The sequence below is a fragment of the Rhodococcus sp. FW305-130 genome (genome assembly GCF_058788335.1).
This window is the reverse complement of record NZ_JBYTAP010000004.1, coordinates 436715-665984: the sequence shown is the minus strand read 5'-3', so window position 1 is coordinate 665984 and position 229270 is coordinate 436715. Positions and strand designations below refer to the sequence as shown.

At 62.2% G+C, this 229270-nt stretch carries 213 protein-coding genes, 6 tRNA genes, 1 other RNA gene and 1 pseudogene (1 of these 221 only partly in view); 88 read left to right on the top strand and 133 right to left on the bottom strand.

Going from position 1 to position 229270, the window contains the following annotated elements; genetic code table 11:
• Positions 1-319: 319 nt before the first annotated feature.
• From AC3WQS_RS16220 to cspE, 8 genes are all read right to left on the bottom strand, one after another.
• Complete coding sequence (locus tag AC3WQS_RS16220) at positions 320-517, bottom strand: hypothetical protein (RefSeq protein ID WP_003946112.1); 198 nt, start codon at positions 515-517, stop codon at positions 320-322.
• Between the two features lie 152 nt (positions 518-669).
• Positions 670-1092, bottom strand: coding sequence for a DUF2752 domain-containing protein (locus AC3WQS_RS16215; protein WP_134998512.1), 423 nt, complete (start codon positions 1090-1092; stop codon positions 670-672).
• Between the two features lie 30 nt (positions 1093-1122).
• A complete protein-coding gene (locus tag AC3WQS_RS16210) occupies positions 1123-1692 on the bottom strand; it encodes an RDD family protein (RefSeq protein WP_021342696.1) in 570 nt (189 codons plus the stop codon).
• A 121-nt stretch (positions 1693-1813) separates the two neighbouring features.
• A tRNA-Thr gene (locus tag AC3WQS_RS16205) sits at positions 1814-1886 on the bottom strand.
• 30 nt (positions 1887-1916) lie between these two features.
• The gene (locus AC3WQS_RS16200) at positions 1917-3146 is read right to left on the bottom strand and encodes a DNA polymerase III subunit delta' (RefSeq protein WP_019746652.1); all 1230 of its coding nucleotides are present in this window, start codon (positions 3144-3146) and stop codon (positions 1917-1919) included.
• Positions 3147-3179: 33 nt separating this feature from the next.
• Positions 3180-6116: a type I DNA topoisomerase gene (gene topA / locus AC3WQS_RS16195; RefSeq protein ID WP_019746651.1), complete on the bottom strand. Its 2937-nt coding sequence runs from the start codon at positions 6114-6116 to the stop codon at positions 3180-3182.
• 215 nt (positions 6117-6331) lie between these two features.
• Positions 6332-6916 carry a hypothetical protein gene (locus tag AC3WQS_RS16190; protein WP_003946106.1) on the bottom strand — a complete coding sequence of 195 codons (585 nt, stop codon included), beginning with the start codon at positions 6914-6916 and terminating at the stop codon, positions 6332-6334.
• 183 nt (positions 6917-7099) lie between these two features.
• Positions 7100-7303, bottom strand: coding sequence for a transcription antiterminator/RNA stability regulator CspE (gene cspE, locus AC3WQS_RS16185; RefSeq protein ID WP_003946117.1), 204 nt, complete (start codon positions 7301-7303; stop codon positions 7100-7102).
• Positions 7304-7759: 456 nt separating this feature from the next.
• Between cspE and AC3WQS_RS16180 the strand changes: the two genes are divergently transcribed.
• Positions 7760-10048 (top strand): DEAD/DEAH box helicase, encoded by a 2289-nt coding sequence (locus tag AC3WQS_RS16180; protein ID WP_492713544.1) that lies wholly within the window; start codon positions 7760-7762, stop codon positions 10046-10048.
• Between the two features lie 7 nt (positions 10049-10055).
• Here AC3WQS_RS16180 and AC3WQS_RS16175 read toward each other — a convergent pair whose 3' ends face one another.
• The 7 genes from AC3WQS_RS16175 to ssd all read right to left on the bottom strand — a co-directional run bounded on the left by AC3WQS_RS16175 (position 10056) and on the right by ssd (position 14669).
• Positions 10056-10406, bottom strand: coding sequence for an Rv3654c family TadE-like protein (locus AC3WQS_RS16175; protein WP_019746648.1), 351 nt, complete (start codon positions 10404-10406; stop codon positions 10056-10058).
• A complete protein-coding gene (locus AC3WQS_RS16170; RefSeq protein WP_020968274.1) occupies positions 10403-10762 on the bottom strand; it encodes a TadE family type IV pilus minor pilin in 360 nt (119 codons plus the stop codon). Before AC3WQS_RS16170 ends, AC3WQS_RS16175 begins: the two co-directional genes overlap by 4 nt.
• Positions 10762-10965, bottom strand: coding sequence for a DUF4244 domain-containing protein (locus tag AC3WQS_RS16165; protein ID WP_020905984.1), 204 nt, complete (start codon positions 10963-10965; stop codon positions 10762-10764). Before AC3WQS_RS16165 ends, AC3WQS_RS16170 begins: the two co-directional genes overlap by 1 nt.
• Positions 10966-11030: 65 nt before the next feature.
• A complete protein-coding gene (locus AC3WQS_RS16160; RefSeq protein WP_020905983.1) occupies positions 11031-11615 on the bottom strand; it encodes a type II secretion system F family protein in 585 nt (194 codons plus the stop codon).
• On the bottom strand, positions 11612-12400 hold the full coding sequence (locus AC3WQS_RS16155) for a type II secretion system F family protein (protein ID WP_021342690.1): 789 nt from the start codon (positions 12398-12400) through the stop codon (positions 11612-11614). Before AC3WQS_RS16155 ends, AC3WQS_RS16160 begins: the two co-directional genes overlap by 4 nt.
• Entirely contained in the window at positions 12397-13578 is a 1182-nt protein-coding gene (locus tag AC3WQS_RS16150; RefSeq protein WP_084325658.1) for a TadA family conjugal transfer-associated ATPase, read from the bottom strand. The genes AC3WQS_RS16155 and AC3WQS_RS16150 overlap by 4 nt, the downstream gene beginning before the upstream one ends.
• Positions 13575-14669 (bottom strand): septum site-determining protein Ssd, encoded by a 1095-nt coding sequence (gene ssd / locus AC3WQS_RS16145; RefSeq protein ID WP_020905980.1) that lies wholly within the window; start codon positions 14667-14669, stop codon positions 13575-13577. The genes AC3WQS_RS16150 and ssd overlap by 4 nt, the downstream gene beginning before the upstream one ends.
• 312 nt (positions 14670-14981) lie before the next feature.
• Between ssd and AC3WQS_RS16140 the strand changes: the two genes are divergently transcribed.
• The gene (locus AC3WQS_RS16140) at positions 14982-15800 is read left to right on the top strand and encodes an HAD-IB family hydrolase (RefSeq protein ID WP_019746641.1); all 819 of its coding nucleotides are present in this window, start codon (positions 14982-14984) and stop codon (positions 15798-15800) included.
• Between the two features lie 390 nt (positions 15801-16190).
• Here AC3WQS_RS16140 and AC3WQS_RS16135 read toward each other — a convergent pair whose 3' ends face one another.
• The 5 genes from AC3WQS_RS16135 to AC3WQS_RS16115 form a co-directional block, all read right to left on the bottom strand.
• Positions 16191-16940 carry a Fic family protein gene (locus AC3WQS_RS16135; protein WP_020905979.1) on the bottom strand — a complete coding sequence of 250 codons (750 nt, stop codon included), beginning with the start codon at positions 16938-16940 and terminating at the stop codon, positions 16191-16193.
• Between the two features lie 56 nt (positions 16941-16996).
• Positions 16997-18721 (bottom strand): dipeptide ABC transporter ATP-binding protein, encoded by a 1725-nt coding sequence (locus AC3WQS_RS16130; protein WP_020968270.1) that lies wholly within the window; start codon positions 18719-18721, stop codon positions 16997-16999.
• 5 nt (positions 18722-18726) lie between these two features.
• Positions 18727-19683, bottom strand: a complete 957-nt coding sequence (locus AC3WQS_RS16125; RefSeq protein WP_003946092.1) for an ABC transporter permease — start codon at positions 19681-19683, stop codon at positions 18727-18729.
• Positions 19676-20602 carry an ABC transporter permease gene (locus tag AC3WQS_RS16120; RefSeq protein WP_019746637.1) on the bottom strand — a complete coding sequence of 309 codons (927 nt, stop codon included), beginning with the start codon at positions 20600-20602 and terminating at the stop codon, positions 19676-19678. The genes AC3WQS_RS16125 and AC3WQS_RS16120 overlap by 8 nt, the downstream gene beginning before the upstream one ends.
• Before the next feature lie 125 nt (positions 20603-20727).
• Complete coding sequence (locus tag AC3WQS_RS16115; RefSeq protein ID WP_020968269.1) at positions 20728-22344, bottom strand: peptide ABC transporter substrate-binding protein; 1617 nt, start codon at positions 22342-22344, stop codon at positions 20728-20730.
• A gap of 364 nt (positions 22345-22708) precedes the next feature.
• Between AC3WQS_RS16115 and acs the strand changes: the two genes are divergently transcribed.
• The gene (gene acs, locus AC3WQS_RS16110; protein WP_029254340.1) at positions 22709-24640 is read left to right on the top strand and encodes an acetate--CoA ligase; all 1932 of its coding nucleotides are present in this window, start codon (positions 22709-22711) and stop codon (positions 24638-24640) included.
• Positions 24641-24677: 37 nt separating this feature from the next.
• On the opposite strand, the gene AC3WQS_RS16105 is transcribed toward acs, so the two are convergent.
• On the bottom strand, positions 24678-25103 hold the full coding sequence (locus tag AC3WQS_RS16105; protein WP_041815521.1) for a MarR family transcriptional regulator: 426 nt from the start codon (positions 25101-25103) through the stop codon (positions 24678-24680).
• Positions 25104-25210: 107 nt separating this feature from the next.
• On the opposite strand from AC3WQS_RS16105, the gene AC3WQS_RS16100 reads away from it, so the two are divergent.
• From AC3WQS_RS16100 to AC3WQS_RS16080, 5 genes are all read left to right on the top strand, one after another.
• Entirely contained in the window at positions 25211-26290 is a 1080-nt protein-coding gene (locus AC3WQS_RS16100) for a substrate-binding domain-containing protein (protein WP_414210017.1), read from the top strand.
• 110 nt (positions 26291-26400) lie between these two features.
• Positions 26401-27021, top strand: coding sequence for an AmiS/UreI family transporter (locus AC3WQS_RS16095; RefSeq protein WP_042950513.1), 621 nt, complete (start codon positions 26401-26403; stop codon positions 27019-27021).
• A 26-nt stretch (positions 27022-27047) separates the two neighbouring features.
• Positions 27048-28085, top strand: a complete 1038-nt coding sequence (locus AC3WQS_RS16090) for an aliphatic amidase (protein WP_019746630.1) — start codon at positions 27048-27050, stop codon at positions 28083-28085.
• 10 nt (positions 28086-28095) lie between these two features.
• Positions 28096-29151 (top strand): AAA family ATPase, encoded by a 1056-nt coding sequence (locus tag AC3WQS_RS16085; protein WP_492713431.1) that lies wholly within the window; start codon positions 28096-28098, stop codon positions 29149-29151.
• Between the two features lie 135 nt (positions 29152-29286).
• Positions 29287-30972, top strand: coding sequence for a purine-cytosine permease family protein (locus AC3WQS_RS16080; RefSeq protein ID WP_019746628.1), 1686 nt, complete (start codon positions 29287-29289; stop codon positions 30970-30972).
• A gap of 55 nt (positions 30973-31027) precedes the next feature.
• Here AC3WQS_RS16080 and AC3WQS_RS16075 read toward each other — a convergent pair whose 3' ends face one another.
• Positions 31028-32419: an MFS transporter gene (locus AC3WQS_RS16075; RefSeq protein WP_020968263.1), complete on the bottom strand. Its 1392-nt coding sequence runs from the start codon at positions 32417-32419 to the stop codon at positions 31028-31030.
• A 173-nt stretch (positions 32420-32592) separates the two neighbouring features.
• On the opposite strand from AC3WQS_RS16075, the gene nhaA reads away from it, so the two are divergent.
• Genes nhaA through AC3WQS_RS16060 form a run of 3 tightly spaced genes read left to right on the top strand, consistent with a single transcriptional unit; the run spans position 32593 to position 35384 of the window.
• Positions 32593-33927: a Na+/H+ antiporter NhaA gene (gene nhaA / locus AC3WQS_RS16070; protein WP_019746626.1), complete on the top strand. Its 1335-nt coding sequence runs from the start codon at positions 32593-32595 to the stop codon at positions 33925-33927.
• Positions 33924-34433: a phage holin family protein gene (locus tag AC3WQS_RS16065; RefSeq protein ID WP_019746625.1), complete on the top strand. Its 510-nt coding sequence runs from the start codon at positions 33924-33926 to the stop codon at positions 34431-34433. Before nhaA ends, AC3WQS_RS16065 begins: the two co-directional genes overlap by 4 nt.
• Before the next feature lie 15 nt (positions 34434-34448).
• A complete protein-coding gene (locus AC3WQS_RS16060; RefSeq protein ID WP_019746624.1) occupies positions 34449-35384 on the top strand; it encodes an alpha/beta fold hydrolase in 936 nt (311 codons plus the stop codon).
• 3 nt (positions 35385-35387) lie between these two features.
• On the opposite strand, the gene AC3WQS_RS16055 is transcribed toward AC3WQS_RS16060, so the two are convergent.
• Genes AC3WQS_RS16055 through nth form a run of 4 tightly spaced genes read right to left on the bottom strand, consistent with a single transcriptional unit; the run spans position 35388 to position 38736 of the window.
• The gene (locus tag AC3WQS_RS16055) at positions 35388-36578 is read right to left on the bottom strand and encodes a MarP family serine protease (protein ID WP_019746623.1); all 1191 of its coding nucleotides are present in this window, start codon (positions 36576-36578) and stop codon (positions 35388-35390) included.
• The gene (locus AC3WQS_RS16050) at positions 36575-37294 is read right to left on the bottom strand and encodes an NUDIX hydrolase (protein WP_019746622.1); all 720 of its coding nucleotides are present in this window, start codon (positions 37292-37294) and stop codon (positions 36575-36577) included. The genes AC3WQS_RS16055 and AC3WQS_RS16050 overlap by 4 nt, the downstream gene beginning before the upstream one ends.
• On the bottom strand, positions 37291-37944 hold the full coding sequence (locus AC3WQS_RS16045; RefSeq protein WP_019746621.1) for a TlpA family protein disulfide reductase: 654 nt from the start codon (positions 37942-37944) through the stop codon (positions 37291-37293). Before AC3WQS_RS16045 ends, AC3WQS_RS16050 begins: the two co-directional genes overlap by 4 nt.
• A 6-nt stretch (positions 37945-37950) precedes the next feature.
• Positions 37951-38736, bottom strand: coding sequence for an endonuclease III (gene nth, locus AC3WQS_RS16040; protein WP_060939223.1), 786 nt, complete (start codon positions 38734-38736; stop codon positions 37951-37953).
• 80 nt (positions 38737-38816) lie between these two features.
• Between nth and AC3WQS_RS16035 the strand changes: the two genes are divergently transcribed.
• From AC3WQS_RS16035 to AC3WQS_RS16010, 6 genes are all read left to right on the top strand, one after another.
• On the top strand, positions 38817-39089 hold the full coding sequence (locus AC3WQS_RS16035) for a hypothetical protein (protein WP_019746620.1): 273 nt from the start codon (positions 38817-38819) through the stop codon (positions 39087-39089).
• A gap of 255 nt (positions 39090-39344) precedes the next feature.
• Positions 39345-40019 (top strand): Crp/Fnr family transcriptional regulator, encoded by a 675-nt coding sequence (locus tag AC3WQS_RS16030; protein ID WP_003943506.1) that lies wholly within the window; start codon positions 39345-39347, stop codon positions 40017-40019.
• 130 nt (positions 40020-40149) lie between these two features.
• The gene (locus tag AC3WQS_RS16025; protein WP_019746619.1) at positions 40150-40620 is read left to right on the top strand and encodes a nuclear transport factor 2 family protein; all 471 of its coding nucleotides are present in this window, start codon (positions 40150-40152) and stop codon (positions 40618-40620) included.
• Between the two features lie 15 nt (positions 40621-40635).
• Positions 40636-41196, top strand: a complete 561-nt coding sequence (locus AC3WQS_RS16020; RefSeq protein ID WP_492713432.1) for a TetR/AcrR family transcriptional regulator — start codon at positions 40636-40638, stop codon at positions 41194-41196.
• An 85-nt stretch (positions 41197-41281) separates the two neighbouring features.
• Positions 41282-42574 carry a carboxylesterase family protein gene (locus tag AC3WQS_RS16015; RefSeq protein ID WP_492713433.1) on the top strand — a complete coding sequence of 431 codons (1293 nt, stop codon included), beginning with the start codon at positions 41282-41284 and terminating at the stop codon, positions 42572-42574.
• A 50-nt stretch (positions 42575-42624) separates the two neighbouring features.
• Entirely contained in the window at positions 42625-43551 is a 927-nt protein-coding gene (locus AC3WQS_RS16010) for a LysR substrate-binding domain-containing protein (RefSeq protein ID WP_042950497.1), read from the top strand.
• 60 nt (positions 43552-43611) lie between these two features.
• On the opposite strand, the gene AC3WQS_RS16005 is transcribed toward AC3WQS_RS16010, so the two are convergent.
• The 9 genes from AC3WQS_RS16005 to sp36 form a co-directional block, all read right to left on the bottom strand.
• A complete protein-coding gene (locus AC3WQS_RS16005; RefSeq protein WP_019746615.1) occupies positions 43612-44970 on the bottom strand; it encodes an MFS transporter in 1359 nt (452 codons plus the stop codon).
• A gap of 184 nt (positions 44971-45154) precedes the next feature.
• Positions 45155-46150: an amidohydrolase family protein gene (locus tag AC3WQS_RS16000; RefSeq protein ID WP_020968257.1), complete on the bottom strand. Its 996-nt coding sequence runs from the start codon at positions 46148-46150 to the stop codon at positions 45155-45157.
• Positions 46151-46153: 3 nt separating this feature from the next.
• Positions 46154-46675: a 3-hydroxyanthranilate 3,4-dioxygenase gene (locus tag AC3WQS_RS15995; RefSeq protein ID WP_003943511.1), complete on the bottom strand. Its 522-nt coding sequence runs from the start codon at positions 46673-46675 to the stop codon at positions 46154-46156.
• The gene (locus AC3WQS_RS15990; RefSeq protein ID WP_019746612.1) at positions 46672-47124 is read right to left on the bottom strand and encodes a RidA family protein; all 453 of its coding nucleotides are present in this window, start codon (positions 47122-47124) and stop codon (positions 46672-46674) included. The genes AC3WQS_RS15995 and AC3WQS_RS15990 overlap by 4 nt, the downstream gene beginning before the upstream one ends.
• Entirely contained in the window at positions 47121-47894 is a 774-nt protein-coding gene (locus AC3WQS_RS15985) for a 2-keto-4-pentenoate hydratase (RefSeq protein WP_046377839.1), read from the bottom strand. The genes AC3WQS_RS15990 and AC3WQS_RS15985 overlap by 4 nt, the downstream gene beginning before the upstream one ends.
• 42 nt (positions 47895-47936) lie before the next feature.
• Positions 47937-49412 (bottom strand): 2-hydroxymuconic semialdehyde dehydrogenase, encoded by a 1476-nt coding sequence (locus AC3WQS_RS15980; RefSeq protein WP_020905966.1) that lies wholly within the window; start codon positions 49410-49412, stop codon positions 47937-47939.
• Between the two features lie 188 nt (positions 49413-49600).
• On the bottom strand, positions 49601-50386 hold the full coding sequence (locus AC3WQS_RS15975; RefSeq protein ID WP_046377838.1) for an MBL fold metallo-hydrolase: 786 nt from the start codon (positions 50384-50386) through the stop codon (positions 49601-49603).
• Complete coding sequence (locus tag AC3WQS_RS15970; protein WP_003943508.1) at positions 50386-50856, bottom strand: RidA family protein; 471 nt, start codon at positions 50854-50856, stop codon at positions 50386-50388. The genes AC3WQS_RS15975 and AC3WQS_RS15970 overlap by 1 nt, the downstream gene beginning before the upstream one ends.
• A 5-nt stretch (positions 50857-50861) precedes the next feature.
• Positions 50862-51026 (bottom strand): Sp36 family protein, encoded by a 165-nt coding sequence (gene sp36, locus AC3WQS_RS15965; protein ID WP_003943454.1) that lies wholly within the window; start codon positions 51024-51026, stop codon positions 50862-50864.
• A 53-nt stretch (positions 51027-51079) separates the two neighbouring features.
• On the opposite strand from sp36, the gene bagA reads away from it, so the two are divergent.
• Positions 51080-52093, top strand: a complete 1014-nt coding sequence (bagA, locus tag AC3WQS_RS15960; RefSeq protein WP_019746607.1) for an ATPase BagA — start codon at positions 51080-51082, stop codon at positions 52091-52093.
• A complete protein-coding gene (gene bagB / locus AC3WQS_RS15955; RefSeq protein WP_029254327.1) occupies positions 52093-53271 on the top strand; it encodes an ATPase BagB in 1179 nt (392 codons plus the stop codon). Before bagA ends, bagB begins: the two co-directional genes overlap by 1 nt.
• 19 nt (positions 53272-53290) lie before the next feature.
• Here bagB and AC3WQS_RS15950 read toward each other — a convergent pair whose 3' ends face one another.
• Positions 53291-53614, bottom strand: a complete 324-nt coding sequence (locus AC3WQS_RS15950; protein ID WP_019746605.1) for a WhiB family transcriptional regulator — start codon at positions 53612-53614, stop codon at positions 53291-53293.
• A gap of 293 nt (positions 53615-53907) precedes the next feature.
• Here AC3WQS_RS15950 and AC3WQS_RS15945 point away from each other — a divergent pair, with 293 nt between their 5' ends.
• Positions 53908-56277: a penicillin-binding protein gene (locus AC3WQS_RS15945; RefSeq protein ID WP_003943525.1), complete on the top strand. Its 2370-nt coding sequence runs from the start codon at positions 53908-53910 to the stop codon at positions 56275-56277.
• Positions 56278-56371: 94 nt separating this feature from the next.
• Here AC3WQS_RS15945 and AC3WQS_RS15940 read toward each other — a convergent pair whose 3' ends face one another.
• Positions 56372-56848, bottom strand: coding sequence for a GatB/YqeY domain-containing protein (locus tag AC3WQS_RS15940; RefSeq protein ID WP_021342668.1), 477 nt, complete (start codon positions 56846-56848; stop codon positions 56372-56374).
• Between the two features lie 132 nt (positions 56849-56980).
• On the opposite strand from AC3WQS_RS15940, the gene AC3WQS_RS15935 reads away from it, so the two are divergent.
• From AC3WQS_RS15935 to AC3WQS_RS15925, 3 genes are all read left to right on the top strand, one after another.
• Entirely contained in the window at positions 56981-57949 is a 969-nt protein-coding gene (locus AC3WQS_RS15935; RefSeq protein WP_445387586.1) for a metallophosphoesterase, read from the top strand.
• Between the two features lie 54 nt (positions 57950-58003).
• Positions 58004-58077, top strand: a tRNA-Pro gene (locus AC3WQS_RS15930).
• Between the two features lie 74 nt (positions 58078-58151).
• The gene (locus AC3WQS_RS15925; protein WP_019746603.1) at positions 58152-58475 is read left to right on the top strand and encodes a hypothetical protein; all 324 of its coding nucleotides are present in this window, start codon (positions 58152-58154) and stop codon (positions 58473-58475) included.
• 33 nt (positions 58476-58508) lie between these two features.
• On the opposite strand, the gene AC3WQS_RS15920 is transcribed toward AC3WQS_RS15925, so the two are convergent.
• Together AC3WQS_RS15920 and AC3WQS_RS15915 are read right to left on the bottom strand one after the other, a co-directional pair.
• A complete protein-coding gene (locus AC3WQS_RS15920) occupies positions 58509-60101 on the bottom strand; it encodes an SIR2 family protein (protein WP_445387585.1) in 1593 nt (530 codons plus the stop codon).
• A gap of 45 nt (positions 60102-60146) precedes the next feature.
• The gene (locus tag AC3WQS_RS15915) at positions 60147-61703 is read right to left on the bottom strand and encodes an acyl-CoA synthetase (protein ID WP_195791602.1); all 1557 of its coding nucleotides are present in this window, start codon (positions 61701-61703) and stop codon (positions 60147-60149) included.
• Positions 61704-61892: 189 nt separating this feature from the next.
• Between AC3WQS_RS15915 and AC3WQS_RS15910 the strand changes: the two genes are divergently transcribed.
• On the top strand, positions 61893-62924 hold the full coding sequence (locus AC3WQS_RS15910) for an ABC transporter substrate-binding protein (RefSeq protein ID WP_060939229.1): 1032 nt from the start codon (positions 61893-61895) through the stop codon (positions 62922-62924).
• A gap of 55 nt (positions 62925-62979) precedes the next feature.
• Here AC3WQS_RS15910 and AC3WQS_RS15905 read toward each other — a convergent pair whose 3' ends face one another.
• Positions 62980-63456: a MarR family winged helix-turn-helix transcriptional regulator gene (locus AC3WQS_RS15905; RefSeq protein ID WP_020968249.1), complete on the bottom strand. Its 477-nt coding sequence runs from the start codon at positions 63454-63456 to the stop codon at positions 62980-62982.
• Between the two features lie 119 nt (positions 63457-63575).
• On the opposite strand from AC3WQS_RS15905, the gene AC3WQS_RS15900 reads away from it, so the two are divergent.
• Positions 63576-65189: a DHA2 family efflux MFS transporter permease subunit gene (locus tag AC3WQS_RS15900; RefSeq protein ID WP_029254323.1), complete on the top strand. Its 1614-nt coding sequence runs from the start codon at positions 63576-63578 to the stop codon at positions 65187-65189.
• A gap of 92 nt (positions 65190-65281) precedes the next feature.
• Entirely contained in the window at positions 65282-65950 is a 669-nt protein-coding gene (locus tag AC3WQS_RS15895; protein ID WP_492713062.1) for a DUF6891 domain-containing protein, read from the top strand.
• Between the two features lie 5 nt (positions 65951-65955).
• Here the strand turns inward: AC3WQS_RS15895 and AC3WQS_RS15890 are convergent, their stop codons facing one another.
• The 3 genes from AC3WQS_RS15890 to AC3WQS_RS15880 form a co-directional block, all read right to left on the bottom strand.
• Positions 65956-67722, bottom strand: a complete 1767-nt coding sequence (locus tag AC3WQS_RS15890; protein WP_492713063.1) for a cholesterol oxidase substrate-binding domain-containing protein — start codon at positions 67720-67722, stop codon at positions 65956-65958.
• A gap of 96 nt (positions 67723-67818) precedes the next feature.
• Positions 67819-68622 (bottom strand): metal-dependent hydrolase, encoded by an 804-nt coding sequence (locus tag AC3WQS_RS15885; RefSeq protein ID WP_069147144.1) that lies wholly within the window; start codon positions 68620-68622, stop codon positions 67819-67821.
• A gap of 220 nt (positions 68623-68842) precedes the next feature.
• Positions 68843-69307: a hypothetical protein gene (locus tag AC3WQS_RS15880; protein WP_019746594.1), complete on the bottom strand. Its 465-nt coding sequence runs from the start codon at positions 69305-69307 to the stop codon at positions 68843-68845.
• 167 nt (positions 69308-69474) lie between these two features.
• On the opposite strand from AC3WQS_RS15880, the gene AC3WQS_RS15875 reads away from it, so the two are divergent.
• Positions 69475-70179: a response regulator transcription factor gene (locus AC3WQS_RS15875; RefSeq protein WP_003943475.1), complete on the top strand. Its 705-nt coding sequence runs from the start codon at positions 69475-69477 to the stop codon at positions 70177-70179.
• Positions 70176-71555, top strand: coding sequence for a sensor histidine kinase (locus AC3WQS_RS15870; protein ID WP_069147143.1), 1380 nt, complete (start codon positions 70176-70178; stop codon positions 71553-71555). The genes AC3WQS_RS15875 and AC3WQS_RS15870 overlap by 4 nt, the downstream gene beginning before the upstream one ends.
• On the opposite strand, the gene AC3WQS_RS15865 is transcribed toward AC3WQS_RS15870, so the two are convergent.
• The 8 genes from AC3WQS_RS15865 to AC3WQS_RS15830 form a co-directional block, all read right to left on the bottom strand.
• The gene (locus tag AC3WQS_RS15865) at positions 71452-72441 is read right to left on the bottom strand and encodes an LLM class F420-dependent oxidoreductase (protein WP_020723628.1); all 990 of its coding nucleotides are present in this window, start codon (positions 72439-72441) and stop codon (positions 71452-71454) included. The two genes, AC3WQS_RS15870 and AC3WQS_RS15865, sit on opposite strands and share 104 nt — an antisense overlap.
• Before the next feature lie 6 nt (positions 72442-72447).
• The gene (locus AC3WQS_RS15860; protein WP_030535692.1) at positions 72448-73134 is read right to left on the bottom strand and encodes an HAD family hydrolase; all 687 of its coding nucleotides are present in this window, start codon (positions 73132-73134) and stop codon (positions 72448-72450) included.
• A 269-nt stretch (positions 73135-73403) separates the two neighbouring features.
• Positions 73404-74855 (bottom strand): catalase, encoded by a 1452-nt coding sequence (locus AC3WQS_RS15855; RefSeq protein WP_019746589.1) that lies wholly within the window; start codon positions 74853-74855, stop codon positions 73404-73406.
• A 31-nt stretch (positions 74856-74886) separates the two neighbouring features.
• Entirely contained in the window at positions 74887-75441 is a 555-nt protein-coding gene (locus tag AC3WQS_RS15850; protein WP_019746588.1) for a Fur family transcriptional regulator, read from the bottom strand.
• A 288-nt stretch (positions 75442-75729) separates the two neighbouring features.
• Positions 75730-76377, bottom strand: coding sequence for an acetoacetate decarboxylase family protein (locus AC3WQS_RS15845; protein WP_259120450.1), 648 nt, complete (start codon positions 76375-76377; stop codon positions 75730-75732).
• Positions 76361-78076, bottom strand: a complete 1716-nt coding sequence (locus tag AC3WQS_RS15840) for a GMC oxidoreductase (RefSeq protein WP_283385053.1) — start codon at positions 78074-78076, stop codon at positions 76361-76363. Before AC3WQS_RS15840 ends, AC3WQS_RS15845 begins: the two co-directional genes overlap by 17 nt.
• Entirely contained in the window at positions 78073-79557 is a 1485-nt protein-coding gene (locus AC3WQS_RS15835; protein ID WP_166501707.1) for a flavin-containing monooxygenase, read from the bottom strand. Before AC3WQS_RS15835 ends, AC3WQS_RS15840 begins: the two co-directional genes overlap by 4 nt.
• Positions 79554-80078 (bottom strand): TetR/AcrR family transcriptional regulator, encoded by a 525-nt coding sequence (locus AC3WQS_RS15830; protein WP_020968240.1) that lies wholly within the window; start codon positions 80076-80078, stop codon positions 79554-79556. Before AC3WQS_RS15830 ends, AC3WQS_RS15835 begins: the two co-directional genes overlap by 4 nt.
• Before the next feature lie 183 nt (positions 80079-80261).
• Between AC3WQS_RS15830 and AC3WQS_RS15825 the strand changes: the two genes are divergently transcribed.
• The 6 genes from AC3WQS_RS15825 (at position 80262) to AC3WQS_RS15800 (ending at position 84046) form a co-directional block, all read left to right on the top strand.
• Complete coding sequence (locus AC3WQS_RS15825; RefSeq protein WP_019746583.1) at positions 80262-80966, top strand: response regulator transcription factor; 705 nt, start codon at positions 80262-80264, stop codon at positions 80964-80966.
• A gap of 166 nt (positions 80967-81132) precedes the next feature.
• Positions 81133-81399: a response regulator transcription factor gene (locus AC3WQS_RS15820; protein ID WP_020905934.1), complete on the top strand. Its 267-nt coding sequence runs from the start codon at positions 81133-81135 to the stop codon at positions 81397-81399.
• A 98-nt stretch (positions 81400-81497) separates the two neighbouring features.
• Positions 81498-82598 (top strand): sensor histidine kinase, encoded by a 1101-nt coding sequence (locus AC3WQS_RS15815; RefSeq protein WP_492741515.1) that lies wholly within the window; start codon positions 81498-81500, stop codon positions 82596-82598.
• A complete protein-coding gene (locus tag AC3WQS_RS15810; protein WP_492741513.1) occupies positions 82595-83437 on the top strand; it encodes a DUF8320 family protein in 843 nt (280 codons plus the stop codon). Before AC3WQS_RS15815 ends, AC3WQS_RS15810 begins: the two co-directional genes overlap by 4 nt.
• Positions 83370-83693: a hypothetical protein gene (locus tag AC3WQS_RS15805; protein ID WP_492713089.1), complete on the top strand. Its 324-nt coding sequence runs from the start codon at positions 83370-83372 to the stop codon at positions 83691-83693. Before AC3WQS_RS15810 ends, AC3WQS_RS15805 begins: the two co-directional genes overlap by 68 nt.
• A gap of 47 nt (positions 83694-83740) precedes the next feature.
• A complete protein-coding gene (locus AC3WQS_RS15800) occupies positions 83741-84046 on the top strand; it encodes a hypothetical protein (protein ID WP_019746579.1) in 306 nt (101 codons plus the stop codon).
• Between the two features lie 6 nt (positions 84047-84052).
• Here the strand turns inward: AC3WQS_RS15800 and AC3WQS_RS15795 are convergent, their stop codons facing one another.
• From AC3WQS_RS15795 to AC3WQS_RS15780, 4 genes are read right to left on the bottom strand one after another with little or no spacing between them, the layout of a single operon-like run.
• Complete coding sequence (locus AC3WQS_RS15795; RefSeq protein WP_445387579.1) at positions 84053-84964, bottom strand: hydroxymethylglutaryl-CoA lyase; 912 nt, start codon at positions 84962-84964, stop codon at positions 84053-84055.
• A 1-nt stretch (position 84965) separates the two neighbouring features.
• A complete protein-coding gene (locus AC3WQS_RS15790; protein WP_019746577.1) occupies positions 84966-86180 on the bottom strand; it encodes a CaiB/BaiF CoA transferase family protein in 1215 nt (404 codons plus the stop codon).
• Between the two features lie 36 nt (positions 86181-86216).
• Positions 86217-87983, bottom strand: a complete 1767-nt coding sequence (locus AC3WQS_RS15785) for a multicopper oxidase family protein (protein ID WP_492713065.1) — start codon at positions 87981-87983, stop codon at positions 86217-86219.
• A gap of 56 nt (positions 87984-88039) precedes the next feature.
• A complete protein-coding gene (locus tag AC3WQS_RS15780) occupies positions 88040-88879 on the bottom strand; it encodes an alpha/beta fold hydrolase (protein ID WP_492713066.1) in 840 nt (279 codons plus the stop codon).
• A 65-nt stretch (positions 88880-88944) separates the two neighbouring features.
• Here AC3WQS_RS15780 and AC3WQS_RS15775 point away from each other — a divergent pair, with 65 nt between their 5' ends.
• Together AC3WQS_RS15775 and AC3WQS_RS15770 are read left to right on the top strand one after the other, a co-directional pair.
• On the top strand, positions 88945-89721 hold the full coding sequence (locus AC3WQS_RS15775; protein WP_355335713.1) for a TetR/AcrR family transcriptional regulator: 777 nt from the start codon (positions 88945-88947) through the stop codon (positions 89719-89721).
• A gap of 49 nt (positions 89722-89770) precedes the next feature.
• Positions 89771-91080, top strand: a pseudogene (locus AC3WQS_RS15770) (HNH endonuclease signature motif containing protein).
• A gap of 84 nt (positions 91081-91164) precedes the next feature.
• Here the strand turns inward: AC3WQS_RS15770 and AC3WQS_RS15765 are convergent.
• Entirely contained in the window at positions 91165-92097 is a 933-nt protein-coding gene (locus tag AC3WQS_RS15765) for an oxygenase MpaB family protein (protein ID WP_019746572.1), read from the bottom strand.
• 1 nt (position 92098) lies between these two features.
• Positions 92099-93880 carry an acyl-CoA dehydrogenase family protein gene (locus AC3WQS_RS15760; protein WP_492713067.1) on the bottom strand — a complete coding sequence of 594 codons (1782 nt, stop codon included), beginning with the start codon at positions 93878-93880 and terminating at the stop codon, positions 92099-92101.
• 159 nt (positions 93881-94039) lie between these two features.
• Here AC3WQS_RS15760 and AC3WQS_RS15755 point away from each other — a divergent pair, with 159 nt between their 5' ends.
• Positions 94040-94681 (top strand): TetR/AcrR family transcriptional regulator, encoded by a 642-nt coding sequence (locus AC3WQS_RS15755; protein WP_492713068.1) that lies wholly within the window; start codon positions 94040-94042, stop codon positions 94679-94681.
• 43 nt (positions 94682-94724) lie between these two features.
• Entirely contained in the window at positions 94725-95066 is a 342-nt protein-coding gene (locus AC3WQS_RS15750) for an Imm51 family immunity protein (protein WP_021332919.1), read from the top strand.
• 62 nt (positions 95067-95128) lie between these two features.
• On the opposite strand, the gene AC3WQS_RS15745 is transcribed toward AC3WQS_RS15750, so the two are convergent.
• Genes AC3WQS_RS15745 through AC3WQS_RS15730 form a run of 4 tightly spaced genes read right to left on the bottom strand, consistent with a single transcriptional unit; the run spans position 95129 to position 98803 of the window.
• The gene (locus AC3WQS_RS15745; protein ID WP_492713069.1) at positions 95129-96163 is read right to left on the bottom strand and encodes an aspartate-semialdehyde dehydrogenase; all 1035 of its coding nucleotides are present in this window, start codon (positions 96161-96163) and stop codon (positions 95129-95131) included.
• A 6-nt stretch (positions 96164-96169) separates the two neighbouring features.
• Entirely contained in the window at positions 96170-97435 is a 1266-nt protein-coding gene (locus AC3WQS_RS15740) for an aspartate kinase (protein ID WP_019746567.1), read from the bottom strand.
• Positions 97436-97484: 49 nt separating this feature from the next.
• Positions 97485-98438 (bottom strand): hypothetical protein, encoded by a 954-nt coding sequence (locus AC3WQS_RS15735; protein ID WP_492713070.1) that lies wholly within the window; start codon positions 98436-98438, stop codon positions 97485-97487.
• Complete coding sequence (locus AC3WQS_RS15730) at positions 98438-98803, bottom strand: DUF8021 domain-containing protein (RefSeq protein WP_003943492.1); 366 nt, start codon at positions 98801-98803, stop codon at positions 98438-98440. Before AC3WQS_RS15730 ends, AC3WQS_RS15735 begins: the two co-directional genes overlap by 1 nt.
• Before the next feature lie 270 nt (positions 98804-99073).
• Here AC3WQS_RS15730 and leuA point away from each other — a divergent pair, with 270 nt between their 5' ends.
• Together leuA and AC3WQS_RS15720 are read left to right on the top strand one after the other, a co-directional pair.
• Positions 99074-100882, top strand: coding sequence for a 2-isopropylmalate synthase (gene leuA, locus AC3WQS_RS15725; protein WP_492713071.1), 1809 nt, complete (start codon positions 99074-99076; stop codon positions 100880-100882).
• 248 nt (positions 100883-101130) lie between these two features.
• Positions 101131-101508, top strand: coding sequence for a PLDc N-terminal domain-containing protein (locus AC3WQS_RS15720; protein ID WP_020968226.1), 378 nt, complete (start codon positions 101131-101133; stop codon positions 101506-101508).
• A 162-nt stretch (positions 101509-101670) separates the two neighbouring features.
• On the opposite strand, the gene AC3WQS_RS15715 is transcribed toward AC3WQS_RS15720, so the two are convergent.
• The gene (locus tag AC3WQS_RS15715) at positions 101671-102564 is read right to left on the bottom strand and encodes a LysR family transcriptional regulator (protein WP_492713088.1); all 894 of its coding nucleotides are present in this window, start codon (positions 102562-102564) and stop codon (positions 101671-101673) included.
• A 90-nt stretch (positions 102565-102654) separates the two neighbouring features.
• On the opposite strand from AC3WQS_RS15715, the gene AC3WQS_RS15710 reads away from it, so the two are divergent.
• The 3 genes from AC3WQS_RS15710 to AC3WQS_RS15700 are packed head-to-tail and all read left to right on the top strand — an operon-like array spanning position 102655 to position 105581.
• A complete protein-coding gene (locus AC3WQS_RS15710; protein WP_020968225.1) occupies positions 102655-103596 on the top strand; it encodes an EamA family transporter in 942 nt (313 codons plus the stop codon).
• Positions 103597-103621: 25 nt separating this feature from the next.
• Positions 103622-104875 (top strand): Mur ligase family protein, encoded by a 1254-nt coding sequence (locus tag AC3WQS_RS15705; protein WP_021332917.1) that lies wholly within the window; start codon positions 103622-103624, stop codon positions 104873-104875.
• Positions 104868-105581 carry a type 1 glutamine amidotransferase gene (locus tag AC3WQS_RS15700; protein WP_019746560.1) on the top strand — a complete coding sequence of 238 codons (714 nt, stop codon included), beginning with the start codon at positions 104868-104870 and terminating at the stop codon, positions 105579-105581. Before AC3WQS_RS15705 ends, AC3WQS_RS15700 begins: the two co-directional genes overlap by 8 nt.
• A 6-nt stretch (positions 105582-105587) precedes the next feature.
• Here the strand turns inward: AC3WQS_RS15700 and AC3WQS_RS15695 are convergent, their stop codons facing one another.
• The 11 genes from AC3WQS_RS15695 to AC3WQS_RS15645 form a co-directional block, all read right to left on the bottom strand.
• Positions 105588-106751 (bottom strand): low temperature requirement protein A, encoded by a 1164-nt coding sequence (locus AC3WQS_RS15695; protein WP_020905917.1) that lies wholly within the window; start codon positions 106749-106751, stop codon positions 105588-105590.
• 66 nt (positions 106752-106817) lie between these two features.
• Entirely contained in the window at positions 106818-107945 is a 1128-nt protein-coding gene (locus AC3WQS_RS15690; RefSeq protein ID WP_153211051.1) for an acyl-CoA dehydrogenase family protein, read from the bottom strand.
• A 1-nt stretch (position 107946) separates the two neighbouring features.
• Positions 107947-109152: an acyl-CoA dehydrogenase family protein gene (locus AC3WQS_RS15685; protein WP_020905915.1), complete on the bottom strand. Its 1206-nt coding sequence runs from the start codon at positions 109150-109152 to the stop codon at positions 107947-107949.
• A gap of 17 nt (positions 109153-109169) precedes the next feature.
• Positions 109170-111380 carry an acyl-CoA dehydrogenase family protein gene (locus AC3WQS_RS15680; protein WP_492713072.1) on the bottom strand — a complete coding sequence of 737 codons (2211 nt, stop codon included), beginning with the start codon at positions 111378-111380 and terminating at the stop codon, positions 109170-109172.
• Between the two features lie 27 nt (positions 111381-111407).
• Positions 111408-112538: a steroid 3-ketoacyl-CoA thiolase gene (locus AC3WQS_RS15675; protein ID WP_019746555.1), complete on the bottom strand. Its 1131-nt coding sequence runs from the start codon at positions 112536-112538 to the stop codon at positions 111408-111410.
• Positions 112535-113371 carry an SDR family NAD(P)-dependent oxidoreductase gene (locus AC3WQS_RS15670; RefSeq protein WP_021332911.1) on the bottom strand — a complete coding sequence of 279 codons (837 nt, stop codon included), beginning with the start codon at positions 113369-113371 and terminating at the stop codon, positions 112535-112537. The genes AC3WQS_RS15675 and AC3WQS_RS15670 overlap by 4 nt, the downstream gene beginning before the upstream one ends.
• A 1-nt stretch (position 113372) precedes the next feature.
• Entirely contained in the window at positions 113373-114581 is a 1209-nt protein-coding gene (locus AC3WQS_RS15665; protein ID WP_445387573.1) for a DegT/DnrJ/EryC1/StrS family aminotransferase, read from the bottom strand.
• A 32-nt stretch (positions 114582-114613) separates the two neighbouring features.
• Positions 114614-115795, bottom strand: coding sequence for a lipid-transfer protein (locus AC3WQS_RS15660; protein WP_020905910.1), 1182 nt, complete (start codon positions 115793-115795; stop codon positions 114614-114616).
• Complete coding sequence (locus AC3WQS_RS15655) at positions 115792-116205, bottom strand: hotdog family protein (protein ID WP_021332909.1); 414 nt, start codon at positions 116203-116205, stop codon at positions 115792-115794. Before AC3WQS_RS15655 ends, AC3WQS_RS15660 begins: the two co-directional genes overlap by 4 nt.
• Positions 116202-116630, bottom strand: a complete 429-nt coding sequence (locus AC3WQS_RS15650) for a Zn-ribbon domain-containing OB-fold protein (protein WP_003943933.1) — start codon at positions 116628-116630, stop codon at positions 116202-116204. The genes AC3WQS_RS15655 and AC3WQS_RS15650 overlap by 4 nt, the downstream gene beginning before the upstream one ends.
• Positions 116627-117205: an FAS1-like dehydratase domain-containing protein gene (locus tag AC3WQS_RS15645; protein WP_029254297.1), complete on the bottom strand. Its 579-nt coding sequence runs from the start codon at positions 117203-117205 to the stop codon at positions 116627-116629. The genes AC3WQS_RS15650 and AC3WQS_RS15645 overlap by 4 nt, the downstream gene beginning before the upstream one ends.
• Positions 117206-117270: 65 nt before the next feature.
• Between AC3WQS_RS15645 and AC3WQS_RS15640 the strand changes: the two genes are divergently transcribed.
• Positions 117271-117984, top strand: coding sequence for a TetR/AcrR family transcriptional regulator (locus tag AC3WQS_RS15640; protein WP_182262141.1), 714 nt, complete (start codon positions 117271-117273; stop codon positions 117982-117984).
• On the opposite strand, the gene AC3WQS_RS15635 is transcribed toward AC3WQS_RS15640, so the two are convergent.
• From AC3WQS_RS15635 to AC3WQS_RS15620, 4 genes are all read right to left on the bottom strand, one after another.
• Positions 117971-119443, bottom strand: a complete 1473-nt coding sequence (locus AC3WQS_RS15635; protein WP_029254295.1) for an MFS transporter — start codon at positions 119441-119443, stop codon at positions 117971-117973. The two genes, AC3WQS_RS15640 and AC3WQS_RS15635, sit on opposite strands and share 14 nt — an antisense overlap.
• Positions 119444-119529: 86 nt before the next feature.
• Positions 119530-120099, bottom strand: a complete 570-nt coding sequence (locus AC3WQS_RS15630) for a TetR/AcrR family transcriptional regulator (RefSeq protein ID WP_007731538.1) — start codon at positions 120097-120099, stop codon at positions 119530-119532.
• Entirely contained in the window at positions 120099-120719 is a 621-nt protein-coding gene (recR, locus tag AC3WQS_RS15625) for a recombination mediator RecR (RefSeq protein WP_003943917.1), read from the bottom strand. Before recR ends, AC3WQS_RS15630 begins: the two co-directional genes overlap by 1 nt.
• Positions 120720-120731: 12 nt before the next feature.
• Positions 120732-121070: a YbaB/EbfC family nucleoid-associated protein gene (locus tag AC3WQS_RS15620; protein WP_003943929.1), complete on the bottom strand. Its 339-nt coding sequence runs from the start codon at positions 121068-121070 to the stop codon at positions 120732-120734.
• 109 nt (positions 121071-121179) lie between these two features.
• On the opposite strand from AC3WQS_RS15620, the gene AC3WQS_RS15615 reads away from it, so the two are divergent.
• From AC3WQS_RS15615 to AC3WQS_RS15605, 3 genes are all read left to right on the top strand, one after another.
• Positions 121180-121980, top strand: coding sequence for an Rv3717 family N-acetylmuramoyl-L-alanine amidase (locus AC3WQS_RS15615; protein WP_492713073.1), 801 nt, complete (start codon positions 121180-121182; stop codon positions 121978-121980).
• Positions 121981-122064: 84 nt separating this feature from the next.
• A complete protein-coding gene (locus AC3WQS_RS15610; RefSeq protein ID WP_021332904.1) occupies positions 122065-122361 on the top strand; it encodes a hypothetical protein in 297 nt (98 codons plus the stop codon).
• Positions 122361-123872: an alpha/beta hydrolase gene (locus AC3WQS_RS15605; RefSeq protein WP_492713074.1), complete on the top strand. Its 1512-nt coding sequence runs from the start codon at positions 122361-122363 to the stop codon at positions 123870-123872. The genes AC3WQS_RS15610 and AC3WQS_RS15605 overlap by 1 nt, the downstream gene beginning before the upstream one ends.
• A 54-nt stretch (positions 123873-123926) precedes the next feature.
• Here the strand turns inward: AC3WQS_RS15605 and AC3WQS_RS15600 are convergent, their stop codons facing one another.
• Positions 123927-124361 carry an SRPBCC family protein gene (locus tag AC3WQS_RS15600; protein WP_019746544.1) on the bottom strand — a complete coding sequence of 145 codons (435 nt, stop codon included), beginning with the start codon at positions 124359-124361 and terminating at the stop codon, positions 123927-123929.
• A 338-nt stretch (positions 124362-124699) separates the two neighbouring features.
• Here AC3WQS_RS15600 and AC3WQS_RS15595 point away from each other — a divergent pair, with 338 nt between their 5' ends.
• Both AC3WQS_RS15595 and AC3WQS_RS15590 read left to right on the top strand, forming a co-directional pair.
• Positions 124700-126103: an FAD-binding protein gene (locus AC3WQS_RS15595; RefSeq protein WP_483634433.1), complete on the top strand. Its 1404-nt coding sequence runs from the start codon at positions 124700-124702 to the stop codon at positions 126101-126103.
• Positions 126100-127401: a class I SAM-dependent methyltransferase gene (locus tag AC3WQS_RS15590; RefSeq protein ID WP_003943932.1), complete on the top strand. Its 1302-nt coding sequence runs from the start codon at positions 126100-126102 to the stop codon at positions 127399-127401. Before AC3WQS_RS15595 ends, AC3WQS_RS15590 begins: the two co-directional genes overlap by 4 nt.
• A 23-nt stretch (positions 127402-127424) precedes the next feature.
• On the opposite strand, the gene AC3WQS_RS15585 is transcribed toward AC3WQS_RS15590, so the two are convergent.
• The 7 genes from AC3WQS_RS15585 to AC3WQS_RS15555 all read right to left on the bottom strand — a co-directional run bounded on the left by AC3WQS_RS15585 (position 127425) and on the right by AC3WQS_RS15555 (position 144778).
• The gene (locus AC3WQS_RS15585) at positions 127425-128477 is read right to left on the bottom strand and encodes a hypothetical protein (RefSeq protein WP_492713075.1); all 1053 of its coding nucleotides are present in this window, start codon (positions 128475-128477) and stop codon (positions 127425-127427) included.
• 108 nt (positions 128478-128585) lie between these two features.
• The gene (locus AC3WQS_RS15580) at positions 128586-130727 is read right to left on the bottom strand and encodes a 3-hydroxyacyl-CoA dehydrogenase NAD-binding domain-containing protein (protein ID WP_003943799.1); all 2142 of its coding nucleotides are present in this window, start codon (positions 130725-130727) and stop codon (positions 128586-128588) included.
• A 45-nt stretch (positions 130728-130772) separates the two neighbouring features.
• The gene (locus AC3WQS_RS15575; RefSeq protein ID WP_003943886.1) at positions 130773-131987 is read right to left on the bottom strand and encodes an acetyl-CoA C-acetyltransferase; all 1215 of its coding nucleotides are present in this window, start codon (positions 131985-131987) and stop codon (positions 130773-130775) included.
• Between the two features lie 222 nt (positions 131988-132209).
• Positions 132210-134072 (bottom strand): multicopper oxidase domain-containing protein, encoded by a 1863-nt coding sequence (locus tag AC3WQS_RS15570; RefSeq protein ID WP_492713076.1) that lies wholly within the window; start codon positions 134070-134072, stop codon positions 132210-132212.
• An 88-nt stretch (positions 134073-134160) separates the two neighbouring features.
• Positions 134161-135747 (bottom strand): hypothetical protein, encoded by a 1587-nt coding sequence (locus AC3WQS_RS15565; RefSeq protein WP_080910561.1) that lies wholly within the window; start codon positions 135745-135747, stop codon positions 134161-134163.
• A complete protein-coding gene (locus tag AC3WQS_RS15560) occupies positions 135744-141854 on the bottom strand; it encodes a type I polyketide synthase (protein ID WP_080910560.1) in 6111 nt (2036 codons plus the stop codon). The genes AC3WQS_RS15565 and AC3WQS_RS15560 overlap by 4 nt, the downstream gene beginning before the upstream one ends.
• 677 nt (positions 141855-142531) lie before the next feature.
• Complete coding sequence (locus AC3WQS_RS15555; RefSeq protein ID WP_492713077.1) at positions 142532-144778, bottom strand: DNA polymerase III subunit gamma and tau; 2247 nt, start codon at positions 144776-144778, stop codon at positions 142532-142534.
• Positions 144779-144940: 162 nt separating this feature from the next.
• Between AC3WQS_RS15555 and AC3WQS_RS15550 the strand changes: the two genes are divergently transcribed.
• Complete coding sequence (locus AC3WQS_RS15550) at positions 144941-146254, top strand: ammonium transporter (protein ID WP_003943791.1); 1314 nt, start codon at positions 144941-144943, stop codon at positions 146252-146254.
• Positions 146255-146260: 6 nt separating this feature from the next.
• Here the strand turns inward: AC3WQS_RS15550 and AC3WQS_RS15545 are convergent, their stop codons facing one another.
• The 7 genes from AC3WQS_RS15545 to AC3WQS_RS15515 all read right to left on the bottom strand — a co-directional run bounded on the left by AC3WQS_RS15545 (position 146261) and on the right by AC3WQS_RS15515 (position 153312).
• Positions 146261-146632, bottom strand: coding sequence for a carboxymuconolactone decarboxylase family protein (locus AC3WQS_RS15545; protein ID WP_020905896.1), 372 nt, complete (start codon positions 146630-146632; stop codon positions 146261-146263).
• 8 nt (positions 146633-146640) lie between these two features.
• The gene (locus AC3WQS_RS15540; RefSeq protein WP_492713078.1) at positions 146641-148230 is read right to left on the bottom strand and encodes a long-chain-fatty-acid--CoA ligase; all 1590 of its coding nucleotides are present in this window, start codon (positions 148228-148230) and stop codon (positions 146641-146643) included.
• The gene (locus AC3WQS_RS15535) at positions 148223-148846 is read right to left on the bottom strand and encodes an RBBP9/YdeN family alpha/beta hydrolase (RefSeq protein ID WP_492713079.1); all 624 of its coding nucleotides are present in this window, start codon (positions 148844-148846) and stop codon (positions 148223-148225) included. The genes AC3WQS_RS15540 and AC3WQS_RS15535 overlap by 8 nt, the downstream gene beginning before the upstream one ends.
• Positions 148846-150207, bottom strand: coding sequence for an MFS transporter (locus tag AC3WQS_RS15530; RefSeq protein ID WP_021332896.1), 1362 nt, complete (start codon positions 150205-150207; stop codon positions 148846-148848). Before AC3WQS_RS15530 ends, AC3WQS_RS15535 begins: the two co-directional genes overlap by 1 nt.
• A gap of 96 nt (positions 150208-150303) precedes the next feature.
• Entirely contained in the window at positions 150304-151356 is a 1053-nt protein-coding gene (locus AC3WQS_RS15525) for a beta-keto acid cleavage family enzyme (protein ID WP_003943988.1), read from the bottom strand.
• Between the two features lie 51 nt (positions 151357-151407).
• Entirely contained in the window at positions 151408-152307 is a 900-nt protein-coding gene (locus AC3WQS_RS15520) for a TauD/TfdA dioxygenase family protein (protein WP_070796497.1), read from the bottom strand.
• Positions 152308-152337: 30 nt separating this feature from the next.
• Positions 152338-153312: a quinone oxidoreductase family protein gene (locus tag AC3WQS_RS15515; RefSeq protein ID WP_003943928.1), complete on the bottom strand. Its 975-nt coding sequence runs from the start codon at positions 153310-153312 to the stop codon at positions 152338-152340.
• A 200-nt stretch (positions 153313-153512) separates the two neighbouring features.
• Here AC3WQS_RS15515 and AC3WQS_RS15510 point away from each other — a divergent pair, with 200 nt between their 5' ends.
• Positions 153513-154517, top strand: a complete 1005-nt coding sequence (locus AC3WQS_RS15510; protein ID WP_021342611.1) for an AraC family transcriptional regulator — start codon at positions 153513-153515, stop codon at positions 154515-154517.
• On the opposite strand, the gene AC3WQS_RS15505 is transcribed toward AC3WQS_RS15510, so the two are convergent.
• Positions 154510-155556 carry a YeiH family protein gene (locus AC3WQS_RS15505; protein WP_020905890.1) on the bottom strand — a complete coding sequence of 349 codons (1047 nt, stop codon included), beginning with the start codon at positions 155554-155556 and terminating at the stop codon, positions 154510-154512. The two genes, AC3WQS_RS15510 and AC3WQS_RS15505, sit on opposite strands and share 8 nt — an antisense overlap.
• A gap of 101 nt (positions 155557-155657) precedes the next feature.
• On the opposite strand from AC3WQS_RS15505, the gene AC3WQS_RS15500 reads away from it, so the two are divergent.
• Positions 155658-156566: a LysR family transcriptional regulator gene (locus tag AC3WQS_RS15500; RefSeq protein ID WP_134998553.1), complete on the top strand. Its 909-nt coding sequence runs from the start codon at positions 155658-155660 to the stop codon at positions 156564-156566.
• 7 nt (positions 156567-156573) lie between these two features.
• Here AC3WQS_RS15500 and AC3WQS_RS15495 read toward each other — a convergent pair whose 3' ends face one another.
• From AC3WQS_RS15495 to ffs, 4 genes are all read right to left on the bottom strand, one after another.
• Positions 156574-157155 carry an HhH-GPD-type base excision DNA repair protein gene (locus AC3WQS_RS15495; RefSeq protein ID WP_019746526.1) on the bottom strand — a complete coding sequence of 194 codons (582 nt, stop codon included), beginning with the start codon at positions 157153-157155 and terminating at the stop codon, positions 156574-156576.
• 18 nt (positions 157156-157173) lie between these two features.
• A complete protein-coding gene (locus AC3WQS_RS15490; RefSeq protein ID WP_020968199.1) occupies positions 157174-158529 on the bottom strand; it encodes a glycosyltransferase 87 family protein in 1356 nt (451 codons plus the stop codon).
• A gap of 98 nt (positions 158530-158627) precedes the next feature.
• Entirely contained in the window at positions 158628-159920 is a 1293-nt protein-coding gene (locus AC3WQS_RS15485) for an aspartate aminotransferase type Ic (protein WP_133728622.1), read from the bottom strand.
• A gap of 41 nt (positions 159921-159961) precedes the next feature.
• Positions 159962-160061, bottom strand: an RNA gene (gene ffs, locus AC3WQS_RS15480) — signal recognition particle sRNA small type.
• Between the two features lie 136 nt (positions 160062-160197).
• Here ffs and AC3WQS_RS15475 point away from each other — a divergent pair.
• From AC3WQS_RS15475 to AC3WQS_RS15465, 3 genes are all read left to right on the top strand, one after another.
• A tRNA-Ser gene (locus AC3WQS_RS15475) sits at positions 160198-160285 on the top strand.
• A gap of 298 nt (positions 160286-160583) precedes the next feature.
• Positions 160584-160802 (top strand): hypothetical protein, encoded by a 219-nt coding sequence (locus tag AC3WQS_RS15470; protein WP_492713080.1) that lies wholly within the window; start codon positions 160584-160586, stop codon positions 160800-160802.
• Between the two features lie 56 nt (positions 160803-160858).
• Positions 160859-161677 (top strand): pentapeptide repeat-containing protein, encoded by an 819-nt coding sequence (locus tag AC3WQS_RS15465; protein WP_492713081.1) that lies wholly within the window; start codon positions 160859-160861, stop codon positions 161675-161677.
• Between the two features lie 51 nt (positions 161678-161728).
• On the opposite strand, the gene AC3WQS_RS15460 is transcribed toward AC3WQS_RS15465, so the two are convergent.
• Positions 161729-162037: a DUF6191 domain-containing protein gene (locus AC3WQS_RS15460; RefSeq protein ID WP_007731580.1), complete on the bottom strand. Its 309-nt coding sequence runs from the start codon at positions 162035-162037 to the stop codon at positions 161729-161731.
• Between the two features lie 133 nt (positions 162038-162170).
• On the opposite strand from AC3WQS_RS15460, the gene AC3WQS_RS15455 reads away from it, so the two are divergent.
• Complete coding sequence (locus AC3WQS_RS15455; protein WP_492713082.1) at positions 162171-162842, top strand: response regulator transcription factor; 672 nt, start codon at positions 162171-162173, stop codon at positions 162840-162842.
• A 39-nt stretch (positions 162843-162881) separates the two neighbouring features.
• Entirely contained in the window at positions 162882-163661 is a 780-nt protein-coding gene (locus AC3WQS_RS15450; protein ID WP_492713083.1) for a helix-turn-helix domain-containing protein, read from the top strand.
• 22 nt (positions 163662-163683) lie between these two features.
• Here AC3WQS_RS15450 and AC3WQS_RS15445 read toward each other — a convergent pair whose 3' ends face one another.
• Positions 163684-164973 carry an MFS transporter gene (locus tag AC3WQS_RS15445; protein ID WP_336504168.1) on the bottom strand — a complete coding sequence of 430 codons (1290 nt, stop codon included), beginning with the start codon at positions 164971-164973 and terminating at the stop codon, positions 163684-163686.
• A gap of 27 nt (positions 164974-165000) precedes the next feature.
• A complete protein-coding gene (gene argE / locus AC3WQS_RS15440; RefSeq protein ID WP_492713084.1) occupies positions 165001-166188 on the bottom strand; it encodes an acetylornithine deacetylase in 1188 nt (395 codons plus the stop codon).
• A 111-nt stretch (positions 166189-166299) separates the two neighbouring features.
• Here argE and AC3WQS_RS15435 point away from each other — a divergent pair, with 111 nt between their 5' ends.
• The 5 genes from AC3WQS_RS15435 to AC3WQS_RS15415 all read left to right on the top strand — a co-directional run bounded on the left by AC3WQS_RS15435 (position 166300) and on the right by AC3WQS_RS15415 (position 170533).
• On the top strand, positions 166300-167367 hold the full coding sequence (locus AC3WQS_RS15435) for an Lrp/AsnC family transcriptional regulator (protein ID WP_225989443.1): 1068 nt from the start codon (positions 166300-166302) through the stop codon (positions 167365-167367).
• 51 nt (positions 167368-167418) lie between these two features.
• The gene (locus tag AC3WQS_RS15430) at positions 167419-167979 is read left to right on the top strand and encodes a TIGR03086 family metal-binding protein (protein WP_151531251.1); all 561 of its coding nucleotides are present in this window, start codon (positions 167419-167421) and stop codon (positions 167977-167979) included.
• A gap of 51 nt (positions 167980-168030) precedes the next feature.
• Positions 168031-168639, top strand: coding sequence for a TetR/AcrR family transcriptional regulator (locus AC3WQS_RS15425; RefSeq protein WP_019746515.1), 609 nt, complete (start codon positions 168031-168033; stop codon positions 168637-168639).
• A 1-nt stretch (position 168640) separates the two neighbouring features.
• Entirely contained in the window at positions 168641-169537 is an 897-nt protein-coding gene (gene gluQRS / locus AC3WQS_RS15420; protein ID WP_492713085.1) for a tRNA glutamyl-Q(34) synthetase GluQRS, read from the top strand.
• Between the two features lie 255 nt (positions 169538-169792).
• On the top strand, positions 169793-170533 hold the full coding sequence (locus tag AC3WQS_RS15415; protein WP_070796504.1) for an EAL domain-containing protein: 741 nt from the start codon (positions 169793-169795) through the stop codon (positions 170531-170533).
• Positions 170534-170561: 28 nt separating this feature from the next.
• Here the strand turns inward: AC3WQS_RS15415 and AC3WQS_RS15410 are convergent, their stop codons facing one another.
• The gene (locus AC3WQS_RS15410) at positions 170562-171215 is read right to left on the bottom strand and encodes a DUF4190 domain-containing protein (RefSeq protein WP_020905877.1); all 654 of its coding nucleotides are present in this window, start codon (positions 171213-171215) and stop codon (positions 170562-170564) included.
• 130 nt (positions 171216-171345) lie between these two features.
• Between AC3WQS_RS15410 and AC3WQS_RS15405 the strand changes: the two genes are divergently transcribed.
• From AC3WQS_RS15405 to AC3WQS_RS15395, 3 genes are all read left to right on the top strand, one after another.
• Positions 171346-172059 carry an RDD family protein gene (locus AC3WQS_RS15405; protein ID WP_029254274.1) on the top strand — a complete coding sequence of 238 codons (714 nt, stop codon included), beginning with the start codon at positions 171346-171348 and terminating at the stop codon, positions 172057-172059.
• Positions 172060-172069: 10 nt separating this feature from the next.
• A complete protein-coding gene (locus tag AC3WQS_RS15400) occupies positions 172070-173014 on the top strand; it encodes a hypothetical protein (RefSeq protein WP_229757068.1) in 945 nt (314 codons plus the stop codon).
• A 117-nt stretch (positions 173015-173131) separates the two neighbouring features.
• Complete coding sequence (locus AC3WQS_RS15395) at positions 173132-173866, top strand: queuosine precursor transporter (RefSeq protein ID WP_019746509.1); 735 nt, start codon at positions 173132-173134, stop codon at positions 173864-173866.
• Here the strand turns inward: AC3WQS_RS15395 and tgt are convergent.
• Both tgt and AC3WQS_RS15385 read right to left on the bottom strand, forming a co-directional pair.
• Positions 173857-175146 (bottom strand): tRNA guanosine(34) transglycosylase Tgt, encoded by a 1290-nt coding sequence (tgt, locus tag AC3WQS_RS15390; RefSeq protein WP_047888794.1) that lies wholly within the window; start codon positions 175144-175146, stop codon positions 173857-173859. The two genes, AC3WQS_RS15395 and tgt, sit on opposite strands and share 10 nt — an antisense overlap.
• Positions 175147-175214: 68 nt before the next feature.
• Complete coding sequence (locus tag AC3WQS_RS15385; RefSeq protein ID WP_214500084.1) at positions 175215-176564, bottom strand: UDP-glucose dehydrogenase family protein; 1350 nt, start codon at positions 176562-176564, stop codon at positions 175215-175217.
• 157 nt (positions 176565-176721) lie between these two features.
• Between AC3WQS_RS15385 and AC3WQS_RS15380 the strand changes: the two genes are divergently transcribed.
• From AC3WQS_RS15380 to AC3WQS_RS15370, 3 genes are read left to right on the top strand one after another with little or no spacing between them, the layout of a single operon-like run.
• Entirely contained in the window at positions 176722-177246 is a 525-nt protein-coding gene (locus AC3WQS_RS15380) for an FAD synthase family protein (RefSeq protein WP_225320234.1), read from the top strand.
• A 41-nt stretch (positions 177247-177287) separates the two neighbouring features.
• Positions 177288-177875: a hypothetical protein gene (locus AC3WQS_RS15375; protein ID WP_139148504.1), complete on the top strand. Its 588-nt coding sequence runs from the start codon at positions 177288-177290 to the stop codon at positions 177873-177875.
• Between the two features lie 11 nt (positions 177876-177886).
• The gene (locus AC3WQS_RS15370; protein WP_492713220.1) at positions 177887-179362 is read left to right on the top strand and encodes a glycerophosphodiester phosphodiesterase; all 1476 of its coding nucleotides are present in this window, start codon (positions 177887-177889) and stop codon (positions 179360-179362) included.
• A 68-nt stretch (positions 179363-179430) separates the two neighbouring features.
• Here the strand turns inward: AC3WQS_RS15370 and AC3WQS_RS15365 are convergent, their stop codons facing one another.
• Together AC3WQS_RS15365 and AC3WQS_RS15360 are read right to left on the bottom strand one after the other, a co-directional pair.
• Positions 179431-182715 (bottom strand): LamG-like jellyroll fold domain-containing protein, encoded by a 3285-nt coding sequence (locus tag AC3WQS_RS15365; protein WP_492713219.1) that lies wholly within the window; start codon positions 182713-182715, stop codon positions 179431-179433.
• A 94-nt stretch (positions 182716-182809) separates the two neighbouring features.
• Positions 182810-183826 carry a hypothetical protein gene (locus AC3WQS_RS15360; RefSeq protein WP_205907296.1) on the bottom strand — a complete coding sequence of 339 codons (1017 nt, stop codon included), beginning with the start codon at positions 183824-183826 and terminating at the stop codon, positions 182810-182812.
• Between the two features lie 21 nt (positions 183827-183847).
• On the opposite strand from AC3WQS_RS15360, the gene AC3WQS_RS15355 reads away from it, so the two are divergent.
• Together AC3WQS_RS15355 and AC3WQS_RS15350 are read left to right on the top strand one after the other, a co-directional pair.
• A complete protein-coding gene (locus tag AC3WQS_RS15355) occupies positions 183848-184771 on the top strand; it encodes a glycosyltransferase family 2 protein (RefSeq protein WP_492713218.1) in 924 nt (307 codons plus the stop codon).
• A gap of 6 nt (positions 184772-184777) precedes the next feature.
• Complete coding sequence (locus AC3WQS_RS15350) at positions 184778-186958, top strand: oligosaccharide flippase family protein (RefSeq protein ID WP_492713217.1); 2181 nt, start codon at positions 184778-184780, stop codon at positions 186956-186958.
• Here the strand turns inward: AC3WQS_RS15350 and AC3WQS_RS15345 are convergent.
• Positions 186947-188206, bottom strand: a complete 1260-nt coding sequence (locus AC3WQS_RS15345) for an O-antigen ligase family protein (RefSeq protein ID WP_492713216.1) — start codon at positions 188204-188206, stop codon at positions 186947-186949. The genes AC3WQS_RS15350 and AC3WQS_RS15345 overlap by 12 nt on opposite strands.
• Positions 188207-188278: 72 nt before the next feature.
• Here AC3WQS_RS15345 and AC3WQS_RS15340 point away from each other — a divergent pair, with 72 nt between their 5' ends.
• Positions 188279-189337 carry a glycosyltransferase gene (locus AC3WQS_RS15340; protein WP_492713215.1) on the top strand — a complete coding sequence of 353 codons (1059 nt, stop codon included), beginning with the start codon at positions 188279-188281 and terminating at the stop codon, positions 189335-189337.
• On the opposite strand, the gene AC3WQS_RS15335 is transcribed toward AC3WQS_RS15340, so the two are convergent.
• Positions 189319-190662 carry a hypothetical protein gene (locus tag AC3WQS_RS15335; protein WP_492713214.1) on the bottom strand — a complete coding sequence of 448 codons (1344 nt, stop codon included), beginning with the start codon at positions 190660-190662 and terminating at the stop codon, positions 189319-189321. The two genes, AC3WQS_RS15340 and AC3WQS_RS15335, sit on opposite strands and share 19 nt — an antisense overlap.
• Before the next feature lie 149 nt (positions 190663-190811).
• Here AC3WQS_RS15335 and AC3WQS_RS15330 point away from each other — a divergent pair, with 149 nt between their 5' ends.
• The 3 genes from AC3WQS_RS15330 to AC3WQS_RS15320 all read left to right on the top strand — a co-directional run bounded on the left by AC3WQS_RS15330 (position 190812) and on the right by AC3WQS_RS15320 (position 194136).
• Positions 190812-191978, top strand: a complete 1167-nt coding sequence (locus tag AC3WQS_RS15330; protein ID WP_492713213.1) for a glycosyltransferase family 4 protein — start codon at positions 190812-190814, stop codon at positions 191976-191978.
• Positions 191975-192733: a CDP-alcohol phosphatidyltransferase family protein gene (locus AC3WQS_RS15325; RefSeq protein ID WP_492713212.1), complete on the top strand. Its 759-nt coding sequence runs from the start codon at positions 191975-191977 to the stop codon at positions 192731-192733. Before AC3WQS_RS15330 ends, AC3WQS_RS15325 begins: the two co-directional genes overlap by 4 nt.
• A 230-nt stretch (positions 192734-192963) precedes the next feature.
• Positions 192964-194136: a DUF1972 domain-containing protein gene (locus AC3WQS_RS15320; protein ID WP_492713211.1), complete on the top strand. Its 1173-nt coding sequence runs from the start codon at positions 192964-192966 to the stop codon at positions 194134-194136.
• A gap of 46 nt (positions 194137-194182) precedes the next feature.
• On the opposite strand, the gene AC3WQS_RS15315 is transcribed toward AC3WQS_RS15320, so the two are convergent.
• From AC3WQS_RS15315 to AC3WQS_RS15300, 4 genes are all read right to left on the bottom strand, one after another.
• The gene (locus AC3WQS_RS15315; RefSeq protein WP_021332869.1) at positions 194183-196114 is read right to left on the bottom strand and encodes an ABC transporter ATP-binding protein; all 1932 of its coding nucleotides are present in this window, start codon (positions 196112-196114) and stop codon (positions 194183-194185) included.
• Positions 196111-197844 carry an ABC transporter ATP-binding protein gene (locus tag AC3WQS_RS15310; RefSeq protein ID WP_021332868.1) on the bottom strand — a complete coding sequence of 578 codons (1734 nt, stop codon included), beginning with the start codon at positions 197842-197844 and terminating at the stop codon, positions 196111-196113. Before AC3WQS_RS15310 ends, AC3WQS_RS15315 begins: the two co-directional genes overlap by 4 nt.
• A gap of 114 nt (positions 197845-197958) precedes the next feature.
• Positions 197959-200313 (bottom strand): MMPL family transporter, encoded by a 2355-nt coding sequence (locus tag AC3WQS_RS15305; protein ID WP_019746493.1) that lies wholly within the window; start codon positions 200311-200313, stop codon positions 197959-197961.
• Positions 200314-200384: 71 nt separating this feature from the next.
• Entirely contained in the window at positions 200385-201014 is a 630-nt protein-coding gene (locus tag AC3WQS_RS15300) for a TetR/AcrR family transcriptional regulator (RefSeq protein WP_007731646.1), read from the bottom strand.
• Positions 201015-201264: 250 nt separating this feature from the next.
• On the opposite strand from AC3WQS_RS15300, the gene AC3WQS_RS15295 reads away from it, so the two are divergent.
• Positions 201265-202374, top strand: coding sequence for a GGDEF domain-containing protein (locus AC3WQS_RS15295; protein WP_113683484.1), 1110 nt, complete (start codon positions 201265-201267; stop codon positions 202372-202374).
• Positions 202375-202386: 12 nt separating this feature from the next.
• Here AC3WQS_RS15295 and AC3WQS_RS15290 read toward each other — a convergent pair whose 3' ends face one another.
• Positions 202387-202842, bottom strand: a complete 456-nt coding sequence (locus AC3WQS_RS15290; protein WP_003943908.1) for an RrF2 family transcriptional regulator — start codon at positions 202840-202842, stop codon at positions 202387-202389.
• A 128-nt stretch (positions 202843-202970) separates the two neighbouring features.
• On the opposite strand from AC3WQS_RS15290, the gene AC3WQS_RS15285 reads away from it, so the two are divergent.
• Positions 202971-203912, top strand: coding sequence for a sterol desaturase family protein (locus AC3WQS_RS15285; protein ID WP_211918627.1), 942 nt, complete (start codon positions 202971-202973; stop codon positions 203910-203912).
• On the opposite strand, the gene AC3WQS_RS15280 is transcribed toward AC3WQS_RS15285, so the two are convergent.
• From AC3WQS_RS15280 to AC3WQS_RS15270, 3 genes are all read right to left on the bottom strand, one after another.
• Positions 203878-204216 carry a DUF202 domain-containing protein gene (locus AC3WQS_RS15280; protein ID WP_019746489.1) on the bottom strand — a complete coding sequence of 113 codons (339 nt, stop codon included), beginning with the start codon at positions 204214-204216 and terminating at the stop codon, positions 203878-203880. The two genes, AC3WQS_RS15285 and AC3WQS_RS15280, sit on opposite strands and share 35 nt — an antisense overlap.
• Positions 204217-204567: a YidH family protein gene (locus tag AC3WQS_RS15275; protein WP_029254268.1), complete on the bottom strand. Its 351-nt coding sequence runs from the start codon at positions 204565-204567 to the stop codon at positions 204217-204219.
• A 123-nt stretch (positions 204568-204690) separates the two neighbouring features.
• Positions 204691-205374, bottom strand: a complete 684-nt coding sequence (locus AC3WQS_RS15270; RefSeq protein ID WP_019746487.1) for a YceI family protein — start codon at positions 205372-205374, stop codon at positions 204691-204693.
• A 164-nt stretch (positions 205375-205538) separates the two neighbouring features.
• Here AC3WQS_RS15270 and AC3WQS_RS15265 point away from each other — a divergent pair, with 164 nt between their 5' ends.
• Positions 205539-205793 carry a hypothetical protein gene (locus tag AC3WQS_RS15265; protein WP_492713210.1) on the top strand — a complete coding sequence of 85 codons (255 nt, stop codon included), beginning with the start codon at positions 205539-205541 and terminating at the stop codon, positions 205791-205793.
• Positions 205794-206019: 226 nt separating this feature from the next.
• On the opposite strand, the gene AC3WQS_RS15260 is transcribed toward AC3WQS_RS15265, so the two are convergent.
• From AC3WQS_RS15260 to AC3WQS_RS15245, 4 genes are all read right to left on the bottom strand, one after another.
• A tRNA-Ser gene (locus tag AC3WQS_RS15260) sits at positions 206020-206110 on the bottom strand.
• A gap of 56 nt (positions 206111-206166) precedes the next feature.
• Positions 206167-206358 carry a CsbD family protein gene (locus tag AC3WQS_RS15255; protein ID WP_003943869.1) on the bottom strand — a complete coding sequence of 64 codons (192 nt, stop codon included), beginning with the start codon at positions 206356-206358 and terminating at the stop codon, positions 206167-206169.
• 139 nt (positions 206359-206497) lie between these two features.
• Complete coding sequence (locus AC3WQS_RS15250) at positions 206498-206959, bottom strand: nucleoside deaminase (RefSeq protein ID WP_084324992.1); 462 nt, start codon at positions 206957-206959, stop codon at positions 206498-206500.
• Complete coding sequence (locus AC3WQS_RS15245; RefSeq protein ID WP_003943823.1) at positions 206960-207499, bottom strand: tRNA adenosine deaminase-associated protein; 540 nt, start codon at positions 207497-207499, stop codon at positions 206960-206962.
• A gap of 48 nt (positions 207500-207547) precedes the next feature.
• Here AC3WQS_RS15245 and AC3WQS_RS15240 point away from each other — a divergent pair, with 48 nt between their 5' ends.
• On the top strand, positions 207548-208522 hold the full coding sequence (locus AC3WQS_RS15240; protein ID WP_020905861.1) for a prephenate dehydrogenase: 975 nt from the start codon (positions 207548-207550) through the stop codon (positions 208520-208522).
• Between the two features lie 11 nt (positions 208523-208533).
• Here AC3WQS_RS15240 and AC3WQS_RS15235 read toward each other — a convergent pair whose 3' ends face one another.
• Positions 208534-209121: a putative glycolipid-binding domain-containing protein gene (locus tag AC3WQS_RS15235; protein WP_019746484.1), complete on the bottom strand. Its 588-nt coding sequence runs from the start codon at positions 209119-209121 to the stop codon at positions 208534-208536.
• 238 nt (positions 209122-209359) lie between these two features.
• On the opposite strand from AC3WQS_RS15235, the gene AC3WQS_RS15230 reads away from it, so the two are divergent.
• From AC3WQS_RS15230 to AC3WQS_RS15210, 5 genes are all read left to right on the top strand, one after another.
• Positions 209360-210505: a DNA cytosine methyltransferase gene (locus AC3WQS_RS15230; RefSeq protein WP_174531793.1), complete on the top strand. Its 1146-nt coding sequence runs from the start codon at positions 209360-209362 to the stop codon at positions 210503-210505.
• Positions 210502-211377, top strand: a complete 876-nt coding sequence (locus tag AC3WQS_RS15225; RefSeq protein WP_019746482.1) for a hypothetical protein — start codon at positions 210502-210504, stop codon at positions 211375-211377. Before AC3WQS_RS15230 ends, AC3WQS_RS15225 begins: the two co-directional genes overlap by 4 nt.
• A gap of 10 nt (positions 211378-211387) precedes the next feature.
• Entirely contained in the window at positions 211388-211792 is a 405-nt protein-coding gene (locus AC3WQS_RS15220) for a very short patch repair endonuclease (protein ID WP_019746481.1), read from the top strand.
• Positions 211793-211802: 10 nt separating this feature from the next.
• The gene (locus AC3WQS_RS15215; RefSeq protein ID WP_007731663.1) at positions 211803-212492 is read left to right on the top strand and encodes a DUF998 domain-containing protein; all 690 of its coding nucleotides are present in this window, start codon (positions 211803-211805) and stop codon (positions 212490-212492) included.
• A gap of 79 nt (positions 212493-212571) precedes the next feature.
• The gene (locus tag AC3WQS_RS15210; protein WP_060939669.1) at positions 212572-213816 is read left to right on the top strand and encodes an alpha/beta hydrolase family protein; all 1245 of its coding nucleotides are present in this window, start codon (positions 212572-212574) and stop codon (positions 213814-213816) included.
• 1 nt (position 213817) lies between these two features.
• On the opposite strand, the gene AC3WQS_RS15205 is transcribed toward AC3WQS_RS15210, so the two are convergent.
• From AC3WQS_RS15205 to AC3WQS_RS15160, 10 genes are all read right to left on the bottom strand, one after another.
• Positions 213818-214996, bottom strand: coding sequence for a cation:proton antiporter (locus tag AC3WQS_RS15205; protein ID WP_021332860.1), 1179 nt, complete (start codon positions 214994-214996; stop codon positions 213818-213820).
• 34 nt (positions 214997-215030) lie between these two features.
• Positions 215031-215660: a pyridoxamine 5'-phosphate oxidase family protein gene (locus tag AC3WQS_RS15200; RefSeq protein ID WP_492713209.1), complete on the bottom strand. Its 630-nt coding sequence runs from the start codon at positions 215658-215660 to the stop codon at positions 215031-215033.
• Positions 215657-216472 carry an ABC transporter ATP-binding protein gene (locus tag AC3WQS_RS15195; protein WP_003943915.1) on the bottom strand — a complete coding sequence of 272 codons (816 nt, stop codon included), beginning with the start codon at positions 216470-216472 and terminating at the stop codon, positions 215657-215659. The genes AC3WQS_RS15200 and AC3WQS_RS15195 overlap by 4 nt, the downstream gene beginning before the upstream one ends.
• Positions 216469-217521 carry a FecCD family ABC transporter permease gene (locus tag AC3WQS_RS15190; protein ID WP_182262121.1) on the bottom strand — a complete coding sequence of 351 codons (1053 nt, stop codon included), beginning with the start codon at positions 217519-217521 and terminating at the stop codon, positions 216469-216471. The genes AC3WQS_RS15195 and AC3WQS_RS15190 overlap by 4 nt, the downstream gene beginning before the upstream one ends.
• Positions 217518-218561, bottom strand: a complete 1044-nt coding sequence (locus AC3WQS_RS15185; RefSeq protein WP_019746475.1) for a FecCD family ABC transporter permease — start codon at positions 218559-218561, stop codon at positions 217518-217520. Before AC3WQS_RS15185 ends, AC3WQS_RS15190 begins: the two co-directional genes overlap by 4 nt.
• Positions 218558-219592 carry an iron-siderophore ABC transporter substrate-binding protein gene (locus AC3WQS_RS15180; protein WP_133728647.1) on the bottom strand — a complete coding sequence of 345 codons (1035 nt, stop codon included), beginning with the start codon at positions 219590-219592 and terminating at the stop codon, positions 218558-218560. Before AC3WQS_RS15180 ends, AC3WQS_RS15185 begins: the two co-directional genes overlap by 4 nt.
• A gap of 156 nt (positions 219593-219748) precedes the next feature.
• Positions 219749-220525 (bottom strand): helix-turn-helix domain-containing protein, encoded by a 777-nt coding sequence (locus AC3WQS_RS15175; RefSeq protein WP_029537413.1) that lies wholly within the window; start codon positions 220523-220525, stop codon positions 219749-219751.
• A 187-nt stretch (positions 220526-220712) separates the two neighbouring features.
• A tRNA-Arg gene (locus tag AC3WQS_RS15170) sits at positions 220713-220785 on the bottom strand.
• Between the two features lie 82 nt (positions 220786-220867).
• Positions 220868-220959: transfer RNA gene (locus AC3WQS_RS15165), tRNA-Ser, on the bottom strand.
• Positions 220960-221055: 96 nt separating this feature from the next.
• Complete coding sequence (locus AC3WQS_RS15160) at positions 221056-221775, bottom strand: dienelactone hydrolase family protein (RefSeq protein ID WP_133728648.1); 720 nt, start codon at positions 221773-221775, stop codon at positions 221056-221058.
• A 61-nt stretch (positions 221776-221836) separates the two neighbouring features.
• On the opposite strand from AC3WQS_RS15160, the gene hisC reads away from it, so the two are divergent.
• From hisC to AC3WQS_RS15145, 3 genes are all read left to right on the top strand, one after another.
• Positions 221837-222913, top strand: coding sequence for a histidinol-phosphate transaminase (gene hisC, locus AC3WQS_RS15155; protein WP_492713208.1), 1077 nt, complete (start codon positions 221837-221839; stop codon positions 222911-222913).
• A gap of 100 nt (positions 222914-223013) precedes the next feature.
• Positions 223014-224708: a bifunctional metallophosphatase/5'-nucleotidase gene (locus tag AC3WQS_RS15150; RefSeq protein ID WP_029254255.1), complete on the top strand. Its 1695-nt coding sequence runs from the start codon at positions 223014-223016 to the stop codon at positions 224706-224708.
• Positions 224709-224745: 37 nt separating this feature from the next.
• Positions 224746-225615 (top strand): MYG1 family protein, encoded by an 870-nt coding sequence (locus AC3WQS_RS15145; RefSeq protein ID WP_003943978.1) that lies wholly within the window; start codon positions 224746-224748, stop codon positions 225613-225615.
• Between the two features lie 20 nt (positions 225616-225635).
• On the opposite strand, the gene AC3WQS_RS15140 is transcribed toward AC3WQS_RS15145, so the two are convergent.
• The gene (locus AC3WQS_RS15140; protein WP_020905848.1) at positions 225636-226646 is read right to left on the bottom strand and encodes an alpha/beta hydrolase; all 1011 of its coding nucleotides are present in this window, start codon (positions 226644-226646) and stop codon (positions 225636-225638) included.
• 399 nt (positions 226647-227045) lie between these two features.
• On the opposite strand from AC3WQS_RS15140, the gene AC3WQS_RS15135 reads away from it, so the two are divergent.
• Together AC3WQS_RS15135 and AC3WQS_RS15130 are read left to right on the top strand one after the other, a co-directional pair.
• On the top strand, positions 227046-227666 hold the full coding sequence (locus AC3WQS_RS15135) for a LysE family translocator (RefSeq protein WP_283567950.1): 621 nt from the start codon (positions 227046-227048) through the stop codon (positions 227664-227666).
• Positions 227667-227691: 25 nt separating this feature from the next.
• On the top strand, positions 227692-228099 hold the full coding sequence (locus AC3WQS_RS15130) for a DUF4259 domain-containing protein (protein WP_020968164.1): 408 nt from the start codon (positions 227692-227694) through the stop codon (positions 228097-228099).
• Here AC3WQS_RS15130 and AC3WQS_RS15125 read toward each other — a convergent pair.
• Both AC3WQS_RS15125 and yut read right to left on the bottom strand, forming a co-directional pair.
• Complete coding sequence (locus AC3WQS_RS15125; RefSeq protein ID WP_020968163.1) at positions 228093-229019, bottom strand: D-isomer specific 2-hydroxyacid dehydrogenase family protein; 927 nt, start codon at positions 229017-229019, stop codon at positions 228093-228095. The two genes, AC3WQS_RS15130 and AC3WQS_RS15125, sit on opposite strands and share 7 nt — an antisense overlap.
• A gap of 88 nt (positions 229020-229107) precedes the next feature.
• Positions 229108-229270, bottom strand: partial view of an urea transporter gene (yut, locus tag AC3WQS_RS15120; protein ID WP_020905834.1) — the 3' portion only. It continues 881 nt past the right edge of the window; only the last 163 of its 1044 coding nucleotides appear in the window; its start codon lies beyond the right edge, outside the window — the gene reads right to left on this strand; it ends in the stop codon at positions 229108-229110.

Below are 229270 nucleotides of genomic sequence, written 5' to 3'. Positions count from 1 at the left end.
GTGAAGTACCAAAAAATATTTGGCACTGACATTCATCGACACACTGTTGAGTTCTCAAAGAACACGCACACACCATCACCACGACCCTATGGCCGCCGCTCCGGGGCAACTTTTCCAGCCTATCCCAACCAGGTCACCGGCGCAAACCGGAACCCCGTGAAGAAAAACTGGATTGTGTTCGCCAGGCACTTCGTACAACCTCGTGTCACTCACCCTCGCAGGTGGGAGTCGGTGTCCGTGTCGCTCTGACCTGGACAAAGTTACGCGAAGATCAACACAACACCAAATCGCCAGGTCAGAGCACTGCGGTCGGTAAACTTCACGGAACCCAGTACCTCTCGGCCAGTTCTTCGACGATCGGATCGCCTTCCTCGGCCTGTTCCAACGCTTCGAGATCGTCGTTGATCGACACCAGCCGGGGATCGTCACCCTCAGCTTCCTGAATCGGGTGCCGACCGTCCTCGGCGAGTTGCCTCAGTAGCTTTTCCTTGACGCGCGCTTTCAACGAATCAGCCATACCGCCAGCATGTGCCGCTCCGGCCCAGTTGTCGAGGCCTACTCGTCGTCCTTCTTTCCGAAGACACGTCGTGCCGTCGGAATCAGGATGATCAGCGCGCCGAGCAGAACGATGAGCGAAAAAACCTGCAGTGCCATGTCGACCTCTTACCGTCACGCCGGCGCGAGCCAGCTCCCCCACGGGGTGTTTCGAACAACCGTAAATGCAACGAGAACTCCGAGCACCACGATCGTCACAGTCGGCCGAAGCACGATCATGCGATCCCGCGTGCCTTTCCAACGGCGCACTGTCCAACCGATCCACGCGATCACCAACACCGCGACAAACGGCACGATCAAGACATTGCTGGACACTGCGGCGCCAACATCCAGATTAGTCAGGTCATTGACCGCACGAAGGCCACCACACGCCGGGCACCACAATCCCGTAAACGCATACATCGGACAAACGCCGTAACTACCCGCACTGTGGGGATCACGGAAGTGGAGTACCGCGGCGGCCGCCACCGCCACTGCAGCAACACCGACGGGTGCGGCCAGTGCGCGTCGTCGACTTGCGACCGCTTCCAACTCCATGACACCCACTGTAAGAGACCTCGGCAGCGACTAGCGCGCGCGAACGACTACCGACCGGACCACCATGTCGTGCCAGCACTGGTGCTTCGAGTCCCAGAGCGGCCAGAGATAGTTGAGGAAGCAGGCGCCACCCAGGATCGCCATCATGATCCAACGAAGCAGCGCCATCACCGGGCCGAGAGGCACACCGTCGGACTCCCGAATCACCGAAATTCCCAGCCACTTCTTGCCGAGCGTCTGTCCGGTGTTCCCTTGCCTGAAGACGAGATTCCACACCTCGATCAAGAAGATCGCCAGTATGCCGACGACCATGACGATCACCCCGACCGGATTACCGCCTTCAGCGCTCACGCTGCCGTCGTCGTATGTGGTCACTTCGGATCCGGAGAACGCGATCACTGCTCCGATGCCCGCGAGGATGACGCCGGGGAGCGGAACGACAAAGCCGTCGAGGATTGACGCAAACACCCGAGAGATCCAGCTTGCGTACGGATAGGCGGGCGTCGGCGGCTGATAACCCTGCGGCGGCATCGGCGGCATCTGCCCGTACGGCGGCTGATTCTGCGATGGTTGGCCTGGTCCCCAGTTCTGATCCGACATCGAGGTCTCCCCTGTTCAGGCACGTGTTCGCCGAACTCAGGATAAACCGCACATACGCAAGAATTGGGAACTAACGACAAGAGCCCCACATCCGGATTTCCGGGTGTGGGGCTCTTGGCCGAGCTGCCTGAGAGAATCGAACTCTCGACCTTTTCATTACGAGTGAAATGCTCTACCGACTGAGCTAAGGCAGCGTGCCTTTCGGCGGTGGCGAGTCTATCTGGTCAACCCCCGGATCGCGAAAACGGGGGTCGGAAAGCGGCTCCGATGGAGGCAACCATCGCATCGAGCGCCCACTGCAACTTGACGTTGAAGTCGACGGCCTCGCGGCATTCGAGCACCGCTTCGATGCACTTGAGCAACCCCTCCGGGGACGTTCGCGCAGCCAACTCGGCGGCCTGCCGAGCCATGTCGGGATGGGTCGCCGTCGACGTCGACCCCAGCGAATAGGAAAGCGCGTCCCGGTACATGCCGGCCAGGTCGATCAGCGTCCGGTCGAGAAGATCGCGGCGGGCCCGGGTGTCGCGCGATTTCTGACGCGCTTCGAGGTCCTTGATCAGACCAGCCGATCCGCGCAGAGTCCCGGCTGTTCCCTTGCCGGTTCCACCGCCACCCAAGGAGACCTTGAGCTCCTCGAGTTCCTGTTCCTTGAGTTCGGCGTAGAACGCCTTGGTGTCAGCCTCGATCGACTTCACCAAGTTCTCTGCGGCCTTGTACGCCGTCGAAGCACCGATCGCGTCTGCGGCCAGCCGAAGCGAACGCTGACGCTCGTCCCGCGCGCTCTCGTCGGTGGCGAGGCGCCGCGCCCGACCGACATGTCCGCCGCTGATCGATGCGGCGATTCTCGCTCGCTCCGGATCCAGCCCGTCGCGGTCGATCAGTACCTGAGCGATCGATTCGACGGACGGCGTCACCAACGGCATGTGCCTACACCGCGAACGGAGGGTGACAGACATGTCTTCCGGATCGGTCGTCGGCGCGCAGAGCAGGATGACCGTGCGGTCCGGTGGCTCCTCGACAACCTTCAGCAGGGCGTTGGCTGCGCCTTCGGTCAAACGATCGGCATCCTCGACCACGATGACCTGCCACCGCCCCGTCGTCGGCCGACGCGAAGCGATGTTGACTATCTCGCGCATGCCTTTGACGCTGATGCTCAGGCCGTCGGGGATGATCCGTCGTACGTCACCGTGGGTTCCACCCATCGTCGTCGTACACGCATGACACTCACCGCACCCTGGTGCACCGTCGGAGGTGCATTGCAGGGCTGCGGCGAAGCAGAGAGCAGCAACCGAACGACCAGAGCCGGGTGGCCCGGTGAAGAGCCACGCGTGGGTCATCTCCGAGCCGCTGGAATCGCCACGAGCCGACAGCGCAGCATCACGCAGGCTCTGCTCGACGTCGTGCTGACCCACCAGCCGACCGAACACACCTCGCTCGGCCACTTCAGTACTCATGCAAAAACCCTAACCGTCGGCACCGACGAAGCCTTACGAGTCCTTCTTCGCCGGAGCCTTCTTGGCGGCAGCCTTCTTGGCCGGGGCCTTTTTTGCGGCTGTTTTCTTGGCGGCGGCCTTCTTTGCCGGAGCCTTCTTGGCTGCTGCCTTCTTCTTGACGGGACCGCGGGCCCGACGATCAGCCAGCAACTCCGACGCACGAGCATCAGAAATGGATTCGACGTCGTCGTCCTTGCGAAGGCTGGCGTTGGTCTCGCCGTCAGTGACGTACGGACCGAAACGGCCGTCCTTGATCACCATCGGCTTCTCGCTGACCGGATCGACGCCCAACTCACGCAACGGAGGCGTTGCCGATGCCTGACGCCCACGACGCTTCGGCTCGGCGTAGATCTTGAGCGCTTCGTCGAGCGTGACGGTGAACATCTGCTCTTCGTTGGCGAGCGAGCGTGAGTCCGTGCCCTTCTTCAGGTACGGGCCGTAACGGCCGTTCTGCGCGGTGATCTCTTCCTTGGATTCGGGGTCGACACCCACGACGCGCGGAAGCGACAGCAGACGAAGCGCATCTTCCAAGGTGATCGTCGCCAAATCCATGGACTTGAGCAGCGATCCCGTCCGCGGCTTGGGGCCCGCGACCTTCTTGGCAGCCTTCTTCGCGGGTGCCTTCTTGGCTGCGGCCTTCTTCACCGCAGTCTTGGTACTGCCCGAACTGATTTCTTCCGGCTCGGGAGCGGAGACGGGAACGATGTCCGGTTCCGGCTCGGCCGGCGGTTCGGGCAGGATCTCGGTCACGTAGGGACCGAAGCGGCCTTCCTTCGCGACGATCTCGTGGCCGGTCAGCGGGTCGACGCCCAGCTTGCGGCCCTCTTGAGGCGTCGAGAACAGTTTCTCGGCGTACTCGGGAGTGAGCTCGTCCGGCGGCAGGTCGTCGGGAAGATTTGCCCGCTGCGAGATCAGATCGCCTTCGGGATCGTCCGGGTTCTGAACCATGCGCTCGAGATACGGACCGAACCGGCCGACGCGCACGTGAACCTCGCGACCCTCGGCGTCGTCGAAGAGACGGATGGAGTTGACCTCGCGAGCGTCGATCTCCTCGAGGTTGACACCGACCATCTTCTTCAGCCCGCCCTCGCGGGCGACCGAACCTTCTGCGCCTGTCTCGCCACCGAAGTAGAAGCTGCTCAGCCAGTTGCCACGCTGCTCACGACCGCCGGCGATCGCGTCGAGATCGTCTTCCATTCCTGCCGTGAAGTCGAAGTCGACCAGCCGGCCGAAGTGCACCTCGAGCAGTCCGATGACGGCAAACGCCACCCAGGACGGAACCAGCGCGCTGCCACGTTTGTAGACGTATCCGCGATCGAGGATGGTCTTGATGATCGACGAGTAGGTCGAAGGACGGCCGATGCCGAGTTCTTCGAGCGTCTTGATCAGGCTGGCTTCTGTGTAGCGAGCGGGCGGATTGGTGCTGTGCCCGTCCGGATCGAGCTTGGTGGCCGTGACTTCCTGGCCCTTGACCAGTACCGGAAGCCTGGATTCGGCGTCGTCGGACTGACCGCCGGCTTCTTCGTCGACACTTTCGACGTAAGCCTTGAGGAAGCCGGCGAACACGATGGTGCGACCCGAAGCGGAGAACGTGCAGTCCTCGCCGGTGCCTGCCGTGCCGGAGATGCGGAGCGTCAGCGTCGTACCGCGGGCGTCGGCCATCTGCGAAGCGACGGTCCGCTGCCAGATCAGTTCGTACAGCTTGAACTCGTCGGAATCGAGCTTGGAGTGCAGCTGACCCGGGGTCTGGAACACGTCGCCGGCGGGGCGGATCGCCTCGTGCGCTTCCTGCGCGTTCTTGACCTTGCGGGTGTACTGACGCGGCGTCGGATGGACGTACTCCGGACCGTACAACTCGGTGGCCTGCGCACGAGCGGCTGCGATCGCCGACTCCGAGAGCGTCGTCGAGTCGGTACGCATGTAGGTGATGTAGCCGTTTTCATACAGACGCTGCGCGATACGCATGGCGCGCTCGGACGTGAAACGAAGTTTGCGTCCGGCTTCCTGCTGGAGCGTCGACGTCATGAACGGCGGGTAAGGCTTGCGCGTGTACGGCTTGTCCTCGGCGGAGGAAACCGTGAGGTCGACGCCCTGCAACGCTTCCGCCAGACGACGCGCGTACGCCTCGTCGAGCACGGTGACCGCGCTGCCCTTGAGCTTTCCGTCAGCTCCGAAATCGCGACCGGAGGCGACACGCGAACCGTCGACGGAGACCAGGCGAGCACCGAAACTACGCGGGCTGGCCTCTGCACCGGCGTCGAGCGTCGCGGAAATGTCCCAGTACGACGCCGACTTGAACGCCATGCGCTCGCGTTCACGCTGGACGATGACGCGAGTGGCCACCGACTGGACGCGGCCGGCCGAGAGCTTCGGCATGACCTTCTTCCAGAGAACCGGGCTGACCTCGTAACCGTAGAGACGGTCGAGGATGCGGCGGGTTTCCTGAGCATCGACGAGGTCGGTGTCGAGTTCGCGGGTGTCTTCGGCGGCAGCACGGATTGCCGGCTCGGTGATCTCGTGGAAGACCATTCGACGAACCGGAATCTTGGGCTTGAGAGTCTCGAGGAGATGCCAGGCGATTGCCTCGCCCTCACGGTCGGGGTCAGTTGCGAGGAAGAGCTCGTCGGCGTCCTTCAACAGAGACTTGAGTTCGGCGACCTTGCCCTTCTTTTCCGGGCTCACGACATAGAGCGGCTCGAAGTCGTGATCGACGTTGACGCCGAGACGGGCCCATGACTCGCCCTTGTACTTGGCCGGAACGTCTGCTGCGCCTCGCGGCAGGTCGCGAATGTGACCGACCGATGCCTCTACGACGTAGTCCTTACCGAGGTAGGGAGCGATTTTGCGCGCCTTGGTCGGTGACTCGACGATCACGAGGCGACGAGGGTTACCGGACGCTCCCTGACCGCTGCCGTTGTCCGCTTTAGCCACCTGCTGCCCGAGCCTTCCTTTGGACGTTCACTGCCGTCGGCAGATCTTCAGAACTAGACGTGTGGAGCAAGTTATACCCCGTGTCTCTCTTTACAGAGTGACATACCCGCAAGACATTCGTGCAGATCAGTACAGTATGGGCTCCGTCGGACACGCGGCATGAGCACCGTCGGACACGCGGCATGAGCACCGTCGGACGCGAGGCAAGAGCACTGTCAGACGTGCGGCCAGGCGACCGAAGTGTCGACGTGTTTCGGCGCCTCACCGAGGTATTCGACGAGCTTTGTCAGTCTCTTCTTTCCCGACACACGGAGCCCCGGGCCCGGTGTCCGGTTACCCAGTTGAGTCGGCGCGATACCAACCCGCATCAATGCCTGAGCCAGCGGTGCGTGCGTCTCCTTGGCATGAGGGTCGAGGCCGAACACGAATCGCTCGCCGCCTTCTTCGAGCCTGCCGGCCGCGACGGCCCACACCCGGAGTTGGCGGGAGTTCGGTACCCAACCGACCGGCACCGCCTTCACAGCTCCCTTGGTCCACTGCACGGACAGCGGAAGGAGTGCGGGCGTCGACTGAGTGCGGACCAATGGGCTGCCTTCTTCACTACGCGTCACCTCGGCCCCGAGTCCGCACTGCGCGATCAACTCGGCAACGGCCTGCGCTCTCCAGTCCCGATCCACGACGATCGAGATCCGGGCACGGTCCTCCGAGGTCACGACCTGACCCGGTCCGGCCAGCATTCCGGCGAGGTCCGTCACGGCAGGTGGAATCGACTCGGCAGAGAAAAAGGACAGTTGGCTCACAGAGTGAAACGTAAGCCACGAAGGTACTGACGGCATAGACGACCGGCCGTGGTCGAACAGCTGCGTGCATTACCTCGGACAGAGAAAGACTGGCTCAGCCCGAAAAGATTTGTCCCCCACCGCACGGATGCGATGGGGGACAAATACTGTCCGAACTAATCGCTCAGCGAGTGAGCGGAAAAATCAGACCGCGCGAACGCCGGTAGCCTGGGGACCCTTGGTGCCCTGGCCGACCTCGAACTCCACACGCTGGTTCTCCTCGAGGGTACGGAAGCCGTTGCCCTGAATTTCGGAGTAGTGAACGAAGACGTCTGCGGAACCGTCTTCGGGAGCGATGAAGCCGAAGCCCTTTTCAGCGTTGAACCACTTCACAGTGCCCTGTGCCATGCTTTTCCTTCTCTTTCTAACACCGGATTCGGTGAACAGCCCTTACAGTCCACCGGGCCGGTTCCGACCGCTGTACGTCTTTATTTCCCCCTCAGGAAAGGCAGAGCACCGCGCCCGCAACAACGATCCTGCGAGCGTGCACTTTCTCAAGCCTACGAACACAGAAGCTGCGACCGATTGTCAGTCAACCATGTTCTCCGCGTGCACAACAGTCGAAAAGGGAACTAAAAACGTTAAAAGTTCGCTACGAGAAAAACGGCCCACGATCGTGGCTTCCCGCTTGCGCGCCGACCACCCGGTTCCACCAAGACCGCCGGCCGTTGCGTATCATCAAAACTGCAGGTAGCGACAGTTTCCGATTGCCGTCACACCCCAACGCCGAGCCCGGAGAGTCACGTGAACGCACCTTCCCCGATCCCCGCCCCGGGAGGGAAGCCTGGCGACACCTACGGGCAGATGCTGCTCGATCGCGTCGTCGCCGGGGTCAGTGGAAGCGAAAAACCACTGATGTTCACCGCGCAGTTGCCTGCTCGCGTAGCCGAGTTCACCGAATGGCCGGAGTGGGTGCACCCCAGCGTCGTACGCGCGCTCGCCGAGCACAGCGTGCGGTCCCCGTGGATCCACCAGAGTGAGGCCGCCGACCTCGCTCACGAGGGAAAACACGTGGTCGTGGCCACCGGTACGGCGTCGGGTAAGTCACTGGCATACCAACTCCCGGTGCTGACGGCCATGGCGACCGATCCGCTCGCAACTGCCCTGTACCTCTCCCCCACCAAAGCGCTGGGCTCGGATCAACTGCGAGCAGTGCTGTCCCTCACCGACTTCGACGTCGAACTTCGCAGCACGAACGCCAGTGCGTACGACGGCGACACCTCGCAGGAACTCCGCACCTGGGCACGCGAGAACTCACGCTGGCTCTTCACCAACCCTGACATGATCCACATTTCGCTGCTCCGCACCCATCAGCGATGGGCGCACTTCTTCCGCAACCTGAAATACGTGATCATCGACGAATGCCACTCCTACAGGGGAGTCTTCGGATCCAACGTCGCGCTCGTGATCCGGCGACTTCGCAGGATTGCAGCGCGCTACGGCGCCGAACCTACCTTCATCCTGGCCAGCGCGACCACGGCAGATCCCGGCGCAGCGGCCTCGCGGCTCATCGGCGCACACTGCACCGAGGTCACGGAAGACGGATCGCCTCACGGCCCACGCACCGTCGCACTGTGGGAGCCTCCGCTACTCGAGGCATTGACCGGCGAAAACGGTAGCCCGGTACGACGTCCCGCGGGCGCGGAAGCAGCGCGGATCATGGCCGACCTCATGATCGAAGGCGCCCGTACTCTCACCTTCGTCCGCTCCCGCCGCGGTGCCGAACTGACCGCGATGGCCACCAAACGTCTACTCGCCGAGGTGGACCCGGACCTCGCCGAGCGAGTCGCGTCGTATCGCGCCGGATATCTGGCCGAGGACCGTCGCGAACTGGAAGCTGCGCTCGCCGACGGCACGCTGCTGGGCGCAGCCACCACCAACGCGCTGGAGCTCGGCGTCGACATCGCAGGCCTCGACGCCGTTGTCGTGGCAGGCTTCCCGGGGACCGTTGCCTCGTTCTGGCAGCAGGCCGGTCGCTCCGGGCGACGCGGCGAGGGTTCACTCGTCGTGTTGATCGCCCGCGACGATCCACTCGACACCTACCTCGTTCACCATCCGTCGGCGGTACTCGACAAACCCGTCGAGGCGACGGTGACAGATCCCGGAAATCCGTACGTCCTGGGACCACAACTTCTCTGCGCTGCAATGGAACTCCCACTTTCCGATGTCGAGGTGGACGCTTTCGGGGCTCTCGAGGTTCTGACCAGGCTGTCGGAGGAAGGCAAGATCCGGCGCCGAAAGCACGGATGGTTCGTCACCGTCGATTCGAACCCCCACGGCTCTTTGGACATTCGCGGCGGTATCGGAACTCAGGTGGCCATTGTCGACGGTGAATCCGGCCGGATGCTGGGTACTGTCGATGCGGGCCGCGCTCCGGCCACAGTTCATCCCGGTGCCGTGCACATTCATCAAGGCGAGACCTATGTCGTCGATGAACTGGACCTCGATGTCGGACTCGCATTGGTGCACACCGAGAATCCGGACTGGACCACCTCGGCCCGCGAGACCACCGAAATCACGATCACCGAACAACTCGAGCACAAGAACTACGGCGACATCGCCGTCGCTCTCGTCCAGGTCGAGGTGACACATCAAGTCGTCGGGTACCTACGACGGTTGACTTCGGGTGAAGTCCTCGACTCGATCGAACTCGACATGCCCGCTCACACTTTGCCCACCAGGGCAGTGATGTACACGGTCACGCCGGAACTTCTCGAATCCATCGGGGTGCCGCCCGAACGGTTCCCCGGATCACTGCATGCCGCCGAACATGCCGCGATCGGCCTGCTGCCACTGGTGGCGATCTGCGACCGCGGAGACATCGGCGGCGTATCGACGGCGATGCACGCGGACACCGGACTCCCGACTGTCTTCGTCTACGACGGTCACGCCGGCGGCGCCGGGTTCGCCGACCGGGGGCACAGCGAACTGTCACGGTGGCTCACCGCGACGCGCGACGCCATACTCTCCTGCGAGTGCGCTCACGGATGCCCGTCCTGCGTCTATTCACCCAAGTGCGGCAACGGAAACGACCCACTCGACAAAGACGGCGCGGTCAAGGTTCTGACCGCCGTCATCGATACGATCAGCTGAGACACGATCAGCCGATCGGACCCGCACGAGCGTAGGCCTGCGCGTCGCCGATCCCGAAGCCCGACAACAACACCGGTGCACGTATCTCGACAACTACATCCCACCCCTGCACCTCACATTCCGCGAGCACCGTACGCATACGCTCCGCGATCGCCGCGGACTTCGCACACGCAGACGCCTCACCTCCGTCCAAGGCGCCCGCACCGCCGAGAGCCGAAAGATCAGCGGCCGACTGAGCAGTGTGCCGGGCCACCACCGCGGACCCGACATGCAGCATCCCACCAGTCACCATCACGATCGCTGCCAGAACGCAGCACGCCAGAACCGTGGCAACACCTTCGTCGTCACGTAGGTTCACCCCTCTTCCACCCCTGACTCCACAGCTGCCACAGCCTCGGAAGAAATGTCGACCAACGGCAGCAACGTACTCTCGGCGCTGACAACGGCAACGGCAAAGCCGTCAACGATCTCCACCGAGATCGACGCATCTTGGGGTGCGATCCGGCGGGCCGTGGCGACCGCAGACTCACGATCACCACGTGCCACCAACCGCGCGGCCTCACGAGCGGCGTCGACACACCGAACCTGCATCGACACCGCGAGGACGCCACCGATACACAGCACGACCACCGTGACGATCGAAGCCAGAGCAATCGCAGCCTCCACCGTCACGGCGCCGTCGTCGGCTTGCCGAATACCTCTCGTGGACAACATCACACAGCTGTCTTGAGCGCCTTGTCGATGATGCCTGTCAGCGCCGAGACAATGGAGTCGCCGGTGACAACCGTGTACAGGACGGCACCGAATGCGGCAGCCGCAATCGTGCCGATCGCATACTCCGCGGTAGACATACCGTCGTCCTCCGTTACCAACAGCGCAAATCTGGCCGACATCGTCCTGAACGTCTTCGAAATCATTTTTCCCCCTTCAATCAAAACCTGTGGCAGCAGTTCTGCCGCAGGAGCTTTCATACGGATCCGGCTCACAACAGGCCGTTACCGAGCACAGTCGTGGCAAGCCCGATCACCACCGGGACGATGCCCAAGGCGATGAACGCCGGCAGGAAACACAGTCCGAGTGGACCGCTGATCAGCACTCCCGCACGTTCGGCCGCGGCAGCAGCCAGATCCTCGGCGTCACCTCGACTGCGCTCGGCGAGTTCGGCCATGGACGAGGACAGCGACGAACCCGAACGGGCGGAACGCCGAGCCATTCTGGCCAGCGCCTCGGTATCGGGATCGAGAGCGGCTTCGCTCCACGCGGCGTCGGGATCAGCACCGAGCGTGAGAAGGTCGGCGACGCGACTGAGCGTGTCAGCCATCGGTTTCGGCGCGGTCGACGCCATCGCTGTGATCGCGGCGGAGACGGGAAGCCCCGCTCGCAGGCAGGCCCCGAGCAGGTCGAGACTTGCGGCAACTGCGAGTGGATCCGGCTTGTCCGGGGCTGCAACCGAATTTTCTGTTGTTGTGTCCGCGAACAGAATTTCTGCCGCCCTGGCCGAAGCGCCGCGGCGAGCGGGAATGATCGCGAGCGCCAACGCGATCATCGCCACGGATGCCCAACTCACGACGTGACCTTCGCAGTTATCCGGTCGGTCCAGAGCAAACCAGCTGAGACACAGGCAGTTCCGATCACGAGCAGCACGCCGCCGAGCCCACCGCCGAACAGCACGCGCAGAGGCGACGCCCCCATCAACTGGCCGAGGCCGATCCCCAGCAGCGGTAGAAAAGCCAGCACCGCAGCCGTCGCCCGAGCGCCCGCCAACCCGGCCTCGGTGCGCTGACGAAAGCGTCTACGCCCCAACATGTCCGTCCGGACCGCGCCGAGTAGTTCAGCCAGCGCCAGACCGTGTTGGTCTGCGACCCGCCAGACGGATCCGATGCGGGAGAACTCACGCTCGATGCACGAATCCGGTACCGCGAAGGCCGCCGCGGCAGAACCACCGAGACGCGCCCTGGCCCCAGCGGACCGGAACACCGCACTTACTTCGCCGGTACATTCCTCGCCTGCAACAGAACTGGCACTTGCAGGATGCGCGCCGACGCTCAGCTCGGCGATCAGCACCTCCAGACCGGAGAGCAGCATCTTCTGTGAGAGGTCCCGGTTTTCGGCCGCCTTCGCGCGGCGCCCACGAAAGATCAAGGTTCCGGCGAGGACAACCGCCGCGCATCCTGCCGACAAGCCTCCGAGAACCCATGCGGCCGACACCGCGAAAAATGCGGCGACCAACTGCCACGGAATCTGCCGGGAGGGCTTGCGGATGCTCGGGGCGTACGTAGCGAGCCGAGCACGTGAATCCCGCACCGGCGCAATCGAGACCGCCAACGCGAGGACCAGGAAGGAAACTGTCACGTCCCGACCTCTCGATTGCGAAGCCGGAACATCCGCTCGAGCCGCTCACGACCCGAACCGCCGTCCGGCCATGCCTGCATGATTTGTACGTATCCGTCCGCACCGCGATCGATGACGCCGATCTGTTCGAGACGCCTCGATCCGTCGGCCGATCTGTGTACGTGCAGGATCACTTGAACTGCCGCGGCAAGTTGACTGTGCAACGCGTGGCGATCCATACCGCCGAGCGCAGCCAACGCCTCGAGTCTGGCCGGCACCTCTTCGGGCGAATTGGCGTGAACTGTGCCGGCGCCGCCGTCGTGGCCGGTGTTCATCGCCGTGAGCAGATCCGTCACCTCTGCACCGCGGACCTCACCGACGACGATGCGATCGGGACGCATCCGCAGTGCCTGCCGAACCAGATCGCGCACCGTCACCTCTCCGACGCCCTCGACGTTGGGAGCCCTGGCGACGAGGCGGACGACGTGCGGATGCGGCGGCGCTAGTTCGGCCGCGTCCTCGACGCAGACGATTCGCTCGCGCGGGTCGACGGCGCCGAGCATGGCGGACAACAACGTGGTCTTTCCCGCGCCGGTCCCGCCGATCACCAGGAAGGCCAAGCGAGAAGAGATGATGCGATCGAGGAGTTCGCGCGCGTCCGGTTCCACGGCGCCGTGAGCACACAGCGCGTCGAGACCCTGAGTTGCGGGCCGCAGCACTCGCAGTGACACGCAGGTTCCGCCCTGGGCCACCGGTGCGAGTACGGCATGAAGTCGTACCCCGAAGTGCCCGTCGCCGACGCCCCGCAGACGGCCGTCGACCCACGGTTGGGCGTCGTCGAGGCGTCGACCTGCCGACAGTGCCAACCGCTGCGCCAGTCGACGCACCGCTGCCTCGTCGGTGAACCGCACCCCTGACCTTTCGAGGCCGACCCCGCGGTCCACCCAGACCTGATCCGGCGCGGTCACCAGTACGTCGGCGACACCGGGTTCGTGCAGCAGTGGTTCGAGCGGCCCTGCGCCTGTCAGTTCCGTCTGGAGCACCCTGACGACCTCCAACAGATCCGTGTCCGCCAGAACGCCGGAGGACTCGGCTCGCACGGCGTCGGCAACGGTGGCCGCCGTCGGCTCGGCGACCGACGACGCCGTCAGCCGCTCGCGAACTCGGTCGAGCAGTTCTGTCGTGACCAACGCACTCATGCCGCAGCCCTGCGCGGGCGTGCGCCGGATTCGACGGCGTCGAGTACCGCTGTTGCCACCGCACTCAGCGGACAACCTCGGGTCAATTCGAGGCCACCGCGCTCGAGCATCGGCGCCAGCGAGCGGTGGCCGCGCATCACGGCCGTCAGCGGCAGGCCGAGCATGTCTGCCACATCGGCGCCGCGTAGGCCTCCCGGCGCCGGCCCACGCACGACGAGCCCGACATTGGAGTTGTGTCGCACCACCCAGGCTCCGACCTTCTCGGCAGCGACGCACGCAGCCACGGTGGCCGGAACCACCACGAGAACCAAATCCGACATCTCCAACGCGGCCTGACCTACCTCGCTGGGATGACGTGGCACGTCGCAGACCACGAGTCCGCCGGAACTGCGACCTGCGTCCAGCACGGCGCGAACGGCGGTCACTGTCGGACCGTCGATCTCGCGGCGACTGCTCGCCAGAACCCTCAAGAACTTTCCCTTTGCCGGCAGGGCATCGCGCAGCGCATCCGGGGCCAGCCGCCCGCCCTCGACGGTCAGTGCACCCCAACGCAATCCGGGGGTCGTCTCGATGCCCAACAGCACATCAGCGCCGGAGCCGAGTGCGTCGACGTCCACCAGTAGCGTCGGGACGTGACGTGCCGCCGACGTCAACGCGACAGCCGCCGCAGTTGCCGAGGCTCCGCCGCCGCCACAACCACCCACCACGCTCACGACGGTGCCGTCACCACTCACGTCTACGTGGTCGGCCAGAACTGCGACCAACGCGTTCTCCTCTTCCGGCAGGGACAGAACGCTGTCGGCTCCGATCGCGGTGGCGCTCTTCCAGTCGTCGACGGTCGGTGTGCCGTCGCACACGAGGAACACTCGCGTTCGTTTAGGGGAACGAGTCAGAGCATCCCGCGCAGCCGACGCGTCCAACACGACCGCCGAGGCCCGGTTCCACTGTTGCCGGGAAACGGGATGCTCGGCCTCGTCCAGACAGCGGTCCACCGCGGCAGCGACGCGGCGCACGCTCGCGAGGACCTTCGCGTCGTCGACGAGAACCAGAATGGGAGCCCCGGTTTCCCGAGAGTTGATCGTCGTGTTCATGACTGCAGAGCCTGAACGAGCACCGGCACCGAAAACAGTGGGTCGAGAGAGTCTGTGGACAACTGGGAAGTTGTGGAGAAACAGGCCTGAGACAGAGGACGACCCCCGCCAATGGGGGGAGGAGGCGGGGGCCGTCTGAGTTCAGCCCCGGGGGGTCGGGCTGAACTAGTTCGAACGAATCGAACAGCAACGATCTTACACCCGCCATTGGCGAGAAATGCAAGCCTGAGCTGCACTGAACTGCTGTTTTTCGCCGAAAGAGGACGCTTGCCGAGGAGCACACGAACCGCCTGTCGGACTATCCTCATTCCTGTGACCGACAAGCCTGCGAACGGACTGAATACCGGGCGGACAGCCGCTTTCTTCGATTTGGACAAAACGATCATCGCGAAGTCGAGCACCCTGGCGTTCAGCAAGCCATTCTTCGCCCAGGGTCTGATCAATCGACGCTCGGTTCTCAAGAGCAGCTATGCGCAATTCCTGTTTCTTCTGTCCGGCGCCGATCACGATCAGATGGAGCGCATGCGCGAGCACCTGACTGCGATGTGCGCGGGCTGGGACGTGGAACAGGTGAAGGCCATCGTCGCGGAGACTCTGCACGACATCGTCGACCCACTCGTCTTTGCCGAGGCGGCCGATCTGATCGCCGATCACAAGCTGCGTGGACACGACGTCATCGTGGTGTCGGCGTCGGGCGAGGAGATCGTCGCGCCGATCGCCCGCGCCCTCGGCGCCACCCATTCCGTGGCGACGTCGATGAGGGAAGAAGACGGCCACTACACCGGCGAGGTCGACTTCTACTGCTACGGTCCGGGCAAGGTCGAGGCGATGGAAAAACTCGCCGCGGAATACGGCTACGACCTCGCCGCCAGTTACGCCTACTCCGACTCGGTGACCGATTTGCCCATGCTCGAGGCGGTCGGACATCCCACCGCAGTCAACCCCGATCGTGCATTACGCAAGGAAGCGGCCGTAAACGGTTGGCCCATACTGACTTTCTCGAACCCGGTCTCGCTTCGCGCGCGATTGTCAGCCCAGTCCACGACGACGGTGGCCACTACTGCAGCGGTGGGAATCGCAGCTCTGGTGGCCGGCGCCATGACCTTCGGGCTACTGCGTCGGAAACGCTGAAATCCAATGCCCACAAACAAAAATTGGTACTTGCTGTGAGCCCGGACACAGGGTACAAAGGAGTTACGGAAGAACGGAAGGCCAGGAACGGCTCGGAAGAGAAGGACCGTTTCCCCAACTGAAATTCCTAGCACGGGCACTAGGGCACCCACGCGGAGCACAAGCCACTATAAGGGCAGAAGCGTTGTGGGCCTGCGAGATTCGTTCAATTTGAGCGAGGACCCCGCACCGGTTGCGGGGACGACCTCAGAAAGTGCGATCCCTCGCCGAGGCCACCCACACAACCCACCGAGCACGCTTGGTAACGAGTAGTCCGTGCTGACGGGCGGCGAAGTCGATTTATCGGCAGCGCCGCCCGTTCGTTATGTGCCGGCCCCGCCCTGTTGCAGACTATCCAGTCGCCGCGTCGGCGATCGAAGTCGCTTCTCGCGCACCGGCTTCGAGAGCTCCGCAGCACAAGATCACCCAACTGCCGACACCCGCTGGATTTCCCGAAGCGAATCCAGCCGCGCCGTCCGTGTACGCCTGCGGCCGCCGAAGCCAACTGACCTCGGGGACTCCCAGATTGTGCGGATCCAACCCGGACGAGACCGCAACCAGACGCGAAGCCGCACGTGCAACAATGCCGTCAGCGGTGCCGAACGGGCTCAGCGCCAAGAGTTCTCCGTGCACGACGGCCGCCAGAACCGGCGCCGGTGCACTGGTTCCGCCGGTAACGAGTTGCGCGAGAGCGTCCAACCGCTCCCCCACTCCGCGATCCGACCGTGGCCGCCCCAGTTGATCCGCGTCCTCGACGAGGTCTGCCGCGGCCAGCAGGTGCAGCCGGGCCAAAGCCTGCAGCGGGGCGCGCTTCCACGTCGACTCCATGAGGGGAAGACTGTCGCCGTCCAGAGCCTGAGCCACGCGCAGAGCACCCGCGAGAATCGGATCACCGGCCATGCCCTCGGCCGGCAATTCGGTGGTGCCACCGGCCAGCGATGCGGAAGCTCGCGCAGCGCGAACCGCGGCTTCGGCGGCAGTGGTGGGCCAACCGCGACGGTTGGTCTTGTGCCGATGAACCTCACCCAGAGCGTCGCGCGCATGATCGGCGGCGGCGCGTACGCCTGGAAGATCGACGAGGGGCTGCAAGGGGTCCGTCACGATCAACGACGGTACCCTTGCAGCCCCTCTGCGGACTTGCCTACCTACCTGTTGCGTCAGCTTCCCAGCGTGATGGACCCGCCGGGAATCGCGTCGAGCAACTTGCGGGTGTAGTCCTGTTGCGGATTGCCGAACACGTCGTCGATCGGTGCCGATTCGACGATCGAGCCACGCGACATCACCAACACGTTGTCCGCGATCTGGCGAACCACGGCCAGGTCGTGCGTGATGAAGAGGTACGTCAACCCGAACTCTGCCTGCAGGTCGTTGAGCAGGGTCAAGATCTGATCCTGCACGAGCACGTCAAGAGCGGAGACCGCCTCGTCGCAGATCACGACCTCCGGCTGAAGTGCCAACGCTCGCGCAATTGCGACGCGCTGACGCTGTCCGCCGGAGAGCTCGTTCGGGAACCGTCGCATGACCGACTGGGGCAGACCGACCTTGTCGAGAAGTTCGCGGACGCGAGCCTCCCGTTCTGCTTTGGTCCCGACCTTGTGGGTACGCAGCGGCTCTTCGATCGTGCGGTAGATCGAGTACATCGGGTCGAGCGTGCCGTAAGGGTTCTGGAAGATCGGCTGCACTCGACGACGGAACGCAAAGGTTTCCTTCGCACCGAGTTTGGACACGTCCTGACCGTCGAAGACCACGTTGCCTGCGGTGGGCTCGAGCAAACCGAGAACCATCTGCGCGACCGTCGACTTACCGGAACCCGATTCGCCGACGATTGCAGTCGTGGTTCCGCGGCGGACCTTGAAGGACACGTCGTTCACGGCTGTGAAGTCGGTGGTCTTGCGGAAACCCTTGCGCAGCTTGAACACCTTGGTCAGATGATCGACGACAAGAACGTCGTCGGTCGCCTTGCCGAAGGACTCTGCCGCACTTTCCTCGGCCTTGACCGCTTCGGCGACCTCTTCCGCCTGTTCGCGAATCTCGGCGCGCGCCACCGACGAGCTGAGCCGCTTCGACGCCAACGACGGCGCAGCCGCGACCAGCTTCTGCGTGTACGGATGCTGCGGGCGCTTCAGAATCTCCAGTGCCGGACCGGATTCGACGATACGACCCTTGCTCATCACGATCAGATGCTCGGCGCGCTCGGCGGCCAAGCCCAGATCGTGAGTGATGAGCAGAACGGCGGTGCCGAGTTCCGTTGTCAGACCGTCTAGGTGATCGAGGATCTGACGCTGGACCGTGACGTCGAGCGCCGACGTCGGCTCGTCCGCGATCAGGAGCTTCGGACGAGCGGACAACCCGATCGCGATGAGTGCGCGCTGACGCATACCGCCCGAGAACTCGTGCGGGTACTGCCCCAACCTGCTCTCGGCTTCGGCGAGTCCTGCCTCCTCGAGCAGTTCGGCGGCCCGAACCTTGGCTGCCTTGCCCTTGGCGATCCCGTTGGCGGCCAGTGCTTCCTCGATCTGGAAGCCCACTTTCCACACGGGATTCAGATTCGACATCGGGTCCTGCGGAACCAAACCGATCTGGCTTCCCCGGATGTGGACGAAGTCCTTCTCCGAGACCTTCGAGATGTCCTTGCCGTCGAAGATGATCTCGCCTGCCGTCACCTTGCCGGTGCCGGGAAGCAGATTGATGATCGAGTGGGCGGTGGTGGACTTACCCGAACCCGATTCGCCGACGATCGCGACCGTCTGACCCGGGTAGACGGTCAGGCTGACGCCTCGAACTGCCGGAACCGGACCGGAATTGGACTGGAAAGACACCTCGAGATCACGAATCTCGAGCAACGGAGTTTCCTCCGAGGTGAGAGTTTCCTTGGTGGTCATCGTGCTCACCGCTTCCGCGACTTGGGATCGAGGGCGTCGCGCAGAGCGTCACCCATCATGATGAATCCGAGAACGGTGATCGCCAAAGCCGTTGCCGGGTAGAACAGAATGGTCGAACCCTGACGCAGCGTCACCTGAGCGTTGCTGATGTCGCCGCCCCACGAAACCTCGGTGGACGGAAGACCGATACCGAGGAAGGACAGCGTCGCCTCGGCAACGATGTACGTACCGAGCGAGATGGTGGCGACCACGATGATGGGCGCCAACGAGTTCGGGATGACGTGGCGGATCAGTGTCTTGAGCTTCGAGACACCCAACGCTTCCGAGGCCATGACGTAATCGTTGTTCTTCGCCGAGATCACCGCGCCTCGAGCGATTCTTGCCATCTGCGGCCAGCCGAAGAGCGCCAGCACGCCGACGACGGTCCAGATGGTGCGATCGGTGAACAGCTGCATCAGGACGATGGCAGCCAGGATCAGCGGGATGCCGAAGAAGATGTCGGCGACACGGGAGAGGATCGAATCGGTCCATCCGCCGTAGAAACCGGACAGCGCACCGAAGATCACGCCGATCACCAGCACCGACGCCGTGACACCGACGCCCACGAGTACGGATGCGCGAGCACCGTAGATGGTGCGCGAGTACACGTCACAGCCCTGGCGGTCGAAACCGAACCAGTGCCCTGAGGTCGGCCCCTGCATGCTGTAGGTCAGGTCGCAGAACCGCGGATCGGTGCTTGTGAACAAGCCCGGAAACGCTGCGATGACGATGACCGCGAGGATGATGATCGTCGAGATGATGAACAGGGGACGCTTGCGTAGGTCGCGCCACGCGTCGGTCCACATGCTCGTCGGCGCCTGATCGAGTTTGACGGCGTCCGTCTCCCCCGGTGCCGCAACTTCGGGCGGCGCCACGAAATGACTTTGCCGGACTGCGCGTCCGGTCTTCACGGTCTCAGACATAGCGGATCCTCGGATCGAGCGCGGCGTACAAGAGGTCGACGAGCAGATTCGCGATCAGGTAGATCACGATCAGGATGGTGACGAACGAAACCACCGTCGGCGCTTCACCTCTGGTCACGGCCTGGTAGATCGTGCCGCCGACGCCGTTGATGTTGAAGATGCCCTCGGTGACGATGGCGCCGCCCATCAACGTCGCGAGGTCGGCACCCAGGAACGTGACCACGGGGATCAGCGAGTTGCGCAACACGTGCACGCGAACCACTCGTCCACGGGAAAGTCCCTTGGCGGTAGCGGTGCGGACGTAATCGGCAGTCAGATTCTCCGCCACGGACGTTCGGGTCAGTCGCAGTACGTACGCGAACGAGACCGAACCGAGAACCAGGGCAGGGAGCAGGAGATTGGTGAAGCTGGTGTTGCCACCGACCGTCGGCGGGACGATGCCCCATTTGACGCCGATGAAGAACTGAGCCAGGAAGCCGATCACGAAGATCGGGATGGCGATGAGAACGAGGCTGAACAGCAGGACGGTGCTGTCGAAGAATCCGCCCTTACGCAGGCCCGCGATGAGGCCGAAGCCGACACCGAAGACCGTCTCGACGATCAGTGCCATGAAGGCAAGTTTCATCGTGATCGGAAATGCCTGTGCCAGAACTTCACTGACAGGTCGTCCGGAGAACGACGTGCCGAAGTCCAGCGTGAAGATGCCCTTCAGGTACAGCAGGTACTGCTGATAGAAGGGGAGATCGAGGTGGTAGCGCTCCCGAAGCTGTGCTGCCACAGCCGGACTGAGCGCCTTGTCGCCCGCCAACGCGGCAATCGGATCACCGGGAAGCAGGAAGACCATGGCGTAGATCAGAAGAGTGGCCCCGAGAAAAACCGGGATCATTTGAAGCACTCGGCGACCGATGTACCAGAGCATCGGATCACCTCCTTGTCGATGATCGTGTACGTCAGCGGACAGTCCGGTGTGAACACGAGTTCGGGACGGCAGGCAGGGCGCCTGCCGCCCCGAACTCACGTTTCAGATGCGGATCGTTCTACGCGTCAGTTCTTTTCGATGTCTTCGTAGACCGGAACACCGTTCCAGCTGATGGTCACGTTGGAAACGTTCTCCGACCATCCACTGGCAGCGTTGCGGTACCACGTCGGAACTGCGGGCAGGTCCTTGAGCAGGACTTCCTGGGCCTGATCGAGCAGTTCCTGAGCCTTCGCCTGATCGGTCTGGCCGGCCGATTCGCGCAGGAGGCGGTCGAACTCGGGGTTGGAGTAGTCACCGTCGTTGGAGCTGCCGCCGGTCTGGTAGTTCTGCGCCAGGAAGCCGTACTGCTGCGGGTAGTCGCCCTGCCAACCGGAGCGGAAAGAGCTCTGGATGGTGCGGTCGGTGGCTTCGGTGCGGATCTGAGCGAAGGTGGCGTACTGCTTGCCCTTCGCGTCGATACCGAGGGTGTTGCGGATGCTGTTCGCCGTGGCATCGACCCATTCCTGGTGTCCGCCGTCGGAGTTGTAGGCGATCTCGAAGCTGCCGGACCACGGTGCGATGGCGTCGGCCTTGGCCCAAGCAGCCTTGGCCGCCTCAGGATCGAACTTCACGTTGCTGTTACCGGTCAGCGAGTCGTTCCAGCCCTTGATCGCGGGGCTGGTGAAGTCGAGTGCAGGCGTCCTGGTCTTGTTGAAGATCTGCTGGGTGATCTGATCGCGGTTGATCGCCATCGAGATCGCCTGACGGCGGAGCATGCCCTCTTCACCGCTGAAGTGCGGCAGGCGACCCGGGATCGTGAACGTCTCGATGGTTGCCGACGGCTGGTTGACGGTGCGTCCGGGCAGGTCCGACTCGAAGGTCGTGACGGCGCTCGGAGGAACCTGGTCGAGAACGTCGACGTTGTTGGCCAGGAGATCGGTGTACGCCGTGTCGAGGCTGTTGTACATGATGAAGTCGACGCCGGCGTTCTTCGGCTTACGGTTGCCGTTGTAGTCCGGGTTCACGACGGTGTCGATGCGGACGTTGTGCTGCCACGCGCCGGTTCCGTCGAGCTTGTACGGGCCGTTGCCGATCGGGTTCTCACCGAAGGCGGTCATGTCCTTGAACGCGACCTCGGGCAGCGGGTAGTACGCCGTGAAGCCGAGGCGATCGGGGAACGCCGACTCGGGCTGCTTGAGTTCGATGGTGAAGGTGGAGTCGTCCACAACCTTCAGACCCGACATGGTCTGTGCCGTCGGAACCTCGGCGGCAACTTCGTCGTAGCCCTTGATCGGATCGAAGAACGATGCCTGAAGCTGAGCGTTGGTGGAGAGGGCTCCGTAGTTCCACGCGTCGACGAACGACTTCGCGGTGACGGGGGTGCCGTCCGTGAAGGTCCAGCCGTCCTTGAGCTTGACGGTGAAGTTCTGACCGTCGGTGCTCTCGATGGACTCGGCAACCTCGTTCTCCGTACCGCCGTCTGCGGTGTACGAAACGAGACCGGAGAACAGTGAGTCGAGGACGCGGCCGCCCATGTTCTCACTCGTGTTCGTGGGGATCAACGGGTTCTGAGGCTCGCCCGCCCAGGCGTTGACGACGCCACTGGACGATCCGCCCGACGAATCGCCGGACGAACATGCCGTGATCAGCACTGCCGTCATTCCGAGCGCGACCGCGCCGGTCGCTATGCGTGAGATACGCAAAGGAATTCCTTCCACATCTAAGTGACCCCGAGCATGCTCGCGGCCTGCCGACAGCCGTAACTGCCGGCGTCGTGTCGCCTACAACTGAAAGTGAACGTGACTTCGAGTTGCGGTCGAATAATGGTTTGACAATAGACACATCGAACCCGAAGCGCGCACCGCACCCATTGTTGGAAAATTGGGGGTAATTGAATTCGGACACATTCATTCGTCGGCGGAAGTGACCACCCGTCGCATCGATTCGACCGATCGTCGCAGGACAACGGGTTGCAACGTGATGCAACGGTGCGTTTGAGCGAGCTTGTGACTACCCTCACACGGAGTCAGAAAAGTGTCGATCAATGTGGAAAGAAGGCCGTCAGCCATGACAAGCGCAGCCGAAACAGACGTCCCCCAGGCATATCCGCCGAGCGCAGAGTTCGCTGCGGCCGCCAACGCGGGACCGGAGTTGCAGGCTGCCGCAGATACCGACCGCCTCGCTTTCTGGGCGAATCAGGCTGAGCGCCTTCACTGGCACGAGAAATGGACCGACGTCCTCGACTGGACCGACGCCCCCGTCGCCAAGTGGTTCGTCGGCGGCAAGCTCAACGTCGCCTACAACTGCGTCGACCGCCACGTCCTCGCCGGCAACGGCGACCGCGTCGCCATTCACTTCGAAGGCGAACCCGGCGACTCCCGCGACCTGACCTACAACGACCTCCTCGCCGAAGTCAGCCGCGCCGCAAACACTTTCACCGACCTCGGCCTCGTCGCCGGTGACCGCGTCGCGATCTACATGCCGATGATCCCCGAAGCGATCGTCACCATGCTCGCCTGCGCCCGCCTCGGCCTGACGCACTCGGTCGTCTTCGCCGGATTCTCCGCCACTGCCCTACGCTCGCGCATCGACGACGCCCAAGCCAAGCTCGTCGTCACCGTCGACGGCCAGTGGCGACGCGGCGCCGCAGCACCCATCAAAACAGCGGTCGACGAATCCGTCGCCGGCGCCGACTCCGTCCAGAACGTGTTGGTGGTCAACCGGACCGGCATCGACGTCGAGTGGACCGACGGCCGCGACCTGTGGTGGCACGAGACCGTCGCGCAGGCCTCACCTGAGCACGAAGCGCAGGCCTTCGACGCCGAACATCCCCTGTTCATCCTCTACACCTCCGGCACCACCGGTAAGCCCAAGGGCATCATCCACACCTCCGGCGGCTACCTCACCCAGGCGTCGTACACCCACCACAACGTCTTCGATCACAAAGCGGGACAAGACGTCTACTGGTGCACCGCCGACATCGGCTGGGTCACCGGACACTCCTACATCGTCTATGGACCCCTCTCCAACGGTGTCACCCAGGTCGTCTACGAAGGCACCCCCAACTCCCCGAACGAGCACCGCCACTTCGACATCATCGAGAAGTACGGCGTCTCCATCTACTACACCGCACCCACCCTCGTGCGGACGTTCATGAAGTGGGGCCGGGAAATTCCCGACGCCCACGACTTGTCTTCGATCCGTTTGCTCGGATCTGTGGGCGAGCCCATCAACCCCGAAGCGTGGCGCTGGTTCCGCGACGTCATCGGCGGCAACAAGGCTCCCATCGTCGACACCTGGTGGCAGACCGAGACCGGCGCGATCATGATTTCCCCGCTGCCCGGTATCACCGCCACCAAGCCCGGATCCGCGATGGCACCACTGCCGGGCATTTCCGCGAAGATCGTCGACGACGACGCCAAGCCCCTCGGCCCTGGCGGCAACGGTTACCTCGTCCTCGACGAGCCGTGGCCGGCGATGCTCCGCGGCATCTGGGGCGACATGGACCGCTACCGCGACACCTACTGGTCCCGCTACGCCGAAGAAGGCTGGTACTTCGCCGGTGACGGCGCCAAGTACGACGACGACGGCGCCCTCTGGGTCCTCGGCCGCGTCGACGACGTCATGAACGTCTCCGGTCACCGCATCTCCACCTCCGAGGTGGAGTCAGCACTGGTCAACCATCACGGAGTCGCCGAAGCTGCCGTCGTCGGTGCCGCGGACGAGACCACCGGACAGGGCATCGTCGCGTTCGTCATCCTGCGCGAAGGCGTCGAGAACACCGGTGAGGTTCTGATCGCCGAGCTCAAGGCGCAGGTCTCCACCGACATCAGCCCCATCGCCAAGCCGCGTCAGATCACGATCGTGCCGGAACTGCCGAAAACCCGATCCGGCAAGATCATGCGCCGCCTCCTGCGCGACGTCGCCGAAGGCCGCGACCTCGGAGACACCTCAACCCTGGTCGATCCCAAGGTATTCGACGCAATCCGCGGCAAGTAAGGCCTTCGGCCCCCGTGCGCCTTTCTGGTAGTCCCCACTACCGGAAAGGCGCACAGGGGCGGAGCCCCTCTCGCAACTTCACTTCCTCTTTCGACGTCAGCCAAGACTCCTCGGCCACGCGAATGTCTGCGGCAACCCGCTTGTGCAGAGACTTTCCACGCGAGGAGAGAAACACGCGCACCTTCCGGCGATCGTCCTCACCGACCTCGCGATAGATCAGCGCAAGCGAGACCAACTTGTCCGCAACTCGCGTCAGCGTCGGAGCCGGTGTTCCCGTTCGATCGCGCAGCTCAGCCATCGTCAGCCCCTCGGTCGACGCCAAGGCTTCGAGCGTCATCCAGTGATCGAGAGTGAGATTCTCAGCCGCCAGCGTCTTCTCCGCCGCTGCCGCGGCCATTCGAGCCGCTCGGACCAGCGCGGTCGTCAGCGAAGCATCAAGAATTCCGGAGTCACTTTTTCCCACTGATCGCTCCCCCGCTGTTGCGTACTTCACACTTCTCGGGCAATACTTTCAAATGAAATGATAGTAACCCAGGCCAGGCCGCTGACTTCCGATTCCGGCGGCGACGCATGAGCGCTACCGGCGCGCTCGAACGCGCGCGCAGCGCCGTATGGCGCCTGGGCATGGTGGTTCCCCTCCAAGGACCGGCCGGACTGTTCGGTCCGTCGTGTGAGGCGATCAGCGAATTGGCCGCCCGCGATCTCAACAACTCCGGCGGCGTACTGGGACGCGAAGTCCAGATCGAAGTGATCGACGGCGGCGCTTCGCCGGGCGTCGTCGCAGCCCGCGTGCAACAGCTACTCGACGCAGGTGACATCGACGCCGTCAGCGGTTGGCACATCTCCTCGGTCCGCCACGCACTCGCACCGGTGGTCGCAGGCCGTATTCCGTACTCGTACACCTCGCTCTACGAGGGCGGCGAGGTCCGACCAGGAATCTACTGTTCGGGCGAAACACCACGACAGCAGATCGCGCCGGCACTGAAGTGGCTGCGCGACAACGTCGGAGCGCGCAAGTGGTTCGTCGTCGGCGACGACTACATCTGGCCTCACAGCTCGCTCGGGGCCGTGAGGCAATTCGCCACCGAACTCGACCTCACCCTGGTCGGCGGTTCGTTTGTCGATCTGGGGCGCGGCAACATGAAGCAGTTGGTCGAGACCGTCTCGAACTCCGGTTGCGACGGCGTGATCATGCTCCTCGTCGGGCAGGACGCCGTCGACTTCAACCGAACCTTCGCCCGCCGAGGCCTCGACGAGTCGATGATCCGGTTCAGCCCGTTGATGGAAGAAAACATGCTGCTCGCAAGCGGCCCCCGCGCAACCCGGAACCTGTTTGCCTCGGCAGCGTACTTCCGCTCGATGGTCGACGGTAACTCCATGGACCTGCTCGGGCGCTACATCGCACTGCACGGCGCGCACGCTCCGGCACTGAACAACGCTGCCGAGTCGTGTTACGAAGGGATACATACCCTTTCGGCCCTGGTTCGACGCGCCGACAGCACCCACCCGCACGCCCTGGACGCCGTCGTCGAAGGCGCCGCATACGACGGACCTCGCGGAACCGTCGAGTTTCGCGATCGCGTTGCACGACAGAAGATTCAGCTGGCCGTCGCCGACGGACTCGACTTCTCGATCATCGCCACCCTCTGAAACCTTCCCCTGAGATCCACCTCTTGACTTCTGTGGCGCGCATCACTTAGTTTCATTTGGAATCATTTCATTTGAAAGTAACCCGTCCCGAAAGTAACCGGAGGTGCCCGATGGGCAGTGTTGGTTTGCTTTACGTGGGAGCCGTCCTCTTCGTCAACGGACTGATGCTGCTCGGCACAGTTCCCGTTCGATCCGCCTCGGTCCTCAACCTCTTCGTCGGCGCACTTCAATGCGTCGTCCCCACCGTTTTGTTGATTCAGGCACAGGGAGATTCGAGCGCCGTCCTGGCGGCCTCAGGTCTCTACCTGTTCGGATTCACCTACCTCTACGTAGGAATCAGCAATCTCGCCGGCTTCGAACCGGAAGGAATCGGGTGGTTCTCACTGTTCGTCGCGTGCGCCGCGCTCGTGTACTCCTTCCTCTCGTTCACGGTGAGCAACGACCCCGTCTTCGGGGTCATCTGGCTCGCATGGGCAGCACTGTGGACGCTGTTCTTCCTGGTGCTCGGCCTCGGCCGCGAGAACCTCAGCCGCTTCACCGGCTGGGCAGCAGTCCTGCTGAGCCAGCCCACCTGCACTGTTCCTGCCTTTCTGATCCTGACCGACAACTTCCACACCACACCCGCGGTAGCCGCCGGTTGGGCCGGAGCGCTTCTGGTTCTCCTCGGCCTGGCCAAGATCCTCGCCACACCCAAAGCCGCAGTTCCCCAGACTCATCCAGTCTTCAACTGATCCACACAACCAAGGAGTGAAAGACAATGCGACACGGTGACATCTCCTCGAGCAACGACACGGTCGGCGTAGCAGTAGTCAACTACAAGATGCCCCGCCTGCACGATCGCGCCGGAGTTCTCGAGAACGCGCGCAAGATCGCCGACATGATGATCGGCATGAAGACCGGACTCCCCGGAATGGATCTGGTGGTATTCCCCGAATACTCCACGCAGGGAATCATGTACAACGAAGAGGAGATGTATGCGACAGCGGCAACCATCCCCGGTGACGAGACCGCAATCTTTTCCGCCGCTTGCCGCGAGGCCGATACCTGGGGAATCTTCTCCATCACCGGTGAACAGCACGAAGACCACCCGAACAAGCCGCCGTACAACACGTTGATTCTCATCGACAACAAGGGCGAAATCGTTCAGAAGTACCGAAAGATCCTGCCCTGGTGCCCCATCGAAGGGTGGTACCCCGGCGACACCACGTACGTATCCGAGGGTCCCAAGGGCCTGAAGATCTCGCTCATCATCTGCGACGACGGCAACTACCCGGAGATCTGGCGTGACTGCGCGATGAAGGGTGCAGAACTCATCGTCCGCTGCCAGGGCTACATGTACCCCGCCAAGGACCAGCAGGTGATGATGTCCAAGGCAATGGCCTGGGCCAACAATTGTTATGTGGCAGTTGCCAATGCAGCCGGATTCGACGGCGTCTACTCCTACTTCGGACACTCCGCGATCATCGGGTTCGACGGTCGGACGCTGGGTGAGACCGGAGAGGAGGAATACGGAATCCAGTACGCGCAGTTGTCCGTCTCAGCCATTCGCGACGCACGCGAGAACGATCAGTCCCAGAACCACATCTTCAAGCTCCTCCACCGCGGATACTCCGGTGTCCACGCAGCAGGTGACGGAGACAAGGGCGTCGCTGACTGCCCGTTCGAGTTCTACAAGCTGTGGGTCACCGATGCCCAGAAGGCTCAGGAACGCGTCGAGGCCATCACCCGAGACACAGTGGGCGTAGCGGACTGCCGCGTCGGAAACCTGCCGGTCGAGAAGACAATCGAAGTTTAAGGATCTCGCTGTGCCGTATATCACCGACATGCTCCATGACCGGAACAGTGCAGCACCGCCACCAGCCGAGGAACGATCCGAACCCGTACCGGTCGGGGCCTTCGACGCTCGCAAGCTCTCGAAAGCCCTGAGTTCCAAGATCGTCGGACAACAGGCCGCCGTCGACGCAGTGGTTCGGGCGATTTCGATCGCGCATGTCGGTGCCACGGATCCGACGCGTCCGCTCGCCAACATCCTTCTGGTCGGCCCCACCGGCGTCGGCAAGACGGAGTTGGTGCGGCGCGTGGCCGCGGAACTACGGTCCGGGCCCGACGATCTGTGCCGCATCGACATGAATGCTCTTGCTCAAGAGCATTATGCGGCGTCGTTCTCCGGGGCTCCGCCTGGGTACGCCGGCAGCAAGGAGTCCTTCACACTGTTCGACAAGAACACCGTCGAGGGCGATCCGTACACCCCCGGAATCGTCCTGTTCGACGAAGTGGAGAAGGCCGACCCCACCGTTCTACGTGCGCTCCTGCAGGTCCTCGACAACGGCGAACTCCGGTTGGCGAACGGTCAGCAGAAGATCTCGTTCCGCAACAGCTACGTGTTCCTGACCTCGAATCTCGGTTCTGCTGCGGTGGCGGAACGTCGACGGTCCCGGGTGCGGCAGCTCGCCGATCGCGTCCGGATCGATCGACCACACCATGGTCACCACTTGGTGCAGCGCGCTCTCGAGAAGTTCTTCGACCCCGAGTTCTTCAACCGCATCGACGAAACCGTGATCCTCGACGAGTTCGACGAACAGACCGCGGAACAAGTGACGCGGCTCGAGATCGAACTGATCACGACTCGGTTGGCCAGGAGAGGCGTCGACGTCGACGTGGACGACAGCGCCGTCGCTCTGTTGCAACGGCGCGGATTCGATCCGGTGTACGGAGCACGTGGCCTGCGCCGGACCATCCGAAACGTCTTGGCCGACCCGGTGGCCGCCGCCGTTCTCAACCTACGACCAGTCGGGACGCAGCCACTCGCCTTGCAGGCGCGGGCAGTTGGTGATCAGATACAGGTAAAGAAAGTCCCATGAGTGCTCGCTCACGTTGCGGATCGAATCCGCAACGTGGGCGACACATTTCAAACATGTCCGCGTAACGCCACCTCCCTAGGTTGGGTGCCTGCACCACAAAGTGCACATGCACAGGCACCCAGGGGAAGTGACGTCATGACAGCAGTGAACGAGCAGGTGTCCGCCGGCGCACCGGACAGGGCAGATCTCGGTGAGAACGCCGCACTGAAGGAGACTCTGGAGGACTACACCCTCCGATTCGCGCCACGCAGCTACCGCAAATGGGGAACCGGCGTCGTCGCGACCTCCGCACTCGGCGGAATCGCGTATCTCGCAGACTTCTCGATCGGCGCCAACATCGGCATCTCGTACGGCACCGGTAACGCATTGCTGGGCATCGCCGTGTTTGCCGTCGTCATCATGGCCACCGGCTTCCCACTCGCCTACTACGCCGCGCGATACAACATCGACCTCGATTTGATCACGCGCGGAAGCGGTTTCGGCTACTACGGCTCCGTGGTCACCAACGTAATCTTCGCGACGTTCACCTTCATCTTCTTCGCGCTCGAAGGTTCCATCATGGCCCAGGGTTTGAAACTGGGGCTCGGGATCCCACTCTCGATCGGATACGCGGTCTCGACCCTGATGGTCATTCCACTGGTCATCTACGGAATGAAGGCTCTGGCAAAGCTCCAAGTGTGGACGACGCCTCTGTGGCTCGTCATGATGGTGCTGCCGTTCCTGTATCTGCTGTTCAAGCACCCAGATTCGGTGAGCGCGTTCTTCGCCTTCGGCGGCGAGGACGGCGCAAACGGCAAGGGCGTCAACTTCGGATCGGTGATGCTGGCCGCGGGTGTCTGCCTGTCGCTGATCGCACAGATCGCCGAGCAGATCGACTACCTACGCTTCATGCCGCCCAAGACGCCGGAGAACACCCGTCGTTGGTGGGCTGCAGTAATTCTCGCGGGGCCCGGCTGGGTCATCTTCGGCGCGTTCAAGCAGATCGTCGGACTGTTCCTCGCCGTGTACATCATCGCGAACGTCGTCGACGGATCTTCGATCGCCAACCAGCCCGTGCACCAGTTTCTCGAGATCTACCAGGACATGATGCCGCACTGGCTGGCCATGACCCTTGCCGTGATCCTCGTGGTCATCAGCCAGATCAAGATCAACGTCACCAACGCGTACTCCGGCTCACTGGCCTGGACCAACTCGTACACCCGCGTCACCAAGACCTACCCGGGACGCATGATCTTCGTTCTGGTCAACCTGGCGATCGCACTGATCTTGATGGAAGCCAACATGTTCGACTTCCTCAACACGATCCTGGGCTTCTACGCGAACTGCGGTATCGCCTGGGTCGTGGTCGTCGCCTCCGACATCGCGATCAACAAGTACTGGTTGAAGCTCTCCCCGAAGGTCCCCGAGTTCCGACGCGGGATGCTCTACGACGTCAATCCTGTCGGCTTCGTGTCGATGCTGCTGGCCGCGGGCATTTCGATCCTGGTGTTCTTCGGTGCTTTCGGTTCGGCGATCAAGCCGTTCTCCCCGATCGTCGCGATCGTCATCGCACTGGTGATGCCGCCGGTCCTCGCCGTCGCCACCAAGGGCAAGTACTACCTACGACGCACCGACGACGGCATCGATCTGCCGATGTTCGACGAGTACGGGAACCCCTCGGGTGAAACGCTTCTGTGCTGCGTCAGCGGCATCGAGTTCGAGCGACCCGACATGCTCGCGTCGAACGTTCCCGGCCCGAACGGCGAGAAGCAGTACATCAGTTCCTTGGCCTTGAGCACCGACAAGACCGGTGAGCACGTCCTGCCTGCTCAGCTTCCCTGACAACTGCTGTGCGCCTTTATTAACCGCCGGGGGTTAATAAAGGCGCACAGCAGGGTTATGCCCCTACATCGTCTAGCGACTCACCCTTCGTCTCGCGCATGACCAGCAGCGCAACAAAAGTCAGCGTCGCCGCCACGAGGAGGTAGATGCCGACCCAGCCGACGCCGTAGTTCTTCGCGAGGTAGACGGCGATGAACGGCGCCACCGCAGCGCCCAGAATGCTGGCGGTGTTGTACGCGATTCCCGAGCCCGTGTAGCGGACGTTGGTCGGGAAGAGTTCCGGGAGAACGGCACTCATCGGCCCAAAGGTCAGGCCCATGAGCAGCATGCCCACGATGAGGAACGCCAACATACGACCGTCGTTCATTCCGTCCGGTTCGAGGAACACGCCGAAGGTCAAGCCGAACACCATGATCAGGCCGGTGATGATTAGCAGCGTGATGCGACGCCCGTAACGGTCCGCAAGCCAACCCGAGACCGGCACGGCAGCAGCGAAGAACACGACTGCGATGAGCTGCAGAACAAGGAAATCGGTGTACTTGAAGCCGGCGCCAGTTCCGCCGTCGGCCGCCGTCTTGCCGGTTCCGTGGCTGAGCACCCAGGTGGTCATGATGTAGAAGAGCGTGTACGTCGCGAGCATCACGAACGTACCGATGATCAGCTGACGCCAGCTGGTCTTGAATACCTCGGCGACCGGGGTCTTGACCTTCTCGCCGCGCTCGACTGCGCGCGCGAACACCGGGGTCTCTTCGAGCTTGAGCCTGACGTACAGGCCGATCATCACCATGATTGCGCTGAGCAGGAACGGAATTCGCCACCCCCAGCTCAGGAAGGCACCTTCGAGGTCCGGGCTGGAATTGTCGTGGTTCATGAACAACGTGATGATCAGGAACAGTCCGTTGGCCATGAAGAAGCCGATGGGTGCACCGAGCTGCGGCCACATCGCCGCCCAGGCCCGCTTGCCTTCCTTGGCCGTCTCGGTCGCGAGCAGAGCCGCGCCAGACCATTCGCCGCCGAGTCCGAGGCCCTGGCAGAAACGCATGAGCGCCAACAGCGCCGGGGCCAGTAGACCGATCTGGTGATAAGTGGGCAGCAGTCCGATGAGGAAGGTCGCGATGCCCATCGTCAGCAGCGAGCCGACCAGAGTTGCCTTGCGTCCGACGCGGTCACCGAAGTGTCCGAAGAGAATCGAGCCGAGGGGACGGGCGACAAACGCGAGTCCGAACGTCGCCAACGACGCGAGAAGCGCGGTGGTGTCGTTGCCCTTCGGGAAGAACAGGTGCGGGAACACCGATACTGCCGCTGTTGCATAGATGTAGAAGTCGTAGAACTCGATGGACGTACCCACCATGCTGGCAACCACGATTCGGCTGCGCGGCACTCCGGCGACGGTATCTGCGTCGCCGCCCTCCGGCTTGGGTGGGTTCTCACTGACTGACGTGCTCAAAACATGCTCCTGCGCCGTTATACGAAAATTGTCCAATTGGTGGGATGGTGTCCCAATCAGTAGGAATTGAACACCCGCGGGGTTTTCCGGCGCAAATTCGGTTCGCGAATTCGGCTCAGCGAGCAATCCGCGATAAAATCCCGTAAAGGTGAGCCGGGAAGTCTGGTCGGCACGTGCATTCGATGCTTTACAACGTCGATCACGTTCATGTCTGTTGCATCCGAACTCGGGTGCACGAACAAAGGTCGTCCCCACGCGTGATCTCCACTTTGCGTTCCGAACTGTCCCGCTATCTCCGCACCGAAACGGTGGGCGGATCGATACTGCTCATCGCCGCTGCCGTCGCTCTGATCTGGGTGAACTCACCTTTCGGTGAGAGCTACATCGCACTGCGCGACTTCCAGATCGGCCCGTCTGCACTCCATCTGGACCTCAGCCTTGGCACCTGGGCGCAAGACGGACTGCTTGCCGTCTTCTTCTTCGTCGCCGGCCTCGAACTCAAACGCGAACTGGTGGTCGGCGAGCTCGCGGACCGCAAAGCCGCGATGCTCCCGATCATCGCGGCGTGCGGCGGCGTCCTGGTCCCCGCGATCATCGCGGCGTCCATCGGCTTCGGCACTCCAGGTATGGACAAGGGCTGGGCCATTCCCGTCGCGACGGACATCGCTTTTGCCCTCGGCGTGCTCGCTCTCACCGGATCGAAGATCCCCGCAAGCGCCCGAGTCTTCCTGCTCAGCCTGGCCGTCGTCGACGATCTGCTCGCCATCATCCTCATCGCCGTACTGTTCACCGGCTCCCTCGCGATGTTGTGGCTGCTGACCGCGGCCGCAGCCCTCGCTGTCTACGCCTACGCCCAGCACAAGCGCATCACGACGCCGTTCCTCTACGTCCCGCTGGCACTACTGACCTGGTACGCGATGCACGAAGCGGGGATACACGCCACACTCGCGGGCGTCGCGCTCGGCCTACTCACCCGTGTCAGGCGCGATCCGGACGAGGAATACGCGCCGGGCAGCCGCCTCGAGCACCGCATTCAGCCGTACTCCGCAGGCTTCTGCGTCCCCGTGTTCGCACTGTTCGCCTCCGGTGTTCCGATCAACGCCGCGGTACTCGGCGACATTTTCACCGACCCCGTCGGGCAATCGGTTGTCGTCGGCCTTCTGGTCGGAAAGACCGTCGGAATCTTCGGAATTTCCCTGCTCGCGATCAAATTGGGCATAGCCACCAAGCCCAAGACACTGGAATTGAGAGACATGTTTGCCCTCTCAGTTCTCGGTGGCATCGGGTTCACCGTTAGCCTGCTTGTAGCAGACCTCGCATTGGACGGGGTCGGCGATGGCAGCGAGGCCGAGATAGCGAAGGCCGCAGTTCTCGTGACATCGTTGGTGGCATCGCTGATCGGATCAGCGCTGCTGTGGCGACGTGGACGAGTTCATGCGGCTCGAGACGACGCTTCCACCGCCATTGCCACGGACGCGAGAGAACTACCTGGAGAGGTCGACAAGTGAGCTTGACCAACGGAGAGAGCCAGCGCTTCACCGGAGATGGAGTACCGAACACGGTCTCGTCCATCCCTCTCACCGATGTGGACGCCCGCACGCCGGGTGAGGCCACCATCGGGGCCCTCGTCAAGGACGCGACCGCACAGGTCTCCACCCTCGTGCGCGCCGAGGTTGAACTTGCCAAGGCCGAGGTCACGGGCGAGGTCAAGAAGGGTCTGCAGGGCAGTGTCTTCTTCATCCTGGCCTTCACGGTTCTGCTGTTCAGCTCGTTTTTCTTCTTTTTCTTCCTGGCCGAGATGCTCGATACCTGGGTGCCGCGCTGGCTGGCGTTCCTCATCGTCTTCCTGATCATGGTGGTGACCACCGCGATTCTGGCGCTGCTCGGTTATCTGCGTGTGCGCAAGCTGAGGGCTCCGGAGAAGACGATCGAATCGCTCAAGCAGGCCAAGAACGTCCTTCCCGGCAGCCATGACGACGCAAAGCCGTCTGTCGATTTCAACGCGCGCCGGTAGCGAGTCTGATCGAAAGTGGCAGCCCCAGATCCATCCACCGTCAGGTTCGACGGCCCCTGGATTCACCGGGACATTCACGCCAACGGCATCCGGTTTCACGTCGTCGAGGTAGGCGACGCGGAGCCGGATGCTCCGTTGGTGGTCCTGTTGCACGGATTCGCCGATTTCTGGTGGTCCTGGCGCCATCAGTTGACGGCACTGTCGGAGCAGGGATTCCGCGTCGTCGCCATGGATCTTCGTGGGTACGGCGATTCCGACAAGCCCCCTCGCGGCTACGACGGTTGGACGCTCGCCGGTGACGTAGCCGGTCTCATTCGTGCGATGGGTTACGGCAAGGCCACGCTGATCGGTCATGCCGACGGCGGGTTGGTGTGCTGGGCGACCGCGCTCCTGCATCCACGCCTGGTGCGGTCGATCGCGTTGATCTCGTCGCCACACCCGATGGCACTCAAGAAAGCAGTCGTGCGCGACCCATATCAGCGCCGCGCGCTTTTGCCCTCGTTCCTGGCCTATCAGGTACCGCTACGCCCGGAACGTCGGTTGACGGCCGACAACGGCGCCGAGGTGGAGCGTCTGGTTCGCTCGCGGTCCGGCCCCACCTGGCCGCAGCAACCCGAGTTCGCGGACGTGATGACCAAGATGCGGGCTGCGATCCGAATCCCGGGCGTCGCGCATTCCACGCTGGAGTACCAGCGCTGGGCCTTCCGCAGCCAGCTCCGGCCGGAGGGTCGTCGTTTCATGCGTTTGATGGATCAGGTTCTTCGCATTCCGATCGTCCAGATTCACGGCGAACTCGACCCGTACGTGCTCACCCGTACCGTGCGGCGCGACAAGCATTGGGCTCCCGGCGAGAAACTGCGCACCATTGCCGGAGTTGGTCACTACGCGCACCAGGAAGCCCCCGAGCGCGTCAACCGCGAACTCGAGGACTTCCTCCTTACAGAGAAGTGACCGCTACAGAATGCAGGCGCCTGTCGGCACCGGCGTCGACGCCGAGGCAGCCGCGTTCAACTGGCGCGATACTTCCTGGGCGGTGAGGACGAATCCGGTGTCGCTGTCGTCGACGGCAGCACCGAACACGACGCCGAGGACGCGGCCCTGATCGTCGACCATCGGCCCACCAGAGTTGCCCTGCCTGATGGATCCGCGGACGGTGTAGACCTCACGTTGAGTGGTTCCGGCCTTGTAGATGTCCGGTCCGTTCAGGTTCAGGACCTCACGAACGCGGGCTGCGCTGGCCGTGTACGGACCGCCGCCGGGGTAACCGAGCACCAACGCGTTGTCGCCGGTCTGAGCCTGCTCCGGAGCAAACGGCAGCACCGGTGCGTCCAGTCCGGGAACCGCCAGAATCGCGATGTCGACGGCGGAGTCGAAGAGAACCACCTGCGCGGGCAGCGCGCCCTCCATGGTGTCCACCGTGATGCTCTCGGTTCCGGCAACCACGTGTGCGTTGGTCATGACGCGTTCGGGGGCGACGATGAATCCGGATCCCTCGAGCGCGCGCTGGCAACTCGGTGCGACACCGTTGATGCGTAGAACGCTCGGACGCAACTGCGCCGCCAACGGACTGGCCAGAACGCTCGCGTCGGGTGCTTCGACCTCGGTGATGGGCGTACGCCCGAACGGGCCGATGACGTCCGGCAGGCCGGAGGTGTCGAGCAACGCCGAAAACTCCGTCGGGATGCGGCGCAGCCACTGCGGCGCCAGTTCGTCCACGCTGGCGAGAACATCCGAACCACGAACAGCGGCGGCAATATTCGGCTGCGACGAAGAAGTGAGCGGAATCGCGAGCAACCACGCCGCGACCACGACGGCCACCGCCTGTAGACCCGCACCGATGACGCTGTCGACGGATCGCGCCGTCGGACTGTGCATTCCGCTGCGCGCCGCGCGTCCGAGCACCATGCCGGCGACTTCGCCGATGATGACCAACACCACGATCAGCGAGATGCCCGCGAGGATGCGCAGCTTGCCTTCGGTGACGTGCACGAGCAGGTGTGGCGCCAACAGAATTCCGGCGACGGCACCGAGGATCACGCCGACAAACGCCAACGCCGACGCCACCGCGCCCTGACGCCATCCGGACGTGGCCGCGATGAGGGCGACCAGAACGATGGCGATGTCCACCCAACGAGAACCTGTCATCGCGGCACCGCCGAATCCTCGACACCTTCACCGAACTCGGACAGCGCTGTGTCCAGGTCTCTCACGTCCTCGTAGTTCCACGGAATCTCCCAGCCCGACACCGTGAACAGCGCCGCGAGGATTCCTGCTGTGAACCCCCAGACCAGCATGCCGTCGGCGCGGAACGCCGGGCCCTGGTATCCGAGGGGATGGCGAACCTGAAACCGGTTGTCGGGGTCGAGCAACGTGCGCAGCGGCACCCTGGCCACCCGTCCGACCTCGCCCTCGTCCTGAATCCCCACCGTCGTCGGCTGCTCCCAGTAGCCGAGCACCGGCGTCACGTCGAAACCCGACGGCGGGATGAAGATCTCCGGTAGCACGGTGAGCGGCTGAACTCCGCTCGGATCGAGCCCGGTCTCCTCCTGCGCTTCACGCAGCGCGGTGCCGATGGGGCCGTCGTCGCCCGGATCGGCGGCGCCGCCCGGGAATGCGACCTGTCCGCTGTGCTGACGCATCGTCGACGCCCGTTGGGTCAGCAACACGTCTGCGCCCTCCGGCAAGCCGCCGACGGCGAGAGGGTCTGCCTCACGCGGTCCGCCGAAGAGCACGAGCACCGCGGCCGGACGCGTCACGGTCCCGCGCGGCGCGCGACGCTCGAGGACGGGGTTGATCCGGTGTGGATCGGTGGGCTCGGTGCTGGCGACAGCTCGCAACCACTCGGGAACCGGTGTGCTCATACGACGACTCCCAGATATTGCGCCGCAGCGGCGGCGATTTCGTCCGCACTGCGGAAAGGTTGAGGCAAGACCTTGGCGACTGTTCCATCCGCGCGCACGAGCACCGACACCGGCAGCACCGGCGGTGCGCCCACTGCGATCCGTACCTTGCCGTCACCGTCCTGGACGCCAGGCAAACGCACCGAGTAGTCGATGAGTCGCGTCAAAGCGTTCTCCTGATTCGGATCCGAATGCACCGTCAGAACGTTGATGCTGCCCTCGGCGCGCTCCGCGAATTCCTGAAGGTACGGAAGCTCTTCGGCGCATGGCGCGCACCAGTACGCCCACAAGTTGAGCAGAGTCGGTTTTCCGCCGACCGCTGCGGCAAGGTCGACGGGCCGACCGTCTGACACGCAGTCGAGGGTGATTCCGGCCAGAGCCGAGCCGGCCGGAGCTTCGCCCGTCGGAGTCGGACAGGGAGCCAGTGAGGCCTGGCTACGGAGTTGATCGAGCGATTCCGACGACGGAGTGAACGTCGGCGGCTGATACGCGGACGACGACGGACCCGTGGACGTGGGCGCCGTGTCGTCTCCCCCACGCGGCCAGATCGCCACGACGAGAGCCGCGACGACCACGAGCGCAGCGAGAGACCATCTTCCAGCACTTGTCATCGGCGATCACAACCCTGCCAGGGCGAGCAGATGGTCGGTCTCGGGGCCTTTCACCAGGGCCGCGGCCTCGGTTTTGTCGGTCGGGCCGAGTCCGTACGACGGGCAGTCCTTGGCCAGAACGCACACCCCGCACGCGGGCTTGCGCGCGTGGCAGACCCGTCGGCCGTGAAAGATCACGCGGTGCGAGAGCAGTGTCCATTCCTTACGTTCGATCAGTTCCCCGACGGCGTGTTCCACCTTGACGGCATCTTCTTCCTCGGTCCACTTCCACCGGCGCACGAGCCGACCGAAGTGGGTGTCGACGGTGATTCCCGGGATGTCGAAGGCATTGCCCAGCACGACGTTCGCGGTCTTGCGTCCGATGCCTGGGAGTTTCACCAGATCTTCGAGTTTGTTCGGGACCTGACCGTCGTGGCGTTCGAGTAGCGCCTGACCGAGTCCGATCAACGACGTCGTCTTGTTCCGGTAGAAGCCGGTGGAGCGGATGTACTCCTCGAGTTCGGTCCGATCGGCTTCCGCGTATGCCTTCGCGTCGGGATAGCGGGCGAAGAGCGCCGGCGTGACCATGTTGACGCGGACGTCGGTGCATTGCGCCGACAGGATTGTCGCCACTGCCAGTTCCAACGGAGTCGTGAAGTCGAGTTCGCAATACACGTGCGGGAAAGCCACAGCGAGCTCGCGATTCATCCGACGCGCCCGGCGTACCAATCCGAGGTGTGATTCTTCCTTCCGCGCACCCCCCGAACGCGGTTTCTTCCGCTGCTCTGAACTGCCTGTCGGGGTGGTCTGCACTCAGACAACTGTACGGATACGACATGAGTGGAGACTCCGTCGTGTCGATTCTGAGACCTTCGACGTGTTTACTTCCCCCTATGCAAGGACTCGCAGTAATTCTCTTTCCGCTACTGCTGATGCTCTTTGCCCTGGCGATGGAACGAGTCGAAGGGCGATTGCGTCGGCTCTCGGTTCAAGAGCACGAAGTAGAAGACTTCCTCGATCAGGCAAGTCACGACGACGTCGCCCGCCTGGCAAGCGATGGGTTTCCCCATGCGTTCGCTCGCTTCCACCGGAAGCGGAAGGGCCGTCAGTCGGAGGCTCCCGAGAGCGCCAGCCTGGGCGAAATCCGGACACAACGGGCAAGTTGACGGCCATACAAAGTAGTCACCGCAGCGGATTCCGGAAGAATTTTCGGCTCTTACGTGGCATCAATCACTCGTCGCGAGCTATCGGGACGTAGACTTCGATGCCGTACCTGTTGCATTGAACACAGATTGCATTGGACACAGTGTCTCACTCATGAGGGCTGAGCCTGTGTACGACGGTTTGTGCGCAGCGCGGGTACAAAGATAGTTAGCGCAAAAATGACACCACAAACGAACAAATCCCAACAAGGAGCGCACGTGGACGACGTCCTGGCAAGAGCCGGCATCTTCCAAGGAGTCGAGCCCTCAGCGGTAGCGGCGCTGACAAAGCAGCTGCAGCCCGTCGACTTCCCCCGTGGACATGTCATCTTCAACGAAGGTGAACCCGGTGACCGCCTGTACATCATCGTGTCCGGCAAGGTGAAGATCGGTCGACGCTCACCCGACGGTCGCGAGAACCTACTGACGATCATGGGCCCGTCCGACATGTTCGGCGAACTGTCCATCTTCGACCCCGGCCCCCGCACCTCGACGGCTACGACCGTCACCGAGGTTCGCGCCGTGAGCATGGACCGCGACGCTCTCAAGGCATGGATCCAGCAGCGCCCCGAGATCGCCGAGCAGCTGCTGCGCGTTCTCGCCCGCCGACTGCGTCGTACCAACAACACCCTGGCCGACCTGATCTTCACGGACGTTCCCGGCCGTGTTGCCAAGGCGCTCCTGCAGCTCGCGCAGCGCTTCGGCACTCAGGAAGGTGGCGCCCTGCGCGTCACTCACGACCTCACGCAGGAAGAGATCGCCCAGCTCGTCGGCGCTTCCCGCGAGACCGTCAACAAGGCGCTCGCCGATTTCGCACACCGCGGATGGCTGCGCCTCGAAGGCAAGAGCGTTCTGATCTCGGATTCCGAGCGTCTGGCTCGTCGCGCCCGCTAGTTTCTTCCTTCTCGACTCTTTCGGCCGCTCCCACTTCGGTGGGGGCGGCCGAAGTCATTCCCTGGACTCTTGTTGTACCTATCGGTAAAGTATGTACCGATAGGTACACATCCGATCGAGAGGCCACGCAATGACCGTCCGAGCACCGATTCCGCCCTTCACCCACGAAACCGCCGTCCAGAAGGTCCGCCTCGCCGAGGACGGATGGAACTCACGCGATCCGCACAAGGTGTCGCTGGCCTACACGCCGGACAGTTGGTGGCGCAATCGGTCGACGTTCGTCACCGGCCGATCCGAAATCGTCGAACTTCTGACCGAGAAGTGGACCCGCGAGCTGGACTACCGGTTGATCAAAGAGTTGTGGGCACACGGCGACGACCGCATCGCCGTGCGATTCGCGTACGAGTGGCACGATCACGACGGGCAGTGGTTCCGCTCCTACGGCAACGAGAACTGGGAATTCGACGCGGACGGCCTCATGCACCACCGTCATGCCAGCATCAACGACGTCCCCATCGCGGAGTCCGAGCGAAAGTTCTTCTGGGATTCGACCGGACCACGCCCGCACGATCATCCGGGCCTGAGCGAGTTGGGTCTGTGATGAAAGGATGAATCCATGGCCAGACAGGTAGCTGAACGCTCGGACACGATCCCCGCCCTCGCGAACGTGTTTCGAACCTACGGGTTCGACGGAGCAAGCCTGGCCGTCATCACCGAACACACCGGTTTGGGCAAAGGCAGTCTCTACAACTTCTTTCCGCGAGGAAAGGAAGAGATGGCCGAGGCCGTACTCGACGAGGTCGACGGATGGTTTCGCACCGAAGTCTTCGAACCGCTTCGAGCAGAGTCGGTTCCACCGCAGCAGCGCATCGAGAGCATGTTCGCTACCGTCGCCGACTACTTTCGGTCAGGGCAACGCATTTGCCTGTTCGGCGCATTTGCACTCGGTGAAGAGCGAAACCGCTTCGGGGCCAAGGTGCGAACCTACTTCGACGAATGGACCGCGGCGCTCGAGGCGGCACTCGTGGGAGCCGAAGATTCCACCGGACTCGCCGAAGAAGCCGTGGCCGGAATCCAAGGCGCAATAGTGATGTCCCGAGCCCTGGACGACGGTGCCGTATACAGCCGAGTGACGACGCGACTCGAAGATCGACTGGTACAGGCACTCCAGCCGTAACGCATACCGCACGACCACAAAGGCATTTGTGCCGCGGCATGCACCTGGCATGCTCGAAAAGGTATGCACAAGAGGAAAGGAACCCATGCCCTCGTCCGAGACGGTGATCGCATCCACAGCTTCGGGGAAGATCCGCGGCCTAAAGCGTGACGGTTCCTACTACTTCGGTGCGATCCCCTACGCCCGCGCACCGCGCTTCGAGAAGCCGCGGCCGGCGGGACCGTTCTCCGACGTTTTCGACGCCACAGCGCTTGGAACGGTCTTCCCCCAACCACCTTCACGGCTCGAGCGCATCATGGGGCCACCGCTCCCCGAACCGGAGCAGAGCGAGGACAGCTTCACCGTCACCGTCACAACCCCGTCGCTGACCGGTCATCGCCCGGTGATGGTCTGGCTTCACGGTGGCGGTTACTCCAGTGGCGGCGGCTCCCTCCCCTGGTACGACGGCGGCGCTTTGTCAGCCGAGGGCGACGTCGTCGTGGTGTCGGTCAACTACCGCGTCGGCGTGCTCGGATACCTCCTCCTCGACGGCGTCAGCGAAGGCAATCTCGGGGTCCACGATCAGATCGCAGCGCTCGAGTGGGTGCGCGAGAACGTCGAGGCATTCGGCGGCGACCCAGACTCGGTCACCGTGTTCGGGCAGTCGGCCGGCGCTCATTCGATTGTGAATCTGTTGAGCAGTAACAACTCTCGAACTCTGTTCCATCGAGCAATTCTGCAGAGCACTCCACGGCCGGACCTCAACTTCACGCAGGCTGCCGCGATCGAGAACGGTGAAACATTTGCCCGACTGCTCGACGGAGATCCTCGGACCGCGCCACTCTCCCGCATTCTCGACGCATTCCGCAGCACCGCAATCGAGTTCAGCCGGCGGTCCCCTAACGTCGTGCAACCGCCCTTCGCACCGATTTCCGAACTGGATCCCGTGATCCGAACTTTCGAAACAGCGCCTGACGTCATCGTGGGATACACCCGCGACGAGGGATCCGCTTTCGTGCGCAACGTAGCGGGAGTACCCGATCCCGAACGCGTCGCCGAAAAAGCACTGACACAGAACATGTTTGCCGAACCGGCGATGGAGCTGGCCGACGCCTTCACAGCGGCCGGCGCGTCGGTGTACACGTATCGCTTCGACTGGGCACCGACGGACGACGTCTTCGGAGCCACTCACTGCATCGAACTGCCCTTCATGTTGGGAACCGACCAGTCCTGGAAGAGCTCACCGATGCTGGGCAGCAGCGACTGGCAGAGCATCGACGCACTGGGCCGTCGGATACGCCGGCACTGGACGTCGTTTGCGCACACGGGAAGTCCGGACAGCAGCGAAACCTGGGAGAAGTACACCTCGGCCCAACCGATCGGAATCACCTTCTTCTGAGCAACTTCGGGCGCCTACCCACTCGCGGCAATCCCGTCTAGGATTGCTCCATGGACATGCCCAAGCTCCTCGACGGGCGACTCAAACTCCGCCATCTCCTGCTCGTCGACGCATTGAGCCGTCAGGGCAGCGTGGTCGGCGCCGCTGCCGCACTTCACATCACACAACCCGTCGCGACCCGCAGTCTGCACGACATCGAGTCCATTCTCGGTGTCTCGCTCTTCGACCGCGGCCCACGCGGAATCACCCCGACCATTTTCGGCGAGGCCTTCACAACTCATGCGCGGGCCGTGATCGCGCAGCTGACCGAAGCCGGGCGGCACGTCGTCGAACTTGCCGACGCCAATCGCGGAACCGTCATCGTGGGAACACATCTCGCCGGATCCAACGTGCTGCTTCCCGGCGCTATCGCGCGCCTGAAGGTTCACCACCCGCTGCTCACCGTCATCGTGCGCGAAGGTACGCCCGAACAGTTGCTCACCGATCTGGAAGCGGGCCGAATCGACCTGATCGTCGGCCGGCTCACCTCACCTACCGATGACACCGCGACAAGACGGAACCTCTACGCGGAGTCCGTCGAACTCGTCACCCGTGTGGATCACCCGCTCGCTCACCGCGAGGACGTCCAACTCGAAGAACTACGCGGCTTCCCCTGGATCCTTCCCGGGGTCGAGACAGTGCTCCGCCGCGAGCTCGAGGAGTTCTTCGCCCGCAACGGCCTGCCGTTGCCCGAAAACCGCGTCGAGGCAACCTCTTTCCTCACCGTGCGCCAGCTGCTGGTCGAGACCGACATGATCGCGGTCCTACCGAGCCTCATCCCCCGCGACGACGCGCGCTTGACCACCCTGTCCATCACACTCGATCCGATCGGGCACAGCGTCGGCATCACTTCCTCGGCGACTCGCACGTCGAGCCCGTCCGCACAGGCCCTGATCGCGACGCTGGAGTCCTTTGCAGCTGAGCTCATGCGACCGTGAAACGCCGATCGGCCCGTTCCCCGCGAGGGGGAACGGGCCGATGTCGGATCAATCCAGTACTCAGGCGTTTTCGGAGACGCGAATCTCCTCGTGTTCCAAGCCCCGCGACGAATCGGGGACAATCTTGAACAGTGCGATGGCGCCGACCAGGCTGATTGTGCATATCGAGGCGAGGTACCAGGTGACGCCTACCGAAGACCCGGTGGCGTCCAGCAGTGCGGTGGCGATCATCGGCGCCAGTCCACCGCCGAGAATCGCACCACTCTGAAGGATCAGAGACGAACCGGAGTAGCGGACCTTGGCCGGGAAGGTATCGGCGATGATGCTGCCCTGAACGCAGTGGGTGACCGGCACGATCAGACCCATACCCAGGAACGCGATGACAGCGACCACTTTGTTCTCGGTGTTCAGTAGCGGGAAGAACACGATGCACCACAACAGGATTGCAGCAGATCCGCCGATGAACATGTGTCGACGCCCGTACTTGTCAGCGATCTTGGTCCAGAACGGGATGGAAAGGAACCACAGGACTGCGGCCGCGGTCACGCTGAGCACCAGGAATTGCTTGTCGTAGCCCAGATGTTGAGTTCCGTACGACAGGGTGAACACCATGAAGGCGTACGCCACGGCGGAGTTCGCCAAGCACGCGGCAAGCGTGAGAGACAAACGGGGGAAGCCGACCTTGAGCGACTCACGCAGCGGGAAGCGGACTATTTCGCCCTTCTCCATGATCCCGGCGAATGACGGCGACTCGGTGACGCGCAGGCGAATCACCAGACCGATCGCCACCAGAACGAAGCTGAGCAGGAACGGGATTCGCCAACCCCACGAAGCGAATGCCGAGTCCGACATCACGGCGTTGGTCGTCAGGAAGATGCCGTTGGCGAGAACCAGTCCGGCGGGTGTGCCCATCTGCGGGAAACCTGCATAACGATTCTTCTGCCCTGCCGGCGCGTGCTCCATCGACATGAGTGTCGCGCCGGCGCCTTCACCGCCCAGACCGATGCCCTGAACGACGCGCATGGCCACCAGGAGGACGGGAGCCCAGAATCCGATGGAATCGTAGTTCGGGATGAGGCCGATGAGTGTGGACCCGACGCCCATCATCACCAGGGAGACCACGAGTGTGGCCTTGCGCCCGATCCGGTCACCGAAGTGCCCGAACACGAGCCCACCTACCGGCCGTGCGATGAATCCGACGGCGAAGGTGCTGAAGGCAGCCAGCGTGCCGGCCGTGGGACTCAGGCTCGGGAAGAACTGTTTGTTGAAGATCAGCGCGGCGGCTGTGCCGTAGAGGAAGAAGTCGTACCATTCGAGAGTTGTGCCGGCCAGAGTTGCCATGGCAACTCGGCTACGGGCAGCTTTCTCCGGCAACGGCTTTCCGTCACTCGTTGTGCTGTTGGATATCTTGTCTGACATCGCGGAACCTATCGATTGGATGGGGCAGGCGGACGATGAAATCTGTAGTCACCGACCCCGTCTTCGGGATTGTCGGCATCACGAGCGTCGTCGATCGTTGTGTTTGGAATTGTGCTCGCTCGAGACATGACTCACAAATGCCGAAATCACCGTCCGCCATACCGGAAAGGGTATAGCCGGGGTCTCAGACGAGACCCAGGAAGCGTTCGGCATTCCCCCGCGAAATCAGTTGGCGCGCAGTATCATCCAAGAACTCACTCTTGCGAACCACCTCACCGACCGGACGCTCCCCCAAGGGGTACGGGTAATCACTACCCACCATCACACGGTCCACCCCCACCGTGTCCACCAGCAGTCGCAGTGCGCGCTCGTCGAAGACGACAGAATCCACGTAGAACCTACCCAGGTAATGCGAAGGCGGGAACTCCGACGTACCGATGATGTCGTTGCGGCCGTGCCAGGCGTTTTCCATCCGGCCCAACCAGAACGCGAAAGATCCACCACCGTGCGCAAATCCGATCTTGAGACGATCGTCGATCTTGTCGAACACCCCACCGAGAATCAGCGCGAGTATCGACAGATGCGTTTCGGCCGGCATCGCGGTGAGCCACTGCGCCATCCAGCGATCGAGGCGCGGAGAGTTGGCCATGTCCCACGGGTGCACGAATACCGGCACGTCAAGCGACGCACAGTGCTGGAGAAACGTCACCACGCCCTCGCTGTCGAGGTCCAGATCGCCCACATGATTGCCGATCTCGACACCGCGGTGCCCGTTCGCGATGCACCGCTCGAGCTCACGGCACGCTGCGTCGGTGTCTTGCAGAGGCACCTGGCAGAACGGAATCAACCGATCCTTCGCCGGCTCCACGATCTCGAGCGCGAGGTCGTTGAAGATCCGTGCGATGCGACTTGCCTGCTCGCCGCTTCGGCCGTAATTGAAGAATGCCGGCGTCGGCGAGACGACCTGCGTGTGCACGCCGTCGGCATCCATGTCCCGAAGCCGCACCTCGGCGTCCCAGGCATCGGACTGGATGCGGCGGAACTCCTTGGTGCCCATCATGATCATGGCTTCGGTCTCCGACTCGACCTTCAGCCACGGCGCTTGCGGCCCCGCGTCTTCGGTCAGATCCGGCCACCCGTTGGGCACGTAGTGGGTGTGGATGTCGATCAGGTTGCTCATCACTCAGCCCTTGCCGGGATGGAGCGTGCCGCACTTGTCACACGTGCGGGCTTCTTCGCTCTCGTAGAACTTGACGAACACCGGCGGAAGGTCGGCCACGATGTCGCGCACCTGAAGTTCGACCTCGTGAATCTTGTGATCGCATTCGAGGCAGTACCACTGGAACTTCTCGAGCGTGCCTTCCTTGCGGACGCGTTCGATGACCAGGCCGATGGAGCCCGCAGTGGGACGCTGCGGCGAATGCGGAATGTCTCCCGGCAGCAACCAGGTTTCGCCCTCACGAATGTCGACACGCTGAGGACCGTCCTCGGTCATGACGTTGACGTGGATGTCGCCTTCGAGCTGGTAGAACCACTCCTCGTACGGATCGAGGTGGTAGTCGGTCCGCTGGTTCGGTCCGCCGACGACCTGCACGATGAAGTCGTCTCCGAGCGCCATCGTCTGATTGTTGACAGGCGGCTGCAGCAGGTGGCGGTTGTCGTCGATCCACTTCTTGAAGTCGATGACGGGAGGAATCGTGGTCATGATGCATTCTCCGTATCTTCGGACGCTGAGCGCTTGGAGGCGGGCACGTACGCCACGCCGGAAATTTCGATGAGCAGATGCGGGTGGGGCAGTTGGTGAACAGCCACAGTCGTTCTCGTCGGACCGTTTTCGTCGAACAGTTCGGCGTACACCTCGTTGTATCCACCGAAGTCGTTCATGGACACCAGGTAGGAGGTGACCTGAACCAGATCACTGAGTTCTCCACCCACTTCGGCGAGGATTGCCGCGATGTTTTCGATGACGGCACGCGTCTGCGCCCGAATGTCGAGCGCCGTCGTCCCCATCTCGTCGACCTCGACGCCGACAAACGTGTTGTCGGGTCGACGCGAACTGGTCCCGGAGACATAGACGAAATCGCCGACCACCTTGACGTGGGGGAACTTTCCGCGCGGCTTCGCCAGCTTCTCGATGACCTGCGCCCCACTCATCGCTTCACACCTTTCACCGTGACGGTTCCGAGTCCGTCGATCGTGCACTGTGCGACGCCCTCGTCGAGTCGCACAGCTGCTGTGGCGGCACCGGCCAGAATTACCTGACCGGCGCGCAACGGAATTCGGCGTCGGCGGGCGATGTCGAGCAGTGCATGCAAAGCGCGCGCCGGATCGCCGAGAATGGCCGACGTGGAACCGACGACCGTCTCGCCGCCGACCTCCATACGTACGGAACGGTCTTCGACGTTCTGTAGCGGCAGCCACCGCCCGATCACATACCCGGCAGCGCTGGTGTTGTCAGCGACGACGTCGGTGTAGGTGAAGCGGAAGTCGCGATAGCGCGAGTCGATGATCTCCATTGCGGGAGCCAGTGCATCGACGCAGGTTTCGATGTCGACGTTCGGATCGTCGAGATCGACGTCCTTCGACAGACGGTATGCCACTTCGGGTTCGATCTTGGGATGAATGAACTTCCTCAGGTCGACTTCGCCGCCGTTGCTCACGCACATCGCGTCGGTCAACTGACCGACGATCACTTCGGAGACACCCATCTGCGCCATCTTCGCTTGGCTTGTGAAGCCGAGCTTGATACCCACAATCGATTCGCCACGGCTGGTTCGTCGTTCGAGGAGTTCGTTCTGGATCCGGTAGGCCTCGTCGATGTCGATGGTGTATTCGTCGGCGAGGCTCGGGGTGTCGGTGCGACTCTGCGCAGCGTCGTCGAGGCGACGCGCGAGCGCGGATACGGTGTCTTCGGGGGCTGTCATCACGCCTCGCTCATTTCTGGAAAACTTTTGCGGTTTCGATGTTCACAGTTGCACACATACATTCGTCGGTTCGGTGTAGAAGTGCAGCGAGGACTCGCCACCCTCACGTCCGATGCCGGACAGGCCCATACCGCCGAAGGGAGATCGCAGTTCGCGGGTGAACCACGTGTTGACCCAGGAGATTCCGACGTTCATCTTCTGCGCGACGCGGTGTCCACGGCGCAGGTCGTTGGTCCACACAGAGGCAGCGAGGCCGTACTCGGTGTCGTTTGCCAAGGCGATCGCCTCGGCTTCGGTCTCGAACGGAATGAGTGCTGCAACGGGTCCGAAGATCTCCTCGCGCACGACGCGATCCTTGTTGGTCAAGCCAGTCCACAGGGTGGGTTCGATCCACGATCCGCCCGACAGTTCCTGTCCGAGGTCCGGAATACCGCCGCCGGTCAGCACTTTCGCGCCTTCCTGCTCGGCGATCTCGAAGTAGTCGAGAACCTTCTTCCGGTGCGCCTGCGAAATGAGCGGTCCGGTCGTCGTTGCATCGAGCGTCGGGTCGCCCAGACGCAATCCTGCTGCCCGCTCGACGAGTCCACCGGCGATGTCGTCGAAAATACTGCGGTGCACGTACACCCGTTCGGTGCACAGGCAGACCTGGCCGGTGTTGGTGAACACCGACTTGGTCAGACCCGTCAACGCTTCGTCGATGTCGACGTCGTCGAAGACGATCGCGGCGTTCTTGCCACCGAGTTCGAACGAGACCGGACGGACTCGCGGCGCAACGGTTTTCATGACATGCGAACCGGTTGCCGAAGAACCGGTGAAAGTGACACCGTCGATGCCGGGGTGCGTGGTGAGGAACTCGCCGGCGGAGTTCGCACCGAACCCGTGGACGACGTTGTAGACACCGGCAGGCAGGCCGACTTCTTCGAGTACCTCGGCAAGCAACGACGCGGTCGCTGGGGTTTCCTCGGAGGGCTTGACCACCACGGAGTTTCCGCACGCGAGCGCGGGCGCAACCTTCCAGGTCAGGAGAAGCAGCGGCAGGTTCCAGGGAACGATGACAGCGACGACGCCGAGCGGCTTGCGGATCGCGTAGTTCAGCGCCTGCTTGCCACCCGCGAGATCCGTGACAAACGATTCCTGTCCGGCCGCGGCGACGATGTCGGCGAAAGTGCGGAAGTTCGTCAGGGCGCGCGCGACGTCGAGTTCGCGTGCCTGTGTGATCGGCTTGCCGGTGTCCGCCATTTCTGCGGCGACGAACTCTTCGAATCGCTCCTCGATCCGGTCGGCGGCGCGTCGCAGCAGAGCCGTCCGCTCACGGACCGGCGTATCGGCCCAACCGTTGTCCAGAGCACGTCTGGCAGAGGTCACGGCCCGATCGACCAGGGCCTTGTCGGCCTCGTGGACCCGGGCGAGAACACGGCCCGTTGCTGGGTCGACCTGATCGAAGCTCGACGACTCGTCGGGTTCGACATAGGAGCCGTCCACGTAATTGCGGATCCATCCGTCGCATTGTGAGGTCATGGACTAACTATTGGCCCGTGACCCATATCAAACAAATGCAAAAACTGCCGCCAGCTATACCTCGATCGGCATAGATGGCGGCAGTTCGGCTACACAACTCAACTCTTCATGTCGGCGCCGAGCGCCTCAGCGGCGCAGAATGTCGGCGCCGAGCGCCTCAGCGGCGCAGAATGTCGGCGCCGAGCGCCTCAGCGGCGCAGATACGCCAACTGCACGTTGACGGATTTCTCCGCCACCGGCCACAGCTTCGGGTCCACGTCGGAGTAGACGTGCTCGACAACCTCGCGCACCGATGCCGACTCCCCCAACGTCGTCAGAGCGTCCCGCACCTGGGCTAGACGCTCCTCGCGGTGAGCAAGGTACTGCTGCGAAATCGCCTGCAGATCGGGCAGGTCCGGACCGTGCCCGGGAAGAACCGTCAGTCCTTCGCCGAGTGCGGCCAACGACCGCAGTGATGTGAGGTAATCCCCCAGATCGCCGTCGGAGTCGTCCAGAACTGCGGTGCCGCGGCCGAGAATGGTGTCGCCCGTCAGCACGCTCGCATCGTTCTCGATGACTATCGACACCGAGTCAGCGGTGTGTCCTGGAGTCGCGAGGATCCGCAGCTTCAGACCCGCCACCTCGATCACTTCACCGTCGACAAGCGCCGAAGCACCCCCGCGCAGAAAAGTGGGGTCTACGGAACGCACCGGAGCCGAGGTCAATTCATGGAAACGGTCCACCCCGCCGGTGTGGTCGTAGTGCCGGTGCGTGATCAAGGTCAGCGCAACCGGACCGATACCAGCGACACGTTGCAGGTGTTCCTCGTCGTTGTCGCCCGGATCGACGACTACACACTCGACGCTGCCGGGAGCATGCAGAATCCAGGTGTTCGTACCGTCCAGCGTCATCATGCCCGGATTGTTTTCGAGCAAGACCGAAGCGATGTCGGTGACGCGGCGAAGCTGCGCGTAGGCGGGATGGACCGTCGACATCAGCGAACTTCGACGATCAGTTCCACCTCGACCGGAGAGCCGAGGGGAAGCTCTGCCACGCCGACTGCCGAACGAGCGTGGATACCGGCGTCGCCGAGCACCTCACCGAGGAATTCGGAAGCGCCGTTGATCACGCCGGGCTGACCGGTGAATCCTTCGGCGGATGCCACGAAGCCGACAACCTTGACAACGCGAACGACGTTGTCGATGCCGACCAGGGCGTCGATGGCAGCGAGAGCGTTGAGCGCGCAGGTGCGAGCCGCAGCCTTGGCGTCCTCATCCGACACGCCCGCACCGAGCTTGCCGGTCAGCGCCAGTTTTCCGTCGACGAACGGGAGCTGACCCGACGTGTACACGTGGTTGCCGCTGCGAACCGCGGGAACGTACGCAGCAACGGGTGCCGCGACGGCGGGAAGTGCGATGCCCAGTTCGGCGAGACGCTCCGACCAGGTCTGTGTTGCCTCTGCCATGTGATTCAGCCCTTCGGACGCTTCATGTACGCGACGTGCTGCTCGCCCGACGCGCTCGGCAGGACTGCCACGAGTTCCCAGCCGTCGACACCCCAGTTGTCGAGAATTGCCTTCGGATTGTGGACCAGCAACGGAGTCACGGTGTATTCCCAGGAAGTTATTTCGCTCATGCGGTGAGCCTATCCCGCGTACATCTTCGGCCCCAGACTTATAGGCTCGCGGTGTGGTTGCATCCCAAGATGAGCTGAGCAGGACCTGGCCCGAGTCTGCGACGAAGGCCCGCCTGCACTTTGTGTCGGGTAAAGGCGGAACCGGTAAGTCCACGGTTGCCGCCGCGTTGGCGCTCGCGTTGGCCGAGGGCGGCAAGCGCGTTCTCCTCGTGGAGGTCGAGGGCCGCCAGGGAATCGCGCAGCTCTTCGACGTACCGCCGCTTCCACCGCAGGAGACCAAAGTCGCGGCCGCCGAAGGTGGCGGTGAAGTGATGGCTCTGGCCGTCGACATCGAGACCGCGTTCCTCGAATACCTCGAAATGTTCTACAACCTCGGCTTCGCCGGCCGGGCAATGCGTAAGTTCGGCGCCATCGAATTCGCCACCACCATCGCTCCCGGCCTTCGCGACGTTCTGCTCACCGGCAAGATCAAGGAGTGCGTCATCCGCACCGATCGAACCGGCAAACGCGTGTACGACGCCGTTGTCGTCGACGCTCCCCCGACCGGACGAATCGGCAGCTTCCTCGACGTCACCAAGGCGATGGCCGATCTCGCCAAGGGTGGCCCGGTGCACTCCCAGAGTGAAGGCGTCGTTCGGCTGCTGCACTCGCCGGAGACCGTCGTACATCTTGTTGCACTTCTCGAAGCGCTGCCGGTTCAGGAAACTGCCGACGCCGCCGCAGAACTGGCGCGCGACGACCTCAACCTCGGTGCCATCATCGTCAACCGCGCCAGCCCGAGGTTCTTGCCCGAAGACCAACTCTCCGGTGCCGCTGCCGGCGATATCGACGCGGCTTCGATCCGGTCGACACTCTCGGACGTCGGCATCGATCTGTCCGACGACGACTTCGCAGGCCTGCTCACCGAGACGATCGAGCATGCCTCGGTGCTCGAAGCTCAAGAATCCAGCGCCGAGAAGCTCCGCGAGATCGACGGGGCTCGGGTGCAACTTCCCGCACTCGCCGACGGCGTCGATCTCGGTGGGCTGTACGAGCTTGCCGAATACCTCACGGAACAGGGCGTGTGATGACCGAGACCACCGAGAACGTGACGGTCGGCAGTTCCAGGACCGGCCGACGCGCAGCTCCTGCCCTCGATATTTCGGCGATCATCAAGGACCCGACGGCCCGGATCGTGGTTTGTTGCGGCGCAGGTGGCGTCGGCAAGACCACGACGGCCGCGTCCCTGGCGTTGCGTGCAGCCGAAGAGGGCCGACGCGTAGTCGTCCTCACCATCGATCCGGCCCGCCGCCTCGCACAGGCCCTGGGTGTGGCCGAACTCGACAACACTCCGCAGCCGGTGAAGCTGGGTCCCGAGGCCACGGGCGAACTGCACGCAATGATGCTGAACATGCGTCGGACTTTCGACGAGATGGTCATCGAGCATTCGAGCCCTGAGAAGGCCGAGCAGATCCTGGCGAATCCCTTCTATCAAACCGTTGCCACATCGTTCTCCGGAACGCAGGAGTACATGGCGATGGAGAAGTTGGGGCAGCTGGCGTCGAACGACGCGTGGGATCTGGTGATCGTCGATACCCCGCCGTCGCGCAATGCGCTCGACTTCCTCGACGCCCCGCAGAGGCTCGGCACATTCCTCGACGGACGGATGATCCGGCTGCTCTCCGCACCCGGCCGTGGCCTGACCAGGCTCGTCGCCGGCGCGATGGGATTGGCACTGAAGGGTGTCTCCACCATCGTGGGAAGCCAAATGCTTTCGGATGCATCGGCATTCGTGCAGTCGCTCGACTCGATGTTCGGCGGTTTCCGTGAACGCGCAACGAAGACCTACGAGTTGCTACGTCAGCCGGGGACTCATTTCCTGGTGATCGCAGCGGCCGAACCCGACGCTCTGCGCGAGGCGGCGTTCTTCGTCGATCGCCTTGCGGGCGACTCGATGCCGTTGGCCGGTCTGGTTCTCAACCGCACGCACCCGACATTGACGGCTCTGCCTGCCGATCATGCGGTGACCGCCGCCGACAAACTGGAAGCGAAGGAAAGTGCGACCGAGGCCGAAGCCCTCACCGCAGCCGTTCTCCGCATCCATGCCCATCGGGCAGTGATCGCGAAGCGGGAGATCGCCTTACTGAGTCGATTCACCGCAGCTCACCCGAGGGTGCCGCTGATCGGTGTTCCGTCGCTACCGTTCGAGGTCTCGGACCTCGAGGCGCTGCGCGCGGTGGGAGATCAGCTCACTCGTAAGGGCTGATCCCCCCGATCGACCTGGATCAGACTGCTGAGTGATGCTGGCGCTGGTCTTCGAAGAACTCGGACCAGGAGTCGACGTCGGGGTGCTGCTTGAGCAGTGCGCGGCGCTGACGCTCGGTCATTCCGCCCCACACACCGAACTCGACACGATTGTCGAGAGCATCTGCTCCGCACTGCATGAGGACCGGGCAGTGACGGCAGATGGTGGCCGCCTTGCGCTGCGCGGCGCCACGAACAAAAAGTTGGTCGGGGTCGACCTCGCGGCATCGTGCCTTAGTTACCCAGGCAATTCGTGCCTCGGCCTGCTCGATGTCCAAACGGCTACTCGGGGTGGCTGTGTACATTCTGGGTCCCCTCTACAAAGTCTGACCGTCGCCATAGGGCGAGCAGCGCACCATCTCAGCCGTCCCCGCGGTAGCACGGTGAAAGCTGAGACACATTCGTGATCGAGTGTTACGTCGATCACACTGATCACAATTTAGGTAAAGAACGGCCCTAACGCAAGACGCTCGGGAGCATTTTTTGGTACGGCAGTACAAAGCGCGTGTTCAGAAGGTTTTGAACACCCCCAAAACACTGAAACCGGTTCCAATGGGTGGGCACACGTACTCTGTAGATCGTGTCGATTGCAAAAACAGTGGCGAAGCTCGCCGGAAGCTCCGCATTGGCGGGTGTCCTGGTCGCAGGGGTGATGTTCCCAGTGGCGGGCGGATTCGGATTCGCGTCCAACCGCGCCGCCGATACCGTCGACAACGTCTCGGCCGAACTGGTCGAAGGCACGGTCCCCGCGGTGTCCACCATGGTCGATGCGGCAGGCAATCCCATTGCCTGGCTCTACGACCAACGACGCTTCGAAGTCCCGAGCGAGAAGATCTCCAACAACATGAAGTTGGCGATCGTCTCCATCGAGGACCGCCGGTTCCCCGACCACAAGGGCGTCGACTGGCAGGGAACGCTGCGTGCCTTCCTCACCAACACGACGACCGGTGAAGTGCAGCAGGGCGCGTCGACACTCGATCAGCAGTATGTGAAGAACTACCAACTGTTGGTCGTGGCCAAGACGGATGCCGAGCGCCGCGCTGCCATCGAGACCACCCCGGCCCGAAAGATCCGCGAGATCCGGATGGCCCTGACGCTGGACAAGGAACTCACGAAAGACGAGATCCTCACCCGGTACCTCAACCTCGTACCGTTCGGCAACGGATCCTTCGGCATCCAGGACGCGGCTCAGACCTACTTCGGCGTCGATGCCGCAGATCTGACCGTTCCCCAGTCGGCGATGCTTGCCGGCATGGTTCAGTCCAGCTCCGCACTGAACCCGTACACGAACGTCGAGGGCGTGACCGAGCGTCGTAACACCGTGCTCGACACCATGATCACGAACATTCCGGATCGTGCCGACGAGTTCCGCGCCGCCAAGGAAGAGCCCCTCGGCGTCCTGGAAACCCCCAACAACTTGCCGCGCGGCTGCATCGCTGCAGGCGATCGCGGATTCTTCTGTGACTACGCACTGAAGTACCTCTCGGACGCCGGAATCACGCGCGACCAGATCAACGAGGGTGGTTACCTCATCAAGACCACTCTCGATCCGCAGGTCCAGGCGTCCACCAAGGCCGGACTGAACGCGAACGCGAGCGCCAACCTCGACGGCATCGCGAACGTGATGAACGTGATCAGGCCGGGCCAGGATTCACACAAGGTCATCGCGATGGCCAGCAGTCGCACGTACGGTCTCAATGCCGACGCCGACGAAACCGTCCAGGCACAGCCGTACTCCCTTGCGGGTGACGGTGCGGGTTCCGTCTTCAAGATCTTCACGACGGCTGCGGCGATGGAGAAGGGCCTCGGTATCAACGCGACGCTCGACGTGCCCAAGCGATTCGAAGCCAAGGGCATGGGTAGCGGTGGTGCGGCCGGTTGCCCGGTGTCGACTTACTGCGTGGAGAACGCCGGCAACTACCCGCCGACGCTGTCGGTGACCGACGCGCTGGCACAGTCCCCCAACACCGCTTTCGTCAAGCTCATCGAGGCAACCGGCGTCACGCCGACCGTCGACATGGCCGTCCGTCTCGGCATGCGCTCGTACGCTGATCCCAACACCTCGGGCTTCGACGAGCGCAGCATGGCCGACTTCCAGAAGGAACAGAACCTCGGTTCGTTCACCCTGGGCCCCACCTGGATCAACCCGCTCGAACTCTCCAACGTCGCGGCCACTCTCGCCTCGCACGGCAAGTGGTGCCCGCCGAGTCCCATCGATTCGGTCTTCGACCGCTACGGCAAACCGGTGGCCGTCACCGAGCAGGGCTGTGAGCAGGTTGTCGAGCCCGGCTTGGCAGACACACTCGCCAACGCCATGAGCCGTGACGACGTCGGCGCCGGTACGTCTGCCGGAGCTGCAAGCAGCGCCGGATGGAGCCTGCCGATGTCGGGCAAGACGGGTACCACCGAGACCCACAAGTCCTCGGCGTTCCTCGGCTTCACCAACAACCTCGCTGCCGCTGTCTACATCTTCGGCGACTCCCCGACGCCGGGAGAGATCTGCTCGAGCCCGCTGCGCCCCTGCTACAGCGGCAACCTGTACGGCGGTACCGAACCGGCGAGATCCTGGTTCGCGGCAATGAACCCGGTCGCCAACAACTTCGGGCCCACCTCGCTGCCTCCGATCGACGAGAAGTACGCACGGGGATCGCAGAACGGCCAGGTTCCCGAGGTTGTCGGCCTGAGCCAGTCGGCGGCGACGTCGAGGTTGCAGGCGTCCGGCTTCACGGTCAATTCCGTGACGACGGCGTCCGGAGCACGCGCGGGAACGGTCACCGGAGTTTCGCCGTCCGGGTCCGCGATCCCGGGTTCGACCGTCACGATCTACATCAGTGACGGTTCCGTGAGGGCTCCGGCAGCACCCGCATCCCCGGCAGCTCCAGCAGCTCCGGCACCGGGCGCGACTCCCCCGGATGCGACTCCGCCCGGAGGTGAACCCGCACCGCCCGCGGGGACCCCGCCGAACTGACGGCCCTGAAAACTGACGGCTCTGAAAACAAGAACGGCCGCGATCTCCGAGTGACTCGGAGATCGCGGCCGTTTTCGATTCTGGTGGCGCGCTTCTACAGGCGGGACTTCACTGCTGCAGAGATACGGGCGCCATCGGCCTTGCCCTTGGCCAGCGCGCTGGCGGCCTTGATGACCTGGCCCATCTGGCGCATCCCCGGACGCTCACCGAGCTCCTCGGACACCTGAGCGAGGGCGGTGTCGACGACGTCGACAAGCTCGGCGTCGGTCAACGGCGTCGGCAGGTACTCGTCGATGATCTGAGCTTCGGCGCGCTCTTTCGCGGCAAGCTCACCGCGGCCGTTCTCGGTGTAGATCTCGGCCGATTCGCCGCGCTTCTTCGATTCCTTTGCAAGGACTTTGATGATTTCTTCGTCGGTGAGGACTCGTGCTTCCTTACCGGCCACCTCTTCGGTCTGGATGGCTGCCATGAGCATCCGAAGGGTGGCTGTACGTAGCGGATCCTTCGCCTTCATGGATGCAACCATGTCGGTTCGGAGGGTGGCTTTGAGCGATGCTGTCGTGTCGGACATGGTGGAAACGTTACGCGCTCGGCGTTTCGAGCGTGCCGATAGTTACCTCCGCCCGGACACAATTCTCTGTGGAATAGCTGTAAAAGGCGGCGAGAGCGACGCAGAAGAACGCCACACCCGTATCCTTGAGAGGTGTCTTCCCAGTTCCGCACCAATCTGACCCGCACCGCACTTGGTGCCGCGGGCGCCGCTGCACTAGGGATCGGGTACGCATCCGGCATCGAACGCAATGCATTTGCACTGCGTGAGGTGACGATGCCAGTCCTGGCGCCCGGTTCGTCGTCGCTGCGGGTCCTCCATCTCAGCGACCTGCACATGATGCCGAACCAACGGTTGAAACAGAATTGGTTGCGTGAGCTCGAAGGCCTCGACCCCGACCTCGTGGTCAACACCGGCGACAACTTGTCGCATCAGCGCAGCGTCCCGGCAGTGGTCCAGGCGCTCGGTGATCTGTTGGCTCGGCCGGGTCTGTTCGTCTTCGGCAGCAACGACTACTTCGCTCCGAAACCGAAGAACCCACTGAGCTACATCTTCAACAAGGACAAGCGCATCACCGGGGATCCCCTCCCCTGGGGCGATCTGCGGGCCGCGTTCACCGAACGTGGATGGCTGGACATGACCCACGTGCGCCGCGAACTCGAAGTGGCCGGTATTCGCATCGCAGCGGCCGGAGTCGACGATCCGCACCTGAAGCGTGATCGCTACGACACCGTCGCCGGAACACCCAATCCCGTCGCCCAGCTCAAGCTCGGTCTGACGCACTCGCCCGAACCTCGAGTTCTCGATCGGTTCGCCGACGACGGTTACGACCTTGTGCTCGCCGGCCACACGCACGGTGGTCAGCTGTGCCTTCCGTTCTACGGCGCGTTGGTCACCAACTGCCAGATCGATCGATCCCGGGTCAAGGGGCCGTCGAAGTGGGGCGCGCACACCCAGCTGCACGTCTCCGCGGGCATCGGCACTTCGCCGTGGGCGCCGGCGCGCTTCTGCTGCCGCCCCGAGGCAACTCTGTTGACTCTGGTTCCGGCCACCAGGCGCGAACCGGAGCACGTCTCCGCACACAGTTCCGCAGAGTCTCCAGCGTCGATTCTACGCAACTGACCTGCGGATTTAATGTCAGTCGACTCGGTAATGTAAGCTAACCGAGGTTCGACACGGGGTGTGGCGCAGCTTGGTAGCGCGCTTCGTTCGGGACGAAGAGGTCGTGGGTTCAAATCCCGCCACCCCGACAGTGAAGAACAGTAATCGAGGCCCTTCCGCTCACGCGGGAGGGCCTCGATTGCGTTGACGATAAGGTGAAGCCGTGGCATCCCAACCAGACTTTGCGCACAACGACATGGCGAGCCGTAGCCGACGCGAGAAAGCCGTCGGCCTGGCCAAGTTCGCCTGGGATCGCGATATCAGTAGCGCAGAGTTGCTCGAGATGCCCGACGATCGACTGCGCAAACTCGCACGTGCGGCCGGCGCCAATCCGCCGAGCACGCGGGAGACCTGGACCATCGCGGCCGGACTGCTCGACGAGAAAGCTGTGTGGGCAGCCGCTAACCCTGACCGTCCCGAAGCTCGGCGTGAGCATCCGGACGAGAAGATCATGTGGGTGAAGAAGCCGATCGAGCCCTGGCTGTGACAGCCGAATTGAGCGCAGCTGTGACAGCCGAATTCAGCGCAGCTGTGACAGCCGAATTCGACGTCGTTGAGACCGCGATCGGGAAACCCGCTGATCCTCCTCTGTAGATGGCGGCCGAGGAGTGGCGCCCAGTTCGTCGAACACTGCTTCCAGGCTGCTCCATCGCTCTCGGTGCTCGTGCGGCAAGGATCTGATGACTTCGGCGGCCGCCCGCAAATTTTCTGCCAAATCGATTTCTCCTCCTTCGAGCAACCCCTTGTATCTTGTATCCAACAAGTATGGAGCGTCGACGCTCGTCAAGATCGCGAGCTTGTCCAGGAATATCTCGAGGTCACGTGCAGCCACTTGCTGATCCAGGGAATCCGAAACGGCAACGTAGTCGAAGTCGTTCTTCCACAAGGCAGTTCGAATCTCGTCCCGCTGCAGTGTGATTACGGTGCCCAAAGTTCGTGGGCGCTTGTTCCGTGCATCGAGCGCCAATACTTCATGTGCAAGCCGGAGCACATTGTCATCGGTCATCGACGCTCCGACAACTATGAGATGTCCGGTTGCCATGAGCGACTGAACGATCGAGCCCAACGGACGTCGTTCTGCGTCGTATCTGACGAAGTCTCGGCGACTCAAGACGATGCTGGCCGCGTCAGCCACATCGCCGTGCAATTTCAGCACCCACGGAACTCCCGCGCGGGCTTCTTCTCTCGGAAGTACGGCGACCGAGTTTTCGCCGTGCGCTGATTCAAATGCGCTTTCGTACAACGCATCGTAGTTGGTCGTAACCACTTTTGTGACTCGCAGAGACGCCAGAAGACAATGCGACAGCGTTGGTTTGATATCGAGACCAGTCAGCTGAACAACGCGTTCGCCCAGTTCGTTCGATCCGTCGTCCTCCGTTTTCAACTCCTTCGACAGAAGTTGCGCACGGTCGAGGACATTGAGCTCAGCGAATTCCGCGCTGCTCACACCCGGAAGTTCCTTCTGCCGAATTGCCTCAAGCAGACTGTCCCACGACGGCAATCCGGCGGGAATGCTTACTCCCGCACCCAACAACAAGGAGGCTTCACCAGCTTGGAGCCTATCTGCCAATCGCTGGACCTGCGGAGGGATGCCAGCACTCAACAGATGCCCCCGCCGAATCGATTGATACGCGGCGTAATCGGCAGCATTGGCAACTACAAATGCGATGTCGAAGTCGTATTTGTCAGCACATTCCACTGCGGCCTCGATCAACGCCTTGATAACAAGGCCACGAACCATCCCCTGCCCACCCAGTCCCACCCCAAAGGTCGGCAATGCAATGAGTGGTTTTACTCGACGACCTCCAGGCTCGATATCAGCAGATGCAATCGTGTCGAGGACCTCGCGAACGCCGTCCACCAGCCGGGACACCGATCCCCGCGAAGCGACGTTCAGCAGCCATACCGGCCGCCCTTCCTTCGGAAATGAGCGCACCCTGTTGCCCCCTGCCGGTGCGCTTTCCACTGGACTCGTGAGGCCGAGCACCGGCCACCAGTGCTCACGAGGCACGAAGTTGCCGCTCGTCGACACGACCGCCGCATCCCAGTCCACTGATTCGAGACGTCCACGGACGACAAAAACATGACCAGCACCTGCGTCATTCCCAGTCACACATACTCCCCACTAGTGCCAATACAGGTTCCGGGACACTACGATTCACACTCCCGCGACGGTTTCGCGAGCCCAACGGTAGTCGGCCTTCCCACTGGGTGAGCGGAGGATGCTGGGTACCAGCACGATCGACCGGGGGATCTTGTACCCGGCGACGTGGGTGCGGCAGTGCTCCGACAATGATTCCGTCGCAACATCTTCGAACCCCGGCCGAACCTGCACGACAGCGGCAACCTTCTCACCGAATCGTGCGTCGGGCGCGCCCGCTACCAAGGCGTCGAAAACTGCCGGGTGAGTTTTGAGCGCCTGCTCCACTTCTTCGGGGTAGACCTTCTCGCCGCCGGAGTTGATGCACATCGAACCGCGCCCGAGCAGCACGATGGTTCCGTCGGCTTCCATCGTGCCCATGTCCCCGAGTACCGCCAGACGCACCCCGTCGACGACAGGAAAAGTTGCAGCAGTCTTGGCGGGGTCGTCGAAGTAGGCCACGGGGACATGGCCGGCCCTGGCGATGAACCCGGTTGTGCCCGAGCCTGGTTCGATGCGACGAAATTCGTCGTCGACAAGAATCATGTTGGGGTTGGATCGAATTCGCTTTGAACCGTCCTCACCGAATTCGACGACGCCGTCGTTGCCGGATTCCGAAGCACCGAAGGCATCCTTGATCACCAGTCCCGGTAATCGGGTTGTCAGTTCTGCCTTCAGGTTCGGGGAGAACAATGCGCCACCCGACCCGATCAGTTTGAGAGTCGAAAGATCGTACCGGCCTTCGCTTGCGGCGATGGCGTCGGCGATCGGCCGAGCAATCGCGTCTCCGACGACGGTGATTCCGGTGATCTTCTCGGCCTCGACCAGTCGCAGCACTTCCGTCGGATCGAAGCTGCGAGTCAGCACTCGGGGCGCTCCCATGAGGAAAGCCGTGAGCAGTGAATAGATCGCGGCTCCATGCATGAGCGGCGGGATTAGTAGCAGCACAGTCGGATTGGTGTTCGCCACGGCCGCATCCACAACCTCTTCGAGGCTCCGACGCGGCGGCCCGCTGAGGTTCGCTCCGGACAGCGCGGCGAAGAAGAAGTCCTCGTGCCGCCACACCACGCCCTTGGGCATTCCGGTGGTGCCGCCGGTGTAAATGATGAAATGGTCGTCGTTGCTTCGCGGGCCGAAGTCGCGAGTATCAGTCTGCGCGGCAAGGGCGTTCTCATAGTCGTCGCCGACGATCAGCACGTGGGAGATCTCCGGACACTGCGGAACCACGGCCAATGCCGTCGGCGCGAATTCCTCTTCGACGAGTAATGCCACCATTTGAGAGTTGGTGTAGATGTACAGGAGTTCTGCATCGGTATAGCGGAAGTTGACGTTGATCGGCACTGCTCTGATCTTCAAGCAAGCCAGGAGCGCTTCGACGTACTCGACGCAGTTACGCATGTGAATACCGACGTGCTGCCCCGGCTCGACGCCGACGGACTGCAGATGATGTGCGAGTCGGTTCGATCGCAGTTCGAGTTCGGCGTAGTTCAACCGGGCGTCTTCCAGAATCAAGGGAACCCGATCGGGGATCGCATCGGCAACGGCCTCGAACAGATCGGCAATGTTCAGGGTCATCGAAATCCTCACTACACGCGTCTTCGCTTACCAGTACAGGTCTTTCGCGAAGCTAACACGTTGGTCGCACCCTGTAGTCCGAATTGCGTAGCGGTCCCGCTGAGCGAGACCTGACGCGCTGCTCACCTGATATCAACGGTGCGGATACCTCTCCGAGCAAGCCCGATAGCCGGAAGGTAGGGTAGCCTAATGCATTCACGCACCACTCTCCGGAGCCGCACGTCGGTCCGGGTCGCCATGGTTGCCCTGGCGACTGTTTTTGCCGCTACGGCCTGCGGTTCTTCCGACGCCGGCGGCAACGCAAACGGCAACACCGATGTCGCAACCGGCGGCAAGCTGTTCAGCACCGCCGACACGGAAACCGCGAAGCTCGGCAGCGATGCTGCGCCCGGCGAGTTCCCACGCACCATCACCCATGCTCTGGGCGAGACCACCCTCGAGGCCAAGCCGACCCGTGTCGTCGTCCTCGACAGCGGCGAACTCGACGAGGTCCTCTCGCTCGGGATCACCCCGGTCGGCATCGCCAGCCCGGAAAGTGCCGCCGGTCAGCCGTCGTACCTGGCTGACAAATTGGTCGGCGTCCCCGATGTCGGCACGACCAACAACCTCAACCTCGAGGCGATCACCGCACTGCAGCCAGATCTGATCCTCGGCAGCAAGTTGCGCCAGGACAAGCTTTACCCGCAGCTCGCGGCAATCGCGCCGACGGTCTTCAGCATCCGCCCCGGCTTCCCGTGGAAGGAGAACTTCCTCCTTGCCGGTGACGCACTCGGCGAGGAGACCAAGGCCGAGCAGGTTCTCAACGACTACCAGGCGCACGCGGATCAGGTCCGTGAGTCGATCGACGGTTCGCCGACTATCTCGCTGGTTCGCTTCATGTCCGGGAAGCTGCGCCTGTACGGCAACCTGTCGTTCATCGGCGTCATCTTGAAGGATGTCGGCCTGCCACGCCCGGCGATCCAGGACATCAACGAGTTGGCCGTCGAGGTCAGCCCGGAAACGATCACCGAGGCAGAGGGTGACCGAATCTTCTACTCCAGCTACGGAAATCCCGCAGACACCGGTCAGACCACCGTTGTCGCCGGTCCGCTGTGGGCAAGCATGGACGCAGTCAAGGAAGGCCGCGCCACCGAGGTGAGTGACGAGACCTGGTTCCTGGGCCTCGGCCCGACAGGCGCAGGCCTGGTTCTCGACGACCTGCAGGCCAAGCTCGGCAAGTAGCCGTCACCGACACAAAAAAGCCGCCCGACTCTCCGGAGTCGGGCGGCTTTTTTGTTCAGCGGTTGTCCTGCTCGAGGTGTTCGTTCATCGTCGAGTGCAGGTCGACGAGAAATTCCTCGAATCGACTGAGCAGTTCGGGCGGGTATTTCTCCATCATGGCGTCGAGTCGCACGGCAAGTGGACCGAAGAACTCGTCCGCGAGGTCCTGCACATGCGCACTGCTGTGCAGCGTGACCACGCGACGGTCTGCATTCTCACGGGTCCGGACGATATGTCCCGCCTTCTCCAGGCGGTTGAGCAACGCGGTGGTTGCGCCCGACGTCAGCGAGATCCGCTCTCCGAGGCGGGCGGGCGAGAGCGGCGTCCCCTTCTCCTCGGCAGCTGTGATTTCCATCAAGGCAGTCGCGTCGGTGGAATGCAGGCCGAGCCACGACGCGAATCGATGACTGAATTCGGTGAACGTCCCACCGTACGCGCGGAATTCGTCCATCAGCCGCTCCCGCTCCACGGAGATGTCGCGCGGTGCTTCCACCCCGTGATCCCACCTTTCCTGTGCCAGACGGCGGCCGGTCGAGCCCAGCGCGCACGTTGACAACTTACCGCCTCAAATATACCTTCACTGTGAAGTTACTTCACAATGGAGGTTTATTCGTGAACATCTCACCCACCACTCGCAAGTGGTTGGGCCTGATCGCCATCGCACTCGGCGTGGCACTGATCGTCGTCGACACCACTATCGTCAACGTCATAGTTCCCTCGATCATCGAAGATCTCGGGATCAACTCCGTTCAGGCTCAATGGATCCAAGAGTCCTACGCAATCGTGTTCGCGGCGCTCCTGCTATTGGTCGGCAGAGTTGCGGACCTGGTCGGCGCCCGTCGCATCTTCATCGCCGGTGTCGTCGTGTTCGGCGCAACGAGCCTACTGGCCGGACTGGCACCGAACGGCGGCCTGCTCATCCTGGCGCGATTCCTGCAGGGCGCCGGCGCGGCCATGATCCTGCCCACCTCACTGTCACTTCTGAACGCGATGTTCACCGGCAAAGCCCGCGGCCAGGCCTTCGCAGTCTGGGGTTCCACCATCGGTGCAGCCTCCGCTCTCGGCCCATTGCTCGGCGGCTGGCTTGCCGAACATGCCTCATGGCGTTGGGCATTCGGCATCAATATTCCGCTTGCTGCGCTCATTCTGATCGGCGCAGTGCTGTTCATCGCGCCCTCACCCCGCACCGCTGGACGCATCGACGCCACCGGAGCGGCACTGTCCATCGCCGGCCTGGGCCTGCTCGCCTTCGGCCTCGTCGAGGGACGTACGTATGGGTGGCTGACGACGAAGGAACCCTTCGATCTGTTCGGCCTGTCATGGTCCAGCGGACCGTCGCCGGTTCTGGTGGCATTGGTTCTCGCCGTTCTGTCGCTCGGTGCGTTCGCCTACCGCCAAACCATGCTCACCCGCAGCGACGATCCGTCGCGGGCGCTGATGGACGTACGACTGTTCTCCATCTCGTCGTTCCGCAACGGCAACATCGCGACGCTGATCATCGGACTCGGTGAGTTCGGAATCGTTGCGGTGCTTCCTCTCTGGCTTCAGTTCACGCTCGGGTACAGCGCACTCCAGGCAGGGCTCGCGCTGGTTCCCATTGCCATCGGCAGCTTCGTCGCCAGTGGTGCGAGCTTCGGAATGGCGTCGAAGGTCTCGCCGTTGGGCTTGGTCCGTATCGGTTTGGCCCTCGAAGCGCTCGGTCTCGCCGGTCTCGGATTCATCGCGGCGACAGACAGCCCCTGGTGGACTATCGCCGCAGTGCTCTTCTTCTACGGCATCGGTGTCGGTTTTGCGACTGCGCAGGTGACCAACGTCGTGCTCGAGGAGATTCCCGAGCAGAGCGCCGGTCAAGGCTCCGGCATTCAGAGTGCGTTCCGCCAACTCGGATCCGCACTGGGCATCGCTGTCCTCACCACGGTCTTCTTCAGCACTCTCAATTCCACGCTGAACAACGACCTCACCGAATCCGGTGTCGACCAAGCTCAGGCTGATCAGTTGACGCGTGCTGTCACCGACAGCGCGGGCGCCGCCATCGACTCGCTGGCCGGGTCACCGAGCACCGCTTTCGTCGCCGACGCTGCACAGTCTGCAATGACTCACGGGATCACACTCGGCGGATACCTTGCGGCCGGATTTGTCGTGGTCGGCCTGATCGCCACCGCGCTCATCCCGAACAAGCCTGCCCCGTCGACCGAGGAGGAAACAAAGGCAGCAGCCGACGCCTGACGGCCGGATCGGTGCAGTACGGTGCCGGTATGCGATTGCCCTGGTCACGGTCAGCACCGTCACGGTCAGCACGGTCACGTCAGCCTGCAACGGTGCTCAGCGCGGCCGACATCGTGGCCGTCCGTGAGCAAGCACGCGAATTGGTAGTCCCCGGGTTCGCGACGTTCGATGAAATCTGCGAAGCCGCCCGAGACTGTGTCGAGGGCGGTTTCGAGAACGATGAACTCGGCAGACAGATCGACGCAGTAGTGCGTGAGGTCTGGGACCAAAGGCTCGGGGAGCAGACCCAGTGGACGGGTCCCGGCGACTTCGAGCGCGTATCCGCCGCCTTCGCAGAACTCGAGCGCAACGGCATCGTGGCTCGCATGAACTTCACCTGCTGCATGCAGTGCGGCACTACCGAAATCGACGACGAACGCACGCCGTCCGAACCGGACGAGAACGGGTATCCCTTTGCTCAGTGGGCGTACACGTTCTTCCACATGCAAGATGCGGAGCGTCTCGGCGACGAGCCGTCCGATCTCTACTTGTCCTACAGTGCGTTTCGTCCGGCCCACGATCTCGATCCCGCGCTGGTCTCCGCCGCGTTCGGCGGCGACGAAACCGCCAAGGCACAGATGATCGCGCACACCGATCAGACCGTCGGGCGCCAGGTAGCCGACGCACTCCGCGCCCAGGGACTGAGCGTCGACTGGAACGGTGACAACAATCAGCGCATCCGTGTCACCGACGTATGTTGGCGCAAACCGCCCCCGCAGTAAAAGATTCAGCTGGGTGGCAATACGCGGTCGATGAACGTATTGCTGAATACGCGGTGGGGGTCGTGTTCGTCCAGAGTGGCGAGAGCGAAGTCCCAGTTCCCGTCGCCACCGGCGCGGAAGGTGGCAGGCACTGTACTGGTGAGGAATTCGTCGTCCTGGTACGCCGCCTGATCGGTGAATGCCCACCCCTTGGACCACTCCGGACGGAAAGTCGCGTAATCGCCGGAGTAGTTCGCGACCATCCACCGTTCCATCTCGCGAAGGAACGCGGGCAATCCCGCGGTGCCGGGAATCGAGACCACGTTCATCCAGATCGCCGTATCCCAGTCCTGACGATCCGCCCGGGGCCGCACCGCTGACAGATCCGGCACGCCGGCGCTGTCGACAAGGACTTCGCCACTGTCATCGACACCACAGAGACGCACTTCGAACGGCATGTTGACGGGATACTGCCCCAGCGACGCGTAGTGCGTCATTCGCTCGTTCAACCAACTCGTCATCTCGTGGACGACTCGGCCGATGTTGGACCGCTTGGTGATCACCGCGCCGCCGCCCGCTACTACGCGCAACGTCGTGTGCCGCAGGTAGAACAGAACATCTTTTGACCAGCCCCACAGATCGTCGGTGTCGGTCAGCGCCAATCCTGCTGCTACAGCTCCGAACTGAGAGGCGCCGAACAGCGGTGTCGCAGCTTGAAGGCCCTGCGCCACCATCCCCAACGGGGTGGTGACTTCTTCGGGAATCGCGTCGGAGAAGAAGTAGTTGTACGGCCCGCTCACCTCTCGGGACTCCGGTGGTTTGACCGGGGTCGGCGTCCAGATCTTGAGCCACGGTGTTTGCGTGAACGGGAACCAGATCGCCTCCACCCGTCCGGATTTCTCGACAAAACTCTCGTAGGTACGCCCTGGCGAACCGGGAGCAGCAAAGAGTTCTTGCCACGGAATGTCGGTGAAACTCCGGCACCGCAGCCGATAATTCTCCCCGGCTTGCAGCGTCACGGAGGTGACGAAGGTTCGGCCCAGGTGAGTCAGGAAAGCCGTGATCTCGTCATCTGATCGGTGAAAAGTCTTCAGCCCGTATCGATTGCGGCCTTCGTCCCACGCCACCACCGTGATCTCGGTGATCAGATTGCTCAGCGAACCATACGATTGACCAGGGGTGATCGTCTCCCCCACCGCCGGATAGGTTGCCCCGTGAGCGCCGATCGCCAGCGCGCCGGCGATGGACAGCTCACCGATCGCCGGAGCGTTGGCCCAGCCGAGCCCCTCGCGCTCGAGCGCTGTCAGAATCGCTTCGATACTGGCGCCGGCGCCCGCCGTGACTGTTGCGGGCGTGCCGTGCTGCACCACAACCGAATTCAAGTTCGCCATCGTATCGACCAGCAGAACTCGATCCGAAGGCGCGCCGGGCACCACCGTCAACGGACTCCACCCGTGCATCGTTCCCTTCGCACGCACTGTGTACCCGTTGTCGAACGCCCAGTTGGCGAGGGTGACGACGTCGTCGCTGTGACGCGCCGTCGCCGTCCACACACTCTCGAGCATGATTTCTCGCGACCAGTTCGCGTATGCCTGCTGTGACAACGGAATGTCCGACGGAAATCCGGGCGGTGGCGCGATGGTCGATGCCGAGCCCCAGGGAACAGCTCCCGCCGGTGCCCAGGAAATACCCGCGAGAGCAGCTGCGCCGACACTCGCTGCGAGAAATCCGCGCCGGCTCACACTGTCTTCTCTCGAGCTGTGCTCCGCCTTGCGCTCTGCTTGATGCACCACTGCTCACTCCGTCAGCCGACTCGGTTCATGTCAGGGACGAACGTAGAACAAATATGATTACGATGCCAGTGGTTCCGTAATAAAAGATTTAGATGCTCACTGCACCATCGGAGCGAAGACGGCGTAGATCGCTTCCGGGGCGCCGTCGAAAGCACTGATGATCAACCAGGCAGTCAGGACCGTCAGCGCCGGCCCGATCAGAATCTTCTCGAGGTTCCCACCTGCGCGGATGGACAGAAATGACGGCAGCCGTTGTTCCCACCACCGCTTGCCGCCGAGCGGAATCAGGGGCGCGAGAAACGGCACCCCTTCCTTGGTGATCGCATCGCCGAGACAGTGTGTGGCGCAGCCCAGTGCCACTGCAACACCTAGCCCGGTGGATCCGGCCTCACTCGGATACCACTGCCAGGTGAGGGCCGAGAGCACCAACGCAACGGCGGAGACGGCGAGCCACCCCTTCTCCTTGGCCAATTCACCCGCCAATCCTCGGATCGCCAACCCGAGGCAGAAGAACAGGGTGATGATGATGGCGGGCTTCCCGAACTGAACAACCAGCGCCGAGACCCCGGCCCCAAGACCGGCGGCAAACAGCGCGGTGTGCGTGAGCGTCCGATGCCCACCACGACGCTTGCCGTCCTTCTTGCCTTTGGTGATGCGGTAGAAGGTCACCGAAATTGCGTCGATACCTTTGGCCAGCGCTTTGCTGATCGGACCGAATGATCGGGAAACCGTCGACTGACCGGTATCGAGGTCGGGAAGCAAGGCGGCTCCCGCGCACACACCGGCAAAGGTCAAGGTTTCAGCGGTGGATGTGGGCCCTCCCCAATCGAGAGGCAACAACTCTGCAACCACCAACCCCACAGCAGCACCGGACATCGCGTGGGTGGGGCCCATGACCATGAAACACAACACCTTTCGAAACGCGCCCCGCATCAGGCCGTACCGCACCCTCTGCAAGACACCACACACATGACGCCGTCGGCGACGGTCTCGGCATGCTCGCCGAGACCGCCCCGAACGTAGCAAGTGCTACCGACAGGGTTGACCAACCTCCGGACCCGGTTGAGTACGGCCGTACCGTTCCAGGTCAAAGCGGTTCATGCGGAGCTTTTTTCGCTCGTCAGCCCGCAGCAACCGCGCATGACAGGGCAACGCCTTCCTCCAGCGGAGCGACGCCTGCCATGTTGAGCACCTCTGCCGGAACACCCTCGATCGCCGGAGCCCATTCGACGGTCGGCAACGCCGGCACCCCTTCACGCGCAATGAATGTCGCGGCGTCGCCAGGGACTTCGATCGTGATTGCGGCTGTGCCCGCCTCCTCGGCGCGCACAACCTTGCCCTCGTCGATGAGCTTCTGCAGCTCCTCGTCGGAAATCGGCGTCGCGGCACCACACGCTACTTCCGGTGCCACACCTGCCTCTGACGGAGCGGTCGCGATCGATCGCACCGCCACCGGCGACCCGTCGGAAATCGGGTTGGAAGCCCAGGCGATTCCCGGCGCCACGGCCATACCGAGGACCGCCACCGACGCCACCACCACACCGGTCCGGCTGGCCCGCTTGCCGTTCACTTTCAATCGCGTCATCGTTGTTCTCCTTGATCGAACGTTCTCGAATTCTCGGCGCGGTCGCATCCGAGAAACCCGAGGTTATGAAGCCGACACTGCAGATCTGTTGTCGGTTTCTTAGGAGTTGATGAGAATGCGGCGGCCCTCGCTCCGAGCGAGGCCCCAGGTCGCAATCCGATGGCACCATGGCTGGAGTGAGTACACGCGAGCGCATCCTGATCGTTGACGACGACGCGAAGGTTCTGAATTCGCTCGAACGTGGACTCCGATTGTCGGGCTTCGACACGGCAACTGCCGTCGACGGACGATCGGCCTTGTCATCGGTGAACAAGCAGTGCCCGGCCGCACTCGTTCTCGACGTCAACATGCCCGGCCTCGACGGCGTCGGGGTGGTAACCGCCCTGCGCGCGATCGGCAACGAGGTTCCGATCTGCGTACTCAGCGCCCGAAGTTCCGTGGGTGACCGCATCGCGGGGCTGGAGGCGGGCGCCGACGACTACCTCACCAAGCCCTTCGAATTGGCCGAGCTCGTCGCCAGACTGCGCGCATTGCTACGACGCACGACGCGAGCCACTCCGTCGGTCGACCATCCGATCACGGTGGGACCGCTGACGGTCGATCTCCGTGGCCATCGAGCACACATCGACGGTAGGCGAATCGAACTCACCAAAAGAGAATTCGACCTGTTGTCGGTACTCGCCGAGCATGCCGGTGTCGTACTCAGTCGCGCACAACTCCTGCGACTCGTCTGGGGTTACGACTTCGCTGCCGACACCAATGTCGTCGACGTCTTCGTCACCTACCTACGCAAGAAACTCGAAGTCGACGGGGCGCCCCGCGTGATCCACACGGTGCGCGGAGTGGGCTTCGTCCTGAGGGCCGAACGATGAAGCGGCCGCTGTCACTTCAGACCCGGGTAGCCATCGCGTCGGGCCTGGCCGCCGGAATCGTGATTGCCGCGATCGGAATTGCGTTCGCGGTCTTCCTGCGCGTCAACGGATCCGAACAACTCGAACGCACTCTCGATTCCGTCACCCTGGGCGTCGCAGCGAGTGCGCCGAGCCCCCTGTTCATCGAAACACCAACTGCAACAACAGAACCATTCGTGGTCAGCCCTGGATTCAACGCCACGACCGTCAGCGCCTTGGCTACCACCGATGTTCGCAGTCGGGATGTTCTCGTGCCCGGCGACAGCGGCGCCGCATTGGCCGTCAGCATCCCCGAAGATCCACTGACCCAGGCAATCCGTGAACAGCAGTTCCAAGTGGCCGCTGCGGCAGTGGTCGCCATCCTTGCCGCGGCCGGGCTCGGCTGGTTCCTCACAGGCCGAGCCGTCCGGCCCCTACAGCAATTGACCGAGACCACCAGTTCGATCGGCAACAACCTCGACGTCGAAGGACTCTCGCGCCGGGCACCGTCGGTGCGCGGTACGCGCGAAGCCGAAGAACTGTCGGAGGCAATCCACAGCATGCTCAGTCGCATCGAAACCGATAGAAGCCGCACCGAAGAGGCGTTGGAGTCGGCGCGCGATTTCGCTCGCGTCTCCGCCCACGAACTACGCACACCTCTCACGTCGATGCGTACCGATCTCGAAGTTCTCGCAACACTGGATCTCACGGAAAGCCAACGCCGCGAACTCTCCAGCGAGTTATTGGAGGCGCAGCGCCAGATCGAGCGCACCCTCACCGATCTCGAGACGCTCGCCCTGGGTGAAGTGGCCGATCCGGAGGATTGTGCCGACGTCGATCTCGTGGAGGTTGCCGATCGTGCCGTCGCTGACGCCGGCCGTCTGCACCCTCAGGTCGACGTTCGTTTGAAAGCACCGGAAGAACTTTCGGTTCAGGCCTTTCCCGCGGGCATCCGTCTGGTGTTGACCAACGCCGTCACCAACTCCGTTCGGCACGGCAGTGCCGACGAAGTCGAGATCACCGTCCGATCAGGGGCTGCCACCGGTTCGGCGACGGTATACGTCGACGACAACGGCACCGTGATCGCGCCGTCGGAACGCGAAGCGATGTTCGAACGATTTGTTCGTGGTACCGGCGCCGGCGACGCCGGAAGCGGTTTGGGGTTGGCCCTCGTCGCGCAGCAGGCGCGACTGCACGGCGGTAGCGCGCGACTCGACGCGAGCCCCCTCGGCGGAACTCGATTGATTTTCTCGATCAACCCAATTCGACGTGCAGAGCCTCGAGCAGTGGCTTGGCTGCCTCGTCGAAGAATCGGTCTTGGGTATCTCCACCGATCTGTACCAGCGCCACATCGGTGAACCCGGCATCCGTGTACGCCTTGACTGCCTCCACGATGACATCGAGATCAGGGCCACACGGAATACTTTCCGCCACATCCTCTTTGCGCACGAACTGAGTCGCACCTGCGAAACTCGCCGGTGTGGGTAGTTCGGAGTTCACAGACCACCCTCCACCGAACCACCGGAACTGCTGATGAGCGCGAGCGATGGCCGTGTCGCGATCAGGATCCCACGAGATCGGAATCTGACCGATGGTCCGGCCTGCTGGCGCCAACCCGTACGCCCGTCCGTGAACATGCTTCCACTGGTGCACCAGATCCGAATCCGGTTGCACGGCAATCAGGTCATCGGCCATCGGACCGAAACGCTCGACGGACTTGTCGCCGGACATGGCCAGCGCCAGGGGAACCGGGTTCTCCGGGAGATCCCAGATCCGCGCGGACTGAACGTCGAAGTACTCCCCCTTCCAGCTCACCAGATCTCCGGCAAGCAGTGCACGAATAATGCTCACTGCTTCCTGCAGCATGTCGTGCCGGGTGTCGACGGACGGCCACCCCTCACCGACCACATGCTCGTTCAGGCTCTCGCCACTTCCCAATCCCAGTGTGAAGCGCCCGTCCGCGAGGATCTGGATCGTCGCGGCTTTCTGCGCGACCACGGCAGGGTGGTACCTGACGGTCGGACAAGTCACATACGTCATCAACCCGACTCGCTCGGTGGCATGGGCAACTGCTCCCAGCACCGACCAGGCGTAAGGCGCATGCCCCTGCTCGGTCAGCCACGGCGAGTAATGATCACTCATCACTTCGAAGTCGAAGCCGACTTCTTCGGCCCGAACTGCATGGCGGACCAGTTCTTTCGGGCCGGCCTGTTCGGTCATCAAGGTATAGCCGAATCGTGCCATCACTGATCAACTCCCGGTATCTTGGCCTGAAACGAGTTCGGAAATCACACTGCCGTCGAGGTGGTCGAGAAGGTCGCGGGCGTCGTCGTACACCTCCGCCGCACCCGCGCCGTCGAGTTCGTCGGTCGACATGCCGCCGCTGCGCACTCCCACAGCCACAACGCCTGCCGATGTCGCCGCCTTCATGTCCCAGACGGCGTCTCCGACCATGACCGCATCGCCCGCGTCGACACCTGCCTTCGCGAGCGCGATTTCGATCAGGTCCGGATCAGGCTTGGCCTCGTCGACGGATTCCGAAGAGGTCGCGGCGTAGATCATTTCGTCGATGTCGAGCGTCTGGCGCAACAACTCCAGTTCGTCGTCGGGCGCCGAGGTAGCGAGCACGACGTGCAGTCCGAGCGAGTGAACTCGGCGGATCAACTCTCGCGCTCCCGGCAGTACTCGGAGACGGTCAGCCGACTGCCGGTAGTACTTGGTGTGAAGTTCCTTGGCCCGAGGCCCGCACCCGTCGATGTCTTCGCCGAGCAACGTCTCCAGTAGTTGGTCTCCGTCCATGCCGATGCAGCGGTGCACCCGCCACGCGTCAACCGGGCGACCCACCTCGAAGAAGGCTCGCGACCACGCTTCTACATGCAGATAGTTGGAATCGACGAGCGTTCCGTCGATGTCGAAGAGAACTGCACCTGTTGCCATGGGAATTGACTGCCCAACACCTCGGTTCGCGAAACTTGTGCCCCGAGCATTCTCCGCTCGAGAAGCGGATCATGGAGAGTGCGGACAGCAGAAGTGCACGTCGAACAGGGGTGTCGTCATGGAGTCAGTGGTTGTGTTCCTTCTGGCATGCTTCGTCTACTGGTTCGCACTGCTGTAGTTGGGCAGACAAAAACGGACCGCTGCCGGGAAGTGATTTCCCTTGCAGCGGTCCGCATTCGGTAAACCTAGGTGATGCTCATGTCAGCGGGTCACTGACCTGCGCGTACACCTTCTTCGACACGCTTGCCCAAATCTGCGTCGACGTTCTTCCAGTACTCGAAGACACGCAGTAGAACTTCTTCGCTGACGCCGGCAAGGGCGTGGCCGACGATGTTGCTCACCAGGCGCTCACGAGCTGCGTCGTCGAGAACTTCACGGACCAGCGTTCCGGCCTGCGTGAAGTCGCCGTCCTCGGCGTGCTCGATGTATCCGGCGCGCACTGCCTTGCCGTCGAACGACCACAGGCCTTCGTCACCGGCAACAGACGGATCGGCGTGAGGTCCGCCGTACGAGTTGGGTGCGTACACCGGCGTCGACGGGGAATTGAAGCTGTAACGCATGGCGCCCTCCTTGGAGTAGGAGTTCACCTCGTTCTTCGGGGCGTTGACCGGCAGGTCGGCGTAGTTGGTGCCGATGCGGTAACGATGTGCGTCGGCGTAGGAGAAGACGCGACCCAGAAGCATCTTGTCCGGGCTGAATCCGATGCCGGGCACCACGTTCGACGGCTCGAAGGATGCCTGCTCGATCTGCGCGAAGAAGTTCTCCGGGTTACGGTTCAGCGTCCACTTGCCGACCTCGATCAGCGGGTAGTCCTTCTGGGACCAGACCTTGGTGAGGTCGAACGGGTTGAAGCGGTAGCCTTCGGCCTCGTCGACCGGCATGATCTGAACCTTGAGGGTCCAGCTCGGGAAATTACCGGCCTCGATGGCGTTGTACAGATCCGCGCGGTGGTAGTCGGGATCGCTACCGGCGAGGCTGTCTGCTTCTGCCTGTGTCAGGAACTCGATGCCCTGATCGGTCTTGAAGTGGTACTTCACCCAGAAGCGTTCACCCGCAGCGTTGACCCACTGGTAGGTGTGCGATCCGAAGCCGTCCATGTTGCGCCAGGTCTTCGGGATACCGCGGTCACCCATCAACCAGGTCACCTGGTGAGCCGTTTCGGGGCGCAGAGTCCAGAAGTCCCACTGCATGTCGTGGTCACGAAGACCGGAGCCTGGCAGTCGCTTCTGCGAACGGATGAAGTCGGGGAACTTGATGGCGTCCTTGATGAAGAACACCGGGGTGTTGTTGCCGACGAGGTCGTAGTTTCCCTCTTCGGTGTAGAACTTCATCGCGAAACCGCGCGGATCGCGCCAGGTGTCCGGGCTGCCCTGCTCACCGGCGACGGTGGAGAAGCGGACGAGCGACTCGGTCTTCTTACCCGGCTGCAGGAACGCGGCCTTCGTGTACTTGCTGACGTCGTGTGTGATGACGAGTTCACCGAAAGCGCCGCCGCCCTTGGCGTGGACGATGCGCTCCGGGACACGCTCGCGGTTGAACTGCGCGAGCTTCTCGATCAGGTAGTGGTCGTGAAGGAGCACCGGCCCCTGAATACCCGCGGTCAGCGATTCGTCATCACTTGCGACCGCGATACCGAAATTGTTGGTGGTGGGCTTGGTCATGGCGAAGCCTCCTAGCGTTGTGGGCTGGGCGTCAGAGGAGCGGGGCTGCATCCGAGCCGAACGCATGGGCTGCATGCGAAGGGGCTGGCTCGGAGGTTCTGGACGCATCAATTCGATTCTGCGAGACCGTGTCCGACGCGGTGTCGGATTCGGCAGAATTCTTCAGGCAATCTTCGCAACGGCCCCAGAACACGACCTCGGCTTCGTCGATTTCGAAGCCGTGATTATCGGAAGGTTCGAGGCAGGGAGCTTGGCCGACAACACAATCGACGTCGACGACCTTGCCGCAGCCGCGACAGACGAGGTGATGGTGGTTGTCACCAGTTCTCGTCTCGAACCGTGCGGGTGAACCCGCCGGCTCGATGCGTCGCAGCAATCCTGCGTTCACGCATGCCTTGAGCACGTCGTAAACGGCCTGTGTGGATACCGATCCGAGCTGCTGCCGCACGAGTGCTGCAACAGAATCGGCGTCTGAATGCGGTTGGGCTGTAACCGCATCCAGCACGGCGAGGCGCGGAGCAGTGATCCTCAACCCGACGGCGCGAAGTTGCGCTCGGGGGTCGAAGTCATGCTCTCCGTCTCGCATGTTTCCCAGTATGCCGCTTTTCTGGAATTAGTCAAGAAAAGGATTGCCTAAGTTGAATCGAGACCGGCGTCACATACCCGGGACGGGAACAAATGCGGGGCGACCACCGTTGAACACCCTGTCGGCGTCCGAACAAGCCCCGGGCCCCACCCCTTTTGTCGCTGCGAGCGACCACCCGCCGAGAGGCGCCTGTGGGACGTCGACACCTAACTTTTTACACAACACGAGCAAGGCCGCCCAATCACCGACTGGGCGGCCTTGCTCGTTCTTTCGCAGGTCAACCCCCTGCTATCGGTGCTTGGCTGCTCCCGTAGTCATTTTTCCGCCCAGAATCACGGCGCCGTGATGAGTGCCCGATGCCAACCAGTTCGGCAGTGTCGGCCCCTCTGCCTCGACGCTCACGCGCGCATATCGGAACGACCCCGTCAGCCTGGCCGACGCGACCGCCAGACCTCCACCGGATTCCGGCTGCGCAAATCCCAACGCCCCGGCAATCGGCAGACGCGGCCCGAGCATCCGCGTGTCCGAACGCACCCGCCATCCGTCGCCGGTTGCAGTGAATTTCTGCTGCACGTCTCCGTCGAACTCGGCCAGGACCTTGGGTAGTTGCCAGTGGAACCGTCCGCCGTGCACCGACGGTTCCGAATCCACCGCGATGAAAGGGACCACCATCCGCGGCATAGGCCCGATCCGTTTCCCTGGCGCATGCAAGACCGGACTGGCGAGGATCTCGCGATACGGGCCGACCGGCGAATCGAGGTAGTCCACCATCATGGCCACCGTCACCGGAATCGTTCGATCGTCTGGCCCGAGTTCCCGCGCCGCCGGCGTACTGCGGTGCCACCACAGTGTTGCGCGAACGGAAGCAGGCCACGGCGGCGGATCGCTCACCGGCCAGTCGACGCGGTCACTTGTCGATTCAGGCACGCTCCACATCGGACACCTTCTCAGCTCGAACGGTCAGGGGAAGCCGCAAAGCACCTGGTGCATGCGTCGGCACCACCGGGTTGGACGGCAACGTCGGATCGATACGTACGTATGGTTCGCCGGTCTTCGGGCGGGCGTCTGCGGCACCTTTGTTCGGCCACATCGCGCACGCTCGTTCCGCCTGCGCAGTGATGGTCAGGGAAGGATTCACGCCGAGATTCGCGCTCACCACCGAACCGTCCATGACGTGCAGGCCGGCATGTCCGTAAGCACGGAGATACGGATCCACGACGCCACTCGCCGCGCTGTCACCGATTGCGCAGCCACCCAGAAAGTGCGCCGTCATCGGGATATTCACGATCTCGGCGATGGAACCGCCTGGGTCACCGTCGATCTTCTCGGCGACCTTGCGAATAGCTGTATGGCCCTGCGGAATCCACTGGGGAGGCGGATCACCCGGTCCCGGCCTACTGGTGAGGGAACGCCCGAATCGTTTGGTGTTCTTGGAAAGCTCGAGGGAGTTGTCGTCGGTCTGCATCACCAGCGCGATGACGGTTCGCTCGGACCAGTTCCGTACCGACAAGGACCGGAAGAAGGCACCTGGGTGCCGTGCCGCGACCGCCAGAGTCTTCAGCACCCGGGGAGTTCGCCCACCACCGTCACTCAGGACGGTCTGCAGAAGTCCTATTGCATTGCTGCCCTTGCCGTATCGCACCGGCTCGATGTGCGTGTGATCATCCGGGTGAAAGGACGATGTGATCGCTACGCCCTGCGTGAAGTTCCGTCGACGCGACTTCGACGTTGCGGCCAGTACGGCTTCGGAATTGGTACGTACAACGGTGCCCAGAGTGTCCGACAGGTCAGGCAGGGCACCGGATTCCTTCATACCGAGCAGCAGTCTCGCCGTTCCGTAAGTTCCGGCGGCTACCACCACCTGATCGGCGGTGAACCGAACTTCTCGCCGGCGGACGCCGTCCGTTCGCCTCGCAAGCAGGTGATAACCACCGCTTGCGCTCGGCCGAAGGTCGGTGACGGTCGTGAGCGGATGAACCCTGGCGCCCGCTTGCTCGGCGAGATGGAGGTAGTTCTTGACCAGCGTGTTCTTCGCCCCGACTCGGCACCCGGTCATGCATCCCCCGCATTCGGTGCAACCGGTGCGTTCGGGCCCTTTTCCGCCGAAGAACGGGTCCGGCACGGAAACTCCTGCCTCCCCGAAGAAAACACCGACGGGGGTGGACGTGAAGGTCTCCCCCACGCCCATCTCTTCGGCTACGTCTTTCATCACCGCATCGGCCGGAGTGAAGGACGGATTGGTGCGAACACCCAACATCCGTTTGGCCTGGTCGTAGTACGGCGCCAGTTCGTCGTGCCAGTCCGTGATGTGCGCCCACTGACGGTCTTCGAAGAACCGCATGGGTGGCTGATACAACGTGTTGGCGTAGTTCAACGATCCGCCCCCGACGCCGGCTCCCGCCATCACGAGTACGTCCGGAAGAAGGTGGATACGCTGAACCCCATAACATCCGATCCACGGCGCCCACAGGTACTTTCGCATCCGCCAACTGGTTTCGGGCAACTCGTCGTCGGCAAACCGTCGACCGGCTTCGAGCACCCCGACACGGTAGCCCTTCTCCGTCAGGCGAAGAGCGGCGACACTGCCACCGAATCCCGATCCGATTACCACCACGTCGTAGTGCGTCGTGGTCATGCCTGGACGCTTTCGATCTTGCGAGCGGAGTAGTTCTCACGATCGAAATGCTCCAGCAGCGAACGGAATTTGAATGTGAACGTCGGCCACTGCACCGAGTTGCGCCCCTCCGGATCGATGTACCAACTCGAGCATCCGCCCTTGTTCCACACCGTGTGCTGCAACTCGTGCTGAATTCCCTTGTTGTAGTGCACCTGTACCGACTCGTTGACATCAAGAGCGTCCAGTCGCTCACGTTTCATGGTGTTCAACGCGTCGTTGACGTACTCGGCCTGGGACTCGAGCATGTACACGATCGAACTGTGTCCGAGGTTGGTGTTCGGACCGTACATGAGGAACAGATTCGGGAACCCGCTGACCGCAGTGCCCTTGTAGGCATTGGGGCTACCGTTCCAATGCGCGGCCAGCGTTTCGCCACGTTTTCCGGTGATCAGATGCGCCACAGGCGGTTCCGTCGGCGTGAACCCCGTGGCGAAGATGATGGTGTCGACCTTGTGCTCGACTCCGTGCCCGTCGACCACCCCGCCCTCGGTGACCGAGACGAGCCCGCTGTCGACCAGGCTCACGTCCGCGCGGTCGAGGGTGCGCAACCAGTCGTTGGACAGAAGCATGCGCTTGCAACCGATCGTGAAATCGGGAGTCAGTTTCCGGCGCAACTCCGGATCTTTCACCTGTCTGCGCAGATGGAGGCGCGCGGCCGCCTCGAAGGCCGGCAGGACCCACGTCGCATGTGACATCGCGGCACCGAGCAACTCGCGAAAACCGTAAACCGCTCCGCGAACAACTTTCTGCGTAGCGGGAATCCGCGAGTAGACGGCCTTCTGCGCCGCAGGCAGGGTGCGATCCATTCGCGGAATCACCCAGGCCGGAGTTCTCTGGAACACGGTGACATGGGCAGCAGGGTCGGCAATTTCGGGAACGAACTGAACCGCCGACGCTCCCGTTCCGATCACGGCTACGCGCTCACCACGCAGTTCGTGTTCGTGGTTCCACGTCGCCGAATGGAAAGTGGTACCGGAGAATTGGTCGAGACCGGGAAAATCCGGGATCTTGGGTGTCGACAACGCCCCGGTCGCAGCGACCAGCGCTTTGGCTGTCAACGACCCCAGGGATGTCCGGACACGCCACAGCGCCGCATCCTCGTCCCACACAGCGGCTTCGAGTTCGCAGTTCAGGATTACGCGATCCCCGATGCCGGTGTCTGCGGCCACTTTCTTCAGATAGTCGTAGATCTCGGGCTGACGAGCAAAGGTATGACTCCAATCAGCGCTCGGCGCAAAAGAATACGAGTACAGCGCCGTCGGCACGTCACAGGCACAACCTGGGTAGGTGTTGTCTCGCCAGGTGCCACCGATATCAGCTCCGCGCTCGATCAACACGACGTCCGCCGTTCGGTTGTCACGAAGCATTCTGGCCGCCAAGCCCATACCGGCGAATCCGGCACCGACGATCAATGTTTCGACATGTTCGGGAAGCTTCACTTCTTCTCCACTCGGGATTGCCAGGCCGGCAACAGTCGCGCTCTGAGCGCGTCGTCGGCTTCGGGTGTACGGAAAAGGGCTGAGACTGCAAGACCGCGGACGAGTTCGATAGTGAGTTCGACCGACTCGGAATCGAATCGATCGCCGAACAACTCGGCGCTACCGAACTCGAGTGCCTCACTGACCTTGCGTTCGAGGGGCACCGTCGCCGCATGCAGAACAGGATCGGTTCGCGCCGCGACCCACAATTCGAGGGCGGCGTAGAACAGTGGCCCGGAGAACGCGTCCGCCAGGACCTCGAGACCTCGGCCGCGATCCACTTCAGCGGTGAGGATTTCTTCCAGTCGCTTGTCGACCAGATACTCGACGGCCGCAACGACCAGCGATTCCTTGGTCGGAAAATGATGCAGTTGCGTACCTCGCGAGACCCCTGCGCGGCGGGCGATCTCCTGGGTGCTGGTCCGGGCGTAGCCCAGTTCGACAAGCGATTCGACAGCGGCGTCGAGCAGGCGCCCACGCATCGCGGCAGTTCGTTCGGCCTGCGTACGGCTTACTTTCGCATCGGAAGTGGTCTCGGTCACAAGACAACTGTAGAGCCGAAACGTAAAACAGTCCAGGCTGACTTCAAATCTTGATACGTAACATACCGATCAGTCAGCTCTGCCTGATAACGTCCTCGCATCGAGCGGAGGGAAACAATCGCTATGCCAGAGCAAACTGCATTTCCACACCGCCGTGTCGGACTGGTGGAAGACCACGAGTCGGTGGCTATCGGCTTGTCCGTGATGCTGAAGGACGAGCCAGATATCGAGTTGGTGTGCATCGCGACCACTGTGTCCGAGATGCTCGCTCAGAACGTCAGCTTGGATCTGGCAATTCTCGACCTCCGACTGGCCGACGGTTCATCGCCCAAGAGCAACGTCGAGGAACTGCGGGCCGCGGGGCTCGAGACATTGATCTTCACCGGGGCGGAAAACCCGTTCCTCGTTCGCTCGGCCGCCCGTGCCGGCGTACTGGGCGTTGTGCGCAAGTCCGAACCGACTGCCGTCGTGATTGATGCAATACGCGCCGCCGCGTCGGGAAGGCAGGTTGTGACGACAGAGTGGGCCGCCGCCATCGACGGGGATCCAGGTCTCGACGAGGTGGGTCTGAGCCCTCGACAACTCGAGGTCCTCGAACTTTACGCATCCGGAGAGAAGGCAGATCGCGTTGCGCGACTCACCGGTTTGGCGCCGCAGACGGTCAACGATTACCTCCAACGCATCAGGCAGAAATATGCGGCTGCCGGACGGCCGGCCCCCACAAAGACAGATCTGTACAAACGCGCGGTCGAGGACGGGGTGCTACCGATTCCGGAACGCAGAAATCTCGGTAGAAATCTGACCTTGACTAACAATGACCTTCAGTAATGAAAAAGTTCGGTAACGATTGCTTTCGCTAAGGCTGCCCCTGAATATATGGGCAGAGGAATTGATGTCTGGGAAAAATGGCCAACTTCGACTTACATTCACCTGGTAAGAAGACGGCGCTGTCGGGGAGTCTGTCATTCCGCTAGACGAAAGAAAGACGAAACTCATGACCGTCACTGTGGAAAACTGCATGACACAAGACCCTGTCGGACCGCACCTTTCGGAGCGCGAAGTCGAGGTTCTCAGGGAATGGCTACTGAGTGATTCGAAATCACGCGTCGCTCAAAACCTCTACATAAGCGTGGGAACGGTGGGAACCCACCTGTCCCGGATTCGCGAGAAGTATGCCGACGTTGGAAGGAACGCACCGACGAAATGCGAACTACTCGTGCGAGCGATACAAGATCAGATAGTGACGATCGACGAACTCTGATCGACAAAGTTGCTTTCGACAAAACAGCCACTGCTTCTGACGAAATTCTCAGGCTCTTCGGCCGTTTCATCGGCGCAGGCTATGTCTGCTATCTGATATTGCTCGCCCCTGCCATTGCCGAAGCCACTGCGATGTCCGCGTCTTGGTGGACCCCGCTGGCAGTGGTCGCAACTTTCGGTAGCGGACTGGTATTGGGAGCATCGACGTTTCACGCAGACACCCGGTGGGTGAAACGAGCCGCGAGTGCAAATGCGCTCCTCTACGTCGTGGTCATCCTCCTGTGGTGGCCGGCCTGGAATGGTGAGCACGTCACGGATTTCACCTTGTGGATTTCCAATTTCCCCGGCGTCGCCAGCCTTGCGGCAGCTGCGGCTTGGCGACCGGCCGCTGCCGTCGTGCACCTTTTCGTGGCGGCAACACTCGCACAGTTGACCAATCACATAATCCGGACGAGTCCCACGACGCACCTGCTTGTTCCCGACCTCGCCTTCGCCTGGACATTTTGCGCGGTATTCGTCGCAGCGGCCGTCATGGCCTTGCGCACCGGTCGCGTGCTGGATGCAACTATCGCCACCACTCATGCCGCTGCGGCAGGCGCCGCAGCGGCCGAGGCCAAGTCCGTCGAACGCGAGAGATTCGACGCACTCATCCACGACACCGTGATGTCCACCCTGCTCGCTGCTTCGAGAAACGATGCCGATCCCTCGGTCATCGCTCAGGCACGAAGGACTGTCGAGAGGCTTGACGAACTCCGCTCCGGAACCGATCACGAGACGAGTTTCGACTTCGACGGAATCCTCGCTCAGTTGCGTTCAGCCGCTTCGGAAGTAGACGAAAAAATCACGTTCGAGACCGCCCTCTCAGTCGGGTCCGATCCGAGCGGATACGCGCCCGACTCGATTCGTGCGATGGCCGGTGCGATGGCCGAGGCGCTGCGCAACAGCGTCAAGCACGCCGGAAGCAGTGCACGGCGTTCGGTCACGGTCACGGCAACCACCACCCACCTCGAAGTAGTCGTCGCGGACGACGGCGTCGGCTTCGATCCGAGCTCCGTCGAGACGCATCGCCTCGGAATCACTGTCAGCATCCGCGGCAGAATGCGCCAACTCGACGGCGGATCGGCAACCATTCGATCGTCACCCGGCCGCGGCACTTCGGTGACTCTGACCCTGAGCTTGCCCGCAGCGGTGATGACATGACCAGACCGGACGGACGAGATGTCCGCGATCTCCTCGGTATGCACAGCCGTGCTGCTCGATTCATGGCTGCATGCTTCGCGCTCACCTGCGTGATCTCGGTCGCGTACACCTCCTCCGACGTCCGCGCAGTCTGGCCGATGGTCTTGGCAATTATCGTGTGCTCAACTGCGGCTTTTACACTCGTTCTGAGCCGAGGCGACCCGATGCCGCTGGGGCAGAGCGTTCTGGTGTCTCTGACTGGCGCCGTCACGAGTGGCCTTGTGTTGTCAGTGGTTCCAGTGCCCGTCAACGACATGACTCAATTGTGGATGTTCGGGATGTCTACGGCCGTTTTCACCTTCATGTGCGTTCGTGGGCGTACAGCACTCGCGTGGCTCGGGCTTGGGCTCATGGTGTTGGTGACCGCCATCTGGTCCTCCACTACCGGCCAGGGGGCCATGTACGGAGTGTCGTTGACGGTCATCAACGCGGGCCCTGTTCTGATGTCGACCTTCTTCGCGTACACCATCCGTCCTCAAGCCAGGGTTATCTACGAACTTCGGGAGCAGTCCACCCAACGAATTGCCTCCGCATCCGCTAGCGCTGCGATTCTCGAGGAACGCGACGCGCAACTCGACAGGCTCGATCTACTTGCGCGCCCACTCCTCGAACGGGTCGCTTCCGGGGATTCCGCTGACAACCGCCGAGCGGCAAGAATGCGAACTCCTCGAGGCGCAACTCCGAGATTCGCTGAGGGCGCCTGGCTTACAACAGACAGATGTCATCGATGCTGTGCATGCCACTCGAAACCGCGGCGTCGAGGTAGTCCTGCTCGACGACCACGGAATGGATGGTGCTGACCCCGCCGTGCGCGACCGAATCCACGCGAGCATCGTCCGGGAACTCACCGCGATCACGCGAGGCAAAGTGACCATTCGGATCCTTCCACCTCGGCGCACCGCTATGGCCACGATGCTGGTCGACACTGAAGACGTTCGACGAATCGAGTTCGATCACAACGGAATGCAGCTGTTACGGCAGGGAGATCAGAGGGAACTCGGCGCCTCGTCCATGTCCGTCGATCCGACTACAGACAGCGCCGTCTATCCCGAATAGCTTTCGAGGAGAGTGAGATTCACCGCGTCGATCACCAGGAGAAATGAATGATCTTCGAACTGCGTCCAGCACATGTTGCACGCGCCCTTGCCGCACTGTGTGCCCTTCCGATTCTGTGGACCTTCGCAGTCGAGGGAATCACCACGACAACGGAATACGACTACAGCACGGGCGAAGTATCCTCATCGAGCGACCTGGGCTCTCAGATCGGAAGCGTAGCGATCTGGATCGTCCTCGCGATCGCATGTGCCGCCGGTGCATGGTATCTGGAGAAACAGCGCATCGGTTGGCCGCCGGCGGCACACGAGCAGCTGGTCAAACTGCAGCTGGCATCACCCAACCGAGAAGAGTAAAGGTCCCTATCGCTTCCGATCGCCGGCGCGGAGAAGATTACTGGGAACCGTATGGCCCACTATCTCCTCTGCAACGGCAGCGGCACGAATGCTCGCATCCAGGTTGATACCTGTCGCAATGCCCATGTCTTCGAGCATGTAGACCAGTTCCTCAGTCGCGATATTGCCACTGGCACCAGGAGCAAACGGGCAACCGCCCAGGCCACCGGTGGACGCATCCAGGTTTCGAACTCCGTGCTGCACAGCCGCCAACGCACTGGCAAGACCAGCGCCACGCGTGTTGTGGAAGTGCACACCCAAGCCGAAGTCACCCACTCTTTCGCCGACAGCGTCGATCAACCGTCCGACGCGTCCCGGTGTGGCAGTGCCGATGGTATCCGCGATCGAGAACTGATCAGCGCCGAACTCTTTGGCCTGCTCCGCAATCCGCAGAACACGGTCCGGATCGGTTGGACCGTCGAACGGACAGTCCCAGGCTGTGGCCACGATGACCTCCACCCGTCCACCAGCCTCGTGGACGATCCGGACGACCTCTCCGATACGTTCGGTCGCTTGCTCCGTCGTCGACCGAGCATTGGCCTCGCTGTGGCTATTCGATGCCGACACCACATATTCGACGGTTTTCATTCCTGCAGCAACGGCCCGTTTCGCTCCACCGATTCCGGCGACCAATGCCGAGAACTCGATGCCTGGCCACTGGTGCAACTCTGCGGCCAACAACTCCGCGTCGGCCAGTGCCGGCACCGCACGCGGTGACACGAACGACGTCGCCTCGATGCGCGAAACACCTGTCGCAGCCAGCGCTTCGACAAGACGAAGTTTCTCCGCCAGCGAGACCGGGTCTTCGATCTGCAACCCATCCCGTGGCCCGACTTCACGAATGCTGACCGCGGGAACACCTGCTTCAGGTACCGACACGTCAGATCACGCCCTTCTTCTTCAGTTCTGTCTGCTCGTCGCCCGAGAGTCCGAGGAGCCCACCCCAGACCGAAGCGTTGTCGTACCCCGGCGACGCTGCTCCCGCGTTGCGCACGGATCCGGGTGTCTCACTGAATGTAGGCACGACGCCCAGGCCGAGGACGTTTTCCCCGATCCGCTCGTCGTAGTGGTCGACGAGCATCCCCCGTTCGATCAGCTGCGGATCCTTGACCACATCTTCAACCGTATTGATCGGCCCGGCAACAACTCCCACTTCGGTGAGACGTTCCACGAGACTGGTGGGATCTTGGAGCGCAACCCAGGCGCTGATCAATTCGTCGAGCTCGTCCTGATGTTTGCCACGCGCAACATGATTGGAGAATCGGTCGTCTTGCGCTAGTTCCGGTCGACCCATGATGGTGCACAGACGCACGAAGAGCGTGTCCTGATTGGCCGCGATCACCACCCAGTTTCCTTCAGAGGTCTGGTAGATGTTGGACGGCGCGATACCCTCCAACCTCGTTCCCGAGGGCTGCCGGATGATCCCGCCCCGATCGTAGTCCGGGATCGTGGATTCCTGCACCGCCAGACAGGATTCCGTGAGGGCGACGTCGACCACCTGACCACGGCCGGTCCGCTCTCGCGAGAGCAACGCCGCCAGCACTCCCTGAACGGCGAACATCCCACCGAGAGAATCTCCGAGTGAAAGGGCAATACGCGGAGGTGCCTGCCCTGGATAACCGTTCAGATGCCGAAATCCGCTGACTGCTTCGGCAACCGAGGCGTAGCCGGCGCTCTTGGCTTGCGGTCCGCTCTGCCCGTAGCCGGATACCCTGGCCAACACCAACTTCGGATTGCGCGCGCTGAGCACGTCGAATCCCAGACCCCACTTCTCGAGGGTGCCCGGCCGGAAGTTCTCGACCACCACGTCGGCATGTTCGATCAGATTCAGAAACAGGTCGCGGCCCGCGTCGACGCGAAGGTCCAACGTCACACACCGCTTGTTGCGGGCGTGAACCGTCCAGAAGAATCGATGACCGTCCTGCTCTGCCTGACCCCAGGTACGAAGCGGGTCTGGACGGTCCGGTGATTCGATCTTGATCACGTCGGCTCCCATGTCGCCGAGCAATTTCCCGGCGAAGGGCCCGGCGATCAAGGTTCCGAGTTCAATCACCCGATATCCGTCCAGGGGCCCGGTGGGCGCACCTTCCGACACAGCTGCCTCCTCTGGGAACTTTTCTCCCTTTGAAGGCTACGTCACCACCCGGTATCGCAACATCATGTCGTGGTCTTCGTGATCGAGCATGTGGCAGTGCCAGACGTACCCCTGCAAGTCCCCCATGCCAGCTTCTCCGTGCGCCGAGTGATCTGCCATGGAACCTCTCGCGAAAGTTGCATCCGGATCGAAGCCCAACTCGTCGGCCGTCGGAAAGCGCACGATCACGCGGGTGATCGAGTTGGCATCCACGATGACCGTGTCCTTCTCCCCCGTTTCCCACACTTCGGGAGGCCGCAGCGAAGAGGTCACGAATTCCTCCGCCGACGGCGTCCACCGGACCCCCAAGTCAGGCACCGGATACCGCTGCATCAGTGCTGCAGTGTCGAGGCTCTGGCGTCCCACAACGCGGAACGCCACCAGGTGCAGATGAATCGGATGTGGTTCCGTGGTGATGTTGATCAGATTCCATTGCTCGACGGCCCCCTGACGTGGCAGTTCGATATCCGAATCGGTGAACCTCAAATTGTTGAGCGACATAGTGATCGACGGGTAATCCGACGGACGCGACAGCTGCATGATCGTGAGATTTCGCACCACATCCGGGGACGCCGGTTCGGCGGCAACGGAATTCAGCTGCTGCGGGATCGAGCCGGTGAATCCCTTTGCGCTGCCCACGTCGAACCGACAGAACACCGGCATCACCTGCGTGCCGCGTTGAGCCACCGCAAGGGGTACCGGTTCGTCGTTGCGCAATTCCACCGTTGTGCCCGGCTCGAGCATACTGAAGTCGACCAGCAGATCAGCGCGTTCACCCGGACTCAACCGGACGTGATCCGTCGGCGCCGGAGCGGCCAGTAAACCGCCTTCGGACCCGATCACCCAGAACCGCATACGATTTGCGAAATGCAGATTCCACACCGAATAGGTTGCGGCGTTGAGCAGTCGCAATCGATACAGGCCGCGGGCAACCTCCAATTTCGGCCACACGACGCCGTTCACCACGCCAACGTCACCGGGGGTCGCCGGATCCCATGAACCTTGCGGAGTGAGCCACGTGGAACGGACACTCTGCTGACCGTCGGAAGTGAATACCTTGTCCTGCAGAATCATCGGGAGTTCGAACTCACCGGTCGGCAGGCCGAGAGAATTCCCGGCGGCGCCCGTGTCAACGTCGTCACGGAGAAAATACATCCCGACCAATCCGGCGTAGACGTTGAGGCGCGTCATTCCCATGGCGTGATCGTGGTACCAGAGATTGCCGGCGGCACGACCATTCGTGTATTCGTGGACCAAACCTTCGCCCGGACGCTGGATCAACTCCGGATGTCCGTCGAACTGTGGTGCAGTAACTCCTCCGTGCAGGTGAAGCGAGGTGGGGACCTGTGTGCGGTCGAGGTCGCTGACGCCGTGCAGACCCGGATCGACATCCGCGGCAAGCGGATACGCAGAAATGTCATTGGCATATCGGACTGTGACGAGCTGATCGACGTGAGCTTCGATGGTGGGGCCCAGATAATCCATTCCGCCGTAACCCAGCGACGGCGACGACGGTAGGTCCGGATGGAAACGGTGCACCGACGAAGCCGCGCGAAGCTCCAGGTTGCCACCCGAAATGCCCGGCAGGACAGGAAGGGTCTCCCGAAACGGTTCCAGCCGGGGTGACGGAAGTTGGAATGGGCGTAGCGGATCGATGTCAGGGGGTCGAGCTGTCGCTGATCCAGCGGACAATGCACTCAGACCGGCCAGCAAGCCAAGCCCTTGAACAAACGATCGTCGACGGATCTTGTGTGACTCGTCCACTCACGGCCCCCTCACGCTGACGGCATCCGGAGCGGGTTACCCGTGTGCTCGCACGGTCAAACACCGACCACCTTCTCCAACCAAGGTTTGAGAATGGGTAGAACATGAGCCGGTTGCATTGCCTGCGTGTGATCCAGACCGTCGAGTACCTCGATATCCCACCCTGCCGACCGAGCGGCGTCGAGGTCGAGATCGGCCGGCGCGACCCGTACCCCACCCCACCGGTCACCGTATTCGATGACGTCTTGCGAACCGACGAAACACATTCGCGGACAAAAGATGCGCCCTTGAATCGTTCGATCGTCGAATTCACCAAGTGCGCGGTACAGCGTCACGAACTGCCGGGTCTGCGCTCCGGTCAACGCAATGTCGATGGAGTTCCAATCGAACTCGTCTGATGATGCCGTGGGCTGCGATGTGCGCTGGGGCGGTTCACTCGTCATGCGGTGTGTAGCTTCGGTAACCTGGAGCATCGCCTTGTACGGCCCATCCACCGGCGGGAAACCACCCATGACCAGTGCGGTCAGACGATCGGTGCGCAGCGCCAACTGCAATCCGCACAGAGCCAGCCAGGAGTATCCGTAGTAGGCGAACTGGTCGATCCCAGCCGAATTCGCCACAGCCAGAATGTCGGACGTGATGTTGTCGGGAGTGAGCGTGTCCGGAGCGGGCGACGCCATCCGGTGCCCTTCGTAGTCGAAGGCAACCACAGTGAAGTTCGACGCCAACCCTTCCATGAACGTTCGACCGAGCGAGGGGTCAACGCCCCAGGCGCGCAGTTCGTCAGCCTTGATGCCGGTAGCCGAAATCGGATTCACGGGCATCAGCACGGCGGGGCCATGTCCGAGAACCTCGACATCGATAGTTGTCCCGTCGTGAAGTCTTGCCTCAACCATGCCCACTCCCAAATCTTTACACTGTAAAGTAATTAAGAATAGCGCGACTCCACGAAAGCGACAAGATGAACAAACAGGCAGGCCGACGCGATATCGCACGCACGATTTCACTTCTGTGGCGTCAACCCGAGACGCCTTCCGGCCGCCGAGGACCGAAGCCCGCGCTGTCCACGGACTCAGTCGTTGACGCCGCGATCGAAGTCGCCGACGCCAACCCCACGACACCGTTGTCGATGCGCATGATCGGCGACCACCTCGGCCGCACTGCGATGTCTCTGTACACCTACATACCGGGAAAGGACGAACTACTGGACCTGATGTACGACCGGGTGCATGCCGAGCTACCGCCGATCGCAGACACCGGCGACTGGCGCATGGCACTGTCCGACTGGGCCGCCGCACTCTTCGCCCTACATACACGCCATCCGTGGACATTGGATGTCTCGTTGGCGCGCCCCGTCCTGGGTCCGCACGAGCAGGCAGGACTCGAATCACTCCTGTCCATTCTCTACTCCACGGGTCTCGATGCTCCGACCATCCGCAGATCGGTGAGCATGCTTTTCCATTTCATCCGGGGGTCCGCGCGGACCTTAGCTGAGATCCGGAGCGCCTCGACCATCGGAGATTCCGAATCTCATTGGTGGGCAGAGTCTTCTGCTGCACTGGCCGATGCTGCACCGGATTTCGCGGACGACTTCCCCCACACGGTGCAGTTGGGTCGGGAGGCACCACCGATACCGGGCGGCGACTTCTATCTCGAACGAGAAACCGAAGAGTCATTTACTCAGGGCCTACAGATCCTCCTTGACGGGATCGAATCGAGGATTCGAAAACACTCTTGACTCGAACGCATGTTCGAGTATTCTTGTGTGTAGGGGATCGGGGGATTCAATGAGTGTTCTGTTGTCGGATGTGGTGTCGGGTTCTGCGGTGGGGTTGCGCGGACGCCTGTGGCGGTTGCCTGCTTCTGAGTTGCGTGCTGCTGCGGTGTCGGCGAGCGCGGAGATTCTTCGTCTCGAGGCTGTTCGGGTGGCGGTGGTCGACGAACTCTCAATGCGCCCGGATGATCAGGTGATTGCCAGCCGCGGAGTGGGGTCCTGGTTGGCGGCGAACACGATGCTGCAGATCCGGGACGGGAAGAAGATCGCCGCCCTCGGTGCAGCGCTACGGCCGTTTCCCGCGGTGGCTGCTCGGTTCGATGTCGGGGACTGCTCGTTCGAGCATGCCGTGTTGATCGTGGCGTTCTGCGAATCACCACCGAAGGGGATGCCGGAGGAAGCGCTACCGAAGTGCATCGATTTGTTGTTGGCTGCTGCGTCGGGCGTGGAGTCGACGACCACGAAAGTCCGGAGTGTTATCGCGACCTTGGAGCGAATCTTCGAATCCGATGAGATTCCACCCGCCGAAGACATCGACCGCAACGAGTTGCGGATCGCATCGACACTGAACGGTCGAGTGGTGGTGCGCGGTGATTTCGATGCTCTCACCGGTGAAATGCTGCTATCGGCCCTGTCGAATCTGACGATGCCCACCCCGGCACCCGATGGAACCCCGGATTCCCGGTCGGCGGCGAAGCGGACCGCGGACGGGTTCACCGAACTGATCCGCCGCTATCTGGACTGCGCCAAAACCGGCACCGATGGTGGTCAGCGTCCGCACGTGAACGTGCACATCAACGCACGTGATCTCGCGGAGCATCGGGACTGCGCCGCAACATCCGCTGCTCCTGGTGGTGAAGTGGAGTGGCTGTGTCGGATCTTGATGTCGGACATATGCCGTGGCTCGGACCACTGTCCGTCTCGCAGACAAGGCTTCTCGGGTGTGATTGTTTCCTGTCCACGGTGCTGCTCGACGGTCACGGCGCGCCGTTGGATGCGAAACCCGGGAAACGGTTGGTGTCCGCCGAGCAGCGAGTGGCGTTGATCGCGAGAGACAAAGGCTGCGCTTTCCCGGGCTGCACGTGTGTGCCCGCGTGGACCGACGCGCACCACATCCGGCACTGGGCCAACGGTGGCCCCACGGTGATGAACAACCTTGTCCTGCTGTGCCGTTCACATCATCGGTTGATGCACCGCAAAGCCGGGTTCCTCGGGAAGTGGGTGATCCGCATCGGCGTCGACAACAAACCGTGGTTCATCCCACCACCCTCGATCGACCCGCAGCAGCACCCGCGGCCGGCGAACACCACATTCAAAACCTGAGGTAGTACTCCTCAGGCACAACAGAACACGTGCCAGCACCGCATCGAGCAGATCTCGATGCGGTGCCGAAAGCCGTGAATTCCGTCAGACCGCCTGCGGAACTTTGGTGGCGCGTGGGAATCGCTCCCGAATCTCCGCCGGGGTGACAACTCTCGGGTCGAGGGGTTGCTCGTCACGCAGGTGGCGCTCCAACACCTTGCCAGTCATCGGCGCGATGACCTTCAGAGCAGTGGTCATGTTCTTCGGTGAACTGCCGACCCGGACCGCAGTTCGCACCGCGGGCGCAATTGCCCTGTCCAACAAAGCGGGTTGATCGAAGCCGCCCATGGTTCGCATCCAGCCCGGCAATGTTGCAATAGTGGCCGGCGCGACCAATCGGCTGAACGCCGCGAACTTCGTCTTCCCCTGCGCCCTTGGCGTTCTCAACAAGTAGTGCATCGCCCGGTTGGCACGCTCGGAGGTACACAATCTGGGCCTGACTTCAGCGAAGTACTCCCGTACCTCGTCTCGCGAGCGCGGAACGTCGGACGCTTTGCATGTCTGCAGTTCGGCAGCGATCACGCATTCTTCCCAGTACCGCTGCTCTTCGACGGCGGAGAGTGGGCCCGGCCCGTACATCTCGTAGCACTTGAGCACCGAATGCCAACCGGTCACGTGGATCCACAGTTGTGACGCCGGATTGTTTGCACTGTAACGAGTTCCGGTGATCGGTTCGATACCCGTGGCCTGAGCGTGAACCGTCATGAGATGGTCGGACAACGCCAGTGCCGTCCGCCCGTCGGCAGTGGCGACGGTCAGGAAGTACGCCAAGGTTCGGTCGAGTCGCCCGGCGGGATCGCTGTAGATCCCGCTCATATCTGCCACCGCGGCAGCAAGGAAGGGGTCGAAGTGCTCGAGCACCACTGACCGCTGGAAACCGATCAATGCTGTCGGAGCCGCCCAGATCTTCCAACTGGGTGATCCTGGGCCGAAGAAGCCGTAATCCTCACGCGGTCGATTCATCGTCAGTTCAGACATTTCATTCCTCCCCGTTCGTTGACCCTGCACAGTTCATTTCGTAGGCACCAGACAAGGCGACTACTTGCTGCCAGACGTACTCGAATCGCTCGGCTGCGAATTTGGGGCGCCGAATAGATGCGAGAGCCAACCGCTGCTGATCTTCACTGGCGCTGGGTTTTCCGTGCAACTCCACCGCTGCAGCACTGAAGTCGCGGACCAGGACGTCGAAGATCTGATCCAGCACCCCATCGCTCCGCTGTCCCTCGTCCAATCCCAAGATCTCGGCTTGTTCGAGGATCAACTGGCCGTAGACGACGAGGGTGAAGAGTTCGGTGATCGCCAGGCCGAAGTCCAAGTCGACCTGCTGCGCCGCATCCGGTGCAGCTTCGGCAAGGAGGGTCACGAGAGCTTCGGCCTGCTCCACGAACAGTGCGACGTTGGGAACATCCGCAAACTTCGCGTACACCGCTCGCCAGTCGTCGAATCGAACCTTGGACAACCCCCGTGCCGGGCCCTGACGGAACAGGAACTCGTCGTCGGCTGCGTCGTTACGCGTCGGAATCGCCGGAAATGACTCGGGGGCAAAGAGGTACGCCGGCATGAACTTGGCGATCAGGGCGAGATTGACGGCGACGGTCCCCTCGAGCTTGGGCAGCCCGTCGACATCCATCTTGGCCACCGCGAGGTAGCTGTCCTTCTCGAAGCCCTTTGCCGCAGCGATGTCGGAGAGCAGTCCGATCACCTTCTGTGCCTCGGTTGTCACCTTCATCTTGGTGACGGGATTGAACAAGAGGTAGCGGCGATCCTCGGGCGATGCGGTGCGGAAGTAGTCCACCGCACGATCCGAGAAGAGCCTCATCGCCAGCAGGCGCGCGTACGCGTCGACGAATTCACGTCGTACGTGTGGGAACGCCGTGACGGGATTGCCAAACAGGATTCGATTGTGCGCGTGGGTAATCGTCTCGTACAAGGCATGAGTCGACATACCGATTCCGCCGAAGCACAGGTTGAATTTTCCGATGTTCACGGTGTTGAGTGCGGCACTGAATGCTGCCTCGCCGGTATGCAGGATATCCTCTGCCGCAACGGGATATTCGGCGAGTGAGAACTCCGCTACGTACATCTGGGCCGGAACGATGTTCTTCACCACGGTAAATGCCGGATGGTCCGAGTCGGCGTAGAAGAAGACGTACTGATCGGCGCCCTCCACTCCGTCGACGCGACCGAAGACAGAGACCGTGTTGGCGCAGTTGCCATTTCCGATGTAGTACTTCGAACCGCTGGCCAGGTACCCGCCGCTGCCGTTCGGCGTCAAGACCATGTCGGTGGAGTAGACGTCGGCGCCGTGCTCTTTCTCGGACAATCCGAATGCCGCAACGCCTCCGGAAGCCAAAGCGGAAGCTGCTCGCGCCCTTGCCTTCTCGTTGTCACTCTGCCACACCGGCCCCAGGCCGAGAATGGTCACCTGCCACGGGTACCAGTAGTTGAGTCCGTAGAAGCCGAGGATCTCGGACAGCGCGGCGATACGGCTGGTATCCCAGCGCTTGTCGGAGTCACCGCCGCTGTCGCGGGCGGGGGTCAGGAAAGTCGCGAACAGGCCTTCCTTTGCCGCGAAGTCGAGGAAGTCGGAGTAAAAGGTCTTGTCGTGATAGTCGGCCAGAAGTCGATTCTTTCCACGCGCCTCGAACCAGTCGACGGTCGCGCCCAGCAGTCTCCGCGTGGTCGCGTCGAATTCCGGCCGATCGTAAGTGGAGGGATGGAGCAACAGATCATTCGGCACTAAAGAGGTCGACGCTGTCATCGCGGTTGGTCTCCTAGAGATCTCGGCAGAGGCGCCTCACTGACCGCCTCTTCGAATACAACGCCACCGTAACAATTGATGACGACGAATACAACGGTTGCGTATGATTCACGAAGAATTGGCAGGCAGATTAGGGTGGGAGCGGAGGTGAGGCACACGATGACCAGGTCACAAACTGACGCAACGGATACACCGCGACGCAAATACGCCCCTCGCATGGCGCCCGAGCAACGACGCGAACAACTGCTCGACGCAGCATTCGAGGTCACCGGCCGCGTAGGCCTGCACAACCTCAGCATGGAATCCGTCGCCGCCGAAGCCGGCGTCGGCAAGCCCGTCCTCTACACAATTTTCGATACCAGGACCGATCTCGTCGCTGCACTCCTGCGCCGCGAGCACGAGCGAGCCATCGCTCAGGTGCTCGAAACCATGCCGACGGATCTGAGCGAACTCGGCCCAGCGGCGTCATACACCGGAACCGTTGGCGCCTTCGTCGACGCCGTACTGGAGAACCCGACGCGCTGGCGCCTGATTCTGACGTCTGTCGAGAACGCCCCCAGCGAGTATCACGGCTTGCTGAAGCTCTCTCGCGGAGCTGTCTTCGCCCGCGCCGAAGAACTGGCGCGTGCCGGGATTGCCCTCGAACCGAAGCTCGAAGGCCTTGATCCGGTTCTCCTCGCACACACCATGATGTCGTTTGCCGAAATGCTCGGACGACTGGCCGTCAGCGACCCCGAAACCTATACCCGAGAAAGACTTTCCAGTTTTGCCGTGGCCCTCGCCCAATCGGTCGGAAGTTAGCTGCCGACTGAAACCTGTCGGTCGGATCTGCTTCAATACACGCATGACATCACCATCGATCGAACCGCTACAGCTTTTCGAAACGTCTCCGGGCAACTGGTCACTGATGCTCACCGACCAGCATTTCGGCAAGGTAGCAGCGGTATTCGAGCAGGTAGAGGGTTTCGAAGGCTCCGGCTACGACTGGGCGTCGGTCGCCCACGCAGTGGTAGGCCGCGATGCACCGCATCTGGAGGGCCGCTTCGGCACCGATCCCGAAGCGGGCATGTTTGTTGCGTACGGCAGCGACAACGAAGCTCTTGGTGAACTCGGAGTGCTTCTCGCCAAAGCGTATTCGGATGCCGAGTACCTCGGCGGCCTGGTCGCCATTTCCGAACTCGACTAGAGTTCCTGCTGAAACGACACCGGCCCCACACCTAGGTGCGGGGCCGGTACCGAACGAAAGATCTAGCCGACCAACAGCTCGGCAATCTGAATCGTGTTGAGAGCGGCACCCTTACGGAGGTTGTCACCCGAAACGAAGAGCGCGAGTCCGCGTCCCTCCGGGACACCCGGATCCTGACGGATACGACCGACCAGCGACGCGTTGCCGCCGGCAGCGGCCAGCGGCGTCGGAACCTCGACCAACTCCACTCCGGGAGCGTCGGCGAGGATTTCCTTCGCACGAGCGACCGAGAGCGGGTTCGCGAACTCTGCGTTGATCGCGAGCGAGTGTCCGGTCACGACGGGAACGCGCACGCATGTGCCCGAAACCAGCAGATCAGGAAGTCCGAGGATCTTGCGGCTCTCGTTACGGAGCTTCTGATCCTCGTCGGTCTCGCCGCTTCCGTCGTCGACCAGCGAACCTGCCAGCGGCAGGACGTTGAACGCGATGGGGGCGACGTAGTTGTTCGGGGCCGGGAAGTCGACGGCGCTGCCGTCGTGAACCAACTTCTCGGCGTCACCGACAACGGCGCGCACCTGGCCGAGGAGTTCCTCGACGCCGGCGATTCCGCTACCGGACACAGCCTGGTAGCTGGAAACGATCAGACGCTGCAGACCGGCTTCGTCGTGCAGAACCTTGAGCACCGGCATCGCTGCCATGGTGGTGCAGTTGGGGTTCGCGATGATGCCCTTGACCAGGTTCTTCGTGTCCTGCGGGTTGACCTCGCTGACCACGAGGGGAACCTCGGGATCCTTGCGCCATGCGGAAGAGTTGTCGACAACCGTCGCACCGGCCGCGGCAAAGCGCGGAGCCTGCGCACGAGACAGCGTCGCACCGGCGGAGAAGAGGGCGATGTCGATGCCCTTCAGATTCTCGTCGGACGTTGCTTCGGCATCCTCGACAACGATCTCTTCGCCGCGGAACGTCAGCTTCTTACCGGCGGAGCGTGCCGATGCAAAGAACCGCACCTTGTCCGCGGGGAAGTTACGTTCTTCGAGCAGAGTGCGCATGACGATGCCGACCTGACCGGTCGCACCGACAACAGCGATTGTTGTCATCAGAAATTACCGTCCTGTTCCTGCGTGTACTACAGCTTCTTCGTCGCCGCCGAGACCGAAAGCGGCGTGGATAACGCGCACGGCGTCGTCGAGTTCGGTGTCCTTGACCAGCACGGAGATGCGGATTTCGGAGGTCGAGATGAGATCGATGTTGATGTCGGCCTTGGCCAGCGCCTCACAGAACGTGGCCGTGACGCCCGGGTGGCTCCGCATTCCGGCGCCGACCAGGGAAACCTTGCCGATGTGGTCGTCGAACAAGATCTGCGTGAAGCCGATGTCTTCCTGACGCTTGGTCAGGATCTCGACGGCGCGGGGGCCGTCGGCGGTCGGCAGCGTGAAGGTGATGTCCGTCTTGTTGGTCTCCACCTTGGAGATGTTCTGCAGCACCATGTCGATGTTGATCTCGGCATCGGAGACAGCGCGGAACACCTTGGCAGCATGTCCCGGTGTGTCCGGCAATCCGACAACGGTGATCTTGGCTTCGCCGCGATCGTGCGCGACTCCGGTGATCAGGGCCTCTTCCACAGGAATGTCCTCCATCGATCCGGACACGATTGTTCCGGGCTTGGTGGTGTATGACGAACGGACGTGCACGGGCACGTTGTAACGACGGGCGTACTCGACGCACCGGAGCATGAGCACCTTGGCACCACACGCTGCGAGTTCGAGCATTTCCTCGAAGGAAACCGTCTCGAGGCGGTGAGCGTCGGGGACGATGCGCGGGTCGGCGGAGAAGACGCCGTCGACGTCGGTGTAGATCTCGCAGACGTCAGCGTTGAGTGCAGCTGCCAACGCCACGGCGGTGGTGTCGGAGCCACCGCGTCCGAGCGTCGTGATGTCCTTGCTGTCCTGGCTGACGCCTTGGAATCCGGCGACCAGAACGATCGAGCCTTCGTCGAGGGCGGTGCGAACACGGCCCGGCGTGACGTCGATGATCTTGGCGTTTCCGTGGCTGCCGGTCGTGATGACTCCGGCTTGTGAGCCCGAGAACGAACGAGCTTCGGCGCCGAGGGAGTGAATTGCCATCGCTACCAAGGAGTTGGAGATGCGCTCACCCGAGGTCAGCAGCATGTCCATTTCACGGGCCGGCGGGGAAGGGCACACCTGCTGAGCCAGGTCGAGCAGCTCATCGGTGGTATCGCCCATCGCTGACACCACGACGACGACATCATTGCCGGCCTTCTTGGTCTCGACGATCCGTTCAGCGACTCGTCGGATGCGCTCGGCGGTTGCCACCGAGGATCCGCCGTACTTCTGGACGACGAGAGCCACGCGTTTCTACCTCCAGGTCGAAATTGTTTACAGATACCAGAGGTCGAGCTTACCGAGGTGGTCCTGGGACTTCCCGATGCGTACTGCTGTTCGCCTCAGATCCGCGCGGGATCAGTTGCGAGATCCGCGCTCGCATCAACGTCGCAGAACGCGAACCACCGGCAACGTAACCGACCACCGCGACGGCAACTCCGCAGGCGAGAAGCACGCGGATACTGCTGACCAGGGAAACTGCCAGCGCGTCGTACACCGCCACAGCCGCCTCGGACGACGGTATGTCTGAATTCTGTAAATAGACCCGACGCACGACGGCCAGCGCCACCAGCAGGGCGATCATCGCCACCGCCGTCGCCAGCCCGACCAGGGACAGCGCGCGCATTCGCCCCGGTGCAACTGCGACGGCCGTAATCGCGCAGGCCACCGACGCCCACGGCAACCAGGCTGCTGCTCGGTCGAGAGTGTTCGAGAAATCCTGGGCCCGCACCAACTCGTCGGATTGCAGGATCTCGAACTGCGGATCGAGCGCCGGGAGGCGATCGATCACGGTGAATCCGCGATCGCGCAGGTTCGTCCTCAGTTCCGTCATGACCGGTTCGAGGGAGACGGTGACCGTTCCGCTTTCGTCGGCCCGAACTATGCCGTCGGCGGCTCGGCCGGTCACCATCGCGGCAAGTTGCGCGTGCGCTCGACGGTTGGCCGCGGTCCAGAGCGTCGCAAACTGGTCGCTCGAGACCAACGACTGAGCGGCCTCACGAACAAGTCTCTCGGCCTGTCTCGTCACCACCTGCGGAAACTCGTCCAACCGCTGCGTCAATTCCTCGGTCAGCCGATCAACGACCGCCGATTGGACAGCGGGGTCGGCAGCCAGCGGGGCAACGGACTCGACATAGCTGTCGGTGTCGTTCACCTGGGTGTGGACGAACAGCGCGAGCACCGAGCCGGCAAAACCGAGACCAGCGAGAACGATCAGCAGTGAACAGACGATCCAGCGGATCGAGCGCATCACGTGTGCTTGGCGCGCGCCGGTCGAATCTTCGCGGTGATGTGGTGAATGCGGTGATCGTCAGCGGGTATCCGGAAGGTCTCGGTAACCCGAACGGTCATCAGGTTGCGCCCGAACAACCCGGCGTCAAGGAGGTAGTCAGCCGTCAGGTCGTCCCCGTCGACCGTCCACTCCACCTCACGAATGTCGCGGATCACGCGATACTGAGGACCTCCGGAAAGGCTGCGCCGCAAATGATTCCCCGAAAATCCGGTCTTCAACCCGACCTCGTGACGTACCGCGTCCGGAGCCAGCGGTACGGAACTGCCATCGTGACTACGGAGCGCGTCGAGGTACGTGCTCGCCACGGCGATTCGGGGATCCATGGACGACAGTCCACCATTTTCGAGGCCGAAACGGCAGCACAATTCGGCGACAAATTGGACATGAGGGCGAACCCCACCGATTTCTCGCGAAATCCAGGAGTAGAGTGCTGTGCATGCAGCGCGCACTCCTTCTTGGTTGCCGCGACGGGGTCTGATCCAGACTGGCCTCCCGCCGCGGGGTTTTTGTGCGCCGGTCGACCAAGCCTTCCGGACTCATGGTCTTGACCAACAGGTCATCAGGCCAGGTCCACAATCCTGGAGATCACACCAATGTCCCCCGCTGACGCATTCACCACCGGCACTCGCACCATTACCCCGCCCACGAAGCCGGCACCTTCCGACCAGCCTGCGTGGAACACGCAGAAGAACTCGTCGATGCCGACGTTCCGCTACCGCCCGTTCGCCGAAGAGGTCGAGACGGTCACGCTGCCCGACCGCACCTGGCCGGACAAGATCATCGACCGAGCACCCCAGTGGTGTGCCGTTGACCTGCGCGACGGCAACCAGGCGCTGATCGATCCGATGAGCCCGGCGCGCAAGCGTCGCATGTTCGATCTCCTGGTCCGTATGGGCTACAAGGAGATCGAGGTCGGATTCCCGTCCGCGAGCCAGACCGACTTCGACTTCGTTCGCGAGATCATCGAGGACGGCGCGATCCCGTCCGATGTCACCATCCAGGTGCTGACGCAGTCGCGTCCTGAACTGATCAAGCGCACATTCGAGGCGTGCGAAGGTGCCGAGAACGCGATCGTGCACTTCTACAACTCCACCTCGATCCTGCAGCGCCGCGTCGTGTTCCGCGCCGACAAGGACACGATCAAGAAGATCGCCACCGACGCCGCCGAACTGGTCCTGGCCGAGTCGAAGAAGTACCCGGACACCAACTGGCGCTGGGAATACTCGCCCGAGTCCTACACCGGCACCGAGCTCGAGTACGCCAAGGAAGTATGTGACGCCGTCACCGAAACCCTGGGTGCGACGCCTGCCAACCCGGTCATCCTGAACCTGCCCGCCACCGTCGAGATGGCGACACCCAACGTGTACGCCGACTCCATCGAGTGGATGCACCGCAACCTGGCCCGCCGCGATTCGGTCATCCTGTCGCTGCACCCCCACAACGACCGCGGCACCGGCGTCGCTGCAGCCGAGCTGGGCTACCAGGCCGGCGCAGACCGCATCGAAGGCTGCCTGTTCGGCAACGGTGAGCGCACCGGCAACGTCTGCCTGGTCACCCTCGCGCTGAACATGTTCACGCGCGGCGTCGACCCGCAGATCGATTTCTCGAACATCGACGAGATCCGTCGCACAGTCGAGTACTGCAACCAACTGCCCGTCCACGAGCGTCATCCGTACGGCGGCGACCTGGTCTACACCGCGTTCTCCGGCAGCCACCAGGACGCGATCAACAAGGGCCTCGACGCCATGAAGGTCGACGCCGACAACCAGGACTCGGACGTCGACGACATTCTCTGGCAGGTCCCCTACCTGCCGATCGACCCCAAGGACGTCGGCCGCAGCTACGAGGCCGTCATCCGCGTGAATTCGCAGTCCGGCAAGGGCGGCGTCGCGTACATCATGAAGGCCGATCACGGTCTGGTGCTGCCGCGTCGTCTGCAGGTCGAGTTCTCGCAGTCGGTCCAGAAGATCACCGACGGCGAAGGCGGCGAGGTCTCGCCGAAGGAAATGTGGGACGTCTTCCACGAGGAGTACCTCGCCCCCGTCACCCCGCTCGAGCGCATGAAGCAGAAGGTCACCGCCTCCGAGGAGGACGGCGGCACCGACGCCATCACCGCCATCGTCAAGGTGAACGGCAAGGAGCAGGAGATCTCGGGAACCGGTAACGGCCCGCTCGCTGCCTTCGTCGACGCGCTGGGAAGCGTCAACTTCGACGTTCGTGTCCTCGACTACTCCGAGCACGCAATGTCCGCCGGCGACGACGCCCAAGCGGCGGCCTACGTCGAGTGCGCCGTGACGGGCCCGGACGGTCAGAGCACCGTCGTCTGGGGTGTGGGTATCGCCACGTCAATCACGACGGCGTCGCTGCGCGCCGTGGTTTCGGCAGTGAACCGCGCGAGCTGACACTCACGCAATACGAACCCGGCTCTTCGACAAACCCTGGTCTCACCCGATTTTCGGGTGAGACCAGGGTTGTTTTCACGGCACAGAAGTTCTTCGGTCCGTGTTTTCGGTTCGGCATGACATAGGTCCCGAAAGAGTCGCTTAGCGAAGTTAACAAACAGGATTCACCCATCGAGGATGATGCAGCCGACCCCGGCACGTGAGATAGTCACCTCAGACAAATCCGACTTGTGAAATGGGGCTCGACAATGGATTCCTTTTGGGACTTCCTCTGGCTGATCATCATCAGCTTCGCGTTCATCGCGTACCTGATCCTGCTCTTCTCGATCATCACCGACCTATTCCGCGATCACAAGACTTCCGGCTGGGTAAAGGCAATCTGGATCGTCTTCCTGTTCTTCATTCCGCTGCTCACCTCGCTCGTCTATCTGATCGTCCGAAGCGACGGAATGGCCCAGCGCTCCATGGAGGCTGCTCAGCAGGTCAAGAATGCACAGGACAGCTACATCCGTGAGGTTGCCGGAAAGTCCCCGGCCGAGTCCATCGCAGATGCAAAGGCGCTTCTCGACGCCGGCACCATCAGCGAAGAAGAATTCGCAGCACTGAAGGCCAAGGCTCTCGCCTGATACCGGCCCTCACTAAGCGACCCTCACTAAACCGTGAGGATTGCACTACCGAAACGGGAGCGACACTAATCGTGTCGCTCCCGTTTTGTGTTCATTCACCAACAGCTGCTCATTCACCGACAGCCGTTCATTCACCAACGGCCCTTCATTCACCGACAGCCTTCATTCACCGACAGCACGCGCGACGTCACGAAAGGCGTCGAGCACGACTCCGATAGCCGGACTGCGGTTGGCGTGTAACCGAGTTGCCAATTCATAAACTCGTGCAGCGCGCACTCCCGCCACCGGTTTCCTCGACACTCCGGGATGCGTGATCGCGTATCGCGGCATCAAAGCCACGCCGTGGCCCGCCGCCACCAGCTCTTCGATGACGCGGAAATCGTTTATCCGATGAGCGACGCGAGGCTGGACGCCGGTTACCGACGCAACCGACAGCAGAACGTCGTCGACCGGAAACCCGCCGCGCACGCTTATCCAGTTCTCGTCGGCCAATTGCTCCAACCGAACCGAATTCTGCTCGGCGAGTGGATGATCAGGCCGCAGCACCAGATCGATCGGTTCACGCATCAGCGGTTGCACGCTGACCCGGGGAAACGAGGTCTCGGCGCCGCGTTCGTCACGGTGAGTGAGGATCACGTCGTGATCGGCCAACAGTCCAGGGACGGCCGACGCCGGTTTGTCGACGTCGTGTGCGTCGATGTCCACGTCCGAGTTCTTCAGCGCCGTCAGGACGCCGGGCAGCAGGAGAGCTGCTCCGGAGGGAAAGAACGCGACTCGCACCTTGCCGCGCGGCGAGCCTCGGTACGACGCCATCTCGTCCGCTGCCCGGTCGAGCGCCGCCACCACGTCGTCGGCGCGGAGCACCAGCGCTCGACCAGCGTCGGTGAGGCGCAGCGTGCGCCCGTCCGGTTCGAGGAGCGAGACCCCCGCCTCTCGGCCGAGGATCTTGAGTTGTTGCGAGACGGCGGACGGTGTCATCGAGAGAGCGAGAGCAGTAGCGCCGACGGTTCCTCGGTCGGCGAGCTCGCGGAGAATCCGCAAGCGCGTGGCATCCATACGGTGACGAATATCCATGTAGCAAAACTACATGGATAGTGCATCTATATTCGCTTGTTCTGATGCTTCGTACGGCTCACGATTAACGTCATGACTCCCCGCGACCGTCTCCTCGGCCTGACCGTGATCGTCTTGTGGGGTCTGAACTTCCTGGCCATTCGCGTCGGCCTGGATCATTTCCCGCCGTTCTTCTTCGCTGCACTCCGGTTTCTGATCATCGCGATTCCGGTGGTCATCTTCGTGCCGCGTCCGCAGGTACCGCTCCGTTGGTTGCTGCTCTACGGATTCGGTTTCGGATTCGGCCAGTTCGTCTTCCTCTTCTGGGCGATGCATTCGGGGATGCCGACAGGTCTCGCATCACTGGTCCTGCAGTCGTCCGCGCCGTTCACCGTCCTACTCGGCGCGTTCCTGCTCCGCGAGAAGCTCAGCGTCTGGCAGGTCTCCGGGATCGCCGTCGCCGTAGTCGGTATGTCGTTGATCGGCTGGGACCGTTCACACCACGCGGCACTGCTGCCCGTGATCCTCACGCTCCTCGGCGGCCTGTCCTGGGCGTTCGGCAATCTCGGCAGCCGCTTGGCCGCGGCGAACACCGTCGGCGAGCCCGCACCGATGCGCTTGATGCTGTGGATGTGCGTCATCCCGCCGTTGCCGATGCTCGCCCTGTCAGCGGTGGTCGAAGGCCCCACCGCCGGATGGCACGCGCTCGGCACCGCGTTCAGCGCCGACGCCTGGCCGTCACTGGTCGGGCTGGCCTACATCATTCTGCTCGGCACCATCGCCGGATCCGGGCTCTGGACGATGCTCATGGGCCGCTATCCCGCCGGCATGGTGGCGCCGCTCTCCTTGCTGGTACCGGTAGTGGGAATCGGCGCATCCTGGCTGTTCCTGCACGAGGATCCGAGCCCGTTGTCCCTGGTCGGGGCAGTCATCGTGATCGCCGGAGCGAGTGCCGCACAGATGAGGCGCAAGCCCGCGAACACTGTTTTCTCGGACACACCTGCAGCCTCACCACCGGCGCGACTCGGCGTCTGACGATGCCCTGTGCCAAACTCGGGCCGTGGGAACTGGACTATCGATCACAGTGCGCGGAAAGCTCGCCATGCGAGCTGCCGCAGCAGCATCTTGGGCATCGCAGAAGGCCGGTCGCGGCAAGGGTTCGATGATCGGCGGGTTGATCGCCCTCAAGATCGACCCGACGCTCATGACTCAGCTCGGACGCGGCAAGCGCACCGTCGTGGTCACGGGCACCAACGGCAAGTCGACGACCACGCGTATGACCGCCGCAGCGCTCGCGACACTCGGTGACGTCGCCACGCAGGCCGACGGCGCCAACATGGATGCCGGGATCGTGGCCGCTCTGGCCGCGCGTACGGACGCAACGCTGGCAGCACTCGAGGTCGACGAACTGCACGTCCCCCACGTAGCCGACGCCGTGAACCCGGAAGTGATCGTGCTGCTCAATCTCAGCCGCGATCAGCTCGACCGGGTCGGCGAGATCAACATGATCGAGCGGAAGCTCCGCGCGTGCGTCAATGCGCATCCGAACGCGGTGATCGTCGCCAACTGCGATGACGTACTGGTCACCTCCGTGGCATACGACGCCACCAACGTCGTGTGGGTTGCTGCCGGCGGCGGCTGGGCCGGCGATTCCGTCAGCTGCCCGCGCACCGGTGAACCCATCGTGTGGGAGGGAAAGCACTGGCGCAGTACCGGTTCCGACTTCGCGCGGCCCGAGCCGACCTGGTGGCTCGACGACGACAATCTCTACGGCCCCGACGGCCTGAAGATTCCGATGACGTTGACTCTCCCCGGAAAAGCCAACCGCGGTAACGCCGCTCAGGCCGTAGCGGCAGCGGCGGCTTTGGGCGCAGATCCGGTCGGGGCAGTTGCCGCCGCGTCGACGGTCCAGGAAGTCGCCGGCCGCTACAGCACCGTCGAGGTCGGACCGCACTCCGTCCACATGCTGCTCGCGAAGAATCCCGCCGGTTGGCAGGAAGCGCTGTCGATGATCGATCCCACGGTGGACGGACTGGTCATCGCGGTGAACGGTCAGGTGCCGGACGGCGAGGACCTCTCCTGGCTGTGGGACGTGAAGTTCGAACACTTCGAAGGCGTCAAGGTAGTGGCCGCCGGCGAACGCGGAACCGATCTCGCCGTTCGCCTCACGTACGCAGGCGTCGAGCACACCCTCGATCCGGATCCGTTGCGCGCCATCGCTTCCTGCCCTCCCGGACGCGTGGAGGTACTGGCGAACTACACAGCCTTCCGTGACCTCAACACCGCCATCGCGAAGGAGTCTCGCAATGTCTGACTCGACAATTCGCATCGGACTGGTTCTCCCCGACGTCATGGGCACCTACGGCGACGGCGGCAATGCCCTGATCCTGCGTCAGCGTCTGCGGATGCGCGGCTACGACGCCGAAATCGTGGACATCACCTTGAGCGATCCGGTCCCCGACTCGCTCGACGTGTACACATTGGGTGGCGCCGAGGATTCCGCTCAGCGACTCGCAACGCGCCATCTCGCGAAATACCCTGGCCTGCAACGCGCCGCCGAGCGCGGCGCACCGGTTCTGGCGATCTGCGCTGCCATTCAGGTGCTCGGCAACTGGTACGAAACCTCCAGCGGCGAACGCGTCGACGGTGTCTCGATGCTCGACGTCACGACCTCTCCGCAGGAGAAGCGTTCCATCGGCGAGGTCATCACGAAGCCCTTGATCGACGGGCTCACCGCGCCTCTCTCAGGTTTCGAGAATCACCGCGGCGGAACAACTCTGGGTAGCTCAGCCTCTGGATTCGCACGTGTCACCCATGGTGTCGGAAACGGCGTCGGTGACGGATTCGAAGGCGTCGTACAGGGTTCGGTGATCGGGACGTACATGCACGGACCCGCCTTGGCCCGGAATCCGGAACTCGCGGACCTCCTGCTCATGCGGGCCTTGGGTGTGAACGAACTCGAACCCCTGCATCTGCCCGAGGTCGACAAGCTTCGCAAGGAACGACTCGCGATTCGCTGACCCGGTTCAGACAGTTTCGGATTTCCCCTCGGTCAGAACCAGTTCCACGGCCAACAGCGCGGCGCAGGCCAGCCCCGCGACCAGTTCGGGCACCGCGGTGTAGGTACCACCGAGCACGACGACGATCGCGACCGAGAACGGCATGAGGGTGCGTACCGAGGAGTCATGTAGTCGAATGTGGATGAACCACAGGGCGGCAAGGATGACCGCGACCGGAACGGTGACGGCAGCACCCGTCACCAACGCGCTGCCGTCACCGTGATGAGTCCAGAAGTCGACGCGCGAGGCCAACCCCGCACCGATGGCGGCAGCGGCGGCGAAGATGAAGTAGTGACCGAACCCCCAGACGAAGGGTGAGACGTTGTCACCGCCGATCACTTCGCCTGCATTGCGTTGGAAGTAGAGCCACCACAGGCTGAAGACAATCAGAATGCCGCCGATCACGACGTAGGTGACCTGCGCTGCCGGATGCTCACCGTCGACCGCGTCCTGAATCGCGATGGTGGTCGAGAGGATCGTCTCGCCCAGAACGATGATGAAGAACAACGAGTACCGCTCCGCGATGTGATGCGGGTGCCACGGCGTCATGCCCGGCTTCTCCGACCAGATCGGTACCGCGAATTCGCACAGAACCAACACCAGGAACGTCGGGACGTAAATGGCGGATGGAACGAAGTAGAAACCGATCCAACCGATCTGGACCAACACGATTCCGAGAGCGTATCGACGAGCCGTGAGCGCATGTTCGGGGTCGTTCCGCGACACCCTGAGCCATTGGATGACCAGGGCTATTCGCATGATGACGTAGCCGACGATGATGAGCAGGGCGTCGTCGTTGAAGAAGCGGACGATGCCGGCGGCAAGGACCAGCGATCCGAGGATCTGGAAGATGGTCAGCAGCCGGGCGATTCCGTCGTCGTTGTCGTACGCCGAGGTGAACCACGTGAAGTTCAGCCACGTCCACCAGATCGCGAAGAATGCCATCGCGAAGTGCCCGACGCCCGAAGCCGCGTGCCCTTCGCTGATCGCGTGGTGCAGACCGGTGGCCGCTTGAGCGACCGCCACGACGAAGCAGAGGTCGGTGAGCAGCTCGAGCGGCGTCGCCACCCGATGCGGCTCGTGCGGATCCCGCGGAACCAACGGCCGGATGAACGAACTGGTGCGATTCACGAAGGGCAGAGTAGCGCGATGATTGCCGACGCGCTGCCCGTGGCTGCAACCTGTCGTCTCAGATATTCACGCCGACGCCCCGATCTGGGCTCGGATTTCCAACTGATCGGCGAGTTCGGCGCCTATCGCCCCCGCGCTCCCCAAGGTGAAGGCGATCTGCCGTCCCCACAGGAAATAGCGGTGAATCGGGTAGTCGACGTCCGCGCCGATTCCGCCGTGCAGGTGCTGGGTCGCGTGCACCACACGCAGGCCGCCGCGCGACGCCCACCATTTGGCGACCAGCGCCGCTGCTTCCGCTTCACTCTCGACTCCGCTGTCCATCAGCCAGGCAGCGCGGTGCGTGGTCAACCTTGTGCTCTCGGTGTCGAGGTACGCGTCGGCGGCCCGGACGGCAACTGCCTGGTTGGTCGAGAGTGGACGACCGAATTGCACTCGCTCGGAGGTGTATTTCGCCGTCATCCCCAGCGCTTCCTCGCAGACGCCGGTAGCCAGGGCCGCAAGAGCCACCCGTGCACGCCGCAACGTCCAGTCTCGAACCACCGCGCCGTCTGCGGGAAGTGCGTCAGCTGCAGTAACCGCAACCCCGTCGAACTGCACAGCGCTGTTGCTCTCGCGGTTCGTCACCGCAAGCGGTGTACGCACCAGCGCGTCCCGGTCCGTGGGCACGATCATGACGCTGACACTGCCGTCCGGCATCGTCACCGGAACGACCAGCGCGGCCGCGAACTCCGCGGCAGGCACGGAGTCGACGTGGCCTGACAGAACCCAACCGTCAGGCGCCGGTTCGGCGCGAACCGCCGTCTCGGCGTTGTAGCCGGTGTCGAATGCGCCGGTGACGATCACCGAGCCGTCGAGCAGTCCCGGAAGCCACGACGCTTTCTGCTCCGTGCTGCCGAACTCGGAAATCGGCAGCGCCGCCGTGGAAATCACCGACCAGAGCGGCACCTGGGCGACCCGGCGGCCCTGTTGTTCGAGCACCGCGGCCAGGCCGAGCATTCCGAGTCCTGCTCCCCCGACCTCTTCCGGCAGAGCGATTCCCAGAACGTCGGAGTCGGCGAGGAGCTTCCACAGTTCGGCGTCGAAACCGCTGGTGCTCTCCACTTCCCGCAGTCGGTCCACTCCGGACTTCGCCGAGAAGATCGATTCACTCAGATCCCGCACGGCGGACAAGTTGTCGTCGAATTCGAATTCCATGTCAGCTCTTTTCGTTCTGTGCAGCGGGCCGGCGACGCGCAGCAAGCGCCATGCCCAGGCATTTTGCGGCGACAATTTCACGCATCACTTCGTTGGTACCACCACCGAAGGTGTTGTTCTGGGCGCGCCGACCCAGGTTCTCGACCCGCCCTTCCAGTACCGCTCCGGGTGTACCGGGGCGCAGTAAGCCCTTGGCACCCAGCACTTCCTGCAGCATGCCGTACGCACTGACGACGGCTTCGGTACCGAAGATCTTGGCCGCGGCCGAATCCCCGCCGCCCAAGGTGTTGGCGGCGACGTCCGCCACCAGTCGCAGGTTCATCAGGTCGGCGGCGCTGAGCAGCGCGTAGACTTCCGCCAATTTCTCACGTACCCAGCCGATGTCGTAGACGTGGCCGTCACCGGCGGGTTCTGTCTTTGCCCACTCGACCACCTCGGCGAAGAGCTCGTTGGCGATGCCACCGCGTGCTGCCAGGGCAACACGTTCGTGGTTGAGCTGGTTGGTGATGAGCTTCCACCCCTGATTGAGCTCACCGACGACATTGCTGATCGGCACCCGAACATCTTCGTAATAGGTTGCCGAAGTGCTGATTCCGCCCACGGTGTGAATTTCGGTGACCGAGAACCCCGGCGAATTGGTCGGTACCAGGACCACGGAAATGCCCTGATGCGTCGGCGCGTCAGGATCGGTGCGAACGGCAAGCCAGACCCAGTCGGCAAACACACCGGCGCTGGTGAAGATCTTGTTGCCGTTGATGACAAGCTCGTCGCCCTCGATGCGGGCGCGTGTTTCGAGTGCCGCGAGATCGGTGCCCGCATTGGGTTCGGTGTAGCCGATGGCAAAGATCAATTCACCCGCCAGGATCGGACGCAGGAAGAAGTCCTTCTGAGCTTGCGTCCCGTGCTTGATCAGAGCGGGTCCGACGGTGTTCAGCGTGACCAGTGACAGCGGCGCATTCGCGCGAATCACTTCGTCGTAGAACACATACAGAGCTTCGGGGTTCTCACCCCGACCGCCGAATTCCTCCGGCCACCCCAAGCCCAGCCAACCGTCTTTACCCATCCGGCGCAGGATGCGATCGAAGACGGGGCCGCCTTCGGTCTGATCCACGAGAGCACGGCGGTCTTCGTCGTTGATGATCTCTGCGAAGTATGCGCGCAATTCCTTGCGCAGAGTCTTCGACTCCTCCGACAAATCCAAGTACATGGTGAAGCTCCTAAGATCTACGAACGCGGCAGGCCGAGTACGCGCTGCGCGATGACGTTGAGTTGGATTTCGACGGTTCCGCCGCCGAACAGAATCGAGGGAAGTCCGATGTGGTCTATTGCGTAGTTCGCCGACGGGTCGACAACTGCGGCGCGCGGTCCGAGCAGTCGCAACAGGTCCCGCGAGCCCTCGCGCTGCGCCAGGGCGTTGTACACCTTCGACACGCTGATCTCGGCGCCCGGTTCCTGACCCGCCAGTCGCGCCGACACTCCGCGCAGATTCATCGCGGACAGTGCCAACTCACGAGAGATACTGCGGCCGAGGCCTTCCACTGCGTCTTCGCGGGGGCAGTCGTGGCTCGCGTCGGCAATCACCTGACGGAACAACCGACTCGAACCGTGGTGCAGCGTGCTGCCCATGCTCAAGCGTTCGTTGGACAGCGTTGTCGCAGCCAGTTTCCACCCTTGCCCAGGTTCGGCCACCAGGCAGTCGTCCGGCACGAAGACGTCGTCGAGGAATACCTCGTTGAATTCCGACTTGCCGGTGGCTTGCTTCAGCGGGCGTACGTCGACGCCCTTCGAGGTCATGTCGACCAGGAAGTACGACAGCCCAAGATGTTTCGGAGCGTCCGCGTCGGAACGCGCCAGGCATACTCCCCAATCTGCCTCGTGCGCACCCGAGTTCCACACTTTCTGACCTGACAGGACCCAGCCACCGTCGACCTTGCGCGCTTTCGTGCTCAGACCGGCCAGGTCTGATCCCGCGCCCGGCTCACTGAACAGCTGGCACCAGATGATGTCGGCACGCAGCGAAGGCTCGACGAACCTGTCCTGCTGCTCGGCGTTGCCGTGTTCGAGAATCGTGGGCAGCACCCATTCCCCGATCACCGTGGACGGTTGAGCCCAACCTCGCATCGCGAATTCATGTGCGATGACGGCCTGTTCCCTCGGTCCCGCTCCCAGCCCGTACGGCGCCCGATAGTGCGGGGCAACCAGTTTGGCGTCGGCAAATCGGGCGCGTCGAGCGCTCCCCTTGGCCGGCGCCCAACTCGCGCTGGTGGTTCCGTCGTCAGGCAGCAGCGCAACCTCGTCCAGAACCCTCCGAACCTGCTCTCGTAACTCCGGCAGCATTTCCGGGTCGACAAAGGAGAAATCCCGTTCCGACTCGGCGGACCGGTCTCCCAATGTGTGTGCCCACTTCACCTCGGAACCCGCCACTGCCGCGATACTGATCGCCCGGCGCCAGTACAGATGCGCGTCATGCTCCCAGGTGAATCCGATTCCGCCGAGCAAAGTTACACATTCGAGGGCGTTCTCGATGCCGACGGGCAAAGCGGCCAACGCAGCTTGAGCCGAGACAAGTTTCTGCTGATCCTCGTCGTGGTCTTCGGATCGAGCGGCGTCCCACGCTGCGGCACAGGCAATCTCGGAGCGGACCAGCATCATGGCCGCCTTGTGCTGAACTGCCTGGAAGCTTCCGACCGGACGGCCGAACTGCTGCCGGGACTTCACATAGTCGACTGCGGTCCGTAGCGCCCACCCGGCGATACCGCTCGCCTCCGCAGCCAACACCGTGTTGACGATCAGTTCGGTTCGGTGCGCCTGGAGGCCGTCGACGATCAGCCCAGCCTCGACCTGGTGATCGGTCAACGTCAGTGTTCCGATCGACCGTGTCAGATCCACCCCGTCTTCGATCACCACCGCAGCGGAAGTCGACGGTTCGAGCCGGAACCACAACTCGCCGTCTTCGCTGTTCGCCCGCACGAGAACGACATCAGCTCCGGGCAGACCTAGAGCTGGGTCGGCAGAACCGCTCACTGTCCACCCAGCGTCGCTGCGAGCCGCGCGCAATCTCGTTCCGGTGCAGACTGCTCCGGTTGCACCGGCGGCCAATTCGGTCAGCATTGTTTCCGCAGCCGGGCCCGCAACTGTTGCGAGAATCCCACTGGCGATGACCGTCGGAACGTACGGTCCCGGATAGAGCGCATCACCCAATTGCTCGACTACCACTGCAAGTTCGGCAAGACCCGCCCCGTCACCGCCGTACTGCTCCGGCAGGTGCACTGCGTGCAGGCCCTGACGGACCAACCCATCCCACGAGTCCGGCCGATCACCGGCGGCGTACCTCTTGACGTTGCTCCGGGTATCGGCGATTCCACCGAAGCGGTTCGCGAATGCGGCTACCGCTTCCGCCAGGTCACGGTGATCTTCGAGCAGGGGTAGTGCCATGGCAGGTTCCTCAATCTTCGGTTCTTGTCAGATGCGTTCGAGAATCAGGCAGGTGGTTGCGGCGGACGCGCAGATCGCGATCAGTGCGATGGACTTGTTCCGGCGTTCCAGTTCGTCGATGACATTGGCCAACAGTCTGATTCCGGTTGCACCGGCCGGGTGGCCCAGTGCGATTGCACCACCGTTGACGTTCAGCAATTCGGGATCGACGCCGTGAACCTGCGCGAACGACATCGGTACCGAAGCAAATGCCTCGTTGACCTCGAACAGATCGATGTCGTCGATTGTCAGACCGGCGCGTCCGAGCACGATGTTTGCCGCGTCGACGGGACCGTCGAGCATGAACTCGGTGTCACCGCCGATGACGCACTGCGCCAGTATCTTTGCCCGTGGCCGCACGCCGAGGGCCTTGGCTCGCTCCTCTGACATCAGCAGAGCTGCACTCGCACCGTCCGAGACCTGCGAAGACGTTCCAGCGGTGTGCAATCCGCCCTCTTGAACGGTGCGCAGCTTCGCGAGCCCTTCGAGACTCGATTCGCGCAGACCCTGATCCCGATGAACCGGAACGTCAGAGCCCGGAGCGACCACATCGATGATGTGCGAGTCGAATCGGCCTGCCTCCCACGCCGCCGCCGCCCGCTGCTGCGAGCGTAGCCCGAAGGCGTCGAGATCCTCGCGGCTGAAACCGCGCTTGACAGCAATCCGATCGGCCGCGGTGTACTGGTCGACGGTATCGAGTGACCACGACTCCGGACGTGGTGTTCCCAGGCCGGTACCCACCTTGTACGTCAACGGAGCTCGGGACATCAACTCGACACCGCACGCCACACCCACGTCGACTGCACCGATGGCAATCTGCCCGGCGATCAACTGCACCGACTGCTGTGCAGTTCCGCACTGCGCGTCGATCGTGGTGCAGCCCGCTTTCAACGGAAGGCCCGCATGCATCCAGGACGTACGCACGATGTTTCCGAACTGCTCACCGAGAGGCGTCACACAGCCGCCGATGACCTGGTCGACCGCGTCAGGATCCACGCCCACCCGATCCAGCACGCCTCTCTGCGCATAACCCAACAGTTCCGCCGCGTGGACTCCGGACAGCCAACCCTCACGCTTGCCGAACGGCGTTCGTGCTGCGTCCACGATGACGGGCTTCATGCCAACTCCTCGGTTCGTAGTGCCGTTCCGTCCAGACCGCGTACGGTCAGGGACCACTCGTCGATCAGGTCCAAGCTGACGCTCGAGCGCGCGGTGAACTCGGTGTCGCAATCACACAGCGCTGTGACCGCTTCCACCATTTCTTCCATAGATTCGACCTGATCCGGCCGGATAGTCTCACCGACCAGGACTTTGGCGCCCTCACTGAGCACCGCTGCCCGCGGTTGAACCGTGTTGACGCGAACCCCCTGGCCGTAAAGTTCCACGCCCATGCCGTTGCTCATCCTGTTGAGCGCTGCTTTGGACGCGCCGTACACGGTCATGGCAGTTCCCGGTTCGACCCACGTGAACGGCGGGCCATGCCACGGTTTGACGGTGCCGCTGGACACGTTCACGATCCAGCCGTATCCGTTTGCCACCATCCCCGGCACCACGGCTTGCATCAGATCGAGCGGTGCATGGACATTTGCCTCGAACATCAAACGTCGCCGCCGCAGTGGGTAATCCGACAGCGGCTGATAGATCGCCGCTGCCGCGTTGTTCACCAGGATGTCGATCGTCCCGCCAAGCTTCTCGATCGCCAGCGGCACCACCGTGTCGCGCTGCTGCTCGTCCGTCAGATCTGCGACAACTATCTCGACTTTGGTTCCGTACTTGGCAATTCGAGCCGCAGTCTCTTCGAGACTGCCCGGCAGGGTTGCATGCGTGCCGAGCGTCCGAGCCACGAGGGCGACGTCGGCACCCTCGGCTGCCAGTCGCTCTGCGACGCCCGCACCGATTCCGCGACTGGAACCGGTGACAAGCGCTCGGCGGCCGTCAAAGCGCCTCGTCATGCTATTTGAACTTCGAGGCGAAGCGATTGATGCTCTCCGCGATCCGGGCAACTTCGTCTTCACGCAGGCCGTGACTCATGCCGAGTGTCATTCCTCGGGCGAAAACCGCGTCGGCTTCCGGCAATCCTTCGGCCGGCTGACGGAACTCGATGTTGTTCATCATCGGGTGACGAGTGACGTTGCCGCTCCACACAGTTCGTGTGTCGATACCGTCGGCCTCGATGGCTTCCTGCAGGTCGCTGCGCGTGAAGGGGGCGTTCTCGTTGATCATCACCGGGTAACACAGCCACGCCGTGTCGAGACCGTCGAGTTCTACCGGCGTCGTGAAGAATTCAGGATGGGCGCCGTATGCCGCCGTGAAGGCCGCAAACGTTGCCTTACGCGTCTTGTAGTTCTCTTCCAGCTTGTCGAGCTGCACGACTCCGTAAGCTGCGCCGAGTTCGGAGGGCTCGAAGTTCCATGACATGAGCTCGAAGATGAAGTCGTTGTCGTAGTCGACGCCGTCGAGTTCTTCACGGAAGACTCGGCCGGATTTGGTGCTACCGAACAGGTTCGGCTCGCTGCGACGGCCCCAGCGGCGAAGCAGCAAAGCCTTGTCGCGGCTGGCTTCATCGTCGACGCACACCATTCCACCGGTTCCCGCGCACGTGATGATGTGTGCCATCGAGAAACTGGTGACGACGATGTCCGCCCGAGACCCGGTGGGAGTACCGCGGAGCGTGGCGCCGATCGCGTCACACGAATCCTCGATCACCTTGAGTCCATTGCGATCAGCGATATCACGAATGACGTCCCAGTCCGGGCAGTTGCCGGCGAGGTTCGGCATGAGGATGGCACCGGTTTTTTCGGTGACCATTGCCTCGATCTTGGTGACGTCGACGTTGAACGTGTTGGGTTCCACGTCCACGAACACCGGCACCAGACCGGCACGCACGATCGGTGCGATGTCGGTGGAGAACGTCAACGGCGACGTGATGATCTCGCTTCCCGCAGGCAGTCCGAGCAGCTCGACTGCCAAGTACAAACCCGAGGATCCCGAGTTGCACATGACGCCGAACCTCTTGCCTGCCAAGGCCGCGATACGTTCTTCCATCTCGAAGACGTTCTTGCCGATGCGCAATCCTTGATGCCCGCTGCGCAAGACGTCGACAACCGCCTGTATTTCTTCCTCGCCGTGTGTAGCCCTGGCGTAGGTGATCCGCTCACTCATCTGGTTCCTGCTTTCTCGAATTGGCGGCAGATTCAGCGATCTGCCGAGAGGACGAGCGCACTGTGCGGGACGGGAGAGCCGCCGGTCACGAGCACGTTGTCCAGAGTTTTGGTGGGTTGATTGGTGGAAGTGCCGCGGATCAGGCGTACACCTTCGGCAATACCGTTGACGCCGTGGATGTATCCCTCACCGAGTTGACCGCCGTGGGTGTTGATCGGCAGGCGACCGTCCAGCTCGAGATTGCCGTCGGCGATGAAGTCTTTTGCCTCGCCTCGACCGCAGAATCCGTACTCCTCGAGTTGAAGCAGAACCATCGGGGTGAAGGCGTCGTAGAGAATTGCGGCATCGATGTCGTCCGGGCCGATACCGGCCTGGTCCCACAATTGGCGCGCCACGAGTTCGACTTCCGGCATGCTGTCGATGTCTTCGCGGTAGTAGCTGCTCATCGAAATCTGTTGTGGACCTACACCTTGCGCAGCACCGCTGATGATCGCTGGTTTGTGCGGCAGGTCGCGGGCGCGCTCCGCGCTGACGATGACCAGCGCCTGTCCGCCGTCACTTTCCTGACAGCAGTCGAGCAGGCGGATGGGGTCGGCGATCATGCGCGAGTTCTGATGATCCTCGATGGTGATCGGGCGTTCGTAGAACCAGGCCTTCGGGTTGTTCGCGGCATGCTTGCGTGAGAGAACCGAGATCTGACCGAAGTCGGCGCTGGTTGCCCCGTACTTGTGCATGTAGAGCTTGGCGAGGAAGGCTTCCTGCTGCGCCGGCGTCAGAAGCCCGTACGGGTTGATCCAGTTCCGATACTCCTGGTCCGTCGACGCGTTGTACGCAAAGGGTGGTGGCCCGGCGCCGAATCGGTGACCTGATCTTTCGTTGAAGGCACGGTAGACGACCACGACGTCGGCGACACCACTGGCGACGGCAAGCGCTGCTTGTTGAACCGGTGCGCAGGCACCGCCGCCGCCGTGTGGAATACGACTGAAGAACGTCAGTTCCGGGATCCCGAGAGCGCGTGCGACCGCAATCTCGGGATTGTTCTCCATGGTGAACAGTGCAAATCCGTTCACCTCTTCTGCCTCGATGTGAGCGTCGTCGAGCGCGGCGATCACGGATTCGCACGCCAACTGCCATTCACTGCGGCCGGAGTTCTTGGAGAACTCGGTGGCGCCGATCCCGGCGATGGCGGCTTGCCTCGAAAATCCTCGTGTCATGCGATTACCCTTTCCGCCGGTTCGAGAGTCACGTCGGCTGTCACGTGCGTTCCGCGAGCGTTCTTGCCGAGAACCGTCACGGTGAGCGCCCGGCCGTCGGAGTCGATCACCTTGCCGGTCAATGTCATGGTGTCTCCGGGAAAGTTCGGAACACCAAGCCGTAGTGATGTTTTGACGATTCGCGATCCCGGGCCTGACCAGTCGGTGATGTAGCGGTCGATGAGCCCGTTGGTGGTGTTGATGCTCATGAAGATGTCGGGAGTTCCGCGATCCTGCGCCTTGCCCGGATCGTGATGCACGTCCTCGAAATCCTGAGAAGCGATCGCCGTGGCGACGATGAGCGTTCGGTCCAACGGCAGTTCGAGGCTGGGAAGGGCCGAACCTACCTCGTAATCAAAAAGATTCGTCATTGCGCCGATCCCCGTCGCCTCAGTTGCGGCAGCATCTCCCCGTGGGCGTGCTCGGAGAACGCCACTTCGAGTTCCATACCGAATTCGAGTTCCTCGTGATCGATGCCCGCGATGTCGGCAACCAGACGCGTCCCTTCTTCGAGATCGACGAGTCCGACGGCGAGCGGGTACTCGAAGGCAGGATCCTTCGGGTGATGAATGACCGTGAAGCTGTGCAACGTGCATCGCCGCGTGGATTCGACTGTGTCCCAACTGAACGAGCGGCATTCCGGGCAGGCGGGCGCTGGCGGGTGGCGCAGTGTCTTGCAATCCGCACACCGTTGGATCTCGAGGCGACCCTCTTTGGCCGCGGAGAAGAAGAAATCGTTGTCGTCGGTGACGGTGAGTCTCGGCACCGCGGTGTGGCGGGAGCCAGTCTCGCTCATGCGATTACCTCCTGGGCTTCGGGCTTGGTATCTGTCTGGGTATCTGGTTTGAATCTGAGCAGTCGAAAGCGCTCTTCGACCAGCGTCTTTCCGTCCTGGTCCACGTACTTCTTGAACAGAGTGATGAAGCACCCGTGACCGAGAGCCGTCTGTTTGAACGGTGAGATCGCTTCGATGGTGAAATATGCGGTGACGTGGTCTCCGGGACTCAACTCCGCGAAATACTCCTGCTCGACGTTGGTCGCGACTACGGACGTGTAGCCGGCCTCGTCCAACAGCCCGAGTAGTCGTGAATAGGCGAAATCCTCGGAGGCTCCGTCGGCGCGAAGTTGTTGGACCTGCCGATAGCGGCGGTAGCCCGCCATCACCCAGGTCGAGATCATGGCGGGTGGGCAGACGACGTCTCGACGGCCAGTGCTGCGAGCAGCGTCGGCGTCGACGTAGATCGAGTTGCGGTCGTCGTGTGCCTCGACCCAGTTGCGGATCATCGCCTCGTTGACGGCGTAGCGGGCGACGCGGGGTGGTTCGGCCTCTGCGCCGATGAAATTCGGAAACTGCGTCTGCAGGCTCTGCACTGAAATCCTCCGTGAACGAAAGTTGAGCAAGCGCTTGATTTTGAAGCTAGCATAGGAATCCGGAAGTGGAAACACGCGATCTCACCGACGAATTGGTTCGAGCCGGAGCCATCAGGCAGGATTGCGCTACGTTCGACGCCGGCAGCCCGGCACCCGCGAAACCCTGCCCTGAGCAGGACCGACAACCAGTGGAGATTTCAGTGGCATCACCAGATCGTCGGGAGAAGATCCTGGAGAGCTCAGCCGAGCTGTTCGCCAGGAAGGGTGTCGCCACCACGACCGTTCGCGAGATCGGCGACGCTGCTGGAGTGTTCTCGGGCAGCCTTTACCACTACTTCAAGTCGAAGAATGCGATAGTCGCCGAGCTCATGCGCGGCTTCATCACCGACATTCAACTCCGCTTCGATCAGGTGGAGAAGACGGCGAACGACCCCGAGGACGTCCTACGCGGCCTGATCCGCGAGACCCTGGTCGTCATCGAACTGCACCCGCACCCGACGGCGATCTACCAGAACGATCGGGCGTATCTACGCGACAACGACCTCCTGCAATCCGTCGACGGTCCTTCCCGCCAAGTCCGCGAGCACTGGATGAAAGCGATCGCCGAAGGCGTCGATCAGGGAATCTTCCGCAGAGACGTGGCCCCCGAGATTTTCTATCGATCGGTTCGCGACACCCTGTGGTCGACCACGCATTGGCCGGACCGCCAGAAGTACACCACCGAAGAGTTCGCGGATCTGATGATCACACTCTTCCTCTCGGGATTCAGGGTCGCCTGACGAGATCCGGCAGGTCCAGATGTTTCGGGGTTCGCCCCTGCGGCAACAGGATCGACACCGCGAATACGACCACCGCGCAGCCCGCGCACACCAGGTAGGCGACGGAGAATCCGGTCCACGACGTGGAATGTTCCGAACCGCTGATCACGAACGCGGCGAGGATCGTTGCCACCGTCGCGCTGCAGATCGTGCTTCCGGACGTCCGCAGAAGTGAGTTCACCCCGTTGGCTGCAGCCAGTCGCTGACGGGGCACGGCAACCAGAATCAGCAGCGAGAGCGTGCTGTAGACGATGGCGGTCCCGACTGCTGTGATACCCAGTGCTGCAACCACTCCCCACAGCGGCTTACCGGCAACGGCGTGAATCCCGTACCCGCCGGCGAGGAACACGGCACCGGTCAACATCGCGGTCCGTGAACCGAAGCGGTCGGTGATCCGCACCGCAACCGGTGAGAACAGCACCATCGCGATACTCGCCGGAATTTGGCAGAGCGCTGCTGCGATGATCGACAGGCCGTACCCGGCGCCCGGCCCCTTCATCCCCTGCAGCAGTTGTGTAGTGATCAGTGTGTTCCCGAAAAATGCGAACCCGACCAGCAGAGCCGCCAGATGCGGGATCAACACCGCACGTTTCACGAGAGCGCGGACGTCGACCAGCGGATTGACGTTGCGCCGCTGTTGAATTACCCAGAGCGTGAACAGCACCGCCGACGCGGCCAGCATGGAGATCACCGCTCCGCTGGTCCATCCCCAACTCGACCCCTGAGTGATCGGCACGAGCAGAGCGATCATCGCGGCGCTCAGACCGACAGCCCCGACGCCGTCGAATCTTCCCGACGGATTCGGCTCGGACTCTCGAATGAACAGCACCGCAGCAAGCGTCACGGACAGCCCGATGGCGGTGGTTACCCAGAACAGGACGTGCCAGTTCGAGTACTGCGCGATCATCGCAGAAAACGGTATGCCCAAAGCGGTTCCGACGCCGAGCGTCGAACTCATCATGGCCACTGCGCCGTTGACCTTGTTGCGTGGCAATTCGTCACGGAGCATGGAGATTCCGATGGGGATGACCGCCGATCCAGCTCCCTGCAACGCTCTCGCAAAGATGAGGACAGCGATGTCCGACGACAGCGCACACAACATCGAGCCGAGAGTCATCATCGAGAAGGCAACCAGAAGCATCTTCTTCTTGCCGAACATGTCGGCGAGCCGGCCGAAGATGGGAGTGACGACGGCGCCGACCAGCAGCGTGACGGTCACCAGCCAGGACACCGCCGTACGTCCAGCGCCGGTGAAGTGCGGCAACTCCGGCAGCAGTGGAACGATGACCGTCTGCAGAACAGCCTGGAACACGGCGGCGGCGACAACGATGGGGAAGAGAAAGCGGGAGCGCGGCTGCGCGGGACTCGCGTCGGGGGTGGTGGCTGCAGGCGTGCCCGGCGGACGGTCGAGCGTCGTCACCCCACACCGCCTGTTCCCACTAGGTAAATATCCGTTCACCTACATTAGGTGAACGGATATTTACCAAGCAAGAATTGTGATGCCGCTCACCCGTCGAGTAGCTTTTGGACAAGTGGTGCGTACAGCGCAACCACTTCGTCCTGGGTGCCGGTGGCATGGCCGGCCATCATCCGTCGGCGCATGATCGCCACTCCGACCACCATCGACATCGCCAGTTCCGCGCGCAATCTCGCGTCGGGGCCGGACAGGCGAGCGGCGAGGGTGTCGATCATCTGCGTCGAATAGTTCTCGCGCAGCTTGCGGTTGCTCTCTTCACTGACGCCACTCATGAACAACAAGCTCATGGACAGCGGCTTGTACGACTCCAGCGGCTTGGTGAACAGCGAGACCATGCGCTCGCCGAGCGAGTCGTTCGGGGCGTCGAAGACCGTGACCGCTGCTGCCCGGAAGTCGACCAACTCGTCGTACAACTGCTCTTTGGAACCGAAGTACTTGATGATCAGCGGAGCGCTGACGCCTGCGTCTTCGGCGATGTCCTTGAGCGTGATTTCGCGGTACGGCCGAGTCGCGAATGCTTTCCCGGCCGACGCGATGATCTGCGCACGCGTCTGCTCGGACGTACGACGCACCTGCTGACCTTGCTCCGTGCCGCTCATCAAGCGTTCCGCGACAATTCACGACGGCCGGACAATGCCCGACCCAGCGTCAACTCGTCTGCGAATTCGAGATCGCCACCCATCGGAAGACCCGAAGCCAACCGAGACACCGTCAGCCCCGGAATGTCTCGCATCATGCGAACGAGATAGGTAGCTGTCGCCTCACCCTCCGTGTTGGGGTCGGTGGCGATGATGACCTCGGACACGTCGACGCCGTCCTCCTGATTTGCGATGCGAGCCAACAACTCCCGGATACGCAACTGGTCCGGCCCGATCCCCGAGAGCGGATTGAGCGCACCGCCGAGCACGTGGTAGCGACCCTTGAACTCACGGGTGCGCTCGACAGCCTGGACGTCCTTCGGTTCCTCCACGACGCAGATCACCGTGCGATCGCGACGCGCGTCGGCGCAGATGCGGCACTTCTCCTGATCGGACACAGTTCCGCACACCGTGCAGAACTGAACGCCGTCACGGATGCGCTGCAATGCATTTTTCAAACGGTCGATCTCGGGAGGCTCCACGGAGAGCAGGTGAAAAGCGATGCGTTGAGCGCTCTTCGGCCCGACTCCGGGAAGCTTCCCGAGTTCGTCGATCAGATCCTGAACCGGACCTTCGTACACGCGTTCTCGTTTCTAGAAGCCGGGGAGACCGGGAAGGCCTCCGCCGAGTCCGCCGGCCAACGGGCCGAGCTTCTCAGCAGCGACTTCCTGTGCTTTGCGCGAAGCGTCCTCGATCGCGCCGATCACCAGATCCTGCAGCGTCTCGACGTCTTCGGGGTCGACGACCTTGGGATCGATCTGCAGACCGACAACCTCGCCGGTGCCCTTGACCGTGGCGACAACCAGTCCGCCACCGGCCTGACCGGTCACTTCGGCCTGAGCCATTTCCTGCTGCGCCGCCATCAATTGCTGCTGCATCTGCTGAGCCTGAGCCAACAGAGCAGACATGTCGGGTGCTCCACCTGGTTGCACGAGCGGTCCTTTCTACAGAGTTATCCCCACCAGCGTAGTCGGTGCGCGCTACCGTGAGCGGGTGCGCCGGAACCAGTCAGACACCGTAAAACCGTCAGGTAGGTCAAACATGGCATCACGTGTGTTCCGCTCCACTGCCCTGATCGCCGTGGTCGGGGCTGGGCTTCTGAGCGCTGCGTGCACGATTCCGACCGAGACTGCCGAGGCCACGACTTCGGTCGAGGTGTCTCCGCTCAGCACTGTGGCCGCTGGCGTCCCCGCTGCACTCACCGGCAAGGTCGTCTTCCTCGATCCCGGGCACAGCGGGGCGAACGACGACAGCATCAACACCCAGGTCCCCACGGGCCGCGGCGGCACCAAGAACTGCCAGACCACCGGCACCAACACCGATGCCGGGTTCCCCGAGCACACCTTCAACTGGGAAGTCGCGAGCCTGGTCAAGAGCGAGCTCGAAGGACAAGGCGCAACTGTCGTCCTGAGTCGACCCGATGACGTCAGCGTCGGATCATGCGTCGACGCACGTGCCGAAGCCGCCAATTCCTCCGGCGCCGACGTAGTGGTGAGCATTCACGCGGACGGCGCAGCGGCCGGGGCCGAGGGCTTCCACGTCTGCTACTCCGCGCCCCCGCTGAATACGGTGCAGGCCGGCCCGTCCGTCGCCTTTGCCGAAACCATGCGCGACTCACTCGTCACCGCCGGGCTCACCCCGTCGACCTACATCGGTGACGGCGGGTTGGCGCCACGCGCCGATCTGACGGGTCTCAATCTGTCGCAGCGGCCGTCGATTCTGGTCGAACTCGGCAACATGCGAAATGCCGACGAGGCAGCGCGCATGACGAGCCCGGACGGTCAGCAGGAGTATGCAGCCGCCGTCACCAGCGGAGTCACGGCCTTCCTGACAACCCCCTGACCTGGCTTCTGTGGAGAAATCCTGATTGTCCACAGGAAAGTCGGCACCGCCCCGCTAGCCAGCTCACCTGGATACGGTTCTGCCATGGGGCCGATACTTCAGGTAGATTTCGCTGCTCTGCAGCAACTTTCAGCTGATCTGTCTCGAATTGCGGATCAGATCTCGGGGATCGATTCCGCCGGCCCGATTTTCGAAGCCGCGGCGGCCCTGAATTCGTCCGCTGTCGCGGCGGTGTCGACTGGGAATGCCGGCGTCATCGCCGACGCGTACCGGCACCTGGCTACGCAATTGGGACTCATGGCGTCGGGAACCGCTGCCGCAGCACGTCTGTACGACGCTGCCGAGGGCGAAGTGGTGTCCGAACTGCGCGGAGCCTACTGATGCAGCCCACCGTCTCTCAGCTTCGAACATGGTCACCGGAGAAATTGCGCACGAGCACTTCGGAACTGATCGACATCGACCGGCAGATCGAAGCTCTCGGCAATGACGCCGGACGCAGCATCGACGGCGTCCGCGAATTCTGGCAGGGACAAGCGTCGAGCGCGGCGGCAGTGCAGTGGTCTGGCATCTCGCTTTCCTCGTCGCGGCTGTCGATTGCTGTTCGCATAGTTGCGGATCTATATGGCAGAGCAGCCAATACGATCGGTGCAGCGCGAAAATCAGTTCTGGACCTGGTCGAGGAGGCGACTCTCGAACACGGCTTGACGGTGTCAGACAGTGGAGCTGTATCGGCGCCTGAGACGAAGCAGCCGTGGAATCTGGCCGACGTCATGCAAGATTCCGAAAACGCCACGGCTGCAGAGATTTTTCAGCAGAGGATCTCCACTGCATTGACGGCACTCGACGATGAAGAAAACCGGGCCGCGACTGCTCTGGGTGAGGCATTCCGGGAGATCGGATCACTCCTTGGCAATCAGACTGATCGCCTCAACCGCACTGTCGTCGACATCATCGATGGGAGGTCGACACTCCCCGGGACACCAACGGAGCTACACCGACTGTGGGAATCGCTCACTCCCAACGAGAAAGACGCGTTGGCGAGGTGGGATCCGTCCATCGGTAGCCGCGACGGCCTTCCCGCTCTAGACCGGGACTACTACAACCGGCGGTACCTCTCTGCGCTCGAGCAGTTGCCGGATCGAACGGTAGCTGCCGGATACACGGCCGTGCGCGGCGAACTGCGACCGGACACGTTCCTTCTCTCGGTCACGGATGGGCACGCCGTAGTGGCAGTCGGTAATCCCGATGCCGCCGACAACGTCGCAACACTGGTTCCCGGAACCGGCTCCGGGCTGTCGGGCGTCGGCGGAGATCTGCAACGAACCAAGGCCATGTACGACTCGGCGGTGAGGGCGGCGCCAACGGAAGCCACATCAGTGATCCTGTGGTCCGGATACGACGCTCCCCCAGGCATTCCCGATGCAGCCTCGGATCAGCACGCCAACTCCGCGGCACCGAGGCTGGACAGCTTCCAGGACGGGTTACGAACCTCGCATGACGGTCAGCCGTCGCACAACGTGGTGATCGGTCATTCCTACGGCAGCACCGTCGTCGGTGCTGCGACTACCCGTGGCGCTTCTCTCGACGTCGACGAACTGGTTTTTGTCGCAAGCCCGGGCGTCGATGCCGAGCGCGTGAACGAACTGAGCCTGGACGGCGTCGACTCGGACGAGGTGGCGCGCCATGTTCATTCGACGACGGCCTTCTGGGATCCGGTCCAATTGATCCCCAAGATCCTCGGAGTCCACGGGTTCGACCCGTCGGATCCGGAATTCGGCGCGCAGATATTCGCCGGATCACCCGGGCAGCCTGGGTTCGGAGTTCACAGCGACTACTGGGAAAGCGGAAACCCCGCACTCACCGAATTGGGGCGGATCATTACCGGCCCATGAAAGAAGGCGCCGTACCGGTGAAGGTACGACGCCATCTCGGTGATGCAGGATCAGTTAGACGAGTTCGCGCTTGAGGTTGTCCAGGACCTGGGCCTGGATGCGCTGCAGACCCTTCGGGGCGAACGTGCGCTCGAAGAATCCGCCGATACCGGTGGCACCCTGCCACTGGGTGAGCGTCGTCACCGTCGTTCCGGTGCCGTTGGGGGCAACGGTCCAGGTGGTGACGAGGCTGGAGTTCGCGTCCTTCTCGGTGATGACGTTGCCGTCGACCGTAACGGTGGCCTTGACGTTGCGCGAGCGCTTTTCCGTCGCCTTCAGCGTCCACTGCGCGACGGTGCCGTCACCCTGGCCGCCTTCGACGACCTTGTAGTCGAGGTACTGCTCGGACAGGATCCGCGGGCGAACCGTCTCGTAGTCCGCGAGCGCCGCGAGCACCTTGTCGGGTGCTGCTGTGACGACTATCGAACTCATTGCATTGACCTGACCCATATGCCCTACGTCTCCTTGCTCGACCAACGCGGCTCGATACCGCGAATGACTACCCGAATCCGCACCTCGAACTGCGCAGATATTCCTTTCCATACTGCCTGCTGCGCCCGGGTATCTCGACCATCTACCCATTCCGTGTGAGCTGGTTCACCACTCGGAGCATTTACCGAGTTCGATTGCAACAACTCGATCAAATTCGGGCATTAATACCCCTCCGGATAGCTTGCACACGCAACTACCGATAGCGTCAGGGTGTGACTCTCTCGTTCAATGGGGTAGTTCAGAAGTTAGATCGAATCCGGACAAAGCAAGGCCCGGGTTCCGATGCTGCGCGTGAAATGGGGTTCGAGCAGCACAGAGAAGGCGTCGAACGCCTACTCGCGTCATACCGCGCCATTCCCGCCGATGCTTCTGTACGCCTGGCAAAGAAGACATCCAATCTGTTCCGCGCTCGCGCCAAGACGTCGGCCCCCGGCCTCGACGTCAGCGGTCTGGCAGGTGTCATCGCCGTCGATGCGCAGGCGCACACAGCCGACGTCGCCGGCATGTGCACCTACGAAGACCTCGTCGACGCGACACTGCCCTACGGTCTGGCGCCAATGGTCGTACCTCAACTCAAGACCATCACCCTGGGCGGTGCGGTGACGGGCCTGGGCATCGAGTCCACCTCGTTCCGCAACGGCCTGCCACACGAGTCGGTGCTCGAAATCGACGTACTGACCGGCAGCGGCGAGATCATCACCGCAACGCCGGACGGCGAACACGCCGAACTGTTCTTCGGTTTCCCCAATTCCTACGGCACACTTGGCTATTCGACGCGATTGAAGATCGCACTCGAACCCGTCAAGAAGTACGTCGCCCTGCGTCACGTGCGCTTCGATTCGTTGAAGAAGCTCGAAGAAACGATGGATCGCATCGTCACCGAGCGCGAGTACGACGGGATCGCCGTCGACTATCTCGACGGGGTGGTCTTCACCGATTCCGAGAGCTACCTCACACTCGGCGTACAAACCGACGAGGAAGGCCCGGTCAGCGATTACACCGACCAGGACATCTTCTACCGGTCGATCCAGCATCCGTCACTCACACAGCCCAAGACGGATCGCTTGACCATTCGGGACTACCTGTGGCGCTGGGACACCGACTGGTTCTGGTGCTCACGGGCTTTCGGTGCACAGAACCCGAAGATTCGACGCTTCTGGCCCAAGCAGTACCTGCGCAGCAGCTTCTACTGGAAGCTGATCGCCCTCGACCACAAGTACGACATCGGAGATCGCCTCGAAAAGCGCAAGGGCAAGCCCCCGCGCGAACGCGTCGTCCAGGACGTCGAGGTACCCATCGAACGAACCGCGGACTTCGTCTCTTGGTTCCTCGAGGAAATTCCGATCGAACCACTGTGGTTGTGCCCGTTGCGTCTTCGTGAGCCCAGCCCGGCCGCTGCCTCAGCTTCTCGGCCGTGGCCCCTCTACCCCCTCGAACCCAAGCGCACCTACGTCAACATCGGCTTCTGGTCTTCGGTGCCGATCGTTCCCGGCGAGCGCGAGGGGGCAGCAAATCGACTGATCGAAGAAAAGGTCAGCGATTTCGACGGACACAAATCGCTCTACTCCGACTCCTACTACTCGAAGGAAGACTTCGAGGAGCTGTACTACGGCGGCGACCGGTACATCGGACTCAAGGAACGCTACGACCCGAAATCCCGTTTATTGGATCTATTTTCTAAGGCGGTGCAACGTAAATGACCACGTTCAAAGACTCCAAAAGCCAGGACAAGCTCTCTATTGCCGAGATTCTCGAGACGCTTTCCGACGGCATGCTGCCGCTTCGATTCACCGCGTACGACGGCAGCACCGCCGGCCCCGAAGATGCCGACTACGGACTGCACCTCAAGTCGACTCGCGGAACCACTTATCTCGCAACGGCGCCCGGCGATCTCGGCATGGCCCGCGCGTACGTCTCCGGCGATCTCGAAGCCGAGGGTGTTCACCCCGGTGATCCGTACGAGATCCTGCGCATCATGGGTGACGAACTCCACCTCAAGCGCCCGTCGGCACTGACACTCGCCAGCATCACCCGCTCACTTGGCTGGGATCTGTTGCGGCCCATCGCCCCGCCGCCCCAGGAACACCTTCCTCGCTGGCGTCGCGTCGCAGAAGGACTGCGTCACTCCAAGACTCGTGACGCCGAAGTCATCCATCACCATTACGACGTCTCCAACACCTTCTACGAGTACGTCCTCGGCCCGTCCATGACGTACACCTGTGCCGCCTACGACAATGCGGAACAGACGCTCGAAGAAGCCCAGGAGAACAAGTACCGCCTGGTGTTCGAGAAGCTCGGACTCCAGAAGGGTGATCGACTTCTCGACATCGGTTGCGGCTGGGGCTCGATGGTTCGCTACGCGGCCCGACGCGGCGTCAAGGTGATCGGCGTGACTCTCTCACGCGAGCAAGCGGATTGGGCACAGAAGGCCATCGAGGACGAGGGCCTCGCCGATCTCGCCCAGGTCCGTTTCTCCGACTACCGCGACGTGGCCGAAACCGGATTCGACGCAGTGTCCTCCATCGGCCTGACCGAGCACATCGGCGTCGGAAACTACCCGGCGTACTTCGAGTTCCTCAAGGGCAAGCTGCGTGAAGGTGGGCGTCTGCTCAACCACTGCATCACCCGTCCGGACAACCGAAGCAGTGCAAAGGCAGGCGGATTCATCGATCGGTACGTCTTCCCCGACGGGGAGCTCACCGGTTCGGGTCGCATCATCTCCGAGATCCAGAACGTCGGTCTCGAGGTGCGCCACGAGGAGAACCTGCGCGAGCACTACGCACTGACGCTCGCCGGATGGTGCCAGAACCTCGTCGACAACTGGGACGCCTGCGTCGCCGAGGTCGGCGAGGGAACCGCACGCGTCTGGGGCCTGTACATGGCCGGCTCACGACTCGGGTTCGAGCGCAATGTCGTTCAGCTGCACCAGGTTCTGGCCGTCAAGCTCGGCCCCAAGGGTGAGGCGCATGTGCCGCTTCGCCCGTGGTGGAAGGCCTAGGGAGCTCCGCTCCCTGTGAGTGGTTAAGGAGTCTCTGCACTCCTTAACCACTCACAGGCCCCGCAGGGGTTCTCCCCTCTTCTCTCCCAACCTCCCCGCCGCAAGACCGTCTCCACCTCGTGCGCAACCTGGCACGGGGTCTTCATCACCTCGTCGAATCCGTAGACCAACCGCGGACGACGCGCCAGCTCTGCCGCGTTGTCACGACGGCGATCACGGAATGCCACCTCGGCCATGGAATGCGCCCACCGACCGTCGAGACGCACGATCAGCGGCACACTGACTTCGCTGTAATCACAATCCTCGTACAGCGTGCGACCGTCGACGCGAACCGGTGATTGGCGTCTGGCCGCGGGCAACCCGTGTGCTTGCTCCACATCCACCGCATAGTGATATTCGAGAGTCGATTGCACCCCGTCTGCCAAAAGCTTCACCGCACTTTCGAGGGCCTTCCGGTATCTACGGGGTGAGCGCTCCTCCATGCGTCGGCGGATGTCCGTCAAGCGGATGCGGCCGTTGGTGACTGTGGTGATGAGGCTGACATAGGCCTCGCGCGGAGTCGGTTCTGCGACGGCCAGATCGAGTGCTGTATCAGCCTTGCCGGTGCGCGGCATCTGCGCGTCGACGCCGATGTGACGATGAGCCCTCGAACGGTGGACCACAACGCCGGGATGGAGGACAGTGCCGATCAGGGGTGATGGATGTCGGTCGGCGCCGAGGCCACGAACGAAAGTGGCGGCCTGAGAGATTGCAGACTTCCCGTACGGAACGGTGATATGTACGGGTGCAGTGTTGTCCGGCCGACGCATCGACCATTCCTCAGCGGCGGTGTGATGGCTGAGCATCGACGACCCGCCACCGTACAAGAGCGCGGCCTCGAGTACGGCATACCTGGTCAATGGGCCCGTGGTGACGGAGTAGACGCCGCGAAGAACAGTTTGCCAGCGTCCGACCTCAACTCGTTGTTTCACGCGAGAGCGAGGAAATCCGATGGTGTGAAGTTGGGTGTGAGTGACCAGTCCGTGCTGAGCATCGACGACGGTCTGCAATGCATCGATTTCTGTATGTGAAGGCATACGACGAGCCTGCAAATACATACAGAAGGAATTCGCCGAGAAAACCAACCTGTGGATAAAGCTGTGCGCGGTTAGGAAGTGTTGAGACTCCCTAACCGCGCACGGGGGCTATGCCCCTAGCGAAGCCGGCGGGGTGAACCGCGGGCCGTACTGCGCAGCGAGTTCCTTTGCGCGAGCAACGAAGCCGGCCGTGCCGCCCTCGTATCCGACGATGAACTGGTGAACGCCACCGGTCCAGGCCGGGAATCCGATGCCCATGATGGAGCCGATGTTGGCGTCCGCCGTGGTGATCAGGACGTTCTCGTCGAAGCACTTCTGCGTCTCGATCGCCTCGATGAACAGCATGCGGTCGATGAGGTCCTGGATCGGAGCATCGGAGGTTCCGGAGTTGAAGTTCTCGCGGAGTCCGGACCACAGGCCGGTGCGCTTGCCCTCGGCGTAATCGTAGAAGCCGGCTCCACCGAGCTTGCCCTTACGATCGAACTTCTCGACGAGGGTGTTGATGACCTCGCCGGCCGGATCTGCCGGCAGTTCCTTGCCCTCGGCCTTGGCGGCGTCGGCAGATTCCTTGCGGATCTTCTGCATGAGGGTGAGGTTGAGCTCATCCGAAAGCTGAAGCGGCGCAGCCGGGTAACCAGCCTGCATACCGGCCTGCTCGATGGTGGCAGGCTCGACGCCCTCGGCGAGCATGCCGATGGCCTCGTTGATGAAGGTTCCGATGACACGCGAGGTGAAGAAGCCACGCGAGTCGTTGACCACGATCGGCGTCTTGCGGATCGCCTGGACGTAGTCGAACACGCGAGCCAGAGTCTCGTCGGAAGTCTTCTCACCGCGGATGATCTCCACCAGCGGCATCTTGTCGACGGGCGAGAAGAAGTGGATGCCGATGAAGTCTTCCTGACGCTTCACGCCGGTGGCGAGACCCGTGATGGGCAGCGTCGAGGTGTTCGAGCCCAGCAGCGCCTTGGGATCGACGATGTCCTCGATCTCCTGGAACACCTTGTGCTTGAGTTCCTGGCTCTCGAAGACCGCTTCGATGACGAAGTCGACGCCGGCGAAATCGGCCGGGTCGGCCGTCGGGGTGATCTTGGCGAGGAGTGCGTCGGACTTCTCCTGCGTGGTCTTGCCGCGCGAGAGTGCCTTGGCCTCAATGCCTTCGGCGTACGCCTTGCCCTTGTTGGCAGCCTCGATGCTGACGTCCTTGAGGACGACGTCGAAGCCGGCCTTCGCGGAGACGTACGCGATGCCCGCGCCCATCATGCCCGCGCCGAGGACGCCGACCTTCTTGATGGTGGACTTCTCGATGCCTGCCGGACGTGAACCGCCGCCGTTGATCGACTGCAGGTCGAAGAAGAACGCCTGAATCATGTTCTTCGCGACGCGGCCGGTCACCAGCGAGGTGAAGTAGCGAGCCTCGATGAGGAGCGCGTTGTCGATGTCGACCTGCGAGCCTTCGACGGCTGCGGCCATGATGGCGCGCGGAGCCGGCATCGGAGCACCCTTGAGCTGCTTACGCAGGTTCGCGGGGAACGCCGGAAGGTTGGCAGCGAATGCCGGGGTGGACGGGGTTCCGCCAGGGATCTTGTAGCCCTTGACATCCCACGGCTGAACGCCGCCTTCGGGGTTGGCCTTGATCCATGCCTTCGCAGCCGGAACCAGTTCTTCTACCGAGCCGACGACCTCGTCGATGAGGCCGACTTCCTTGGCCTGAACTGGTCCACGCTGCTGCCCCTGGAGCAGGACGCCCATGAGCGCGTTCTGCAGACCGAGCATCCGCACGGTGCGCACGACGCCGCCGCCGCCGGGCAGCAGGCCGAGGGTGACCTCGGGCAGGCCGATCTTGACGCCCTTGACGTCTGCCGCGATGCGGTGGTGGGTCGCGAGAGCGATCTCGAGGCCGCCGCCGAGCGCCGCGCCGTTGATGGCGGCGACTACCGGCTTGCCGAGAGTTTCGAGGCGACGCAGGTCTGCCTTGATCTCGACGCTGTGGTTGTAGATCTCCTCGGCCTGCTCGGGGCCGACCTTGATCATGTTCTTGAGGTCGCCACCGGCGAAGAAGGTCTTCTTGCCTGAGGTGATGACGGCACCGGTGATGGAGTCCTTCTCGGCGACCAGACGGTCGACGGTGGCCTTCATCGACGCGATGTACGCGTCGTTCATGGTGTTTGCGCCCTGGTTGGGATCGTTGATGGTGAGCACGACGATGCCGTCGGCGTCCTGGTCCCAGTTGATGATGTTCTGATCAGTCACTTTGCTTGACTCCTGGTAAGCCTCGTTGGAAGGACGGACGCCGCGTCAGACGCGCTCGATGATGGTGGCAACGCCCATACCGCCGCCGATGCACAGGGTGATGAGGGCGCGCTTGCCGCCACGACGCTCGAGCTCGTCGACCATCGTTCCGGTGATCATCGCGCCGGTTGCACCGAGCGGGTGACCCATTGCGATCGCGCCACCGTTGACGTTGAGCTTCTCGTCCGGGATGTTCAGGTCCTTCTGGAACTTCAGGACGACGGAAGCGAATGCCTCGTTGATCTCGAAGAGGTCGATGTCGTCGACCGTCAGGCCGGCAGCTGCCAGAACCTTCTTCGACGCCGGCGTCGGGCCGGTGAGCATGATGGTGGAGTCGGCGCCGCTGGTGGCGGTGGCGACGACGCGAGCGCGCGGCGTCAGACCCATGTCCTTGCCGGCCTGCTCGCTACCGACGAGCACGAGGGCAGCGCCGTCGACGATTCCCGAGCTGTTGCCGCCGTGGTGAACGTGGTTGATCTTCTCGACCCAGTGGTACTTCTGCAGCGATACGGCGTCGAATCCGCCGATTTCACCGATCACACCGAACGCGGAAGCCAGGCCGGCAAGGTTCTCGGCCGTGGTGCCCGGACGCATGTGCTCGTCGTTGTCGAGGATGGTGATGCCGTTGATGTCCTTGACCGGCACTACCGACTTGGCGAAGTATCCGCCGGTCCACGCCTTGGCGGCGAGGTCCTGCGAGCGCACGGCGTATGCATCGACGTCGTCACGCGAGAAGCCCTCGATGGTGGCGATGAGGTCTGCGCCGACGCCCTGCGGCACGAAGTAGTTGTCGTAGTTGGTGGCGGGGTCGAGCGCCCACGGTCCACCGTCGGATCCCATCGGAACGCGGGACATCGACTCGACGCCACCGGCGATCACCAGTTCGTCCCAGCCGGACCGAACCTTCTGAGCTGCCATGTTGACGGCTTCGAGGCCGGAAGCGCAGAAACGGTTGAGCTGAACGCCGCCGACGGTGTCCGGCAGTCCCGCATCGTTGACTGCAACGCGGGCGATGTCCATTCCCTGATCGCCAACGGGGGTGACGACGCCCAGGATGAGGTCGGAGATCCGATCCTCGTCGAGGTCGGGAAAGCGCACGCGCAGTTCCTGGATCAGACCCGTGACCAGCGAGATCGGCTTGACCGAGTGCAACGACCCGGTCTTCTTGCCGCGGCCTCGCGGGGTACGGATGGCTTCATAAATGAATGCCTCTGTGGTCACTGTGAGGTGTTCCTTCCGTGTAATTCGTCGAACCGGTCTGCAGATCGTCCGCGCCGCCTTCGGTGGTGGCGCATGGCCGAGGTACAGACCTCAGCCCTTTCACTGTAGAACGTGTTCCAAATTCATGGGAAGGACCGAAGCGATCCTGCTAGGTGACCGAGGTGATCCGACGCGCGAACGCCTGCCCGCTTCGGTTCATTTCGAGAGCGCCCCCGGAAGCACTCACGGCACGATGCGATACGGCAACATCATGTCGTGATCTTCGTGATCGAGTAGATGGCAATGCCACACGTATCCCTGGAGCCGACCGGTGTTACTCGCGTCGTGGTTGCTCATGCCGTGATGCCCGTTTCCCTGATGCGCCTGATCACCGCCCGTCATCACAGCGCTCGTCATCACAGCGCTCGTCATCACAGCGCTCGGAAGACGATCGAACATCGCGTCGGGATCGAAACCCAGCTCATCCTCGGTGGGGAATCGCACGATGATCCGGGTGACAGTGCCGCCGTCCACCCTGACGGTGTCCTTCATCCCCGCTTCCCACGGCGCCGGCGCGATCATCGGCCCCGCCTCGAACCCGTCGGGCGACGGAGTCCACTTGTTGCCGATCACCGGCTGCGGATGGCGGATCAAGTACTCCAGCGTCCGCATCGGTGTCCTGCCGAGAATCCGGAAATTCACCAGGTGCAGGTGTATCGGATGCGGGTCCGGCGTGGTGTTGACGATGTTCCACTGCTCGACGGTGCCTTGCCGCGGCCTCTCGACGTCCGTGGTGCTGAACGTCAGGTTGTTCAGCGTCATCTGAGCCGGTGGATTCCGCAGTTCCAGTTGCTGGCTCACTGTCACCGTGCGAATTACCGTCGGCTGCTCCAACGGGGCGAGAACGTCACGTTGTCGGCGCCCACCGCGCAGTTGCGACGGAACACCACCGGTGAATCCGCGCCTGGAGTCGCCGCGGAACCGGCAGAACAGCGGCATCGTCACTTCACCGATGACAGCAGCGGGCAGCGGGGGCGCCTCGTCGTTGCGGAGCTCCACCGTCGAACCCTCCGACAGTCCGGTGAAATCGACGAGGAGGTCGTACCGCTCCCCCGGTGCGCAGCGGAAGGCATTGACCGCGACGGGTGCGTCGAGCATTCCGGCGTCGTTGCCGATGACCCAGAACGTCATCATGTTCGAGAAGTGAAGATTCCACACACTTGCCGACGACGCATTGACGATGCGGAAGCGGTAAAGGCCCCGAGCCACAGACAGTTCCGGCCACACCTTGCCGTTGACCAAGCCAACGTCGCCCACCGCGCCGCCTTCCCACGATCCTTCCGGGATCAAGATGGTGGATCGGCCGTTCTGGGCGCCTGTCGGCGTGAAGATCTTCTCCTGCAGGATCAACGGGATCTCGAATTCCTCGGCCGGCAACCCCAACGGATTTCCCAGTTTGCCGGTGTCGAATTCATCCCTGATCAGATAGTTGCCGATCAGACCGGCGTAGACGTTGAGCCGGGTGATGCCCATCGCGTGATCGTGATACCAGAGGTGGGCGGCTTCCTGACCGTGCGAAAAGTGATGCATCGCAGCCTGTCCCGGCATCACCAGCAGTTCCGGGTGGCCGTCGCTCTCAGGTGAAGTGACTCCACCGTGCAAGTGCAACGACGTCGGCGGTTTCGCACGAAAGTCGGCCTGCATTCCGTGCAGCGTCATATCCATGTCCGCTGCCAACGGATGTCCGGTCAGATCGTTCTCGAACGTCAACATGATCGGCTCGCCGGAATGCGCCTCGACGGTCGGGCCCAGATAGCCGCCACCGATCTCTCCGCTGCGGTACGACAGTGCCGGGGACGATGGAAAGTCCCGATGAAAGGCATGTTGCCCCACTTGCGCTGTCAGCGTGATCTCGTTTCCGGAAAGCGTCGACAACGAGGGTAGTTCGTCACAAAACGGCTCGAACTCCGGCGAATGAAAAATCAACGGCGACTCGATGTCCGCGCTCCCGGTTGGAACAGCACTTGCCTTTGTACCCAATGCAACCGCCACCGTGCCGACTGCCGACCCCTTCAGAACCGACCTTCTCGAAACCCCGATACCCATACATACCCCTCCCCATCGAAACGGGTTGCGTTCTCCGGCAAGGAAAACGCAACCCGTCTCTCCACTTCGATCTCGGAAAATCCCCCGTCTACTTTCCGTCGATCGCCTCCAGCACCGAATCGATCAGTGACTGCGGAAGTTTCGACGGCGGAGAGATTTCCAGTTCTCCCGGAGCGCCCGGCATCGTCCAGACAGTTCTGTGCCGAGCGATCGCGAGCTTCTCCCGTGATCCGTCCTGATTGACCTTGAAGTACTCGAACTCGAGGTCGATCCCCCTCTCGTAGAGGGCAGCCAAGGACATCGTGACCAGGACGTCGTCGAACGGCATGACCTCGCGCAGATGCTCAACCCTGGTGTGCACACAACGCAGTTCCCCGAGAGCGCCTCTGGCCGCCATGGCCTCACGCTGAGAACGGGCGAGGAACTTGTCCCGAACCCTCGACTGCCAGATGTAATAGTTGCCGAAGTAGATGTTGCCCACGACGTTTCCGTCCTGCATCGTCGTCGAGAACACCTCGGATTCGAGCAGGTACGGATTGCGCGGCACCATCGGAGCCGAGCGGATCAAGGAACCACGATCGACGTCCTTCGGTTGTGTGGGGACAGCGATGTTCTTCGCCCCCGTCGGAATCGTCATCGGCTCGATGAAATCGTGGAAGTACTGCGGCATCGGCCGTGCCGCCACCACACCGTGGGAGAGGATTTCCACCCACGTCGTCTGCATCGCACTCCACCCGATGTGAGTGCGCGTCTCGCCGTCGACCCGGCACCATTCGACATGCAGATTGGTGGTTGCCCGATCCGGACCGGTGAGCTCGGTGATCCAGATCGTCCCCTCGACAATGTCGTCGGTGTACAGGTTCGCATCGATGAACACCTCGGAGTTGTTGGTCACCATGCCCCAACGACCCGTCGCCATGTCCTCCACGATCTGCTTCGAGATCGGTCCGGTTCCCCTCTCTCGCAAAGCGCCCAACCACAGCGCGAAGCTCGCGAACCCCACTGATCCACCGACGTTGCACGCGTCCCGGAACCCGACGGGGAACCGGATCGACACCGCCGGATAGCCGCTTCGGGCCACCACATGCACGTCGGAGCCGTAGGCCATCGGGTCGAACTGCGCGAGAGACTTCGCCGACAACGGGCCGGTGTCGAACTGTGGTGCCGGGTCCTGCGCCGACTCTTCGGCATCCTCCTCGTCCGAAACACGCTCTTCGGCATCCGCCTCATCGGTCACAAAAGCGAGAATCCGCTCCTCGTTGTCTGTCAACAGAGCCGGAAAGGTCAGAACCACCACGCTTCCCTCTGCGCCGCCGCGGAAGGTCACTGCGTCGTCCTCCCTGGCGCCCATCGCCAGAGAAACCGACATCTGCCCCGTGGCCTTTCGGATCGCCTCGGCCGCCGCCCACAGCCTGGTGCCCGCACGATCGAGTGATTCGCCGCCTGCGATCAACTCGTCGAGCAGCGGAATCCGCGCCGAACCCAGAAGCGCCTTCCACTGAACGACGGTTCGGGAGCGAATCGGTTCGATGTCACACCCCTGAGGCCAGTCGCCGGCCGAACTGAGTGACTTGCTGCCGTCGTGCGAGAGCGAGACATCCACAGAGGGTGGAATATCACCGACAACGACGGGCTTTCCGGTTTCCTGCCATTCGATGGCAAAGGCATTACTCATTTGATCACCACATCCTCATCGAGATGAATGTTCACGGCCGCCTCGGCGATCGGTTTCTCCTGCTCGTGGCGTTCCGACTTGGTCAACTCGTGAATCCCCGGGGTGTGCGCGACCACAACCCGCGGGCTCTTCACTCCCAACGCCCGGCTGTGTTGCGCGAGCTTGTCGAGAATGATCTGTGCGTCGCGCGCAGTCGGATCCGCGATTTCCTCAGCCGTAGGACGGCTTTCGTCGTGGGAGAGAATCTGGGAGCGATATCCCTCGAGCTGCATCACCACTCGTCCGTCCTTCACCACCGCCACGTCGGCTTGCATGTGGGTCTCTGTCTGCACCTTGTCGTAGGCGTACGCGGTGAACGAACGAGCCTCGAATCGTCCGTCGTACATGTCGATTCGCGCAATGTTGACCGGAAGGCAGATCTCCCGCGGAACCATGATCTGGCCCGATTGGAGCAGGGAATCGAGGAAATACGGATCACCGAGGAGGTGCTGCTTACGGTCGGCTCGCGAAATAGCACTGAAGAGAATGTGCTCGGAATCGAGGCTCGAGATCTCTTCGAGTCGGCGGAAATCGCCCTCCTGGAACAGCAACCACGAGTAGAGGTCGTCCAACGGATCGATGTCGAGCACCGGTCGCGGCAACTCCTTCTCGAACTCCGGCAGTGATTCGTCCAGCCCGAAGATGAAGTCGGCCGAGAAATGGGGCCGCCCGTACCCGGTCCGTTCGGTGCCGATCGTGACATGCACCCGCGTTCCTGCGGCATCACGATCCTGCTCCACGACGCTTGCCTTGATCTCGACTCTGGTGCCCTCGACGGTGTCGACGACGATCGGTCGATCCAGTTTGATGTCGTCGATGCGGACGCGACCCAGGGTCACGCGTCCGGTGACATACGCCGCCGCCTGCGACATCGCCTCGAGCCCGAACACCGTCGGAAGCAGCGCCGATCCCTTCCAGACATGATCGAGGACAAAGGGATCCGCCGAGGTGGACAACGTCGTCCGGGTCACCAGTTCTACCTGCGGCTCGAATGTCACCACTTGGTCGATGTAGCGCGACACCGCCGGCAGAGCCGGTGCTGCCGGCGCCCAGGTGTCGAGACCGCCGAGTCGACTGGTCACGACGATACGACTCGCCTCGGGTCCGCTGTCGACCAGGCGAAGGAAATGATCCACTCCCGCAGCCGTCGAAATCGGCATGACACCCATCTTCGCGAGGTGGTTGACACTGCCCATGCGGGCGCCCATCCCGGTCTCTCCCCACACGCTGTACGCGAGCGAGAACGTCCGAGTCTTCGGGTGCCCGGCGGCATACCGCACCACCATTTCGTCGAGAAGCTCGTTTCCGTATGCATACCAACTGTTTCCGGGCATACCCGTGAATCCGATGATGGAAGAGAAGCCCACGAACAGCTTCAAGTCACGATCAGCGAGCGCTTCGACGAAGTTGGCTGCGCCCAGGACCTTAGGTGCAACCTCCTTGAAAGCCGCAGCGCTGTCGACTCTCTCGAACCGCCGCGGAACATTTGCCCCCGCACCGTGGACAAACCCGGTGATCGGCCCCACCTCGACCTCGATCTGGGCGACGACGCCGGTCACCGCCGCGGCATCCGTGACGTTGCAGCGATAGTAGTGAGCGCTCAAACCGGCAGACGTGAAGTCCGCAAGAGTGGAGGCGATTTCGTCGCCCGCTTGTCGCTGAGAGCTTCCGATCAGCACCAGTTCGGCGCCGGTCTTTCGGCCGAGGGCCAGAGCACATTGGGCCATGATGCCTTTCGCGCCACCGGTCACGACCACGACATCCGAACTTCCCAATCCGCTTTCGCGGACGGTGTAGTCGTTGGAGGCGAGAACTCGCGGTTGCAGTGCCGTGCGTCCCATCTCGGCGTCGTAAGTCGCGAACACATAGGGTGCAACCGAATCCAACTCGGAGACGACAGTGGCTGCCACCTCCGCGTCCGCAGTCGAGCCGTCGAATCCTATGACGCGCACATCCAGTTCGGGACGCTCGTGATGCACCGAAGCGGTGAAAGCCGCCACACTCGGCACCGGCGCTGGATTGCTCAACTCGACATCGGTGAACTGAACCACTGCCAATGTGGTTCGCGCGCCTCCACTTTGCTGCGCCGGAACTATCTTGTACATGTGTTCGATCCCACGGCGCAAGCCGCTTTCGGTGACGGAATCATCGGTCACGCGCGGCATGACGGCAACCACGTGGTGTGCATTCGCAGTAGTGCTGTCGGAGAATGTGCGAATGTCGACCTGAGCACCACGACCTCGAAGTTCGGATTCCAACCTTCCGACCAAACCGGCGTCGTCACCGATGACGACAAACGTCGTGTCCGTGAGGTCTCGGACTCCGTGCAACGCTGTCTCGCTCCGAACCTTTTCCAGGGTGTAATCGCGAACCCAGGTGAAACTGTCGGCTGATATACCCTTTGCCTTCGCCGGCAGCGCCCGAGCAGCCGGCTGCTGCTGCCCCGACTTCTCCTTCGCGGACCGATCGAGCACTTCGATCAGTTCACCCAGGCTGACGTTGACGAGTTCGGCCGGATCCAGGTCACCCTGAACACCCAATCGTGTTGCCACCGTCGCGATTGCATCGGCGGCCTTGATCGAGTCCATGTTCAGGTCGTCCAGAAGGTGGAGGTCGACGTCGAGAGACTCCACCGGAAATCCGGTGTCCTCCGCGATTACCTCGAGCAGTATTCGCGACACGTCCGACTGCGCAGAACTCGCTGCTGGAACGTCAGAACCGGGATGCGGTGATGCCGCAAGGATCAGCGATGCTGCTTCTCCGATGGTGGCGTTGGCCAACTCGGCAGGGTCGAGGTCGACAACCTCGAACTGATGTGCAACCTTCGAAATAGCCTCTGCCGCACTGATCGAGTCGAGATTCAGATCATCGAGCAGACGCAGATCCGTCGTGATCGACTCGGCGGGGAATCCCGTCGTATCGGCGAGGATCCTGATCAGCTCACTTTCCACGGACCCGGCGCCCGCAACAGCCGGCTCTTCGACTACCGGAGCCGAAACCGGCGAAGGAGCTTTCGCTGCTACAGATTCGTGGCCGTTGGTGACTGCCCGCGAAGTCGGAGCAGATGGAGAAGACGGAGAAGTCGCTCCACTGCCTACATCCGCGCGAATGACGTCGACGAGGAAGGTCCCGCGTCGGCTCAGGTAATCGGCCAGCGCCGCAGCCGGATCCCCGCCGGACGTACCAAGTGCGAGCGGTTCGGGAGCAGAGGCAACCGTCAGTTTCGCCTCGGCCAGGTTCTCGATGAACACCTTCTGATCGGCAGGAACGAATTCGCGCACGAACCGGCCGTCGAAAAGTTCGTTCCAGCGGACCTGAGCGCCGTGTACGTACATCGCGGCCAGTGCGACGTTGAAGTCCTCGTCGCGTCCGGACTTGGACGCAACGGGGAAGCAGCGCACGCCGTCGGTCCCATTGATCGCCTTGGTGAGCCCGGTCAGCACACGGCCGGGTCCGACCTCGACGAGCAGGTCCACTTCCTGCGAGATCCCACTTACCGTCTTGACCCAGTCAACCGGTGAGACAACCTGTTTGGTGACCAGTTCGCGAAGTGCCAGTGGCGTCTGTACGCGTTCCCCTTCGACGCAGGAATACACGGGGCAAGTCAACGAATCGACTTGCTCGTCAACGGGCGCAGTGGACTTCAGCTCCCGTTCGGCCTCGTTCATCATCTCGGAGTGGAAAGCATTCGACACGGCAAGCGCCTGAGCCGACACTCCGCGGGTCTTCGCGATGGCAACCACATCGTCGACCGCGTCTTTGGTACCCGAAACCACACTCTGCGTAGGCGTATTCAGATTCGCGACGGTCGCGTAACCCTTTGCCTCCGCGATGATCGCCTCAGCCGTCGATCGGTCGCAGGTCAGGCTCGCCATTGCGCCGTTTCCACCACCACTGACAGCCATGGCCGCACCCTTCGCCGCAGCCAAGGTGATCAGCGTCTTCTGGTCGTAAGCTCCGGCCGCGTAGAGCGCAGTCAACTCCCCGAGACTGTGGCCGGCGACAGCACTGGGTGTGACACCCAATCGGCGGAGGTACTCGAACCAGAGCAGCGACGCCAAGGCGACGGCGGGCTGGGTGAACTGTGTCTGGGCGAGGTCCCGCTTCCACTTCGCCAATTCCGCAGCGTCTGCGCTCTTGACCGGGTTCCGCAGAATCCGCGGCGTGATCGCCTCCGCTCCAACTCCCTCCAACCAGCCGTCCGCATTGGTCGCCAGTTCGCGCGCCCACTCGAAGCGCTCGATCAGCACGCGAGCCATCTCGAGTTGTTGGGATCCCTGTCCAGGGAACAGGAATCCGATGTCGTGGCGGACGCTGTTCGAAATCGAGATCTCGTTGCTCACCACCTTGACCTGGCCGGAAGCTGGAGCGGAGTTCTCGCAGATCACGGCAAGCTGACGCATGCGTTCGGCCAACTGCGCGGGACGTCCGGCCACCACTGCGGCACGGAAGGGCGCGGTCGGCGAGATCACTCGCGAGAGTTTCGCCGAAAAGTCCAGCAGCTCCGCAACACTCAACGGAACCGCCAGATCTGCAACATCCCGCGCTCGGGTCGCCAAGTCCACCGCGGAATCTGCAGAGAGTACAAATACCTCGGTGTCCTGATACGACGCCATCATCGTGCGGACGTCTTGCGAGGGTGTCAGCTTGCTGGACGGTGCATCAGCCGATTCGATCGCGACGTGGCAGTTGATACCGCCGAAACCCATGGCTTGCGCACCGGCACGCATCTTCTCCGACGGATCTCTGATCTCGCCGTTGACAAGCGGAAAGAGTGCCGGTGCTTCGGTTCCGAACGCCGGGTTCGGGTCGGTGCAACCGGCGAGCGGCGGAAGGATTCGTTGATTGACGGCCATGGTCGCCTTGATCAGCGCAAGGATGCCCGAAGCCGCCTTCGTGTGCCCGATCAGCGACTTCAGTGAGGTCATGCCGATGCTACGAGCCTCGACTGGTCCGTCCGTCTGCGCGGCCTGCTGGACTCCGGCCAATTCGACAGGGTCCCCGACGGGAGTACCAGTTCCGTGTCCTTCGACAAAGGCAACCTCGCTGGCCGCGAATCCCGCTCCCGAGTATGCGCGACGGATCATTTCGGCCTGAGTTTCGGCGCGGGGCTTGGTAATTCCCCCCTTGCCATCGGTAGAGATGCCCCAGCCGCGAATCGTCGCGTACACGTAGTCGCCGTCCGCCCTGGCGTCCTCGAGTCGTTTCAAGGCCACGAATCCGCAACCTTCACCCGGGATGAATCCGCTTCGGCTTGCGTCGTACACGTTCATGTCGCCGCGTGTCAGTGCACCCAAACGGGCGAATCCCACCAGTTCCAAAGGATCCAGGCTGACGTCGACTCCACCTGCCAATACGAAGTCGGCCGCGCCGGACGCCAGCTTTTCGGCTGCAGTCGCCACCGCGAGCATTCCGGACGCGCACGCACCGTCCACGACGTACCCGCCGCCGTTGAAGTCGAGGTAATTGCAGATACGGCCGGCGATCGTATTCGACAACATGCCGGCCAGAGTGTCTTCACTCGGCTCCACCAACGGGCCTTTGTAGACCTCTTCCATCGTCTCGGCGAGAGCATCGGCGACGGAACTGTCCAACTGGCGCGCTTCGGCTGCCACAGCGAGTGCGCGCTTGACGTAAGGCCAACGCAAACGCATCGACCACATCCGGGATTCTTCACCGGTGAGGGAGTTGCCGACGATTGCGGCGCTGCGTCCAGTTGGCACCGATCCTCGGCTGTAGCCCGCGTCCGTCAAAGCCCCGAGTGCTGTTTCCAGCGCCAACCAGTGTGTGAGATCTGTCGACTTGAAGGTTCGCTCCGGTATCCGGCGACCGACCCAGTCGAATTCGAAACCGTCCATGAACGCGCCGCGGTCGGCGTATGTCTTGTCGACGTCGTCAGGGCTCGCGCTCCAGTAGTCGTCGAGCGACATCCGCGACTCGGGGAACTTTCGGAATTGCATCCGTCGCGCGAGGACGTTCTCCCAAAATCCTTGCAGATCATGGGCACCGGGAGACCACATGCTCATCCCGACTATCGCGATCGCGGGATTAGTTGAATCTTCAGTCATCTTACACTTCCTATTTTCGCGCGCATCCACGGGAGACTCAATCGACCGAAGACTAACCACGCGTTCAGCCGTGTGTAAAACGCAGATTCACCTCAAGGCATAAACAAATAACAAAGGTCGTTCAGCTCCGTGAACATGTGTCAGCAATTTGATAGCAATCGAGAGTTAGCTGTAACTCAGAGTTACTTATTTGCTTCGTCGCCGGTCAAGCAGTGGTTTGAACATCCGTACCGGATGCCGGTTTCACGGCCACCTTTTTCTCGAGATCGGCAAATGCTCAGTTGAGTGCGCACCGAAATGCCGCAATGCCGAATATGTGGCCAATTCGCCGAATGTCCCAAATTGGTCGATCACCGCAAAACAAACATCCGACAACTATCAATCTGAACATTCGTGACACACTGAGAATTAGCAACAGCACGCGAATGTCGATCAGGCAACAAGAAATTCCAGATATTCTTCGGCGACCATCGTCCGAATCGATGTTTCGTTACACCGGAATTGGGCGAACGAATGTGCCAGCAAACCGGCCACACACAATTCAGCTTTGCCGGGCCGAGTCGGTGCCCTTTCGACACGTGCGCACACAAAAGGAACGGCACTTATAACAATTCGATCACACAGTGGTGCCGCGGCATTCCGACAGCCGTTTCACGCGCACGGACCGAGTCGGCAACTCAGCTTTCGAGGCGGCGTGCCCCGAGGACGTCCTTGAGGAGTTCCTTTGCAACGTCCTCGGGATCACGTCTGGCAGTCGGATCAGCGGGCTCAGCCGCCTCCGCGAACATCTCGTCCTCGTCCTCCGGCGTTGCAGGCGGAGGAGTTGCCTCGTAGTCGACCTCAGGAGCAGGGGCCGGTCCAGGGTCTTCCGGATAGTCGGGGGCCTCAGGCGGCGGAATGTCGTCCGAATCTCCGCGCTGGGGCTGCGGGGCCTTGGGCTGCTGCGCTGCACGCTCCTGACTGGGGCGCGAGAATCGGGGCGCAGCGGCCGGGCGGCTCGCAGCTTCTGTCGCCTTGGGTGCGCTCGATGCTGCCGGCGCTGTGGGCGCACCTTCTTGATACTCGACTTGCCAAGTGCCACCGAACATCTCGGCAAGGACCTCGCAGATGACCGCCGCGTTGTGCGGTTGCGTCACACGAGCACCCAGGACCGGCGAGCCGTGAGCGATGACCACAACATGCCCACGCACGTCGTGAACCGTCGCAGCGGACAGCATGGCCGGAAGAACCTTGTTTCGTTCACCGACCTTGTTGCGCAAGGTGTTCCACGATTCACGGAGGGTCTCGACTGTGGGGCCCGCCGAGACCGGCGCAGCTTCTGCAGCCGCCGGCTCCTCGTACTCGGGCTCGGGCTCGTAGTCGGGTTCCGGCTCGGCAAACCCGATCAGCTCTTCCGCTTCGACCGGAGCAGGGGCCGGTGGTTCAACCACAGGAGCTTCAACTATTGGAGCTTCGGCAACCGGAGCTTCAACCACTGGTGCTTCAACCACCGGAGCTTCAACCACTGGAGCTTCCGCAACCGGCGGTTCCACGATCTCGACGGTGGGAGGCTCGACCACGGGAGCTGCCGCTACCGGAGGTTCGACGACAGGAGCCTCGACGACCGGCGGCGCCGCCGGAGCCGGGGCGGCTGGTTCCGGCCGTGCCTCAGGCTCGGCCTTGCGTTGGGAGGGCCGTTGGAACTTGGAAGCAATCTCCGGTTCGAGCGGCGGCACAGTCGGTGCCGGCGTTGCTGCCGCGCGAGGGGCAGCGGCAGCCGCGACTCCGGCAGCCGGAATACCTTGTTCCAGGCGCTCGAGCCGCTGCAACACAGCCGACTCGGTGTCGGAGGCCGAAGGAAGCAGCATTCTCGCGCACATCACTTCGAGCAGCAGCCGCGGCGCCGTCGCCCCACGCATTTCACTGAGACCAGCGTGGACGGTTTCGGCGAAACGGGTGAGCGTGGCCGGGCCGACTCGCTGAATCTGTTCACGCATCGTGACCAGCTCGGCCTCCGGCGCATCGACCAACCCTCGTTCGCTGGCATCGGAGACTGCCTGCATCAAAATGAGATCGCGTAGACGTTCGAGGAGATCGAGCGCGAATCGGCGTGGATCGTGACCGGCGTCCATCACCCGATCGACAGTGCCGAACAAGGCGGCTCCGTCACTGGCAGACAGGGCGTCTACTGCTTCGTCGATGAGCGCGACGTCGGTGACTCCGAGAAGAGAGAGCGCCCGCGGATACGTGACACCTTCTTCGCCGGCTCCCGCGAGCAACTGATCGAGGACACTCAACGAGTCGCGAGGCGAACCGCCGCCAGCCTTGATGACCAGGGGATAAACAGCAGGCTCGACCGGTACGCCTTCCTGGGCGCAGATCTTTTCCAGGAGTCCGCGCATGGTCGACGGCGCCAACAGGCGGAACGGGTAGTGGTGTGTACGAGAACGGATGGTCGGGAGAACCTTTTCCGGTTCCGTCGTCGCAAAGATGAAGATGAGGTGCTCCGGCGGCTCTTCGACGATCTTGAGCAGCGCGTTGAAGCCCGCCGCCGTCACCATGTGTGCCTCGTCGATGATGAAGACGCGGTAGCGAGAAGCGGCGGGGGCGTGGAACGCCTTGTCTCGGAGTTCTCGGGTGTCGTCGACGCCACCGTGACTTGCGGCGTCGAGTTCCGTCACGTCCAGGTTGCCTGTGCCGCCCGGGCCAAGCGAAACGCACGAGTCGCATACATCGCACGGCGTCGACGTCGGTCCCTGCTCACAGTTCAGCGAACGCGCCAGGATTCGCGCCGACGACGTCTTTCCACAGCCACGCGGGCCGGAAAACAGATAGGCATGGTTGATGCGTCCGGTGTCGAGGGCCGTGCTGAGCGGTGCGGTGACATGCTCCTGCCCCACCACCTCGGCGAAGGACGCGGGTCGATACTTCCGGTACAGGGCCACGCGCAAAGACTACCGGCGACCCACGACAGGTGATCCGGTGCGGGTGCAACGCCGACTTCTCCCGAAACATGTTCGCAACACAATCGCAGTGCGGAGGAAACCGCACGCACCCATCGTGGGTTCCGTGCACGCGGGCTGGTCCGCATGCGTGAGGAGAAAACTGTGCCCGCCACCATCGATGCCGGAGCAACTGCCTGGTTGCTCGTCAGTACTGCACTCGTACTTCTGATGACGCCAGGACTCGCGCTCTTCTACGGCGGCATGGTCCGCTCGACCGGCGTACTCAACATGATCATGATGAGCTTCGTCTCCATCGCACTCGTCACGGTCGCGTGGTTGTTCGTGGGCTACAGCCTCGTGTTCGGCGACGATCACGGTGGCATCATCGGCGGACTCGAACACATCGGCATGGCGGGCATCGACCCGTCGACCGTGCACGGGAATGTCCCGGAAGTGTTGTTCGCAACCTTCCAATTGACGTTCGCAATCCTTACTGCAGCACTCATCAGTGGTGCGATCGCCGACCGCGCGAAGTTCTCCGCCTGGATGATCTTCGTCCCCATCTGGTCCTTGCTCGTCTATGTCCCCGTCGCTCACTGGGTGTGGAATCCGCAGGGATGGCTCGCCCAGATGGGCGCACTCGACTACGCCGGTGGCCTCGTGGTCGAAATCGTGTCCGGAGCGTCAGGCCTGGCATTGGCACTGGTCCTCGGCCAGCGGATGGGTTTCAAGGCCGAGTCGATGCGTCCGCACAATCTGCCGTTCGTCCTGCTCGGCGTCGGTCTGCTCTGGTTCGGTTGGTTCGGATTCAACGCCGGGTCGGCCCTTGCGGCTGACGGTATGGCCTCGCAGATCTTCCTCAACACACTCGTCGCCGGCTGTACCGGACTACTCGGCTGGCTGTTCGTCGAGCAGAACCGTGACGGACACCCCACGACGTTCGGCGCAGCTTCGGGCGTCGTCGCCGGTCTGGTCGCGATCACCCCGTCGTGCGGAACGGTGAACATGTTCGGTGCGCTCGTCATCGGTCTGATCGCGGGCATCGTCTGCTCGTACGCCGTGGGATGGAAGCACAAGCTCGGCTACGACGACTCCCTCGACGTCGTCGGCGTGCACCTCGTCGGCGGAATCGTCGGCTCGTTGCTGATCGGACTCCTCGCGACGGCCGTGATGACGGGCGGTCCGGAAGGTTTGTTCTTCGGCGGTGGATTCGCGCAGCTGGGCAAGCAGTTCGTCGGTGTCGTCGTGGTCGCGCTCTATGCCTTCGGTGTGACCTACGGTCTCGGAAAGCTCATCGACAAGACCTTCGGCTTCCGTATTTCGCGTGAAGACGAGGCCCGCGGAATCGACGTTGCCCTGCACGCGGAGTCCGCCTACGAGCACGGAGTCCTCGGCCACGGTCCGATCGGCGGACAGAACCCGAGCCCGTTCCTCCAGCGTCAGCGTGAGGAACGGGAGAACCGCGAGCGGGACTGACCGCCGTCACCGGTTCGCGATTTCCTCCATCAGGATCGGAACGCCGACATTGCAGGAGTGAATCCCGACGACGGTGGTCAGTTTCAGCACCTCGAGAATCTCCTTCGGGGTCACTCCCATGTCGAGCGCAGCGCGAATATGGCGTCGTACGCCGGGCGCGTACATGTGTGTGCTCGCTGCATCGACGGCTATGCACAGCAACTGGATCACCTGAGGTGACAGCACCCCGCTGTTCCAGGGCTGCATCGCTGTCTTCATGTACAGCTCGGTCCACTCGGGATCCAGCTCCGAAAGTCCGTCCCACAACGGATTCCAGCCACCCGAATCCTTCATGGCCTGGGTCACGGGAAAAGCTTCACTTGCTCGAACGTCAGTCATCGATCTCCTCAGACAATCGAAAATGCTTGATTCAGTTCACGTTTGAGAATCTTTCCGGTTGCCGTCATCGGCAGCGACGGCACGAACTCGATGCGGCGCGGATATTTGTAGGCGGCCATCTGTTCCCGCGACCATTCCACGAGATCCGATTCGGAGATCTCTTCACTCGGCTCTCGGATCACGTAGGCGACAATTTCTTCGCCGAGGCTCGTGTCCGGCACCCCGACGACAGCGACGAGTGAGACGGCTGGGTGGGTGAGCAGAACCTCTTCGATTTCGCGTGGGTAGACGTTGAATCCGCCCCGCACGATCATGTCCTTCGCGCGGTCGACGATGTAGTAATTTCCGTCGGTGTCGACCCGTGCCAGATCCCCGGTGCGAAACCATCCGTCGCACGTTACTTCCGCCGTCGCCTCGGGTCGGTTGAAATAGCCCTTCATGACGTTGTGCCCGCGAATCGCCAACTCTCCCACTTCATCGGGGCCGGTGATCGTACGCCAAGAGTCATCGACAAGCCGCGCTTCGACGCCCCAGATCGGCACGCCGATCGAACCGGGCCGGGGGTCGCTCTCCGGGTCACTGAACAAGGCCAACGGAGAGGTCTCGGACAACCCGTACCCTTCGAGGATCTGAACACCGAAGCGTTCCCTGAACTGTGTCAAGATTTCGACGGGAAGCGCTGCACCACCGGAGATCGCGCACCGCATGTTCTGTGCAACGGTCTCGACATCCACCCCGGATTTCACTACCTCCTCCAGTACGCCGAGCAGTCCCCAATACATGGTCGGGACGCCCGCGAAGACCGAGATCTTTTCGCGTCCCATGATCTCGAGTGCCGCGGTCGCATCGAAGCGCGGCATCAACACCAAGGTGGCACCGACGCAGATTCCCGCATTCATGGTCACTGTCTGGCCGAACGAGTGGAACAACGGCAAAGTCAGGAGATAACGCTCATGCATGGACGGAGCGCTCTCGAACAACCGGTTGGTCGACAGTGCATTCAAGACCATGTTGCAGTGAGTGAGTTCGGCGCCCTTGGGCTTTCCGGTCGTGCCGCTGGTGTAGAGAATGACCGCGGTGTCCGTCGGTTCACGAACAACCGCGGCTGCAGGCGTTTCCGTGCCGGACACGGATGCCAGTGCTTCGCCTAGAGTCTCGACTCCGAGGATCGACGACGGTGCACCCGGCTCGGCGCTGATCACGATCAGGGCCGAACAGGTCTCGCTCTGCTCGAACCCGGCGATGGCGTACTCGGCGATCGGTAATTCGGGACTTCCCTCGAAACAGAAGTACAGCTTCGCTTCCGAATCAGCCAGGTGATAGGCAATTTCGCGCCCCTTGAGCAGGATGTTCAGAGGAACGACGACGCCACCGGCCTTGAGAATGCCGTAGTAGACGATCGGGAACTCGAGAACGTTCGGGCCGGACAACGCCACCTTGTCACCTGGCTCGACACCCCGCGAGACGAGCAGATGGGCGATGCGATTCGCGTACGCGTCGAACTGCGCATACGTCAGCCTCGCTTCCCCGAGAACCAGCGCATCCCGTTCCGGGTACCGCCGGGCCGAGTCTTCCAGCAGAGCAGCAAGATCAAGCATGACTGTGTTCCTCCTGCGCATCGGAATCCGTGGCATGAGACGAGGCAGCGCGCGGCACCGACTCGAGCAGTTCCCACACCAATGATTCCGCCCGCGGCCAATACCCGTATCCGGACGCCGGATTGAGATGTCCGACCTCACCCAGATCCAGCAACCGACTCCCCCATCCTTCAGCCAAACCCACAACTCGGCGATATCCGGCGAGCGGGTCGTTCCGACTCGCCGCGACCGTGCTCGGAAACGGCAGACGCTGACGCGGTATCGGTAGCCACCCGTTCCGATCGAGCTCCTCGAGAGACGGATAGGACTCGGGTAGAGGAAGTTCGAGATCCGCCGGCGTGACCAGAAGTGCGCCGGCAACATCTCGATGATGCGCCCTCGCCCAGTGGGCAACTGTCATGACTCCGGCGCTGTGCGCGACCAGGACCACCGGGCTGGAAACACTAGTCAACACCTCGTCCAATACCGCAACCCTGGCATCGCGACTGAGCTTGTCGGTCTCGAGGGGAGGAACCGTCAGAACGTTGTCGAGCCTGCGCGCGAGGTGAGTCTGCCAATGATCCTCGACATGATCGCGCAGACCGGGAACTATTACTACCGTGGGTGATTCATCCATCAGGAACTCCGAACTTCTGCTACTTCAGTGGCGCCGGGGATCTCGGGCCGATTCTGCAACGTCGCCAACCGCCTCATCCCGGCGGGATAGGCACGCTTGCCGGCTACCAACGCGAGGGCCGCGACGACATAGACGAAGGGCGAAAGCTGTAGAGCGCCGAGAAGACCCAGGTGATCGGCGAGGATGCCGACCACGAAGGGACCGAGCGCCAGCCCAAGAAGGTTGTTGGCAACGGTGAGCGTTCCCATGGCCGACGCTCGAATCGAGTGATGGGTAAGGTTCGCGACCATAGCTGCCGTCGGCCCCGACGAACCGGCGGAGAAGAATGCACCGATACCGAGCAATACGAGTTGCGCTGTCCCCGTATCCAACCGGAGCCCGATACTCAGCGTCACCAACGAGATGGCGCAGTAGACGATGGCGGTGGTCCATTTCCGCGCCGAATCGTCGCGGCTGAATCTATCCGTGATGAACCCGCACACCACCATCCCACTTCCGACCAGGAGGACGAACACGGAAGCCGTGACGCCGGCCTTGTCCGGGGCCAAATCGTAGTAGCGATTGAAGAAGCTCGGCAACCACGCCAGAAGTACAGCGGCGGTGAACATCTGGAGACCACCACCGATGTAGGCGAACAACACGGCGGGATTGGTGAACAGCGAGGACACCGGCGCACGAAAACCGTCGTGTCTCACCGCTTCCCCGGCGGCATCCGGCGCGGCCTCGACGGCGTAAGCGGTGAGCTTCTTCTCGGTGACGAGGGCACGGAACAGCGCAACCAGAATCAGACCGAAGATCGCCATGGCGGCAAAAGACCACCGCCAACTGAACTGGACTGCGATGAACCCACCGATTGCCACACCGATGACCGAACCGAACGATCCACCGGCCATGAAGGCACCGGCAAGAGCTGCGTGCACGCGGGGCGCAAACACACTGAGGACCACGGCGATACCCACGCTGCCGTACGCCGCTTCACCGACACCTACCAAGAATCGGGCGCCCAACATCTGTTCGTAGGTCTGAGCGATTGCGCACAGCAACGTCGCGACACTCCACAACACCGCCATCAAGATCAAGCTCTTGACGCGGCCCCAGCGGTCCGCGAGCAGCGACAACGGGAACGTCAACAGCCCGACCATCAATGCCACCACGCTGCTCAGGGAGGCGAGGTGCGAATCGGAGAGATCCCAGTCCGCTTTCAGGATCGGGAAGACTGCACTGAGCACCTGCCTCGACATGTAGTCCGAGAGCAGAAGACCGAAAGCCAGGGCGAAAACGATCCACGGGTATAACTTTCGTCGTCCGCCGATTCCGAGCGCGGTGTCCACACGTGGCGTGGCGGGAGCTTGCAGTCCCATGACTCTCCTAGAAGTACTCGAGGTAGACGGGGGGATTCGGGGGTACGAACCGTCGCGGTTCGTACCCCCGGAACTGTTGTACGAGAGGGTGCGAACTCAGGCGTGCTGCGTGAATCCCAGCTGGCCGATCCGGCGGTTGGGCGCGTAACCCAGCTTCGCCAACGTCTCGTCGGTGTCGGCATACGTCTCACCGATCCGGTAGATGTCCCGAGCTTCCTTCGCGGTAGCCACCTCGCGGCCCAATTCTCCTGCAATGCGCACCAACTGCTCGATCTGCTGCACCGACGTCATCTTCTCGCCCTTGCGGCCCCAGATGGTGTCCTCGTTGCCGCAACGAGCGTGCAAGCCCATCGCGATGGCCATCGTGTTCACCGGCAGGACGCTACGCATCAGCGTTTCCAGCGTCAGGCACGCACCGTCGGGAACACGCTGGACGAAGTTCATCATGTTGTACGGGTTGGGGCCGTCGAAGCCGCCGCCGATTGCGACCCACGTGAGGTTGACCGGACCCGTGTAGATGCCGCGTCGGATCAACCGCTCCACCGTTTCGAGCTGCGGAATACTGGACAACTGGAAATGCGGCTGGATTCCGGCGGCCTGCAACCGGCGCAGGTGCTCTGCCACCCACTCCGGACCGGCGGGCACGGTCATTTCCCGATACGTATCGGCCAATTCCGGACGTTGCATCGACGTACCCGCGATGTCGTCGTCGGTCATCAGTTCCATGATGTTCATCTGGCTGGTGTTGATCGCGATCGTCACCTGGTCGGGAGCCGGCTCCAATTCCGCCAGCATGTGACGCACGTCGTCGGACAACCACTTCGCATCGGCGCCTTCCCCCTCCGGGGCAAACGAAATCGAGCCGCCGACCTGCAGAATCATCTCGGGAACGGCCTCACGCAAGCGGCCGAGAAGCTCGTTGAACTTCGACAGTCGCTTCGAGCCCTTGCCGTCGAGTTCACGCACGTGGATGTGGAGAACGGTGGCACCGGCGTTGAAGCAGTCGACGGCTTGCTGGACGTGCTCGTCCATCGACAACGGGAGGTCTTCTGCAAAATCGTCCGGCTCCCACTCCGGTCCGTAGGGAGCAACGGTGATGACAAGCTTGTCCTGGGTTTCGGGGAACAGTGAATCGTCGTGGAAATGCATAGCGTGACTCCGATCGAGTGAATGAATTATCTTCGGGGCTGGGAAGAGAGATCAGAACGGTGCGTCGCCGATGATTCCGGCGCGCTCCATCTTTCGAACCGCGGGCCAGTAGTCCTGCACCGCGTAATGCTGTGTCGACCGGTTGTCCCAGATCGCGACGCTGTTCTCGGTCCAGCGCCACCGAACCTGGTACTCGGGAATCTGAGCCTGGCTCGCCAGGTAAGTGAGCAAATTCCCGGCGCCGGGGGCGTAATCGATTCCGTAGCGGACGTTCTCGGGCGTGTGATAGTTCACGAGGTGTGTGGCGAACGAATTGACGAAAAGAATCTTCTCGCCGGTCTCCGGATGTGTTCGTACCACGGGATGTTCGGCGTCGGGAAAGCGTTCCTTCAGCTGGTGCCGCTGATCGATCGGCATCCGAGCGCCGAAGGTCGACTCGATACTGTGCCTGGCACGCAGGTCCTTGATCTGCTCCTTGACCCGCGCCGGCAGATTCTCGTAGGCGAGTGCCATGTTCACCCAAATCGTGTCGCCGCCGACCGGAGGTGTTTCCACACAACGCAATACACATCCCATGGGCGGGTTCACGCGCCAGGTGGCGTCGCAGTGATACGCATTCTCGAAATGCTCCGGCGGGCTGTCCAGGTCTTTGTAGATGCGGACCAGGCCCGGGTGGTCGGGGTCGCTGCCCAGGGCCGGATGATCCTCGAGTTCACCGAATCGCTGGGCAAGTTCTACGTGCTCGGCTCTGGAGAAGTTCTGGTCGCGAAAGAACAGAACCTTGTGCTCGAGCAGCAATCCCTTGATCTGGGCAAAGAGTGCAGCATCTCGTGCGACCTCGCCGAGATCCACCCCGGACAACTCTGCCCCGATCGAACAGGTCAATTTCTCGACGTGGATCGTGCTGGTCGACGAGGGAAGGTTTTCTGTCAACGTTGCGGTGTTGGTCATGACAATTCCTCTGGGAAGTGCTGTTTCGGTTCAGACGGAGAAGACGGAGGAACCGATACTGCGACCGGACTCCATGTCGTGGTGCGCACGCACCGCATCTTCGAGGGGGTATCGCTGGTTGATCTCGATCTTGATTCGCCCGGATTCGACGTGTGAGAACAGTTCGCCCGCCAATTCGGCACGTTCCTCGGGATCCGCGATGTAATCGGCAAGTGCCGGACGTGTGAGGAAGAGAGATCCCTTGACGGCCAACTGCATTGCCTGAATCGGCGGAGTCGGCCCGGACGCCGTTCCGAAGCACACCAGCAGCCCGCGCCTGGCAAGGCAATCGAGAGAGATGTCGAACGTGGATTGCCCGATACTGTCGTAGACAACCGGCACGCCGACGCCCCCGGTGATCTCCTTGACACGCGCTACGACGTCCTCGCGGGTGTAGATGACGACTTCATCGCACCCGTGAGCACGGGCAACGCTCGCCTTCTCGTCGCTCGACACCGTTCCGATCACTTTGATTCCCAACAGTTTTGCCCACTGGGTGAAGATCAGTCCAACCCCGCCCGCCGCAGCATGCAGCAACACGGTGTCTCCCGCTTTCAACGGGTAGATACGACGCAGAAGGTAGGCGGCGGTCAGTCCTCGCATGGTCATGGCGGCCGCGGTGTCGAAGGCAATGCCGTCGGGTAGCGCGATCAGGTCGGACGACGCCATGATCCGCTCGGTGGCGTACGCACCCAGCGGACTGCCGGTGTAGGTCACACGGTCCCCCACTGCAAAATCGACTACTCCCTCGCCGATCTCTTCGACCACACCGGCGCCCTCAACGCCCATCCCGGCAGGCAATTGCGCAGGATAGAGGCCACTTCGAAAGTAGGTGTCGGCGAAGTTCAACCCCACCGCTTCATGACGAACCCGAACCTCTCCGGCACCCGGTCGTCCTACCTCGATCTCTTCCCAACGCATGACGGACGGTGTGCCGATCTCGTGGAACCGAATGGCGTTTGCCATCAATGCTCTCCAATTCTGTGGGCGGGCTCGACTCGATTACGGTCGAGCTGTATTCGTACGCAACAACTTCCAGAAGTCGGTGCTCGACTTCGCGGTCGTGCCGAACTGATGTGAACAAAACTATGTGAGATCCGGCTCACATGCTTAACTTGACGAGACACACAACACAACATTTCGGGACATCGAGTAAAGGGGGCCCTATGAAGCCACTCGCCCGCTACGCGTCACTGAACCGATACGTCGACCTGTGCCGAACAGTGGACGTGGACGCTGTGGCCCTCATGAGAAGTGTCGGCCTGAGCCCGGCAAGCCTGGCGAACCCCGACCAATGGGTACCGGCCGCCTCCATCGCATCGCTCCTGGAGCGATCGGCAGCGGAGTCCGGACACGAAGACTTCGGGCTTCTACTCGCCGGCCTGCGTCGACTGTCCAATCTCGGTCCCCTCAGCTTGGTCATCAGGGAAGAACCAGACGTCAGGAGCGCACTCGACGTATTGATGCGATACGAGCACACGTACAACGAGTCATTACGCATTCGACTGAACGAGGTCAACGGACTCGCCACCCTGCGAATCTCGCTCGAGGTCGGCGAACCGGTCGACACCAGACAGAGCGTCGAACTCGCAGTCGGCGCGACGCTGCAGATCCTGCGAAGTTTCCTGGGTTCTCGATGGCATCCGGTCAGCGTGGGATTCACGCACAATGCCCCGAAAGATACGAGCACGCATCGACGAATCCTCGGCGACACCGTGGAATTCGATCACGAATTCACCGGAATCGTTTTCTTCGCCGCCGACCTGGATGCGGCAAACCAACTCTCCGACGAGTTGCTCCGGCCGTACGCTCGCCAGTTCCTCGACTCACTTCCCGCATCGGAAACCTCCGACACCCTCAGCCGAACCAAGGAATTGATCGAAGTTCTGCTTCCGACCGGCCGCTGCTCTGTCGAGCAGGTGGCACGAAGCCTCGGGTTCGACCGGCGGACACTGCACCGTCATCTCGCCGAATCCGGAGATACGTTCACGGCCGTTCTCAATTCGGTCCGAAGCACCCTCGCGGAACGATTTGTCGCCAACCCTCGCTATTCATTGACCGAAGTGGCGGTGCACCTGGGGTTTTCGACGCAGGGTAGTTTCTCGCGCTGGTTTCGCACTCAGTTCTCGACGAGCCCGAGCGCATGGCGGACTCAACGCTCGATCAGCTGACCAGCACGACTCCGACGTAGGCGATCGTCGCCACCCATACGGTGGAAATCGCGGCCAGAACGAATGGTCGTGCGCCCACTCCACGAATGACGCTCAGCCGCACCCCCAGCCCGAGAGCGAACATCGCAGCAGCCAACAGCGCCGTCTGCACGGTCTTCGCCAATCCGAGAAGCTCATTTGGCAACATTCCGGTGGAGCGCAAACCCATGCAGCCGATGAATGCCACGACGAACAACGGAATCAGCGGGGGCCGCTTGGTGGCGGTGTTGTCGACCATCGTGCGTTGCCGAATGCTCAGAAACGCCATGACCGGCGCCAACATCAATACGCGCGCAAGTTTCACCACGGTCGCGACACCCAACGCGGTGGCGCCGAGAGCGCTGCCGGCAGCCACTACTTGTGCCACTTCGTGGATCGACCCACCGGCCCACATGCCCGCCTCGATCTCGTTCATACCGAAAGCATCGGCCAGCAAGGGGATCGTCGGAATCATCAGAGTTCCGAAGATCACCACCAGCGCTACAGCGGTCAGCAACTCTTCCTCTCGCGCATTCACCACACCGTCCGCAGCAGCCACAGCGGCAGCGCCACAGATCGAGAAGCCGCAGGCAATCAGAATCCTCTGCGACCAACTCAATCCCAGAAGCTTTCCGGCATACATGGTCCCGGCGATACCGAGGAACACTATCGCCACCACAACGGCGATCACTCCCCAACCCAAACCGACGATGTCGGAGAACATCAATTGCAGCCCGAGCAGAGCGATACCCACCCGAAGTAGCCGTTTCGCCGAGAATGCCAGGCCAGGTTGGAATTTCGCCGGCAAAGAGACGGTATTCGCCAACACCGCACCCGCCACGATCGCAATCAGCAACGGACTCACGGCGGAGGTGAACTGACCTGCTATCAGCGCGACCGTGGCACCCAAGGCGCACAACGCAACTCCGGGCACCAATGCAGCCACACTCGACCACCGTCGTACTTCTGACGAAGGGGCGACTGCGGGTTTCTCGGCCACGGACTTCACATCACGGTTCACTCATCCAGCGTCCTTGAGCCACCATCGCTCCGGTAGGGCGATTTCTACCATCACGACATATCAGATCGATATGGAATAGATGCTGGGTATAGCCTGTCTGCATGACCAGAAGGTGGCCCGACCTCACCACACTCGAGCTACTCGTCGGCATCGATGATCACGGAAGCCTCAGTGCTGCAAGCCGTCTGGCTCACATCGCACAACCGAATGCCAGCCGCGCCGTCAAAGCCCTCGAGCGGCAGCTCGGGATGCCACTCATACACCGAAGGTCGACGGGTGCGACTTTGACTCCGCAGGGGACCGTCATCGTCCACTGGGCGCGCCGCGTCCTCGCCAACTCGAGGCAGCTTCTCGACGTCGCCGAAGGGATGCGGACCGAACGATCCGCGGAATTGACCGTGTGTGCCAGCATGACCGTCGCCGAACATCTGATCCCGGCCTGGCTCGGCGTCTTTCGATCACTGCATCCTGGTGTCACCGTCCACCTTCAGGTCTACAACTCGACACGCGTACTCGAAGCCGTCGAAGTAGGAATGTGTGACCTCGGATTCGTCGAGTCACCGACCGTTCCGAAGAGCCTGCCCAGCGTCACCGTCGCTCGTGACTCGCTGGTCGTGGTCGTTCACCCGGATCATCCATGGGCGCGTCGACGAAAGCCGCTGACCGTCGCCGAACTGGCAGCGACACCGCTGCTGGTGCGTGAGCCCGGATCGGGAACCAGAACGACTCTCGACCTGGCGTTACACGAATACGAGCGCGGTGCACCGTTGTTGGAACTGGGTAGTTCGGCCGCGATTCGAACCAGCGTGCTCGGTGGCGTCGGCCCGGCGGTACTGAGCACGCTGGCCGTCGACGACCAGGTGAAGCAGGGAGAACTTCGGGTCGTAGCCGTCGAAGGCTTGGAACTCGACCGATCCCTGCGTGCAGTGTGGCGCCCGCCGCGTCAGCTCGAGGGCCCCGCAGGCGACCTGATGAAAGTAGTGCGTGCCAGCGGGTCCCGGAAATCCTGAAAGCGGCTTACTTCTTGTCGGCCTTCGCTGCGGCCTTTGCGGCCTTCTTGAACTCGCGGACCTCGAGCAAAGACTGTTCGTCGACCACGTCTGCAATCGAGCGCCTCGAGCCCTCGAGCCCGTAGTCGCCGGCCGCTTGGCGCCAACCTTTCGGCTCGACGCCGATCTGTTTTCCGAGCAACGCCAGGAAGATCCGGGCTTTCTGATCCCCGTAACCGGGTAGGGCTTTGAGCCGCTTCAGCACTTCCTTGCCGTCGGGATTTCCCGAAGTCCAGATCGCCGCGGTGTCGCCGTCGTAGTTCTCGACGATGAACTGGCACATGAGCTGGATACGCTCGCCCATCGACTTGGGGAATCGGTGCACAGCCGGAGGCTCGGCACAGATGGCGATGAACTCGTCGGTGTCCATGTCGGCGATACGCCTGACGTCGATACCGCTGAGCCGATCCGCCAGCTTCTTCGGACCGAGGAAGGCCGTTTCCATCGGAACCTGTTGATCGAGAAGCATTCCGATCAACAGCGCCAACGGGTCCTCGGCCAGGAGGGCATCCGCTTCGGGGTCACCGACAAGGTTCAGTTGAAGTGCCATGAGTCCGATACTGCCACGTCAGGCGGCAGTTGTGACCGGCGCCGACGCATCCGGAGCCGGAATCTTCCACTTCTTCCAGCCGAACAGAACCAACGTCGAGACCGCGGCAAGCGTGAAGACCCAGAGGTAGACGCCGACGGTCGGAATCCGCAGATACTCGGGCGGCACGAACATGAACAGGCCCATTCCGACAAAGCGATCCGTACCCGGAATGACCGACGGGTCCCACCAAGTGTGAGACCAGTTCAAGACTGGGAGCAGGAAAACGAACGGCGCCACCCACGCCCAGCGCTTCTTCGACACCATCGCGTAGTGCGCGGCGAGGACGACCAGCGGGACGAACCACACCCAGTGATGACCCCACGAGAACGGCGAGACAGTGGTCGCAGTCAACCCCGTCATGGTGAGGCCGAGCAATTTCTGGCCGTGCCGGTGAGCAATCCACGCGGCACCGAGTCCGAGGCATACCGCCAGCGCACTGAAGACGAGGACCAGGACCCGCGACGGCGTCGGAGTGTGAGTGAGCTGAGCGATCAGACCGGACACGGACTGGTTGCTCGGAGCATCCGTCGGTCCGACGCGTTCGCTGTCGACAAGAGTGCCGGTCCAGTACTTGTACGCATCGTTGTAGATCACGACGAAACCAATCGCGACGGTCGCCGCGAACGTCACGACGGCCGTCACCAACGCACGCCATTGACGAGTGATGAAGAGGTACGCCCAGAAGAAGGCCGGGGTGAGCTTCACGCCGGCGGCGATGCCTGCCCCGATTCCTCGGAGCCGACTCTTCTCGTCCCGACCGAGGTCCCACACGATCAAGAGCAGCAGGAAGATGTTGATCTGCCCGAGCCAGAGCGTCGTACGTATCGGTTCCATGAACAGAAAGATCGTGGTGGCCAACGCACTGACGGCGTACGCCTTCACGTCGAGCCGATAACCGAGGTACTTCCAGCACAACACGATCACTGCGAACAACGCAGCGATGTTCAAACCCGTCCACACGACAATCGCCTGTTTGAACGAGAGCACCGCCCACACCGTGAACAGCAAAGCCGCAAACGGGGTGTACGTGAACATCATCCCTTCCAGGACTGGCCCGTCGTACAACGGAAGGCCCTGAACCACAACGCTGCCGCCGTGGCGGTAGACGTCGAGATCGAGGAAATTTTCGAAGATCCCCCAGTACCGCGTATTCATCGGCACGGCGAAAAGAACCATCAGCACGGACGCGACTGCCAGAACACCGAGTACAGAGAATCCGAGAACACCGACACGGAGACTGCGTCGCGGTATGTCAGCTTCGATGACCGACTCTGATTTCGCGGTGTGCGCCTCGAAAGAAGGCCCATCCGAAGCGTTGATCGCGCCCGTCACTACAACCTCCGGGATTTACACCCTATGTCGGGAATTGATGCTCCGAACGGTACAAGACGAGACCGAAAAGTACCGACCGGGCACGCCGCTTCGAGAACTCAGATCTCGGAGAGACGCGATTCGGTCGCTGCGAGCAGGACACACGTCGCCACGCCGTCCATGGCAACTTCGAGTTCAGCCGTGGACGGGAAGCTCGGGGCCAACCGGATGTTCCGGTCGTCCGGATCCGTGCTGTACGGGAAAGCCGATCCGGCAGCGGTGAGCGCGATACCCGCGTTCTTCGCCAGTTCGATGACCCGCTTGGCCGTGCCGTCGACCACGTCGAGGCTGATGAAGTATCCGCCCTTCGGCTCGGTCCAGGACGCGACCTTCGAAGCACCGAGACGATCCTCGAGGATCCGCAGTACGAGCTCGAACTTGGGTGCGAGGAACGCGCGATGCTTCTCCATGTGCGCACGAACGCCGTCGGCATTGCCGAAGAAACGCAGGTGGCGAAGCTGATTGACCTTGTCAGGTCCGATGCTCTTCTTACCCAGGAACTTCTGGTACCAGGCAAGGTTTTCCGCCGAGCTACCGAAGAAGCTCACACCAGCGCCGGCGAAAGTGATCTTGGACGTCGACGCGAACACGAGCGGACGGTTGGGGTGTCCGGCCTCCGCTGCCATCGAGAGAATGTCGTAGGAAGGTGCGGTCTCGCCGACAAGTGGATGCACGGCATACGCGTTGTCCCAGTACAGGCGGAAGTCCGGCGCGGCCGTCGGCATCGACGCGAGCGTCCGGACAATTTCTTCGGAGTACACGGCACCGGTGGGGTTCGCGTAGACCGGAACCGCCCACATGCCCTTGATCTGCGGATCTGACGCAACAAGTTCGGCGATCTTGACGACATCCGGGCCGTCGTGGTTCATCGGCACCGCAATCATCTCGATGCCGAGGGACTCGGTGATCGCGAAGTGACGGTCGTAGCCAGGTGCGGGGCAGAGAAACTTGATCTTCTCTTCCTGTGCCCACGGCCGGGCCGAATCCGGAGTGCCGTGCAGCAGTGAGAACACGACGTTGTCGTGCATGATCTCGAGGCTCGCGTTGTTGCCGGCGAGAAGGTTCGCAACGGGGATACCCAGCAGCTCACCGAAGATGGCGCGCAGTTCCGGCAGACCGGTGAGTCCACCGTAGTTGCGGCAGTCGGTGCCGCTTCCGTCACGGAAGTCACCGTCGCCGGGCAGCGTCAGCAGTGCTGAGGAAAGGTCGAGTTGTTCCGGGGAAGGCTTACCGCGGGTCAGATCGAGTGCGAGCTTCTGCGCCTGGAGTTGCGTGTACTTCGCGCTCTGGCTCTCATGCTCGGAGGTGAGTTCTTCATGGCTCATCAACCCGATCTGGGTTTGGATAGGCATCCGGAGCGGCCTTTCACCGACGAGGCGGGGTCGGGTATGTGAAAAAATAGAGGACCCCGCGCACCCGGCAGAGCCCGTTGACCCTTGCTGCCTTCCGGCCCTGGGGGAGTTCACAGGATGCGCGCCGCGCGGGATCCAATGAACAGTGTAGACGGCTTTCGTCGGCCGCTGCACACCACCTACCGGGGTGGAGATGCAAACCCTGAGATCCACCGGTTCTTCGCAGGTCAGGTACCCGTTTAACGCTTCACGCCTGCAATTGGGTATGCTGCTCCACGGAGGATTCGCCTAGTGGCCTATGGCGCTCGCCTGGAACGCGGGTTGGGTTAACGCCCTCAGGGGTTCAAATCCCCTATCCTCCGCCAGGGAAGTCCCCGACCAGTCTTGGTCGGGGACTTTTTCTTTGCCACGAAGCATCGCCGAGCAGCGATACTGTCGACGAATGCGTCCCTCGACAACTGGCCGGGTCATCGCAGCAGGTACCGGCCTGATACTGAGTGCACTTGTCGACGCCCCCGTGAAAAAGTGGATGTCTCACCGCCGAACACCTGCCTACGCCGCCGGCCTCGTGGTCGCCGCGGCCGTTTATCCCGTGGCTCGGCAGGACAAGCTCGGCAGGGACGCCTGGTCGACGTCTCCATTCCCGTTCGCGAATGGAGTGCAGTGTCCGCAACATTTGTGGTCTTCGTCGGCGCACTGGTTCTGCAGCCGAGTACCGCACGGCGACTGGTTGCAGCGAGCTGGGCCGTCCACCCGATTTTCGACCTACTTCACGAGCGTGGTCCGGAATCACGTCTGCCGGATTGGTACCCCGCAATTTGCGCGGGATACGACCTCGGAGTCGCTGGACTTCTTGCTGCCGAACCACGCAATTTCGTTTGACAGACTCACGAACTCGAAGCCAGACTTTCCGTCCAACCCAACAATCGGGAGTACGCGTGATTGCCGGCCAGACCAATCTGCTCGCGGATTGCAGCAGTTGCTTCGGCCTGTGCTGCGTCGCACTCCCCTTTTCCAAGTCCTCCGACTTCGCGACCAACAAGAATGCTGGCGACCCCTGCAAGAACCTGCAGCAGGATTTCCGCTGCGGCATTCACACCGGATTGCGAAAGAAGGGCTTCACCGGTTGCACCGTGTACGACTGTTTCGGTGCGGGACAGAAGGTTTCACAGCAGACCTACGACGGCATCAGCTGGCATGATGCCCCGGAGACCGCGTCAGACATGTTCGAAACGTTCCCTGTCGTACGCCAGTTGCACGAACTGCTCTGGTATCTCGCCGAAGCCCGCTCGCTGAAGCAAACCCACTCGATACGAAAGGAACTCGACGCTGCACTCGCAGAGACGGAAAGCCTGACCAACGGCACGCCTTCGCAGATTCAAGCCGTCGACGTCTCAGCACACCGAGCGACAGTCAACACACTGCTCTTGCAGACGAGTAACCTTGTGCGCTCGCCGATCTCAGGCAAGAAGGGTCGCAAACTCGACCACCGCGGCGCAGACCTCATCGGCGCCAAATTTCGTGGTTCCGATCTACGTGGAGCCAACTTTCGCGGGAGTTACCTGATCGGTGCAGACCTCCGCGACTGCGAACTCGATCGAGCTGATCTGATCGGTGCAGACTTGCGCGGCACCGACATTCGCGGCGCAAAACTCCGCGGCAGTATCTTTCTCACTCAGTTCCAGATCAACGCGGCGGTTGGCGATTCGGCTACCACACTCCCCGATTCACTGACCCGCCCCAGCCACTGGGCCTGAGCCCGACTGTCAACTCCGTCGACTGTCAACTCCGTCGACTGTCGGCGACTGTCAACTCCGTCGACGGAGAACGACCTTGTTAGCTTCCGGATCGACGGACACCCACGGCGGGTCACCGTCGGTTCCGTCCTCACGATGCATCAACGCACTCTGCCGCTGTTCGAATTCATGATGCTTGGACCCCTGAAACAGGGCAGCAACCTCTTCGAAGCCCGCAGCCGAGACCGGACGAGTCGTGCGCCCCCTGGTCCACGGCAGGGCCCGGCCACCGGTGAGCCGGTTCCAGAGAGTCTCGGCGAACGCGAACAGGACCAGCAGCACGAGCAAGCCTGGCAGCGTCAACGCGAACAGAGTGCCCATGAAAGAAGTCTAGCGACGAACGCCCCAGGTTCCCTCAACTTTTGATCAGCCACCTTGTTGTGGCCATGCGGTGGATGATCTGCCAGAATGCAAGCTGTTACGACTAGTAACACCTTCGGGGGGAGGATTTCACGTGAGCTTGATACTTGCAGCTACCGACCGTTCGGAGCTTGCCCAGACACTCGGGGCCGAATTAGTACATTTTGGTCATCAAACACAGCTCGTCCGCACCGGGCGCCGCCTACTCGACGACCTGGACACCGACAGTTTCGATATCGCCGTGATCGATCTCTTGTTGCCGGACATCGACGGCTACGAGATTGCACGACAGATCCGCTTGCGCAGTTCGATGCCGATCATGATGTTGGTGGATACCCACGAGGACATCGACGAAGCACCACATGGCGCTGTCTCGGACTTCGTACTGAACCCGATCGATTCTCACGCGCTCGATCTTCGGGTCACCGCGATCCTTCGTGAAACCGCGCGTCCCGCCGCCGGAAAACACCAACGTCACGGTGACCTGCTCCTCGATCGACGTGCGATGACGGCGACGATGGGCGGAAAGCTGCTCGTCCTCAGCCGGACCGAATGGCGGGTACTCCTGGAACTGTCGACCGAGCCTGGGCGCGTGTACTCGCGTGATCATCTGATCCGAAACGTCTGGGGTTCCGACCACGAAAAGACACGTGTGGTCGACGCGACCATTCTCAGCTTGCGGTCCAAACTCGAATCCAATCCCGCGAAACCGAAGTACATCAAAACCATCCGGGGGTTCGGATATCGCTTCGGCCCGGTCGAATGAACTCGCCTTCGTGTCGGTGGCGCTCGATAGACTCTTGTCATGGGTTGGTACACAACACAATCGGTCGCCCCGGATCTCTCCGACATCCTGGTGTGTGGCTGGACGGCGTGCGCAGAAGGTGAACACCTGCTCGTGCCCGATGCTTGCATGGACGTGCTGTGGATACGTGGCGTCGGCATACGCGTCTGTGGCCCCGAAACCGCTGCATGGTCATTCACTCTTCCGCCCGGAACACGCTCCGTGGGTGTTCGATTCCGCCCTGGATCGGCATCGCCGATGTTGCGAACCTCGGCGTCCGAGCTTCGAGATTCTCGCGCTGACCTCAGCGCTGTAACCGACGCACGCACGGAACGAATACTGTTGAACCGCTTGGAAAATTCCGAAGACCACGAACAAGTCTCGATCCTCGAAAGCGCTGTCCGGAGTTGGGCAAGTTCGAGTTTCCGTCACGATCCGGTGATCAACCACGTCCGCACCGCACTGTCCGAACATTCGTGGAATGTCAGCACTCTCGCCGACGCTGCGGCACTGACTTCGCGCCAACTCCAGCGTCGATGCAACGACGCCTTCGGATACGGCCCTGCAACGCTGCGCTCGATCCTGCGCCTCCAGCGTTTCATGGCGCTCGCCCGCAGTAGACCCGCACTGGGCCTCGCTGAATCCGCAGCCCACTGCGGATTCAGCGATCAGGCCCACTTGACGCGTGAATGCCGCCGAATCTCTTCGCTGACCCCGGCAGCTCTACTGCGAACCCAAGCCCCCGACTGGCACGGGTCGGAAACCGTTGTCGCGCTGGCAGAGGGAGACGCGGTCGCATGATCGCTACCGCGCTCCCCCGCCGTCACTTCTGACTGAAAAGCGTCCTGGCAGACCACAGCCCGCCGAGGGAGAGCACTGCGACCGTCATGTAGTAGTAGCTCGGAGCGTCGAGCGAGCCTGTTGTGCTGATCAACCAGGTCAAGACCAACGGCGCGATTCCGCCGAGCAAGGTCACGCCGAGGTTGTACGACAACGACATCCCGGTAGCCCGGATCTCCGCCGGGAACAGCGAACTCATCAAGGCAGGCAACGGGCCGAAGGCAAACGCCATGATGACGCCCAGGACCGAAACAACCAGGACGAGCGTCAGAGTCGAGGGGTGATCGACCATCAGTTTGAAGAGCGGCCAGGCCAGGACGATTGCCGCAACGGCGGCCCAGGTCATAACTCTCGCAGGTCCGACCCGGTCTGCAAGATGACCGATCAACGGCACGGTGATCAAGGTGACCAGCCCGGCGACGATTCCGCCGAGGTAGCCGGCAGAGGCGGATACTCCGAGGTTCTTCACGGCAAACGTCGGCATGTACAAGATGAGGTAGATCGAGATCGTCGCGACGCCGACTACTGCGGCGCCGGTCAGCACCCGGCCGAGATGCCTGGTCAGCGTCGTCTTCAGCGGGGCCTTTTCCGGGACGCTCGTCTTGAAATCGTCCGTTTCATCGAGCTTGGCGCGGATGTAGAGACCGACCGGCCCGACGATGATGCCGAAGAAGAACGGAACGCGCCAGCCCCACGAGTAAAGCGCTTCATGCGAGAGATGGGTATTGAGCACGTATCCGAACAACGATGCCAGGAAAACCGAAGCACCCTGGCTGGCAACCTGCCAGGAAGAGTAGAACGCCTTCTTGTGCGGTGCAGTTTCCACGAGGAAGGTTGTAGCAGTACCGAATTCACCGCCAGCGGAGAATCCTTGAATGAGTCGCGAAACCAGGATGACGACGCCGGCCCACGGCCCGATCATCGAGGTCGTCGGCGCCACCGCCATGATGAGCGTGCCGATCATCATCAGCATCATCGTCAACGTCAAGGCGTTCTTGCGCCCGCGACGGTCGGCATAGCTTCCGAGAACCATCCCGCCAAGCGGCCGGATGACGTATGAGATCGCGAACGTCGCGAACGTCAGTATCAAGCCGAGAGTGTTGTCGCCGCCGGGAAAGAAGTTATGGGCGATGACCACTGCAAATGATGCGTAGACGATGACGTCGAACCATTCGAGCGCAGCGCCGAGCGAACTGCTGATCACCGCCTTGCGAGCAGCGGCCAGGCGTTCCGGGGTGACTGCTCCGGAGGTTGGCGTAGTTGCCGTGGACATGGTTTTCCTTAGGGGGGTGAGGGTGGGTCAGGCGCGGGCGTGAGCGATGACGTTCCGAACGAACTGCTCGCACTGTGCCAATTGGTCAAGTGTCACGTACTCGTCAGGTGCATGCGCCTGAGTGATGCTTCCCGGCCCACACACAACAGTGGGGACACCGATACTCGCGAACATCCCGGCCTCGGTGGCGTACGCGACCTTTTCGTCCGAGGCCCGACCACCCCATTGTTCGACCAGTGCGGCCGCCGAAGCATTCGCGTCCGTCTCCAGGGGAGGAACCGAGGCCGACACGTGCATCGTCACGGAGGCTGACGGGTTTTCTTCCTGCATCAGGTTTTCGATCCGATTCGCCTCGGCGGCAAAGCGTTCGAGCAAATCTGCGGCGCCAGCTGAGCTGATGCTCCTGAATTCGAAAGTGATGGAGCAATCCTCGGGGACAGTGTTCACTGCGATCCCGCCGGATACGAGATTGACCGAACACGTCGTCCAGGCCACGTCGAATGCGTCGTCGTACGGGCCGGACGCACGGAGCTCGTCGGCCGCGCTTCTGACGAATCGAATCAACTCGGCGCCGTATTCGATCGCGTTGACTCCTTGCGGAGTAAGCGACGAGTGCGCCGAAACACCATGCAGATCAACACGTATGACGTTCATCGACTTGTGTGCGCGAATGACCCGCATCTCCGACGGCTCTCCGACGACGCACACATCAGGGCGCAGGTTCCGGGAAACAACCTCCTCGACCAACCCGGCCGCACCGATGCAGCCGACTTCCTCGTCGTAGGAGAATGCAAAGTGAATCGGCTTCGCCAGCGGCCGAGCAACGATGTCGGGGATCGCCGCGACAACGATCCCGATGAACGACTTCATGTCGCACGTGCCACGTCCGTACAGACTTCCGTCGCGAATTTCGGGAGTGAAAGGGTGGCTGCTCCAGTCTTGATCGTCGACCGGCACTACATCTGTATGGCCGGAAAACATCACTCCACCGGCAGTGCTTCCGTCAGGAGGCGTGAATGTTGCCAACAGGTTCAGCTTGGAACCCTCGTCGTCGGAAACGAGTATCGGCTCGACCCCGTGGCGACGTAGTTCCGCGGCGATAAGATCGATCAACGGTCGATTGCTCACGGCACTCGTCGTATCGATTCCGATGAGGCGCTGCACCCAGTCGAGACTTCTCTCGGTTGGAACAGCGGACAACGTGGTGGACGACATCTGGGTTCTCCTTTCACAGCACGAACGCGGTGGGCACTTGCCACCGCGTTCTGCCCTTCGAGCATGAATGAAGTGATCCCAGACACAATGAAGATGCACGATACTTGCAAGATGATCGAAGAAACGCAGGATTCCGCCGTGCTCGACGACGTCGACCTCGCCCTGATCAATTGCCTGCAACTCGACCCGCGAGCGTCGTGGCGCACGGTTGGTGACGCCCTCAAAGTTGATCCGGTTACCGTCGCGCGCCGCTGGCAACGGCTACAGGACTCCGGCACCGCCTGGGTCTCCGCGAGGGCAACCGGCCACGGCCGTCCGGAATCGTGTCTGGCTTTCGTGGAAGTCGACTGTACGACTTCGAACGCCTTGGCGATTGCGGAACGTCTTGCCCGCTGGCCGCAGGTTCTGAGCGTCGAACACACAAGCGGCCCAGGCGACTTGACTCTTCTCGTCGAGGTCAGAGACATGGCTTTCCTGTCGCGTTTCCTGCTTCGCTCACTCGCGTCGGTGCCCGGGATCGTCAGTTCGCGTGCACACCTCGTCACCGAGGTCTTCGCGATCGGAGACGACTGGAAATTGCAGGTACTCGATGCCACGCAGCGGGCGGTGATGACAGACCGGCCTGTGCGCTACAAATATGCTCCGACGGATCAGCGCCATCACGGGAAGACTTTCGACGCGGTCGACCGCCAATTGATATTGAAGCTGGGCGAGGACGGTCGATCCTCGATTGCCGAGCTCACGGTCGGTACCGGCCTCAGCGAAAGTACGGTCAGGCGGCGACTTGCCGAACTGACGTCGCGCAACCAAATCGTGTTCCGCTGCGACGTGTCTCTACCGCTGTCCGGCTGGCCCCTCGTGACCTGGGTGTGGGGATATGTCGATCCCACGGACCGGTCGACGATTCGTGCTCTGGTGGAGCGAGTGCCTGGAACACGAGTGTGCATGCGGATATCCGGTGGACGCGCCAACACACTGCTCGCGATCGCCGCACACTCCCTTCGCGAAACTCCCATTACCGAAGTACAACTCGCACAAGAGGCACCGGGCCTGGTGGTGCTGAACAGGTCAGTGGTGCTGCGATCGATGAAGAGGGTGGGCCGACTTCTCGATGACGAAGGCAAGAGCGCCGGGGTCGTACCGATGGACATCTGGGCGGAAGCCCCGGAGATCGAGTGAATGTCCGAAATAATCAATCATGACGCGCCGCGGTGGAGAAGGATTGCTGTCATGACTTCAACAGAGATCTCCCCCGCCCAGCGTTACCGGGATCTGGCCGCCGGATTCACGGCGCGGATCGACGCCGTACCCGCCGACCACTGGGACAACGCTTCCCCCTGCGAGGGCTGGACCGCCCGCGACGTGGTGAGACACGTGCTCGACAGCGAACGAGACATGGTCAAGGTAGTCGGCCTGGAATTGGCACCCGGTCCGTCGGTCGACGACGACCCGTCGGCAGCCTGGGCGGCCGTCCGAGATTCGATGCAGGCCATTCTGGACGATCCGGCAAAGTCCACCCTCGAATACGACGGGCACTTCGGCCGGACCAACCTCGGGGCCACGGTCGAGGGGTTCTTGTGTTTCGATCTGGTCATCCACGGTTGGGATCTCGCAGCCGCGACCGGCACCGATACGACGATGCGTGACACGGACGTGGAGTGGGTGTCGGAGATCGCCGCGGGCCTCGGCGAGTCGATCCGTATGAGCGGTGTGTGCGGCCCGGAAATACAGGTTCCGGACAACGCTGACAAAGCGACGAAACTCCTTGCCTTCCTCGGCCGGAAGGCGTGAAAAAGCACCCCTGACGTGGGCATTACTTCCATACACATGTAATGTCGCGGTATGCCGGAACGCCGAAAATCCTCCACGAGTCCAGACCTGCTTGCGGCGGCATTGTTCGATGTCGCCGCGGAATCCGGACTGGAAAATGCCAGCGTTCGCGAGGTCGCAAAACGGGCGGGTGTCTCGATCGGCGCAGTGCAACATCATTTCTCGACCAAGGACGAGATGTTCGCATTCGCACTGCGAACACTCGTCGATCGATTGTTGACCAGACTGGCCGAATCGTCCGCCGACGCGGACCCGCATACCGCCCTGTTCCAGGCGCTCTCGCAACTCCTGCCCCTCGACGAGCAACGCACGCGTGAGGCGCATGTGCTCGCCGCGTTTGCCGTGCGCGCCGCAACCAGTGAGTCACTCTCCGAAATCCGCCGGACAACCCTGTTCACAATCCGCACCGGCATCTCGACAGTTCTGATCGGGATCGGAACTCCGGAAGCGGAAACCAGAGCGGCACTTCTACTTTCAACCGTCAATGGATTGGCCCTCGACGCACTCGGAAGCCCCGCCATGTATCCGCCGCAGTACCTCGATCACGCTTTGGAAACCCAGATCCGCCTCACCCTGCACGACGCCGAGAACCCGCTCGCCTCCGTCGGGCTCGCCAGCTGACGTGGCAGGAGCAGGGCGCTTCGCGCCGAGCCCGTCCGGCGATCTCCATCTGGGAAACCTCCGTACCGCCCTCTTGGCCTGGCTGTTCGCCCGCACCAGCGGTCGCGACTTCCTCATTCGAGTCGAGGATCTCGACCGTGTCCGACCCGGCTCGATGGAACGACAACTCGACGATCTGCGCAGGCTCGGCCTCACATGGGACGGCCCAGTCGTATTGCAGTCGGACCGTCTTCCCTTGTACCACAACGCTATCGAGCTATTACGCGAGCGCCACCTGACCTATCCCTGCTTCTGCACACGCAAGGAGATCCTGCAGGCACCGTCCGCTCCCCATGCTCCCGATGGCGCCTATCCCGGCACGTGCCGGAACCTGTCGGCGGCCGAACGCGCCGAGAAATCGGCAAGCGGCCGATCCCCCGCGCTGAGGCTACGGGCCGACATCGATTCGTTCACCGTGCACGACGAACTGTTCGGCGAGGTGACGGAGCAAGTCGACGACGTCGTCCTGCTCCGCGGAGACGGCGTACCCGCCTACAACCTCGCCGTTGTCGTCGACGACGGTGCGCAGAACATCGATCAGGTGGTCCGCGGCGACGACCTCCTGACCTCGGCGCCGCGTCAGGCGAACCTTGCTCAACTGCTCGACATCGAACCGCCGTCGTACGCCCACGTTCCTCTCGCGTTGAACAGTGAAGGCAAACGACTCGCGAAGCGCGACGGCGCAGTGACTCTGGCCGATCAACTCGAGGCCGGACGCAGTGCCGAACAGGTCCTGACAATGATCGCGTCGAGCATCGGTCTCGCTGAACCCGGCGAAGTTGTCACACCACCCCAATTGGCGGATCGATTCGACTCTCGCAAGATCCCCCGAACCCCGTGGATTTTCCCGGCGAAGTAAGTGAAGTTTCAATCGACACCTCGTCGGGACAAAAGCTCGATTGTCCGATATGACAAAGCCGTCCGCAATAGCTATTCGTTGGCAATTCTCGATTAGTGAAGTACGGTCAAGACTGGCGAAGGAAATTCAGGGCGAGTAGTCCCTACAAAACTACGCCCGGGATCTGAACCTGGGATCCGACCGCAGTACCCACTTGCAGCATCCACGCTGACACGCACGTGCGGCACGGGCGACTCAGGACGAAAAGGAATACGCATGGTCCGCGAGCTTCGCGAGGCACTCGACGACCATCAATTCGAGGTGTTGTATCAACCCCAGGTCAATCTGAACTCGTCAGCAATTATCAGCTATGAAGCACTTCTGCGGTGGCGCCATCCGCTTCGAGGGTTGATCGAACCCCAAGATTTCATGCGCTCCGCCGAATCCTCTGGGCTCATCATTCCCATCGGGCTGCAGGCTCTGGACATGATCTGTGCCCAAACAGCGTCGTGGCCTGAGCACATGATGGTCGCGGTCAACTTTTCACCTCGCCAACTCGCTACCCCGCACGCCGCTCACGAGATCCTCGGAGCGCTGGACAGTTCAGAAACCCCACTGAGCAGAATCATCGTGGAAGTCACCGAACTCGGCGTCGTGGGTCGGCATGCCGCCGAGACCCTTCACGTCTTGCATAACGAGGGAATTCGAATCGCGCTGGATGATTTCGGGGCGGGCTTCGCGTCTTTCTCCGCGTTGTCGGAATTGCCGCTCGACATTCTCAAGATCGACCAATCCTTGACCTGGGCCGTCAGCGCAGCGGGTCGTACTGGAGACCGCGCCTTCATGGTCATGGAGTCAATCGCCGACATCGCTCGAAAACTCGGGCTTGATTCGATCGCCGAGGGCGTCGAAACCGCGGAACACGCAGCCAACGTCTTGCAGGCCGGCTGCGACATGGGCCAGGGCTATTACTTCGGGAAGCCGCTTCCTGCGTCGTCCATAGTCACTCCCGTGTGAGCGCCAGCCACTTCAGTACGACGCCACTTCAGTACGACGACGATGCGCTCGCGATGAGTGCGACCACGAGAATCACGGCAAAAATGGCCAAGAAGGTTGCTCCGACCGCAATTCCGGCTATCGCAAGCCCGCGTCCCTCTTGACCTGTCTGCTTGATCTGATTGAGCGCGACGATTCCCAAAATGATTCCGATGATTCCGCCGAGACTGTAGAAACAACCGCCTGCAAGCGATACCACCAACGACGCAATTGCGAGACCATTGGTGCCGACTGGCTGCATCGGCGGGATGTATCCACCAGCGAATTGGTTCGGTTGACCGTACGCATTCGGCGGTTGACCGTATTGGGGCTGTCCGTATTGAGATTGTCCGTATTGTCCGGGTTGCTGATATTGATTCGGCTGATATTGATTCGGCGGTCCGAAATTCTGCGGCGGCAGGTATGGATTGGGTTCACCAATTCCACCCGGCTGAGGCGTATTACCGGTTGGGTTGTACGACGGCGGCGGATAACCCGGGTACTGCTCGTTGGGAGTGGTATATCCGGGAACTTCAGGTGAAGACTGCGTTTCGGACGGGGACACGCCGTACCCCTCGGGCGGCAGGCTCGGAAATTCTCCGTATCCAGGTTTTGCCTGGTAATCGCTCGAAGAATCGTCGTTGTTGCCCCCGGAACTCGTCATACAACGCAGCCTAAACCACAGGTGACCTCCGAATCCAAGTGAGCAGATGTCATCCACATCGCTCTTTGATCCCAGTAGGGTCATATCCACTGTCACACTCGAGCGCGATATTTACGACTGAGGGGAACACATGACAACCGGCGGGTACGACCCCAACCAGAATCCAGAAGGAGGGAAGCAATTCCCACCCCAGGATCCATATGGCCAGCAGGGAACACCTCCTCCCGGAAGTTACCCACCCCCCGCAGGCCCCCCGCAGGGCGGTAGCTACCCGCCTCCTCCACAGGGCGGGAACTTCCCGCCCCCTCAAGGTGGCAACTACCCGCCGCCCGGTGGATACCCGCCGCCTCCGCAGGGCGGCAACTTCCCGCCGCCTCCGCAGTTCAACGACCAAGGTGCGTACGGCGGAGGAAATCGACTGCCCTCGGGCGCCGAAGCCGGTGGACTGGGTATTCGATTCGGCGCTCGCCTTATCGACTACATCATTCTCGGCCTAGTGGTCGGGCTCCTGATCATCTTCGTCGACTCGGGATACTGGATAACAGGCCTGCTGACTGCCCTTCTGACATTCGCATATTTCGTTGGGTTCGAGGTCACACAAGGTTGGACCCCAGGCAAGAAGCTCCTTGGGCTGTCGGTGAAGGCCCCGGGAGGCGCGGGCCTTCCCACTCCGCAGCAGTCCGCAATTCGCAACGCATTCAACCTCTTGTCGATCATTCCGATCATCGGAGGACTTCTCTCGCTCGTTGCGTACATCGTCATCGCGGTCACCATCAACAACAGCCCCACCAAGCAGGGCAAGCATGACGAGCTCGCTGGTGGGACTCAGGTAGTCAAGGGTTAGGTAGACATATATGACAACCGGTGGGCAAGACCCCAACCAGAACCCAGAAGACGGGAAGCAATTCCCACCCCAGGATCCGTACGGCCAGCAGGGAACACCCCCTCCGGGGAGTTATCCTCCACCGGCCGGTCCTCCGCAGGGTGGAAGTTATCCCCCGCCCGGCGGCTACCCGCCGCCCCCACAGGGCAACTTCCCTCCACCCCCGCAGGGTGGAAGCTATCCCCCTCCCGGCGGAAACTACCCGCCTCCCGGTGGGTACCCGCCTCCTCCCGGTGGTGGCAACTTCCCGCCTCCGCCCCCGAATGACTACGGCGCAGGCTTCGGCGCCCCCCAGCTTTCTGTGGGTGCGGCAATTTCCTACGGCTGGAACAAGTTCAAAGACAACGCACTGGTCTGGATCGGGATCTCGATCATCGCTTTTCTGATCGCCGGACTCATCCAGGGTGCTTTCAACGGCTTCGACTACACCAATACCGAATTCAGCGCGCTGTCGATCGTGGGTGGATTGGTCACCGCAATCGTCGGCTACATCATCCAAGCCGCATTCCTTCGTGGAGCGTTGAGCGAATTGGACGGAATCAAGCCGGCTTTCGGCACCTTCTTCCAATTCACGAACATCGGTGCAGTTGTTCTCGGCGGTTTCCTTGTCGCCGTCGCCACCTATGTCGGTTTGGTTCTGTGCATCATTCCCGGCATCATCGCGGCGTTCCTGCTCTACTACACGCTGACCTTCATCGTGGACAAGAATCAGGATGCGATTTCGGGCATCAAATCGAGCTACGCGTTGACCTCGTCGAACGTCGGAACGTTGATCCTGCTGGCGCTCGCTCTGATCGGTATCAACATCATCGGCGCACTGCTGTGCGGAATCGGTCTTCTCGTGACGGCGCCCGTCGCGCTGATCGCCAGTACCTACGCATACCGCGTGCTGACCGGCGGCCATGTAGCTGCCTGATCAGTTCGTTTGCATCACCGAAGGCCCTGCGGTTCCACGTGAAACCGCAGGGCCTTCGGTGTGTTCTGCGCAACTGGACGGTCGCCAACTCGCATCCGAGCGCCTTGTGGTGCTTGGATGACGGACGTGACAGCTCAGGATCAGCAAGACGAATCGACCCACGAAACCAAATTTGCGCACGTCAGCCGGGGTTATTACCCGACAATCGTCGCGCTCTTCACCGCAACGCTGCTGATCTCGAACGTGGCGGCGACAAAGGGGGTCGCCTTCTTTGCGGATTCCGACTTCTCGCTCGGTCCCTTGCAGATTCTGCCCATCATCACCGATGGTGGATTCTTCTTGTTCCCGCTTGCCTACGTCCTCGGTGACGTACTCAGCGAGGTGTACGGCTTCAAAGCGACCCGACGCGCGATCTACCTGGGCTTCGGCGCACTGATTCTTGCCGCCGCATGCTTCTGGATCGCTGTGCAACTCCCGTCGGCAGAGTTCTACGAGAACCAGGCCGCCCTCGAAACCGTGGTCGGCGTCATTCCCCGGCTGCTGGTCGCAGGATTGGCCGCCTACCTCGTCGGCCAGCTGCTGAACTCCCTGGTCCTGGTCATGATGAAAAAGCGCATGCAGGAGAAGCACCTGTGGGCGCGGCTGATCGGCTCGACCGTCGTCGGCGAATTCGCCGACACCCTCATCTTCTGTTCCATCGCAGCCGGTGTCATCGGCATCAGTACGTGGGAAGACTTCATCAACTACGTGCTGGTCGGCTTCCTGTGGAAGACGCTTGTCGAGGTTCTGGTCATGCCGATCACCTACCGCGTCATCGCCTACGTGAAGAAGCGCGAACCGACCTACGTCTGAGGTGCAGGCGTCTTCGCCGCATAGAACTTTCCGAGCATGTCCGCTTTGAAGTCGTGGAAGTATCCGCCTTCGATGCTGGCTCGGATGTCGTCGACCAACTTCACGGTGAATCGCTCGTTGTGGATGGTGCACAGCGTCGACGCGAGCATTTCCTTCGCCTTGAACAGGTGATGGATGTACGCGCGGGTGTAATTGGCGCAGGTGTAGCAGTCGCACTCGTCGTCGATAGGCGTGAAGTCACGACGGAATCGGCTGGTATTGATGTTGAACCGGCCGGAGCGGACGTAGATCGCGGCATTGCGAGCAACACGCGACGGATTGACGCAGTCGAAAGTGTCCGCGCCGTTCTCGATTGCTACGAAGAAGTCGTCCGGTTCACTGATGCCGAGCATATGACGCGGCTTGTTCTCGGGTAGTTCCTCGTTACACCAACGCACAATTGTGCCGAGGTTCTGCTTCTCGAGGGCGCCGCCGATGCCATAGCCGTCGAAGCCGTATCCGTTCTCGCCTTCGATCGACTCGAGTCCGCGGCAGGCTTGACGACGTAGATCTTCGTATTGCGCGCCTTGAATCACGCCGAAGAGAGCCTGATAGGGCTTGTCAGCGCGTTCAGCGGTGAGCTTCTCGTGCTCGTTGATGCAGCGGATCGCCCAGGCCTGCGTACGCTCGACCGATCGCTCCTGATAGCCGCGGGTGTTGAGCAACGTGGTGAGCTCGTCGAACGCGAACATGATGTCGGCACCCAGCTGATGCTGAATCTGCATCGACACCTCGGGGGTGAAGCGATGCTTACTGCCGTCGAGGTGCGATTTGAACGTCACGCCCTCGTCGTCGACTGTCGCGAGACGCTCCTTGCCCTTCGCGATGACGTCGTCGGACTGCACACCGACGGCCTCCATCGCGAGCACCTTCTTGAACCCGACACCAAGCGACATGACCTGGAAGCCGCCGCTGTCGGTGAAGGTGGGCCCGTCCCAGTTCATGAACTTGCCCAGCCCGCCGGCCTCGTCGACGATGTCGGGTCCCGGCTGCAAGTACAGGTGGTACGCATTAGCGAGCAACGACTGCGCACCGAGTTCCTTCATGGACTCGGGCAGCACGGCCTTGACCGTGGCCTTGGTTCCGACGGCCACGAACGACGGCGTCGCGATATCGCCGTGCGGTGTGTGGATGGTGCCGGTTCGTCCGAGTCGGTCCTCGAGCCTGGTCCCTATCGTGAAGATCGACTCGGGACGCTTCGAAGGAGACGCGTCAGACTGAGGCTGTACTGCAGAATTCACGTGCCAATCCTGTCATAACTGCGAATACTGCCGCCGCGGCATGCTCGCGACGAGCACCTTCGACAGTTCTACTGCGCCGCCAGAACAGTGGTGTCCGAAGGTTGGCGTCGGCCCACTCCGGTCCACGTGAGACCCGCTCGCGTCAGGACGTCTCGGTCGAGCAGATTTCGGGTGTCGATCACTCGAGGAGTGCCCATCGCTGCGGCGATCCGCGGCCAATCGAGCGTGCGGAACTCCGGCCACTCGGTGAGCACCACGGCGGCGTCGGCTTGTGCGACTGCGGCATACGCGTCGGCGACCAGTTCGATACCCTCCAGTTCCGGATACGATATCGCGGTGGGGAGTGCGGGATCGAACCCGACCAACTCTGCGCCCGCCTGCCGCAGTAGAGCGGCGATCATCAAGGCTGGAGAATCACGAAGATCATTGGTGCCGGCTTTGAAGGTCAAACCGAGCAGTGCCACGCGAGTGCGGGTGAGTGAGCCGTTTCGATTGCCCGTCACAGCCAAACGAATCTTGTCCACCATCCGCTGACGTTGACGGGTATTGGTATCGATCGACGCCCGCATGAGACGGAACTCGAAATCAGCAGCATCTGCCACCTGGAGCAACGCTTGGGTGTCCTTCGGCAGACACGATCCACCCCACCCTGGGCCAGGATTGAGAAACTCACGACCGATCCTACGGTCGTAGCTCATACCTTCGGTCACATCCAGAATGTCTGCACCGAGTCGCTCGCACAGTTCAGCCACCGCGTTGACGTACGACAACTTCATCGCCAGAAATCCGTTGGCCGCGTACTTCACCAGTTCGGCACTGGCCGAATCGGTGAGCACAGTCGGCGCGCCGAGCCTGGAGTAAAGCGCCGCGACGCGTTCTGCCGCGTCCTGTGCCTCCCCACCCACGACGATTCGATCGGGGTTGAGGAAGTCGCGAACCGCGGTGCCTTCTCGCAGAAACTCTGGATTACTGGTGACCGCGACATCGGATCGACCCAACAACTCCGCAGTTCGCACGGCAGTGCCGACTGGGACGGTGGATTTGTTCACGATCACACAACCGGACGGGAGCGTATCGCGGATTTCGTCCAGTACCGCCTCCACAGCTCGCAGATCCGCAACGCCGCCGACGCCCATCGGCGTTGGCACACAGAGGAATACAACCTCGACGCCTTCCGCATGTTGTTCGACTGCGACTGCTGCGCCGACAGTGAATGCCAGACGCCCGGCAGCAAGGCCTTCCGCCACCAGGTCCGACAGGCCGGGCTCGAGGATGTCCACCTTCCCATCCTGTAACCGCCGAATCTTCTCCTCGTCGACATCGGCGCAGATCACATGATGTCCGAGTGACGCCAGGCACGCACCCGTCGTCAGCCCCACATACCCCGTACCGACGACAGCTATCCGTCGCGCAAACACTTAGCCTCCACTGAAATCGGCCATCCCCCGGACCGCAATGATGTTGCGGTCAAATTGCCCGCACGGGCCGCACTGACGCTATTCTCTAGCATACATCGAGAAGCTTGACGTCCAACCTGGTAGACAGACCAAGCATACTCAATTCAGCAATCAACCAGTGACCACAACACCGAAACCGGACATACATGAAAAAGCGGCTAGCTGGCACGCACAGCAAACTTCACGCAAGAAGGCGGCCATGACACGTCGCATCGGTTATGCACCCGGCGTCTACGACATGTTCCACATCGGGCACCTCAACATCCTCAGCCACGCAGCGAGCCAATGCGACTACCTGATTGCAGGAGTTGTATCCGATGAGATGGCACGCCTGGCCAAAGGTCGTGACCCGGTGATTCCGCTAGCCGAGCGGATCGCGATCGTGGCGAGCATCAACTGCGTCGACGAGGCTGTCGCCGAAACCAAGCCGCACAAGATCGACACCTGGCGCGACGTGGGATTCGATGCGATCTTCAAGGGGGATGACTGGCGAGGAACGCCGAAAGGCCTTGCGCTGGAGCAGGAATTTGCCGCAGTCGGCGTCGAGGTGGTCTATTTTCCCTACACGCTCGACACCTCCAGCACCTTGCTGCGCGCAGCTCTGGAAAAGTCCGTCAAATCGCGACAAACCGGGACTCGGTAGCGCATGAATCAAAGAAAACAGCACGAAGCGGGCAGCAATCGATGAGAACAGCACATGTGATTCACAAGTCCGCCTCGGCGCCTCGAATGGTCGGAGTGTCAGCACTGCTGGTGATAGCTGCGCTGACGGGGTGTTCCAGCCCAGCTTCCGATACATCGAACGGTGACAGCGTCACGCCGCCAGGCGTCACCGTGGGCACGCCACCGCCGCCGGGTATCACCGACGACCGCGCCGAGGACATCTCCACGCTGCCACCAGTGCCGGTCGACCACCCGAGCCCACTGGCCAACGGTCTCGAGGTCACCGCGGTGACTACCGAACCGCTCGAACTCACGGCCAACGGTCCAGGTGAGATCGCGGGCAGCGGCTTGAGCGTGACGCTCGACTTCGTGAACAAGTCCACCACGGACATTTCGCTGGACAGTCTGACCGTCAACGCCTACTACGGCGACCGACTGCCGGCGGCACCCGGCGCGACCGACACAGCCACGCCGGCCAGCGGACTGCTTCCTCCTGGCGACCACCAACAGGGTGTCTACGTGTTCCAGGTACCGGAGGACGGGATCGACACCGCCGTATTCGAAGTGGGCCACAGCGATTCCCAGAACGTCATCGCCGTCGCTCGCTGATGGCGGCCGAGGTGGTCGCGCATACCGCGCTGTCCAGGCGCAGCGTGTTCCGTGCTGCGACACTTCTCGGATTGGGCCTTGCGAGCGGATCGGCGACGAGTGCCTGCAGTAATTCCAGCATCTCGGCCCAAACGCCGTCTCACCAATTCCTCTCCCGCGGTAGGTATTTCATCGCGCAACGGGGGGCAAGCGACGAGGCACCCGAGCACACGCTCGCCGCATATTCGCGAATCGCCGACCGCGGCGCCGAGGCAATCAGCGTCGCCGTCCACCGCACCAGAGACGGAATCCTCGTCTGTCATGAGGACCCGACGTTGAGCCGAACAAGCGGTCAGAACATCGCAATTGCGGACGTCACTCACGACGAACTGAGCAATCATCCCGTCGATCTCACCCGCTGGGTAGGTCCGGACTGGGGGATGCACCCGATTCCCACATTCTCAGAGGTGCTCGAAAGACTCGGCAAGCGGGCTGTCCTGTTTGTCGAATCCAAGGACCCGGAAGCCACCACCGACGTGATCGGCGCTGTCACCGCGAAACAGCTGGGCGGCACCACCGTCTTCACACAACCGTTCACTGCCAGAGAAGGCGAGTCCGCTGCGCGCAAAGCAGGGCTGACCATCTGCACCTATTTCAGCTCACATGCAACCGGTGCCGAAATCGACGAGGCCGCAGACGGATCGGACGCAATCGGAATCTTCGCAGGCGTCCGCAGGGAGAACGAGCGGCAACAAACTTCGATCCAAGGCGCCGTGGCGACAGGCAAACCGGTAATCGCATGGTCGGTAAAGCGCCGCTCCCAACTCCCCTACCTTGCTGAGGCTGGGGTCCGAGGGTTTCTGTCCTCTTCGTGGAGTTATGTGGCCGGGCCCTCCGAACCTAGTCCGCACGACACCTTTTCCACTGGGCGGATCGCACCAGGCGACCTGGCGGGTAACAATTCATCGTCTGCGGCACCTGAATGGGGACCGAACGGTTCGATTCTGTTGGCAACCGGCGCATCACCCCAATCCATATCCATGGGATCGATGTGCCCGGTGCGCGCTGCCCCGTACGTCATCACCGTCGAAGCGCAGTTCGGCGCGGCGCCTCCGCTCGCCTCCGATCATCTGGCAGTCGTCATCGGACGCGACGACGATTCCGCCTATCGACTCGGCGCGGTCTCGCCCGGAACCACCCAAGGTCAGCTCGTCGTCCTGCGGTCCACCGGTGACCTGGAATTGCGCAGCATTCCGGAGGGCAACGCACTCTCCATTTTGCAGTCGTCCGTGGCCGGGAACAAACCAGTCGTCGGTCAATGGCTGACGCTACGGATCATCGTGAAACCAGATTCCGTTACTGCAGAGTGTGATTCAGGACAGGAGCCGGAGCCGACAACGGTCAGCGCGCCTCGCACAGCTTTCGGGGGTTACTTCACATTGGCACGCAACTATTCCGGTGCCAACGCCCAGGCGTCATTTCGCAACATCAGCGTCGCATACCGCTGACAAACTCCCCGAAGTACAACACCGCGCGCCTCCTGGCAGTACAGGGGCGCGCGGTGTTGTATGCACGTCTACTCCGGTCGAGCGACCTCGAAGTTGTCGAACCGGGCCACTACCGGCTCGGTGGACGATCCCGAAATGTACACCGCCAACCCCGTCGAACCCAGAGCTTGCAGTTCCGGAGTGGAATCGGTGACGGATCTGGTCCACTGCACCGGCTCTGGCATTTCCTCGTCCCACACCTTTACCTGCAGGGTAGACGGTGACGCACCGAGAACCTGGGCACGGACCCGCAGATGCTTACCTGCCGTGTACGTCAGGCCAGGCAACGTCACGACCGAACCGAGTACCGTTTCGGTACCCGCCACCACTTTGGTCAACGACACCTGTACCGAACCGTCAGCGAGAATCCTTACCCGCGAACGGTAATCGCCGGAAGCCCCACTCCGCAGCACGGTCGACAGATACGCGCCGCCGCCGGTCGGCATCACTTCGAGCCACATCGAATGCGACACGTCTACATCACCGGACGCTACCGCGGGCAACAACATCGTCGCCGAACGGCCAGCGGGTACTGTCACTTTGGCCGAACCCGACTCGACTGAAGCTTTGGCTCCACCACCGGTCACCGACCAGACGCCACCGACCTCTGCTTCGCCGAGACCCGAGACCGTTTCCCTGTCGAAATTGTCTTTGGCTACCTCGCCGTCAGCCGGGACAACCGCGTCCTTGACGGTAACCGGATGTGTTGCAGTGCTTTTCGCACCGGAATTGTCCACGACGGTCAAGGTCACGGCGTACGTACCGGCGACAGCATAACTATGGTCGATCTTCGCGTCGGCACCTGTAATAGTGGCACCTGTCGCGTCGTCACCGAAGTTCCACTCGTACGAAACGATTGTCCCGTCCGGATCTGCCGAAGTGCTGCCGTCGAAGGCGACTGCCAGATCCGTCACGGTTTCCGTGAACGCCGCGACCGGCGGCTGATTCGCTACCACGCCCTGGCCACGTTGCCAATGCGCCTGCACCGCATCCGAACTCAATGCCGAGTTGTAGACCGCGACCTCGTCGAGCGCGCCTGAAAAGTTGGAACTGAGAGGTGCCGAGGGCCAACCTCCCAGACTGTCGCCGCCGACCCGCCAATATCCCGCGGTGCGGTACTCGGCTTGAACGGTATCGGCACGTTCTGCCACCTGCTCACCGTCGACATACAGGCGCATCCCGGTCGATCCCAGTACACCGACGACGTGATGCCACTTGCCGTCGTTGTACGACCGTGGACTAGCCACCGTCCGGAATCCGTTCGCGTTCGCACCGAGTAACAGCTGACCCGAATTGCTCATGTACACATGACGATCGCTGGAGGCGCTGTTGTTGGTGTTCACGCTGCCGAAACCGATGATCTTCCCTCCCCAACGGGTGGTCGTGTTGAACCACGCCTCGGCGCTGAACGACTGAGGCCCGAACTGTGCGGACCCACCCGTCTTCGATCCGGCCGTGAACGACGTGGAAGGGTTCGGATCACCGACGATCGCACCACCGACATTGCGCTGGGCTGATTTGAGAGTCAGATCGGCATCACCGGCCCAATCCGACGCGAGAGTCCCCGATGCCTCCCCCAGACGCCAGTAATGAACGGCGCCGTCGCGGGCAACCAACTCCTGGTACACACTTGGCGGCGACGCGATTCCGGCCGGCACTGTGGCTGTCGCCGTCGGCCCGACCATGGTGTTGCCGAATGCGTCCGTGACCCGAACCCGGTATGTCTGGGTCGATCCCGGCGGCGCCGAGGTATCCGTGGCACCCATCCGGCCCCGGTTCCACCACTGTGCATCGTTGGCGGTCGTAGCCGCCACCGTCGCAGTCGAAAGTTGGGCACCTCGAAGCAATTCGTAGGTCAAGTGACTGTTGTCGCGGTCCCAAGCCGCCGTCCACGTCGCGCGGACCGCACCAGGACCGACTCCGGTCATCGCAGGCAACAACTCGTTGTAACCGTTCGGCGCTTCCTTGTTCGGCGCCTGATCCTTGATCGCGAACCGAACAAGCCCCTCCTGCGGCACACCGTTGACCTTCGGAAACTCGCCACCGAGGACGATGTAGCGATCGTTTCCGGCGATCGACCAACCCGCCTGCTTCTGGCCTGTGAACGTTCCGGGAGCCAATGTCGGCAACCAGTGCAACAACTCCGGTGCCGGTTTGCCGAGGAAGTTGCCACTCGAATTGATCGGGCCGGACGCATTCGTACGAAATGCCAACGACCACTGGTAACTCCACGGTTCGGTCTGCGGAAGGCCGCCGATTTGACTGCAGTCGTGCGGATGTCCGGCTACGTACATCACGTCGCCGATCGTGACGTTGGAATACGTGTCGCCTCGGCAGCCGCTGACCCAGCGTAGATTTCCGGTCGCGACATCGGAAGCGAAAACGCTCTCCAGGTTTCCCGACCCGTACGAATAGCCGGTCCCGTACACGGTGCCGGCATCGCTGCTGAGGCTGTAAATCGCGGAGTTGATACCGGAATTCCGCACAACTGTGTTGGTAGGAAACGAGATAGTGGCGCCAGATGTGGCATCGAGAGAGCCGACGCCGACGTTGTTCGCACCGTTGAGCGTCGTGAAGCGACCGCCGACCACTACCTTGTTGCTACCTGGTGGTGCCGTGATGGCCATTACCTCGGCGTTGGCCTTCGGCGCCCACGGCAAAGCTGCACCGGTTGCCACATTGAATGCCGCCAGCCGCTGATGCGCTTGTCCGCCAACGGTATTGAAGATTCCACCGACGTACAGCGTGTCGCCTTGAACTTCGAGAGCGCGCACACCCGCGTCAAGTGCCGAAGTGAAGATGTTGAGCACCGTGCCGTTATCCGCGTCAACAGCAGCCAGCCGATACCGGTTGACACCACTGACATTGGTGAAATCCCCACCAACGAAGACGGTTTTGCCGTCAGCGGACGCTTCGAGGGCGCGCCCCTGACCGTTGAGTGCCGGAGCCCACGGCTTGAGTTCGCCGGTATCGAGGTCGTATGCCAGCGCGTTCGACCTCGGAACGAGATTGGTACCCGGAGCCGCACCAGCAGGCCTGGCGTTGGCGAATTTCCCCGTCACGTACACCGTGTTGCCTACGACGATCTGCGCCCAAACGACCCCGTCCACCTGAACGGTGGGTAATGCATCCGCGGACACCGTCCGCGGAATTGTGGGGACAGTCGGCGCGGTATCGGCAGTTGCTGTACCGATGCCCAGCGATCCCACCACCGCTAGAACTGTCCCCACCGAAACGAACGCGTTGACCAAACCACGCCACTTCTTCCGGTGATCCTGATATCCGTCGGCGCGCATACCGGCGATGTCGACCATTCGTACTCCTGGTTGCAATAAGGAACGCACCCGGAATCTTCCCCCCCGTTATGCGCTGAGTTCACCGACGAACACGCTGTCAGCAACCCACAGGCTACTTCGTTTTTCGGGGATTGCGAACCCGTACGAGAGCGCCGGTAGAAAGCCAAACATTCCGCGGCCAGTCACCAACGGACGTTTTGGGCGCGAGGATCGCACAATCTCGGATTCCCGACGTGCCGAACCTGTTGTTCTTGATCGTCAGACCGATCGCACCCTTCCCCTTTTCATCGACATTGATCGTGCATTGACCACCGGACAGAATGTTGTCGTTGATCTGGATGTTCACACCCCGCGCATAGTTTTGCGTGATCATCGCCGCGGCGTTGTACGCACCCTCCAAACGACTGTTGTGCACGGAGATATTGCTGCCACCCTCGATTTGCACATTGTCGTCGTGGGTTTGGTTGTCCCACTGCTTAGGCCAGGGCGAATAGTGCAAATTGTCGTGTAACCAGCTGTAACCGAAATCGACGTTGTCCCCGAAAATCACCACCGAGTCGACAACGCCCGAGATGTCGAGCCGCCTGGCGTAAAAGTTTCGACCCTTGATTCCGTCGACGTACGGTGACAGCGTCGACGGCCGCAGGGTCGTGTCCTCGATCCTGAAATTTCGATGGTCTCCGTAAGCCGCGACCAGTGATTCATTGATTTGCCCCGGATTACGTCCGCGAATGATGGACCGGCGGATCGTCACATTACTGGCCTCGATCCGGACAAAACCACGGATATCCAGATTTTCGATCACCGTACCCGGTGTCCGAATCGTCAGGTCGCCGTTGTGCACTCGTAGCGGTGTTCCTGCAGGTAATCCGAAGGTTGTCGGCACCGCAGCCTCGACTTCCGCCGGCATACCTACGTTCAAACCACCGGCCGCAAGCAGTGCGGCAAAAGCAAGACCCATTGCACGAAGGGACCGTTTAGGGCGAGCACTCCACAACATTGAAGAACTTCCATTCTCCCCCAGCGTTGCGCCATTGACGCGTTTCAGCAAACATGTAGCGCTATCATATTCCTGGTGATCAGCAGTGAACGTAACAATTCGACCATTGATTCTGTTTCCGGAAATCACGCGTCCAACCTATCGGCTGTTGTGGCCGTTTTGACATACCGACGCCCCGATGACCTGATGGAGTTGCTTCCCGAATTGCTGCACCATTGCCGTCAGGCATCCGTCGGGTACGGTATTCGACCACCAACCGTGCTTGTCGTCGACAACGATCCGGCTGGTGGTGCGCGTGAGACCGCAAACCGGTTCGGCACCGGCGTCACCTACGTACACGAACCGACTCCCGGTATCGTTGCTGCCCGCAACCGCGCTCTCGCCGAATCGGTCGACGTCGATCTCCTCGTGTTCATCGACGACGACGAACGTCCCACATCCGACTGGCTGACAGCCCTGCTCGAAACCCGCAGACGCACCGGTGCCGGCGGAGTTGTCGGCCCGGTCGTGTCGGCATTTGCGGCACCACTCGACCCCTGGATCGCCGACGGTGGTTTCTTCGATCGCCGACGCCTACCCACCGGCACCGAAGTGCGTGTGGCCGCGACAAACAACCTGCTCCTCGATCTGCGTCTGGTCCGCTCGATTTCGTTGCAGTTCGACGAAAGATTCAGCGCAAGCGGCGGATCCGACAGCTTGTTCACGCGCCGATACACCGGAGCCGGTTTTACGCTGGTGTGGTGTGACGAGGCAGTGGTGACCGATGTCGTTCCAGCAGAACGGGCCACCCGCGACTGGGTAATACGTCGACGCTATCGAATCGGAAACTCTTGGGCTCGTACGGAACTGGCACTCATTTCGGGCAGTGCGCAGACCGTTCGGTTACGCGGAGCGCTGCTACTGGCCGGGGCGACCCGAGTGGTGGGCGGAACTGCTCGCGCGACGCTCGGCGTGTTGGGTCGCAGCCCCCGTAATCGCGCACACGGTATCCGAATCGCCGCTCGGGGCGCGGGAATCGTCGCGGGCGCCTTCGGCCGGACCTACCTCGAGTACCGCCGTCCGATCGGCGCCTGAGTACCAATGAATCTCGCGGACAAGGCCGCAAGGGGCGGCGGCGTCACGCTTGCGTTCCAGGCGGTGAAATTCATCGTTCAGACCGCGTCGTTGATCCTGTTGGCCCGGCTGCTGACGCCGGAAGACTTCGGTATCGTCGCGATGGTCGTCGCCATTACGGGCGCTGCAGATCTGATCCGCGACTTCGGCCTCTCACTCGCCGCCGTGCAGGCCAAGCAGTTGAGCGACGCTGAACGGACCAACCTGTTCTGGGCTAATACCGGCATCGGGTTCGTCTGTTGCGTGGTCGTCTCGACCGCGGCGCCACTGATCGTATGGATCTACGACAAGCCCGAGCTCCTACCTATCGTCTTTGCCGTTGCCGGCGTATTCATCGTCAGCGGCGCGGCCACCCAGTTCCGCGCTGAACTCATGCGCAGTCTGCGCTTCACAGCACTGTCCACCACGGATGTTCTGGCAAATGCCATCGGAGTCGGCACAGCAGTGGTGCTTGCGCTTTCGGGCGCAGGATACTGGGCGATTGTCGCGCAGTTGATCATGGTTGCTGTTGCCACGCTGTTTCTCAGTGCCGTGATCTGTCGGTGGCGCCCGGGGCTTCCACGCCGAGGCGTATCGATCAAACGGTTCTTCCGTTTCGGTGGCGGACTACTCGGCACCCAACTGCTCGGGTATGCCACCAAGAACATCGACAGCATTGCCATCGGCGCGATGTACGGGCCAACCACGCTCGGGTTGTACAACCGCGCATACCAACTGCTGATGACTCCGCTCAACCAGATCAACGCTCCACTCACCAACGTCGCACTCCCCATCCTGTCCAAAGTTCAGGACAACCCGGTGATCTACGGGCGGTACCTGGCCAGAGCACAATTGATCGGCGGGTACTTCACCGCTTCGGTTCTCGCGGTCAGCGCCGGCGTCGCAGAGCCGCTGATCACCGTCGCCTTCGGTGAACAGTGGCCTGCCGTTGCCCCGATTTTCGCGCTCCTTGCAATCGGTGGCGTATTCCGCTCGGTCGCCCAAATCTGTTACTGGGTCTATCTGTCTCATGGACTGACCGGCGCGCAGTTGCGCCTGTATCTGTTTCTCCGACCTGCGGTCATCGTGATCACGCTTGCCGGTCTCCCGTGGGGCGCCGTCGGAGTCGCGGCAGCATCGTCGATCGGCTTTCTCGTGGACTGGCTGGTCACTCTGTGGCACGTGCACCGCGTGGCCGGTGTCGACAGCATGATGTTGCTGCGGAACTCCTTGCGCGCGATCCTCCTGTTCGGCGCACCAGCCGGACTGCTCGCATTTGTCGGATCTCACCTGTTTCTCGCACCATCCGCGTCCTTGGCAGCCGGCATATTCTCCGCCCTGGTCGGAGCTACCCTCTCCACAACGCTCTTTCCCACTGTCCGAAGCGATTTGACCACTATGCTCGACTTCGCGAGAAGAGCCGTTGGCCGTCCTCCTCGTCCTCCGAAGGAACCTGTCGACCGAAATTCACCGCTCGGCTTTGGCGGACGAGACGACCGCAGGCTCGCGTCCACAGTTTCGGCGAGCACGATGACGCTGTGGAACTACCTGACTATCGTCAAGAACCGATGGCGCATTTTCATGACGGTATTGGTGATGACACTGGCTGTCGCCTTTTCCACGATAGCCTTGACGCCACAGACCTACATCGCCAGATCTGAGGCAGCCCTGCAACTCGGCGTCGTCGGCACTCCGCGCCAGATAAGTGATCGCTATCCCCAAGCGCTGTCGCTCACCCGTTCCTTTGCCGCACTCGCCACGTCCACCGCCGTCCTCGAACCGGTGATCGGGCGCCTAGGGCTCGACACCTCCGCCGAATCTCTGGCCCGCGACATCGAAGTCACCATCCCGACCGATACCGTCACCATGCAATTCACAGTCCGGGCAAACACGGCCGACGGCTCGGCCCAGATCGCCGACGCCGTCGCCGAGCAGCTGGCCGATCTCACCGGTCGGATGATTCAAATAGAACAGCCGGACATGCTGGGGCTCACCGTCACGCGGGCACCCGTACCTGAATTCGCGTCTACGCCGCGCCGCGGCTTGATCCTGCTGACCGGCGCCGCGACCGGGCTGATGCTCGCGGTGATCGCCGCCGTCTCGTGGGATTGGCAATTGAGTCGCCGACGCACCGGCACTGACCGGTGGCGTGCACAACTAGGCGGTTGACTCCACCCGCTGCTTCGTGTGCCCACGCCGCGAACCATGCTCGGGAAGAGGGGCAAACACGGCGAACATCAACGGAAGTACGGTCACAGCAAGAAGAAATGCTCGGTCGACGAACCCGAACGAAACTTCCAATGTGGATGAAGCGAATAGAGCCACCAACAGCGTTGCCGGTTGGAAAATGCCACGCGCACTCCATTGCGATGCCGCCCATGCGATCGTCACGAACATCGCCGCCACGAGGAACAGGAAGATCAATCCGCCCGTTGCGAGTGTGTGTACGAACTGGTTGTGCCCGTGGAACGCAAAGCCGCCGAGGCTCCCGACGTGTTGCGGCAGAACTGAATACCAATTCGATCCGGAACCGAACCAGGGCGTGTTCCCCCAGGCATCGAGACTGTGACGCCAGATTGCACCGCGGTTGGTCAACGCATCGTCTGCCGGAGTGGACAGCGGCCACCAAATCATCACCGCCCCGGTCGCTCCCACCAGCCCCCAGGACATTGGTCTGCGCAGCACAGACGGTGTGACCGTCATCAGCACCCACATGCCGCATGCGAGGGCAGCCGCGGCCAACGACGATCGCGAGGACGTCCACACGATCGCAAACAGGACGACGGCGATGCCCGCCGCACGCACCATGCGACGTGGAATCAGCATCACTGACGCCAGGCCGAGAACCAGGTACTGCCCGAGATTGTTACCGTCGGTGAAAATTCCGATCAAAATACCGAGCGGCAAAATCTCTTTCGTCGGTGCCACTGCGGTACCTGCACTCGAAATGAAAATTCCACTTTCCGGCAGGAAGACCCCCAACGCAATGCACATCACTGCCGTCAGGACAACGAGGTACCCGAGCACGGCGAGCTTCCTCAATTGTGGCCGCAGGATCCAGATCGCGACCACCAGTACCGGATAGAGCATTCCGCCGCGCGTCGGGACATGATCGATGTACAGATCTCTGACCACCACGTACACCCATGGGGCAAGCATGAGGACCAACGGCATGCGCCGATCGGTAGGCAACGCCGCTGTGCCACGGAGAATGACGAACGCACACAGGGCAAATACGAGCAGCAGTAGCAGCACTTCCAGCTTGACTGCCAACGGGTTCATCGGCAACGCGTCACCCACCGTCGCCCGCCGTTTCACTCCTGTCAGCGACTGCACCAGCCGTGGCGTCGTGTACATCGCCCACACGAGAACGATCAGCGTGACCGTGACGTCCGGCCGAAAATGCCTGGAGGTCACGAGCACTCCCGGATTTGTTCGCAGCGAACCACCAGTGCGCCCAGGGATTCACTAGGTTTAGGATACGGTCGCATGACACCTCGAATCGGCAACGACGGCCAGTCCGGCGAAGACGCGTTGAGAGTCTTGCTGTCCACTCGCGGGCCATTCAAGACGACCAACCCATACGTCGTACAACTGGCCGACTCGATTCGAACCTGCGGCGCAAGTGTCCGGTATTTCAGTTGGCAAACAGCTCTTTTCGGCAGTTACGACATCTTGCACATCCATTGGCCCGAAGTAATGATCCGCCGTGACGGCGCCCTCGCGCGGGCGGCCTCCCAAGTCCGATTCATCATGTTGATGCTGCGCCTGCGGCTCACCGGTACACCTATCGTCCGTACGGCACACAATGTTCGAGCACACGAAACCGGTAGCCTCACGGAGACCGCACTCTTGCGGTGGTGCGATCGACAGACCCGAACCTGGATCGTGATCAACGAATTGTCCCCTGTACCAACAGGAACCGAACGGGTACTCATTCCTCACGGCGACTACGCCGACTGGTTTGCGGGATACCCGAAATCTGAACCCATTGCCGGCCGGGTCATTTCGTTCGGATTGATCCGACCATACAAAGGAACCGAGTCGCTGCTCGAGTCCTTCGCCCACGTCACCACTACCGGCGCAAGCCTGCGTATCGTCGGCAAGCCGAGCACCGACGAACTCCGCGCCGTCGTAGAATCTGCGGCGCGCAAAAGCAGCCGAATCACTGCTGCCCTCGACTATGTCGAGGACAGCACCTTGGCGCTGGAAATCACAGCAGCGCAATTGGTTGTCCTCCCGTATCAAAACATGCACAACTCGGGCGCACTGCTGCTCGCGCTTTCACTCGAACGCCCCGTGCTCGTTCCGGATACCGAAATAACCCGAGCACTGGCCGACGAGGTCGGGCCCGGCTGGATCCACCTCTATCAGGGCCCCCTCACCACGGCGACACTTGATACCGCGCTCGCCGCCCCGTCGCCTGCCGAATCCCCTGACCTGTCCGCCAGGAAATGGCCGCAACTCGGCCGCGCGCATATCCGCGCCTACCGAGACGCCGGCCGAAGAACTCATCCGCCGTACGGCGATCAACGTCTACCGTCCTGAAGTCGTTTCCTACTCCGCATCAGAACTCGTGCAAGTCCCGAGCGCCGTTGTACAAGAACAACGCCGGCGAGAATTCCTCCCGCCGATGACAGCCTGTCGACCGCCGCAGCGAGGTCACGACGCGTGGTCTGCCCACGCCGCGCCACCAAAACCGTGACCTCGGCAGCGGCGGCCAATGTTGCACCGTCCGCTACGGGTATTGCTGCACCACCAACCGCAAGGAGCATCTTGTAGCGCGTCGACTCGACCTTGAGAAAGGGTTTCAGTCGCGTACTCACCAACAACTCCGCGGCATTTCCCTCAGCTCTGCCTGCGGCGACAAAATCCAACCCGGACCTCACCTGGAGCGTCTGACCGAAGTCTGCTGACCCCACCAGGATCTCCGCGAGGCCAGGAGCCGATTCGGCGCCGAGCATGCCCGCTACGGAAGCCGATCGTAAATCACCGTCGACCAACAGAATTCGATCTCGTGCCCGAGCCATGACCAACGCGAGGTCGACGGCGACTGCCCGCGCGTCGTCGCTCGCAGTCACCGGAACTACGGCGACTGACTTCACGCCCCCTCGTTTCCCACACGCCGCTGCGATGTTGGTGTGCAGCACCAAGGTCCCGGCAGCACTCTCCGATCCACGAGGGTCGACGGGTGCCACCGACCGTTTACCGTCGAATGTGATGGCTGCAAGTGCCGGAGTCGACGACACGTTTTCGACGTCGGACACCGACCGAACAGGTCTGGTCACCGATTCCCAGATTCCCACGATCGCCACTGCCACAAGCAAACCGCCCAGCGCGCCGAGCAATTCGAATGTCGCCCGATTTACGGTCGACTGCTTCTCTGAGGCAACCGCGGGAGATACCGACGACATTCTCATTGCGGGGTTGTCCTCTTCACCGCGGGGCGAGAGTGTGCGGACCGCTTCGTCAAGGCGTCGGATCACCGCATTGGCCGTCATCGCCGCGCGCAGACTGGACGTGTCTGTGACTGTCACGTTCATCACCGTGGTATTCGACGGCACGTCCACCTGGATTCGGCCGGCGAGGTTCCGGGCCGTTGCCTGGAGGCCAAGTTCCTCGATCACCGGATCGAGAACGATCGGTGACTTCACGATCTGAGCGAACGAAGGCATGACGCTCTGCGCGAACGAGCTTCCCGCCGTGTAGTCGCTCGCCGTCTTGGCACGGTCGACAGCAAAATAGACGACCGCAGTCGAGCGGTGATCAACCGTGATCGTTCCCGAGTAGACCGCACCACCGATCGCACCGAGCAATACACCCGCAATCAGCAGCAGCCATCTCGCACGAGCGAGATTCCATACGTTTTCCACTCATTCTTCTCTTTCTTCCGAGCTTCGGAGACCAAGTGGACATTGCCTCACGATGAAGACTAGCCTTTCCGCAACTATATGGTTACATCCGCTTTCGCGGCAGATGGCACCGACGGTCGACTCTGAGTTGGACATTCCGGGGGGAATACTTGGCTTACATCGGGGCGCCAGCCCACCGCGCGCTCGTAGCTCATCCGGGTGCCGAGCTGTACGGCTCGGACCGAATAGTGCTGGAATCGGTAACTGCCCTGACAACTACGGGCTGGGACGTGACCGTGATGCTGGGGTCCCCTGGGCCGTTGGCAGCACGTGTGGAGGAAGCCGGCGCCGACGCCGTGATCATGCCGATACCAGTTCTGCGCAAGTCGAAGATGTCGCCGACCGGCCTGCTCTCGCTTGCTGTGGAGGCAGCCCGCTCGACGCCGTCCATCGTGCGGACGCTGCGACGCTTCTCGCCCGACGTCGTGTACGTCAGCACTGTGACCATCCCCTGGCTGGCCGTGGTCGCGAAGCTCCTCGGCTACCCAGTGATCTTCCATGTGCACGAAGCTGAAGACACTGCATCCAAGCCGATCCGAATGGGGCTGAGCGCCCAACTGTTGTTGTCGCAGCGGGTCATCGCGAACAGCAACGCCTGCCGTGAACTGATCCTGCGTGACATCCCGACGCTGGGGCGCCGGATTCGCGTGATCTACAACGGCGTCGCCGGCCCGAGTACCGAGCCGACTGCCCCCAGGCTGAGCCTGACCGGGCCGACTCGACTCGTTTTGGTCGGGCGCATCGCCCCACGCAAGGGCACAGACGTTGCGGTCGAAGCACTCGCAATCCTCGTTCGACGCGGGGTGGATGTGACACTCGATCTGGTCGGAGGCGTCTTTGCCGGCTACGAGTGGTTCGAAGACGATCTCAGCCGTATCGCTGCTGCCTCGGATGTCAGCGACCGCATCCGATACCTCGGCGTGGTCGAACAGGTATGGGAAACAATGGATTCCGCAGATATTGCCCTGGTGCCGTCGAGAGCCGAACCGTTCGGCAATGTTGCGGTCGAAGCCCAGCTTTTTGCAAGGCCCGTGTTGGCCTCTGCAGTTCAGGGCCTCACCGAGATCATCGAAGACGGCAGAAATGGTCGCCTTGTCGAGCCAGGAAACGCTGTTGCGTTGGCGGACGCAATCCAATCGACGATCGAGAGTTGGGGCAGCACGCGCGAGCAGGCAATCGGTGCGCGCACCGAAGCCTTGACCAGATTCTCGCCGGAACGGTACCGCACCGACATCGCCGAGGCCTTTACTGCGACAATCAGGAGCAATCGAAAATGACCGTCCACCAAAATAGTTCACTACCGGAGGAGTCGTTCACCGATACCGTGCGACGACTGGCAGGAGCGCAGAAGCCGCCCGCCAAGGGGTCGCCCGCATATTCCCGGTTCGTCAACAGAAAGATCGGACGCGTCATCGCAGCAGCCGCGTACCAAGTCGGCCTGACACCCAACAAAGTAACGTTCATCAGCGCCGGTTTCAGTGCCGCCGCTATCGCGGCTATCGCACTGGCACAGCCACATTGGTGGGTCGGCATCCTCATCGCCATTGGACTGCTGGCCGGTTACGCATTTGATTCGGCAGACGGTCAACTCGCACGCCTGCGCGGGGGTGGCACGCCTGCTGGTGAGTGGCTCGATCATGTGGTCGACAGCATCAAGACCACCGCACTGCATCTCGCGGTGTTGATCGGTTGGTATCGCCACTACGACGTCACAGATGTCAGATTGTTGTTGATTCCCATCGGTTTCACACTGGTGGCATCCGTCTTTTTCTTTGTCCAGATCCTGACCGACCAGTTGCGACGCGCACACCCGGATCGCGCACCTGCACCGGCAGATACCAGCACCAGTGCCACCCTCCGATCAATTCTGGTCATCCCCACCGACTACGGCGTCCTGTGCGGGATCTTCGTTCTCTTCGCCTGGCAGTCGATCTTCGCCATTTCGTACGCCTTGCTCCTGATCGGCACGGCCCTGTTTCTGTGCGCCGCGCTGCCCAAGTGGTACCGGGAGATTCGGCATTTTCGAGATTAAACAGACTATTCGCCTATGAATAACCATTTGTCTCAATTCTTGTGAATAGTACGTTTTAACTGCACTAAAATATTTGCTGAAGGTTGTCTATTACTTGGATAAGGTTTCGATTTTTGATAGCCTTTTCCAAATCTCGGGATCCTCGGACTATTCAGCGCACGACATGACACGTGCATCGGACGCCGCATCCGACAATTCCCGAGCACAAAACAACAAGGGGGGGTTCGCTCATGCGAATCGCAATGATCGGGACACGGGGAGTGCCCGCACGCTACGGCGGATTCGAAACGGCTGTCGAGGAGATCGGCTCACGACTGGTCGAAGGTGGCCACGAAGTAGTGGTCTACTGCCGCGGCAAAAACAGATCACCGAGCTACCGCGGGATGGAAAGAATACCGCTACCCGCTTTGAAACACCCCATCCTGGAGACCTTGAGCCACACAGCACTATCAGTCGGGCATCTCCTTCGTCACCGGTGCGATGCGGCGATCGTTTTCAACGCTGCCAATGCGCCACTGCTGCCCGCAATCCGCGCAGCTCGCATCCCGGTAGCCGTGCACGTCGACGGGTTGGAATGGAAGCGCGGAAAGTGGGGCCCTGTAGGCCGCCGGTACTACCTGGTAAATGAGCGTGTATCCGTCTGGCTTGCTGACGAATTGATCTCCGATGCCGAGGGAATTGCGGACTATTATCGCGAGCGATATGACACCCCGAGCATGTTCCTGCCTTACGGAGCGCCAATCCGTGACTCCACCGATCTGAGTCGTCTGTCGGAGCTCGATCTGACCGAGCACGGCTACCATCTGGTCGTTGCCCGCCTCGAGCCCGAGAATCAAGTGGACAGGATCATCGAGGGTTATCTACAAAGCGACGCACAGTTGCCCTTGATCGTTGTCGGCTCCGTTCCGTACGAAAGTGAACACGAGAAACGAGTCAACGAGCTCGCCGAGTCGGATCCCCGCATACGCCAACTGGGCGGCGTCTGGGATCAGGACCTCCTCGACACGCTGTACGCGGGAGCTGCAAGTTACCTACACGGGCACACGGTCGGCGGCACCAATCCGTCACTACTGCGAGCAATGGGGGCCGGTGCGAATGTCATCGCCTGGGACGTCAACTTCAACCGTGAAGTGCTGGGAGACAACGGAGTCTTCTTCAACGGACTGACCCAGCTCAGCGCAGCACTCGAGGAAACTGAATCCGATCCGACCGCCGCCGCAGAACGCGGTCTCCGGGCACGGACGCATGCGGCTGCCACCTACAGGTGGGACGAAGTAACCAAGGGTTACGAACAGCTCTGCGAAGAGATGCGCGCTGGAACCCGAAGCCGCAAGCTACGCAAACAGGCCCACGGATCCCAACAGTCCCTTCGCTCCGCCGCCCGAGTACCACAAACTCGGTAAGTCTCTCTCCACCTGAAGGTCAATCTCAGGGACTGCAACGAGGAAACTAGATCTCCGCGCCCACGAATTGGCTGTTGTACAGACGGAAGTACGCGCCGCGGGATTCGAGCAGAGCCTCATGGCTCCCCTGCTCCACGATGCGGCCTTCCTCCATCACCACGATCAGGTTCGCATCACGAATTGTCGAAAGACGGTGCGCGATGACAAAACTGGTGCGGTCACTGCGCAAAACCGCGGTGGCGCTCTGAACCAGTAGTTCGGTGCGTGTGTCCACCGAACTGGTCGCCTCGTCGAGGATCAGGATGGACGGCTGCGAAATGAAGGCGCGGGCGATGGTGATGAGCTGCTTCTCGCCGGCACTGACGTTGCTGCCTTCCTCGTCGATGACCGTGTCGTAACCCTCAGGCAGAGAGTGCACGAACTTGTCGACGTAGCTCATCTCGGCCGCACGACGAATCTCCTCATCGGTGGCACCAGGCTTGCCGTACGCGATGTTCTCGCGGATGGTTCCACCGAACAGCCACGCGTCCTGCAGAACCATGCCGATGCGTGAACGTAGATCGTCTCGCGTCATGTCGGCGATATCGATACCGTCCAAAGTGATTCGGCCGGAATTGAGTTCGTAGAACCGCAGGATGAGGTTGACGAGGGTGGTCTTGCCTGCCCCTGTGGGGCCGACGATCGCAACCATCTGGCCGGGCTCGGCGGTCAGGGACAAGTCCTCGATCAGCGGCTGTTCCGGCTTGTAACTGAAGGTGACGTTCTCGAACTTGACGCGGCCCTTGTCAACCGTGGGCGACTTCGCGCCCTTCGGGTCCTCCGACTGCTCGTCTTGGTCGAGCAGCGCAAAAACACGCTCGGCCGAAGCGACACCGGACTGCAGCAGATTTGTCATCGACGCGATCTGCGTGAGCGGCTGGGTGAACTGACGCGAGTACTGGATGAACGCCTGCACGTCGCCGAGCGTCATCGTTCCGGATGCGACGCGCATACCACCCACCACTGCGATGGCAACGTAATTGAGGTTGCCGAGGAACATCACGGCCGGCATGACCAGACCGGAGATGAACTGCGCCTTGAAGCTCGACTCGTACAGATCCTCGTTCTGCTTGCGGAAGCGCTCCTCGACCTCGTGCTGGCGGCCGAACACCTTGACCAACTCGTGGCCACTGAAGGCTTCCTCGACCTGTGCATTGATTCCGCCAGTGCTCTTCCACTGCGCGACGAAGTGCTTCTGCGAACGCTTCGCGATGAACGCCGTGACCATGATCGACAGCGGAACAGTTGCCACCGCAATCAGGGCGAGTAGCGGCGAGATCCACAGCATCATCACCAGAATGCCCAGGACGGTCATCACCGACATGACCAACTGGCTGAGCGTCTGCTGCAAGCTCTGCGCGACATTGTCGATGTCATTGGTCACGCGCGAGAGTACGTCACCGCGGGCATGGGTATCGAAGTACCGCAAGGGAAGTCGATGAATCTTCTGCTCGACGTCCTCACGCAGACGGCGAACGGTCCGTTGCACCACGATGTTGAGCAGATACGCCTGCAGCCAACTGAACAGCGACGCGCAGACGAACAGCAGCAGCACGATCATCAAAACCTTGCCGACGGCGTCGAAATCGATTCCGGTTCCGGGCACTACGGCCATGCCGGACACCATGTCGGCGAGCTGACCCTGCCCCGAAGCACGCAATCCTTCGACAGCCTGTTCCTTTGTCGTCCCCGGCTGGAGTTGCTTGCTGACGATGCCGTCGAAGATCAGATTGGTGGCGTTTCCCAGGATCTTCGGCGCGATCGAGGAAAGTACGACGCTTGCCGTCACCAAAGCGAAGATCAGGATGACGATCGGCTTGTCCGGGCTCAAGCGACCGAGGAGACGCTTGAGCGAAGGGCCGAAGTTCATGGCCTTCTTGGTGGGATCGGCGCCGCCGGGCGGGCCGATGGGAGGCGAGGAAGTCGGTCGATTGCTCATGATGCGTCCTGTACGGCTAGCTGAGAGGCGACAATTTCGCCGTAGGTGGGACAACTGACCACGAGTTCGTCGTGCGTGCCGATCCCCACGATGGCGCCGTCGTCGAGCACGATGATCTGATCGGCCTCGACGATAGTGGAGATACGCTGCGCGACAACGACTATGCAGGCGTCTTGCGTGACCGGCCGGAGCGCCGCCCGCAGCCTTGCGTCCGTAGTGAGGTCGAGTGCCGAGAAGGAATCGTCGAACAGATAGATCTGCGGCTTACGCACCAACGCTCTGGCGATGGCGAGTCTCTGACGCTGACCGCCCGATACCGTCGTACCGCCTTGTGCCACCGGTGTGTCCAGGCCTTCTGGCATGGCGCGGACGAAGTCGGCAGCTTGGGCGATCTCGAGGCACTCCCACAGCCATTCGTCGGTAGCTTCGGGGTTTCCGTAGCGGAGATTGGTGGCGACAGTGCCGGAGAACAGATACGGCTTCTGCGGGACCAGACCGATCACCGAGCAGAGCAGCTCCGTGTCGATGTCGCGGACGTCGACGCCGCCCACCGATACCGATCCGGAGGTGGAGTCGATCAAACGTGGAATCAGGTTGAGCAGAGTGGTCTTTCCCGATCCGGTGCCGCCGATGATCGCCGTCGTCTTGCCTGGTTCGGCGCGGAAGGTGATGTCGCGCAACACTGGCTCCTCGGCTCCGGGGAACTGGAACTGAGCTCCACGAAGTTCGACGACGCCCGGGTCCTTCAACTCCAGGACCGGATTCTCGGGCGGAATCACCGAGGAATCGGTGTCGAGTACCTCGGAGATACGTTCGGCGCACACCGACGCACGCGGCAGCATCACCGCCATGAAGGTGGCCATCATGACGGCCATCAGGATCTGCATGATGTAGCTGAGCATCGCGGTGAGCGAGCCGATCTGCATCGAGCCCTCGTTGATCTGATGGCCACCGAACCAGATGACCGCGACGCTGGTGACATTGCTGATCAGCATCACGAGCGGGAACATCAGTGCCATGAGGCGGCCGACGCCGAGTGCAGTCTCCGTCAGTTCGCGGTTGGCGTCGCCGAAACGCTCTACCTCGTACGGTTCCCGTACAAACGCTCGGACGACGCGGATGCCCGTGATCTGTTCGCGAAGAACACGGTTGACGGCGTCGAGGCGGCCCTGCATGACCCGGAATCCGGGGACCATCCGGGCAATCAGGAAACCCATCGAGACTACGAGGAGCGGGACGCTGATCCCGAGGATCCAGGAAAGATTCAGGTCCTGTCGTAGAGCCATGATGATGCCGCCGATACACATGATCGGAGCCATGACGAGGATGGTGCAACTCATCACGACCATCATCTGTACTTGCTGGACGTCGTTGGTATTGCGGGTGATCAGCGAAGGCGCACCGAAGTGCCCGACCTCCCTGGCCGAGAACGTCCCGACCTGATGCAGCACCGACGCTCGGAGATCGCGTCCGACGCCCATGGCGACTCGCGCTCCGAAGAAGACGGCACCCACCGAGCACAGGATCTGCGTCAGCGTGACCATCAGCATCATCCCGCCGGTGGAGAGGATGTAGCCGGTGTCGCCTTTGGTCACGCCGTTGTCGATGATGTCGGCGTTGAGACTCGGAAGGTAAAGGGCCGCCATAGTCGAAATAAACTGCAGGACGACAACGCCCGTGAGTTCACCCCGGTACGGCGTCAGATAAGTGCGCAGCAGCCTGATCAGCATAGTGAGCGAAGGTTACCAATCCTGGCCGACATGTGCCGCTGGATATTTCGATACACAAAAACAGCTGTGCGCCTTTATTAACCGCGGGGGGTTAATAAAGGCGCACAGCAGAGATCAAGCAGATGCGGACTGCAGTTCCGCTTCCTTCTCGTCACGGAGGGCCTTGCTGAGCTTCTCACCCTCGATGTCGACGTTCGGCAGAATCTTGTCCAGCCACTTCGGCAACCACCACGCCTTGTCGCCGAGCAGTGCCATGACGGACGGGATGATGACCATGCGCACGATGAAGGCGTCGAAGAACACCGCCGCGGCGAGCGCGAATCCGATCGACTTGATGAACGAGTTCGGTTCTGCGATGAAGGCACCGAACACGGAGATCATGATGACCGCGGCCGCACTGACCACGCGGGCACCGTGGTTGAAGCCGATTGTCACGGCCTCCTTCGCGCTCGCACCGTGGACGTACTCCTCACGCATACGCGTCACGAGGAACACCTGGTAGTCCATCGCCAACCCGAACACCACGCCGATCAGGAAGATCGGCATGAAACTCACGAGCGGTTGCGGGTTCGAGATGATGCCCAACCAACCGTGCTGGAAGATCGCCACCGTCGCACCGAATGTCGCGAGCACGCTGAGCAGGAAGCCGAGCGTCGCGGTCAGCGGAACCAGGATCGAGCGGAACACCAAGAGCAACAAGATGAATGCAAGGCCGACCACTACGGCAAGGTAGGGCACCAATGCATCCTTCAGCGTGTCCGAGACGTCGCCTTCGAGTGCGGTCTGACCGGTGATGCCGTAGCTGACGCCGATCGAATCGTTGAGTCCCGCTTCTGCTCCGCGGAGGCTGCCCACCAGATCCATCGTGGCCGGATCGGTCGGTCCGCTCTTCGGAGTGATCAGTACCTGCGCGGTGTTGCCGGCCTCGTTGACTCCGACGACCTGTGCGTTCTGGACGTCACCGAAGCTCGAGATGGTCGAGACGACCTCCGCAAAGGCCTCCCCGGCGGGGACGCTGGCATCCTTGGCGTCGACAACGGCGATCAGCGGTCCGTTGCGGCCGTCACCGAAGCCCTCGTCGATCAGGTCGTACGCCTGACGCGCACTGGTCGCCGGGTCACCGGTGGCCTCCGACGGCAATGCCAGGCTCAATCCCGTTGCGGGCAGAGCCAATGCGCCCAGAAGGACTACTCCACCGATCAGCGGCACGAGCGGACGACGAACGACGGCGGTGATGAAGCGCAGAGCCAGCTTCGGCTTGCCTGAATCATCGTTTTCGGACTCCTCCGCACGCTTGCTGAGGAAGGGAATCTTGCCGGCAAAAGCCTTGCGCCCGAACATACCCAGGATCGCGGGCAGCAAGGTCAATGCGATCAGGACCGCGATCAGCACCGTGAAGGCCGCTGCCGCACCCATGTCCGAGAGGAACGGGATACCGACGACACGCAAGGCAACGAGCGCGATGATGACTGTCAAACCGGCGAATACCACTGCGGAACCGGCGGTTCCGACGGCGCGACCTGCTGCTTCGGCACGGTTGTCGGTGAGGGTGAGCTCATGCCTGAACCTGGACATGATGAACAGCGAGTAGTCGATCGCCACGGCCAGACCGATCATGATCGCCAGCGTCGGAGTCATCGAACTGAGATCCATGAATCCGGTGGCAACCGTGATTCCAAGGCTGCCGATAGCGATACCGATGATCGCGGTGAGGAGCGGAAGCCCCGCGGCCACAAGCGAACCGAACGTGATGGCCAGAACGACAGCGGCAACGGCGATACCGATCAGCTCGGTGACACCACCGGGCATCTCCGCTTCCTGAGCAGCAGAACCACTGACCTGGACATTGAGTCCCTCGGCCCGACCGACATCGGCTGCGGAGTTGATCGAATCACGCAACGCCTGATCGAGATCGGCGAAGTCACCGCTGAACGGAACCTCGACGTACCCGACCGTGCCGTCGGCACTGAGCGGCGACAACGCGCGCGCGTCGTCCACGGCCTGCGTCTCGGAAGTTCCAGCCGCAGCAGCCTTTTCCTTGAACATCGCAACCATGGAGTCGTTGCCGGTAACCGGATTGACCAACGCCTTCGCGGCCTGTTCCGGAGTGGCAGTCGCCGGGTCCACCTTGGCGGAGTCGGCGACCTTGTCGATGCCACGAATACTCGCGAGCATGTCGTCCATGGCCTTGACGTTCGCCGGATCGGCCAGCGTCGTGCCCGCCGGAGCTTGCACTACGTATCGCGCGCTCAGCGAATCCATCGGGTTGGGCGCGTCGGGAAAACGCTCCGCCATCAGGTCTTGCGCCTGCTGTGCCGGGGTTCCCGGAATGGAGAACGAATCCTTGGTGGGGCCGGACAGAGTGGCTGCCCCGACGCCCATCAGGACCAGGATTATCAGCCAAACGCTGAGGACCGCGCCTTTTCGCCGGTAGGCGAACTTGCCGATCCGATAAAGATAGGTGGCCACGACGGGCTCCTTGCTGTTTCGGTGCGTGTACGTGGACAGGTATTACGTGTGGGGCTCAGAGACGGGACATCTCAGGGACGCGACATCTCAGGGGCGGGCGGCGGCGCGGGCAATCCGGCACGAATCTGCCGAAAAGCGTCGTGAACCAACTCTTCCGGACTGGAAGCCTCCGACTTTCCGCCAGTCCAGACGTCGATCACCGATTTAGCGGCTCCGCCCACCGCTCCGAGGAGGAGCGTCGGGTACAGGTCCTTCTCGGCGTCGGTACCGGTGCGTTCCGCCAATGCCTGAACGACTGCACGGTTGATCCGCTGATGCATGTCTGCGGCATCCCGGTAGAGCGCGGGACTCGAATCCGACAGCAGCCAGATACTTGCCTTCTCACTCCCACTCGGACCTGAGTCGTTCACGATTTCGACCACAAGTTCTTCGAGGACGTCGAGAATTGGTTCGTCCGCGGGCCGCGACGCAAGCGCCTCGATCCACAGGTTCACCGATTCCTCGAAACTGGCGAGCACTGCCTCCTCCTTGCTGGAGAAGTAGTTGTGGAACGTCCTCGTCGACACTCCGGCCTCGGAGGCGATCGCGTCAGCGGTGACGCATTCGATCCCCAGCGCACGAGCGAGCCGTGCTGCCGCGCCACTGAGTGCGGCACGGGTTGCTGCCTTCTTGCGGTCGCGAAGGCCTTGTTCGATGATCACTCCAACACGGTACCCAACTTGCAGAGCTCTGCAACTTTGCAGAGGTCTGCAATATTGTGCGATCGAACACACAGCACGGAAACTCGAGGCGTACCTCACACTCACGCACGGCAAATGCCTGAACAGCGCGACAGAGAGAGTTGTGAGCAGCTCCACGGCGTGACGCCCACTGCCAAGTTGACGCGTGAATCAACATGGCCTGACATACTTTGCGGTGAATTAACCGCAATGTGCTCGGCGAAGGAATCTGATGGACCCGCTCCTGCATACCTGGCCGGTTTCGTCCACGGTAATGCTGTGGGGATCGAAGTCCGGACGAGGCTCCGTACTACGTCTCGTCCGTCTCACCATCGGATTCTGCTCACTCAATTTCTCGATCGTGGCGTTCCTGTTTCTCCTCAGCGGAGAGGGCCCGGACGGACCGTTTGCGCGCAGTTGGCTCGTCGGCATTGCGACCGTCAACCTGATCCCCACGATTCTCTGGTTTGTCGGCCGAATCAGAGGTTCACGCATGCTCAAGCTCTACGGTCTGTGGGCGGATCTCGGAACTGCCTCGATTCTCATCACCTTCACCAGCCATAACGCCGCCCTTTTCGGCGCGGCACTCTTTGTGGCCACCGGCGCCTACTTCACCTATTTTCTCGACCGCCGCTGGCTGGCATTCCACCTCGCCTTTGCCACGACGTTTGTCATCGCCCTGACCGTGCTCGGCCTGACGAACGGCGACTACTCGGCAACCAGCGTGATTGCACGCACCGACGTCGTACTGTGTGCCGTGATCTTCATTCCGGCCACCATTCAATTCACCTGGCGGCAATTACTCTCGCGCGCAACGGGATCCAAGGTGGATGTACTCACCGGACTCCTGAACCGGCGAGGGCTGTGGGACATGTCGGAGCGTATCTGGTCGGTCGCGTCGGCAAATCGTGCCGACATTGCTGTTGCCGTCGTCGACATCGACAAGTTCAAGGCTGTGAACGACACCTTCGGTCACGAAGTCGGTGACGCCGTCATCATCCGGACAGGAACGCGCCTGCAGGAGCATGTGAACGGTTTCGGCTACGCCGCGCGCACCGGCGGCGAGGAGTTCACCGTTGTGATGATCGGCACCCCGTACGGACTTCGCAAAAGAATCGCGACACTGCCCAAAGCCGTCGTGAACGCTTCCGACGACCCCTTGGCGACGGTCAGCGTCGGAGCAGCGACGCTACCTTTCATCCCGCATCAGGAAGAGTTCGACTACAACGAGTTCTCCCGAGCAATCGTTGCGGCCGATCATCTGATGTACGACGCAAAATCCGCGGGAGGCAACACTGCGAACACTGCTCCTATGACTGTTCCACGTCGACGGGCACACTGAAACCGGGCTGTATCAGCGCCGATTCCACGCCTCGGGATCTGCCGTCAGTTCGTGAATGAATTCGGGCAACTCCCCACCTGCAACATCGGTGAGTGTGACATTTTCGAGCACAGCACGGAGGTTGACGCGCACTGCAATCCACACCTCCTTGAGGGGCGTCGCCGGCCCCCCGTAGTCGACGTCTTCCGGTCGCTGACCCCGAATCGAAGCAAGCGGTCCCTCGACGGCTCGTATGACGTCGGCAATCGTGATCTCGTCCGCGGACCGAGCGAGCCAGTATCCCCCGTCCGGGCCTCGACGGCTGTTGACCAAGCCGCCGCGCCGCAGGTCCGAGAGCACCGCTTCCAGGAACTTGTGGGGTATGACCTGGGATTTGGCGAGAAACTCGGCCTTGGCCGGGTCAGGACCTACTGCCGCGAGCTCGACCAGAGTCCGCACGGCGTAGTCCACCTTCGCGGTGATATGCACCGGCAATTCCTACCATCGTTCTATGAATAGTCGCAACAAACCTGCGAGTTCTTCGCCGCAAAGGGTTCCATGGCGTTACATTTTGATGCATGATGTAACGATCGAAGCTAGAGAACAGGACAAATCGCGTGTGGGAAACCCTTCTCGAATCATGGAAGTCACTTCTCGAACCGCTCCATGATCCAGTCACGCTCGCAATCCCCGCGTTTGTCATCTTCCTGGCAATCGAATGGTTCGCGGCCCGAGCTCTCGAGGATCATCCCGACGACGCCGACGGACGCGCACGACCCGAGGAAGGCGGCTACCGAAGCGTCGACGCCAGAACCAGCGTTCTGCTCGGACTCGTGTCGATCGCAACGAGCACCTTCTGGAAAGTGCTGGCGCTGATCGGCTATTCCGCAATCTGGGTGTACCTCGCTCCGTGGCACCTCTCGCCGACGGCCTGGTACACCTGGGTGATCCTGCTGCTCGGAATCGACGTCCTCTATTACGCGTATCACCGCATCGCGCACCGAGTTCGGGTCATCTGGGCCACACACCAGGCTCACCATTCGAGTGAGTACTTCAACTTCAGCACCGCACTGCGGCAGAAGTGGAACAACAGCGGTGAGATCATCATGTGGTTGCCGTTGCCGTTCCTCGGGATTCCGCCGTGGATGGTGTTCGTCGGCTTCTCCGTCAGCCTCGTCTACCAGTTCTTCGTCCACACCGAACGTGTCGGAAAACTTTGGCGGCCCATCGAATTCATCTTCAACACGCCGTCGCACCATCGCGTCCACCACGGCTCCGACGCCGAGTACCTCGACCGCAACTACGCCGGAATCCTCATCATCTGGGACCGGATGTTCGGAACATTCGCAGCCGAAACCCACCGGCCCACCTACGGACTCACGACGCCGGTCGGAACGTACAACATCTGGAAGCTCCAAACACGCGAATACGCTGCCATCGCTCGCGACTGGAAAGCGTCGAAGTCGTGGCGCCAGCGCGCAGGCTACGTGTTCGGCCCACCCGGCTGGGCACCGAAAGCCGAGATTACTTCAGCAGAATCCACAGCCCCGTCGCACTGAGCAGGAGCAGGGCGACCGCGAGAGCAGCACCCATACCCAAAGCAGGCGTTGCCTTTTCGGCTGAGAATTGGGCCAACCTCCTGGGTCGCGACCGACGTTCGTAGACCGTCACCGCCACGACAAGCACGGCAGCGAGGGACGGGCCGATCAGTGCTACCGAACCGAACGGCGGCAACCATCTCAAACAGGCGGCAGACAAGCCGAGGATCGACAGACTCGTCCGTACGAACGAGAGCGATGTGCGCTCGGACTGCAAGCCCTTGTCCGGAGGCTTAACACCTTCCGACGGTTCCAGCGCGGTCAATCAGTTCACCACCTCGACCACAAGGACGGTCGCGCAGATCACCAGCACGATGCCGACCACCGGCGCCATGAGCGGTACCGGCAACGGGCGCTCAGCACGCAGTGCTCGCTCGGCGCTGATCCAGTGAACAAAAGAAGTGATGGCGATCAGAGCGCCGCCGACGAGTAACAACGCGGCCAAGCCGGCACGAACCGTCGGGTTGAGAATGTCGCCGCCGAACGCTTCGAGTCCGACGCCCGACGCGACAAAGGCCGTCGCCGTGCGGATCCAGGCCAGATACGTCCGCTCATTGGCGAGAGTGAACCGTGGATCGGGGTCTTCACCCGTTCGGAACGGTTTCCACCGGGGCATCACCTGTTCATTCCGTCCGGGCAGAAATCGCACACTGTCTTCGGAACGGACAACAAGAAAGGAAGGTCATGTCCTTAATCTTCCCTGCCCGCCCCGAAGCAGTGCGAATCGGGTAGACGTAATTCAGCTCGCGGCGAGTGAGACGAGGAAGTCCACCGATCCACTGGCGTCGACGGTGACAAAACCGAGGGACGGGGGTTCAACTCCGAAATCGGTCCAGGTGACCGGAATCGAGCCCGATGCGATCAGCGAATCACCCGAATGCAGCACGGTCATGTCGACCGACACCGGCTTGGACTGACCTTTGAGTGTCAAGGTGCCAGACACCGTGACCGTCGCCGTTGTTCCGTCCGTCGGCACAGCAGCCAAGTCCACCGGCGAGTCGATCGTGAACGTCGCCGTCGGATACGTGCTGGTATCCATCACATTGCCCGTGAACTGGCCGTCGCGCCGATCCGAGTCGGTCTTGATGCTTGCCACCTGCACCGTCACTTCGCCTGAAGTGAGCTTTTCACCCTCGACAACCGCGTTTCCGCTCACCTCGCCCGTGGTTCCGACGACGGTCACACTCGATCCGTTCAGAATCTCGTGCACGGTGTATCCCGCTGCCGTCTGGTTGTCCCCCTGCCCGGCGACGACGGTCCACTGCCCGTCGATCGATCCGGACGCCGCTTCTGCGCCCTGAGTGGATACCACGGCCGCCGGCGCATCGTCTTCAGCGATGAATTTCCCGTACGCCCACGGCCCCACAAGCAGGGCGAGTACGACCACAACTACTGCTCCGCCGATCCACCAGATCTTTTTCATGGGTTCGACGATAGTTGCAGCTTCAACGATTGTCAGGACTTACGACCTGGGAGAACCCTGTGAAAGCGCTCCACGAACACCGAAAGCGGGCACACCCGCAGCCATTAGTAATCATTTGGTAAAGTGGTTTTGCATTCCGGCCCCCAGCCTGGAGTGCCTGGGCCGTGCGCATCGAATCATGCATCGATCCCGATGCGCACGGTCTGCCCGAAACACGAATCACACCGATCGGGGGGGGGCTCGCAATGGCGGACCTGACGCTCCTGACCGACGACGAGTTACGCGAGCGTCGGATCGCCCTCAGTCGATCCCTCACTACCGCAGCAGATTTGATCCCTACCCCGCCACCCTCGTTCTTCGAGAAGCTGAAGCAGGACATCGATGCCGCCGCTGCAGAGTGGATCGCTCGCCGCTCCTGAACTTCGTCAACCTGTGAATGTCCACCGGAGGACGGCCCCTCCCCCATAAGACTTAGTGCGGCTTCCGATCTCCTCCGAAGTCCAGCGCTGTCCTCGTCCGAATGGCGGACTGGCCGGTCGTCCGATGGTCCAGTCGGAGCGTGTCCGTCCTGACGGTCGTCAGCGCTCGCACGCCAGGTTTACCATACAAAAAAGCTCCCCACCTGCGTGAACAGGTGGGGAGCTTTGGCGGTGGCGGAGGGATTTGAACCCTCGGACGGGGGTTACCCGTCACACGCTTTCGAGGCGTGCTCCTTAGGCCGCTCGGACACGCCACCGTTGGTGACTTTACCGGATGGAGTGCCCGTGGCCGAAATCGCCAGGTGGAGCGGTATTACGTGAGCTTGTCCTTGATGCTGGATGCGGCGTCCTTGACCTTCTCGCCGGCATCCTTGACGGCCGATTTCACCTGGTCGCCTTTACCTTCGTTTTCGAGGTCCCGGTCACCGGTAGCGCTGCCAGCAGCTTCCTTGGCCTTGCCCCCGAGGTCTTCGGCCTTGTTCTGAGCCTTGTCTGCGATTCCCATGAGTACTCCTCTGTGAACGCGAACGAATCACCTTCCGGCGATTCGCCGATACCCTGACGGCATCTGATCTCCACCATGCCCGTGATTACCGGTTCCGGCTACCCGAGTGTGCGATCACTCTCGATGGGGAATACCTATTTCAGGCCCGCTGCTCGCGGAAGAAATCTTCCAAAAGCCCAGCGCATTCGTCCTCGAGGACCCCGCCGCGCACCTGCGGCCGATAGGTCAATCTTTTATCTCGAACTACGTCCCATAATGATCCGACGGCTCCGGTTTTCGGCTCCCACGCCCCGAAAACGACCCGAGAAACCCGGGCGAGGACCAGAGCGCCCGCACACATCGTGCAGGGCTCGAGGGTGACGGCCAGCGTCGCACCTTCAAGGCGCCAGCCGTCGCCGTAGATTTTTGCGGCAGCACGCAGCGCCAGGATTTCGGCATGCGCGGTCGGATCGGACGACGCTTCCCGGGCATTGGCGGCCCGAGCAACTTCGACGCCGTCTGCGTCGAACACCACTGCCCCGACCGGGACGTCAGCGTCGGAGGCGGAACGTGCGGCCACGATGGCCGCACGGATCATGCGCTGATCGTCAGCGAGAGTCATCTAGCGCGGGAGCTTGTCGAGCGCTGCGCCGAACTCGGATGCGAACCCGAGTCGCTGCGCGATCATCCCCAACTGCTCGTCCGGATAAAGATCGGTCTCGGCCGCGATGACAGCGAGCACGGGTTCCGGCAGGCCCAGATCGGCCAGCACGGACAGATCGCCCTCTTCCCAGGGTTCGACATCGTCGAGGTCGTCCGGGTCGATGTCGGGGATCTCGATGTGCAAGGCGTCGAGGACGTCAGCTGCGATGTCGTAGTCGATGGCGGCGGTCGCGTCGGAAATCAGCAACTGCGTGCCGGACGGCGCCGGACGCAACACGATGAAGAACTCGTCGTCGACGTCGAGAAGACCGAAGACGGCACCCGAACTTCGCAGCTCACGCAGCTGCGTTTCGGCGGCCGAGAGCGAGGTCAACGCGTCGGGCGTCAGTGCCTTGACCGTCCAACGCCCCTCTTCACGGACCACCGCGACACCGAAGCCTTCAAGCTCCTCCGACTGGTTCGAAGAGGCGCTCTTGTTACCCGCGCGCTGTGCACCCATGGCGCAACGGTAGCCCGCCTGGTGCCAGTGAGTGAAGTCCGAGCATCGATGTGCCAACCTGAACTCGTGTCTGCGATCGATTCCGCCCCACCAGTCTGCGTTCTCGGCCTCGGATTGATCGGCGGTTCGCTACTTCGCGCCGCCGTCCGATCCGGCCGTCAGGCGTGGGGTTACAACCGTTCCAGCGAGTCCGCCGACGCGGCCCGAGCCGACGGTTTCGACGCCGACACCGATCTGGTTTCAGTGCTGCAGAGAGCGAACGAGAGCGGTGCGATCATTGTGATCGCCGTGCCGATGCCTGCCGTCGACGCCACCTTGGAGGCAATCGCCGCGCATGCGCCGAACAATCCGATCACGGACGTCGTCAGTGTCAAGGGCGAAGTGAAGGCCGCGGTCGAACGAGCGGGCTTGAGCGCCAAGTTCGTGGGCGGTCATCCGATGACGGGGACGTCAGCTTCGGGTTGGGCGGTCGGGGATGCCGATCTGTTCGTCGACGCGGTGTGGGTCGTTGCCACCGACGAAGGCGTCGATGCAGACGTGTGGTCGCAGGTCGCCGACCTTGCACTCGACTGCGGCTCGGTGGTCGTGCCGGCCGAATCTCTCGAGCACGATCGAGCAGTCGCGCGTATCTCTCACCTGCCCCACCTACTGGCGGAAACACTCGCGATCACCGGAGCTGCCGGCGGCGAACTGGCTCTTGGGCTGGCCGCCGGGTCATTTCGCGACGGCACCCGCGTAGCCGGGAGCGCTCCTGGCCTGGTGCGGGCGATGTGCGAGGGCAACCGTGACGCCCTGCTGGTCGCGCTGGACGAAGCGCTCGACCTTTTGCAGGGTGCACGCACCGATCTGCTCGACAACGGCTCCACGGCACGATTGGTCGACTCGGGGTTCGCTGCGCGCGGCGCTTACGAGTCGCACGAGCGTTGGGACATCGAAGACGTTCAGGTCGGAGAACCCGACTGGATCGAGCGGATGCGGGACGCCGGTCGACGCGGTGGTGTCATCCGGCGATCCGAAACCTAGAAGTACGAAACCTAGATTCGAGTTGCCAGACCCGGGTAGTCGAGAACAAAGCCTTCGGTATCGACGGCCAGCGTCGAGCTGGACACCGGGGACAGCACACTGATTCCGTCGGTGCCGCTGCTGTAGGTGATGGTCGCACCCTCGACACGCAGGTCCAGAAGGTTGACGTAGACGACCGGGACCTCGGCGTCTTCGATGTCGTTCTGCAAGCCGACGCGGCGGATGGGCAGCGTGTTGAAGAACGGGCTGAGGATCACGTCGACATCGAGTGCGCCATCGAACGCAGAGCGCTGGTGACTGGCGCCGTTCTCGACCATCCAGGTGCCTTCTTCGTCCCGGCTGATCGACATCTGACGCTCACCGGCGGCCAGGGCGGTCCGCACCGACAGCCTGCGGGTGATGCCGGCCTCGTCGGTGACCAGGTCGTATGACGCACTGAATGCCGGGTGCTCACTGCAGGCTCCACCGATGATCCGGCCGGAAGCCTTGATGCGATTTCCGTTCAGCTGCACACGAACAGACTCCATACGAGGAGCGTTGTGGGCCTGCCAGGTCAATACCGCGGGCCAGGACGCGTCACCGGAAGGTTGGATGCTCACCCGACCACGGTAATGGACGAACGGGCGCGGAGCACCGCTGGTTCGGGTTATTGCTTCGATCAGGGACCTTTTAGGGACTTCGATCGGCCCCGAAGATCTCGATGTAAGCCGTTTCACAACGCTTCTTCCGCCAGGAGCACCCCGCAGACCGAATAGTTGGCAAACGGTGTCGGAGTTCTCGAGTACCGTGCTTCTAGGTCGGTTCGTGAGGAAGGGTGCTGTGACGTCGTCGCGGAGCATGGTGGGTTTGTTTGCCGGTATCGGCGGGCTCGAGTTGGGGCTCTCGGAACATGGGTGGAACACCGAACTGCTGTGTGAAATCGATCCGGGCGCCCAGGCAGTTCTCCGTTCGCGTTTCGCCGACGTGCCGTTGCACGGCGACGTCACCAAACTGCGCGCGCTGCCCAGCGACATCGAATTGGTGGCCGCCGGTTTCCCCTGCCAGGACCTCTCTCAAGCCGGCAAAACAGCAGGCATCACCGGCGCACGCTCAGGCCTGGTGGACGAGGTGTTCCGTCTGGTCAAGCGCAAGAAAGGCCCGCGCTGGCTGTTGATCGAGAACGTTCCGTTCATGCTGCAACTCGGCAAGGGCGCTGCCATGCGGCACATCACCGACGCTCTCGAAGACCTCGGATACACCTGGGCATACCGGGTGGTCGACGCCCGCGCCTTCGGACTCCCCCAGCGCCGCCAGCGCGTCATCATGCTTGCCTCGCGCACGGACGATCCTCGCGAAATCCTGTTCGGCCAGGACGCCGGCGAGCGCCTGGGAGGTGATCCCGCGGACTACCCCTGCGGCTTCTACTGGACCGAAGGCACCCGCGGACTCGGATGGGCCGTCAATGCCGTGCCGACACTCAAGGGCGGCTCGTCCGTCGGCATCCCCAGCCAGCCGGCGGTCCGGTTGCCGTCCGGTGAGATCGTCACTCCCGGCCTCGTCGACGCCGAACGCCTGCAGGGTTTCGATCCCGACTGGACGCTTCCGTCCGTCGAGGTTCCCGGCCTACGCCACAGCCACCGATGGAAGCTCGTCGGCAATGCCGTGAGCGTGCGGATGGCGTCGTGGGTCGGTGGCCGGCTGAACGATCCCATCGAATACGACGCCGCCGGCGAAACGCCACTCGAACCGGGCGACGCGTGGCCGAGTGCGGCGTGGGGCCGTAACCGCCAAGCCTTCCGCGTCCACACCTCGACCTGGCCGGTCCAGTACGACTACGAGGATCTGAGTGGCTTCCTCGAGGACACGCGGTTGCTGTCGGCGCGGGCCACAGCCGGCTTCCTCAAGCGCGCACGCATGGGCAATCTTCGGTTCATCCCCGGTTTCATCGAGGACGTCGAAAGCCATCTCGAGCGGATGGGCGGATACCCCGAGGCCGCGGCATGACGGAATCACTGTTCCCCGAACCTGAAACACTATTCCCCGAACCGCTGTTTTCCGAGCCGGAACACGAACCACTCTGGAGCGCACTGCAACTCGCGGGCGACAAGCCCCCGGCCGACGCCGATCGCGGCGAGAAGAAGAACTACGCCCAGCGACTGTCCAATCAACTGGCACAGACGGTGGCCGACGCTCTGCGTCCGCTGTATCCCAACATCACCCCGACAGCGTCCGGCGAAGGCCAGGAGGCAACCGTTGATGTCGCCAAGGGCCGAAAGCGCTTGGACGTCAAGGCACTCGACCCCACTCTCGGCCTGATCCTCTGCGTCTCCATCAAGACGTACAACTTCCAGGACTACAGTCCCCGCAGCGGAAAACTTGGACGGTGGACCAAGAACATCGTCCGCAACGACCACGAATTGCGTGGCGAGGCAATGGTTCTGCATCAGCGTCAGCCGTACAGCGTGTTGGTCGCCGTCATGTTCGAGCCGTACGCCACGTGCGACGACGGCGACCCGACCAAGACCAGCGACACCGGCAAATCCTCTTTTGCACACCACGTCACGACGCTCTCGAAGCGCTCGGGCCGGGGCAAGCGCGCAGTGGTCGGCGTTCCAGGAAAGGCCTGGGTGGATCTCGGCGCCGAGGACACCCGCTACGACCTCTTCGAGAAGGTCTACATCGGACTCTACGAACCCGATGGCGCGGTTCGGTTCTTCGACGTCGACGAGCCGCCGCCGCGCAACGGCCGGCCCACCGAAGCTCAGACGCTCTCGTTCACCGACTTCGTGACCGTCGTGCACGGTGAAGTGGAGCGTCGCAACAGGTTTGCGCCCACCTGGTCCGATCCCGAAGACAGCGACGATTCCGACGGCTGAGGGAACCACGGTGCCTGCGACGGATCCTGCCACCAGCGCTCGGATGAGCGCTCAGCGTCGGCGCGACACCAAACCTGAAATTGCACTTCGACGCGAGCTTCATCGGCGCGGACTCCGGTACTTCGTGGACCGGGCGCCTGTCAAAGGTGTTCGCCGACGCGCTGATCTGGTGTTTCCGCGCCGCAAAGTCGCGGTGTTCGTGGACGGATGCTTCTGGCACAGCTGCCCGCAGCATGCGACGTTTCCCAAGAACAACGCGCAGTGGTGGACGGACAAGTTGGCCGCCAACGTGGTTCGAGACCGCGACACCGATGCACGTCTGGCAGAGCAGGGTTGGACCGTCATCCGCATCTGGGAGCACGAAGATCCGCTGGTAGCAGCCGAACGCGTCCAGAAAGCCCTGCTCGGTCCGTAAGCTCGATTTCGTGAAGGAACGCAACGTTGCGCGGTGGGGTTTGGTGGCTGCGCTGGCTCTGGGCGGAATTGTCTACTCGTCGTGGATTCTCGAATTCTTCCTCGACACCGGCCTCGACCCGGTGACATCGTTCCTCAGCGAACTCGATGCCGAGAACCAGAAATACCGTGACGTCTTCGGCAATGCCGACGTCCTGTCCGCGATCTTGATGTTGATCTCCGGAGCGCTGGGTCTGCTGATCACGCCCAGGCGCAGGCTCTACGTCACGGGCTGGATTGCACTTGCAGTGTTCGGCATCGCCACAATCGCCGACGCGTCGTTCCCTCTCGAATGCTCGGGCGAGGGTTGCCCGTCGAGCGCACCCGACGGTCTACTTCCGCAGCTCCACCATGTTCACGCATTGACGAGCAGCGTGGCGGTGTTCGCGATCTTCACCGCGATGATCGCATTCACCGTGGGAGCGTTCAGGTATCGCGAACACCCTTCTTTGCGGACGACGGGTCTGACCATTTTGATCCTGACTTCCCTTGCGACGGTGTGGATGTTGACGACCAACAGCATCGAAGTCTCCGGCGGCGGTAATCTCGGACTGGGTATCGCTCAACGCGCACAGGTGCTGGGGATGTCGTTGTGGTTGTGCACCCTGGCATTTGCGATGTCGAGGCCGCCATCCACCGGGCTCCCGGCGTCGCCGCGCTGACAGGTTTTCCGGCAAGCGATTCGGGCGATCCTGGAACTACAACTGAAAATGGCTGCCCCGAACTAGCGAAGGTGTGCCCATGTCTCTCGCGTCGTCGTTCTTCGCCCATCCACACCAGGCGTTCACTGCCGGTTTCTACCGCAACGAGTCCTTCGACTTCGAGCTAAGAGTCGTTCTCGGGCAAGCCACCTACGGCGCGGCAGATACCGGCGAAGTGCTCTCGGCCATCGCTCATGTCGGCGAGAAAGACCTCGAGGGCTGGTACGAGGCCTGGTTCGACCTCGGCACACGAGTATTCGGGCAGGCCGATGAGGCAGCCGCGGCCGGGCATTCGCGAAGCGCGTCCAACGCGTACCTGCGGGCGGCGTCGTACTTCGGTGTGGCGATCAACGCCGTAGACGGTCTCAGCGACGATTCGGTTCTGGTCCCCACTTTCAAACGTCACCGACAGGCATGGGACCGCTTCGTCGACACCACCGCCCAGCCCGTCGAACGCGTCCGGATCCCTTACGAGGACACCTACTTGCCCGGGTACTTCTTCCGGCCGCCCGGCGACGTGCGACGGCCGACGTTGATCATGGTGAACGGTAGCGACGGCCCGATCAGCGGACTGTGGGGCAGCGGCGGCGCCGGGGCCCTCGAGCGGGGCTACAACGTGTTGATGTTCGACGGTCCCGGTCAGCAGTCGATGCTCTTCGAGCGCAACATCCCGTTCCGTCACGACTGGGAATCCGTCATCACGCCCGTCGTCGACTATCTCGTGGACCGGCCGGACGTCGATGCGTCGAAGCTGGCGATCTACGGGATCAGTCAGGGCGGTTACTGGGTACCGCAGTCGTTGGCGTTCGAGCATCGGATCGCGGCAGCGATCGCCGATCCGGGGGTCGTGGACGTGGCCGCGTCGTGGCTCGCCCATATCCCCAAGAACATGCAGAAGCTGCTCGACGAGGGGAAGTCGGAGGCCTTCGACCGCGACATGGCGATAGGGCTGGGGATGAAATTCTCGAAGGACAGCGCCCGGATCTGGCGTTTCCGAGCGCGTCCGTACCTCGCCGACGGTTACTACAACACTCTCGCCGAGGTTCGGAAGTACCACCTCGAACACGTCGCCGGCTCGATCTCCACTCCCCTGCTCATCACCGATCCGGAAGGCGAGCAGTTCTGGCCCGGTCAATCCAAGCGGCTTGCCGCCCTATCCGGCGGACCGACGACGGTGGTTCCCTTCACCGCTGCCGAAGGCGCGAACTTCCACTGTCAGCCCATGGCGAGGCGTCTGACGGATCAGCGAATGTTCGACTGGCTCGACGAGCAGTTGGATCTCTGAATCAGGACACTTTCTCTTTTTTCGTCAACAGAGTGGCGAGCATCGGCAGCAGTAGAACGGTGATCGCCCCGGCCGCGACAAGAATCGACGCGTTGTCCGACGACATCTGATGCGCGTCGACGGCAGCGCCAGTGACCGCCACGATCATGGGCAGACCGGTAGCCCCGTACAACGCGACTTGCGCACTTTCGCGCGTGGTGAAGGGCGGCTCGGCCTTCTCGAACTTGGTCACGAAGAACACCGGCACGCCGCGGACGACAACGATCAGAATCAGAAAAGCAATCAGTATGCCGGGACTGGCGGCGACCGCCGAGACGTCGATTGCCATGCCTGACGTGATGAAGAAGATCGGGATGAGGAACCCGAAGGCGATCCCGTCGAGCTTGATCTCGAGGCGCTCGTCGCCCTCTGGCATCAGTCGCCGCAGGATGAAGCCGGCGGCAAACGCACCGAGAATGACGTCGAGTGAGAACACGGCCGACAGCACTCCGAGGCTGACCAACAACAGAACGGTGAGGCGGACCGTCGTCTGCGCCGTGGTGTCCGCTCCTGCCCGCACCAGCCGATGTGTCCACGAGCCTTCGTGAATCAGCTTGCCGGGCAGCACCGCCACGACGATGGCGATCAAGGCGAAGACGGCAAGAACGATGAGCGACAGGACGGCACCACGGGCACTCAGCAGCACCGCCATCGCGACGACCGGCCCGAGTTCGCCGACGGCCCCGTGATTGAGGACCGTCTTGCCCAAGCGTGTGTCGAGGAGTTTGTTGTCCTTGAGGATCGGCAACAGCGTGCCCAGTGCGGTCGACGTCATTGCGATGGCAACAGCGGCTTCCGCGGAGATCACGTTCCTCATGCCAAGCAGCGCGACCACCGTGAACGCCAGCGCGAGGCAGAACAGCCACGTGTAGAGCGCTCGACGTCCGCCGCGCCCACTGAGTTCCTGTCGGTCGATCTCGTAACCGGCGAGCAGGAACAGCATGCCGAGGCCGAGTTCGCGCAGGATGCCGATCGCTTCGCTGTCAGCTGCGATGTTGAGGGCGAACGGCCCGACCACTGCGCCCGCGACCAGTAGCAACACCACTTCGGGAACCAGTCGACGCGGGATCAGGCCCGCGACTATCGGCGCGATGGCCGCGATCAGCGCGATCCAGAACAGCGATGAGGCAATTGAAGGCACGGATCATTATCGGACATAGGTGACGGATCTGCGCTCAGTACAGGTACTTGCGGTACGCCTCTTGTCTGGCGGGTTCGAGGTCCTCGACGCGCAGGCTGTGTTGCTCCGCCATCATGTCGCGCAGACTCGGCACCTCATCGGATGCGGGCCACGTCGACGGATCCCACAGCTTCGCCCGCAGAATTGCTCTCGCGCAATGCAGATACGCCTCGTCGATCTTCACGATCACCGCAAGCTGCGCCGGCTTGCCGTTCATCGCCATCGAGTCCAGCAGATCAGGATCGGTGGACAGAGTCGCCGTGCCGTTGACGCGCACGATCTCGTCGTGCCCGGGCGCGAGAAAGAGGATCCCCACGTGAGGATTTTCGATCATGTTCCGGTACGAGTCAGCGCGCCGGTTGCCCGGACGATCCGGGAGCACGAGCGTCTTCTCGTCAGGAAACAGAACCTGACTGACCAAGTCTCCGCGCGGCGAGCAGTCGCAATTTCCAGCCGCATCGGATGTCGCAAGCACAAAAAACCTTGCCTGCTCGATGAATTCACGGATCAACGGAGTCGTGTAAGCGGTCTGCTTCTCCATGATCGTCGGATGGGGCTGTCCGAGAATCGCATTGAGTTGTTCCACGGATTCGATCTGCCCGCCCGGGGCGTTCGACGCCGTCACGTCAACACGTCGTCGAGGACGTGGTGGCGCCCGAGCGGCAACACCAACGGCTTACCCGAGATGGGGTCGGGGATGATTCGGCTCTCGAGACCGAAAACGGTGCGGACGTTGTCACTGGTGAGCACCCCGGCAGGATCACCCGCCGCGTAGACCCGGCGATCGGCCATGGCGACGAGGAAGTCGGCGTAGCGGGCGGCGAGATTGAGATCATGCAGAACCATGACAATCGTTGTACCCCGAGTCCGGTTCAGGTCGGTGAGCAGGTCCAAGACCTCAACCTGGTGGCTCACGTCCAAGAAGGTAGTCGGCTCGTCGAGAAGAAGCAGATCGGTTTGTTGGGCGAGCGCCATCGCAATCCACACACGTTGGCGCTGACCACCGGAAAGCTCGTCCACCGATCGTTCGGCCAATTCGGTTGTGTCCGTTGCCGCAAGCGCCTCGGCGACGGCGGCGTCATCCTCGCGACTCCACCTCGACAGCACCCGCTGATGTGGATGACGACCACGGCCGACGAGATCGGCGACAACTATCCCTTCCGGCGCGATCGGTGACTGCGGCAGCAGACCGAGGGTGCGAGCGAGCTTCTTCGCGGGCAGGCGATGAACATCCTTGCCGTCCAAGAGAACATGACCGCTTCGGGGACTGAGTAGCCGCGACATCGACCGCAGTAGCGTCGATTTGCCGCACGCGTTGGCGCCCACGATGGTCGTGATCTTTCCCGGCGGCACCGCGAGGTCGAGCGATTCGACGACGGTCCGTCCTCCGTAACCGAGTTCGAGGTTTTCGACAGTCAGAGTATGGGATTCGGTCACAGCGAACCTCCCGTTCGGTTGGAGCGAATGATGAGGTAGACGAGATACGGCGCTCCCAGCGCGCCAGTCACCACGCCAACGGGGTAGCGGGTGCCGAAGGCGTACTGTCCGCAGAAGTCGGCAACGAGCACCAGCAGCGCTCCGACCAGCGCCGACGGAATCAAAAGTGATGTTCCCGGACCGACGATGCGGGCGGCGATGGGCCCTGACAGAAATGCGACGAAGGCGATGGGCCCCGCAGCGGCAGTGGCAAAGGCGATGAGTCCGACGGCCGCAATGATCGACAGAATGCGCGTTCGTTCCACTCTGACGCCGAGCGCTTGTGCTGCGTCGTCACCGAGCTGGATGGTCGAAAGGTTGCGCGATTGGCTCAGCAGCACCGGTCCGAGGACAACCAGCGCCAGGAGTACGGGAACCGTCGAACCCCAGTTGGCACCGTTGAGGCTGCCGGTGAGCCAACGCATCGTCTCCTGCAGATCCCATGCGGCGGCGGTACTGAGCAGGTAGGCGGTGACGCTGTCGAGCATCGCGGCGATGCCGATACCGATCAGGATCAGCCGAGTGCCCGCTACACCGTCTCGGAAGGACAGAACGTAGATCAAGACTGCGACGCCCAGACCGACAGCGATGGCGAAGATCGAGACCTGCGAGCCGCCGAGCGAAAGCGAGATGATCGCGAAAGCCGCTGCAGCGCTTGCGCCCGAGCTGATCCCGATGATGTCGGGGCTCGCGAGCGGGTTGCGCAGCATCGTCTGGAACGTGATGCCACCCAAGCCGAAACAGATTCCGCCGACCACAGCGAGGACAGCGCGAGGCAGCCGGAGGCGGCCGACGGTGAACGAGGCACCGGGCACGTTCTCCCCCAGCACGACGCGAAGCACATCTGACGGCGGGTAGAAGGTTTTTCCCACCATCAGAGTGACCGCGAAGGAGGCGACGACGAGGACCGTCAGCACGGCAATCACGATGCGGCGGCGTCTACCTCGTCGGATACGGCTTGCTCCGACTGCGTCGACCTCGACTTCGGGAGTAACGAATGTAGTGGTCACAGCTCACGTATTTTCTGACGGCGGACTATGTAAATGAAGAAGGGCGCTCCGATGAGCGCGGTGATGATGCCGACGTCGATTTCGCTCGGTCGGGCGACAATTCGTCCGAGAATGTCGGCGGCGACGAGAAGGCCGGCACCTGTCAGCGCAGAAAACGGTAGTAGCCAACGGTTGTCGATACCGATCAGCAACCGGCACAGATGCGGGACAACCAAACCGACGAAGCCGATCGGTCCGGCAATGGCAGTGGCTGCACCGCAGAGCAACACTGCACCGAGCGCTGCCACTGCACGAACCACCGCGACGCGTTCGCCGAGACCTGACGCAACCTCGTCGCCGAGCGCAAGAGAGTTGAGACTGCGCGCTGACAGCAGACAGATCACGAAGCCGACAATGAGGAAAGGCAGACCCTGCCGGATCACCTCGAAACTCGCGCCACCGACGCCGCCGATCTGCCACGAACGAATGTTGCCCGCAATATCGTTTCGCGGCAGCATGATCGCAGTGATGAACGAAGCAAACGCAGCCGATGTTGCGGCCCCGGCAAGAGCCAACTTGAGTGGCGTGGCTCCACCTCGCCCGAGTGACCCGACTACGTAGACGAACAATGCCGCCCCGGCTGCACCGAGTACGGCCACCCAGATCATGCTGGTCTGGGTCCACAATCCGAACCACGCCATTCCGATCACCACGGCGAGCGAAGCGCCCATGTTGACGCCCAGGATTCCGGGATCCGCCAAAGGGTTTCGGGTAATCCCCTGCATCACCGCGCCGGCAAGACCGAGCGCAGCACCCACGACGATCGCGAGCACCGTCCGCGGAATGCGCTTGGCAATCGCACCCTGACCGATGTTGTCGGTGGAACCGCCAAGTGCGGCAACGATGTCGGACCAATCGACCTCACGAGAGCCGATGACGATCGAGGCGCACATGAGCACGGCGAGGACCACGAGAAGGGCGATCAGCCACAGCGAATTGCCGAACGTCGGGCGCCGCGTATCGCTGGCGCCCGACGTCGAATCCTGCGAGGTTACAGTCACTCCGACTTTCCAGCAGCCCCGGCGAGCAGATCGACATAGTCGCCGAGTACCCACGATATGGCGAGCGGAGTCGGGTTGGCCGCCGTTCCCATCGGGCCGGTTCCGTTGAGGAAGACGATCGAATTGTTGGCTACAGCAGGCATCTGCGAGAGCAGCGGGTCAGCCTTGAGTGCGTCGACAAGTGCCTGGTCACCGTAGGTGACGATCAGTTCGACGTCGTCGAAGACGTCCACACGCTCGGCACTGACCTTCTTCGAGAACTCACCACCCGTCGAGGCGTCGGCAACGCTCTTCGGCGTCGAAAGTCCAAGGTCCTCGAAGAACGCGGCACGTGTGTCGTTCGCAGTGTAGAAGCTGACCTGACTCAGGTCGGCAGTGTCGACGTGCGTCAGGAACATTGTTGCTTTGCCGGCAAGCTGCGGATGTGAGGCAACCTCGTCGGCGATCTCCTTCTCGATGGTGGAGATCAGTTCCTGCCCTTCGGATTCCATGCCGAGGCCCATGCTGTTGAACTTGATGACGTCACGCCACGACGTCGCCCACGGCCCCTCGGGATACGCCACAACCGGAGCGATCTCACTGAGAGTGTCGTAGTCCTCCTGCGTCAATCCGGAGTACGCGGCAAGAATGACGTCAGGGTTCGTATCGGAGACGGCTTCGAAGTCGATGCCGTCGGTCTCGTCGAAGAGCACCGGCGGCTTCGCGCCAAGGTCGTCGAGCTTTTCCTCGACCCACGGCAGCATTCCGTTGCCGTTGTCGTCGCCGAACGTCGCCGCTGCCATTCCGACGGGAACCACGCCGAGAGCAAGGGGCACTTCGTGATTGGCCCAGGCAACGGTGGCAACTCGCTCCGGCTTGGCGTCGATCGTCGTAGTTCCGAAAGCGTGCTCGATCGTGACGGGGAAGGAGCTGGATCCGCTTCCGGCGCTGCCGCCGTCGGCGGTCTCCGAGGAGTCGGAACTGCAAGCTGTCATGCCGAGGGCGACTGCGACCGCTGCTGCGGCCACCGCCAAGAAGCGTCTTGAACGCATGAAAACAGAACTCTCTCGAGAAGGGGTACGGCCCTCAACCCGGCTCAATCGGGCACTTAGGTGAGGTTTGCCTAAACCGTATACGGGAGGGCATTGTGGCGCAATCGCGTGTTTGGGACACCCCGTGTAGCGATCGAGACAAGGTGTGATGGCCGATCAGCTAGCCCTGAACATCCCTGGTGTGGCCCCGGTGGTGCGCCGGAATGCCGCACCGAACGCACTGGTCGAGTGGTAGCCCACGCGCTCGGCAACCTCTTGCAGATCCAAGCCGTGTGCAAGAAGCGTCACCGCCCGTTGGGCGCGCACCGCTGACACCCACTGCCCGAAACTCATCCCGGTCTCCGACCGAAATACCCGGGTGATGGTTCGCGGGCTGACGCCGAGGAGCCTTGCCCAGTCGGACAGCGTTCGCATGTCACTCGGATCGTCACCGATCGCGTCGACGATGGGTTGCAGAAGCGCCGAGTCCGGCACCAGAACCAGCAACTCGTTGGGTGACGGCGCCAGTACGTCGATCACCATCTGCTCTGTGAGCGAGCGCGAAGAGGTTCCGAGTGAATCGTCTGCCAGTCGCTCGAGGAGATTCCGCAACAGCGGAGTCACCTCGATCGCCACCGGCACGTCGGACAGAGACGGAACCGATGCGATGTCGAGCTGAGCGGCCCGATACCAGGTTCCGGCGGGCGCGATCGCCGAGTGCAGGACGCCGGCGGGCATCCACAGACCGACGGTCGGGGTGATCGTCCACGTGCGCGATCCCACCGTGGCGCTCGACGCTCCCCGCTCGTTCCACAACAATTCGTGGGTCGGGTGCGAGTGCGCCTCCCACCGGGTCTCGCGAGAGACAAGCTCGTCCATGCCCGCGATGACAAAGGGCACCTCGACCGCCCCGGCCGAGTAGACCGGGAGCGTCCGACTGTCGACGGTCTCCAACGGGTTCTCCTCGGTTTGCGCGGCTGCTCCGGAGAAAGCATAGGTCGCGGGGATCGGTTGTTGGTTCCTACGATCGCGAGGGTCACCGACCGAAATTCGCCGAGGTGACGTCACACACATTCAAAAATTGCGAATGCACCACAACAAAAAGAAGGTCACAGACCGGAGTCTGTGACCTTCTTTCTTGTGCGCCCGAAGGGATTCGAACCCCTAACCTCTTGATCCGTAGTCAAGTGCTCTATCCGTTGAGCTACGGGCGCATGTTCTGTTGTCTTGCTGATCTTGCGTGTCTTGCCGTCGTACTTTCTATCATTTCTAACCCGCCGGTCAAAATCACCGGCTTGGCGGAGGCGAGAGGATTTGAACCTCCGGTCCCTCGTAAAAGGGACAACTCATTAGCAGTGAGTCCCATTCGGCCGCTCTGGCACGCCTCCCTGGGGGTTCCGATCCTTTCGGACCGCCGGATCGAAAGATTACACACCCTTCGCCACCAAAGGCAAAACGTGTGGTCAGCGCCTTGTTTTGTCGACTTACCGCAGGTGGCTGTCGAACCAGTCGAAGATCCGGGTCTGAGCTTCGACGATCGAAGCCGAATCCGGGTCGTCGAGGTCGGCGTCCTCGGACAGCTGTGGCGGCTCGTCCGCCCGGTGAGCCAGTCCGGCGTAGCTGACCACCAGTGTCGCGACGTCGGCCTTGGCGGTCGCTTCCCGGAGCAGAGTCACGTGCTCACGCGGCGTGCTGGGATCGTCCTCGCCGTACAGCGCCAGCCACGGCGCCTGCAGGGAAGTGGCCGCGTCGACGAGTGCCTGAGCATCCACCGACAAGGCTTCGACGATTCCCCGGGCGGCGACGCTCACCGCGGCACCGACGGGACGGCTGGTGGCCACGAGCATCGCGGCGGTCCCGGCGTCGTCGAATCCGAGCACCCCGACGGTGTCCGCGAGAACTTCGCGTCCGACGAGCCAATCGAGGGTCGCGTCGAAATCGGCGAAGAGGTTGTCACCGAACACCTCGCCCTGCATGTGTTCGGGTTCGCGGTGGAACAGGTGCGGTGCGACGCTCACCCACCCTTCGCCGGCGAGTGCGCACATCAGATTCAGCAGAGCCGGGCTGAACTGGCGGGCTTCATGCAGGACGACGATCCCGCCCCGCGTCGGGCCGTCCGGCTCCACCACCGTCAGCGGAACAGCCGTGGCGACCTCCCCTTCGGCTCCGCGCAGATACGCGGTGGCCCGGAAGATTTCCGACATCTTCTAACTCTGACACGCAGACGGCCGCTACGCACCAAATCGGTGCGCGCATAATCGACTCGTGACCGCACACATTCGCCCTGACCTCGCCTCCATCCCCGCCTACGTTCCCGGACGCAATTTTCCGGGTGCGATCAAGCTGGCGAGCAACGAAACGACCGTAGGGCCGTTGCCCGGTGTGCGTGACGCCGTCGCCGACGCGGTCGCCAATGCCAACCGCTACCCGGACAATGCCGCGGTCGCACTCATCGAGGCGCTGGCCAGCTTCCTGAAAGTCGAGCCGGCCAACGTCGCCGCTGGTTGTGGCTCCGTGACGCTGTGCCAGGAACTCGTGCAGATCACCTGCGATCAGGGTGACGAGGTCATCTACGCGTGGCGTTCGTTCGAGGCGTACCCCGTGGTCACCCAGGTCGGCCATGCCGTCTCGGTCAAGGTTCCGCTGACCGAGGACTTTGGCCACGACCTCGACGCGATGCTGGCCGCGATCACGGATCGCACGCGGTTGATCTTCGTGTGCAACCCCAACAACCCGACCGGCAATGCACTGTCGAAGGCAGAGCTTGAGAGCTTCCTCGACACGGTCCCGGCGCACGTCGTCGTCGCACTCGACGAGGCGTACTTCGAATACTCACGCTCGGACGCCGACGGCATCGAACTGTTCCGCAGCCGCCCCAACGTGGTTGTTCTGCGCACCTTCTCGAAGGCGTATGGCCTCGCGGGAATTCGCGTGGGTTACGCGGTCGCGGATCCTGAGATCATCGTGGCCCTCGGCAAGGTGCACACCCCGTTCACCGTGAGCGCTGTCGCGCAGGCCGCCGCAATCGCTTCCCTGGCTGCAGCAGACGAACTGCTTGCCCGCACCGAAGGCGTCATCGCCGAGCGGACGCGAGTGCGCAGTGCACTGATCGAAGCCGGGTACACCGTCCCCGAGTCGTCGGCGAACTTCGTCTATCTCCCCCTCGGAGAGCTCTCCCCCGGTTTCGCCGAGGCGAGTACCGAGGCGGGCATTCTGATCCGTCAGTACGGCGTCGAGGGCGTCCGGATGACCATCGGCGATCCACACGAGAACGACGCGTTCCTCGCTTTCGCGAACACCGACGTCGCGAAGCAGGCCGCGGGCATCGGCGTCACCGCGTGACACTCGATACATAACTGTTACGCCGAGGACTGGAATTCGTTTCGGCGGACGGGCACACTCAGGGAGGTTCGAGGCCGGTCCGAGTGAGGGAGCACGACGCATGACGCGACGCATGACACGAACGTGTGCCGTGCTCGCAACGACCCTTCTCGCCACCACCGCGACCTCCCTGAGTGCCGTCGCCACCGCCGAGTCCCAGGACACGGTGTCGGTACGTCTGCTGGCGTTCAACGATCTGCACGGCAGCCTCCGCCCGCCGGAAGGTGTTCGCAGCGAGATCAGGCAGGCCGACGGCTCGCTCACCCCCGCAGGTGGCGCGGCGTATCTCGCGGCATACGTGACGCAACTTCGCAGCCAAGCCACCAACTCGCTGCTGTATTCGGTCGGTGACAACTGGGGATCGTCGGCATTGGAATCGGCGATGTTCAACGACGAACCGACGGTCGAACTGCTGAATCGGATGAAGATCGACGCTTCCGCGATCGGCAACCACGAACTGGACAAGGGGCTCGCCGAGTTCCGTCGTATGCAGTCCGGCGGTTGCTCCGCCGTCGACGCGTGCACGTTCAGTCCGTCCTTCGGCGGCGCCAACTTCCCTCTGATGGCCGCAAACATGACGTACACCAACGGCACTCCGGCCACGCTGCCCTTCACCGTGAACATGGTCGACGGCATTCCGCTCGGAGTCATCGCGATTTCCCCCGCCAACACGTCGCAGATCGTCACACCGGGCGGGATCGCCGATCTGCAGTTCGGCGACGAGGTCGAAGCGATCAACCGCACCGCCGATGTCCTCGACTTCTTCGGCGTCAAAGCCATCACCGTTCTCCTGCACCGTGGGGACGAACCGGCCGTCGAAGGTGGGCCCAACGACTGCAACGTCGAGTCCGGCCCGGCCCGCGACATCGCTCTTCGTGCCTCACCGAAGGTGGACGTCATCTTCACCGCCGACAGCCACCAGCAGTACAACTGCGAATTCCCTGATCCCGCAGGCAATCCCAGAGTCGTCATGCAGGGCGCTTCGCACGGCCGGATCGTGTCCGTCGCCGACGTCACCATCGACCGCAACACCCGCGAGGTCGTTCGCGATCAGACGTCCGCTTTCAATCAGATAGTGACGCACGATATTTCGCCGGATCCCGATATTCAGGCTCTCGCCGACCGGGCCTGGTCGGAGGCGTCGGAAAGCGCTCAGCGACCGGTGGGGACCATCACCGCCGATCTGACACGGGATCGCGTCCCCAGCGGTGAATCGACACTCGGCAACCTGGTCGCCGACGCTCAACTCGCGGCCGGATCGACACGAGGCGCTCAACTCGCGTTGACGAACCCGGGCGGTATGCGCGAGGACTTGGACTTCGGCACTTCCGGCCAGGTCACCTACCGCCAGGCCTACGGTGTTCAACCGTTCGGCAACAGCCTCGAAGTGCTCTCCGTCACAGGAGCGGTGCTGAAGGACGCTCTCGAACAGCAATTCCAGATCGACCTCGACGGCACCGCTACCGAGCGCATCCTCTCCCCGTCCGCGGGCTTCACCTACGCCATGGACCGGCGAGCAGCGCCGGGCTCGCGAATCTCGGAAATGCGCTTGAACGGGCAGGACATCGCCCCCGACGGCGTCTACAGCGTCGTGGTGAACAAGTTCCTCGCCGAGGGCGGGGACGGTTTCACCGCACTGAAGAACTCCACCCAGATGACCGGCGCGGGCAACGACCTCGACGCCTTGACTGCCCTGTTCGCAGCCGGGTCCCCGGTCTCGCCGCCTGCCACCGATCGCATCCGCACCGTCGGCTGAATAGGCATCCCCCCGCTCGATTGCCTAGTCTCGACGGGTGATCATCGCGACCCATAACGGCAAGTTCCATGCAGACGACGTCTTCGGCGTATCGCTGCTCAAGCAGCTGTACCCCGACGCCACCGTCGTTCGCAGCCGTGACGAGTCCGTCCTCGACAGTGCGGACATCGTGCTCGACGTCGGCGGTCGCTACAACCCGGCCGAGGGTCGCTTCGACCATCACCAGCGCGATGCCGGCGAGCGCAGCAACGGCATCCTGTACTCCGCTTTCGGTCTGCTCTGGCAGGAATACGGCCTGCAGTTCTGCGAAGGCGACGCCTCCGTTTTCCGCCGAATCGACAGTCGTCTGGTCGAGGGCATCGACGCCGTCGACAACGGCCAGGAGATCTACACCCTCAACGACTACGGCACCAAGCCTTTTGATCTGTCGTCGGTGCTGGACCTGTTCAATCCGATCTCGTCCACCGACGAAGAGTTCGACACCCAGTTCGAGCTGGCCGTGGTTCTCGCAACTCAGGTCTTGATTCGCCTGCGCGCCAAGTACGCCGGCGACGCTGCAGCCGAGCGCGAGTTCACCGAGACCTACGAGAAAGCAACGGATCCGCGCTTCGTCGTGCTGGAACGCTTCGTTCCCCACGGCCGCGCCGCGTCGGCCCAGCCAGAACTTCTGTTCACCATCTTCCCGAACACCAACGGCGGCTGGTCGATTCAGACGGTCAAGCCCGCTGACTCCAAGTTCGGTTCACGAAAGCTGTTGCCGGAGCCGTGGCGCGGCCTGAACGGCTCGGACCTTGCCGCCCAGACGGGCGTCGACAGTTCGGTCTTCTGCCACAAAGCTGGGTTCATCGCGGCTGCGCAGACCCGTGACGGCGCCCTCCAGTTGCTCGAACTGGCACTGGCCGAGTAGTTCTCAGCTCACAGCCCAGTTCACATTCCCAGGGCGGTCTTCACTGTCGGCCAGGAATCGTGAAGCGCGTCTTGCCAGTACGGCCATGAATGGGTGCCGACGTTTCGATACGCGAACACTGCGGGAATCGACAACTCCCCTAACCTCGCCTCGAACAGTTGCGTGCACGTGTTTGCCAGTGCCTCGAGCGGCCCGCCTTCGATGGCCGTCTGCAGGCCGCCCGGGGTGAAAATGTTGTCGTATTCTCCGGGTGCGCCCGTGCCCGAGGAAACGTAGATCGTCTTTCCTCGCAGCGTTTCAGCATTGGTGGACGGGTCGTGCTTTTGCCAGTCGGGGTCCGATGACGGGCCCCACATGTTGGTGGCGTCGCCTGCCTTACTGGCCACGGTGAGCCGCACGGAATCCTGCGAAGACGACTCGGAGTTGTCGAGACAGCCACTGTACGAGGCTAATCCGGTATAGAGCTTCGGGTGATGTGTGATGAGGTTGGCCGCGCCGAGCGCACCCATGGACACCCCGCCGACCACATTCGTCCCATTTCCGGAAAACGCAGAATCGATCAACGCCGGAAGCTCTTCAGCGAGAAACGATTCCCACTTGTTCACACCGAGGTTCGGATCGTCGTTCTTCCAGTTGGTATAGAAACTGCCGGTACCGCCAACAGGGAGAACGACGTTGACGTTCTTGTCGGCGAAAAACGCTTCGATGTCGGTCTTTTGAGTCCAGGTGCTTTCGGAGTATCCGGATTCCGAACCGGCACTGACGCCGTCGAGTAGGTAGAAGGACGGTCGCGAACCGGCACTCGACGCTGGATGCAGAACCTGCACTTGCACCTCGCGCCGCATAGCCGGCGAATCGACGAACACGGCACTACGAGTGGGCGACAATTGCTCGATGCGATTGATGTGAGCCCCGGTCTGACCTGTCAGATCTCCTGGTGGATTTTCGGGCGCCGGTTCGGCATACGCCACTCCGCCCACAACAAGCGCGAGCACGACCAACACAATCCCGACAAACCCAAATCTCCGCATCCGTCAAGTGCCCCCTGAGCATCGCACGACTATCGCTAACCCTCGATTGGACAGGACGAACGTCCCGAGGTCAACCCACTGGTTGGGATTTATTACTCGCGGGTATCCAATGGAGTTGGACAGTTTTCCACCGATGCACACACAGGTGTGGATAACTTCATTCACATCCACTTCCCAGTTGTGCATAACCTGTGGACAAAAGGATGAATTACAACAGAGTTATTCCTTCTACCTGCAACGACCCGTTTCCCCACAGTGTGCATAACTTTGTCGATCACGGCTCGCGAGACGCCGGATTCCGGGCGTGTCCACGCAGTTCACACCGTCGCGCCCTTCTTTGTTCACAGGCACGACACCACCAACCGAGAACGCTCCCCACCCCGGCTTCATACTTGTTGCATGCTGACCGCTCTCCTCGCCGCCACAGCTGTGCTCGCCCTACTGACTCTGGTCCCGGGGCCGGACATGGCCGTCGTGACGCAGGCTGCTCTCGGCGCGGGCAGATCCGCCGGATTCCGGGTAGCGGCCGGCATCGTCTCGGGCCTTCTGGTGTGGGGTCTGCTGACCGTCCTCGGACTGTCGGCGATCCTGGCCGCGTCGGCGGAGGCGTACACCGTCGTCAAGCTCGCCGGTGCTGCTTACCTGATCTATCTCGGTGTGCGAGCACTGTGGGAGAGCCGGACGTCGCGGATGCAACACAATGCCGACGCTCCACGATCGCAGAAGGCCGGAACGTGGAAGACGGGCTTCACCACCAACCTGCTCAACCCCAAGATCGCCGTCTTCTACACCGGACTGCTGCCGCAGTTGGTTCCGGTCGGGTGGCCGACGGGACCATCGCTTGCGCTGCTGGTGCTCATCCACGCAGCCATCACCATCGTGTGGCTCATTGGCTACGTGGTCCTTCTCTCGCGAGCGCGTAGCACCTTCGAGAAGCCCCGAGTGCGACAGGCACTCGAGCGCATAACCGGAACAGTTCTTCTAGGATTCGGAGCGAAGATCGCGCTCGAAGCGCGCTGACACGGCAATCGGAAAAGAGTAGACAGTGGGCGCGTGGGGATCGGGACCGTTCGATAACGACGGTGCAGGGGATTTGATCGCGTCCATCGGACACGGTGACTTCACCTTCGAATCGGTGGAGTGGGCATTCGAGGACGACTACCTCGAGGTGGACGGCGGCCAAATCGCCGTCGCCTTGCTCGAATTGGTGTTGATCGTGCGCGCCGATCGCAAACGCGACCCCGCCGCCCAGGACCTCGATCTCGATTCCTTCACCTCGGCCCTGACCAGCGAACGGCTCACCTGGCTGATCGAGATGGTGGAGCGCACCATCTCCTCGACCGATTCGGAACTGTTCGAACTGTGGGACGAGCAGGGACCGGAAGAGCTTGCCTCGTGGCGCGTTCCCGTCGTGGACGGTCTCGAGGATTTGCGTGTTCTGTCGGTTCAGTAGCCCGCCGACGGATCGATTACCGCAGCAAGGTCCTCACCCGCAGCGAATCGAGCGACGTTGGCGGCCACGTGATCTGCCAGCACACGCGTGAGCGTCGTAGCCGGGTTGGCGACGTGCGGAGTGATGATCGCGTTGGGCAGCTTCCACAACCGGTGCCCGTCCGGCAGCGGCTCGGGGTCGGTGACGTCCAGTGCCGCCCCGCCGATCGAACCAGCTTCGAGAGCATCGACCAGCGCGTCCGTGTCGACCAGGTTGCCGCGTGCAATGTTCACGATCCAGCTCGACTCCGACATCTGGTCCAATTCAGCCTTGCCGACCAGATGCCGCGTCGCGGACGTCGACGGTGCTGCGATCACGAAGTGATCCGCCTGGGACCAGATTTCACCGGTTCGATCGGCCGAGAGCGTTTCGGAGGCACCTTCGACGGGGGATCCCGAGCGGGTGACGGCGATGACTCTGACCTTGGACGCGGCGAGGTACGGGATCAGCGCACGGCCGATTCCGCCGCAACCGATGATCGCCACTGTCGAGCCCTGCAAGGTGCCCACCCGTGGATCGAACTCTTCTTTTCGCCACGACTGCGCCACCAATTGTTCGGGGAGAGAACGCACTCCGGCGAGGAGGAGCATCATCGTATGTTCGGCCACATTGCCCGCGTAAGCCCCGGCAGCGGACGTCCAGACCCGCTTGTCGTCGATCACGTCGGCATCGAACCATGGCTCGATCCCGGCGAAGGGCAACTGCACCCAACGAACCGAGTCAGGTAGCGACGACGGGAACGTGTCCGGACCATGTACCCAGACCACGCCCTCTGCCTCGGCGAGTGGAACGAGAACCCCACCGACTCCGCGAATTCCGTCGGCAATGTGCGGATCCTCGACGGGGCCGAGATGGATGCGAGGGGCGCTGGAGTCTGTCATTTAGGTGCGTTCCTTCGAGAGTGGCGGGGCGATCGGATCAACTCATCGGTGTGCCCCAGCGTACGGGCGCCTCGCCAATTCGGCCCGTCTAGCCGTTCGCCTTTGCGATCGAATCCTTGCCTTCGGCCGCTCCGCCCTCGATGGTGTCGTGCTGGATGGGAACGAACTTCTTCTTCGGCAGCAGGAACAGCCACGTCGCGAAGACGAACGGGCCCGTTCCGGCCGGCAGGCTGATCGGAGCGAACGCAGAC

Bases quoted from the DNA above. Each gene is read 5' to 3' on its own strand.
- AC3WQS_RS15315 (WP_021332869.1), bottom strand. From the start codon at position 196,114: ATGAGCAATCGACCGACTTCCTCGCCTCCCATCGGCCCGCCCGGCGGC.
- AC3WQS_RS15545 (WP_020905896.1), bottom strand. From the start codon at position 146,632: ATGACTGACGTTCGAGCAAGTGAAGCTTTTCCCGTGACCCAGGCCATG.
- AC3WQS_RS15225 (WP_019746482.1), top strand. From the start codon at position 210,502: ATGACGGAATCACTGTTCCCCGAACCTGAAACACTATTCCCCGAACCG.
- AC3WQS_RS15710 (WP_020968225.1), top strand. From the start codon at position 102,655: ATGACTCCCCGCGACCGTCTCCTCGGCCTGACCGTGATCGTCTTGTGG.
- AC3WQS_RS15325 (WP_492713212.1), top strand. From the start codon at position 191,975: ATGACCGTCCACCAAAATAGTTCACTACCGGAGGAGTCGTTCACCGAT.
- AC3WQS_RS15615 (WP_492713073.1), top strand. From the start codon at position 121,180: ATGGCATCACGTGTGTTCCGCTCCACTGCCCTGATCGCCGTGGTCGGG.
- AC3WQS_RS15600 (WP_019746544.1), bottom strand. From the start codon at position 124,361: ATGGGTCAGGTCAATGCAATGAGTTCGATAGTCGTCACAGCAGCACCC.
- AC3WQS_RS15685 (WP_020905915.1), bottom strand. From the start codon at position 109,152: ATGTACTTGGATTTGTCGGAGGAGTCGAAGACTCTGCGCAAGGAATTG.
- AC3WQS_RS15950 (WP_019746605.1), bottom strand. From the start codon at position 53,614: ATGTACACAGCCACCCCGAGTAGCCGTTTGGACATCGAGCAGGCCGAG.
- AC3WQS_RS15700 (WP_019746560.1), top strand. From the start codon at position 104,868: ATGTCTGACTCGACAATTCGCATCGGACTGGTTCTCCCCGACGTCATG.
- AC3WQS_RS15240 (WP_020905861.1), top strand. From the start codon at position 207,548: ATGTGCCAACCTGAACTCGTGTCTGCGATCGATTCCGCCCCACCAGTC.
- AC3WQS_RS15520 (WP_070796497.1), bottom strand. From the start codon at position 152,307: ATGACCAACACCGCAACGTTGACAGAAAACCTTCCCTCGTCGACCAGC.
- AC3WQS_RS15140 (WP_020905848.1), bottom strand. From the start codon at position 226,646: ATGCGGAGATTTGGGTTTGTCGGGATTGTGTTGGTCGTGCTCGCGCTT.
- AC3WQS_RS15990 (WP_019746612.1), bottom strand. From the start codon at position 47,124: ATGAGTGGGGCGCAGGTCATCGAGAAGCTGGCGAAGCCGCGCGGAAAG.
- AC3WQS_RS15825 (WP_019746583.1), top strand. From the start codon at position 80,262: ATGCCAGAGCAAACTGCATTTCCACACCGCCGTGTCGGACTGGTGGAA.
- AC3WQS_RS15830 (WP_020968240.1), bottom strand. From the start codon at position 80,078: ATGCGTGGGCGCCTGCTCGACGCCGCTGTCGAATCGCTTGTCGAACTG.
- AC3WQS_RS15715 (WP_492713088.1), bottom strand. From the start codon at position 102,564: ATGGATGCCACGCGCTTGCGGATTCTCCGCGAGCTCGCCGACCGAGGA.
- argE (WP_492713084.1), bottom strand. From the start codon at position 166,188: ATGTCGTCCACCACGTTGTCCGCTGTTCCAACCGAGAGAAGTCTCGAC.
- AC3WQS_RS16215 (WP_134998512.1), bottom strand. From the start codon at position 1,092: ATGGAGTTGGAAGCGGTCGCAAGTCGACGACGCGCACTGGCCGCACCC.
- ssd (WP_020905980.1), bottom strand. From the start codon at position 14,669: ATGAACACGACGATCAACTCTCGGGAAACCGGGGCTCCCATTCTGGTT.
- AC3WQS_RS15610 (WP_021332904.1), top strand. From the start codon at position 122,065: ATGGGGCCGATACTTCAGGTAGATTTCGCTGCTCTGCAGCAACTTTCA.
- AC3WQS_RS15665 (WP_445387573.1), bottom strand. From the start codon at position 114,581: ATGAGTGAGCGGATCACCTACGCCAGGGCTACACACGGCGAGGAAGAA.
- AC3WQS_RS15605 (WP_492713074.1), top strand. From the start codon at position 122,361: ATGCAGCCCACCGTCTCTCAGCTTCGAACATGGTCACCGGAGAAATTG.
- AC3WQS_RS15845 (WP_259120450.1), bottom strand. From the start codon at position 76,377: ATGTGGAGCGTGCCTGAATCGACAAGTGACCGCGTCGACTGGCCGGTG.
- AC3WQS_RS15350 (WP_492713217.1), top strand. From the start codon at position 184,778: ATGAATCTCGCGGACAAGGCCGCAAGGGGCGGCGGCGTCACGCTTGCG.
- AC3WQS_RS15210 (WP_060939669.1), top strand. From the start codon at position 212,572: ATGTCTCTCGCGTCGTCGTTCTTCGCCCATCCACACCAGGCGTTCACT.
- AC3WQS_RS16045 (WP_019746621.1), bottom strand. From the start codon at position 37,944: ATGACAAGTGCTGGAAGATGGTCTCTCGCTGCGCTCGTGGTCGTCGCG.
- leuA (WP_492713071.1), top strand. From the start codon at position 99,074: ATGTCCCCCGCTGACGCATTCACCACCGGCACTCGCACCATTACCCCG.
- AC3WQS_RS15540 (WP_492713078.1), bottom strand. From the start codon at position 148,230: ATGCTTGATCTTGCTGCTCTGCTGGAAGACTCGGCCCGGCGGTACCCG.
- AC3WQS_RS16120 (WP_019746637.1), bottom strand. From the start codon at position 20,602: ATGCTCTGGTACATCGGTCGCCGAGTGCTTCAAATGATCCCGGTTTTT.
- AC3WQS_RS15495 (WP_019746526.1), bottom strand. From the start codon at position 157,155: ATGGCACTTCAACTGAACCTTGTCGGTGACCCCGAAGCGGATGCCCTC.
- AC3WQS_RS15460 (WP_007731580.1), bottom strand. From the start codon at position 162,037: ATGGGCACTCTGTTCGCGTTGACGCTGCCAGGCTTGCTCGTGCTGCTG.
- AC3WQS_RS15585 (WP_492713075.1), bottom strand. From the start codon at position 128,477: ATGCCTTCACATACAGAAATCGATGCATTGCAGACCGTCGTCGATGCT.
- AC3WQS_RS15310 (WP_021332868.1), bottom strand. From the start codon at position 197,844: ATGCTGATCAGGCTGCTGCGCACTTATCTGACGCCGTACCGGGGTGAA.
- AC3WQS_RS15630 (WP_007731538.1), bottom strand. From the start codon at position 120,099: ATGAGCGGCACGGAGCAAGGTCAGCAGGTGCGTCGTACGTCCGAGCAG.
- AC3WQS_RS15135 (WP_283567950.1), top strand. From the start codon at position 227,046: ATGCTGACCGCTCTCCTCGCCGCCACAGCTGTGCTCGCCCTACTGACT.
- sp36 (WP_003943454.1), bottom strand. From the start codon at position 51,026: ATGAGCGAAATAACTTCCTGGGAATACACCGTGACTCCGTTGCTGGTC.
- AC3WQS_RS15800 (WP_019746579.1), top strand. From the start codon at position 83,741: ATGATCTTCGAACTGCGTCCAGCACATGTTGCACGCGCCCTTGCCGCA.
- AC3WQS_RS15970 (WP_003943508.1), bottom strand. From the start codon at position 50,856: ATGGCAGAGGCAACACAGACCTGGTCGGAGCGTCTCGCCGAACTGGGC.
- AC3WQS_RS15365 (WP_492713219.1), bottom strand. From the start codon at position 182,715: ATGGTCGACATCGCCGGTATGCGCGCCGACGGATATCAGGATCACCGG.
- AC3WQS_RS15870 (WP_069147143.1), top strand. From the start codon at position 70,176: ATGAAGCGGCCGCTGTCACTTCAGACCCGGGTAGCCATCGCGTCGGGC.
- AC3WQS_RS15405 (WP_029254274.1), top strand. From the start codon at position 171,346: ATGACAACCGGCGGGTACGACCCCAACCAGAATCCAGAAGGAGGGAAG.
- AC3WQS_RS15915 (WP_195791602.1), bottom strand. From the start codon at position 61,703: ATGACCCTGAACATTGCCGATCTGTTCGAGGCCGTTGCCGATGCGATC.
- acs (WP_029254340.1), top strand. From the start codon at position 22,709: ATGACAAGCGCAGCCGAAACAGACGTCCCCCAGGCATATCCGCCGAGC.
- AC3WQS_RS15125 (WP_020968163.1), bottom strand. From the start codon at position 229,019: ATGACAGACTCCAGCGCCCCTCGCATCCATCTCGGCCCCGTCGAGGAT.
- AC3WQS_RS15865 (WP_020723628.1), bottom strand. From the start codon at position 72,441: ATGGCACGATTCGGCTATACCTTGATGACCGAACAGGCCGGCCCGAAA.
- AC3WQS_RS16055 (WP_019746623.1), bottom strand. From the start codon at position 36,578: ATGACAGGTTCTCGTTGGGTGGACATCGCCATCGTTCTGGTCGCCCTC.
- AC3WQS_RS15410 (WP_020905877.1), bottom strand. From the start codon at position 171,215: ATGACGAGTTCCGGGGGCAACAACGACGATTCTTCGAGCGATTACCAG.
- AC3WQS_RS15255 (WP_003943869.1), bottom strand. From the start codon at position 206,358: ATGGGAATCGCAGACAAGGCTCAGAACAAGGCCGAAGACCTCGGGGGC.
- AC3WQS_RS15395 (WP_019746509.1), top strand. From the start codon at position 173,132: ATGACGGACGTGACAGCTCAGGATCAGCAAGACGAATCGACCCACGAA.
- AC3WQS_RS15270 (WP_019746487.1), bottom strand. From the start codon at position 205,374: ATGAAAAAGATCTGGTGGATCGGCGGAGCAGTAGTTGTGGTCGTACTC.
- AC3WQS_RS15230 (WP_174531793.1), top strand. From the start codon at position 209,360: ATGGTGGGTTTGTTTGCCGGTATCGGCGGGCTCGAGTTGGGGCTCTCG.
- AC3WQS_RS15250 (WP_084324992.1), bottom strand. From the start codon at position 206,959: ATGACTCTCGCTGACGATCAGCGCATGATCCGTGCGGCCATCGTGGCC.
- AC3WQS_RS15735 (WP_492713070.1), bottom strand. From the start codon at position 98,438: ATGCGCTCGATCCGCTGGATCGTCTGTTCACTGCTGATCGTTCTCGCT.
- AC3WQS_RS15570 (WP_492713076.1), bottom strand. From the start codon at position 134,072: ATGGGTATCGGGGTTTCGAGAAGGTCGGTTCTGAAGGGGTCGGCAGTC.
- AC3WQS_RS15780 (WP_492713066.1), bottom strand. From the start codon at position 88,879: ATGGTTGAGGCAAGACTTCACGACGGGACAACTATCGATGTCGAGGTT.
- AC3WQS_RS15150 (WP_029254255.1), top strand. From the start codon at position 223,014: ATGACGCGACGCATGACACGAACGTGTGCCGTGCTCGCAACGACCCTT.
- AC3WQS_RS15530 (WP_021332896.1), bottom strand. From the start codon at position 150,207: ATGGGACTGCAAGCTCCCGCCACGCCACGTGTGGACACCGCGCTCGGA.
- AC3WQS_RS15975 (WP_046377838.1), bottom strand. From the start codon at position 50,386: ATGTCGACGGTCCATCCCGCCTACGCGCAGCTTCGCCGCGTCACCGAC.
- AC3WQS_RS15425 (WP_019746515.1), top strand. From the start codon at position 168,031: ATGCCGGAACGCCGAAAATCCTCCACGAGTCCAGACCTGCTTGCGGCG.
- AC3WQS_RS15565 (WP_080910561.1), bottom strand. From the start codon at position 135,747: ATGAGTAATGCCTTTGCCATCGAATGGCAGGAAACCGGAAAGCCCGTC.
- AC3WQS_RS15820 (WP_020905934.1), top strand. From the start codon at position 81,133: ATGACCGTCACTGTGGAAAACTGCATGACACAAGACCCTGTCGGACCG.
- AC3WQS_RS15875 (WP_003943475.1), top strand. From the start codon at position 69,475: ATGGCTGGAGTGAGTACACGCGAGCGCATCCTGATCGTTGACGACGAC.
- AC3WQS_RS16010 (WP_042950497.1), top strand. From the start codon at position 42,625: ATGGACATGCCCAAGCTCCTCGACGGGCGACTCAAACTCCGCCATCTC.
- AC3WQS_RS15400 (WP_229757068.1), top strand. From the start codon at position 172,070: ATGACAACCGGTGGGCAAGACCCCAACCAGAACCCAGAAGACGGGAAG.
- AC3WQS_RS15750 (WP_021332919.1), top strand. From the start codon at position 94,725: ATGACATCACCATCGATCGAACCGCTACAGCTTTTCGAAACGTCTCCG.
- AC3WQS_RS15180 (WP_133728647.1), bottom strand. From the start codon at position 219,592: ATGCGTTCAAGACGCTTCTTGGCGGTGGCCGCAGCAGCGGTCGCAGTC.
- AC3WQS_RS16095 (WP_042950513.1), top strand. From the start codon at position 26,401: ATGGGCAGTGTTGGTTTGCTTTACGTGGGAGCCGTCCTCTTCGTCAAC.
- AC3WQS_RS15450 (WP_492713083.1), top strand. From the start codon at position 162,882: ATGGGTTGGTACACAACACAATCGGTCGCCCCGGATCTCTCCGACATC.
- AC3WQS_RS15590 (WP_003943932.1), top strand. From the start codon at position 126,100: ATGACCACGTTCAAAGACTCCAAAAGCCAGGACAAGCTCTCTATTGCC.
- AC3WQS_RS15690 (WP_153211051.1), bottom strand. From the start codon at position 107,945: ATGGAATTCGAATTCGACGACAACTTGTCCGCCGTGCGGGATCTGAGT.
- AC3WQS_RS15295 (WP_113683484.1), top strand. From the start codon at position 201,265: ATGGACCCGCTCCTGCATACCTGGCCGGTTTCGTCCACGGTAATGCTG.
- cspE (WP_003946117.1), bottom strand. From the start codon at position 7,303: ATGGCACAGGGCACTGTGAAGTGGTTCAACGCTGAAAAGGGCTTCGGC.
- AC3WQS_RS16150 (WP_084325658.1), bottom strand. From the start codon at position 13,578: ATGAGTGCGTTGGTCACGACAGAACTGCTCGACCGAGTTCGCGAGCGG.
- AC3WQS_RS16090 (WP_019746630.1), top strand. From the start codon at position 27,048: ATGCGACACGGTGACATCTCCTCGAGCAACGACACGGTCGGCGTAGCA.
- AC3WQS_RS15910 (WP_060939229.1), top strand. From the start codon at position 61,893: ATGCATTCACGCACCACTCTCCGGAGCCGCACGTCGGTCCGGGTCGCC.
- AC3WQS_RS15720 (WP_020968226.1), top strand. From the start codon at position 101,131: ATGGATTCCTTTTGGGACTTCCTCTGGCTGATCATCATCAGCTTCGCG.
- AC3WQS_RS15680 (WP_492713072.1), bottom strand. From the start codon at position 111,380: ATGGCACTACCCCTGCTCGAAGATCACCGTGACCTGGCGGAAGCGGTA.
- AC3WQS_RS16025 (WP_019746619.1), top strand. From the start codon at position 40,150: ATGACCGTCCGAGCACCGATTCCGCCCTTCACCCACGAAACCGCCGTC.
- AC3WQS_RS15760 (WP_492713067.1), bottom strand. From the start codon at position 93,880: ATGACAGCGTCGACCTCTTTAGTGCCGAATGATCTGTTGCTCCATCCC.
- AC3WQS_RS15655 (WP_021332909.1), bottom strand. From the start codon at position 116,205: ATGACGAATCTTTTTGATTACGAGGTAGGTTCGGCCCTTCCCAGCCTC.
- AC3WQS_RS15940 (WP_021342668.1), bottom strand. From the start codon at position 56,848: ATGTCCGACACGACAGCATCGCTCAAAGCCACCCTCCGAACCGACATG.
- AC3WQS_RS15535 (WP_492713079.1), bottom strand. From the start codon at position 148,846: ATGGATGAATCACCCACGGTAGTAATAGTTCCCGGTCTGCGCGATCAT.
- AC3WQS_RS16080 (WP_019746628.1), top strand. From the start codon at position 29,287: ATGACAGCAGTGAACGAGCAGGTGTCCGCCGGCGCACCGGACAGGGCA.
- AC3WQS_RS16050 (WP_019746622.1), bottom strand. From the start codon at position 37,294: ATGAGCACACCGGTTCCCGAGTGGTTGCGAGCTGTCGCCAGCACCGAG.
- AC3WQS_RS15320 (WP_492713211.1), top strand. From the start codon at position 192,964: ATGCGAATCGCAATGATCGGGACACGGGGAGTGCCCGCACGCTACGGC.
- AC3WQS_RS16035 (WP_019746620.1), top strand. From the start codon at position 38,817: ATGCAAGGACTCGCAGTAATTCTCTTTCCGCTACTGCTGATGCTCTTT.
- AC3WQS_RS15510 (WP_021342611.1), top strand. From the start codon at position 153,513: ATGAAGCCACTCGCCCGCTACGCGTCACTGAACCGATACGTCGACCTG.
- AC3WQS_RS15985 (WP_046377839.1), bottom strand. From the start codon at position 47,894: ATGACAGCCCCCGAAGACACCGTATCCGCGCTCGCGCGTCGCCTCGAC.
- AC3WQS_RS15980 (WP_020905966.1), bottom strand. From the start codon at position 49,412: ATGACCTCACAATGCGACGGATGGATCCGCAATTACGTGGACGGCTCC.
- AC3WQS_RS15885 (WP_069147144.1), bottom strand. From the start codon at position 68,622: ATGGTCATGGGCCCCACCCACGCGATGTCCGGTGCTGCTGTGGGGTTG.
- AC3WQS_RS16180 (WP_492713544.1), top strand. From the start codon at position 7,760: ATGCTGCTCGATCGCGTCGTCGCCGGGGTCAGTGGAAGCGAAAAACCA.
- AC3WQS_RS15560 (WP_080910560.1), bottom strand. From the start codon at position 141,854: ATGACTGAAGATTCAACTAATCCCGCGATCGCGATAGTCGGGATGAGC.
- AC3WQS_RS16125 (WP_003946092.1), bottom strand. From the start codon at position 19,683: ATGTCTGAGACCGTGAAGACCGGACGCGCAGTCCGGCAAAGTCATTTC.
- AC3WQS_RS15275 (WP_029254268.1), bottom strand. From the start codon at position 204,567: ATGCCCCGGTGGAAACCGTTCCGAACGGGTGAAGACCCCGATCCACGG.
- AC3WQS_RS15515 (WP_003943928.1), bottom strand. From the start codon at position 153,312: ATGGCAAACGCCATTCGGTTCCACGAGATCGGCACACCGTCCGTCATG.
- AC3WQS_RS15675 (WP_019746555.1), bottom strand. From the start codon at position 112,538: ATGAAGCCCGTCATCGTGGACGCAGCACGAACGCCGTTCGGCAAGCGT.
- AC3WQS_RS16130 (WP_020968270.1), bottom strand. From the start codon at position 18,721: ATGACCACCAAGGAAACTCTCACCTCGGAGGAAACTCCGTTGCTCGAG.
- AC3WQS_RS16165 (WP_020905984.1), bottom strand. From the start codon at position 10,965: ATGATTTCGAAGACGTTCAGGACGATGTCGGCCAGATTTGCGCTGTTG.
- AC3WQS_RS15435 (WP_225989443.1), top strand. From the start codon at position 166,300: ATGATCGAAGAAACGCAGGATTCCGCCGTGCTCGACGACGTCGACCTC.
- AC3WQS_RS15245 (WP_003943823.1), bottom strand. From the start codon at position 207,499: ATGGGTGCACAGCGCGCGGGTAACAAGAGCGCCTCTTCGAACCAGTCG.
- AC3WQS_RS16005 (WP_019746615.1), bottom strand. From the start codon at position 44,970: ATGTCAGACAAGATATCCAACAGCACAACGAGTGACGGAAAGCCGTTG.
- AC3WQS_RS16170 (WP_020968274.1), bottom strand. From the start codon at position 10,762: ATGTTGTCCACGAGAGGTATTCGGCAAGCCGACGACGGCGCCGTGACG.
- AC3WQS_RS16210 (WP_021342696.1), bottom strand. From the start codon at position 1,692: ATGTCGGATCAGAACTGGGGACCAGGCCAACCATCGCAGAATCAGCCG.
- AC3WQS_RS15730 (WP_003943492.1), bottom strand. From the start codon at position 98,803: ATGGATCCCCGAATCGCCGTGGCGAGCACGTACCTCGACGCGCTCCGT.
- AC3WQS_RS15595 (WP_483634433.1), top strand. From the start codon at position 124,700: ATGGGGTTCGAGCAGCACAGAGAAGGCGTCGAACGCCTACTCGCGTCA.
- AC3WQS_RS15995 (WP_003943511.1), bottom strand. From the start codon at position 46,675: ATGACCACGATTCCTCCCGTCATCGACTTCAAGAAGTGGATCGACGAC.
- AC3WQS_RS15850 (WP_019746588.1), bottom strand. From the start codon at position 75,441: ATGCGAGACGGAGAGCATGACTTCGACCCCCGAGCGCAACTTCGCGCC.
- AC3WQS_RS15860 (WP_030535692.1), bottom strand. From the start codon at position 73,134: ATGGCAACAGGTGCAGTTCTCTTCGACATCGACGGAACGCTCGTCGAT.
- AC3WQS_RS15660 (WP_020905910.1), bottom strand. From the start codon at position 115,795: ATGACACGAGGATTTTCGAGGCAAGCCGCCATCGCCGGGATCGGCGCC.
- AC3WQS_RS15430 (WP_151531251.1), top strand. From the start codon at position 167,419: ATGACTTCAACAGAGATCTCCCCCGCCCAGCGTTACCGGGATCTGGCC.
- AC3WQS_RS16000 (WP_020968257.1), bottom strand. From the start codon at position 46,150: ATGAGCAACCTGATCGACATCCACACCCACTACGTGCCCAACGGGTGG.
- AC3WQS_RS16020 (WP_492713432.1), top strand. From the start codon at position 40,636: ATGGCCAGACAGGTAGCTGAACGCTCGGACACGATCCCCGCCCTCGCG.
- AC3WQS_RS15745 (WP_492713069.1), bottom strand. From the start codon at position 96,163: ATGACAACAATCGCTGTTGTCGGTGCGACCGGTCAGGTCGGCATCGTC.
- AC3WQS_RS15340 (WP_492713215.1), top strand. From the start codon at position 188,279: ATGACACCTCGAATCGGCAACGACGGCCAGTCCGGCGAAGACGCGTTG.
- AC3WQS_RS15500 (WP_134998553.1), top strand. From the start codon at position 155,658: ATGACCAGAAGGTGGCCCGACCTCACCACACTCGAGCTACTCGTCGGC.
- AC3WQS_RS16100 (WP_414210017.1), top strand. From the start codon at position 25,211: ATGAGCGCTACCGGCGCGCTCGAACGCGCGCGCAGCGCCGTATGGCGC.
- AC3WQS_RS15775 (WP_355335713.1), top strand. From the start codon at position 88,945: ATGAACAAACAGGCAGGCCGACGCGATATCGCACGCACGATTTCACTT.
- AC3WQS_RS16220 (WP_003946112.1), bottom strand. From the start codon at position 517: ATGGCTGATTCGTTGAAAGCGCGCGTCAAGGAAAAGCTACTGAGGCAA.
- AC3WQS_RS15525 (WP_003943988.1), bottom strand. From the start codon at position 151,356: ATGCATTTCCACGACGATTCACTGTTCCCCGAAACCCAGGACAAGCTT.
- AC3WQS_RS15840 (WP_283385053.1), bottom strand. From the start codon at position 78,076: ATGACCACGACGCACTACGACGTGGTGGTAATCGGATCGGGATTCGGT.
- AC3WQS_RS15650 (WP_003943933.1), bottom strand. From the start codon at position 116,630: ATGAGCGAGACTGGCTCCCGCCACACCGCGGTGCCGAGACTCACCGTC.
- AC3WQS_RS15160 (WP_133728648.1), bottom strand. From the start codon at position 221,775: ATGTCGGAAATCTTCCGGGCCACCGCGTATCTGCGCGGAGCCGAAGGG.
- AC3WQS_RS15765 (WP_019746572.1), bottom strand. From the start codon at position 92,097: ATGTCTGAACTGACGATGAATCGACCGCGTGAGGATTACGGCTTCTTC.
- AC3WQS_RS15670 (WP_021332911.1), bottom strand. From the start codon at position 113,371: ATGACGAGGCGCTTTGACGGCCGCCGAGCGCTTGTCACCGGTTCCAGT.
- AC3WQS_RS15375 (WP_139148504.1), top strand. From the start codon at position 177,288: ATGAGAACAGCACATGTGATTCACAAGTCCGCCTCGGCGCCTCGAATG.
- AC3WQS_RS16015 (WP_492713433.1), top strand. From the start codon at position 41,282: ATGCCCTCGTCCGAGACGGTGATCGCATCCACAGCTTCGGGGAAGATC.
- bagB (WP_029254327.1), top strand. From the start codon at position 52,093: ATGACCGAGACCACCGAGAACGTGACGGTCGGCAGTTCCAGGACCGGC.
- AC3WQS_RS15415 (WP_070796504.1), top strand. From the start codon at position 169,793: ATGGTCCGCGAGCTTCGCGAGGCACTCGACGACCATCAATTCGAGGTG.
- AC3WQS_RS15445 (WP_336504168.1), bottom strand. From the start codon at position 164,973: ATGTCCACGGCAACTACGCCAACCTCCGGAGCAGTCACCCCGGAACGC.
- AC3WQS_RS15880 (WP_019746594.1), bottom strand. From the start codon at position 69,307: ATGACGCGATTGAAAGTGAACGGCAAGCGGGCCAGCCGGACCGGTGTG.
- AC3WQS_RS15855 (WP_019746589.1), bottom strand. From the start codon at position 74,855: ATGACCAAGCCCACCACCAACAATTTCGGTATCGCGGTCGCAAGTGAT.
- AC3WQS_RS15485 (WP_133728622.1), bottom strand. From the start codon at position 159,920: ATGCCTATCCAAACCCAGATCGGGTTGATGAGCCATGAAGAACTCACC.
- AC3WQS_RS15810 (WP_492741513.1), top strand. From the start codon at position 82,595: ATGACCAGACCGGACGGACGAGATGTCCGCGATCTCCTCGGTATGCAC.
- AC3WQS_RS15755 (WP_492713068.1), top strand. From the start codon at position 94,040: ATGACCAGGTCACAAACTGACGCAACGGATACACCGCGACGCAAATAC.
- AC3WQS_RS16200 (WP_019746652.1), bottom strand. From the start codon at position 3,146: ATGAGTACTGAAGTGGCCGAGCGAGGTGTGTTCGGTCGGCTGGTGGGT.